The organism is Stenotrophomonas maltophilia group sp. P373, from assembly GCF_053295075.1.
Genome location: NZ_CM129994.1, coordinates 114,013 through 334,749 on the forward strand (window position 1 = coordinate 114,013; position 220,737 = coordinate 334,749).

General features: G+C 67.0%; 210 protein-coding genes, 1 tRNA gene, 2 pseudogenes and 2 riboswitches (1 of these 215 only partly in view). Of the genes and pseudogenes, 125 read left to right on the forward strand and 88 right to left on the reverse strand.

The window, feature by feature from the left end; translation table 11 throughout:
• Positions 1–31 precede the first annotated feature (31 nt).
• Positions 32–550: a hypothetical protein gene (locus ACSYHF_RS00470; RefSeq protein ID WP_032954720.1), complete on the forward strand. Its 519-nt coding sequence runs from the start codon at positions 32–34 to the stop codon at positions 548–550.
• 40 nt (positions 551–590) lie between these two features.
• Positions 591–1,265, forward strand: a complete 675-nt coding sequence (locus tag ACSYHF_RS00475; RefSeq protein ID WP_005421010.1) for a hypothetical protein — start codon at positions 591–593, stop codon at positions 1,263–1,265.
• 110 nt (positions 1,266–1,375) lie between these two features.
• Here ACSYHF_RS00475 and ACSYHF_RS00480 read toward each other — a convergent pair whose 3' ends face one another.
• Genes ACSYHF_RS00480 through ACSYHF_RS00520 form a run of 9 tightly spaced genes read right to left on the reverse strand, consistent with a single transcriptional unit; the run spans position 1,376 to position 13,727 of the window.
• Positions 1,376–3,184, reverse strand: a complete 1,809-nt coding sequence (locus ACSYHF_RS00480) for a hypothetical protein (protein WP_447575990.1) — start codon at positions 3,182–3,184, stop codon at positions 1,376–1,378.
• A complete protein-coding gene (locus tag ACSYHF_RS00485) occupies positions 3,181–5,349 on the reverse strand; it encodes a hypothetical protein (protein WP_447575991.1) in 2,169 nt (722 codons plus the stop codon). The genes ACSYHF_RS00480 and ACSYHF_RS00485 overlap by 4 nt, the downstream gene beginning before the upstream one ends.
• Positions 5,346–6,467, reverse strand: coding sequence for a BatA domain-containing protein (locus ACSYHF_RS00490; RefSeq protein WP_197598831.1), 1,122 nt, complete (start codon positions 6,465–6,467; stop codon positions 5,346–5,348). Before ACSYHF_RS00490 ends, ACSYHF_RS00485 begins: the two co-directional genes overlap by 4 nt.
• The gene (locus ACSYHF_RS00495; protein WP_197598830.1) at positions 6,464–7,360 is read right to left on the reverse strand and encodes a DUF58 domain-containing protein; all 897 of its coding nucleotides are present in this window, start codon (positions 7,358–7,360) and stop codon (positions 6,464–6,466) included. Before ACSYHF_RS00495 ends, ACSYHF_RS00490 begins: the two co-directional genes overlap by 4 nt.
• Before the next feature lie 7 nt (positions 7,361–7,367).
• Entirely contained in the window at positions 7,368–8,351 is a 984-nt protein-coding gene (locus tag ACSYHF_RS00500; RefSeq protein WP_197598829.1) for an AAA family ATPase, read from the reverse strand.
• A 16-nt stretch (positions 8,352–8,367) separates the two neighbouring features.
• A complete protein-coding gene (locus tag ACSYHF_RS00505; RefSeq protein WP_005421001.1) occupies positions 8,368–9,075 on the reverse strand; it encodes a DUF4159 domain-containing protein in 708 nt (235 codons plus the stop codon).
• Entirely contained in the window at positions 9,075–10,409 is a 1,335-nt protein-coding gene (locus ACSYHF_RS00510; protein WP_065178690.1) for a TldD/PmbA family protein, read from the reverse strand. Before ACSYHF_RS00510 ends, ACSYHF_RS00505 begins: the two co-directional genes overlap by 1 nt.
• Before the next feature lie 21 nt (positions 10,410–10,430).
• Positions 10,431–12,065, reverse strand: coding sequence for a metallopeptidase TldD-related protein (locus ACSYHF_RS00515; RefSeq protein WP_197598828.1), 1,635 nt, complete (start codon positions 12,063–12,065; stop codon positions 10,431–10,433).
• 30 nt (positions 12,066–12,095) lie between these two features.
• Positions 12,096–13,727, reverse strand: coding sequence for a TldD/PmbA family protein (locus tag ACSYHF_RS00520; RefSeq protein ID WP_447575992.1), 1,632 nt, complete (start codon positions 13,725–13,727; stop codon positions 12,096–12,098).
• A 684-nt stretch (positions 13,728–14,411) separates the two neighbouring features.
• Between ACSYHF_RS00520 and ACSYHF_RS00525 the strand changes: the two genes are divergently transcribed.
• Positions 14,412–15,026, forward strand: coding sequence for a DUF938 domain-containing protein (locus ACSYHF_RS00525; RefSeq protein WP_235649682.1), 615 nt, complete (start codon positions 14,412–14,414; stop codon positions 15,024–15,026).
• On the opposite strand, the gene ACSYHF_RS00530 is transcribed toward ACSYHF_RS00525, so the two are convergent.
• The 3 genes from ACSYHF_RS00530 to ACSYHF_RS00540 all read right to left on the reverse strand — a co-directional run bounded on the left by ACSYHF_RS00530 (position 15,027) and on the right by ACSYHF_RS00540 (position 20,811).
• Complete coding sequence (locus tag ACSYHF_RS00530) at positions 15,027–16,313, reverse strand: type II toxin-antitoxin system HipA family toxin (protein ID WP_069138145.1); 1,287 nt, start codon at positions 16,311–16,313, stop codon at positions 15,027–15,029. It abuts the gene before it with no gap.
• A 39-nt stretch (positions 16,314–16,352) separates the two neighbouring features.
• Positions 16,353–17,000 carry a helix-turn-helix transcriptional regulator gene (locus tag ACSYHF_RS00535; RefSeq protein WP_111176827.1) on the reverse strand — a complete coding sequence of 216 codons (648 nt, stop codon included), beginning with the start codon at positions 16,998–17,000 and terminating at the stop codon, positions 16,353–16,355.
• Between the two features lie 124 nt (positions 17,001–17,124).
• Positions 17,125–20,811: an indolepyruvate ferredoxin oxidoreductase family protein gene (locus ACSYHF_RS00540; protein WP_447575993.1), complete on the reverse strand. Its 3,687-nt coding sequence runs from the start codon at positions 20,809–20,811 to the stop codon at positions 17,125–17,127.
• Between the two features lie 169 nt (positions 20,812–20,980).
• On the opposite strand from ACSYHF_RS00540, the gene ACSYHF_RS00545 reads away from it, so the two are divergent.
• On the forward strand, positions 20,981–21,616 hold the full coding sequence (locus ACSYHF_RS00545; RefSeq protein ID WP_134955489.1) for a tetratricopeptide repeat protein: 636 nt from the start codon (positions 20,981–20,983) through the stop codon (positions 21,614–21,616).
• Between the two features lie 443 nt (positions 21,617–22,059).
• Here the strand turns inward: ACSYHF_RS00545 and ACSYHF_RS00550 are convergent, their stop codons facing one another.
• A complete protein-coding gene (locus ACSYHF_RS00550; RefSeq protein ID WP_005420987.1) occupies positions 22,060–23,544 on the reverse strand; it encodes an AAA family ATPase in 1,485 nt (494 codons plus the stop codon).
• Between the two features lie 123 nt (positions 23,545–23,667).
• On the opposite strand from ACSYHF_RS00550, the gene ACSYHF_RS00555 reads away from it, so the two are divergent.
• The 9 genes from ACSYHF_RS00555 to ACSYHF_RS00595 all read left to right on the forward strand — a co-directional run bounded on the left by ACSYHF_RS00555 (position 23,668) and on the right by ACSYHF_RS00595 (position 32,644).
• Entirely contained in the window at positions 23,668–24,297 is a 630-nt protein-coding gene (locus ACSYHF_RS00555; protein WP_005420986.1) for a ParA family protein, read from the forward strand.
• A 49-nt stretch (positions 24,298–24,346) separates the two neighbouring features.
• Positions 24,347–24,823, forward strand: a complete 477-nt coding sequence (locus ACSYHF_RS00560) for a SixA phosphatase family protein (RefSeq protein WP_005420985.1) — start codon at positions 24,347–24,349, stop codon at positions 24,821–24,823.
• Positions 24,824–24,827: 4 nt separating this feature from the next.
• Complete coding sequence (locus tag ACSYHF_RS00565) at positions 24,828–25,445, forward strand: YceI family protein (RefSeq protein ID WP_005420984.1); 618 nt, start codon at positions 24,828–24,830, stop codon at positions 25,443–25,445.
• Complete coding sequence (locus tag ACSYHF_RS00570; protein WP_262233235.1) at positions 25,442–27,499, forward strand: phospholipase D family protein; 2,058 nt, start codon at positions 25,442–25,444, stop codon at positions 27,497–27,499. Before ACSYHF_RS00565 ends, ACSYHF_RS00570 begins: the two co-directional genes overlap by 4 nt.
• A gap of 10 nt (positions 27,500–27,509) precedes the next feature.
• A complete protein-coding gene (locus ACSYHF_RS00575; protein WP_262233234.1) occupies positions 27,510–27,944 on the forward strand; it encodes a hotdog fold thioesterase in 435 nt (144 codons plus the stop codon).
• A gap of 118 nt (positions 27,945–28,062) precedes the next feature.
• Positions 28,063–28,854, forward strand: a complete 792-nt coding sequence (locus tag ACSYHF_RS00580) for a lysophospholipid acyltransferase family protein (RefSeq protein WP_069138140.1) — start codon at positions 28,063–28,065, stop codon at positions 28,852–28,854.
• 52 nt (positions 28,855–28,906) lie between these two features.
• Positions 28,907–29,896 carry a YheT family hydrolase gene (locus ACSYHF_RS00585; RefSeq protein ID WP_050562730.1) on the forward strand — a complete coding sequence of 330 codons (990 nt, stop codon included), beginning with the start codon at positions 28,907–28,909 and terminating at the stop codon, positions 29,894–29,896.
• A 56-nt stretch (positions 29,897–29,952) separates the two neighbouring features.
• Positions 29,953–32,022: a tetratricopeptide repeat protein gene (locus ACSYHF_RS00590; RefSeq protein ID WP_005420971.1), complete on the forward strand. Its 2,070-nt coding sequence runs from the start codon at positions 29,953–29,955 to the stop codon at positions 32,020–32,022.
• Positions 32,023–32,032: 10 nt separating this feature from the next.
• Positions 32,033–32,644 carry a YbhB/YbcL family Raf kinase inhibitor-like protein gene (locus tag ACSYHF_RS00595; protein ID WP_005420969.1) on the forward strand — a complete coding sequence of 204 codons (612 nt, stop codon included), beginning with the start codon at positions 32,033–32,035 and terminating at the stop codon, positions 32,642–32,644.
• A gap of 157 nt (positions 32,645–32,801) precedes the next feature.
• Here the strand turns inward: ACSYHF_RS00595 and ACSYHF_RS00600 are convergent, their stop codons facing one another.
• Together ACSYHF_RS00600 and ACSYHF_RS00605 are read right to left on the reverse strand one after the other, a co-directional pair.
• Entirely contained in the window at positions 32,802–33,626 is an 825-nt protein-coding gene (locus ACSYHF_RS00600; RefSeq protein WP_005420968.1) for an META and DUF4377 domain-containing protein, read from the reverse strand.
• A 74-nt stretch (positions 33,627–33,700) separates the two neighbouring features.
• Positions 33,701–34,495, reverse strand: coding sequence for an undecaprenyl-diphosphate phosphatase (locus ACSYHF_RS00605; protein ID WP_095378438.1), 795 nt, complete (start codon positions 34,493–34,495; stop codon positions 33,701–33,703).
• A gap of 223 nt (positions 34,496–34,718) precedes the next feature.
• Between ACSYHF_RS00605 and glnA the strand changes: the two genes are divergently transcribed.
• The 11 genes from glnA (at position 34,719) to ACSYHF_RS00660 (ending at position 46,923) form a co-directional block, all read left to right on the forward strand.
• On the forward strand, positions 34,719–36,128 hold the full coding sequence (gene glnA / locus ACSYHF_RS00610; RefSeq protein WP_005420964.1) for a type I glutamate--ammonia ligase: 1,410 nt from the start codon (positions 34,719–34,721) through the stop codon (positions 36,126–36,128).
• A gap of 321 nt (positions 36,129–36,449) precedes the next feature.
• A complete protein-coding gene (locus ACSYHF_RS00615) occupies positions 36,450–36,788 on the forward strand; it encodes a P-II family nitrogen regulator (protein ID WP_004134334.1) in 339 nt (112 codons plus the stop codon).
• Positions 36,789–36,809: 21 nt separating this feature from the next.
• Positions 36,810–38,240: an ammonium transporter gene (amt, locus tag ACSYHF_RS00620; RefSeq protein ID WP_111127190.1), complete on the forward strand. Its 1,431-nt coding sequence runs from the start codon at positions 36,810–36,812 to the stop codon at positions 38,238–38,240.
• Between the two features lie 143 nt (positions 38,241–38,383).
• The gene (locus ACSYHF_RS00625; RefSeq protein WP_053497808.1) at positions 38,384–39,130 is read left to right on the forward strand and encodes an N-acetylmuramoyl-L-alanine amidase; all 747 of its coding nucleotides are present in this window, start codon (positions 38,384–38,386) and stop codon (positions 39,128–39,130) included.
• Positions 39,131–39,197: 67 nt separating this feature from the next.
• Complete coding sequence (gene mltA, locus ACSYHF_RS00630; RefSeq protein WP_447575994.1) at positions 39,198–40,364, forward strand: murein transglycosylase A; 1,167 nt, start codon at positions 39,198–39,200, stop codon at positions 40,362–40,364.
• 107 nt (positions 40,365–40,471) lie between these two features.
• Positions 40,472–40,786, forward strand: coding sequence for a hypothetical protein (locus tag ACSYHF_RS00635; protein ID WP_134956313.1), 315 nt, complete (start codon positions 40,472–40,474; stop codon positions 40,784–40,786).
• A 104-nt stretch (positions 40,787–40,890) separates the two neighbouring features.
• Complete coding sequence (locus ACSYHF_RS00640) at positions 40,891–42,936, forward strand: TonB-dependent receptor (protein ID WP_447575995.1); 2,046 nt, start codon at positions 40,891–40,893, stop codon at positions 42,934–42,936.
• Between the two features lie 171 nt (positions 42,937–43,107).
• Positions 43,108–44,169, forward strand: coding sequence for a two-component system sensor histidine kinase NtrB (locus ACSYHF_RS00645; RefSeq protein WP_138953344.1), 1,062 nt, complete (start codon positions 43,108–43,110; stop codon positions 44,167–44,169).
• On the forward strand, positions 44,162–45,610 hold the full coding sequence (gene ntrC / locus ACSYHF_RS00650; protein WP_069138132.1) for a nitrogen regulation protein NR(I): 1,449 nt from the start codon (positions 44,162–44,164) through the stop codon (positions 45,608–45,610). Before ACSYHF_RS00645 ends, ntrC begins: the two co-directional genes overlap by 8 nt.
• Before the next feature lie 93 nt (positions 45,611–45,703).
• Positions 45,704–46,273 (forward strand): superoxide dismutase family protein, encoded by a 570-nt coding sequence (locus ACSYHF_RS00655; RefSeq protein WP_049439225.1) that lies wholly within the window; start codon positions 45,704–45,706, stop codon positions 46,271–46,273.
• A 32-nt stretch (positions 46,274–46,305) separates the two neighbouring features.
• A complete protein-coding gene (locus ACSYHF_RS00660; protein ID WP_197598819.1) occupies positions 46,306–46,923 on the forward strand; it encodes a superoxide dismutase family protein in 618 nt (205 codons plus the stop codon).
• 93 nt (positions 46,924–47,016) lie between these two features.
• On the opposite strand, the gene ACSYHF_RS00665 is transcribed toward ACSYHF_RS00660, so the two are convergent.
• A complete protein-coding gene (locus ACSYHF_RS00665; protein WP_447575996.1) occupies positions 47,017–47,904 on the reverse strand; it encodes a hypothetical protein in 888 nt (295 codons plus the stop codon).
• Positions 47,905–47,997: 93 nt separating this feature from the next.
• Here ACSYHF_RS00665 and ACSYHF_RS00670 point away from each other — a divergent pair, with 93 nt between their 5' ends.
• A complete protein-coding gene (locus tag ACSYHF_RS00670) occupies positions 47,998–49,293 on the forward strand; it encodes an acetyl-CoA C-acetyltransferase (RefSeq protein ID WP_005420942.1) in 1,296 nt (431 codons plus the stop codon).
• Positions 49,294–49,454: 161 nt separating this feature from the next.
• Here the strand turns inward: ACSYHF_RS00670 and ACSYHF_RS00675 are convergent, their stop codons facing one another.
• The 3 genes from ACSYHF_RS00675 to ACSYHF_RS00685 form a co-directional block, all read right to left on the reverse strand.
• The gene (locus ACSYHF_RS00675) at positions 49,455–50,750 is read right to left on the reverse strand and encodes a heme biosynthesis HemY N-terminal domain-containing protein (RefSeq protein WP_197598818.1); all 1,296 of its coding nucleotides are present in this window, start codon (positions 50,748–50,750) and stop codon (positions 49,455–49,457) included.
• A 6-nt stretch (positions 50,751–50,756) separates the two neighbouring features.
• The gene (locus ACSYHF_RS00680; protein WP_197598817.1) at positions 50,757–51,734 is read right to left on the reverse strand and encodes a uroporphyrinogen-III C-methyltransferase; all 978 of its coding nucleotides are present in this window, start codon (positions 51,732–51,734) and stop codon (positions 50,757–50,759) included.
• Between the two features lie 105 nt (positions 51,735–51,839).
• Positions 51,840–52,649: a uroporphyrinogen-III synthase gene (locus ACSYHF_RS00685; protein ID WP_447575998.1), complete on the reverse strand. Its 810-nt coding sequence runs from the start codon at positions 52,647–52,649 to the stop codon at positions 51,840–51,842.
• Positions 52,650–52,684: 35 nt separating this feature from the next.
• On the opposite strand from ACSYHF_RS00685, the gene ACSYHF_RS00690 reads away from it, so the two are divergent.
• From ACSYHF_RS00690 to ACSYHF_RS00710, 5 genes are all read left to right on the forward strand, one after another.
• The gene (locus tag ACSYHF_RS00690) at positions 52,685–53,152 is read left to right on the forward strand and encodes a YiiD C-terminal domain-containing protein (RefSeq protein WP_005407593.1); all 468 of its coding nucleotides are present in this window, start codon (positions 52,685–52,687) and stop codon (positions 53,150–53,152) included.
• 32 nt (positions 53,153–53,184) lie between these two features.
• The gene (locus tag ACSYHF_RS00695) at positions 53,185–53,610 is read left to right on the forward strand and encodes a hypothetical protein (RefSeq protein ID WP_134955279.1); all 426 of its coding nucleotides are present in this window, start codon (positions 53,185–53,187) and stop codon (positions 53,608–53,610) included.
• 57 nt (positions 53,611–53,667) lie between these two features.
• On the forward strand, positions 53,668–54,105 hold the full coding sequence (locus ACSYHF_RS00700) for a rhodanese-like domain-containing protein (RefSeq protein ID WP_005420930.1): 438 nt from the start codon (positions 53,668–53,670) through the stop codon (positions 54,103–54,105).
• Positions 54,106–54,205: 100 nt separating this feature from the next.
• A complete protein-coding gene (gene secB / locus ACSYHF_RS00705; protein WP_005407596.1) occupies positions 54,206–54,724 on the forward strand; it encodes a protein-export chaperone SecB in 519 nt (172 codons plus the stop codon).
• A gap of 20 nt (positions 54,725–54,744) precedes the next feature.
• Positions 54,745–55,770: an NAD(P)H-dependent glycerol-3-phosphate dehydrogenase gene (locus tag ACSYHF_RS00710; protein ID WP_005420929.1), complete on the forward strand. Its 1,026-nt coding sequence runs from the start codon at positions 54,745–54,747 to the stop codon at positions 55,768–55,770.
• A gap of 124 nt (positions 55,771–55,894) precedes the next feature.
• On the opposite strand, the gene ACSYHF_RS00715 is transcribed toward ACSYHF_RS00710, so the two are convergent.
• Entirely contained in the window at positions 55,895–56,134 is a 240-nt protein-coding gene (locus ACSYHF_RS00715) for a hypothetical protein (protein WP_240431564.1), read from the reverse strand.
• A gap of 118 nt (positions 56,135–56,252) precedes the next feature.
• Here ACSYHF_RS00715 and ACSYHF_RS00720 point away from each other — a divergent pair, with 118 nt between their 5' ends.
• Entirely contained in the window at positions 56,253–56,894 is a 642-nt protein-coding gene (locus ACSYHF_RS00720) for an Ivy family c-type lysozyme inhibitor (RefSeq protein ID WP_134955537.1), read from the forward strand.
• A 13-nt stretch (positions 56,895–56,907) separates the two neighbouring features.
• Here ACSYHF_RS00720 and ACSYHF_RS00725 read toward each other — a convergent pair whose 3' ends face one another.
• From ACSYHF_RS00725 to ACSYHF_RS00745, 5 genes and pseudogenes are all read right to left on the reverse strand, one after another.
• Positions 56,908–57,282: a hypothetical protein gene (locus ACSYHF_RS00725; protein ID WP_069138124.1), complete on the reverse strand. Its 375-nt coding sequence runs from the start codon at positions 57,280–57,282 to the stop codon at positions 56,908–56,910.
• 487 nt (positions 57,283–57,769) lie between these two features.
• Entirely contained in the window at positions 57,770–58,801 is a 1,032-nt protein-coding gene (gene arsB / locus ACSYHF_RS00730; RefSeq protein WP_111127170.1) for an ACR3 family arsenite efflux transporter, read from the reverse strand.
• Positions 58,802–58,814: 13 nt separating this feature from the next.
• Positions 58,815–59,318 (reverse strand): arsenate reductase ArsC, encoded by a 504-nt coding sequence (locus ACSYHF_RS00735; protein ID WP_065178735.1) that lies wholly within the window; start codon positions 59,316–59,318, stop codon positions 58,815–58,817.
• Between the two features lie 84 nt (positions 59,319–59,402).
• Positions 59,403–59,774 (reverse strand): annotated as a pseudogene (locus tag ACSYHF_RS00740) (GNAT family N-acetyltransferase); the annotation flags it as partial.
• A gap of 1 nt (position 59,775) precedes the next feature.
• Complete coding sequence (locus ACSYHF_RS00745) at positions 59,776–60,105, reverse strand: ArsR/SmtB family transcription factor (RefSeq protein WP_065178712.1); 330 nt, start codon at positions 60,103–60,105, stop codon at positions 59,776–59,778.
• A gap of 17 nt (positions 60,106–60,122) precedes the next feature.
• On the opposite strand from ACSYHF_RS00745, the gene arsH reads away from it, so the two are divergent.
• Entirely contained in the window at positions 60,123–60,851 is a 729-nt protein-coding gene (gene arsH, locus ACSYHF_RS00750) for an arsenical resistance protein ArsH (RefSeq protein ID WP_111127166.1), read from the forward strand.
• A 15-nt stretch (positions 60,852–60,866) separates the two neighbouring features.
• Here arsH and ACSYHF_RS00755 read toward each other — a convergent pair whose 3' ends face one another.
• The 3 genes from ACSYHF_RS00755 to ACSYHF_RS00765 all read right to left on the reverse strand — a co-directional run bounded on the left by ACSYHF_RS00755 (position 60,867) and on the right by ACSYHF_RS00765 (position 63,192).
• On the reverse strand, positions 60,867–61,553 hold the full coding sequence (locus ACSYHF_RS00755) for a L,D-transpeptidase (RefSeq protein WP_053497771.1): 687 nt from the start codon (positions 61,551–61,553) through the stop codon (positions 60,867–60,869).
• Between the two features lie 158 nt (positions 61,554–61,711).
• Complete coding sequence (locus ACSYHF_RS00760; protein ID WP_005420910.1) at positions 61,712–61,984, reverse strand: hypothetical protein; 273 nt, start codon at positions 61,982–61,984, stop codon at positions 61,712–61,714.
• A 218-nt stretch (positions 61,985–62,202) separates the two neighbouring features.
• Positions 62,203–63,192 (reverse strand): DUF2268 domain-containing putative Zn-dependent protease, encoded by a 990-nt coding sequence (locus ACSYHF_RS00765; RefSeq protein WP_194430885.1) that lies wholly within the window; start codon positions 63,190–63,192, stop codon positions 62,203–62,205.
• A gap of 161 nt (positions 63,193–63,353) precedes the next feature.
• Between ACSYHF_RS00765 and ACSYHF_RS00770 the strand changes: the two genes are divergently transcribed.
• The 4 genes from ACSYHF_RS00770 (at position 63,354) to ACSYHF_RS00785 (ending at position 66,271) form a co-directional block, all read left to right on the forward strand.
• Positions 63,354–63,929, forward strand: coding sequence for an OmpO family porin (locus ACSYHF_RS00770; protein ID WP_049416584.1), 576 nt, complete (start codon positions 63,354–63,356; stop codon positions 63,927–63,929).
• Between the two features lie 191 nt (positions 63,930–64,120).
• Positions 64,121–64,444, forward strand: coding sequence for a YecR-like lipofamily protein (gene yecR, locus ACSYHF_RS00775; protein WP_262221950.1), 324 nt, complete (start codon positions 64,121–64,123; stop codon positions 64,442–64,444).
• 254 nt (positions 64,445–64,698) lie between these two features.
• Positions 64,699–65,673, forward strand: coding sequence for a Dyp-type peroxidase (locus ACSYHF_RS00780; protein WP_005420822.1), 975 nt, complete (start codon positions 64,699–64,701; stop codon positions 65,671–65,673).
• 181 nt (positions 65,674–65,854) lie between these two features.
• Entirely contained in the window at positions 65,855–66,271 is a 417-nt protein-coding gene (locus ACSYHF_RS00785; RefSeq protein WP_447575999.1) for a hypothetical protein, read from the forward strand.
• A gap of 59 nt (positions 66,272–66,330) precedes the next feature.
• Here ACSYHF_RS00785 and pnuC read toward each other — a convergent pair whose 3' ends face one another.
• The 5 genes from pnuC to ACSYHF_RS00810 form a co-directional block, all read right to left on the reverse strand.
• The gene (pnuC, locus tag ACSYHF_RS00790; protein WP_005420817.1) at positions 66,331–66,900 is read right to left on the reverse strand and encodes a nicotinamide riboside transporter PnuC; all 570 of its coding nucleotides are present in this window, start codon (positions 66,898–66,900) and stop codon (positions 66,331–66,333) included.
• Positions 66,901–66,908: 8 nt separating this feature from the next.
• Complete coding sequence (locus ACSYHF_RS00795) at positions 66,909–69,098, reverse strand: TonB-dependent receptor (RefSeq protein WP_262221952.1); 2,190 nt, start codon at positions 69,096–69,098, stop codon at positions 66,909–66,911.
• A 70-nt stretch (positions 69,099–69,168) separates the two neighbouring features.
• A riboswitch (TPP riboswitch) is annotated at positions 69,169–69,264 on the reverse strand.
• A 98-nt stretch (positions 69,265–69,362) separates the two neighbouring features.
• Positions 69,363–70,487 carry a phosphotransferase enzyme family protein gene (locus ACSYHF_RS00800; protein WP_032954694.1) on the reverse strand — a complete coding sequence of 375 codons (1,125 nt, stop codon included), beginning with the start codon at positions 70,485–70,487 and terminating at the stop codon, positions 69,363–69,365.
• A 128-nt stretch (positions 70,488–70,615) separates the two neighbouring features.
• Positions 70,616–71,008 (reverse strand): glycine zipper 2TM domain-containing protein, encoded by a 393-nt coding sequence (locus ACSYHF_RS00805; protein WP_134955544.1) that lies wholly within the window; start codon positions 71,006–71,008, stop codon positions 70,616–70,618.
• A gap of 435 nt (positions 71,009–71,443) precedes the next feature.
• Complete coding sequence (locus ACSYHF_RS00810; protein ID WP_005420808.1) at positions 71,444–72,082, reverse strand: response regulator transcription factor; 639 nt, start codon at positions 72,080–72,082, stop codon at positions 71,444–71,446.
• 75 nt (positions 72,083–72,157) lie between these two features.
• On the opposite strand from ACSYHF_RS00810, the gene ACSYHF_RS00815 reads away from it, so the two are divergent.
• On the forward strand, positions 72,158–75,757 hold the full coding sequence (locus tag ACSYHF_RS00815) for an ATP-binding protein (protein ID WP_262221953.1): 3,600 nt from the start codon (positions 72,158–72,160) through the stop codon (positions 75,755–75,757).
• On the opposite strand, the gene ACSYHF_RS00820 is transcribed toward ACSYHF_RS00815, so the two are convergent.
• Together ACSYHF_RS00820 and ACSYHF_RS00825 are read right to left on the reverse strand one after the other, a co-directional pair.
• Complete coding sequence (locus tag ACSYHF_RS00820) at positions 75,751–76,152, reverse strand: c-type cytochrome (RefSeq protein ID WP_053497753.1); 402 nt, start codon at positions 76,150–76,152, stop codon at positions 75,751–75,753. The two genes, ACSYHF_RS00815 and ACSYHF_RS00820, sit on opposite strands and share 7 nt — an antisense overlap.
• Before the next feature lie 65 nt (positions 76,153–76,217).
• Positions 76,218–77,894 (reverse strand): electron transfer flavoprotein-ubiquinone oxidoreductase, encoded by a 1,677-nt coding sequence (locus tag ACSYHF_RS00825; RefSeq protein WP_095378416.1) that lies wholly within the window; start codon positions 77,892–77,894, stop codon positions 76,218–76,220.
• Between the two features lie 302 nt (positions 77,895–78,196).
• Here ACSYHF_RS00825 and ACSYHF_RS00830 point away from each other — a divergent pair, with 302 nt between their 5' ends.
• Complete coding sequence (locus tag ACSYHF_RS00830) at positions 78,197–79,360, forward strand: acyl-CoA dehydrogenase family protein (protein WP_447576000.1); 1,164 nt, start codon at positions 78,197–78,199, stop codon at positions 79,358–79,360.
• A gap of 82 nt (positions 79,361–79,442) precedes the next feature.
• Complete coding sequence (locus ACSYHF_RS00835; RefSeq protein ID WP_447576001.1) at positions 79,443–79,928, forward strand: hypothetical protein; 486 nt, start codon at positions 79,443–79,445, stop codon at positions 79,926–79,928.
• A 302-nt stretch (positions 79,929–80,230) separates the two neighbouring features.
• Here the strand turns inward: ACSYHF_RS00835 and ACSYHF_RS00840 are convergent, their stop codons facing one another.
• Together ACSYHF_RS00840 and ACSYHF_RS00845 are read right to left on the reverse strand one after the other, a co-directional pair.
• A complete protein-coding gene (locus ACSYHF_RS00840) occupies positions 80,231–80,710 on the reverse strand; it encodes a tRNA (cytidine(34)-2'-O)-methyltransferase (protein WP_049400563.1) in 480 nt (159 codons plus the stop codon).
• Between the two features lie 69 nt (positions 80,711–80,779).
• Complete coding sequence (locus ACSYHF_RS00845) at positions 80,780–81,256, reverse strand: hypothetical protein (protein WP_005420793.1); 477 nt, start codon at positions 81,254–81,256, stop codon at positions 80,780–80,782.
• 416 nt (positions 81,257–81,672) lie between these two features.
• Here ACSYHF_RS00845 and ACSYHF_RS00850 point away from each other — a divergent pair, with 416 nt between their 5' ends.
• From ACSYHF_RS00850 to ACSYHF_RS00865, 4 genes are all read left to right on the forward strand, one after another.
• Positions 81,673–84,522 (forward strand): M16 family metallopeptidase, encoded by a 2,850-nt coding sequence (locus tag ACSYHF_RS00850; protein ID WP_095378414.1) that lies wholly within the window; start codon positions 81,673–81,675, stop codon positions 84,520–84,522.
• Between the two features lie 226 nt (positions 84,523–84,748).
• Positions 84,749–85,066 (forward strand): DUF4156 domain-containing protein, encoded by a 318-nt coding sequence (locus ACSYHF_RS00855; protein ID WP_005420784.1) that lies wholly within the window; start codon positions 84,749–84,751, stop codon positions 85,064–85,066.
• 102 nt (positions 85,067–85,168) lie between these two features.
• The gene (locus ACSYHF_RS00860) at positions 85,169–86,185 is read left to right on the forward strand and encodes a 3-oxoacyl-ACP synthase III (protein ID WP_005420782.1); all 1,017 of its coding nucleotides are present in this window, start codon (positions 85,169–85,171) and stop codon (positions 86,183–86,185) included.
• Between the two features lie 140 nt (positions 86,186–86,325).
• Positions 86,326–87,216: an alpha/beta fold hydrolase gene (locus ACSYHF_RS00865; protein WP_329845445.1), complete on the forward strand. Its 891-nt coding sequence runs from the start codon at positions 86,326–86,328 to the stop codon at positions 87,214–87,216.
• Between the two features lie 76 nt (positions 87,217–87,292).
• Here the strand turns inward: ACSYHF_RS00865 and ACSYHF_RS00870 are convergent, their stop codons facing one another.
• Complete coding sequence (locus ACSYHF_RS00870; protein ID WP_329845444.1) at positions 87,293–87,724, reverse strand: YkgJ family cysteine cluster protein; 432 nt, start codon at positions 87,722–87,724, stop codon at positions 87,293–87,295.
• A gap of 104 nt (positions 87,725–87,828) precedes the next feature.
• Here ACSYHF_RS00870 and oleC point away from each other — a divergent pair, with 104 nt between their 5' ends.
• The 3 genes from oleC to ACSYHF_RS00885 all read left to right on the forward strand — a co-directional run bounded on the left by oleC (position 87,829) and on the right by ACSYHF_RS00885 (position 90,713).
• On the forward strand, positions 87,829–89,487 hold the full coding sequence (gene oleC / locus ACSYHF_RS00875; RefSeq protein WP_005420778.1) for an olefin beta-lactone synthetase: 1,659 nt from the start codon (positions 87,829–87,831) through the stop codon (positions 89,485–89,487).
• On the forward strand, positions 89,484–90,476 hold the full coding sequence (oleD, locus tag ACSYHF_RS00880) for a 2-alkyl-3-oxoalkanoate reductase (RefSeq protein ID WP_069138107.1): 993 nt from the start codon (positions 89,484–89,486) through the stop codon (positions 90,474–90,476). Before oleC ends, oleD begins: the two co-directional genes overlap by 4 nt.
• 81 nt (positions 90,477–90,557) lie before the next feature.
• Positions 90,558–90,713 (forward strand): DUF1328 domain-containing protein, encoded by a 156-nt coding sequence (locus tag ACSYHF_RS00885; RefSeq protein WP_005407633.1) that lies wholly within the window; start codon positions 90,558–90,560, stop codon positions 90,711–90,713.
• Between the two features lie 76 nt (positions 90,714–90,789).
• On the opposite strand, the gene ddlA is transcribed toward ACSYHF_RS00885, so the two are convergent.
• On the reverse strand, positions 90,790–91,884 hold the full coding sequence (ddlA, locus tag ACSYHF_RS00890) for a D-alanine--D-alanine ligase (RefSeq protein ID WP_262220883.1): 1,095 nt from the start codon (positions 91,882–91,884) through the stop codon (positions 90,790–90,792).
• 411 nt (positions 91,885–92,295) lie between these two features.
• Between ddlA and ACSYHF_RS00895 the strand changes: the two genes are divergently transcribed.
• Both ACSYHF_RS00895 and ubiB read left to right on the forward strand, forming a co-directional pair.
• On the forward strand, positions 92,296–92,931 hold the full coding sequence (locus ACSYHF_RS00895; protein WP_005420772.1) for a ubiquinone biosynthesis accessory factor UbiJ: 636 nt from the start codon (positions 92,296–92,298) through the stop codon (positions 92,929–92,931).
• Positions 92,928–94,583 (forward strand): ubiquinone biosynthesis regulatory protein kinase UbiB, encoded by a 1,656-nt coding sequence (gene ubiB, locus ACSYHF_RS00900; protein ID WP_111127436.1) that lies wholly within the window; start codon positions 92,928–92,930, stop codon positions 94,581–94,583. The genes ACSYHF_RS00895 and ubiB overlap by 4 nt, the downstream gene beginning before the upstream one ends.
• 52 nt (positions 94,584–94,635) lie before the next feature.
• On the opposite strand, the gene ACSYHF_RS00905 is transcribed toward ubiB, so the two are convergent.
• From ACSYHF_RS00905 to ACSYHF_RS00920, 4 genes are read right to left on the reverse strand one after another with little or no spacing between them, the layout of a single operon-like run.
• Positions 94,636–95,421 carry a YaiO family outer membrane beta-barrel protein gene (locus tag ACSYHF_RS00905; protein WP_005420769.1) on the reverse strand — a complete coding sequence of 262 codons (786 nt, stop codon included), beginning with the start codon at positions 95,419–95,421 and terminating at the stop codon, positions 94,636–94,638.
• A 4-nt stretch (positions 95,422–95,425) separates the two neighbouring features.
• Positions 95,426–96,031 carry an acetyltransferase gene (locus tag ACSYHF_RS00910; protein WP_069138105.1) on the reverse strand — a complete coding sequence of 202 codons (606 nt, stop codon included), beginning with the start codon at positions 96,029–96,031 and terminating at the stop codon, positions 95,426–95,428.
• On the reverse strand, positions 96,018–97,157 hold the full coding sequence (locus ACSYHF_RS00915; RefSeq protein ID WP_005420765.1) for a glycosyltransferase: 1,140 nt from the start codon (positions 97,155–97,157) through the stop codon (positions 96,018–96,020). Before ACSYHF_RS00915 ends, ACSYHF_RS00910 begins: the two co-directional genes overlap by 14 nt.
• Positions 97,157–97,768, reverse strand: coding sequence for a PIG-L deacetylase family protein (locus tag ACSYHF_RS00920; protein WP_053500821.1), 612 nt, complete (start codon positions 97,766–97,768; stop codon positions 97,157–97,159). The genes ACSYHF_RS00915 and ACSYHF_RS00920 overlap by 1 nt, the downstream gene beginning before the upstream one ends.
• Before the next feature lie 165 nt (positions 97,769–97,933).
• On the opposite strand from ACSYHF_RS00920, the gene ACSYHF_RS00925 reads away from it, so the two are divergent.
• The gene (locus tag ACSYHF_RS00925) at positions 97,934–98,521 is read left to right on the forward strand and encodes an O-methyltransferase (protein ID WP_111127429.1); all 588 of its coding nucleotides are present in this window, start codon (positions 97,934–97,936) and stop codon (positions 98,519–98,521) included.
• Between the two features lie 85 nt (positions 98,522–98,606).
• Positions 98,607–99,350 carry a pseudouridine synthase gene (locus ACSYHF_RS00930; RefSeq protein ID WP_005420759.1) on the forward strand — a complete coding sequence of 248 codons (744 nt, stop codon included), beginning with the start codon at positions 98,607–98,609 and terminating at the stop codon, positions 99,348–99,350.
• A 75-nt stretch (positions 99,351–99,425) separates the two neighbouring features.
• Here ACSYHF_RS00930 and ACSYHF_RS00935 read toward each other — a convergent pair whose 3' ends face one another.
• Positions 99,426–99,959: a DUF2059 domain-containing protein gene (locus ACSYHF_RS00935; protein WP_447576002.1), complete on the reverse strand. Its 534-nt coding sequence runs from the start codon at positions 99,957–99,959 to the stop codon at positions 99,426–99,428.
• Positions 99,960–100,092: 133 nt separating this feature from the next.
• Between ACSYHF_RS00935 and arfB the strand changes: the two genes are divergently transcribed.
• From arfB to dcp, 3 genes are all read left to right on the forward strand, one after another.
• Positions 100,093–100,524 carry an alternative ribosome rescue aminoacyl-tRNA hydrolase ArfB gene (gene arfB / locus ACSYHF_RS00940; protein WP_005420755.1) on the forward strand — a complete coding sequence of 144 codons (432 nt, stop codon included), beginning with the start codon at positions 100,093–100,095 and terminating at the stop codon, positions 100,522–100,524.
• Between the two features lie 4 nt (positions 100,525–100,528).
• Positions 100,529–101,131, forward strand: coding sequence for a lysophospholipid acyltransferase family protein (locus tag ACSYHF_RS00945; protein ID WP_005420754.1), 603 nt, complete (start codon positions 100,529–100,531; stop codon positions 101,129–101,131).
• A 110-nt stretch (positions 101,132–101,241) separates the two neighbouring features.
• Positions 101,242–103,398 (forward strand): peptidyl-dipeptidase Dcp, encoded by a 2,157-nt coding sequence (gene dcp, locus ACSYHF_RS00950; protein WP_447576003.1) that lies wholly within the window; start codon positions 101,242–101,244, stop codon positions 103,396–103,398.
• Between the two features lie 116 nt (positions 103,399–103,514).
• Here dcp and ACSYHF_RS00955 read toward each other — a convergent pair whose 3' ends face one another.
• Positions 103,515–103,961 carry a 3-dehydroquinate dehydratase gene (locus ACSYHF_RS00955; protein ID WP_004153636.1) on the reverse strand — a complete coding sequence of 149 codons (447 nt, stop codon included), beginning with the start codon at positions 103,959–103,961 and terminating at the stop codon, positions 103,515–103,517.
• A 3-nt stretch (positions 103,962–103,964) separates the two neighbouring features.
• Positions 103,965–104,366, reverse strand: coding sequence for a hypothetical protein (locus ACSYHF_RS00960; protein ID WP_447576004.1), 402 nt, complete (start codon positions 104,364–104,366; stop codon positions 103,965–103,967).
• Positions 104,367–104,609: 243 nt separating this feature from the next.
• Between ACSYHF_RS00960 and lepB the strand changes: the two genes are divergently transcribed.
• Positions 104,610–105,236, forward strand: coding sequence for a signal peptidase I (lepB, locus tag ACSYHF_RS00965; RefSeq protein WP_053501214.1), 627 nt, complete (start codon positions 104,610–104,612; stop codon positions 105,234–105,236).
• A gap of 124 nt (positions 105,237–105,360) precedes the next feature.
• Positions 105,361–106,617, forward strand: coding sequence for an MFS transporter (locus ACSYHF_RS00970; protein ID WP_262220885.1), 1,257 nt, complete (start codon positions 105,361–105,363; stop codon positions 106,615–106,617).
• A gap of 93 nt (positions 106,618–106,710) precedes the next feature.
• Here ACSYHF_RS00970 and ACSYHF_RS00975 read toward each other — a convergent pair whose 3' ends face one another.
• Together ACSYHF_RS00975 and ACSYHF_RS00980 are read right to left on the reverse strand one after the other, a co-directional pair.
• A complete protein-coding gene (locus ACSYHF_RS00975; protein ID WP_005420736.1) occupies positions 106,711–107,619 on the reverse strand; it encodes a LysR family transcriptional regulator in 909 nt (302 codons plus the stop codon).
• 327 nt (positions 107,620–107,946) lie between these two features.
• The gene (locus tag ACSYHF_RS00980) at positions 107,947–108,915 is read right to left on the reverse strand and encodes a LysR family transcriptional regulator (protein ID WP_329915974.1); all 969 of its coding nucleotides are present in this window, start codon (positions 108,913–108,915) and stop codon (positions 107,947–107,949) included.
• A 110-nt stretch (positions 108,916–109,025) separates the two neighbouring features.
• Here ACSYHF_RS00980 and aceB point away from each other — a divergent pair, with 110 nt between their 5' ends.
• The 4 genes from aceB to ACSYHF_RS01000 all read left to right on the forward strand — a co-directional run bounded on the left by aceB (position 109,026) and on the right by ACSYHF_RS01000 (position 115,996).
• A complete protein-coding gene (aceB, locus tag ACSYHF_RS00985; protein ID WP_005420731.1) occupies positions 109,026–110,648 on the forward strand; it encodes a malate synthase A in 1,623 nt (540 codons plus the stop codon).
• Between the two features lie 64 nt (positions 110,649–110,712).
• A complete protein-coding gene (gene aceA, locus ACSYHF_RS00990; protein ID WP_065178398.1) occupies positions 110,713–112,014 on the forward strand; it encodes an isocitrate lyase in 1,302 nt (433 codons plus the stop codon).
• A gap of 435 nt (positions 112,015–112,449) precedes the next feature.
• Positions 112,450–113,490 carry a GGDEF domain-containing protein gene (locus ACSYHF_RS00995; protein ID WP_032954692.1) on the forward strand — a complete coding sequence of 347 codons (1,041 nt, stop codon included), beginning with the start codon at positions 112,450–112,452 and terminating at the stop codon, positions 113,488–113,490.
• Positions 113,491–113,503: 13 nt separating this feature from the next.
• A complete protein-coding gene (locus ACSYHF_RS01000) occupies positions 113,504–115,996 on the forward strand; it encodes a putative peptide modification system cyclase (protein ID WP_447576007.1) in 2,493 nt (830 codons plus the stop codon).
• A gap of 7 nt (positions 115,997–116,003) precedes the next feature.
• On the opposite strand, the gene ACSYHF_RS01005 is transcribed toward ACSYHF_RS01000, so the two are convergent.
• Complete coding sequence (locus tag ACSYHF_RS01005; protein ID WP_065178400.1) at positions 116,004–116,300, reverse strand: NHLP-related RiPP peptide; 297 nt, start codon at positions 116,298–116,300, stop codon at positions 116,004–116,006.
• 138 nt (positions 116,301–116,438) lie between these two features.
• Between ACSYHF_RS01005 and ACSYHF_RS01010 the strand changes: the two genes are divergently transcribed.
• Positions 116,439–117,605: a putative peptide maturation dehydrogenase gene (locus ACSYHF_RS01010; RefSeq protein WP_338168050.1), complete on the forward strand. Its 1,167-nt coding sequence runs from the start codon at positions 116,439–116,441 to the stop codon at positions 117,603–117,605.
• Between the two features lie 19 nt (positions 117,606–117,624).
• On the opposite strand, the gene ACSYHF_RS01015 is transcribed toward ACSYHF_RS01010, so the two are convergent.
• The 3 genes from ACSYHF_RS01015 to ACSYHF_RS01025 are packed head-to-tail and all read right to left on the reverse strand — an operon-like array spanning position 117,625 to position 122,418.
• Positions 117,625–119,607, reverse strand: a complete 1,983-nt coding sequence (locus ACSYHF_RS01015; RefSeq protein WP_447576010.1) for an acetyl-CoA carboxylase biotin carboxylase subunit — start codon at positions 119,605–119,607, stop codon at positions 117,625–117,627.
• Positions 119,608–119,633: 26 nt separating this feature from the next.
• Positions 119,634–121,244, reverse strand: a complete 1,611-nt coding sequence (locus ACSYHF_RS01020; protein WP_053499283.1) for a carboxyl transferase domain-containing protein — start codon at positions 121,242–121,244, stop codon at positions 119,634–119,636.
• 10 nt (positions 121,245–121,254) lie between these two features.
• Positions 121,255–122,418: an isovaleryl-CoA dehydrogenase gene (locus tag ACSYHF_RS01025; protein WP_005420715.1), complete on the reverse strand. Its 1,164-nt coding sequence runs from the start codon at positions 122,416–122,418 to the stop codon at positions 121,255–121,257.
• A gap of 158 nt (positions 122,419–122,576) precedes the next feature.
• Between ACSYHF_RS01025 and ACSYHF_RS01030 the strand changes: the two genes are divergently transcribed.
• From ACSYHF_RS01030 to ACSYHF_RS01040, 3 genes are all read left to right on the forward strand, one after another.
• Positions 122,577–123,194 carry a TetR/AcrR family transcriptional regulator gene (locus ACSYHF_RS01030; protein ID WP_005420712.1) on the forward strand — a complete coding sequence of 206 codons (618 nt, stop codon included), beginning with the start codon at positions 122,577–122,579 and terminating at the stop codon, positions 123,192–123,194.
• A 195-nt stretch (positions 123,195–123,389) separates the two neighbouring features.
• Complete coding sequence (locus ACSYHF_RS01035) at positions 123,390–123,908, forward strand: c-type cytochrome (protein ID WP_005420711.1); 519 nt, start codon at positions 123,390–123,392, stop codon at positions 123,906–123,908.
• 174 nt (positions 123,909–124,082) lie between these two features.
• Positions 124,083–125,528, forward strand: a complete 1,446-nt coding sequence (locus ACSYHF_RS01040; protein ID WP_447576012.1) for an ExeM/NucH family extracellular endonuclease — start codon at positions 124,083–124,085, stop codon at positions 125,526–125,528.
• A 118-nt stretch (positions 125,529–125,646) separates the two neighbouring features.
• Here ACSYHF_RS01040 and ACSYHF_RS01045 read toward each other — a convergent pair whose 3' ends face one another.
• Positions 125,647–126,504, reverse strand: a complete 858-nt coding sequence (locus tag ACSYHF_RS01045; RefSeq protein WP_188239509.1) for an EamA family transporter — start codon at positions 126,502–126,504, stop codon at positions 125,647–125,649.
• A gap of 43 nt (positions 126,505–126,547) precedes the next feature.
• On the opposite strand from ACSYHF_RS01045, the gene ACSYHF_RS01050 reads away from it, so the two are divergent.
• The 4 genes from ACSYHF_RS01050 to ACSYHF_RS01065 all read left to right on the forward strand — a co-directional run bounded on the left by ACSYHF_RS01050 (position 126,548) and on the right by ACSYHF_RS01065 (position 132,522).
• Positions 126,548–127,219, forward strand: coding sequence for an alpha/beta hydrolase (locus tag ACSYHF_RS01050; protein WP_447576014.1), 672 nt, complete (start codon positions 126,548–126,550; stop codon positions 127,217–127,219).
• Positions 127,216–128,316, forward strand: coding sequence for a cell division protein ZapE (gene zapE / locus ACSYHF_RS01055; RefSeq protein ID WP_065178408.1), 1,101 nt, complete (start codon positions 127,216–127,218; stop codon positions 128,314–128,316). Before ACSYHF_RS01050 ends, zapE begins: the two co-directional genes overlap by 4 nt.
• Before the next feature lie 636 nt (positions 128,317–128,952).
• Positions 128,953–131,355 (forward strand): ribonucleoside-diphosphate reductase subunit alpha, encoded by a 2,403-nt coding sequence (locus tag ACSYHF_RS01060; protein WP_053499270.1) that lies wholly within the window; start codon positions 128,953–128,955, stop codon positions 131,353–131,355.
• A 147-nt stretch (positions 131,356–131,502) separates the two neighbouring features.
• Complete coding sequence (locus ACSYHF_RS01065; RefSeq protein WP_005420683.1) at positions 131,503–132,522, forward strand: ribonucleotide-diphosphate reductase subunit beta; 1,020 nt, start codon at positions 131,503–131,505, stop codon at positions 132,520–132,522.
• Positions 132,523–132,624: 102 nt separating this feature from the next.
• Here the strand turns inward: ACSYHF_RS01065 and ACSYHF_RS01070 are convergent, their stop codons facing one another.
• Entirely contained in the window at positions 132,625–133,260 is a 636-nt protein-coding gene (locus ACSYHF_RS01070) for a LysE family translocator (RefSeq protein WP_447576016.1), read from the reverse strand.
• A 90-nt stretch (positions 133,261–133,350) separates the two neighbouring features.
• Here ACSYHF_RS01070 and ACSYHF_RS01075 point away from each other — a divergent pair, with 90 nt between their 5' ends.
• The 3 genes from ACSYHF_RS01075 (at position 133,351) to ACSYHF_RS01085 (ending at position 135,862) form a co-directional block, all read left to right on the forward strand.
• On the forward strand, positions 133,351–133,752 hold the full coding sequence (locus ACSYHF_RS01075) for an acyl-CoA thioesterase (RefSeq protein ID WP_065724127.1): 402 nt from the start codon (positions 133,351–133,353) through the stop codon (positions 133,750–133,752).
• Between the two features lie 43 nt (positions 133,753–133,795).
• Complete coding sequence (locus ACSYHF_RS01080; RefSeq protein ID WP_069138089.1) at positions 133,796–134,602, forward strand: NAD-dependent protein deacetylase; 807 nt, start codon at positions 133,796–133,798, stop codon at positions 134,600–134,602.
• 159 nt (positions 134,603–134,761) lie between these two features.
• Positions 134,762–135,862, forward strand: a complete 1,101-nt coding sequence (locus ACSYHF_RS01085; protein ID WP_222523718.1) for an NADH:flavin oxidoreductase/NADH oxidase — start codon at positions 134,762–134,764, stop codon at positions 135,860–135,862.
• Positions 135,863–135,865: 3 nt separating this feature from the next.
• Here the strand turns inward: ACSYHF_RS01085 and ACSYHF_RS01090 are convergent, their stop codons facing one another.
• Positions 135,866–136,777: a LysR family transcriptional regulator gene (locus ACSYHF_RS01090; protein WP_262220891.1), complete on the reverse strand. Its 912-nt coding sequence runs from the start codon at positions 136,775–136,777 to the stop codon at positions 135,866–135,868.
• Positions 136,778–136,891: 114 nt separating this feature from the next.
• On the opposite strand from ACSYHF_RS01090, the gene purU reads away from it, so the two are divergent.
• Positions 136,892–137,743, forward strand: a complete 852-nt coding sequence (purU, locus tag ACSYHF_RS01095; RefSeq protein WP_005420671.1) for a formyltetrahydrofolate deformylase — start codon at positions 136,892–136,894, stop codon at positions 137,741–137,743.
• A gap of 287 nt (positions 137,744–138,030) precedes the next feature.
• Here the strand turns inward: purU and pncA are convergent, their stop codons facing one another.
• The 4 genes from pncA to ACSYHF_RS01115 all read right to left on the reverse strand — a co-directional run bounded on the left by pncA (position 138,031) and on the right by ACSYHF_RS01115 (position 142,360).
• Entirely contained in the window at positions 138,031–138,657 is a 627-nt protein-coding gene (pncA, locus tag ACSYHF_RS01100) for a bifunctional nicotinamidase/pyrazinamidase (protein WP_447576017.1), read from the reverse strand.
• Positions 138,658–138,712: 55 nt separating this feature from the next.
• Entirely contained in the window at positions 138,713–139,384 is a 672-nt protein-coding gene (locus tag ACSYHF_RS01105; protein WP_061480745.1) for an epoxyqueuosine reductase QueH, read from the reverse strand.
• 139 nt (positions 139,385–139,523) lie between these two features.
• Positions 139,524–139,737: riboswitch (cobalamin riboswitch) on the reverse strand.
• 98 nt (positions 139,738–139,835) lie between these two features.
• Positions 139,836–141,245 (reverse strand): nicotinate phosphoribosyltransferase, encoded by a 1,410-nt coding sequence (locus tag ACSYHF_RS01110; RefSeq protein ID WP_262220893.1) that lies wholly within the window; start codon positions 141,243–141,245, stop codon positions 139,836–139,838.
• Between the two features lie 65 nt (positions 141,246–141,310).
• Positions 141,311–142,360, reverse strand: coding sequence for a bifunctional nicotinamide-nucleotide adenylyltransferase/Nudix hydroxylase (locus ACSYHF_RS01115; RefSeq protein ID WP_069138085.1), 1,050 nt, complete (start codon positions 142,358–142,360; stop codon positions 141,311–141,313).
• Between the two features lie 239 nt (positions 142,361–142,599).
• On the opposite strand from ACSYHF_RS01115, the gene ACSYHF_RS01120 reads away from it, so the two are divergent.
• A complete protein-coding gene (locus tag ACSYHF_RS01120; RefSeq protein WP_447576018.1) occupies positions 142,600–144,447 on the forward strand; it encodes an RpoH suppressor in 1,848 nt (615 codons plus the stop codon).
• Between the two features lie 352 nt (positions 144,448–144,799).
• Here ACSYHF_RS01120 and ACSYHF_RS01125 read toward each other — a convergent pair whose 3' ends face one another.
• The gene (locus ACSYHF_RS01125) at positions 144,800–146,167 is read right to left on the reverse strand and encodes a short-chain fatty acyl-CoA regulator family protein (protein WP_197598790.1); all 1,368 of its coding nucleotides are present in this window, start codon (positions 146,165–146,167) and stop codon (positions 144,800–144,802) included.
• A gap of 115 nt (positions 146,168–146,282) precedes the next feature.
• On the opposite strand from ACSYHF_RS01125, the gene ACSYHF_RS01130 reads away from it, so the two are divergent.
• Genes ACSYHF_RS01130 through mmsB form a run of 5 tightly spaced genes read left to right on the forward strand, consistent with a single transcriptional unit; the run spans position 146,283 to position 151,822 of the window.
• Positions 146,283–147,788: a CoA-acylating methylmalonate-semialdehyde dehydrogenase gene (locus ACSYHF_RS01130; RefSeq protein ID WP_053498738.1), complete on the forward strand. Its 1,506-nt coding sequence runs from the start codon at positions 146,283–146,285 to the stop codon at positions 147,786–147,788.
• A gap of 14 nt (positions 147,789–147,802) precedes the next feature.
• On the forward strand, positions 147,803–148,969 hold the full coding sequence (locus ACSYHF_RS01135) for an acyl-CoA dehydrogenase family protein (RefSeq protein ID WP_095378605.1): 1,167 nt from the start codon (positions 147,803–147,805) through the stop codon (positions 148,967–148,969).
• Positions 148,966–149,763, forward strand: a complete 798-nt coding sequence (locus ACSYHF_RS01140) for an enoyl-CoA hydratase (protein ID WP_111128872.1) — start codon at positions 148,966–148,968, stop codon at positions 149,761–149,763. Before ACSYHF_RS01135 ends, ACSYHF_RS01140 begins: the two co-directional genes overlap by 4 nt.
• On the forward strand, positions 149,760–150,935 hold the full coding sequence (locus tag ACSYHF_RS01145; protein ID WP_197598789.1) for a 3-hydroxyisobutyryl-CoA hydrolase: 1,176 nt from the start codon (positions 149,760–149,762) through the stop codon (positions 150,933–150,935). The genes ACSYHF_RS01140 and ACSYHF_RS01145 overlap by 4 nt, the downstream gene beginning before the upstream one ends.
• Positions 150,932–151,822, forward strand: coding sequence for a 3-hydroxyisobutyrate dehydrogenase (gene mmsB / locus ACSYHF_RS01150; RefSeq protein ID WP_069138081.1), 891 nt, complete (start codon positions 150,932–150,934; stop codon positions 151,820–151,822). The genes ACSYHF_RS01145 and mmsB overlap by 4 nt, the downstream gene beginning before the upstream one ends.
• 319 nt (positions 151,823–152,141) lie before the next feature.
• Here mmsB and ACSYHF_RS01155 read toward each other — a convergent pair whose 3' ends face one another.
• A complete protein-coding gene (locus ACSYHF_RS01155) occupies positions 152,142–152,567 on the reverse strand; it encodes an organic hydroperoxide resistance protein (RefSeq protein WP_004153735.1) in 426 nt (141 codons plus the stop codon).
• A gap of 111 nt (positions 152,568–152,678) precedes the next feature.
• Complete coding sequence (locus ACSYHF_RS01160) at positions 152,679–153,635, reverse strand: cation transporter (RefSeq protein ID WP_197598788.1); 957 nt, start codon at positions 153,633–153,635, stop codon at positions 152,679–152,681.
• 378 nt (positions 153,636–154,013) lie between these two features.
• On the opposite strand from ACSYHF_RS01160, the gene ACSYHF_RS01165 reads away from it, so the two are divergent.
• The 11 genes from ACSYHF_RS01165 to ACSYHF_RS01215 all read left to right on the forward strand — a co-directional run bounded on the left by ACSYHF_RS01165 (position 154,014) and on the right by ACSYHF_RS01215 (position 161,954).
• Positions 154,014–154,526, forward strand: a complete 513-nt coding sequence (locus tag ACSYHF_RS01165; RefSeq protein WP_197598787.1) for a head-tail connector protein — start codon at positions 154,014–154,016, stop codon at positions 154,524–154,526.
• On the forward strand, positions 154,523–154,873 hold the full coding sequence (locus tag ACSYHF_RS01170) for a phage head completion protein (protein WP_197598786.1): 351 nt from the start codon (positions 154,523–154,525) through the stop codon (positions 154,871–154,873). The genes ACSYHF_RS01165 and ACSYHF_RS01170 overlap by 4 nt, the downstream gene beginning before the upstream one ends.
• 23 nt (positions 154,874–154,896) lie before the next feature.
• Positions 154,897–155,253, forward strand: a complete 357-nt coding sequence (gene gp17, locus ACSYHF_RS01175; RefSeq protein ID WP_069138076.1) for a tail completion protein gp17 — start codon at positions 154,897–154,899, stop codon at positions 155,251–155,253.
• 70 nt (positions 155,254–155,323) lie between these two features.
• Positions 155,324–155,983, forward strand: a complete 660-nt coding sequence (locus ACSYHF_RS01180) for a phage tail protein (protein ID WP_069138075.1) — start codon at positions 155,324–155,326, stop codon at positions 155,981–155,983.
• Entirely contained in the window at positions 155,983–156,291 is a 309-nt protein-coding gene (locus tag ACSYHF_RS01185; RefSeq protein WP_069138074.1) for a phage tail assembly chaperone, read from the forward strand. Before ACSYHF_RS01180 ends, ACSYHF_RS01185 begins: the two co-directional genes overlap by 1 nt.
• 50 nt (positions 156,292–156,341) lie before the next feature.
• Positions 156,342–156,599 (forward strand): DUF1799 domain-containing protein, encoded by a 258-nt coding sequence (locus tag ACSYHF_RS01190; protein ID WP_069138216.1) that lies wholly within the window; start codon positions 156,342–156,344, stop codon positions 156,597–156,599.
• A 222-nt stretch (positions 156,600–156,821) separates the two neighbouring features.
• Positions 156,822–158,036, forward strand: coding sequence for a phage tail tape measure C-terminal domain-containing protein (locus tag ACSYHF_RS01195; protein ID WP_447576019.1), 1,215 nt, complete (start codon positions 156,822–156,824; stop codon positions 158,034–158,036).
• Complete coding sequence (locus tag ACSYHF_RS01200; protein WP_069138072.1) at positions 158,033–158,362, forward strand: phage tail protein; 330 nt, start codon at positions 158,033–158,035, stop codon at positions 158,360–158,362. The genes ACSYHF_RS01195 and ACSYHF_RS01200 overlap by 4 nt, the downstream gene beginning before the upstream one ends.
• A 39-nt stretch (positions 158,363–158,401) precedes the next feature.
• Complete coding sequence (locus tag ACSYHF_RS01205; protein WP_197598784.1) at positions 158,402–159,553, forward strand: hypothetical protein; 1,152 nt, start codon at positions 158,402–158,404, stop codon at positions 159,551–159,553.
• 33 nt (positions 159,554–159,586) lie between these two features.
• Positions 159,587–160,741: a hypothetical protein gene (locus ACSYHF_RS01210; protein WP_197598783.1), complete on the forward strand. Its 1,155-nt coding sequence runs from the start codon at positions 159,587–159,589 to the stop codon at positions 160,739–160,741.
• A gap of 76 nt (positions 160,742–160,817) precedes the next feature.
• Positions 160,818–161,954 carry a hypothetical protein gene (locus tag ACSYHF_RS01215; protein ID WP_447576020.1) on the forward strand — a complete coding sequence of 379 codons (1,137 nt, stop codon included), beginning with the start codon at positions 160,818–160,820 and terminating at the stop codon, positions 161,952–161,954.
• A gap of 27 nt (positions 161,955–161,981) precedes the next feature.
• On the opposite strand, the gene ACSYHF_RS01220 is transcribed toward ACSYHF_RS01215, so the two are convergent.
• Complete coding sequence (locus tag ACSYHF_RS01220; RefSeq protein ID WP_447576021.1) at positions 161,982–162,203, reverse strand: hypothetical protein; 222 nt, start codon at positions 162,201–162,203, stop codon at positions 161,982–161,984.
• A gap of 50 nt (positions 162,204–162,253) precedes the next feature.
• On the opposite strand from ACSYHF_RS01220, the gene ACSYHF_RS01225 reads away from it, so the two are divergent.
• The 16 genes from ACSYHF_RS01225 (at position 162,254) to ACSYHF_RS01300 (ending at position 178,328) form a co-directional block, all read left to right on the forward strand.
• Entirely contained in the window at positions 162,254–163,360 is a 1,107-nt protein-coding gene (locus tag ACSYHF_RS01225) for a hypothetical protein (protein ID WP_197598780.1), read from the forward strand.
• A 76-nt stretch (positions 163,361–163,436) separates the two neighbouring features.
• Positions 163,437–163,802, forward strand: a complete 366-nt coding sequence (locus ACSYHF_RS01230; RefSeq protein WP_197598779.1) for a hypothetical protein — start codon at positions 163,437–163,439, stop codon at positions 163,800–163,802.
• Positions 163,799–164,494 (forward strand): phage minor tail protein L, encoded by a 696-nt coding sequence (locus ACSYHF_RS01235; protein WP_197598778.1) that lies wholly within the window; start codon positions 163,799–163,801, stop codon positions 164,492–164,494. The genes ACSYHF_RS01230 and ACSYHF_RS01235 overlap by 4 nt, the downstream gene beginning before the upstream one ends.
• A 62-nt stretch (positions 164,495–164,556) precedes the next feature.
• Positions 164,557–165,297, forward strand: a complete 741-nt coding sequence (locus tag ACSYHF_RS01240) for a C40 family peptidase (protein WP_111128890.1) — start codon at positions 164,557–164,559, stop codon at positions 165,295–165,297.
• Entirely contained in the window at positions 165,290–165,892 is a 603-nt protein-coding gene (locus ACSYHF_RS01245) for a tail assembly protein (protein WP_087921215.1), read from the forward strand. The genes ACSYHF_RS01240 and ACSYHF_RS01245 overlap by 8 nt, the downstream gene beginning before the upstream one ends.
• On the forward strand, positions 165,889–169,377 hold the full coding sequence (locus ACSYHF_RS01250) for a host specificity protein J (protein WP_447576022.1): 3,489 nt from the start codon (positions 165,889–165,891) through the stop codon (positions 169,375–169,377). The genes ACSYHF_RS01245 and ACSYHF_RS01250 overlap by 4 nt, the downstream gene beginning before the upstream one ends.
• Entirely contained in the window at positions 169,377–169,706 is a 330-nt protein-coding gene (locus ACSYHF_RS01255; protein WP_069138062.1) for a hypothetical protein, read from the forward strand. The genes ACSYHF_RS01250 and ACSYHF_RS01255 overlap by 1 nt, the downstream gene beginning before the upstream one ends.
• Positions 169,706–170,416: a hypothetical protein gene (locus ACSYHF_RS01260; protein ID WP_329847858.1), complete on the forward strand. Its 711-nt coding sequence runs from the start codon at positions 169,706–169,708 to the stop codon at positions 170,414–170,416. The genes ACSYHF_RS01255 and ACSYHF_RS01260 overlap by 1 nt, the downstream gene beginning before the upstream one ends.
• Before the next feature lie 209 nt (positions 170,417–170,625).
• Positions 170,626–172,080 (forward strand): SulP family inorganic anion transporter, encoded by a 1,455-nt coding sequence (locus tag ACSYHF_RS01265; RefSeq protein WP_197598776.1) that lies wholly within the window; start codon positions 170,626–170,628, stop codon positions 172,078–172,080.
• 421 nt (positions 172,081–172,501) lie between these two features.
• On the forward strand, positions 172,502–173,113 hold the full coding sequence (locus tag ACSYHF_RS01270) for a lysozyme inhibitor LprI family protein (RefSeq protein ID WP_162911608.1): 612 nt from the start codon (positions 172,502–172,504) through the stop codon (positions 173,111–173,113).
• A 349-nt stretch (positions 173,114–173,462) separates the two neighbouring features.
• Positions 173,463–174,056, forward strand: a complete 594-nt coding sequence (locus ACSYHF_RS01275; protein WP_447576023.1) for a lysozyme inhibitor LprI family protein — start codon at positions 173,463–173,465, stop codon at positions 174,054–174,056.
• Between the two features lie 28 nt (positions 174,057–174,084).
• Positions 174,085–174,408 (forward strand): XVIPCD domain-containing protein, encoded by a 324-nt coding sequence (locus ACSYHF_RS01280; protein WP_005420636.1) that lies wholly within the window; start codon positions 174,085–174,087, stop codon positions 174,406–174,408.
• Positions 174,409–174,502: 94 nt separating this feature from the next.
• The gene (dusA, locus tag ACSYHF_RS01285; RefSeq protein WP_188239501.1) at positions 174,503–175,534 is read left to right on the forward strand and encodes a tRNA dihydrouridine(20/20a) synthase DusA; all 1,032 of its coding nucleotides are present in this window, start codon (positions 174,503–174,505) and stop codon (positions 175,532–175,534) included.
• 212 nt (positions 175,535–175,746) lie between these two features.
• A complete protein-coding gene (locus ACSYHF_RS01290; RefSeq protein WP_005420623.1) occupies positions 175,747–176,121 on the forward strand; it encodes a hypothetical protein in 375 nt (124 codons plus the stop codon).
• 73 nt (positions 176,122–176,194) lie between these two features.
• Positions 176,195–176,878: a response regulator transcription factor gene (locus ACSYHF_RS01295; RefSeq protein ID WP_004136763.1), complete on the forward strand. Its 684-nt coding sequence runs from the start codon at positions 176,195–176,197 to the stop codon at positions 176,876–176,878.
• 25 nt (positions 176,879–176,903) lie between these two features.
• Positions 176,904–178,328 carry an ATP-binding protein gene (locus ACSYHF_RS01300; protein WP_053498753.1) on the forward strand — a complete coding sequence of 475 codons (1,425 nt, stop codon included), beginning with the start codon at positions 176,904–176,906 and terminating at the stop codon, positions 178,326–178,328.
• An 85-nt stretch (positions 178,329–178,413) separates the two neighbouring features.
• Here the strand turns inward: ACSYHF_RS01300 and ACSYHF_RS01305 are convergent, their stop codons facing one another.
• A complete protein-coding gene (locus ACSYHF_RS01305; protein ID WP_175421904.1) occupies positions 178,414–179,205 on the reverse strand; it encodes a M90 family metallopeptidase in 792 nt (263 codons plus the stop codon).
• Positions 179,172–179,456 carry a hypothetical protein gene (locus ACSYHF_RS01310; RefSeq protein WP_014645622.1) on the reverse strand — a complete coding sequence of 95 codons (285 nt, stop codon included), beginning with the start codon at positions 179,454–179,456 and terminating at the stop codon, positions 179,172–179,174. Before ACSYHF_RS01310 ends, ACSYHF_RS01305 begins: the two co-directional genes overlap by 34 nt.
• 144 nt (positions 179,457–179,600) lie before the next feature.
• Here ACSYHF_RS01310 and birA point away from each other — a divergent pair, with 144 nt between their 5' ends.
• From birA to ACSYHF_RS01330, 4 genes are all read left to right on the forward strand, one after another.
• The gene (gene birA / locus ACSYHF_RS01315; RefSeq protein WP_334271725.1) at positions 179,601–180,569 is read left to right on the forward strand and encodes a bifunctional biotin--[acetyl-CoA-carboxylase] ligase/biotin operon repressor BirA; all 969 of its coding nucleotides are present in this window, start codon (positions 179,601–179,603) and stop codon (positions 180,567–180,569) included.
• Entirely contained in the window at positions 180,566–181,297 is a 732-nt protein-coding gene (locus tag ACSYHF_RS01320) for a type III pantothenate kinase (RefSeq protein ID WP_447576024.1), read from the forward strand. The genes birA and ACSYHF_RS01320 overlap by 4 nt, the downstream gene beginning before the upstream one ends.
• A gap of 9 nt (positions 181,298–181,306) precedes the next feature.
• On the forward strand, positions 181,307–182,155 hold the full coding sequence (locus ACSYHF_RS01325) for an SPOR domain-containing protein (RefSeq protein ID WP_447576025.1): 849 nt from the start codon (positions 181,307–181,309) through the stop codon (positions 182,153–182,155).
• Positions 182,156–182,195: 40 nt separating this feature from the next.
• A tRNA-Thr gene (locus tag ACSYHF_RS01330) sits at positions 182,196–182,271 on the forward strand.
• Positions 182,272–182,372: 101 nt separating this feature from the next.
• On the opposite strand, the gene ACSYHF_RS01335 is transcribed toward ACSYHF_RS01330, so the two are convergent.
• Together ACSYHF_RS01335 and ACSYHF_RS01340 are read right to left on the reverse strand one after the other, a co-directional pair.
• On the reverse strand, positions 182,373–183,197 hold the full coding sequence (locus tag ACSYHF_RS01335; protein WP_447576026.1) for a hypothetical protein: 825 nt from the start codon (positions 183,195–183,197) through the stop codon (positions 182,373–182,375).
• Between the two features lie 571 nt (positions 183,198–183,768).
• Positions 183,769–184,368 (reverse strand): hypothetical protein, encoded by a 600-nt coding sequence (locus ACSYHF_RS01340; RefSeq protein WP_447576027.1) that lies wholly within the window; start codon positions 184,366–184,368, stop codon positions 183,769–183,771.
• 128 nt (positions 184,369–184,496) lie between these two features.
• Here ACSYHF_RS01340 and ACSYHF_RS01345 point away from each other — a divergent pair.
• Positions 184,497–184,799: pseudogene (locus tag ACSYHF_RS01345) on the forward strand (addiction module antidote protein).
• Positions 184,800–184,975: 176 nt separating this feature from the next.
• Here ACSYHF_RS01345 and ACSYHF_RS01350 read toward each other — a convergent pair.
• The gene (locus ACSYHF_RS01350; RefSeq protein ID WP_139726620.1) at positions 184,976–185,377 is read right to left on the reverse strand and encodes a hypothetical protein; all 402 of its coding nucleotides are present in this window, start codon (positions 185,375–185,377) and stop codon (positions 184,976–184,978) included.
• Between the two features lie 596 nt (positions 185,378–185,973).
• Between ACSYHF_RS01350 and ACSYHF_RS01355 the strand changes: the two genes are divergently transcribed.
• On the forward strand, positions 185,974–186,744 hold the full coding sequence (locus tag ACSYHF_RS01355; RefSeq protein ID WP_111128916.1) for a DUF3011 domain-containing protein: 771 nt from the start codon (positions 185,974–185,976) through the stop codon (positions 186,742–186,744).
• 55 nt (positions 186,745–186,799) lie between these two features.
• Here ACSYHF_RS01355 and ACSYHF_RS01360 read toward each other — a convergent pair whose 3' ends face one another.
• Positions 186,800–187,249, reverse strand: a complete 450-nt coding sequence (locus ACSYHF_RS01360) for a hypothetical protein (protein ID WP_139726621.1) — start codon at positions 187,247–187,249, stop codon at positions 186,800–186,802.
• A 275-nt stretch (positions 187,250–187,524) separates the two neighbouring features.
• Between ACSYHF_RS01360 and rocF the strand changes: the two genes are divergently transcribed.
• From rocF to ACSYHF_RS01375, 3 genes are all read left to right on the forward strand, one after another.
• A complete protein-coding gene (gene rocF / locus ACSYHF_RS01365) occupies positions 187,525–188,445 on the forward strand; it encodes an arginase (RefSeq protein ID WP_005420594.1) in 921 nt (306 codons plus the stop codon).
• A 163-nt stretch (positions 188,446–188,608) separates the two neighbouring features.
• On the forward strand, positions 188,609–188,746 hold the full coding sequence (locus ACSYHF_RS01370) for an entericidin A/B family lipoprotein (RefSeq protein ID WP_005407710.1): 138 nt from the start codon (positions 188,609–188,611) through the stop codon (positions 188,744–188,746).
• A 207-nt stretch (positions 188,747–188,953) separates the two neighbouring features.
• Positions 188,954–189,175 (forward strand): CsbD family protein, encoded by a 222-nt coding sequence (locus ACSYHF_RS01375; protein WP_004153772.1) that lies wholly within the window; start codon positions 188,954–188,956, stop codon positions 189,173–189,175.
• Positions 189,176–189,248: 73 nt separating this feature from the next.
• Here ACSYHF_RS01375 and ACSYHF_RS01380 read toward each other — a convergent pair whose 3' ends face one another.
• Positions 189,249–190,049, reverse strand: a complete 801-nt coding sequence (locus ACSYHF_RS01380; protein WP_197598770.1) for a hypothetical protein — start codon at positions 190,047–190,049, stop codon at positions 189,249–189,251.
• Between the two features lie 108 nt (positions 190,050–190,157).
• Here ACSYHF_RS01380 and ACSYHF_RS01385 point away from each other — a divergent pair, with 108 nt between their 5' ends.
• The 4 genes from ACSYHF_RS01385 to ACSYHF_RS01400 all read left to right on the forward strand — a co-directional run bounded on the left by ACSYHF_RS01385 (position 190,158) and on the right by ACSYHF_RS01400 (position 194,807).
• Entirely contained in the window at positions 190,158–191,453 is a 1,296-nt protein-coding gene (locus ACSYHF_RS01385) for a tryptophan--tRNA ligase (RefSeq protein WP_065178978.1), read from the forward strand.
• A 204-nt stretch (positions 191,454–191,657) separates the two neighbouring features.
• Positions 191,658–191,960, forward strand: a complete 303-nt coding sequence (locus tag ACSYHF_RS01390) for a hypothetical protein (protein ID WP_032954673.1) — start codon at positions 191,658–191,660, stop codon at positions 191,958–191,960.
• A gap of 156 nt (positions 191,961–192,116) precedes the next feature.
• Complete coding sequence (locus ACSYHF_RS01395; RefSeq protein ID WP_197598769.1) at positions 192,117–193,049, forward strand: MBL fold metallo-hydrolase; 933 nt, start codon at positions 192,117–192,119, stop codon at positions 193,047–193,049.
• Between the two features lie 105 nt (positions 193,050–193,154).
• Positions 193,155–194,807 (forward strand): M28 family metallopeptidase, encoded by a 1,653-nt coding sequence (locus ACSYHF_RS01400; protein WP_005420585.1) that lies wholly within the window; start codon positions 193,155–193,157, stop codon positions 194,805–194,807.
• A gap of 127 nt (positions 194,808–194,934) precedes the next feature.
• On the opposite strand, the gene ACSYHF_RS01405 is transcribed toward ACSYHF_RS01400, so the two are convergent.
• The gene (locus ACSYHF_RS01405; RefSeq protein ID WP_005420584.1) at positions 194,935–195,267 is read right to left on the reverse strand and encodes a hypothetical protein; all 333 of its coding nucleotides are present in this window, start codon (positions 195,265–195,267) and stop codon (positions 194,935–194,937) included.
• Positions 195,268–195,298: 31 nt separating this feature from the next.
• Positions 195,299–196,633 carry an MFS transporter gene (locus ACSYHF_RS01410; RefSeq protein ID WP_005420583.1) on the reverse strand — a complete coding sequence of 445 codons (1,335 nt, stop codon included), beginning with the start codon at positions 196,631–196,633 and terminating at the stop codon, positions 195,299–195,301.
• 223 nt (positions 196,634–196,856) lie between these two features.
• Between ACSYHF_RS01410 and yedA the strand changes: the two genes are divergently transcribed.
• The gene (yedA, locus tag ACSYHF_RS01415) at positions 196,857–197,762 is read left to right on the forward strand and encodes a drug/metabolite exporter YedA (protein WP_447576028.1); all 906 of its coding nucleotides are present in this window, start codon (positions 196,857–196,859) and stop codon (positions 197,760–197,762) included.
• Positions 197,759–198,655 (forward strand): EamA family transporter RarD, encoded by an 897-nt coding sequence (gene rarD, locus ACSYHF_RS01420; RefSeq protein WP_065178981.1) that lies wholly within the window; start codon positions 197,759–197,761, stop codon positions 198,653–198,655. The genes yedA and rarD overlap by 4 nt, the downstream gene beginning before the upstream one ends.
• A 120-nt stretch (positions 198,656–198,775) precedes the next feature.
• On the opposite strand, the gene ACSYHF_RS01425 is transcribed toward rarD, so the two are convergent.
• Entirely contained in the window at positions 198,776–201,601 is a 2,826-nt protein-coding gene (locus tag ACSYHF_RS01425; protein ID WP_329953241.1) for a TonB-dependent receptor, read from the reverse strand.
• Between the two features lie 358 nt (positions 201,602–201,959).
• Between ACSYHF_RS01425 and ACSYHF_RS01430 the strand changes: the two genes are divergently transcribed.
• Entirely contained in the window at positions 201,960–202,259 is a 300-nt protein-coding gene (locus ACSYHF_RS01430) for a YrhB domain-containing protein (RefSeq protein ID WP_005420578.1), read from the forward strand.
• A 74-nt stretch (positions 202,260–202,333) separates the two neighbouring features.
• Here ACSYHF_RS01430 and ACSYHF_RS01435 read toward each other — a convergent pair whose 3' ends face one another.
• From ACSYHF_RS01435 to ACSYHF_RS01450, 4 genes are all read right to left on the reverse strand, one after another.
• Positions 202,334–203,656 carry an ABC transporter permease gene (locus tag ACSYHF_RS01435; RefSeq protein ID WP_005420576.1) on the reverse strand — a complete coding sequence of 441 codons (1,323 nt, stop codon included), beginning with the start codon at positions 203,654–203,656 and terminating at the stop codon, positions 202,334–202,336.
• 13 nt (positions 203,657–203,669) lie between these two features.
• Entirely contained in the window at positions 203,670–204,827 is a 1,158-nt protein-coding gene (locus ACSYHF_RS01440; RefSeq protein WP_005420575.1) for an ABC transporter permease, read from the reverse strand.
• A 14-nt stretch (positions 204,828–204,841) separates the two neighbouring features.
• A complete protein-coding gene (locus ACSYHF_RS01445; RefSeq protein WP_005420572.1) occupies positions 204,842–205,531 on the reverse strand; it encodes an ABC transporter ATP-binding protein in 690 nt (229 codons plus the stop codon).
• 102 nt (positions 205,532–205,633) lie between these two features.
• Complete coding sequence (locus tag ACSYHF_RS01450; RefSeq protein WP_111174938.1) at positions 205,634–206,881, reverse strand: efflux RND transporter periplasmic adaptor subunit; 1,248 nt, start codon at positions 206,879–206,881, stop codon at positions 205,634–205,636.
• Positions 206,882–207,083: 202 nt separating this feature from the next.
• Between ACSYHF_RS01450 and ACSYHF_RS01455 the strand changes: the two genes are divergently transcribed.
• The 3 genes from ACSYHF_RS01455 to ACSYHF_RS01465 are packed head-to-tail and all read left to right on the forward strand — an operon-like array spanning position 207,084 to position 209,031.
• Complete coding sequence (locus ACSYHF_RS01455; protein WP_258391628.1) at positions 207,084–207,212, forward strand: hypothetical protein; 129 nt, start codon at positions 207,084–207,086, stop codon at positions 207,210–207,212.
• On the forward strand, positions 207,209–208,432 hold the full coding sequence (locus ACSYHF_RS01460; RefSeq protein WP_262220908.1) for a sensor histidine kinase: 1,224 nt from the start codon (positions 207,209–207,211) through the stop codon (positions 208,430–208,432). Before ACSYHF_RS01455 ends, ACSYHF_RS01460 begins: the two co-directional genes overlap by 4 nt.
• Positions 208,429–209,031: a response regulator transcription factor gene (locus ACSYHF_RS01465; protein ID WP_005420563.1), complete on the forward strand. Its 603-nt coding sequence runs from the start codon at positions 208,429–208,431 to the stop codon at positions 209,029–209,031. Before ACSYHF_RS01460 ends, ACSYHF_RS01465 begins: the two co-directional genes overlap by 4 nt.
• A 558-nt stretch (positions 209,032–209,589) precedes the next feature.
• Here ACSYHF_RS01465 and ACSYHF_RS01470 read toward each other — a convergent pair.
• The 9 genes from ACSYHF_RS01470 to ACSYHF_RS01510 all read right to left on the reverse strand — a co-directional run bounded on the left by ACSYHF_RS01470 (position 209,590) and on the right by ACSYHF_RS01510 (position 217,498).
• The gene (locus ACSYHF_RS01470; RefSeq protein WP_065178987.1) at positions 209,590–210,126 is read right to left on the reverse strand and encodes a cytochrome b; all 537 of its coding nucleotides are present in this window, start codon (positions 210,124–210,126) and stop codon (positions 209,590–209,592) included.
• Complete coding sequence (locus ACSYHF_RS01475; protein WP_447576029.1) at positions 210,123–211,226, reverse strand: catalase family peroxidase; 1,104 nt, start codon at positions 211,224–211,226, stop codon at positions 210,123–210,125. Before ACSYHF_RS01475 ends, ACSYHF_RS01470 begins: the two co-directional genes overlap by 4 nt.
• Positions 211,227–211,361: 135 nt before the next feature.
• Entirely contained in the window at positions 211,362–212,729 is a 1,368-nt protein-coding gene (locus ACSYHF_RS01480) for a leucyl aminopeptidase family protein (RefSeq protein WP_262220909.1), read from the reverse strand.
• Between the two features lie 3 nt (positions 212,730–212,732).
• Positions 212,733–213,452, reverse strand: coding sequence for an HAD family hydrolase (locus ACSYHF_RS01485; protein WP_447576030.1), 720 nt, complete (start codon positions 213,450–213,452; stop codon positions 212,733–212,735).
• Positions 213,453–213,483: 31 nt separating this feature from the next.
• Positions 213,484–214,593, reverse strand: coding sequence for an AI-2E family transporter (locus ACSYHF_RS01490; protein WP_447576031.1), 1,110 nt, complete (start codon positions 214,591–214,593; stop codon positions 213,484–213,486).
• A 67-nt stretch (positions 214,594–214,660) separates the two neighbouring features.
• Positions 214,661–215,122 (reverse strand): hypothetical protein, encoded by a 462-nt coding sequence (locus tag ACSYHF_RS01495; RefSeq protein ID WP_053499495.1) that lies wholly within the window; start codon positions 215,120–215,122, stop codon positions 214,661–214,663.
• Entirely contained in the window at positions 215,119–215,589 is a 471-nt protein-coding gene (locus ACSYHF_RS01500) for a phage holin family protein (protein ID WP_188248776.1), read from the reverse strand. The genes ACSYHF_RS01495 and ACSYHF_RS01500 overlap by 4 nt, the downstream gene beginning before the upstream one ends.
• Positions 215,590–215,597: 8 nt before the next feature.
• A complete protein-coding gene (locus ACSYHF_RS01505; protein ID WP_004153835.1) occupies positions 215,598–215,963 on the reverse strand; it encodes a hypothetical protein in 366 nt (121 codons plus the stop codon).
• 101 nt (positions 215,964–216,064) lie between these two features.
• Positions 216,065–217,498 carry a Do family serine endopeptidase gene (locus ACSYHF_RS01510; RefSeq protein WP_262232830.1) on the reverse strand — a complete coding sequence of 478 codons (1,434 nt, stop codon included), beginning with the start codon at positions 217,496–217,498 and terminating at the stop codon, positions 216,065–216,067.
• A gap of 491 nt (positions 217,499–217,989) precedes the next feature.
• Between ACSYHF_RS01510 and ACSYHF_RS01515 the strand changes: the two genes are divergently transcribed.
• Together ACSYHF_RS01515 and ACSYHF_RS01520 are read left to right on the forward strand one after the other, a co-directional pair.
• On the forward strand, positions 217,990–218,877 hold the full coding sequence (locus ACSYHF_RS01515) for a histone (RefSeq protein ID WP_095377906.1): 888 nt from the start codon (positions 217,990–217,992) through the stop codon (positions 218,875–218,877).
• A 106-nt stretch (positions 218,878–218,983) separates the two neighbouring features.
• Entirely contained in the window at positions 218,984–219,676 is a 693-nt protein-coding gene (locus ACSYHF_RS01520) for a hypothetical protein (protein WP_095377907.1), read from the forward strand.
• Between the two features lie 15 nt (positions 219,677–219,691).
• Here ACSYHF_RS01520 and ACSYHF_RS01525 read toward each other — a convergent pair whose 3' ends face one another.
• Both ACSYHF_RS01525 and ACSYHF_RS01530 read right to left on the reverse strand, forming a co-directional pair.
• Positions 219,692–220,051, reverse strand: a complete 360-nt coding sequence (locus ACSYHF_RS01525) for a DUF1428 domain-containing protein (RefSeq protein WP_005420538.1) — start codon at positions 220,049–220,051, stop codon at positions 219,692–219,694.
• A gap of 91 nt (positions 220,052–220,142) precedes the next feature.
• A protein-coding gene (locus ACSYHF_RS01530; RefSeq protein ID WP_447576032.1) for a DPP IV N-terminal domain-containing protein crosses the window boundary here: on the reverse strand, positions 220,143–220,737 show its 3' end. Its footprint extends 1,808 nt past the window's final position; 595 of the gene's 2,403 nt are visible here — the last part of the coding sequence; its start codon lies beyond the right edge, outside the window — the gene reads right to left on this strand; its stop codon occupies positions 220,143–220,145.

Sequence of the window (220,737 nt, forward strand, 5' to 3'; positions counted from 1 at the left end):
GCTTGGGCGCTGGACGCAACCAACAGGGTGGATGGCTGTGGCACGACGTGGAACGCAGGGAGCACTCCTGGCCGGCATGCTGCTGGCCGGCATCGCACAGGCGCAGCAGGCCGCGCCGGTGGCGGTGCCCGATCCTGCACCCGTTCCCCCTGCAGATGCGCCGCCCGCCCCCACCGCACCGATCTCCACCACCTTGCCGCAGGACAACGTCACCACCCTCGGCGAAGTGCGTGCGCTCAAGCCCGATGACGAGCCGCTGGACCTGTACCGCTTCAAGAACCCGGTGAAGTTCGGCGATAACCGCTTCAGCCGCGACTGGAGCGAACCGCCATCGCCGGAGCAGGTCAGCATGGGCGGTGGCTACATCATGATGGGCGTGGTCAAGGGTGTGCTGGCGGCAGCCAAAGGCATCAACAAACTCACCGGGGGTCCGGACCAGATCCAGGCGGCCGTGGCGCGGCCACCGCCAGAGCTCAGTGCCGAACAGCAGCAGCGCGCGCTGCGGTTCTCACAGGAGCAGGATGCCGGCGACACAGCGCCAGTGAAGTAGGCCGGTATATCCTGCGGGCTCCCCCACCGGTAATGCTGTCATGTCCCTGCGTTCATTCTGCCTGCTGGCCGCGTTGCTGCCGGCCTCCGCCTTCGCGTCCGATATCGCCGATGGCGGCGCCTGCCGCAACGGCGCATTCCCCTCCGAGCAGAGCGGGTTCGCGCTGGCGCGCGTGGTCGACGCCCCGCGCCTGTACCTGCTCGGCGACATGGATGGCTGCCCCGCCAAGGGCGAACCGGCCTGCCGCCAGCGCAGCTATGTGGTCAACGGCGATACGGTGGTGACCGGTCGCGACCTGGGCCGTTACCGCTGCGCGTTCTTCCCGAACAAGGTGGGCGGCAGCGCCGGCTGGGTCGACCGCAGCAGGCTGCAACCGTTGCCGGTGGCCGTGCCCACGCTGCAGGACTGGACGGGCCACTGGAAAGATGGCGACAACGGCCTGCGCATCACCGTGCAGGGTGGACAACTGCATGTGGATGGCGACGCTTACTGGCCCTCGGCCAACCCCACGCCGGAACAGCGCCCGTATGGGCCGAACCTGGGCCAGGTGGAAGCGCGTGCCATGCCGCAGGGTGCCGATGTCGAGTTCGTCGAGGACACGTGCCGGGTGCGTGTGCACTCGCTGGGTGAGGTGCTGATCGTGGCCGACAACAGCGAATGCGGTGGCATGAACGTGCGCTTCAATGGCGTGTATCGGCGCGCGGGGAAACGTTGAAGGACGCATGAGGGTGGGGCTGGTAGATCCACGCCATGCGTGGATGCCGTTCGCGATCCGATCGGTGGGGTCAGAACCCTTTCGCTGGCGAAAGGGTTCTGACCCCAGGATCAGCGCCGTCGCTCCAGCCACCACAGCAGCGATGCGCACAGCACGAACGCCAGCCACCACGGCCAGCGCGATCCCGGCACGGGTTGCATCAGCGACGCGGTTGCCGGGGAGCGGCCCGCCAGCGCCTGCGTGGTTGCATCGATCATTGCCTGCTGATGCAGCGCGGGCGCGTCCTTCGGGTCGAATGCATAGCGCCAGAGGGTAGCGTCGCCGTGCTGCAGGCGCTGCCAGCCCGCCTCGCGCGGCCACCAGCCCGCGCAGCGCAGGTCTGACGTCGCGCCATCGACGATCAGCGGCGTGCCTTCGCCGCGTGCGTTGAAGGCCTGCAGCGGCGCCTGCACGCCGCATAGCGCCTGCCGTTCGCCCGCCCAGCTGATCGGCTGTGGCGACCACAGCGCCTCACCGCTGCCCTGCGCCCGCGCCAGCGTGGCAACCACGCCGCTCCACAGTTCGCCGTGGCGGTCATCGCGGCCGGCCAGCACCCAGCGCCAGCTGTCGGTGATGGGCAGCAGGCCGATGCGGCCTTTGCCGGCAGCGCGCCAGCCACCGACAGCCTTGCCGGTGCGATCGTGCAGCAGCGCGTTGCTGCCAGGTGCCTGCAGCGCCAGTGCTTCCAGTGTGGGCAGCGCGGCGTCGTGCGAACTGCGGTCTGCCTCCACGCTGTAGCCGGTCGGCAGCGTACCCGCGGCGAGCGGGCCACGTCGTGCGGCGAGGACCGCGCTCTCGCCGTCGCCGGGAAGTTCGAGGACCTGGCAGCTGCCATCACCCCGCAGCGGCAGGCCCAGATCGTGCAGGCGCTGGCGCGCGCTGGCCGAAGGGGCGCCCGCACTGCGTACCAGCACGCCCAGTCCTTCGCGCAGCGCCTGCCGCACAGCGGCCAGCTGGGCGGCATTCAATGCCGCCAGGCTGCGCTCGTCCAGCAGCAGCAGATCGCTGCGCGCCAGCGACGCCGCGTCCAGCGGCAAGGCGCCGTCGCCGACGCTCAGGCCGGCACCGGTATCGGCCTGCACCTGCACGCGGATGCCGGCATCGGCTGCCCAGCGGCGCAAGTACTTCAGTTCGGGGCCCGGCGCGCTGGCGCGTACCTGCAGGCGCAACGGCGCCGCCGGCAGAGTCTGCTGCGGCACCGGCACGTTGTCCACCACATGGCCGTCGGCATCGAGCAGGCGCAGCTGGAACACGCTGCGGCCTTCGGCGCGGGTGATGCCACTCAACTGAACGTGGCCGTCTTCGGCAACATCCGCGCGATCGACCACGCTGCCGGCCGGATCGAGCAGTTCCGCCTTTGCCCTGGCAACGCCACGCGCCTGTGCCTGTACCTCGAAGCGTGCGCCGGGCGCGGCGTCGGCCGGTGGCTGCAAGGCGACCCAGCCGCGCGGCGTCGCTGTCGGCTGCCAACGTACGTCGCGTGGCAGTACTGCGTCGCGGTCACGCGCGACCAGGCCGGCACCAACCAGCGTCAGCGTGGAGGCCGGATGCTGCCGCAGCGCGGTGGCCAGGTCGGGTACGCGCTTTGCGCCGGGCACATCGGCAGCTTCCGGCAACAGCCACAGCGGACCTTCGCTGGCCGGGAACGCGCCGGCCCTGCTGGCATCGATTCCGAGCACAACCAACCCGCCTGCGGGTTGCTGGCGGGGGGGCGGCACCAGGCAGAAATACAGCAGCGTGGCGACCATGACCTGCAGCCCGATCACCCCCCAGCGGCGGCCACGGTGCGTGGTGTTGCCGCGCGACTGGCGAACGCTGGCGATCGCCACGATCACAGCGAGTGCCAGGGCGATCCACAGGTTCAGGCCGGAGGGGTTCATGGCTGCTCCTCCAATGCGTCCAGGTAGCGCTGGCCCATCGCATCGGCGGCACCGCGCCGCATCGCCTGCGGCAGTGGACGCTGCAGCGCCCGCCACAACTGAGCGCGCAGGCGCTGGCGGCAGTCGCGGCAACCGGGCTCGATGCGCAGCTGCTCGATGGCGGCAGCCAGATCCAGCGCATCGGGCAGGTAGGCGGCATTGCGCTGCTGCCAGGCAGCGAGTGCATCGAGGTCGGGCACGCTGGTGTCCTCACCGAGGCGCTGCCAGGCTTCAACGATGGCCCGGTCGGGCGGGGTTCGGGCGGCCAACGGCAGTTCACGACTGGCCAGTCCGGCGCGATCACCGCCGAGGCGACGGCCTTCATCGATCGGTGGCAGCTCTGGCCCGACCCGGGCCAGATAGATGCGTTCGGCCTGCTGCACCTGCTTGATGAAACCCAGCGCCTTGTAGGCAAATGGCAACGCCTGCTCTGGCCGGCCCTGGCGCAGCTCGCCTTCGGCCGACCACATCTGGTCCAGCGCGGCCTTCAGCGTGGCCCGGGTCTGCGGGTCGAGCAGGGTCGCGGCCTCGGCATGGTCATGGGTGTGGCCGTATTCGGAGAGCACATCGGTGGCGCTGCCGAACACCGGTGGCGAATCGGCATTGGACGCCTTGCCGCCGTGATCGTGGCCATGCTCATCGTGTGCCCCGGCCTCGGTGCCATGGTCGTGCTCGTGCTCGTCGTCGTGGCTGCCTGCAGCTGGCGCATCGCTGGTGGGCAGGTCGCTGGTCGGCGGCGGCTTCGGTGCGCCTTCGCTTTCCTCACCCAGGAACTGGCCGTAGCGCAGGCGCAGGATGCGCTGGTCGACACCGATCGCATCGCTGCGCTTCACGAAGTCCTCGGCAGCGAGGCTGCGTCGCTGCCGGATCAGCGCTTCGGCATCGATTATGATCTGCCGCTGGCTGCGGAAGTAGGCCGGCAGCGTCTTCCTGATGCGGCCTTCCAGTTCGGCACCGAGTGCAACCTCGGCGCTGGGCAGGCGCAGGATCACGCTGCTGCTGCGCCCGGCCTGCGGTGTTGGCGCGTGGTTGTCGCGTACTTCCAGCTGGGCGGTGACATCGCTGCCGGGCTGCGCGCCCAGCGCAGCCAGGTCGAGGGTGTACGCGAAACGCCGTGCAGTCGCTTCGCCGCTGCCGGTGAGGCCGACACTGCGGCGAACGAAGGTGATGTTCTCGCCGCTGCCCTGGGTAATGGTGATCGATAGCGTTGCCTGCGTGGCCACGGCGTAGTCATCGCTGGCTTCGAAGCGCAACGACCACTGGCGTTGCCCGGGCGTGCCCAGCACCAGGGTCGCGGCGGGCTCCAGCACGCGCACGCTGGGCGCACGATCAGCGACCACATCCAGGCGATGCAGGTGGGTCTGGGCCAGTGCAGGTTCGCTCACCACGCGGTACAGCACAGGCACGCGCGCCACATCCTGCGCCAGCCACTGCCCATCCTGCTCGCTCAGCGGCAGCCGGCGGCCGTCGTGGAACTGAAGCCATGCCTTGTCCGGCGCGCGATCGAAGCGCAACGACCACGACAGCCGGCTGTCCGCGGCGACCTTGGCATCCAACGCGTTCTGGGTGCGGGTGGCTTGGCCGGTATAGGCCGGCGCGTCGATCCGCAGGCGGGTGGACTGAAGGTGCAGCGGGCCGGCGGCAGCCATGCTGACAGGTGCCGATGTGCGCGCCGGTGCGGAGCCGGGGCCGGAACGTGGCCAGCCGAATGCCAGCGCAGTGATCGCCAGGCCTGCGACCCAGCTCAGGGCCAACGCCCTGCGCGGCCAGCGCGGACGCAGGTCCGGTGTCGCGCGCTCCAGCATGGCCAGCACATGCGCGCGCTGGCGCTGCTGCAGCGGATTGAGCGTTGCCATATCGGCGAACAGCAGGTCGGCACTGTCCTCGCTGGCACCGCCGGCATCGAGCTGACGCTGCACCCACTGTGGGTCCAGCTGGCGGGCACGTGCCGTGGCGAGCGCTGCGCAGGCGAGCACGCTGACCGTGCCGACCACGCAGGCGATATCGAAGCCCGCCAGGCGCAGCGCCAGCGTCGTCGCGGCCAGCGCCCACGGCAGGCCCAGCAGCAGGGTAACGAGTGCACGGCGACGGCGTGCGCGTTGCCAGGCGTACTGCAGGGTGTTCATGCGGCCCCCCTGCGCCGGCGACTGCTGGCCATCCAGCGCTCCAGCGCGAACAGCACCACGATGACCAGCAGCAACCACGTGGTTGGCTCACGCGCTGGGGGCGCTATGGCGGGCAGTGCGGCCCGGCGTGGTGCCTGGTCCTGTGCATCGCCGAGGCGCGGTGACGCTGGCGGTTGCAGGGCCAGCAGCAGGGCACGCGGCAACTGCGGGTCGCGCAGCGCAGCGTTGCCTGAGGCATCCCAGTCGCCGGGTAGTGACAGCAGGACGCCGTGGCCGATGCGCTGCTGCCACAGCAGTGGTGTGCCGTCGGCGTTGCGCAGCAGGATGCCGGCGCCGCGAGCAGGCTTGCCGGCGCTCACTGCACGACCGCCGTCGCGCAGCCACGCCTGCCAGCTCGCCGGCAGTGCATCGCTGCGGCTCCATACGCCGATCTCGCCGCGTTCGGGCAGGGCATCGGCCGACAGAGGAGCGAGCGGCGCCTGCATGCCCCACGCGCGCTGCAGTGCGTTCACCCAGTGCTGGGCGGCGGCCGGCGCACCGCTGTGCACGCGCAGACGCGGCATCGTCGCGGCACTCGGTTGCGGAGTGGCCGGTATCGGTTGCGGCCGCCACTGCACTTCGCGCGACAGCTGCAGGCGGGCGCCATCCAGACCGGGCAGGGGATCGGGAACGTGCACGGTCAACGCGGTGCCGGCGGGCAGCTGTGCATCCAGCTCACGCAACAGGCTGGGCAGCGATGTGCTGGATGCCGGCGGTGCCTGATCGATGCTGGGGAAGCCGGGTGCCAGCCAGTGCCAGTTGCCCGCTTCGGCGGTGCCGCGCAGTGCGGTCGCGTCCAGTCCGGGAGCCACTACCGTCCAGGCAGTGGGGACCGGGGCAGGGCCGACCAACGCAGGGCGCGCCAGCAGCATGGCCAATGCGGCCAGCAGCAACAGGCGCACCAGCAGCAACGGCCAGTCATCGAAGCGGATGCGCTGGCGCGCGCGGATCTGTGCACGCAGCCAGCGCAGCGCGGCGAAATCCAGCGGCGTGTACGGATGACGCCGGGCCAGATGGATCAGCAGCGGCGGCAACCACGCAGCGAGCGCGGCCAGGCCCAACGGGAACAGCAGGGTCATGCACCGCCCCCACGACCGAACAGCACCTGCAGTGGATGATCCAGCGGCTGGTCGAGCCAGCCGGTGGCACTGGCGATGCCGCTGGCCTGCAGGCGCGACTGCAATGCGTTGCGTGCGTCGGCGAAGCGCTGCAGGTAATCGGCGCGGATCGCCGCGCCATCGCCCAGCAGTTCCTCGCCCGTTTCCGGATCGCGGAAGCGATGGCCGGCGTCGAACGGGAAATCGCGCTCGTCGGCGGTGAGGATCTGCAGCAGTGCCACTTCACGGCGTGCGCTGGCCAGTTGCTCCAGCAGCACGATGCAGGCCGCGTCGAAGCCATCACCAATCGCCAGCAGCAGGTCGCCCGGACGCACACGCTCCCACAGCGGGCGCAGGCGATCGGCCACGGGCCAGCCGCCGCGTGCCTGAAGAGCATGCAGTTGCAGATGCACGCGGTCACGCTGGCGTGCGCCGTTCGCTGCGGGCACCAACTGCAGTCCATCGCCATTGATCGCCAGCAGGCCGAAACGGTCGCCCTGCTGCAGCGCCAGTTCCACCACGCAGGCGGCCACGCCGCGCATGTGATCCAGGCGCGTGCGCTGCGGTGCCGCGCGATCGGCCTGGCCGGCCGAGGCGGTGGCATCGAGCAACAGCCAGACCGTGATCGGGCTTTCGCGTTCGGATTCGCGCACGAAGAAGCGGTCCGAACGCGCGTACAGCTTCCAGTCGATCTGGCGCAGCTCGTCGCCCGGTTCGTAGGCCCGGTACTGCGCGAACTCGAGGCCGGCACCGCGGCTGCGGCTGGCGTGCTGGCCGATGCCACTGGCGCCGCTGGCCAGGCGCGGCCGCAGCCGCAGCAGGCGCAGGCGCGCACGCAGTTCCGGAGGCAAGGTCAGCGGGGTACCGGCGTTCACGCGTGGCTCAACCCGGGAACGGCACGGCCTGCAGCAGGGCGGCGACCACGTCGTCGGCACGCTTCTGCTCGGCCTCGGCGGCGAACGACAGCAGCAGGCGATGGCGCATCACCGGTGCGGCCAGTGCCTGCACGTCCTCGCGGGTGGCGGCGAAGCGGCCCTGCAGCAGTGCGCGCGCTTTTGCCGCGAGCACCAGCGACTGGCCGGCGCGCGGACCGGCGCCCCACTTCACCCATTGGTTGATCGCCGCCGGGGCGCCTTCGCTTGGCCGGCTGGCGCGCACCAGGCGGGTGATCCAGGCCAGCACGTCGGGGCTGACATGCACCTGCCGCACAGCCGCCTGCAGGGCGATCACCGCCTCGGCATCCATCACTTTCGGCACCGCGTCGGTGGCACCGCCGGTGGTCTGTTCCAGGATCCGCCGCTCCTCGTCTTCGCTGGGGTAATCCACCAGCACGTGCAGCAGGAAGCGGTCCAGCTGTGCCTCTGGCAGCGGGTACGTGCCGGCCTGCTCGATCGGGTTCTGCGTGGCCAGCACGAAGAACGGAGCGGGCAGCGCGTAGGTGGTTCCGGCGTAGCTGACGGTGCGTTCCTGCATTGCCTCCAGCAGTGCGGCCTGGGTCTTGGGCGGGGTGCGGTTGAGTTCGTCGGCCAGCAGCAGGTGGGTGAAGATCGGGCCCTGCTGGAAGCGGAAATGGCGATGGCCGGTGCCATGGTCTTCCTCCAGCAGCTCGGTGCCGAGGATGTCACTGGGCATCAGGTCGGGGGTGAACTGCACGCGCCGGAACTGCAGTTCCAATGCCTGGCCGAGCGAGCGTACCAGCAGGGTCTTGCCGAGCCCGGGCGCACCTTCCAGCAGGCAGTGGCCGCCGGCCAGCAGGCCGATCAGCAGCTGCTCGACCACGGTGTGCTGGCCCACCACCGCGCGTGCGAGCGCGGCGCGCAGTTCATCCAGCCGCGGCAGCAGGGAATCGAGGTCGGAGGAATTCATGGGCGTGCAGATCCTGTCAATTGTTCAACGCGTACATCACGATGTTGACGCCAAAGCGGGTGTTGTCTTCGGCCAGGAAGCGCTTGTTGCGCCAGTCGTAGTCCCACTCGCAGCCATAGTCCTTGTTGCTGTAGAGCAGGCCCAGCCGACCATCGACCTCGATGCCCTTCAGATAGTCGTGCACCAGGTCGTCGCCCCAGCCGTTGAGTTCGAAGCTGGTGGCGGGCGGACCGTCCGGGAAGCGGAAGAAACTGCGGTACAGCGCGTGGCTGTTGGGCAGTTTCTGCAATGCCTTCGGACCGAACAGGCGGCCCATCTGTGCTTCGAACGAGGTGGCGAACAGCCCGTCGATGTCATGGTTGCAGTCGTCGACGAAGACGAAGCCGCCATTGCGCACGTAGCGCACGAAGTTCTGCCGTTCGGCGGCGTTGAACTCCACCAGCGTGTGTCCGGCCAGGTAGCAGAACGGCGCTTCCAGCATGCGCGGGTCGGCCAGGGCCACCACGTGTTCCTGCGGGTCCACGCGCAGCGATGTGTAGTCGATCAGCGAGGTGATCAGGTTGGATGGCATGCGCGCGTCCACGTCCCAGTCACCGGAGTCGTACTGCAGGCGGGTGAACCAGAAGTCATAGCGCGAACTGCGCGGGCCTGCCTGTGCCCAGGCCGGCAGCGCCGCCGCCGAAGCGGCAGCGGCCAACCAGCGCAGGCAGGCCCGGCGATCCATCAGACCGCGTCGGACAGCGAGGTGAAGGTGAAATCGCGCAGCTTCATCGGCGGGATCATCATCACGTAGCTGGATTCATCACCGGCCACACGCACCGGCTTGCCCAGCTCTTCGATGTTGTTGAGCATGATCACCGGCGACTCGTTGAAGCGGAAGTTCTTCACCGGGTACTTGATCTGGCCGTTCTCGATGTAGAAGGTGCCGTCGCGGGTCAGGCCGGTCAGCAGCACGGTCTGCGGATCGACCATGCGGATGTACCAGGTACGCGTGACCAGGATGCCCTTCTGGGTGCCGCGCACCAGCTCGGCGGTGCTCTTGTCGCCACCGCTCATCAGCAGGTTGCCCGGCGAGGCCTTGGCGGTCTTGCCCTGCTTCTGCGCCCAGAAGCGCGAGTAGTCCAGATTGGCGATCCTGCCGTTCTCGATGATGGCCATGCGTTCGCGCGGCAGCCCTTCGTTGTCCCACGGCAGCACCGGTGCATCCGGATGCCACGGGTCGGCAATCATGGTCACGCGCGGATCGTAGACCTGCTCGCCCAGCTTGTTGCCGCCGCCCTTCTTCGACAGGAAGCTGCGGCCTTCATCGGCCGAGCGTGCACTGAAGAAATTCATCATGAAGCTGATCAGGCCTGCCGCTGCGGCCGGCTCCAGGATGACCGTGTACTTGCCCGGTTCCAGTGCCTTGGCTTCGGCCGATTCGGTGGCCTTGCGCATGGCGATGCGGATGTCCTGGTCAGCCTTGAAGTCCGCCGCGTCCTTCAGGTTGCGGCCGACCCAGCCCGAACCGCGGCCATCTTCGGTGCGCACAGTGCAGGTGTAATCGAAGTTGGTGGTGCGCTGGTAAGCGAAGTTGCCGTTGCTGTTGGCGGTGGCCTGGAAGCCCTGGCCGTCCTCCAGGAAGCCGGCGGCGACCAGGCCGTGGCCGCGGCACGGGGCGATCGAATCGGCAGCAACCTTGGCACGGAAGGCCGGATCGATCGCGGCGGTGGATTCGCTGAAGGTCGGGCTGGCGCGGTAGCTCTGCTTGCCGATGGCCGGCATGAACTCCGGGTTCTCCGGGGCCAGGCGGGCCAGGTCTTCGGCACGGCGTACCACGCGTTCCAGCGCGGCGTCGTCGAACTCGTTGATCGAGGCAGTGCCGACGCGCTTGCCGAAGGCGACGGTGACCGCCAGCTCGGTGTTGTCGACGATGCCACTGGTGGAGACATTGTTCAGCGCGAAACGGATGTTGCCGCTGATCGCGCCGGCCAGCACGGCGGTGCACTCGTCGGCCTTGGACAGGGCGATGACCTTGTCGAGGATGGCCTTGGCCTGGGCTTCGGTGAAGATACTCATGGTGTAAGGGCTCCTGACCGGTCAGCCGAGGCTGCGTGCGGTGTTGATGACGTTGATGCCGTTGAAGCGCGCGGTCGACGAACCGTGCGAGACCGCCGAGACCTGTCCCGGCTGGCCCTTGCCGTCGAAGAACGAACCGCCCAGGCGGTAGTCACGCTCGTCGGCCACGGCGGTACAGGCATTCCAGAACTCCGGCGTGCGGATCTGGTAGGCCACGTCTTCCAGCATGCGGGTGATCTGGCCGTTCTTGATCTCGTAGAACAGCTGGCCGCCGAACTGCGCGTTGTAGCGCTGCTGGTCGATCGAGAACGAACCGTCACCGATGATGTAGATGCCGTTCTCCACGTCCTTGATCAGGTCCGGCACGCTCAGCGGCGTCTTGCCCGGTGCCATCGACACGTTGGCCATGCGCTGGAACTGCACGCTGGACCACGAGTCGGCATAGCAGCAGCCGTCGGACTCGGTCTTGCCGAGGATGTGGGCCTGGTCGCGGATGGTCTGGTAGTCCACCAGCTTGCCGTTGCTGATCAGGTCCCAGCGCTTGCACTTCACGCCTTCGTCGTCGTATGCCACTGCGCCGAGGCTGCCCGGCTGGGTCTTGTCGGCGAAGATGTTGACCAGCTCGCTGCCGTACTGGAAACGCTGTTCGCGCTTGTCCAGGGTGGCGAAGCTGGTGCCGGCGTAGTTGGCTTCGTAGCCGAGCACGCGGTCCAGTTCCAGCGGGTGGCCAATCGACTCGTGGATGGTAAGCCAAGTGTGCGACGGGTCGAGCACCAGGTCGTACTTGCCCGGCTTCACCGACGGCGCCTTCAGCTTTTCCTGCGCCTGCCGGGCGGCGGCGATGGCGTCTTCCTTCATGTCGTAGGAAGAACTGTAGTTGACCACGCCATTCGGGCTGACCACCTTGCCCGCGGCGGCGCCGTCCAGGTATTCGTAGCCCAGGCCCATCGGCGAGGACAGGCCCGATCGGGTGCGGAACTTGCCGCTGGCCTTGTCGATGGCGGTGACCGTCATCGGCGCCCAGATGCGGTGCACGTCCTGGTCGATGTAGGAACCGTCGGTGGAGGCGAAGTACTTCTGCTCGTTGACCAGGAACAGCATCGAGTTGACGAAGCTGGCACCGGCGCCCATTGCGGCGGCGTTGACGTCCAGCAGCAGGCCGACCTTGTCCTTGATCGGCACCTCCATCGCATTCTTGCGGATCGGCGTGCGCCAGCTCACCTCACCCACGCCCGGTGCCTTGGCCAGCTGCACCGGTGCGGTCTGCACGCCGGCATTGGCCTTGGCGATCGCCGCCGCCTGCTGCGCGGCCCTGGCCACGTCGGCGGTACCCAGTGCGTTGGTGGCGGCGAAGCCCCAGGCGCCGTTGACGATCACGCGGATGCCGACGCCGGTGGACTCGGTGTTCACCACGTTCTGCACCTTGTCTTCGCGGGTGATCACGAACTGCCGCAGGTAGCGGCCGATACGCACGTCGCAGTAAGTGGCACCGGCGCTGCGTGCGGCCTGCAGAGCGGCGTCGGCCAGGCGCTTCTTCAATGCCGGGTCGAGGCTGGACTGCAGTTGCTCGGCGGCGATCACCTTGCCGAAGAAGGAGGGCACGATCAGCCCGCCCGCGGTAAGCCCGGTCAGGGCCAGGAAGTCACGTCTTTGCAAGGCTGCTCTCCATGTCGAAGGATGGGTGGCTCAAGCGCCGAGACTGCGCGCGGTGTTGATGATGTTGATGCCGTTGAAGCGGGTGGTGGACGAACCGTGCGAGACCGCCGAGACCTGGCCGGGCTGGCCCTTGCCGTCGAAGAACGAACCGCCCAGGCGGAAGTCGCGTTCATCGCAGATGGCCGTGCAGGCATTCCAGAATTCCGGCGTGCGGATCTGGTAGGCCGCATCCTCTACCATGCCGGCGATCTTTCCGTCCTTGATCTGGTAGTACAGCTGGCCGCCGAACTGCGCGTTGTAGCGCTGCTGGTCGATCGAATACGAACCGCGGCCGTGGATGTAGATGCCGTTCTCCACGTCCTTGATCATGTCCGCGACGCTGAGCGGTTGCTTGCCCGGCGCCAGCGAGACATTGGCCATGCGCTGGAACTGCACGCTGGACCAGGAATCGGCATAGCTGCAGCCATGCGATGCATCGCGGCCGAGGATGTGGGCTTCATCGCGGGTGGCCTGGTAGTCGACCAGGATGCCGTCGCGCACCAGGTCCCAGCGCTGGGTCTTGACGCCCTCGTCGTCGTAGCCGACCGCACCGAGGCTGCCCGGCTGGGTCTTGTCGGCGAAGAAGGTGACGATGTCGCTGCCCCAGCGGAAACCGGCATCGCGCTTGTCCAGCGTGGCGAAGCTGGTTCCGGCGTAGTTGGCTTCGTAGCCGAGCACGCGGTCCAGCTCCAGCGGGTGGCCGACGTTCTCGTGGATGGTCAGGAACAGGTTGGACGGGTCCAGCACCAGGTCGTACTTGCCGGGCTTCACCGACGGCGCCTTCAGTTTCTCGCGCGCGTGGCGGGCGGCCGCAATGGCGTCCTCGACCGGGTCATAGGAATCGCGGTAGGCGGTGATGCCGCCGGGCAGGTGCACCTTGCCGCGCGCATCGCCATCGAGGAACTCATAGCCCATGCCCATCGGCGAGGACAGGCCGGCGCGGGTGCGGAACTTGCCGCTGGCCTTGTCGATGGCGGTGGCGGTGAACGGCAGCCAGATGCGATGGATGTCCTGGTCGATGAACGAGCCGTCGCTGGACGCAAAGTACTTCTGCTCGTTGACCAGGAACAGGGTGGAATTGATGTAGTCGGCGCCCGCATTCAGCGCGGCGGCATTGAGTGCCAGCAGCAGCTCGACCTTGTCTTGGATCGGCACCGCCATCGCGTTCCTGCGGATGGGCGTCTGCCAGCGTACTTCACCGACGGACGGCGTGGGTGCCAGTTGCACCGGGCGGGTCTGGATGCTGGCGTTGGCGCGGGCGATTGCCGCCGCCTGCTCGACTGCCGCGCGCACGGCGGCCTCGGTCTGCTGATGGGTTGCAGCAAAGCCCCAGGCACCGTTGACGATCACCCGCACGCCCACGCCGGACGATTCTCGGTTGGCCACATTGCCGACCTGGTGCTCGCGGGTGATGACCGACTGGTTGAGGTAGCGGCCGATGCGCACATCGCAGTAGCTGGCCTTGGCCGAGCGTGCGGTGGCCAGCGCGACCTCGGCCAAGCGCCGGCGCTGGGCGGTATCGACCGGCGCCAGCAGCTGCTCGGCGGCGATGGCACGGGAATGCGGCAGCAGCAGGCCGGCCAGGCCCAGGCCGGAAAAAGCCAGGAACTCACGTCGTTGCACAGCGTTTCTCTCTCTCGCTTGCGTGCGGTCGGCAACGCGCCGGACCGATCACGTCAACTCCTCGACTTTCGCCAGCGCGGCGCAACCGGGCAAGTGACTGCAGTCATGGTTGGGGAGGGTTTCGGCAGGGCTCGCAGCCCCTGCACCTGCTTCAAGCCAGGGCAACGTCAACGTCAGAAGCGGGCATTCCGTGAGTGGGCGGGGCGGTGTCGGATTGCGGGGACGCCGTGAATCCGTCCATGGAGGCTTGGCAGCCGCATCCATGCGGCTGACACCCCGCAATCCGACACCGCCCCACCTCTGACAGATTCCTGCGGCTGTTGGTAGGTGTCGACCTTGGTCGACACGATTTTTCTGTCAGATATCGAAATGAATCCGGGGTCAGATCCGTTTTCCTGCGGAAAACGGATCTGACCCCAAGAGCCGTTCCAACAGATCGCTGGAAACTGTCGAAGGCGGGGTGGGGTCCGGCTGCGGGGGTGTCCGCGGCATGGATGCCGCGGCCAAGCCCCCAAGGACGGGTTTACGGCGTCCCCCGCAACCGGACCAACCCTGCCATCCCACGGAATGCCAGCTTTTGACGTTGCTCTGGCTCTGGCTCCGGCTCCTGCGGGTGCAGGGCTGCAAGCCCTGCAGACACCCCCTCGTGCACAATGGAGCCGACCCCGCCCGGACACCGTCCTGATGTCGAGCAAGCCGTATTCAGAAGCCTGCGAGCGCAACCGCGAACCCATCGCCACCGCACTCGACCCGTGGATGGGCGACCGCCATCGGGTGCTGGAGATCGGCAGTGGTACCGGCCAGCACGCAGCCTTCTTCGCCGAGCGCTGGCCGTGGCTGCGCTGGCAGCCCAGCGACCATCCGGACCATCTGCCCGGCATCGAAGCCTGGCGTGCGGAGACCGCGCTGCTGAACCTGCTGCCGCCGGTGGCGCTGCAGGTGGAGCTGCCACCGGCGACGGGCCTGGACCTTCCAGAAAGCAGCACGTTCGACGCCGCATTCAGCGCCAACACGCTGCACATCATGGGCTGGGAGTACGTGCAGGTGCTGTTCGGCGCGCTGCCGCCACTGTTGCGTCACGGTGCGCTGCTGGCTATCTACGGTCCGTTCAACTATGGCGGCCGCTATACCAGTGACAGCAATGCGCAGTTCGATGCCTGGCTGAAGGCGCGCGACCCGCGCAGCGGTATCCGCGATAGCGAAGCGGTGCAGGCGCTGGCGGCGGACAACGGGTTTACCCGGTTGGGTGACGTGGCGATGCCGGCCAATAACCGGCTATTGCTGTGGCGGTTGGGGTGATCAGGCAGCGGGTTGTTCGAATTGTCGAAGGCAGCGCTCGCAACTATCGCGGATTTCTCCAAACAGCCTTTGTAGCACTTCGTGTTCTATTCCTTCCGCACGCAGTTCGTTCAGTACTCGCAATGCGATGTGGGGTAGGAGGGATGCCATGGAATAGAGCATGTACGTTGCCTTGCCCAAGTCAACCTTCATCGACTCGGCAGTTTTCAGCCAGTCGTTCAGTCCAATTTCCCACCAGCGATAGTGATTTCCTATTTTCATTGCCATCTTGAGCTTTCGCTTTTGAATGTGCTGATAGGGCAGGGCGCTGGACACATCGTAGAGGGGCGCGAGTCTAACTTTCCCAGCGGCTCCGATTAGCATTGAGTAATTTTTTGCGTGTGCATCGGTGCCGCCAATCAGATAGTTGAACATCAGCGCTTGAAGAAGAGCTTCCACGTCGACAGTTGGCTGGCTTGAGTGCTCCCATAGGACCCTGGACAGATCTGCCGGCCCGGGACCACCTTGGCTCTGATACTTGATATGAGGCATTACACCTAGGGCTTGGCAGAAGTCTTCCTGATGAACTCGCTTCCATTTTCCTTCTTCGCAGTATCGGTCGTAGCGCTCAACACTGATTGCGGTCTGATCACCGAATACAATCATCTCCGCTGATGCAGCGGATGCACCAAGTGCGCGGGCGAGTCTCAGGCAAAACACCTCGTTTTCCACGAACCCATCGAAGTCACTACTCGGTGGCTTTAATATGTGGGTTGTCGGAATCCGGCCCGAAGGAATTGCCCAGCTACCATCTTCTTGTCGAAGCAGTGCGATCTTGGCCTGTGCGCCGGCGAGGCTAAATTGGCCCACATCAGTGGGCTGCCTGCTCGCAGCCTGACCAGTACCAATCCGTGAGAGCCGTTCTCCAACTTGCTGATCGGTAAGCGGCTCCAGCAGATCATCTTCTCCCGTCAGAATAGCGTTGAGCCGTTCATCGCGGACGAACTGCACAGCCCCAGCGCAGTCCTCGCCTACATGACTCAGAATACCAACGGGATTGCGGGGGGACACATGAAATTGTGATGCCCACCGCTGCAGAAGCGACTCGTTGTCAGGCAGGAGGCCCCAAAGGACGGCAGCGACTTTGTCCGAAGAGTTGACGTCGCCCGCAAGGGGAAGTGAAAGGGAAAGCGGGAAAGCTCTCGCTGCACTCCTCCATCCGGTGAGATAGCTGAACTCCGGGTGCCCGCGTGAACTTTGGGTCAGGCGTCCCGAAATTTGACCGGAAAGCAGTACGTTGAGTGCCATGTCTATGATTGTTTGGGTGGTTTCTGGATTATTTCGCAATCAGCGTTTGACACGGCTCCTGAGGCGTTCCAATTGCTGCATCGTCGGCATTTCCATGTATTCCCTAAGGTGCTTCATGGCCGCATTCTCCATGGCGAGGTTAGCCTTCTTCAATGCTGGAGATTCGAGAGCCTCGGCGACTTGCTTCAGCAAAGGATCCTCCATGAGGCTTGAAGCGGTCCTTATTGCAGGATTCTGCAGAGCACGATGGATAGTCTCAAATGCTTCATTGTTCACCGGCCATGTTGGTCCTGGCAGAGAAAGCGAAGCTCTTATGAGTGAGTTCTGAAGTTCTACGTCGTTTGCCAGCGATGTGGCGTCAGCTGGTGAGCTCTTGTAACGTTCGACAATTTTGTCGATGTCGACCGTTTGAGGCTGCACCGAATTAAGGTCAGTTGCTTGAGATGTGATTTCGGGCTCAACGATTAATGAAAGACCGAGAACGTTCATTACACGCAGTACAAGTTGCAGTTCCGCGCGCGGCTTACCCTTCTCAATCTCAATGATCCATTGACGGCTGACGCCAGCCTCTCGAGCCAAACGCGCTTGGTCCCATGCTCGGGCCTTGCGCTGGCTCCGGATCAGGTTCCCAAGCTCTTGCGCGGTTCTGATCGCTGTCATGACATCAAGGTATGCGAACGTTGACATTGATGCAAATGCCAGCGTTCGCACTCACTTGGTCAGTGTGATGGTCAGACTCGCTTGATAGGCGGCTTAAAAAGTAAGCGAACGACGACATTCGGCCAATGTCAGTCCACGATGACTTTTCGCTTCAAGCCACCTGCACGATATGCAGCGCCTTCGGATTGCGCCACTGCGCCAGCAGGGCCGCTTCGCGCGCCTTGGCCTGCTCGAAATGCGCTTCCTTGACATGGCCGAAGCCGCGGATGTGCTCGGGAATGCTGGCAATCTCCACCGCCAGCGACAGACGGTCATCCTCCAGCCCGTCCAGCAGCATCTGCACCGTCGCCTCGTAATCAGCAATCAGCTTGCGCTCCATGCGGCGCTCCTCGGTGCGTCCGAACACATCGAAGCGGCCGCCACGCAGGAACTTCAGCTTCGCCAACAGACCGAAGGCCTTGAACATCCACGGGCCGTATTCCTTCTTCAACAGCCGTCCCTGCTCGTCCTTCTTCGCGAACAGCGGCGGTGCCAGATGGAAGCGCAGCTGGTAGTCGCCCTCGAACTGCTGCTGCAGGCGGCGCTGGAAGTCGCCGCTGGTGTACAGGCGCGCCACTTCGTACTCGTCCTTGTAGGCCATCAGCTTGAACAGGTACCGCGCCACGGTCTCGGTCAGCGCAGTGGAACCGCCGATGCGGTCGGCTTCGGTGGCGCGTACGCGCGCTACCAGGTCACGGTAGCGCTTGGCGTAGGCGGCATCCTGGTACTCGACCAGGAACGCGGCGCGGCGCTCGATCATTTCATCCAGCGAGCGCGACAGGCGGGCGTCGTCCAGCGGCAGGAACGCCACGTCGCCACCGTGCGAGGGCAGGCCACGCAGTTCGCGTTCGTCGCCGGTGTTGCGCGGTGCCGCAGTGGCACCCCATTCATTGCCCTCCCACTCGCCTGGCGGCAGCGGATGCAGCGGGCCCGGGGTGGATTCGGTATCGGTATGGCGGTTGCGCACCAGGCCGGCCGCCTGCTGCACGGCCTGCGGATCGACCACGGCCAGGCGGCCCCAGGCGAACGCCTGCTGGTTCATCGCCACGGCGGCGCCATTGAGCTCGATGGCGCGCATCAGTGAATCGAACGAGAGCGGCACCAAGCCCTGCTGCCAGGCGTAGCCGAGGATGAACAGGTTGGCGGCAATGGCGTCGCCCAGCAGCGCGGTGGCCAGCTGGGTGGCATCGAGCAGCAGCGGCTCCTGGCCGCCCAGTGCCACGCGCACGCCGGCGATGATGTCGGCAGCGGGGAACTGCATGTCCGGGCGGGTGGTGAAGGTGCCCGGCATCGCTTCGTAGGTGTTCAGCACCACCTGCGAACGGCCGGCACGCACCTTCGACAGCGCCCAGTAATCGTTGACCACCACCATGTCGCAGCCCAGCACCAGGTCGGCCTCGCCAGCGGCGATACGCACGGCATGGATGTCTTCAGGGCGACGGGCAATGCGGATATGCGTGGTCACCGCGCCGCCCTTCTGCGCCAGGCCGGTCTGGTCGAGCACGGTTGCACCCTTGCCTTCCAGGTGGCCGGCCATGCCCAGCAGCGCACCGATGGTCACCACGCCGGTACCGCCGACGCCGGTGATCAGGATGTTCCAGGGCTGTTCCAGGCTGCCGCGGAGGGTCGGCGCCGGCAGGTTGTCCAGCAGCGTGGAGGCGTCGCGCTTGCTGCCTTTGCGCGGCTGGCCACCGTGCACGGTGACGAAGCTGGGGCAGAAGCCGTTCACGCAGGAATAGTCCTTGTTGCAGTTGGACTGGTCGATCTCGCGCTTGCGTCCGAACTCGGTTTCCTTCGGCAGCACCGACACGCAGAAGCTCTTCTTGCCGCAGTCGCCGCAGCCTTCGCAGACCAGCGAGTTGATCATCACCCGCTTCTGCGGGTCTTCCAGCTTGCCGCGCTTGCGGCGGCGGCGCTTCTCGGTGGCGCAGGTCTGTTCGTAGATCAGGATCGAAACACCCTTCACTTCGCGCAGGCGCTTCTGCACCTCATCCAGTTCGCTGCGGTCATGGAACTCGACGTCGCTTGGGAAGTGCTCGCGCTGGCCGGTCCACTTGCCGATGTTGTCCGACAGCACCACGATGGTGTGGATGCCTTCGGCGCGCATCTGCTTTGCAATGTCCGGCACGCTCAGCGGACCGTCCACCGGCTGGCCGCCGGTCATCGCCACCGCATCGTTGTAGAGGATCTTGTAGGTGATGTTGACGCCAGCGGCGACCGCCTGACGGATCGCCAGCGAGCCGCTGTGGAAGTAGGTGCCGTCGCCGAGGTTCTGGAACACGTGCGGGGTATCGGTGAACGGCGCCTGCCCGGCCCAGGTCACGCCTTCGCCGCCCATGTGGGTGAAGGTGTCGGTGCTGCGGTCCATCCAGGTCACCATGTAATGGCAACCGATGCCGGCCAGCGCACGCGAGCCTTCCGGCACGTTGGTGGAGGTGTTGTGCGGACAGCCCGAGCAGTAATGCGGCACGCGCGGGAAGCTGGCGCGCGGCAACGCAAGCTCGGCTTCCTTCTCCTGCATCCACTGCAGCCGCTGCTCGATTGATGCGTTGTTGAAGAACCTCTGGATGCGGCGGCCGATCACGCCGGCGATGGTGGCCGGGGTCAGCTCGCCGGTGGACGGCAGGATCCATTCGCCGCTCTCGTCGTACTTGCCGACGATGGACGGGCGCTGGCCCCAGCTGGCCGGCCAGTTGAAGAACTGTTCCTTCATCTGGCGCTCGATGAAGGCACGCTTCTCCTCCACCACGATGATGTCTTCCAGGCCCTGCGCGAAGCGGGCGATGCCCTGCGGCTCCAGCGGCCAGGTCATGCCGACCTTGTACACGCGGATGCCGATGTCGGCGCAGGCGGCTTCGTCCAGGCCCAGGTATTCCAGCGCCTGCAGCACGTCCAGGTAGCTCTTGCCGGTGGTGACGATGCCCAGCCGCGCGCGCGGCGCGTCCATCACCACCTTGTCGATGCCGTTGGCGCGGGCGAATGCCTGTGCGGCCTTCACCGCATAGCGGTGCAGGCGCATTTCCTGGTCCAGTGGCGGGTCCGGCCAGCGGATGTTGAGACCGCCCGAAGGCATCTCGAAGTCTTCCGGCAGCACGATGCGGCGCGCCATCGGGTCGACCTCGACCGAGGCCGACGATTCGACTGTCTCGGCGATGGTCTTGAAGCCGACCCAGCGCCCGGTATAGCGGCTCATCGCCCAGCCCAGCAGGCCCATGTCGAGGATGTCCTGCACACCGGCCGGATTCAGCACCGGCATCATCGCGCTGACGAACTCGTCCTCGCTGCCATGCGGCAGGGTCGAGCTGCGGCAGGCATGGTCATCGGCGGCCAGTGCCAGCACGCCGCCGTAGCGCGAGGTGCCGGCGGCATTGGCGTGCTTGAACACGTCGCCGCAGCGGTCCACGCCCGGGCCCTTGCCGTACCACATGCCGAACACGCCCTGCACGTTGGCGCCGGGGAACAGGTTGGTCTGCTGGGTGCCCCACACCATGGTGGCGCCCAGGTCCTCGTTCAGGCCGGGGGTGAACTTCACCTTGGCGGCGTCGAGGTGTTTGCGTGCGCGCCACAGCTCCAGGTCGAAGCCGCCCAGCGGGCTGCCACGGTAGCCACTGACGAAGCCGGCGCTGTCGATGCCTTCGTGCGCGTCGCGCAGCCGCTGCATCAGCGGCAGCTTCACCAGCGCTTGCACGCCACTCAGATAGATCCGCCCCTCGTTGCGGGTGTACTTGTGGTCGAGCGTGTAGTCACGGTCGATCAGGTCGGTGGAGGAGGGCGACGTGAGTTGCGCGGTACTGGTCATGGCTGGCCCGGTCAGGATCGGCTGGCACCGGCCGCGTGCAGGCACGCGGCGGCAAAGGCGCGAATTGTAGCAGCGAGGCCCGGCCGCCCCGGCACTCGCGCCGGCGGCCATGCTGGGGTTAGGATCGGGGAGAGAGAGGGAGGCTGCGGTTGCGGCCTGGGGAGAAGGGATGTCAGTTGCAGGAAAGATCCTGGGCAGCATGTTGCTGGTCTCGGGAACGGCCCAGGTGTGGGCCGCGCCGGCGGTGCCGGCACCACAGGAGTTCTACTTCGACAGCGATGCGGCCGCCGTGCCCATGATCGTGGTCCAGTCCGACGGGGATGCGCTGGTGGCGCAGCTGCTCAAGCAGCGCGAGCGCGGCCGGCGTACCGTGGAGGCCACCGTGCAGCTGGCGTCGGTGGCCATTGCCCAGGGCCGTACCGAACTGGGTGAACAGCTGTATCGCGAGGCGCTGAAGGATGCGCCGGTGCAGGGCAGCCTGGGCCGTGGCGTGCGCTGGAACTACGGCTGGGACCTGCTGCGTCAGGGCCAGCCCGAAGCCGCCCTGGAGCAATGGCAGGCCGCTGCCGGTGGTTCGCTGAGCAAGCCGGGCTGGTTGCCACCGACCTATGCGCTGGCGCTGTGGCGGGCCGGGCAGAAGCAGGAGGCGGTGCAGTGGTATGCCGCCGCAGTGCGTACCGAGCCGACGCAATGGAGCGACAGCAGCCGCTATGCGCAGTTGCTGCCGTTGTGGCGCGACGACGAGCGTGCCTCGCTGGCCGAAGTGCAGCAGGCCTGGGCGGCCGCCCCGCCGGCCTGGCCCTGAGGGAAGGGGGGCGGGTTGCACCCGGCACCCGCAGAAGCAAGGGCTGGAGCCAAAGCCAAAGCCAAAGCCAAAGCGGGTTTCCTGAGGGATGGCGGGGCACTGTGGGTTTGCGGGGCCGCCGTAAACCCGTCCATGGGGGCTTGGTCGCCGCATCCATGCGGCTCACACCCCGCAAATCGACAGTACCCCGCCCCCGACAGGTTCCGTGACTGTTGGTAGGTGTCGACCTTGGTCGACACGGTAGATCCACGCTATGCGTGGATGAGATCTGCCGGGATAGAAATCGAACTGGGGTCAGATCCGTTTTCCAGAGGAAAACGGATCTGAGCCCATGCGCTCAAGAGCGGCCAGCCAACGCGAATCCACCCCGCCCGGCCAAGCGCGGCTTTTGATGTTCACAGCCAACCAGCCGCCACGAGGGGCTGCGCCGTTCGCGGGAAACCTCAATCGTCCGCGGAAACCGTCCGCCCCGACGCCCACGCGCGCAAGGCCTCGACCTGCTCGGCCATCAGCACCGACAGCGGCCTCGTCGCGCGGATCTCGTTCATCAGCAGCTCGGTGTCCAGCGGCCGGCCTTCGGCGTGCGCTGCGTACAGTCCGGCCACGATCGCCTGCTCGATCTCCGCGCCGGAGAAACCATTCGCCGCGGCCGCCAACGCCGGCAGTGCAAAGTCGTCCCCATTGAGCTGGCGTCGCCCCAGATGCAGCCGCAGCAGTTCCACGCGCACTTCGGGGGTGGGCAGGTCGACGAAGAAGATCTCGTCGAAACGGCCCTTGCGCAGCAGCTCGGCCGGCAGTTCGTGCACCTGGTTGGCGGTGGCGACGATGAAGACCGGCGCCTTGCGTTCGGCCATCCAGGTCAGCAGGTAGCCGAGCACGCGGCGCGATACGCCACCGTCCTCGCCACCACTGGCCAGGCCCTTCTCGATCTCGTCCATCCACAACACGCAGGGCGCCAGCTGCTCGGCCGAGGCCAGCGCCTGGCGCAGGTTGGCCTCGGTCTCGCCGTGGTACTTGTTGTACAGCGCACCCACGTCCAGGCGCAGCAGCGGTACACCGAAGCCGGCGGCGGTGGCCTTGGCCAGCATCGATTTGCCGCAGCCCTGCACGCCCAGCAGCAACATGCCGCGCGGCGGGTCCAGGCCGGCCGGTGCCGAGCCGGCGATGAAGGCCACCCGGCGCTGGCTGATCCAGCGCTTGAGCCGGTTGGCGCCGGCCACGTCGCCGAAGCGTGCGCTGTCGTGCTCGAAGAACAGGTGGCCGCTGCGGTTGAGCAGCTCGAATTTCAGCCGTGCCAGCTGCGGCAGGTCGTCGTCGCGCAGCGCGCCATCGGCGTAGATCAGCTGGCGGGCAATGCGGCGGGCATCGACCAGGCTCAGGCCCTGCAGGTTCTTCAGGATCTTCTTCACCGCCTCGCTGTCGACCTCGACGCGGCGGCCGCCGTGTTCGCGCGCATAGGCGTCGGCCTCCTCGCGCAGCATCTTCAGCAGGGCATTGGCATCGGGCAGGCGCGGGTTGAAGCGCACCGCCAGTGCTTCCAGCTCGGCCGGCAGCTCGACCTTGGCGCCGATCAGCACCAGCACGTGCGGTTCGCTGTGGCGGCGCTGGATCAGGTCGCGCAGTGCGCGCTGGTGGCTGGCATAGCCCAGGTAGGGGTGGAAATCGAGCAGCAGGTAGACACCGCGCTGGTCAGCCTGGCGGATCATCTGCAGCGCGGCGCTGGCATCGGGCGGGCCGACCGGCGGATCCTCGCGGTCCAGGTCGATGCGGCGCAGGCCCTCGGTGATGGACCAGCGGTGCAGGGCCCGCCACACGTGCATCAGCGTCTGCCGGAACAGTTCAACGATGCGCCCCTCATCCTGGGTCTCGATCACGATCAGGGGGGTATTGGCGCGGATCAGTGCGCTCAGGTCCTGCAGTTCGCTCATGCCGGTTCGATCCTTCGGGGGCGCCACGATAGCAAAGGCGATGGCCACGGGTTCAGCACGGCGCTACCTCCCGTCACCACCGCCGGTGTACGCTCGGGGCACGTACCCGGAAGCGAGGCTGGCATGAAGACGATCCTGGTGGCCGGTTCCAAGGGCGGGGTGGGCAAGACCACCGTCGCCACCCACCTGGCCGCGTACGCGGCATTGCAGGGCAAGGCCACGGTGATCGCCGATGCCGACCCGCAGGGCTCCAGCACCCGCTGGGCACAACGGCGTGCCGGGCTGGAAAGCGCGGTGCTCCCCATCGATGTGTATCGGAAGAAGCAGTGGGCGCAGAAGCTGCCCGACGGTACCGATACCGTCATCATCGATGCACCCGCCGGTGCGCTGGCCGACGATATCCCCCATTTCCTGGACGCGGCCGACGCCGTGGTGGTGCCGGTGCTGCCCTCGGCGCTGGATATCGAAGCCATCGTCGGCTTCCTCAACAGCCTGGCCCAGAACCCGCGCGTGCACAGCCGCAAGCTGCCGGTAGGGCTGGTCCTCAACCGCACCAAACCCTGGACGCAGACCTCGCAGCAGGCATTGCAGATGCTGGCCGAATGGCCGTACCCGGTGGTCGCGCAGCTGCGTGACAGCCAGAGCTACGTGGTCATGACCGGCCTGGGCCGCAGCCTGTTCGACTATCGCTCCGCCCAGGTGCGCGAACACCAGGCGGACTGGGAACCGCTGCTGTCCTGGCTCAAGCTTTGATGCCTGCCTCACTTCTCCTGCTGCATCCTCTTCTCCATGGAAACCCGCGATGCGTGAACTGATCCTGCTGCGCCATGCCCATGCCGAACCCGCCGTTTCCGGCCAGGCCGACCTCGACCGGCCGCTGTCGCCGGTGGGGCTGGCCGAAGCTGAAGCCGCCGGCAAGTGGTTGAAGGAAAACAACCTGTTGCCGGACTGCGTGCTGTGCTCGCCGTCGCGACGTACCCGTGAGACCCTGGAAGCGGTGATGACGGCCATCGGCTATGTTGAGAAGCGCCTGGAAGACCGGATCTACGAAGCCACCCCGGGCACCCTGGCGGCGCTGGTGGACGAGCGTCGCGACCTGGATCGGGTGCTGATCGTGGGCCACAACCCGGGCTTGGAGCAGCTGGTGGCCCTGATGACCGACGGCACCAGCAGCGACTACCGGGGCATGCCGCCGGGCGGCGTGGCCGTCCTCGGCTTCCCGCGCGAGGTCTCGATCGAGCCGGGCGTGGCCAGCCTGAACGCGTTCTGGTGGCCGTGATCCGATGAGCCAGGCGCGGCGCAGCCGCTTCCTGCTGCCCGCGTTGCTGGCGCTTGGCCCGGCCTGGGCCGCTGTGCCCCCACCAACCCCGTTGCCGCCGGTGTCCGCCGAAGCGCCGCGGGTACTGCGCCTGGATACCCAGCGCTCGCGGATCGGTTTCGAGGTGCGGACCCGTTTCGGCCAGCGCATCGAAGGCGTATTCCCGCACTTCGAGGGGCGCATCGAGATCCTGTCCGACGGGCGCCACCAGGTGCACCTGAAGATGTTCACCCGTTCGGTGGAGATCCCTGGCAAGGCGCGCTACACCGGCTGGATGCGCGGCGAAGAGTTCTTCGATGCAGGGCGCCATCCGGTGGTCGAGTTCGACTCGCTGCCGTACTGGCCGGAGACGGTGGAACAGGGGGGCGACATCAACGGCCGGCTGACCCTGCGCGGCGTCAGCCACCCCGAGTCGCTGCGGGTCGAGAAGGCGGAGTGCGCCCGACCCGGCTATGATTGCGATGTCGTCAGCCGCGGTACCGTGCAGCGAGGCCGGTATGGAATGGACAGCTGGCAGCTAGCCCTGAGTGACCGAGTGACCTTCGTATTGCGTGCGCGCCTGAGCGAGGCGCCGAAACCGTGAACCTCCTGCTGCGTTTACTGGCGCTGGCAACGGTGTTGCTGGGCAGCGGTTGTGCATCGCTTTCGCATGCCGAGCGCGACCGCGCCGAAGCGATCGCCGTGCAGGCGCGCTCGACCGACGTCGACTGCCAGCGCGCCGACCGCTGCGCGCAGGACTCGCCGCTGCGTGCGCTGGCCGGGCGGGCGTTCACCGAATCCACTCCCGAACAGCCGCGCCACTACGCCACCCTGCTCGACGAGGGCGAAGGTGCGCTGGTGGCGCGCCTGAACCTGCTGCGCAGCGCTACCCGCAGCATCGACCTGCAGACCTACATCTTCGACAAGGACGACAGCGCCCGGCTGGTCATCGACGAGCTGCTGGCTGCATCGCGGCGCGGGGTGAAGGTGCGCGTGCTGATCGATCAGCTCTCGGCGATCTCCGACCTGCAGATCCTCGGCGCGCTGTCCGGCGCGCACCAGAACTTCCAGCTGCGGGTCTACAACCCGACCTTCGGCAAGGCCCGGCTGAACTACTTCGACTATGCCGGCAGCGTGCTGTGCTGCTTCCGCCGCTTCAACCAGCGCATGCACAACAAGCTGCTGGTGATCGACGATGCGATCGGCGTGGTCGGTGGCCGCAACTACCAGGACGACTATTACGACTGGGACCGCGAGTACAACTTCCGCGACCGCGACGTGCTGATCGCCGGCCCGGAGGCGCGGGCGATGGCCGCCAACTTCGATGCCTTCTGGCATGCCAGGCGCAGCGTGCCGGCCGAGCGCCTTAACGATGTCGGCCGCACCCTGCTGCGCGAGGGCGTGCCGACCCTGCCGCCGGCCAGCTTCCGCCGCCCCGAGCGGGTGCAGCGGGTCAGTGCCGAAGCCAATGACATGGACTTCGTCAGCCGTTCCTTCGTCGATACCGCCTTGCCGGTGGCCTCGGTGCGCTATGTCGCCGACCTGCCGCGCAAGCACCGGCGCGAGAAGGCCGATGCGCCACTGGCGGGCCAGCACGTGACCGAGCCGCAGCTGGATGCGCTGATCGCCGGCGCGCAGGAGGAAGTGATCCTGCAGACGCCGTACCTGGTGTTGTCCAAGCCGGCGCAGAAGCTGTTCCGCGAGCTGCGCAAGCGCCCGCAGCCGCCGCGGGTGGTGGTGTCCAGCAACAGCCTGGCGGCCACCGACAACCCGATCGTGTATGCGCTGTCGTACAAGTACAAGCGGCGCAACATGCGCGAACTGGGCTTCAACATCTTCGAATACAAGCCGTTCCCGCTGGATGCACCGGTCGACTACCGCAACCTGTTGCCTGATCCGATGGCCGCGCCCGGAGGTGACGACGACGGCGGGCGCAATCCGCTGATTGGCGGCAGCGCCGCGGGCAGCAATGCCGGCGACAGCCGCGATCGCGATGAGCATCCGGCACCCACCGGCAAGCAGGGGCCGGTGAACCACCCGCGCACCGGCAGTGCCTACCAGAACGCGCGCGAGCGCCGCCGCGCGGCCGGCAGCGAGGTCGAGACCCGCCTGCTGCGCACCGAGACCCGGCCCTCCTTCCTGGGCAGCAAGGCGGTCAACAAGCCGTTGCCGGTCACCCGCAAGGGCGCGCGCATGGGCCTGCATGCCAAGTCGCTGGTGGTCGACCGCCGCATCGGCGTGGTCGGCACCCACAACTTCGATCCGCGCAGCGAGAACTACAACACCGAAGGTGCGGTGATCATCGACGACCCGGCCTTCGCCGAGCAGCTGGCCGAGAGCATCCTGCGCGATACCCACCCGCAGAACTCGTGGACGGTGGCGCCGCGGGCCAAGCCGCCGGTGCTGTCCGGGCTCAACTACAGCGTCGGCAAGGCCTCCGAGGCACTGCCGATCCTCGACTTCTGGCCGTGGCGCTATGCCACCGACTACGAGTTCAAGCCCGGCCCGGACTGCCCGCAGCCGCTGCCCCGGCAGGACCCGGACTTCCACCGCTGCTATGTCGCCGTGGGCGATTTCCCCGAGGTCAATGTCGGCCCGAAATGGCTGCTGGTCCGAATGCTGACCGCATTCGGCGCCGGCCTCGTTCCCATCCTCTGAAGGTGCCCGCATGACCCTGGTGTTCCGCGAAGCCGTTTCCCTCGAGCAGCTCAACACGCTCAGCCGCAACACCGCGATCGAGTCGCTGGGCATCGTCTTCAGCGCGGCCGGCGACGATTGGCTGCAGGCCACCATGCCGGTGGACGAGCGCACCCGCCAGCCCTACGGCATCCTGCATGGCGGCGCGTCGGTGGTGCTGGCCGAGACCCTGGGCAGCAGCGCCGGCAACCTGTGCGTGGATACGGCCAAACAGATCTGCGTAGGGCTGGAGATCAACGCCAACCATGTACGCGCCGTTCGCTCGGGCACCGTGACCGGCACCGCACGTGCACTGCACGTCGGCCGCAGCACCCAGCTGTGGGAGATCCGCATCGAGGACAAGCAGGGCCGCCTGGTGTGCATCTCGCGGCTGACCCTGGCGGTGGTGGCGGCCGGCCACGGCTGAGCCCCGGACGGCCGGTGACGGCAGCGGAACCCAGCGTTCCCCGCCGATTGCCCCGGTTGATGGGTGTTATGGCCTAAATCGGCTGGCAGCGATGACGGCCCTCCGGTATCGTGCGCGGATGACTTCCCCCACTCCGGCCCCCCGCGGCGGCGTGGCGCGTGTGTGCCGTTACCTGTACCGCGTACCGCTGCTGTTGGTCCACATCATCGTGTTCCTGCCGCTCATCCTGATCGGCATGCTTCGGCCGTGGGGCGAACTGCGCGTGGGCGAGGCGACCCTGGGGGCCAAAGTGGTCAACTGGTGGCAGGGCGGGCTGATGTGGATCTTCGGCTTCCGCCTGGTGCAGATCGGCACGCCGCTGCCCGGCGCCGTGCTGTTCGTCGCCAACCACGTCAGCTGGGTCGACATCTGCATCCTGCACAGCCAGCGCATGATGGGCTTCGTCGCCAAGCGCGAGATCGCCAGCTGGCCGCTGGTCGGCTGGCTGGCCGCGCGTGGCCAGACCATCTTCCACCAGCGCGGCAACACCGAATCGCTCGGTGGCGTGATGCAGGTGATGGCCGATCGCCTGCGCGAAGGCAAGGCGGTGGGCGTGTTCCCGGAAGGGCGCACCCGCGGCGGCCACGAAGTAGGCCCGTTCCATGCCCGCATCTTCCAGGCCGCGGTTGAAACCGGCGTGCCGGTGCAGCCGGTGGCACTGGTGTACGGGCTCAAGGGCGATGCGCAGACCATTGTCGCGTTCGGCCCCGGTGAGAGTTTCTTCGCCAATTTCCTGCGCCTGCTCGGTGAGCCGGCGCGGCGTGCAGAAGTGCACTTCCTGGCACCGATCGGTGCGCAGGACCTGGAAGGCCGTCGGCGCATCGCGGAGACGTCGCGCGCGCGCATCGTGGCGGCCATGAGCTCCGAGTGAGGGTGCGGTGGCCCTGATCCCGCCACCCGTCCTGGACGCCGGCACGCCGACGCTGCACGCGGCTGACTACCAGCCCCCGCGCTGGCTGCGCAATCCGCACCTGCAGTCGATGCTCAGCTCCAGCCGCATGCGCCTGCAGCGCGGCCTGCTGCTGCTGGCCGCGACCGGTGCGATCAGCGAAGAACTGATCCTCGACGGCGGTGATGGCGTGCGCCTGCAAGGCTGGCACAGCCACATCGAAGGCCGCGAACCCAAAGGCATGGCCCTGCTGCTGCACGGCTGGGAAGGCAGCGCCGAATCCAGCTACATGCGCATGGCGGCCGCGCGCATGCTCGAACAGGGCTTCGACGTGGTACGGCTGAATTTCCGCGACCACGGCAATACCCATCATCTCAACCCTGGCATCTTCCACTCCAACCTGATCGACGAAGTGGTGCATGCCGCGGGCGATATCGCCCAGCGCTGGCCGCAGTTGCCGCTGGTGGCCGCCGGTTACTCGCTGGGCGGCAACTTCGTGCTGCGCCTGGCCCTGCGCGCGCCAGCGGCCGGCGTGCCGCTGCTGCGCGTGGCCTCGGTATGCCCGGTGTTGGACCCGGCGCTGACCATGGAGAGCATCGAGAACGGCCCGGCAATGTACGACTGGTACTTCCGCCGCAAGTGGGCCGGTTCACTGCGGCGCAAGCGCGACCTGTTCCCCGAACTGAGCGACTGCGACGACCGCGTACTGAAACTGGACATCCGCGCGCTGACCGCCTGGCTGGTCGAGCGCCACACCAGTTTCGGTTCGTTGCAGGCCTATTTCGATGGCTACTCGATTGCCGGTGATCGCCTGTCCACGTTGCAGGTGCCGGCCGACATCCTGATGGCGCAGGACGACCCGGTGATCCCCTACGCGACCTTCAGCGACTGGCAGCTGCCGCACCAGGCGCATCTGGAAACCGCCAGCTGGGGCGGACACTGTGGCTTCCTGGAAAACTGGCGCGGTGACGGCTTCTCCGAGCGCTGGGTGGCGCAGCGCCTGCAGCGCGTGCTGCAAGGCTGAACCGGCACGGGCGCGCAGGCCGCTACAATGCGGGTTTGCCCTTGAACCGGACCGCCATGCAAGACCAGATCATCCAAGCGTTGCGCCAGAACGAGGCCGACCAGGCCGTGCAGCTGGCCCAGGCGTGGACCCGTGATGAACCCGGCCAGGCCGAGGCCCACCGCTGGCTGGCGCTTGCGCTGCAGCAGCAGGGCAAGGCCGAGGACGCGATGGAGGCCCTGCAGCAGGCGCTGCAGCTGGCCCCGGACAACGCCCAGCTGCACCTGCAGCACGCTGGCCTGCTGCTGGCCCTGCGCCAGTTCGACGGCGCCGGCGAAGCACTGACGCGCACCACCGGGCTGGACCCGAACGCATTCGCCGCGTACCTGATGCAGGCCCACCTGGCGATCGGTCGCAACGATTTCGATGAAGCGCAGCGCCTGTCCACGCTGGCCTCGCGTGTCGAACCGGACCACCCGGAGCTGCTGACCATCGATGGCATGATCGCGCTGCGCCGCGATGATGCCGATCGCGCGCTGACGCTGCTGTCGGCCGCCAACCAGGCCCTGCCCAACGACATCCGCGTGCTTTACGCACTGGGCTTCGCCTACCTGGGCAAGAACATGCTGGCCTTCGCCGAGCAGGCGTTCCGCCGCGTGCTGGAACTGAACCCGACCATCGCCTCATTGCATGGCCTGGTGGTGCAGCTGGCCATGCGCCAGGGCAACCTGGAAGCTGCGGCAGAAGCGATGCAGATCGCGCTGCAGCAGGAAGGCCTGGACACGCCTTCGATGCGCCGCCTGGCCGGCGAACTGGCACTGCGCAGCGGCCAGCCGCTGCAGGCGCTGGAGCACCTGCTGCCGTTGCTGGAATCGCTGCCTGATGACCGCGACGTGCTGCAGCTGCTGCTGATGTCCTGGCAGCGCCTGGGTCGCGAAGACGAGGCCCGCGCACGCCTGGATGCCGCCCTGGAGCAGCACCCGCAGCTGCACGACCTGTGGCTGGCACGCCTGGCGGTGGAGGAGGTCGGCAGTGCCACCGCCGCCGCCACGGTCGAGCGCTGGATGGACGCGATGCCGGGCCACCTGCCGGCGCTGGAAGCGCGCCTGCGGCTGCACGACATGGTGGGCGAACACGCCCAGGCCGAAGCGATCGCCGAGCGTATCGTCAGCCTTGAACCGGGCCGCGTCAGTGGCGAAACCCGCCTGGTCGAAGGCCTGCTGCAGCGCGATCCGGCCGCCGCGGTCGCCCGCGTGCAGGCGCTGATCGACATGGCACCGGAAGGCCACCGCGCCGACCTGCGCACCTGGCTGGGTGAGATCCAGGATCGCGCCGGGCAGCACGAAGATGCGCTGCAGACCTGGCTGGCCCTGCAGGCCGACCAGGCCCCGCAGCGCCTGCCGCTGCCGCCGCAGGCCAAGGCACCGCCGAGCTGGCCGGACAAGGGCGAGATCGACGGCGATGCCACCTCCGCGCCGATCTTCCTGTGGGGCGCGCCAGGGTCGGGCGTGGAGCGCGTGGCGACCGGCCTGGCCGCGGCCAGCCCGGTGCTGCGCAGCGACCGCTATACCTCCAACGCACCCGACGACGCCTTCCAGAACTACCACACGCTGCAGGACCTCGCCTCCGGCGTGCTGACCCCGGAGCGGCTGGTGCAGCGCTGGCGCGAACAGCTGCCGTCGCGCGGCGTGCAGGACGACGCGATCATCGACTGGCTGCTGTGGTGGGACAACGCGCTGCTGTGGGCGCTGCGCCCGCAGTTGCCGCAGGGCCGCCTGCTGGTGGTGCTGCGCGACCCGCGCGACATGCTGCTGGACTGGGTGGCCTATGGTGCCGCCGCGCCGCTGGCAATGACCTCGCTGGCCGAAGCCAGCGAATGGCTGGCGCGCGCGCTGGCCCAGGTCGCCGCTTTGCACGAGGACGATCTGTACCCGCAGGTGCTGCTGCGCATCGACCAGATCGGCAACGATCCGCAGGCGATGGCCGAACTGCTGGGCCGACTGTTCGAGCGGCCGATGCCGCCGGCCGCGCAGCTGGGCGCGCCGCGTTTCCCGCCGGGCCACTGGCGCAACTACCGCGACGTGATGAGCGCCGCCTTCGCCAAGCTCACCCCGATCGCGGTGCGCCTGGGTTACCCGGAAGAGTGAGGACACGCCGATGCAACTGAGCAGCCACAGCCTGACCAACGGTGCACCGATCGACCGCGAATTCGCCGCAGGCGATGCGGCGGGCTTCGCACCGGACCGCAATCCGCACCTGGCCTGGAGCGATGTGCCGGAGGGCACCCGTTCGTTCCTGCTGGTATGCGTCGATCCGGACGTGCCGACCGTGCCGGAGACGGTCGGCCGCACCGACATGAGCGTGCCACGCGACCAGCCCCGCTGTGATTTCGTGCACTGGGTGATGGCCGATATTCCGGCTTCGGTGCGCGAGATTGCCGCAGGCAGCTGCAGCGACGGCTTCGTGGTGAAGGGCAAGACCACGCCGGCCGGGCCGGCCGGCAGCCGCCAGGGCCTGAACGACTTCACCGGCTGGTTCGCCGGCAACCCGGACATGGCCGGTGACTACCTGGGCTACGACGGCCCCTATCCGCCGTTCAACGACGAGCGCGTGCACCGCTACTTCTTCCGCGTGTTCGCGCTGGACGTGGCATCGCTGCAGCTGCCGGCACGCTTCACCGCCGCCGACGCGTACCGGGCCATGCACGGCCACGTGCTGGCCGAAGCGGCACTGCACGGCACCTACACGTTGAATCCGGCGCTGGGCTGAGGCGGCATAACGGGTCGTGCCGGCCGCTGGCCGGCAACGCCCGTGTGCTGCCGGATCCGCGCATGGCAGCCGGCCAGCGGCCGGCTCTACCCACAACGAAGAAGGGCGGCCTTGCGGCCGCCCTTCAAGTGCCAGCCGACTGACAGTCGGCTCTACATCACTTCTCGATGGCCGACTCGACCACCATGTCCAGCACATACGCCTGCGACGGCGCATCGGCCGGCGGGTTCTTCACTTCGTAGCGCTTCACGCGCACTACGTTGCGCACGCCGTCTTCGTGGGTGTAGCCCTCGATGTTGCCGTAGAAGTTCTCGAACTTGCCCGGCTCACCCTGCTTCAGGCCCTTGTCGTCGAACTTCACTTCGCGCACCTGCAGGCACTGGTAGTCCGGGATCAGCGGGTGCGAGCACTTCTCGGTCTTCGCGGCCACTTCCAGGAACACGGTTTCGCCGGCGCCGCCGTAGCGGGTTTCAGCGGTCGGTTCCGGGTTGAACACCAGCACGTCGCCCTTGGCATTGGTCAGGGTCAGCTTGCCATCGGCATCCTGCTCGGCCTTCAGTTCGCCCTGCAGGCGGCTCGACACGGCTTCGTCCAGCGCCATCAGCGCCTTGTCGGTGCAGGCCATCATGGTCGAGGCCATCGCACTGACCGTCAGCTTGCCGTCGGCCAGGGTGTAGCCGCCGCCCATGCGGTTGCAGGTGTTGCTGACCGACAGGCGGCCATCAGCGAAGTCCAGGGTGACCGGCTTGTCTTCGCGGGCGAACAGCGCGTCGATGCGCTTGCCGTCGGCGCCGGTGGCCTGCTGCAGCAGCCAGTGCTGGCTCTGCAGGCGCTGCGCATCCAGGTGCGCCAGCGTCTGCTGGTCCGCTGCCTTGGTCGCGGCCGGGGCCACGTCGTCGCCGCCATTGCCGGCCGGGGCCGGGGTCTGGCTGCAGGCGGCCATCAGGGCCAGCGGGAGGAGCAGGGTGAGCTTGCGGTTCATGGTGATTCTCCTTGGGGAACCGTGGGGAAAACGGGGTGGGGCCGGCCATGGGGTTACCGTGCGGCCGGCGCTGTTCAGCTGCCGGAGGGCAACCACAGCAGCAGCGCCGCGCCCAGCGCGATGCGGTAGAGGGCGAAGGCGGTGAACCGGTGCGACTTGATGTAGCCCATCAGCCACTTCACTACGACGAAGCCGGTGATGGCCGCGGCAAGGAAGGCCACGCCCACGTCGGTCCAGTTCTCGCTGCCCAGCTGCCCGGCCTTGGCCATTTCCAGGAAGGTGTAGGCGCTGGCGGCGAACATGGTGGGAATGCCGACCAGGAACACGAACTCGGCGGCAGCGGCGCGACGGCTCAGGCCCAGCAGCATGGCCAGGAAGATCGCCGAGGCCGAGCGCGAGGTACCGGGGAACACGCCGGCCACGACCTGCGCCAGGCCCACGCCGATCGCCACTGTCCAGGTCACCTGGTCGCGGTCGGGCAGGCGCGCGGTGTAGGCCTCCACCAGCAGCATCCAGACGCCACCGATGATCAGTGCCCAGGCCACCGGGCTGACCGTCTCCGGCAGCGACCAGCCGGCCTTGCGCACCACCAGGCCGACCACGGCGGTGACCAGGAACGCAGCGCCCAGCTTGAACACGTACTCACGGTTCTCGCGTTGGTTCAAGCCGGTGGCCAGCTGCAGCAGGCGCTGGCGGAACACCAGCACCACGGCCACGATCGCGCCGGCCTGGATGACGATGTTGAAGAAGTCCGAGCGGGCACCCAGCCAGTGCTGGGCGATGAGCAGGTGGCCGGTGCTGGAGATCGGCAGGAATTCGGTCAAGCCTTCGAGGATGCCCAGCAGCAGGGCGGAGAGCAGGTCGGACATGGACGGTGCGGGCACGCGCGGCGGAAGGAAGAAGGTCGAGAGGATAGACGATCCCTGCTGCACCAAACGGGTGCGTCTGTTGGCGGGCGCACCGGTTTGGTGCGCACCGTTCTGCACCGGCGCGGGGCAGCCATATTGAAATCAACGACTTGCGGGTATCGAAAAGTTGGCACGGTCATTGCTGTACCTCAGCAGGCATTCATCCCCATCCGAGGTCGTACCGATGTCCGTGGAAAACGTTGAGAAGCTGATCAAGGACAACCAGATCGAGTTCGTCGATCTGCGTTTCGTGGATATGCGTGGCGTCGAGCAGCACGTCACCTTCCCGGTCAGCATCGTCGAACCGTCGCTGTTCGAAGAAGGCAAGATGTTCGACGGCAGCTCGATCGCCGGCTGGAAGGGCATCAACGAATCGGACATGGTGCTGCTGCCGGACCCGTCCAGCGCCTACGTCGACCCGTTCTACGCCGATCCGACCATCGTGATCAGCTGCGACATCCTCGATCCGGCCACCATGCAGGCCTATGGCCGCTGCCCGCGCGGCATCGCCAAGCGTGCCGAGGCCTACCTGAAGTCTTCCGGCATCGCCGAAACCGCGTTCTTCGGCCCGGAGCCGGAATTCTTCATCTTCGACTCGGTCCGTTTCGCCAACGAAATGGGCAACACCTTCTTCAAGGTCGACTCGGAAGAAGCGGCGTGGAACAGCGGCGCCAAGTATGACGGCGCCAACAGCGGCTACCGTCCGGGCGTGAAGGGCGGCTACTTCCCGGTTCCGCCGACCGACACCCTGCACGACCTGCGCGCGGAAATGTGCAAGACCCTGGAACAGGTCGGCATCGAAGTGGAAGTGCAGCACCACGAAGTGGCCACTGCGGGCCAGTGCGAGATCGGCACCAAGTTCAGCACCCTGGTGCAGAAGGCCGACGAGCTGCTGCGCATGAAGTACGTCATCAAGAACGTCGCGCACCGCAACGGCAAGACCGTCACCTTCATGCCCAAGCCGATCGTCGGCGACAACGGCAGCGGCATGCATGTGCACCAGTCGCTGTCCAAGGGCGGCACCAACCTGTTCTCCGGTGACGGCTACGGTGGCCTGAGCCAGCTGGCGCTGTGGTACATCGGCGGCATCTTCAAGCACGCCAAGGCCATCAATGCCTTCGCCAATTCGGGCACCAACAGCTACAAGCGCCTGGTGCCGGGCTTCGAGGCGCCGGTGATGCTGGCCTATTCGGCCCGCAACCGTTCGGCCTCGTGCCGCATTCCGTGGGTGTCCAACCCGAAGGCGCGCCGCATCGAAATGCGCTTCCCGGATCCGATCCAGTCCGGCTACCTGACCTTCACCGCGCTGATGATGGCCGGCCTGGACGGCATCAAGAACCAGATCGACCCGGGTGCACCGAGCGACAAGGACCTGTACGACCTGCCGCCGGAGGAAGAGAAGCTGATCCCGCAGGTCTGCTCCTCGCTGGACCAGGCGCTGGAAGCGCTGGACAAGGACCGCGAGTTCCTCAAGGCCGGCGGCGTGATGAGCGATGACTTCATCGACGGCTACATCGCGCTGAAGATGCAGGAAGTGACCAAGTTCCGCGCGGCCACCCACCCGCTGGAATACCAGCTGTACTACGCCAGCTGACCGGGCGCGATGGCGGTGGGTCCCCCCTCCCACCTGCCGCCATCGCTTCCGTTCTCGCGGCTGGGGAGCCGCGGTTGTAGGGGGTCAGATCCGTTTCGCGCCGCGAAAGGGCTCTGACCCCACCCCAGGGGCAAGAGAGAGACCGGATACGCGACCAGGGCCGCCCTCCCTCCCGCGTCGGTCGTGCAAGGAGAGAGGCACGGCCGTCCCGGCCCTGTACGTGTCCGGTGCAACAGCCACGGTCATCGCCCTGATGACCTGTGGTTGCCTGATGCCAACGCGCGCTGGCGCGCTGGCCCCATCCACCATCGGGACATGCGCATGAAACTGATCTCCGCCATCATCCGACCGTTCAAGCTCGACGAGGTCCGCGAGGCCCTGTCCGATGCAGGCGTGTCGGGCATCACCGTGACCGAAGTGAAAGGTTTCGGTCGCCAGAAGGGCCACACCGAGCTGTATCGCGGCGCCGAGTACGTCGTCGATTTCCTGCCCAAGATCAAGATCGAAACGGTGGTCACCGACGAGCGTGCCGACGCAGTGATCGAAGCGATCCAGTCGTCGGCAGGCACCGGCAAGATCGGTGACGGCAAGATCTTCGTCACCGCCGTCGAACAGGTCATCCGCATCCGCACCGGCGAAATCGGTGCCGACGCGCTGTAACCCCCTTCCGGAGACTCCCCAATGAAGATGCGCCTTCTCACCGGGTGGCAGGCCCGGTTCCACCTGGTGTGCCTGTTGATGCTGCTCAGCGCGCTGGCCGCAGGTGCGTGGCCGGGCAGCGCCCATGCCCAGGCACAGGTGTCGCCGCTGCCGAGCGAAACCGTTGCGGTCGAGCCGCTGCACGATCCGGCCGCCAGCGCCGCTGCGCCGGCCGTGGCCGAAGCGGCCGCCGCCTACGATCGTGGCGACGTCGCCTGGATGCTCACCTCCACGTTGCTGGTGCTGCTGATGGTGGTGCCGGGCCTGGCCCTGTTCTACGGCGGACTGGTGCGTTCGAAGAATGTGCTGTCGGTGCTCAGCCAGATCCTGGTGGTGTTCTCGCTGGTGCTGCTGCTGTGGGTGTCCTACGGCTACAGCGCGGTGTTCAGCGCGGGCAATCCATTCTTCGGTTCGTTCACCGAATTCGCCTTCCTCAAGGGCTTCACGCCCGACTCGGTGGGCAACACGCCGATCAAGGGCCTGCCGGACTACCTGTTCGTCGCCTTCCAGTCGACCTTCGCCGGCATCACCACCGCGCTGATCGTCGGTGCCTTCGCCGAGCGCATCAAGTTCCGTGCGGTACTGCTGTTCTCGGCACTGTGGTTCACCCTCAGCTACATCCCGATGGCACACATCGTCTGGGGCGGCGGCTACCTGGGTGAACTGGGCGCGATCGACTTCGCCGGTGGCACCGTGGTCCACATCAACGCGGGCGTGGCCGGCCTGGTTGGCGCGTGGTTCGTCGGCAAGCGCCTGGGCTACGGCCAGACCGCGCTGAAGCCGCACAACGTACCGTTTACCTACATCGGCGCCATGCTGCTGTGGGTGGGCTGGTTCGGCTTCAATGCTGGTTCCGCCGCCGCCGCCGATACGGTGGCCTCGCTGGCCTTCCTCAACACCGTGCTGGCCACCGCTGCCGCGGTGCTCGGCTGGACGCTGGTGGAAGCGATCGGCAAGGGCAAGCCGTCGGCACTGGGCGCGGCCTCGGGTGCGGTGGCCGGCCTGGTCGGCATCACCCCGGCCTGCGGCACGGTCGGCCCGCTCGGCGCGATCGTGATCGGCTTCGTCGCCGGCGTGGTCTGCGTGTGGGGCGTGACCGGCCTCAAGCGCCTGCTCAAAGTGGACGACACGGCCGACGTGTTCGGTGTGCATGGTGTCGGCGGCATCGTCGGCGCGATCCTCACCGGCGTGTTCAGTGCACAGTCGCTGGGCGGTACCAAGGCCGATCTGGATATCGCCCACCAGGTGTGGGTGCAGGTGGTCAGCGTCGGCTTGACCGTACTGTGGTCGGCGGTGATGACCGCGGTCATCCTGCTGGTGGTCAAGGTCGTGGTCGGCCTGCGCGTGACCGAAGAGGCCGAACGCACCGGCCTGGATGTGACTTCGCACGGCGAGTCTGCCTACGAGGCCTGATGCATGATGGGCGGCCCTGCGGGGCCGCCTTTTGCGTTTGGTCGGTGCCAGGCTTGCCTGGCACTGCTCCTGCTCTGGTGGGTGCCGACCGTTGGTCGGCACGGCGGCATGCATCATCGGGCCTGATCGCGCACAATCGGGCCATGCACCCGATCCGCACGTCCCTGATGCTCTCGGCCTGCCTGCTGGTGGCCGCCTGCGCCTCCACGCCGCAGGAAACCCGCAACCCGCTCGCCACCTGGGTGCCATCACCGAACCAGAACGCGCGCACGCCGGTCATCATCGTCATCCACCACACGGAGCAGAAGTCGGTGCAGCAGAGCCTGCATACGCTGCGTACCGCCAACAGCGGTGGACCGGTCAGTGCACACTACCTGATCGGCGCCGATGGCCATCGCTACCAGCTCGTCGCCGATGAGCGCCGTGCCTGGCATGCCGGCGCCGGGCGATGGGGCACCATCACTGATCTCAACTCGGCTTCGATCGGCATCGAGCTCGACAACGATGGCCGCAGCCCGTTCAGTGCGGCACAGATCGAATCGCTGATCGTGCTGCTGCGCGACCTCACCACGCGCCTGAACATCCCGCCGCGCCAGGTGATCGGCCATGCCGACCTGGCGCCGACGCGCAAGCAGGATCCGAGCCGCTTCTTCCCATGGCAGCAGCTGGCCGAGGCCGGGTTCGGCGTGTGGCCGCGCGCGGCCGATGGTGCCGCACCGGAAGGCTTCGATGGGTGGAATGCGCTGGCCCGCTTCGGTTATCCGCTCGACAACCGCGAAGCCACCGTCGCCGCCTTCCACCGCCGCTTCCGTGGCCGCGACGACCTGCCGAAGACGCTGGATGCCGAGGACGCCCGCATCCTGCATTCGTTGCTGCTGCAGATGCCGTGACCCCGCGCATGAACGCTTGACCCCGCGCTGGGTTGCCGCCCAGCGGCCGGCACTCCACCATGGCGGCATGATCGATTCCGCTACCTTCTTCAAGCGCATGCACTGGACCCTGTTGGCAGCGGTGGTGCTCGCAGGCTGCTCCACCACCGCTCCGCGCGCAGGCTCCGAAGCGCCCACGCCGACCTCGCCGCCGGCGGCCACTTACGCCAAGGTCGACTGGAAAGCCCTGCCCGCAGTCTCCGATGCTGATCTGCAGGCCGGCTTCGTGGCTTGGCGCAGCAGCTGCGCCCGCCTGAAGAACGACGCTGTCTGGGCCAAACCCTGCGCCACCGCCGCCGCGGTGTCAGACAAGGACCCGGCCGCGATCCGCCAGTTCCTGCAGCGCGATCTCGATGCCTACGCGCTACGTGCCGGTGGCCATCAGGCCGACGGGCTGATTACCGGCTACTACGAGCCGATCTACCCCGGCAGTCTTACCCGTACCGATAAGGCCACGGTGCCGGTGTACGGCACGCCGGATGATCTGGTGGTGGTGCAGCTGGAGAGCCTCTACCCGGAACTGAAGGGCAAGCGCCTGCGCGGGCGCGTCGAAGGCAAGGTGCTCAAGCCCTATGACGACGCCGGCACCATCGCGGCCAAGGGCGCCAAGGCGCCGGTGCTGGCCTGGCTGACCGACCCGATGGACCTGCAGCTGCTGCAGATCCAGGGGTCCGGCCGCGTGCGCCTGGCCGATGGCAAGCAGGTGCGGCTGGCCTACGCGGAACAGAACGGCCACCCCTACCGTGCGATCGGCCGTTGGCTGGTGGACCAGGGCCAGCTGAAGAAGGAAGACGTCACCATGGACGCCATCCGCGCCTGGGCCCGGGCCCATCCCGCGCGCGTACCGGAACTGCTGCGCAGTAACCCCAGCTACGTGTTCTTCGTGCGCACCCCGGACAGCCCGGAAGGCCCGCGCGGTTCACTGAACGTGCCGCTCACTGCCGGCTACAGCGTGGCGGTGGATCGCACCGTGGTGCCACTGGGCAGCCTGCTGTGGCTGTCCACCACGCGCCCGGACGGCAGCCCGGTGGTGCGCCCGGTGGCTGCGCAGGACACCGGCGGCGCCATCGCCGGCGAAGTGCGCGCCGACCTGTACTGGGGCAGCGGCGATGCCGCCGGCAAGCTGGCTGGCGACATGAAGCAGAAGGGCAACATCTGGATGCTGTGGCCGAAGGGCGTGCCCCTGCCGAACTGAACCGGCAGGGGTCGGATCCCTTCCAAAGGAAAGGGCTCTGACCCCGGATGCCTGATAATGGCGCCATTCCGTACTTTCCGGCTGCGCCTGCGGCCAGGGCTCCTGCAATGACCTACGCAAAGCACACCGCAAAATCCGGCGCGAAATCGGCCGCAAAGAAGTACTACAAGCACTGGGCCGAATCGGGCCTGGGCAAGGGCAATGTGCTGATGGAAGCGCGCGGCGAGAAGATCGTGCGGCAGGTGGAAATCTACGGGACCAAGATGGTCTGGGCCGACGAGCATGCCCACAGCGACGACCGCTTCCTGCTGGCCGACCAGCCAGTGTCGTTCCTGGATTTCGACGAGGACGACGAAATTTCCGCGCGTGAATTCGAAGCCGCCTGGAAGAAGGCACGGGAAGCCACCGGCTACCAGGTGTAATCCCCCCGGCAGCCGCCCTTGTAACGCCGAGCCTTGCTCGACGCCGCAAAAATCGGGCGCGTGAAATGTTATATGATTACATTTCACCGTAGCCGCCCCTTCCCATGAAGACTCCCACCCTGGTGGCCGCCCTCGCGGCCGCACCGTTCGCCCCTGAAGCCTTCGCACAGTCGGCCGACGCCGCGCTCACTCTCGGCAAGGTGCAGGTGCACCAGCACGGCGAAGGCCAGCTCAGTGCGCATCAGGTACTGACCTCGGTGGATGTCCTGGGTGCAGACCAGATCGAAAACCGCAACGTCTCGCACAGCTGGGAATTGCTCGGGCAGATGCCCGGCATCCAGCTCACCGAAACCCGGCAGGGCGCCGAATCGGGCAAGGTCAGCTTCCGCGCCTTCAACGGCGAGGGCTATCTCAATGCCATCAAGACGCTGATCGACGGCATCCCCAGCAACGTCAACAGCGGCAACCAGCGCTTCATCGACATGCTGTTCCCGCTGGACATCAGCTACATCGAAGTGGTGCGCGGTACCAACGACCCGCGCTACGGCCTGCACAACATCGGCGGCAACGTGAACTTCGGTACGCGCCAGGGTGGCAGCTACACCGATGCGCGCCTGGCCTACGGCAGCTATAACACCCGCGATGCGCAGCTGGCAGTCGGCCGTGAAGCCGATGGCTTCGCGCAGAACTATTTCGTCGGCACCCAGGCCAGCGACGGCTACCGCGACCACGACACCTCGAAGAAATATTCGCTGGGCGGCAAGTGGTTCTACGGCTCGCTGGACGACGGCCTGCGCGTGGGACTGACCGCGCGCGCGTACCACCACGAAGCCGACGAACCCGGCTTCATGACCGCCGACGAGCTGCGCACGCACCGCCGTGGCAGCGAGCTGCGCAACGGCAACGATGGCGATGACCGCGACATGCGCCAGCTTGCCGCGCACCTGGACATGAAGCTGTCCGACGCAATCACCTTCGGCACCCGCCTGTACTACAACCGCTACGAAGACGACCGTCGCGTGACCTTCAGCGACCTGCCCACCGGCAACCTGCCGCGCCAGCGCCGCGTATGGGACGAGCGGCAGCATGGCCTGCTCAGCACGCTCACCTGGCAGGCCAGCCCCACGCTCACCGTCGAAGGTGGCCTGAACTACGAGCAGCAGGACAACGGCTACCTCCGCGAGCGCTACGCCTACGCCGAACCCACTGATTTCAGCCAGCCCCCCGCGCGGGTGCAGAACAATGATCGCCACAGCTTCGACAACTGGGGCGCCTACGTGCAGGCCGTCTACCAGCCCGTCGAGGCCTGGAAGATCGTGCCGGCCTACCGCGTCGACCGTTTCAGTGGCCGCACCCACCTGATGAACGGCCTCAGCGGCCGCCTGCAGGATTACGGCAGCATCGGCCAGCCCAAGCTGAGCATCATCCACACCCTGGGCCAGACCACCCACGTCTACGCGAACTGGGGCCGCACCTTCCAGGTGCTGACCGGCTCCACCGCACCGGCCTACCTCACCCCGGGGCAGGCGCCCTTGCAGCCGTCCACCAACACCGGCATGGAGCTGGGCCTGAAGTTCCAGCCGTTCGCGGGAAGCCAGGCACGCCTGGCGGTGTGGCAGCAGGATGCGGAAAACGAGGTGTCCAACATGCCAGCCACCGGCACCACGGTCACCCTGGGCAAGACCCGCCGGCGCGGCGTGGATGCGCAGCTGAGCCTGCAGCTGGGCGACGACTGGACGGTGTGGGCGTCGCACGCCTACCAGGAAGCGAAGATCACCCGCGACGACCGCGATGCCAGCATTTCACTGCAGGGCCGCGAAGTGGCCGCCACCCCGCGCCACATCAGCAATCTGGGCGTGGACTACCGCGCCACGGATGCGCTGCGGCTGGGCCTGCAGGCGCGTGCACAGGGCGATTACTACCTGGAAGAGCGCAACGTGGCCGGCAAGTTCGGTGGTTTCGCCGTGCTCGACCTCAGTGCTGCCTATCAGCTCAGCCCGCGTTTCAGCGTGGACCTGCAGCTGAAGAACGTGACCGGCCGCGAGTACGCCTACGCCTGGTACGACAGCTTCTTCTGGGACAGCGCCCGCCCGATGTTCTCGCCGGCGCCGGGCCGCAGCGTGTTCGTCGGCCTCAACATGAAGCTGTAACCGGCCACGCATGTGGTCGTGGTCGAGCTTGCTCGACCTGCGGCAGGGGTCAGAACCCTTTCCAGGCGGAAAGGGATCCGACCCCGGACCCCGCAGCGCATGCGGTCAGATCCCTTTCCGCGAGGAAAGGGCTCTGACCCCGAACCCCGCGTTTTGCACTACATTGGTGCAATGTCCGACCCCTCTCCCCCGCCGTCCCTCGATGCCCTGGGCACGCCGCTGGCCTGGGCCGGGGCCGATGGCTGCATCGCCGGCTGCAATCCGGCGTTCGCCCGCTGGCTGGGCGTCAGCGCCCGGCGACTGCTGGGTCGCCCATTGGCCGCGCTGGAAGTGCAGGGCGAGGCACTGGCCCATTTCCTGGCCCGCGATGAGCGCGACAGCCTGCGCTTGAACCGGCTGGCGCTGGCGGTGCCCGGCGAAGCGCCGCGCTTCGCCGAGGGCTGGATGAGCCGCCGCGACGATGGTGGCTGGCTGCTGGAGGCGCATCCGGTCGATGAATTCCCCGGGCTGGACCCGACCCAGGCCCTGCCCAGCGCGCTCAGCGCGGCGCTGAAGGGCTTGGCCCACGAGCTGCGCAACCCGCTGGCCGGGTTGAAGGGTGCGGCCCAGCTGCTGGCCCGCCGCGCGGCCCAGCGCGAGGCCAGCGAACGCGAGCTGATCGAGCTGATCGGCTCGGAGATCGAGCGCCTCAACGGCCTGCTTGACCAGCTGTTGTCGCCGGCCCCGGCCGCGCCGCATGCGGAACTGAACATCCATGCCGCGCTCGAGCGCGTGCTGCGCCTGGCCGAGAATGAGGCCGGCTGGGCGGTACGCCTGCAGCGCGACTACGACCCCAGCATTCCCGAATTCCACGGCGACGCCGACCGCCTCACCCAGGCGGTATGGAACCTGGTGCGCAACGCGATCCAGGCCGGCGCCGGCAACATCACCCTGCGCACCCGCGTGGAGCATGGCGTGCGCATCGCCGAGCAGCTGCACACGCTGGCGCTGCGCCTGGAAATCGCCGACGACGGCCGCGGCGTGCCCGAAGAACTGGCCGAACACCTGTTCCTGCCCTTGGTGAGTGGCCGCGCCGAAGGCACCGGGCTGGGCCTGGCGCTGGCCCAGCAGGTGGCGCGCGAGCATCGCGGCACGCTGACCTACCGCTCGCGCCCGGGCCATACCGTGTTCACCCTGCTGTTGCCGATCGGCAACGGCGCCGCCCCGGCCGAGGAGGCCCCGCGCGATGTCTGAGTCCCCCACCACCGCGCAGCGCATCTGGGTGGTCGATGACGATCGTGCCGTGCGCTTCGTGCTGTGCACCGCGCTGCGCGAGGCGGGCTACCAGGTTGTCGATTTCGACAGCGCTGCGGCTGCCCTGCAGGCCCTGGGCGAAGGCGCGCCGCCAGCGCTGCTGTTCACCGATGTGCGCATGCCTGGCGACGATGGCCTGGTGCTGCTGGACAAGCTCAAGGCCGCGTTGCCGCAGCTGCCGGTGGTGGTGATGTCGGCCTATACCGATGTCGCCAGCACGGCCGGTGCGTTCCGCGGTGGCGCGCATGAATTCCTGTCCAAGCCGTTCGATCTGGACGATGCGGTGGCACTGGCGCAGCGGGTGTTGCCGGCCGTTGCACCGGCACTCGCGGCACCCGCACCTGCGGCGGAAGCGCATAGCGACCAGCCGCCGCAACTGGTGGGTGATACGCCGCCGATGCGCGCGCTGTTCCGCGCCATCGGTCGCCTGGCGCAGGCACCGCTGGCGGTGCTGATCACCGGCGAGACCGGCACCGGCAAGGAGCTGGTGGCCAATGCGCTGCATCGCGAATCACCGCGCGCGCTGGGTCCGTTCGTCGCGCTCAATACCGCTGCAATCCCGTCCGAGCTGCTGGAAAGCGAGTTGTTCGGCCACGAGGCCGGTGCCTTCACCGGTGCGCAGCGCCGCCACATCGGCCGCTTCGAGCAGGCCAACGGTGGCACGCTGTTCCTGGATGAGATCGGCGACATGCCGTTGCCGCTGCAGACCCGCCTGCTGCGTGTGCTGGCGCAGGGTGAGTTCTTCCGCGTCGGTGGCCGCGAGCTGATCCGCGTCGACGTGCGCGTGGTGGCCGCCACCCACCAGGATCTGGAGGGACTGGTCGCGCAGGGGAAGTTCCGCGCAGATCTGCTGCACCGCCTGGACGTGGTGCGCCTGCAGCTGCCGCCACTGCGCGAGCGCCGCGAGGACATCGCGCAATTGGCCAGCACCTTCCTGGCTGCCGCCGCACGCAAGCTGGATACGCCGCCGAAGCGCCTGACCGCCGCGGCCCTGCAGGCGTTGCGCGAGCACGACTGGCCGGGCAATGTGCGCGAGCTGGAGAACGTGTGCTGGCGGATGGCCGCGCTGGCCGCCGCCGACACCATCGGCGTGGCCGATGTCGATACCGCGCTGAACCGCGCGCGCGGGCGCCGCAGCAGTACCAGCGCAGCCGATCCGGGGCAGTGGGAAGCGCTGCTGGCCGAATGGGCGCGCCGTCAGCTGGCCGAAGGCGTGGAAGGGCTGCACGCGCAGGTGCGCGAGCGGGTCGACCATGCCCTGCTGGAGGCCGCGCTGCAGATCACCCACGGCCGCCGCGCCGAAGCCGCTGCCCGTCTCGGCCTCGGCCGCAATACCCTTACCCGCAAGCTGGGCGCCGGGCGCCGTCGCGGGGGCCATTGAACGGTCCCTGCACGCGATCCTCGCACCGGCTTGCCGAACCGTTGATCGTTCATGGACGATGCCGTCCGTAGTGTCACCTGCAAGGAGTCTTCGATGCGTCTGTCCTTTGCCATCCTGCCGTTGTCCGCCGCCGTGCTGCTGTCTGCCTGTGGCAGTGCACCGAAGAAGGCCGAACCCACGCCGCCACCGCCGACCGTGGTCAGTGCTGCGAAGCAGGGCGAGGCCAATCTCGCGCCGGCCTCGGCCAGCATCGTCAGTGGCCGCATCGCGCTGATGGTGGAGCCCGGTGGCATCCACATCACTGGCCTGGTCGGTGGCCTGCAGCCGATGCAGCAGGCCGGCTTCCACATCCATGAGCGCGGCGACTGCAGTGCGGTGGATGCCAGCAGTGCCGGCAATCACTTCAATCCCGGTGGCGCTGCGCATGGCCGCGCCGGCACCGGCAAGCACCACCTGGGCGACATGGACAATCTGCGTGCCGACGCCCAGGGCCGCGCCAACGTCGATATCCACCTCAAGGGGGTTACCCTTGGCGGAGGCGCCGCCACCGATATCGCCGGACGCGCACTGGTCGTGCATGCCAACGCCGACGACTATCGCAGCCAGCCCGCCGGCAATGCCGGCGTCCGCATCGCCTGTGGCGTGATCCGGGTCGTCCGCTGATCACTGCAGGCATCATCGAGGGAGAGATTCCAATGCGTCTGATCCACACTTCGCTGTTTGCGGCCATCGCCGCGCTGGGCCTGGCGGCCTGCAACCAGCAGCCCGCCGCGCCGCAGACTGAAACCCCGCCGGCTGACGGCGCCACCACCGAACCGGCTGCAGCGCCGGCACCGGCGGCTGCACCGACGGGCGATGCTTCGGCAACGGCCGAACTGGCACCGACCCAGGGCAACGAGACCAAGGGCAGCGTCACCTTCAAGGTGGTTGATGGCAAGGTCCACGTGACCGGCCAGATTACCGGCCTGAAGCCGGGCAGCGAACATGGCTTCCACATCCACGAGAAGGGCGACTGCAGCGCGCCGGACGGCATGAGCGCCGGCGGCCACTTCAACCCGGGCAAGCAGGATCACGGCAACGTCGCCACCGATCCGCACCACGGCGGCGACATGCCCAACATCAAGGCCGACGACAAGGGCGTGGCCACCATCGACGGCCCGGTGTCGAGCAACGTCAACATCGGCAAGGGTGATGACTTCGACATCATCGGCCGCGGCCTGATCGTCCACGCCGATGCGGACGACTACAAGACCCAGCCGACCGGCAACGCCGGCGCGCGCCTGGCCTGTGCGGTCATCCAGAAGGCTCCGTAAGGGCGCTCTTGCTGGAAACGGAAAACGCCGGCGCAAGCCGGCGTTTTTCGTGTGGATCCCGCCGGACATGGCCCGGCGAAATACGTCCGTCGATCAGCGCGCCAGCAGCTCGCGCGCGTCCTGGCCGGCCTCGCAGTGCACGAACAGTACCGGCACGCCATGTGCTTCCAGCACCGCGGCCATCTGTCGCTGGCGCATCAGGAACTGCTCGTAGATGCCCTTCAGGCGATCGCAGTCGTTCTTGCTGTGGCTGTAGTGCGCGCACCAACCGGCCGGGTCGAACAGCGCCATGCGTGCTTCGCCATGCGTATAGCGCAGCAGCGGCTCGGGCGCGGCATTGAGCCACTCGTCCTCGCCCGGCGCCATGATCGCGGTCTCGATCAGCGGCCACAGTGCGGCCAGGCCCTGGTTGTCGTACTGCATCGACATCATCGCGGCCAGGTCGTTCACGGTGAAATAGCGCGCGTGCTGGATGCGGGCACCGAAGGTGTTCTGCGCCATCAGCGCGGTGTCGGCGTGCGCCATGCCGTTGGCCAGCAAGGTTTCTTCCAGCGCATCGGCGACCGCGCTGGTGGTGGCCACGTCGCTGCCGGTCAGCAGGAACGGCACCACGCGCAGGCCACCGCCCACCAGCGTGGCATCGGCCTGGAACGGCAGTGGCACGTCACCTTCGGCATCGGTACCGAAGGCCAGCAGGCGCGGGCCCTGGTTGCGGCCCGGGGCACGCATCTGCAGTTCTTCCAGGCGGCGATGGATCGGCCAGCCCGGACGCAGCACTTCGGCCGGGTCGAAATGCGCGGCGGCGAACACCAGGTCCAGCTCGGCCACCTGTGGCACCAGCTTGGCCAGGTCACGGCCGACGCGTTCGGCCAGTTCACCGGCCTGTTCAGCGCTGAGCACCGCCTGGCGGGGGATTTCGCCGCCGGCCAGTTCCAGGGCCAGCACGCCAAGGGCATTCATCGCGGGGTCGGGTTTGCTCATGGTTCCACGGTTGGCCCATCACAGGGCGGCAGCTACACTTGGCTCCATTATGCCTGCTCCGTCGTGCAGGCCATGTTGCAGACACCCTCATCCATGCCAGGTATCTCCATGCCCAACGCTCGTCCCGTCGCCATCCTCGGTGGCGTCCGCATTCCGTTCTGCCGCCAGAACACCGCGTATTCGGATGTCGGCAACCTCGGCATGTCGGTCCGTACGCTGGGTGCGCTGGTCGAACGGTTCGGCCTGCATGGCCAGCAGCTGGGTGAAGTGGCAATGGGTGCAGTGATCAAGCACTCCAGCGACTGGAACCTGGGCCGCGAAGCCACGCTGTCGTCCGGCCTGTCGCCGCTGACCCCGGGCATCACCCTGCAGCGTGCCTGCGGTACCTCGCTGGACAGCATCATCACCGTGGCCAACAAGATCGCGCTGGGCCAGATCGAATCGGGCATCGGCGGTGGTTCGGACACCACCTCCGACGTGCCGATCGTCTACGGCAAGAAACTGCGTGCACGCCTGCTGGCGGCCAACCGCGCCAAGAGCACCGGCGACAAGATCCGCGCGCTCACCGCCGGCTTCAAGTTCTCCGAGCTCAAGCCCGAGTTCCCGGGCGTGGCCGAGCCGCGCACCGGCAAGAGCATGGGCGACCACTGCGAGGACATGGCGAAGGAGTGGAACATCTCGCGCGACTCGCAGGATGAGTGGGCGGTGTCGTCGCACAAGAAGCTGGCCGCCGCCTACGAGCGTGGCTTTTTCAACGACCTGATCGCACCGTTCCGTGGCGTCGAGCGCGACAACATCCTGCGCCCGGACACCTCGCTGGAAAAGCTGGCCACGCTGAAGCCGGCGTTCGACAAGGTTTCCGGGCGTGGCACGCTCACCGCCGCCAACTCCACCCCGCTGACCGACGGTGCCGCTGCAGTGCTGCTGGCCAGCGAAGAGTGGGCACGCGCGCATGGCCATGAACCCCAGGCTTACCTGCGTGACGCGCACGTCGCCGCGGTGGACTTCGTGCACGGCGAAGGCCTGCTGATGGCACCGACCATCGCGGTGCCGGAGATGCTCAAGCGCAACGGCCTGACCCTGCAGGACTTCGACATCTACGAGATCCACGAAGCCTTTGCCGCACAGGTGTTGTGCACCCTGCGTGCGTGGGAGAGCGAGGACTACTGCCGCAACCGCCTGGGCCTGGACGCGCCGCTGGGCCGCATCGACCCGGACAAGATCAACCTGCTGGGCTCGTCGCTGGCCACCGGCCACCCGTTCGCCGCTACCGGCGCACGCGTGATCGCCACGGCAGCCAAGCAGCTGGCCGAACGCGGCGGTGGCCGCGCACTGGTGTCGATCTGCACCGCTGGCGGCATGGGCGTGGTGGCGATCGTCGAACGCTGATCGCATCCATCGGTGGGTGCCGACCGTTGGTCGGCACGATCCGGCCGGCACTCCTGGAACTGAAAACGCCGCCCATCGGGCGGCGTTTTTTTTGTTCGGATTGTTGCTCTGGTGGGTGCCAAATTCACCGGTGGATGCCGGCCAGCGGCCGGCACTACCCCTCAGGGCAACCGCGGGTTGCCGAATTCGTCGCGCTCTTCGTTGGCGTCATACACCGGCGGCTGTGCAACGATGGGCTGCTCCTCCACCGTGGCGCGCAGCGGCGTCTCGGTGCCACGCACCAGTTCCACGCTGTCCTCGCCGCGCTGCAGGCGCAGCGCATTGGCCAGGCACTGCGCGGCCAGCGCGTGTTCGCCACGTTGCGCGAACACTTCACCCAGCGCTTCCCACGCCGGTGCACCGGCGCCCGCGGCAATGGCCTCGTGCAGGAACGCATCGGCGGCATCCCATTGCTGCTGGCCCAGGGCCACGCGGCCCTGTGCCAGGCGCAGGGCGGCCGAGTCATCGTGCACGTTGCGCCAGCGCGCCAGATTGGCCTGGCGGGTGGCCAGGCGCTCGGCGGGCAGGCGGCCATACAGCGCCACCAGATCGTCATTCCAACGCTGGTCCAGTGCCTGTTCCAGCGCCAGCAGCGCCGGCTCATCCCAGTCCAGCGCCACCGCACGGCTGGCATAGGCGCCCACCACGTCCGGGGTGGGGCGCAGCGCCTTCGGGGTGGCCTCCCACTGTGCGGCCAGCGCGTTGACGTCGGCCGCTTCCAGCAGCGCCTGTGCGGCCAGGCGTGCCTCCAGTTCGCTGTTCGCGTCGGCCGGCAGCACCTTGCTCTGGCGCAGCGCACCCAGCTGGCCATACGCTTCGTGGGCGCGGCCGGCCTGTGCCAGCGCTTCCGTACGCAGCCACAGGCCGCGTGGCGGCAGCGGCTGGATCGCCGCTACGTCCAGCGCGTTGATCGCATCGACTGGCAGATCGCGCGCCAGCAGCTGTTCGGCGCGCAGCAGCGCCTGCAGGGTGGCGTCACTTTCGCCCAGGCGCTGCAGCAGCGCCTCTCCGGCGGGGCCGTCGGCGCGTGCCTGCGCGCTGCGCACGGCGGTGGCCAGTGCCACCGCGCTCACTTCCGGGTCCCTGGCGGCGCCGTCCAGCAGCTTCTCCGCACGTTGCCACTGGCCATGCTCGTAGGCCTGCAGGCCGTCGATCAGGCGCACCCGGCCCTGCTTGCGGCGGTAGCGGCCCCAGGCACGGAACGGTGCAGCGATCAGGCTCCACAGCAGCCACAGCACCAGCACCGTGATCACCGCCAGCAGCGCTACCTTCGGCAGGTTGCTGTGATAGTCGTAGCCGCCGTAGCGCAGGGTCACTTCGCCGAAGCGGTTCAGGTCATCGGCGCCGAGCCATTGCGCGGCGACCACGCCGATGGCCACGGCCAGCAACAGCACGACCAGGGATTGCAGGGGTTTCATGCGGGCTTACCTCCGGTCGGTCTGGGTGCGCAGTTGTTGCAGGGTGCTGCCAAGGACAGCGTCGTTGGCCTGCAGCGGCAGTTCGCGCAAGGCCTTCAGTTCAGCACGTTGCGCGCGCAGGGCCGGTGAATCCGGCCAGCGCCGCTGTGCCCACTGCTCCACGCGGTCCAGAGCGGTGTTGCGGCCCGCGCGGTCGCCGCGCTCGATCGCGGCGCGCGCCAACGTCAATTCCAGCTGCAGTGCATCGTCGGCGTTGCGCTTTTCGGCGGCCGTCAGCGGGCCGTTCTGGCGGCTCGGGGTGATGTCCACGAACGGTGCCAGCGTGGCCTGCCACCAGGGCTTGGCGGTGCTGCTGCCGGTCGTGCCGGTGATCTGCGAGGGCAGGCCCTGCAGCGCGCGGGCCACGGCATCCAGGCGCTGCAGCGACTGCACGCGCGGGCCGGTGCCGAGCGCATCCAGCGCCTCGCGCTCCTGCACCAGCGCCTGGCGCAGGTTCAGGCCATCAGCGTCGGGCAGTTCGGCCAGTGCGGTGGCCGCCTGTGCATACAGGCGGCGTGCGCCGTCCACGTCGTCGGCGTAGTTCAGGCGCTGCGCAGCCTGGGTCAGCAGCAGCTCGGCCTCATCGCGCTGCACCGCCTGGCGGCCCTGGTTGGCACTGTCGGCCAGCTTGGCCAGGTTCTCTTCCAGCAGCGCGCTGCGCTGTGAGAGTCCCAGCATCTCGTCGCGCAGCACGCGGTTGGTGGTCGCCGCATCCTGCAGGCGCTGGCTGGTCGCGCGCTGGTCACGGCGCAGCGCATCCAGCGTGGCCTCCAGGCCCTTCAGCTGTACGGCCGTGGTCTGTGCCTGCGCTTCCTGTTCGCGCTGTTGCTGCTGCCAGACGTACCAGCCGGCATAACCGCCCGCGCCGAGCACGACCACGGCGGCCAGCGGCAGCAGCCAGCGCACGGGTCGATGGGGTGGGGGTGCGGGCGGAGTATCGTTCATCAGGCTTCCTTGTCGGCAACGTCGCCGGTCGGGGTGCCGGCAGGCTGCGTTGTGCACAGCATCACCGTTGCCGACGGCAGCGGCAAGCGTGATCCACGTCCCTGTTCAGGTCGCTGCCGGGGCGGTGAGCGTGGCGTGTGCAGCGGCCACCAGCTGCGCAGCGGTGGGGCCGGCGCTGCGTGTGATGCGCTGCAGGCCGAGCGCCTGCGCCTGTTCGCCGAGGCGGTCACTGGCAACCACCACGCGGGCAGACGCCCGCAGGCGCTGCTGCCCGGCCGGCGGAAGCTGTTGCCAGAAATGCTGCAGGGCTTCGCCACTGCTCACGGCCAGCACCCACGGCTGTGCTGAATGCGCCAATCGCGCCAGCGTTCGCGGGGGCAGTCGCAGCAGGCGACGCTGGTAGACATCGGCACGTTCGATCGTGGCGCCCGCCGCCTGCAGCTGCGCGGCAATCAGGCCACGCCCGCCGGGGGCGGTCACCAGGCCGATGCGCAGGCCCTGTACGTCGGCCAGCACCGGCAGCGCCAGCAGGCCTTCACTGTCCATCCGCTGCGGCGCGTGCACCTCGGTGATGCCGTGTGCCCGCAATGCGCGCGCAGTGCCTTCGCCCACGGTCAGCCACGGGCTGCGCTGCACGTCGGCCAACGGCAGCAGGGACGCGGCTGCGGCAACGGCGGCCGGGCTGGTGAACACCACCCGATCGCAGTTCAGCGCGCGTTGCAGCTGGCGCACCACAGCCGTGCCATGCAGGCGCTGCAGGCGCCAGGGCGCCAGGGCCAGGACATTCCCGCCCAGCCGGGCAACGGCGCGGCGCAGCGCCACGTTCTGGCCCCGCGGGCGCAGCGAGATCAGGGTCCAGCGTGGGCCGGAACGGGTGGCGCCAGTGGGTATCGTATGGTCGACCATTGCCTGCATTATGCGGGCCCTTCGTTGTCGTGGTCGCTGCTCCGATGTCCGTTGATGCCCTGACTTCCTCGTTGGCCGCCCTGCAGGACGTGCTGGACTGCATGCCGGCGGTCCGCGCCATGCAGATCCAGCTCGACGGCTATGCCGATGGCGTGCTGCGCATCACCGCGCCGCTGGCGGCCAACGTCAACGACAAGGGCAACGCCTTCGGCGGCAGCCTGGCCTCGGTGCTGACCCTGTCCGGCTGGGCGCTGGTCAGCCTGCGCCTGCGCCTGGCCGGCCACGATGCCGAGGTCTATGTGGCCGACAGCAACCTGCGCTATCTGGCGCCGGTCTATGAGGACCTGCACGCCCACGCCGAAGCCGCTGAAGCCACCGGCTGGGACGCCTTCCTGAATACCTTCCGGCAGCGCCGCAAGGCCCGCATCAGCATCATCGCCACCCAGCCCGGTGCCGATGGCAAGCCCGCCGCCGAATTCAGCGGTCGCTTTGTTGCCTTCGCCAAAGGGTAGGATGGCAGGCTGACGTTCTGGGGAAACCACCGATGCGCCGCCTCATCCAGTTCCTGATGTATTCCCTGCTGCTGGCCAGTGCCGTGGCCTTGGCCGACGACCTCAGCCGCAAGCAGCGCAAGCTGCTGGAAGAGACCCAGATCGCCTACGGGGCGACCATCCGCTGGGGCAGCATGGACGATGCCATCGGCTACCTCGACCCCAAGCTGCGCAAGGAAAAGCCGCCGACCGAGTTCGAGCTCAACCGTTACGCGCAGCTGCGCGTGTCGTCCTATCGCGAGCGCAGCAGCGCCTCGCTGGACGGTGGCCTGGTCGAGCGCCGGGTCGAAATCGGGGTGATCAACCAGAACACCCAGGCCGAGCGCACCGTGGTCGTGGTCGAGCGCTGGCGCTGGGACCCGGAGGCCAAGCGCTGGTGGCAGACCGCCGGCCTGCCGGACCTGTGGAAGGGGCAGTGACGGGCCGCGTCCGGCTTGTGCGACAATCGGCGCCCGCTTAATCGACCCGTGACCTGAGTGAATTACGAAGAGTTGCTGGCCTTTGCAGGCCGAAACCCGATGCTGTCCGCGGCCCTGGTCGGCCTGACCGTGGCCATCATCGTCACCGAGATCCGCCGCCTGTTCCGGGGCTTCAAGGGCATCAAGCCCGCCGAACTGACCCAGCTGATGAACGCGGGCGGCACGGTGGTGGTCGACCTGTCGGCCAGCGGTGACTTCGAGAAGGGCCATATTGCCGGCAGCCGCAACGCCCAGGCCAGTGCCTTCGGCCCGGAGCACAAGCTGGTGGCCAACGCCAAGCAGTCGCCGGTGGTGCTGGTGTGCCGCAGCGGCAACGCTTCGGAAACCGCCGCCAAGGCGCTGAAGAAGGCCGGTTTCGAGAAGGTCTACGTGCTCGACGGCGGCATCCCCGCCTGGCAGCAGGCCGAGCTGCCGCTGGTCAAGGGCCGCAACTGATTGTCGCAGGTGGCGGATCCGGCCTTGTCTGGGCCGGGTCCCGCCCCCATCGCAGTAGTTCGACCATCGTTTTCATTGCATTCACCTGGAGTTACTGGAAATGTCCGAAGAGATCACCAACGGCGCCGCTGCGCCGGTCGATGCCGCTACCGGCCCCGCTTTCACCGTCGAGAAGATCTACGTCAAGGACGTCTCCTTCGAGTCGCCGAACGCACCGACCATCTTCAATGACCAGGTGCAGCCGGAGCTGCAGCTGAACCTGAACCAGCAGGTGCAGCGCCTGGGTGAGAACGCCTTCGAAGTCGTGCTGGCCGTGACCCTGACCTGCCAGGCCGGTGAGCGCACCGCCTACGTGGCCGAAGTGAAGCAGGCCGGCGTGTTCGGCCTGGTCGGCCTGGACCCGCAGTCGATCGACGTGCTGCTCGGCACCCAGTGCCCGAACATCCTGTTCCCCTACGTGCGCCAGCTGATCAGCGACCTGATCCAGGCCGGCGGCTTCCCGCCGTTCTTCCTGCAGCCGATCAACTTCGAAGGCCTGTACGCAGAAACCCTGCGCCAGCGCCAGGAGCAGGGCGACGCACCGTCGCTGGCTGACTCCGAGCCGGCCGGCAACGCCTGATTCCTGCCGCGACGTCACGGATGAGCACTCCCGCTGACAAGATCGCCGTGCTCGGCGCCGGTTCCTGGGGAACCGCGCTGGCCAGCCTGCTCGCACGGCACGGTCACCCGACCGTGCTGTGGGGGCGCGATGCTGCCGTGGTCGAGGCCATCGACCAGCGCCACGAGAATCCGCGTTACCTGCCGGGCATCCCGCTGCCGGACAGCCTGCGTGCTACCACCGACCTGGCGTCGGCGGTGGAAGGCGCGGCCTGGATCCTGGTGGTGACCCCCTCGCATGCCTTCGGCGAAACCGTGCGTGCGCTGGCGCCGCTGCGTCCTGCCGGTGCCGGCGTGGCCTGGGCCACCAAGGGCTTCGAACCCGGTTCGGGCCGCTTCCTGCATGAAGTGGCGCGCGAAGTGCTGGGTGAGGACGTGCCGTTGGCCGTCGTCACCGGGCCGTCGTTCGCCAAGGAAGTCACCCAGGGCCTGCCGACCGCGATCACCGTGCACGGCGACGTGCCCGAGTTCGCGCAGACGGTGGCCGAGGCGATGCATGGCCCGGCGTTCCGCGCCTACACCGGCGACGACATGGTCGGTGCCGAGCTGGGCGGCGCGATGAAGAACGTGCTGGCGGTGGCCACCGGCGTGGCCGATGGCATGCAGCTGGGCCTCAACGCCCGTGCCGGCCTGATCACCCGTGGTCTGAACGAGATGCTGCGCCTGGCCGCTGCGATCGGCGCCAAGCCGGAAACGCTGATGGGCCTGGCCGGCCTGGGCGATCTGGTGCTGACCTGCACCGGCGACCTGTCGCGCAACCGCCGCCTGGGCCTGGCCCTGGGCCGCGGCCAGACGCTGCAGGATGCCGTGCGCGAGATCGGCCAGGTGGTCGAGTCGGTGCAGACCGCCGACGAAGTGATGCGACAGGCGCGCCGCCATGGCATCGACCTGCCGATCTCCGACGGTGTGCGCGCCGTGCTGCATGGCGAGCAGACCCCGGAAGAAGGCTTGCGCGCACTGCTGGCGCGGGAACAGAAACCGGAGTATCCGGACACGCTGTTCAAGTGAATCGAAAAACCCCGGCCAGGTGCCGGGGTTTTTTATGTGCGCGACCCATCCACGCATGGCGTGGATCTACTGCCGAACCCGCTTCTGGTGGCTGCCAACCTTGGTTGGCGCCCGACGGCGGCAATCACCGCGCCCGCGGCGGCGCGTTGCTGTTGTCCATGTCCGAAAAGATCAGCCACGGCCCATTCCCCGCGCGCTTCAACGTGAGCGTGAACTTGCCGGTATCGCCCACGTTGTTGCCGTAGCTGTACGCACCAACGATGTAGCCCGGAAGAAGCTGCGCGCCTTCTGCATCGTGGGCAATTGCCGGCGATGCCATCAGCAGGGCACCGCAGAAGATCATGGCGAGTCGTGTGCGGCGCATGCGTCCAGGCCCTGGCGATGATGGGAAGGCTTCAGACGCATCCTAGCGCCGCGCCGCTGGTTAGAATCACGCGGCCGCAGATTCGGTGGACGCGGCGCAGATCAGACAAGGACACGCGATGAAGATGCGAATCACAGGGATGGCGATGATGGCCGCGCTGCTGGCAGCCTGCGGACAGGCACCGGAGAACACTGGCGAGGCCGCGCCTGCTGCGGCGCCAGCACCAACCACCGAAGCTCCGGCCGCCACGGCCACGGTGGTCGAGAAGGTGTGGGACAGCGAGGGCGAACCGGAAGACCCGGGCGCCGGCGGCGAACTCACCTGCGCGGACAATCCGCTGGCGACGCATTTCTTCACCCTGGTGGGCGGTAACACCGTGGACGACTGCGGCCGCAAGGACCCGAAGGTGCTGGCGGCCTTCAACGCGCTGATGAAGGACACCGCGGCAGCCGAATCCAGCGACAAGGAGATTCCCACGCTGCGCGAGCGCCTGTTGAGCGGACCCAGCGGCCCTGGCGAGCTGGTAGTGCTGCAGGGCGAGCCGTGGTGGTTCTACACCGCCTGCCAGGCCCACGACTGCCCCGGCACCGCGTTGGCGATGCTGTACTCACCCACGCAGGCGAAGATGGTCGGCCGTCTTACCGCGCGCTGCCGTGTGTGGTGGCTGGGCGAGCCGACGGCGGAACAACGTGAGCAGATCGAACAGCGCCAGCCACTGCAGGATGCCGCGTTGAAGGAAGACAGCGCGCTCTGCGAGTGATGTGGCGCCGGCGTCACCCGTCCGGCTGCATGCGCGCGCTGGCCTGTGCGTTCATCGTCAGGCACGCCATGATCAGCCCTTCCATCACCCGGTCGCCCACGTACTCGGCCTCCGTGCCGTTCTGGCGCACGCGTTCGGCCGCCAGCAGCAGCTCCAGCGTCACACGCTGGCCGGCCAGTGCACAGTCCGCATCGGCCAGCGCCATGCAACGGCCCGGCATCTGGTGACGCTCCGGCCAGGGTTGGCCATCGGCGGCCGCGCCTTTGCCGATGCGGTGAAGCGTGGCGATGAAGGCGTTCGGGTCGGTCGCAGCCGCGTGCTCTGAGGGCTCACCGCCAGTGGCGGACGAGCGATGCGGATGCAGGCGGGGGAAGTCCGGTGAGGTCATGGCAGTGCTCCGTGCAGGACAGACGGTAGCCGCCACGCAAAGGTGGCGGGCGGAGACGTGGCTCGAAAACCGGGAGATCACGAACAAGACCGGCAGGCGCAAGGCCTCCACGCTCCGCCCGCCATAGCCGGCAGACGGAATGCCAGCCGGCGCCACGCGGGGTGACGCCGGCTGGCAAGCGCAAACAACGTTCGTGATCTGACGGGTTTTCGAGGCCCGGCCACCCATCTTCCGGTGGCCCGCCATCTGTACCGCTGTCGCTGCGCAACGCCAATCAGACGAGTTGCAAACAGCGTTTGATCGAAGACGCTTTCAGCATTCTTGCACGCTGTTAAGCCGTCGCGGACGCAGGTGCCGCAACGTCCGTAGCAGCATGGGAAATATGCGACATGGTTCGAACTTGATGACAGGGATGTGGGTACCCCACCAAGCCGATGACGACAGTGCGGAGCGAAGAAGGTAAATCGAACTCGCCCCACTCTGGTTGTCAGCGCTCTTCGGGTCCTTCGTACCAAGCCTGAGTACGGTTCACGATCCGCACCACGGACAGCATGACCGGTACCTCGATCAGCACACCCACCACGGTGGCCAGCGCCGCTCCCGAGTGCACGCCGAACAGTCCCACCGCTGTGGCCACAGCCAGTTCGAAGAAGTTGCTCGCACCAATCAGCGCTGACGGGCCGGCCACGCAATGCGCCACGCCCAGACGGCGGTTCAGAAGGTAGGCCAGGCCCGAAGTGAAATAGACCTGGATCAGGATCGGCACCGCAATCAGCGCGATCACCAGCGGTTGCTTCACGATCTGCTGGCCCTGGAACCCGAACAGCAGCACCAGCGTCAGCAGCAGCGCGGACAGGGACAGCGGGCCCAGCCGTCGAAGCGCGCGCTGCAGGCCCGCCTCGCCGCTGCGCGAAAGCATCCAGCGCCGCAGCAACGCGGCCACCAGCACGGGCACCACGATGTAGAGGCCAACCGACAACAGCAGCGTGTCCCAGGGCACAGTGATCGCCGACAGGCCGAGCAGCAGCGCAACCACCGGTGCGTAGGCGACCACCATGATCGCGTCGTTCAACGCCACCTGGCTCAGGGTGAAATTCGCATCACCGCGGCACAGGTTGCTCCACACGAACACCATGGCGGTGCAGGGCGCGGCCGCCAGCAGGATCAGCCCGGCGATGTAGCTGTCGATCTGTGCTGCAGGCAACCAGTCCGCGAAGGCATGGCGCAGGAACAGCCAGCCCAGCAGCGCCATCGAGAACGGCTTCACGGCCCAGTTGATGAACAGTGTCACGCCGATGCCCTTCCAGTGCTGCTGCAACTGGCGCATCGCAGTGAAGTCGACCTTCAGCAGCATCGGGATGATCATCAGCCAGATCAGCACCGCAACCGGCAGGTTGACTTTGGCCACTTCGGCGGAGGCCAGCACCGCGAAGGCATCGGGCAGGACGTGGCCCAGCAGCGTGCCCATCGCAATGCACAGCACAACCCACAGCGTCAGGTGTCGCTCGAACAGACTCATGGCAGTGGCACCGTCACTGCGCGCCGTCGGTCGGCAGCAGCTGGCCGATCCGGTCCAGCGCGTGCTGCAGCGCTTCGCGTTCAGACCACACCGATTCGGGCAGTGCGAGCAGCGCACGCAGGCGCGTTTTCACGATGGCATGGGCCAGTGCGAAGGCTGCGGCCTTGTCGGCATCGCTGCCTGCCACGGCGGCCGGATCAGGCAGGCCCCAGTGGCTGCGGATGAAGTCACCGAACACCACAGGGCAGGCTTCGGCAGCGGCCGCGTCACACACGGTGATCACCAGGTCCATCGGGGCTGCGTCCACGAACTCATCCCACGACTTGCTGCGCAGCCCTTCAATGGGCATTCCTTCGGCCTGCAACTGGGCGAGCGCGAAGGGATTGATCTGGCCAGTGGGCTGGCTGCCCGCACTGAATGCGCTGAAATGATCGCCGCCCCAGGCGCGCAGGGTGGCTTCAGCCAGCACGCTGCGCGCGCTGTTGCCGGTGCAGAGGAACAAGACATTGCGGGTCATGTGGCTTCCGTGGTCAGTGAGTGGCTTGGACATGCACAGCGCGCTGGCCGGGCAGAGACTAGTGAACTCGGCAGAGCTGCGGATCGCCTCCGCTATCTGCGCGCGATCGCATCCGGCATAGCCGTGCCGCGCGAACCATGGGCCTGCCGACGTCGTCAGCAGCACCAGTTCCCAGACCTGCATGCGGCGGGCCATGTCCTCGGCCGCTGACAGCAACGCGCGCCCAAGGCCGGTATTGCGTTGGTCGTCGGACACCACCAGCGAGCGAAGCAGGGCCGACGCGCCGAAGATCTGCAATCCAACGGCACCCACGGGAACACCTTCGAGGTCTGCGACGAGAAACGCCACCTCGCTGCTTTCCAGATCGGCCACGGGCAACTGCGCCCGCTGCAGAAGGTCCCGGATGTAGGACAGGTCGTCGCGTGTGCCGGTACGAATCATCGGATCGGGTTTCATCTCAGCACCTGCATGCCGGTTCGTTCACCGTGCACCGCTCATCCGGGGAGCCCGCGCAGCAGTTGTGCGTCAGGTACTGGACCAAGCCGTTCATCGCATCGAAGTTGGCGCGGTAGCAGACGTGGCGGCCTTGGCTTTCGCTCTCCACCAGCCCGGCCTGCACCAGCTCCTTCAGGTGGAAGCTGAGCGTGGCTGGGGGTACCTGCAGGGCCGTGGCGATGTCGCCCGCCATGCGCCCTGCCGGGCCCGCCTCCACCAGCAGTCGGAAGGCAGCCAGGCGGGTGGCATGGCCGAGGGCGGTCAGGGCGGTGATTGCATTAGATGTTTCCATATTTCTAGAATAGTCGAATGAATGAGCCAATCACAAGCCTGGACCTGCCCAACCTGCTGGAATCGTCATTGCCCCAGCCCAATCATCACCAGCTCGCCGCGGCAGATCTGGGGCCGCCACGCATTCTCCTGCTCTACGGCTCGCTGCGGCCCCAGTCGTTCAGCCGCAAGCTTGCGCTGGAAGCCGAGCGGCTGCTGCGCCACCTGGGGTGCGAAACCCGGGTGTTCGATCCGCATGCGCTGCCGATGCTGGACAGCGTGGACAGGAATCACCCCGAAGTGCAGCGACTGCGCGAATGGTCACAGTGGTCGGAAGGGCAGGTCTGGGTCAGCCCCGAGCGGCATGGCACGGTCACCGGCGTGTTCAAGAACCAGATCGACTGGTTGCCGCTGGAAGATGGCAGCGTGCGGCCCACGCAGGGCAGGACGCTGGCGGTGATGCAGGTGAGTGGCGGCTCGCAGTCGTTCAACACCGTCAACACGTTGCGCGTGCTCGGCCGCTGGATGCGCATGCTGACCATCCCCAACCAGTCGTCGGTGGCCAAGGCCTGGCAGGAATTCGATGACGACGGCCGGATGAAACCCTCGCCGTACTACGATCGGGTGGTGGACGTGATGGAAGAACTGGTGAAGTTCACGCTGCTGACGCGGGGCCGGTCGGACTACCTGGTGGACCGCTACAGCGAGCGCAAGGGCGACGCGCACGCCGCGGCATTGGCGCAGGCTGCAGGGGCTACCGCTTCCTGAGTTCCAGCACGCGCGCTACCTGCTCGCGCGCTGCGCGCCCTTGCTGTTCTCGTCCTTTGCATCGCCACGGCTCTGCGCGAACGCGGGGAAGGTCTTTGCGATCGAATCCTTGTCCGGCAGGATGTAGAACACGCCGCCCTTCTGGAACGTGGATTGCACGATCTGTTCGTAGAAGCCGGGCGAAACGTTGATGCAGCCGTGGGTGACGCGGTTGTCGTCCGGCGTCGGCGTCGCCAGTCGTTCGGCGCGCTTTTCCTTCGGGCTGCCCGGTGGCAGCGGATGCATCGACACGGCGGAATCGTAGTCAACCCACAGCACGCGCCCGGCATCGTCGGAGGGGCCATAGGCACCAATGAAGCGGCCCGCAGGCGTGGTGCGGTCGTGGCCGGGAATCGCGCTCAGGGCGAGCTTGGCGACGCCGGGTGCGGAGTGATCGCCGATGGCCGAACCGAACAGCGCCGGCGCGGCGCCGCGCAGCTTGCCGTCGCCGCCGAAGACCAGGACCTGCGCGGCGGCCTTGTCCATGATCGCGAACGGATAACCCTGATTGTCCTTGCTGGCGACCACCCAGCCGGCCAGCTCGATCACTGTTTCGGAGACGCTCTGGTCGGGCGGAAGTTCATCAACGGCGGCCGCCGGTGGTGCGGGTGCGTCCTTGTCCCTGGCGTTGGCTACGCCGCTGCATGCAACGGCCAGTGCCACGGCCAGAGTGGCGTGCAGGGCGCGGTGTGCAGGGGAGGAGGAGGTACGAATGGGACGGCTCCTGGCAATGTAGATCTGAGGTGGAAGGACGCCAGTGGCCGGCGAGGGCCACTGGTTCCCGATACACAGGTGGATCAATTCAAACAGTGAGGGAGCGATCAGCCGCGCGGCTTGCGTCCGACGGGTGCCCTTTCAAGCTGCTGCACGCGGCCTTCGATCTGGTCCAGGCGCTGGTTGGCCTGCTGTGCCGACTGGTTGGCGGACTCGGCACTCTGTGCAGCGCCCTGCACCTTTACATCGAGCTGATCGAGGCGCGAGTTGATGGTTGCGAACTCGTCCTTGTAGGTGGCACAAGCGCCAAGGCTCACGGTGGCGATGAGCGCTACAGCAAGTGCGCGGGCCGTCTTCATGTGTTGCGGGTTCAGGTTCATTGCACTCCCTCCTTCGTCTGGGGAAGCTGGAATATAGCGGCGTTTGTTCCCCGCGCTGACAAGCCCTTTCAGCTGAAGTTGGAAGACGTGGAAGGGTTGTGAAATATGTTCGTCAGCGAAGCTTAACGAGTGAGATCAGGCGAGCTGATGTGCACAGAGGCGATGGCCTTGCGGTTGCTCGAATCGCCCAATTCATCAGCCTGAAGACGGCTTCATTCCTACCGGTTTTCCACAGACCCACACGCCGGGCGCCATTCACTTGCGGCAAACAGTGCCGGCGCACTTTCCGGACGCACCGCCAGCAGCGTGGCGACGGCACCGGCTTTATCATCGGCGCGGGCAACGTAGTCAGCGGCAATGCGGTAGCCGATCCAGTAGCCAAGATCGCCGCGGCGCGTTTCGTCGCCGGCTCCGTTGTAGAGCCATTGCGTCAGATCAGTACCGGCGCTGTCCCGGGCGAACTGGCGTTCCAGGGCGCATTCGCGGCCCTGCGTCCAACGACGCAGATGCGCGTTGGCCGGTTGCCCCGAGATCAGTTCGCCCACGTACTCGGCGCCGCCTTCAAGCAACGTCTGATAGAGCAGGGTCGGCTGCGCGACATCGACGCTCGCACCGGGCTGCTGCACGTGCACGTACTCATGGGCGATCAGGTGCACGAAACGATCGCCGATGTCGGGCTGCATCCAGTCGGCGTTGCACAGCGCCTCCAGTCCGATCACCACGCCGTCGGGCGTGGTGACACCGCCGCTGTTTCCCCGACCCACCAGCACGGTGACCGGCGGAAAACGTGCGGAGGGAAGCAGCGTGCCCAACCGATCGAGTGCCTTGGCAACCCGCTCGCGGATCTCCGGCAGCGCAGTCGCACAGGTACGGGCTTTGGCAAACAGCGCAGGTTTGTGCTGGATCGCATCTGCAAGACGATCCATCGAGCCGATACGGCTGTCAGTGAAGCTGCGTAGTGCATCCGTACCCGCATGCAGATAGCCGCGCTGCAGATCGTCGGCACTTGGCTTCCCTCCGCTTGCATCCAGCACGCTGAAGAAGCGCGCGACATCGTCGGTTTGAATCACGATGCGCCCGGAAGGGCGGGTACGTTCGGCTGCGTTGGCTACCTGCAGCATCATCGGCAGGGCGAAGAGCAGCAAAGCCCGCACTGTGCGCCGGGCATGAAGCGGAAACAGCAGTGACGCGATGGATGCGTGCGGCATGAGGAGTTCCCTGAACGCCAGCCTTATTTATACACCAGTCAGTTCAATATTCAGGGTCGATTAGACCCCCTAACGGATAATTCACACCTGTCGACCGCCTCCTCTCTCTCCCCCTCCCGGGAGGCGGCCGACGAAACCAAAATAATTAAAGGTGTGTCCCGATGAACAAGAATTCGCTGCTCGCCCTGGGTCTTCTGGCTGCCCTGCCGTTCGCTGCATCGGCAACCGATGGCCTGTCGTACAACTACGTTGAAGGCGGCTACGTGAACACCGATGCCAAGGGCGGCGACGCCGATGGCTGGAAGGTGAAGGGTTCCGTGGCGGTGCACCCGAACTTCCACATCTTCGGCGACTACAGCGCGCAGGAGACCGACACGTTCAAGAACGACGTCGACCAGTGGCGCATCGGTGCCGGCTACAACTACGGCATCGCACCGAACACCGACCTGGTGGCCCGTGTCGCGTACCAGAAGTTCGACATGAAGCACGGCCTGGACTTCAACGGCTACTCGACCGAAGTCGGCGTGCGTACCGCGTTCAACCCGTACGTGGAAGGCTACGTGATGGCCGGCTACGAGGACTACGCCAAGAAGCACGGTATCAACCCGGACGGCGAGTTCTACGGCCGCGTCGGCGCCACCGCCAAGTTCAACCAGAACTGGGGCCTGAGTGGCGAAGTGAAGCTGGCCAAGGCCGGCGACCGCGAGTGGTTCGTGGGCCCGCGCTTCACCTGGTAACAAACGCCTGTCGTTAGAGCGTGTTGTGCTGGCGTGTGACTCTCTCTCTCTCCCACACGCCAACCGAAGCCCGGCCTCGCGCCGGGCTTCTTCTTTTCTGTGCATCCGGTAGAGTGCAGGGCCGCAGGGCGGTCCTGCAGAGCCTGGCGCGGCGGATTCCAGCGCAATCACGATCAAGGGACATGATGAAGATGAAGGCGATCACCGCTGTGGCAGCACTGCTGCTGCTGGGAACGACGCAGGCGCGTTCGAGCGCCGAATGGAATCTGAAAGGCGCCAACCGTTCGGAAGGCCGGGTTGTGCTGACCCTGTTGAGCAAGACGCCCGAACTGACACCAGCCAACCGGCAGGCGGCCGAACAGACCGCAACGCGCCAGTGTGCAACCTGGGGCCTTCCCGCTGCCGAACTGAACGGTGAGATCGAGCGTGCGTGCGAAGGGCGCAGCCGTTTCGGCAAGTGCAAGCGGTGGCAGTTCACCATGCCCTTGCAGTGCAGTGCCGCGGTTTCACAGTGACGTCGTGTCGTTTGCCGCAGGGCATGGGGGTGCCCCGGCGAGGTGTTCGACTGGCTGCGCGAACGCGGTCTGCCAAGCGGTCGCTGCCAGCGTATCGCCCGGAGTGGGCCGCAGCAGTTCCATGTAGCGCAGGAATGCACGGTACTGCGCGCAGGACGGAACGAGAACTGCTCCGTCGCCGGTCAGGCGGTTCCGCTATGATCCCGGCACGTCGCCATTGACGATGCACCCGCCTCAAGCCAGCAGGAACTGCCGTGAATTCCCAGCCCGCACCGATCACCGCCCTCAACCACACGCTCGACAACGAGCCGCAGCAGATCACCGCGCCGCTCACCCACTCGGCGGCGTTCCTGGTGCTGAAGGTGAAGGACGACGAGGCGTCGATCGCCAAGGCACGGGAGGTACTGGCCAGCACTGATGATCTGATCAAGAACACCGCCATCCGCGAGATCGAGCGCACTTTCACCTGCAACGTGGCCATCGGCCATCGCGTGTGGCAGCCGCTGGTGGGCTCCACGCCGCCACGCGAGCTGAAGCCGTTCCGCGAGATCAAGGGCGCGACCCACACCGCTGTGTCCACGCCCGGTGACCTGCTGTACCACATCCGCGCACGCACCATGGACCTGATCGTGGCGTTCGAGCGCAACCTGCTGATGGCCTTCGGTGATGCGGTCGAGGCGGTCGATGACGTGGCCGGCTTCCGCTACTTCGATGGCCGCGACCTGCTCGACTTCGTCGACGGCACCGCCAACCCGGAAGGACTGTCGCTGCCGGAAGCCACCATTGTTGGCGATGAAGACCCGGAGCATGCCGGCGGCAGCTACGTGGTGGTGCAGAAGTACCTGCACAACCTCGATGCCTGGCGCGCGCAGAAGACCGAGGCGCAGGAGGCGATCATCGGCCGCACCAAGCACGACAACATCGAGCTGGACGATGCGCCGGCCGATGCGCAGAAGTCGCACAAGACGCTGTGCACCATCGAAGACGCCGATGGCGAGCACGAAATCCTGCGTGACAACATGCCGTTCGCCAACCCGGGCCGTGGCGAGTACGGCACCTACTTCATCGGCTACACGCGCCGCCTGTGGGTGATCGAGAAGATGCTCGAGCGCATGTTCATCGGCAATCCCGCGCCGCTGCACGACCGCATCCTCGACTTCTCCACCGCCACCACCGGCGTGACCTTCTTCGCGCCGTCGCGCAAGGTGCTGGCTGACCTGGGCGAGTGATCGCGGCTCCCGTCCTTGCGCATGCTACGGACCGCTCTGTTCCAGTAGATCCACGCCACGCGTGGATGGTGCGCACGCTGCCCGTAGCAGCCACGCATGGCGTGGCTCTACTGTGCCGCCATCCGCCTGTCATCTACCGCGCCGACCATGTCGTGCTGGATGGGAGTGCAGGAGGCGGGCGATGACCATGACCGGAAACAGGAGCGGCGCACGCCGCAGGTGGAAGCGGCTGGCAGCGTGGTTCGGTGCGCTGGCACTGGGGAGTGCCGCAGTGTCCGCACACGAAGCCCCTGCACACTGGATGGCCTACGCCACCGCCGTGGGTGGCCAGCTGCAGCAGCGCCTGCAGCAGGAGCAGGACCCGCAGGCGCAGCGCGTGCTGGAATGGCTGCAGGCACATCCGGACACGCCCACGCCGCTGCCGGTGAGCCTGTGGATCGCGGCGGATGGCCATATCTCGAAACTGGAATTCGACAGCCTGGGTGATGCCCGGGTCGACGCCGACCTGCGCGCGACGCTGCAGGCTGCGCCGTTGCAGGCGGCCCCACCGGCCGACATGCGCCAGCCGCTGCGCCTGGGTTTGGCCCTGAGCCCGTAGATCCACGCCATGCGTGGATGGCGCGCCGATTGCCCGCAACAGCCACGCATGGCGTGGCTCTACTGCGTTGCCACCTGCGGCTCGCGTGCGGCCGCGCTCCATGCGCGCAGGCCGAACACGGCCAGGCCGAGGAAGAACACGTACAGCGCGGCGGTCACATGCAGCGACTTGAACAGGTACGCACCCACATAGACCACGTCCACGGCGATCCATACCCACCAGCAGGCGACGTGGCGGCGCGCCTGCCACCACTGGCCGACCAGGCTCAGTGCGGTCAGCATCGCGTCCAGCCACGGCAGCGCGGCATCGGTGAAGGTGTGCATGCCGGCGCCCAGCATCACGCCGCCGCACAGGCCGATGGCCAGGTCACGCAAGAGCTTGCCGCGCGCCAGCGGCACGATGCGGATGCTGCCCTCATCGGCGGCGTGCTGGCGCCAGTTGAGCCAGCCATAGACCAGGAAGCCACCGAAGGCGACCTGCAGCAGGGTGTCCGAGTACAGCTTGGCCTCGGCGAACACCAGGCCATACAGCGTGACCGACAGCAGGCCCACCGGCCATGCAGACAACCGGCGGCGGGCCATCAGCCAGACGCCGAGGATGCTGCACAGCGCGGCGCTCCACTCGAGCATCACGCTGCTCACAGCGCGAACGTCACCGACAGGCGGGCCTGTCGTGGTGCACCGGGGAACAGGTAGTAGTCACCGCCGCTGCTGCCGGTATCGCGCCAGTAGAAGCGGTTGAACACGTTGTCCACCGACAGGTTCCAGGTCACCGCACGCTCGTGCAGGCGATGCTGGAAGCGCAGGCCAGCATCGAACACCGAGTAGTCCGGTGCGCGCACGCCGCCGTCGGCACGTGCGACGTTGGCACCGGCATAGCGCCAGCCGCCGGTCACGTCCAGGCCCTGCACGAACGGTAGCGCGTAGGCCACGTGCACGCTGGCGCGTACCTTCGGCACGTTCACCAGCTGATGGCCTTCATAGGCTGGCGTGCCGGTGTCGCGCGCACGCGCCTGCAGCACGCTGGCGCTGGCCACGATCTGCAATGCATCCGTCAGCTGACCGTTGGCGGTCAGCTCCAGCCCGGTGTGGGTCTGCGTGCCTTCCTCGACGAAGGTGTAGCCCACGTCGCTGTTGTCCGGCTTGGCGTACTGGTACGGCTGCGAAATGCGGAACACGGCTGCGCCCAGCGTCAGCGCCTCGACCGGCACGTACTTCAGGCCCACTTCCAGCTGCCGCGACTGCACCGACGGCAGGAAGGTATCGGCATTGCTGGTCCAGAACGGCGCTTCCTGGCCCAGCGAAATGCCGCGCACGTAACTGGCGTAGGCGTTGAGCTGGTCGGTGGCTTTCCACACCACGGCGGTCTGTGGCAGGAAACGCGACAGGCGGCTGTGGCGTTGCGGGGTGCCGCGCTTGTCATAGGCGCGCTCACCCAGGCGGACGAAGCGGCCACCGGCCAGCCACTGCCAGTCGTCACCGAAGCTCATCCGGTCCAGCGCGAAGAACGCGGTCTGGCGGCTGTCCAGGCGTCGTGCGGATGGGCCCGGCATCTTCGGCGATGGCGCGAACACCGGCACCGGTGCCTCGTGGATGTTGCTGGTACCGACGTACTCGTTGACGCTCGGGCGCTTGTCCACGGTGCGGCGGAAGTAGTCGGCGCCGACGGTCAGCTGGTGACCGACGCTGCCGGTCTCGAAGCGGCCGCGCAGTTCGGCACGAGCCTGCTGGTTGCGGCGGGTGTCGTCCGGGCTGCGGTAGTCGTAGATGTCATAGTCGCCGTTGGGTGCGAAATAATTGCCCGGCACGCTGCCATCGGCACATTGTGCGGCGTAGTAGCAGCCGTAGGCGAAGGCGACGTTGTCATCGATCACCGAACGGCTATGGCCTACCGATACACGTGATTGCCAGGCCTCATTGAAGTCGTAGGTATGCAGCGCGGTGATGTTGGTGCTGGCGATATCCACCGGGCGCTGCCACGGCTGGTAGCCGAGCAGATGCTCGCGGTCGACACCGCGCGGCAGGTCACGCGCGCCCAGCAGCTGGTAGCCGGACACCGAGCGCTGCGAGCTGGTCTGGTAGTTGGCATCCACTTCCAGCTTGCCGCGCTCGCCGATCAGCCAGTCGGCGGCCAGCGAGTAGAAGTTGCGGCGGCCATCGGCGTGCTCGACGTAGGAATTGCTGGAATCCCATGCGGCATTCAGGCGCACGCCGAAGCGCGGGGTGATCCAGTGGCCGACATCGACGGCAACGTAGCGCGAGCCTTCCGAATCGGTGCCGAGCGTGGCGGTGCGCACTTCGGCCGGGCGCTTGCCGATGTAATTGATGATCCCGCCCGGCGCCATCACGCCTGCCGCCAGGCCGGCTTCACCCTTGAGGATCTCCACCGACTGCACGTTCTCCAGCGCCAGGCGTTGTTCGCCGGCGATGGACAGCCCGTTGAAGCGGTAGCCGGTGGCCGCGTCCAGTGCGAAGCCTCGGATGGCGATGTTCTGGTAGTAGCCCACCGGCGCGTAGGCATCACCCAGCGAGGCATCGTTGCTGGCCAGCTCGGACAGCGAACGTACCTGGCGGCGGTCGAGGTAATCGCGCTCGAGCACGTTCATCGACGCGGGCGTGTCCTTCCAGCTGCCGCCACCGAAGGCATTCACGCGCGAGGTATCGGCCTTCGGTTTGCCGGCCTGCACGCGCACCGCCGCCAGTTCAGTCGGCGAGCGCTCGGCGCCGGTGGCAGCCGCATCGGGGGACGCTTCGGCCTCGCTGGCGTGCAGCGGCAGCGCGGCGCAGAGGGCGAGGGAGAGCAGGGTGGGGCGCAGGCAGCGGTTCATTCGGTTCGTCTTCGGACAACAAGGGAGACGAAGCGACGGCGCGCAGGTGCACCGGCCCATGACGGGGGTGTGGCTGCGGCTCAAAGCTCCCTACGCCGGTGCAAACCGGATCAGGTTCCAAGGGACTCTCTCAGCCTGGCAGATCCAGGCACCCCCGCTTCAGGTGACCATTTCACTACAAATGGTACGGATTTGCGAGCGCCACCCAGGGTCAGATCCCCTTCCTGCAGAAAGGGATCTGACCCCAACGCTGCGTCAACCGGATCACGCGGCGGCGTGCAGGGCCTGCAGCAGTGCCTGCCCCGGGGCGGTATGGAACCACGCCGGATGGCCGAGCATGAAGGGCTGCCACGCCACATCGGCATTGGCGGTCGAGCCGGTGACGCCCTCGAAATACTCCACTTCGGACAGTGCGAAGTCGAAATGCACCATCGGCAGCAGGTCGGCCAGCAGGTGCACGCGTGCCGCCGACAGCGGCAGCACCTGGCGGTAGCCATCGAGCAACGCCAGCGCGATATCGATGCGCACCGCCTCCATGCCGCGCTCCAGCTCCAGCCATGCCACGGCGTTGCGCTCGATTGCGGTAGCCAGGTCGAACAGTGCACTGGTGGGCGAGGCCAGGCCGAAATCCAGCACGGTGCTGACCTGCCCGTCGCGCCACAGCAGGTTGGAGACATGCCAGTCATTGTGCGCCCACAGCCGTGGTTCGTCGCGCAGGCGCTCGGCCAGTCCCGTGTGCCAAGGCAGCACGTCACGCCGCAGCTGTGCTTCCCACGGAATGCGCGCGAGATAGCGGGCCAGGCCGGGGCGCGCGTGCAGACCTGCCTTGATTGCGGCGATCGGATCGTCGGCGCGGATCAGGTCGTCGCGCGCCACCAGCAGATGGGTGCTGCGCTGGGGCGCGTGGTAGCTGGCGGCGGCGCGGTGCAGCTGTGCGAGTGCGCGTCCGGCTTCGTGGGCCTGCGCGACATCGGTCAGCAGCGACCACGACACCGCGTCGCGGTACAGGTCATCGCCTGCGCCGACGTCGTGCAGTTCAAACGTCCAGTCACCGTGTTCGACCGCGGTGTGACCATCGGTCGCTGCCAGCACCTGCGTCACCGGCACGCCAGCAGCGTCGAGATGGGCGATGAAGCGGTGTTCTTCTTCCAGGCAGGCCGCGTTGCGCACGCTGTGGTGATGGCGCTTGATGAATACCGCGCCGCGCGTGCCATCGACGATGGCGGCAGCCGACAGCGGTCGCGGGCTGTGCCAGCGCGGTTGGCTGCCGCTGTCCAGCTGCGGATAGCACTGTCGCAACCACGCGATGTCCGCCGCGCTGATCGGTGGCCAGTCGGCAGCGACCTCGTCGTTGTTGAGGCCCTGCACGCGGTGGGAGGTAGACGTCATGCCGCAGCCCGAGAGGGGAAAGTCACATCCAAGGCTGCGCATTCAACGCCATGCGCGCGGCCAACGCAAACGGGCGGGTCATCGACCCGCCCGTTTCTGCCATCGGCAGGGTAACGCCGCCGTGCCGCTTACCAGCCGCGATGGCGACCGCGGTCGTGGTAGTAGCGGTTGTCGTAATAACGCTCGCGCTGCCAGCGGCGGTCGTCGCCACGGTTGTAGTAGCCGCTGCGGTAGTAGCCACGATCGTAACGGCGGTCGTAGCGATTGTCGTAATAGCGACGGTCGCGGCGGTCGGAGGTGGTCAGATTGCCGATTGCGCCACCGGCCACGGCACCGCCGACGGTGGCCGCAGGGTCGCCGTTGGAGAGCAGGTTGCCGGCCACGCCACCGACCACGGCGCCGACCAGGGTGCGCTTGTCCTTCCTCGACATCGCGCTGGCATCGCTGACCACGGCGACACCGGCAACCATCGCCAGAGCCATCGCCAGACCACGGAAGCTGAGTGTGGAAGTACTGAGCATGTTCGTTCTCCTGTGAGGTGCATGCCACGCTGGGCAGGGAGGGCGCGGGGCGCCCCGGCTGCCGTGATGTCCACGCTGGCGTTCCAACATTGCCGGAACATTGCCTGGTGCACCGAGCGGCTTGCGCATTCATCTAGCGGCAGGCGGCATGAAGCAAGGCTGAAAGCGGCTGCGGCCGCTCAGCTGGCGGAAAGGAAAGGGCCGCAGGGGCGGCCCCGCCCTTCTCTGCCAGGGCGTTGGCATGTCCGACGCCCATCGCCTTCTGGGCCTGCCGCGCCTGCTCCTGCGGGGTCTCCTGCTGCGGCTGCAGCACGTCAGGCGCGCTCTGCACCGAACCGCTGCGAAGCGCCAGGCTCTGCCCGCTGGCGGCCGGACATGCGCCGGTCGATTCCTTCGACCTCGCATTGTTGCCGGTGCGATTATGTGAATCGCGTCTCAGATTTTCCCGTCACGCAGATAGTCGAACAATTCGGCATCGCCCTTCAGCCCCAGCTTGAGCATCGCATCGCCTTTCTGCCGGCTGATGGTGCTGACGCTCTTGTGCAGCAGCAGCGAAATCTCCTTTACCGTCATGCCGGTGCCGAGCAAGCGCAGCACCTCCACCTCGCGCGGGGACAGCGGCTTGCCGTCGCCCTCGCGCATGCGCCAGCTGCCGGCCGCTTCCACCCGCTCGCGCAGGCTGCGGCTGATGTAGGGCTGGCCGCGGTAGACCGACTGGATGGCCTGTGGCAGTTCGTCCATCGACGAACTCTTGTCGACCAGGCCGAGCACGCCGCTGTCGAGCACCATGCGCAGGATCGCCAGGTTGCTGGAGACGCTGAGCATCAGCACCGGCAGGTCGGGATGGCGGCGGCGGATCATGCCGATCATGGCGAAGCCGTCGGCCTGCGGGCTGCCCGGCATGGAGTAGTCGGTGACCAGCAGGTCACAGGGCTGGCTGGCGAGCAGGGTCATCAGCGCCTGCGCGCTGTCGGCCTCGCCGACCACGCGGCCGACGCCGCTCGACTCGATGACGGCGCGGGTACCGATACGGACCACGGGGTGATCGTCTGCGATGATGATGCGCAAGCTCATGCTCTAGTATGGCCATCGGGCACGCCGGACCGCGACCATCGCGGTCCCTGGCAGGATTCTAGGAGATCGACGCAGATGCGTAGGTGGGCTGTTCGCGGGCTGCTCCTGCTGCTGGCGGTGCTGGCGCTGCCCGTGGCCCAGGCACAGCCGGCCCCTGGCCTGCTGCCGCTCAGCCCGTTGCAGCGCGAATACCTGGTGGCGCATCCGACCATCGTTGTCGGGCAGTATGACAGCGGCTGGCCGCCCTTCGAGTCCCTCCGTGATGGCGAGCAGGTCGGGCTGGGACCGGACTACCTGTCGCATCTTGCTCGCCAGCTCGGTGTGAAGGTCGAGGCGCGCCGCTATCCGGACTGGACATCCGTGTTGGATGCGGCATGTCGTGGCGAAATCGACGTGGTGATGAATGTCGGCCTCAGTGCCGACCGCACCCGCTGCATGGTCTATACCGCGGCCTACAGTGAGGCGCCGCTCGCACTGGTGGGCCGGCCCGATGACCTGCGTGCCTCCGACATGCCGGACCTGGATGGGCTGAGGGTGGTGATCGAACAGGACTTCCTGACCGGTCCGCAGGTGCGCGCCCGATTCCCGCGTGCCCGCCAGCTTGTCGCAAATGACACGTTGAGCGCATTGCAGATGGTCATAGACGACAAAGCGGACGTCTACATCGGCAATGCCTTCGTCGCCACCGAGCTGATTGCCAGCCGGCGCCTGCAGGGCGTGGCGCTGTTGCGGCCGAGCGACCTGCCCCCTGAACGGTTGCACTTCGGCATTCCCAACAGCAAGCAACCCCTGGCCGAAGCCCTGGACCTGGCGCTGGCCGCGACCAGCCAGGCCCAGCGCGATGCCCTCGCACAACGCTGGTTGTCACCGCCGCACTGGTCGGCATCGGCGCAGCTGGCGCTGAGCCAGGCCGAGAAGCGTGTGCTGGAGCAGCCGCTGATGATCGGTTTCGCGCCGAATGCCGCGCCCCTGTCGTTCACCGGCGAGGATGGCCGGCCCAGTGGCCTGGCCAGCGAGTACCTGCAGCGCCTGATGCAGGCCGGCGCCAACCTGAAGGTCGAGAACAGCCACGACTGGTACGAGGTGCGTGAGAAGGCCCGCCGCGGTGAACTGCAGGCGGTGATGGGCATACCCGTTGATTCGCGCTACCTGGGCCCGGACTGGGTGTTCAGCCAGCCCTTCATCAGCGTGCCGAACGTGATTGTGGTCAGGAGCGATGGCGAATCGCTGCTGGGCCTGGCCGACCTGCAGGGCAAGCGCGTGCTGCTGTCCGACCCGGAGCGCGTGCGTGGCTATGTGCAGCAACAGGCGCCGCAGGCCCGGATCATTGCTGCGCGGAGTGCCGAGCAGGCGCTGCAGCGCCTGCTTGAGGGTGAAGCCGATGCCTATGTGGGCAACCTTGCCGTGGTCGATCACCTGCTGCGCAGCCGTTTCCCGGGGCGGATGCAGGTCGCGGCTCCGGCCGGTTTCAACGACCAGCTGGCGCTGGCGGTGGATCGCCGCCATGCGGCCCTGGCCACGACCTTCGATCGCCTGCTGCTGCAGATGACCCCACGCAAGCGCGAGGCGTTGCGCAGCGCCTGGCTGGCGGTGGAGTACCGCAATGGGGTCGACTGGAGCAATCTGCTGCGGTGGGGCGTGCCCGTGCTGATGGTGCTGCTGACCGCACTGCTGGTGCATGGCGTGGGCCATTGGCGGCTGCGCCGTGAGGTGGCAGGACGCCGCCAGCTGGAGCAGCGCCTGGCCGAGGTGACCGACAACCTGCCGGCGGTGGTCTACCAGGCCCGTCGCGATGCCGATGGCACGCTGAGCTTCCCGTTCATCGCCGGCGACCTGCCTGCGTTGTTCGGTATTACCCGGCAGCAGGCCGAACAGGATGCGAGGGTGTTGCTGGAACGCGTCGAGCAGGAGGACCGCGCGCGCATCCTGCATTCCATCGAGCAGGCCGCGCACCAGTTCGCGCCGTTGATCCTGGAGTTTCGCCTGCGCAGCGACGGGGAAGGCGTGCGCTGGGTGCGCAGCCAGGCCCATCCCTACGCCGCCGAAGAAGGCGCGGTGATCTGGAGCGGGTATTGGGTGGATGTAAGCGAGGCGCGGATGCAGGCCGATGCACTGGCGGCGGCGAAGGCGGACGCCGAGCAGGCCGCTGAGGCCAAATCGCGTTTCCTGGCCACGATGAGCCACGAGATCCGTACGCCGATGAGCGGCGTGCTGGGCATGCTGGAGGTGCTGGCACACTCACCGCTGGACAGCGAGCAGCAGCGCATCCTCGGCGTGATCGAGGATTCGGCGCAGATGCTGCGGCAGATCCTCGACGACATCCTCGATTACTCGCGGCTGGAAGCGGGTGCACTGCGCCTGGAGCCGGTACCGCAACCGCTGCGGCCGCTGCTGGAAAGCGTGTGCCGGTTGATGTCGGCGCAGGCCAGTGCACGCGGGCTGGAGCTGCATGTGCAGATCGACCCTCAGCTGGCGGCAGCGCACGAAGTGGATGGCGTGCGCCTGCGCCAGATCGTGTTCAACCTGCTCAGCAATGCCATCAAGTTCACTGCGCGCGGCGAAGTGCGGCTGCAGCTGGAGGTACTGGGCCCGACCGCCGACGACGGCAGCCAGCCGCTGTGCCTGAGCGTCACCGACACCGGCATCGGAATCGCACCGGAACAGCTGCAGCACCTGTTTGCGCCGTTCACCCAGGCCGGAGCCTACATCCAGCGCGACCATGGTGGTACCGGCCTCGGCCTGAGCATCTGCCAGCGCCTGGTGCAGATGATGGGCGGCGAGCTGGAGCTGCACAGCACGCTGGGCGAGGGCACCCGCGCCGAGGTGCGGCTGGCGCTGGTGGAGGCAGGCAGGGGTGACGTTGAAGCGCTGGTTGCGGAGCAGGAGCAGGCGGCGCTGCTGCCGCCGGCGTTGCGCGAGGCACGCGTGCTGGTGATCGAGGACCACCCGACCAACCAGGCGATGATGGCGTGGCGGCTGCAGCAGCTGGGCGTACCCCATGTGCTGCTGGGCGATGGCCAGCAGGCACTGGACCGCTTGTCATCGGAGGCCTTCGACCTGGTCATTACCGACTGCCGCATGCCGGTACTCGACGGCTTCGGTTTCACCCGCCTGTTGCGCGAGCGCGAGGGCCGTACCGGCCAGCCGCGGCTGACGGTGCTGGCGCTGACCGCCAGCGTGCTGGACGACGATGCACGCCGCTGCCGCGAAGCCGGCATGGACGAGGTGCTGGCCAAGCCGCTGTCGCTGGCCACGCTGCGCACCGCGCTGCTGCGCTGGCTGCCGCAGGCACAGGGCCAGTCATTCGATGCGCCGGTGCAGGAGACTGTCGCCGACGACGCTGAAGTGCTGCCTGATCTGGCCACCCTGCAGCAGTGCTATGGCTCGCGCGCCGTGGCCGAGCAGCTGCGCGACAGCCTGTTGCAGGCCAGTGAAAGCGATCTGGCGGCGGTGCAGCGCGCCGTGCGGGCCGGTGACCGCGCGACTGCGGCGCTCCACCTGCATCGCCAGGCGGGCGGTCTGGGGGCGATCGGGGCAAGCGCACTGGCCGGGCAGGCCAACGCGCTGGTCGAGCGCCTGCAGGATGCGACCGAGGCCGATCCGGCACCGGTGTTCGCCGCTGTAACGGCGTTCGTGGCAAGGCTGCAGCATCAGCTGCAGCGACTGGCTCACTGAGCCGACTGCTGTTGCAGGTAGGCGATCACCAGCGCGCGGCGTTCGGCGCTGGGAAAGGCGTTGTACATGCGCGTGCCGGGCACCACGTGGGTGGGCGACTGCAGGAACGCGTCCAGGGTCTGCGCGCTCCAGGTGATGTCGGCGCGGCGCATGCCGTCGGAATAGCCGTAATCGGGCAGGCTGCCGGCGCGACGGCCGATCACGCCGTGCAGGTTGGGGCCGAAGCGGTGGATGCCGCCAGGCTGCACGGTGTGGCAGCCGGCGCACAGTTCGAACGCGCGCTGCATGGCCTGCTGGCGGGCCTGTTCGGGCGTCGCCGGCGCCGCCGGCGGGCGCTGGCAGGCCGTGGCAAGCAGGGCCACGGCAACGGTGGTGAGCAGGCGGGAGGCACGCATGGGCGGGCAGGATAGCGGTGCGGTGGAGCGGCCGGGCTGCGACACGCGGTCGCAGCCCGGGGCGATCACATGCCCGAGTAGTTCGGGCCGCCGCCGCCCTGCGGGGTCACCCAGACGATGTTCTGGGTCGGATCCTTGATGTCGCAGGTCTTGCAGTGCACGCAGTTCTGCGCGTTGATCTGCAGGCGCGCGTCGCCGGCGTCGCCGACGAACTCGTACACGCCGGCCGGGCAGTAACGGGCTTCGGGACCGGCGTACTCGGCCAGGTTCACCTTCACCGGAATGCTCGGATCCTTCAGCGTCAGGTGGCTGGGCTGGTTCTCGTCGTGGTTGGTGCTGCTCAGGAACACCGAGCTGAGACGATCGAAGGTCAGCACGCCATCGGGCTTGGGGTAGGCGATGCGGGTGTGTTGCGACGCCGGCTCCAGGCAGGCGTGGTCCGGCTGGGTGCGGTGCAGGGTCCACGGCGGGTTGCGCACGCCCAGCTTCGGCAGCAGCCACTGCTCCACGCCGGTCATCAGCGTGGCAACGGTCTGGCCCTTCTTGAACCACTGCTTGAAGTTCTTGGCCTGCTGCAGTTCGGTGAACAGCCAGCTGGCTTCAAACGCCTTCGGGTAGGCGCTCAGTTCATCGTGCTGGCGATCGGCGGCCAGCGCGTCGAACGCGGCGTCGGCGCACAGCATGCCGGTCTTGATCGCGGCATGGCTGCCCTTGATGCGGCTGGCGTTGAGGTAGCCGGCCTCGCAGCCGACCAGCGCCCCCCCGGGGAACACCGTCTTCGGCAGCGACAGCAGGCCGCCGGCGGTGATCGCACGCGCGCCGTAACCGATGCGGGTGCCGCCCTCCAGGTGCTTGCGGATGGAGGGATGGGTCTTGAAACGCTGGAACTCCTCGAACGGGCTCAGCCACGGGTTCTTGTAGTCCAGGCCGACCACGTAACCAATGGCGACCTTGCCGCCGTCGGCGTGGTACAGGAACGCGCCGCCGTAGGTGTCGCTGTCCAGCGGCCAGCCAGCCGCATGCACCACCAGGCCCGGCTCATGCCTGGCCGGGTCGATCTGCCACAGCTCCTTGATGCCGATGCCGTAGGCCTGCGGGTCCTTGCCTTCGTCCAGTTTGTAGCGGGCGATCAGCTGGCGACCGAGGTGGCCGCGCGCACCTTCGGCGAAGATCGTGTACTTGGCGTGCAGCGCCATCCCACGCTCGAAGGCCGGACCGATGCTGCCGTCCTTCTCGATGCCCATGTCGCCGGTGGCCACGCCGATCACCTCGCCGTTGTCGCCGTACAGCACTTCTGCAGCGGCGAAGCCCGGGAAGATCGCAACCTCCAGCGCCTCGGCCTGCTGCGCCAGCCAGCGGGTCACTTCGCCCAGGCTGATGATGTAGTTGCCTTCGTTGTGGAAGCACTCCGGCAGCAGCGCATTGGGGGTGCTGCGCGCGCCGGTCTCGCTGAGGAACAGGAATTCGTCGCGGGTGACCTTCTGCTTCAGCGGTGCGCCGCGCTCGGCCCAGTCCGGGAACAGCTCGGTCAGCGCGCGCGGATCCATCACCGCGCCGGACAGCACGTGCGCGCCCGGTTCGGAGCCCTTCTCCAGCACGCACACCGACAGCTCGCGGCCGGCTTCGAGCGCGCGCTGGCGCAGGCGGATCGCGGTGGCCAGGCCGGCGGGGCCGGCGCCGACGATCACCACGTCGAACTCCATTACTTCACGCGGGGGCAGGGCGTTGGCTTCAGCGCTCATCGATTGCATGACTCGTGGGTAGGGCCGGCATCGGGGCCACCGGCGGTGCCTGGGAATCGCGCGTGCGGCCACGGGCGAAACGGTTGTTTGAATGTGTCAGGGTACCGGGCCGCGCGTGATCGAGCTAGATCGACGATGTTCACGTCATGATTGCTGCATTGCAGCGAACGCGGCTTCGGTGGTCGCCAACCTTGGTTGGCACCGGCAGAAAATACCAGCGCCGACCAAGGTCGGCCTCTACCCGTGCACCAACGCTGCGCGGATGACCGACAATGGCCGGGTCCTGACTGCGTGTGAGTGCCATGGCTTTGCATCCGTACGATCTGTTCGATGTCCGTTCCCTGCTCAACGAGGAAGAGCGCGCAGTGCAGGAGAGCGTCGCCCGCTTCACCAACGAGCGCGTGCTGCCGATCATCGGCGATGCCTTCGACCAGGCCCGCTTCCCCGATGAACTGGTGCCTGAGATCGCCTCGTTGGGCCTGCTGGGCGCGACCCTGCCGGCCGAGTACGGCGGCGGTGGCCTCGGCGCGGTCAGCTATGGCCTGATCTGCCAGGAGCTGGAGCGCGGCGATTCGGGCCTGCGCAGCTTCGTGTCGGTGCAGAGCTCGCTGTGCATGTACCCGATCTACGCCTATGGCAGCGAGGAACAGCGCCAGCAGTGGCTGCCGGCGATGGCGCGCGCCGAACTGATCGGCTGCTTCGGTCTGACCGAGGCGCACGGCGGTTCCGATCCGGCCAGCATGAAGACCCGCGCGGTGCGCGACGGCAGTGACTGGCGCATCAGCGGCAGCAAGATGTGGATCACCAGCGGCCCGGTGGCCGACCTGGCCATCGTCTGGGCGCAGACCGAGGACGGCATCCAGGGCTTCGTGCTGGAAAAGGGCATGGCCGGCTTCACGACGCAGGAGATCAAGCACAAGATGAGCCTGCGCGCGTCGCTGACCGGCGCGCTGTTCTTCGATGACGTGCGCGTGCCCGACAGCCATCGCCTGCCGAACGTGAAGGGCCTGAAGGGGCCGCTGGGCTGCCTGACCCAGGCCCGTTACGGCATCAGCTGGGGGCCGATCGGTGCGGCGATTGCCTGCCTGGATGAAGCACTTGGCTATGCCAAGGAGCGCGTGCTGTTCGGTCGCCCGCTGGCCGCCACGCAGAGCGCGCAGATCAAGCTGGCCGAGATGGCCCGCCGGATCACCACCGCGCAGTTGCTGGCGCTGCAGCTGGGCCGGCTGAAGGAAGCCGGCCAGCTGCAACCGCAGCAGGTCAGCCTGGCCAAATGGAACAACTGCCGCATGGCGATCGACATCGCCCGCGAGTGTCGCGATCTGCTGGGCGGTGCGGGCATCACCACCGAGCACGTGGCGATCCGGCATGCGCTGAACCTGGAATCGGTGATCACCTATGAAGGCACCGAGACCGTGCACCAGCTGGTGATCGGCCGCGAACTGACCGGCATCAACGCGTTCTGAGTGCACCGGTAGTGCCGGCCGCTGGCCGGCATTGCCGAGTAGGGTGGGCGGCAAGGGACGTCTATCCGGAGATGCAAGCTGAATGAAGAACAATTCCGCTGTGAGGCAGCTGTTGTGCCTCCCGCTGCTCTTCCAAGCCTCCGTGCTGCAGATGGCATGGGCAGGCAACAGGGATGGGGCATGGGCAGGCAGCTATTCGCAGGCGAGCGATCTGTGTACCGAACCGGGCAGCGGACGTAGTTGCCGTGATGGGTTCAGGGACAGCCTGTCGATTGTCGAAGAATCACTGGGCTATAGGGTTGAGCTGCACAGTACCCAGGCGATGCAGCACGTCTGCTCTTTCGTGCTGCATATGAAGCCAGAGGCCGGAAAGCTGATTCATCAGTCCGAACTGGGCACAGTGGCTATCGAGAAACATGCAGGTGCGCTGAGAGTCTCATCCGGCGGGATCGACCCGACGGTGACGGGCTTGGGCATGTGCGGTGCGCATGCCGATATTGATGGTCTGGAGTTTTCTTCTGTGGGCAATCGCACGCGTTCCGGGCAATGCGATGGCGCGCGCCCCTGATTGATCCAGGCGGAACGCATCCACGCATGGCGTGGATCTACCGCGCGGCTGTTGGGTCCGCCTTGAAGCGAGCCGAGCACCACAGGACCGACGGGGGCGAAGAGGCGCGGGTGTCTGAGCGCAGCGAGTTCCGCGCCGTCCCCCGGCGGGCCGAGGAGCGCAGGGTACCGGTGCGCAGCACCGGCTCGCAGACGGCGGCGCGTTTCTTTTGTTTACTTTTCTTTCCGCGTGGAAAGAAAAGTAACGCCATGAACGCATGCGCCCGCCACAGCAACAATCAGGCAGAAGAGAGACGCGTGGCGCTACGCCCCACCGGCAAACCCATGCTGCCGCCACGCCTCGTACATCACCACCGCAACGGTGTTGGAAAGATTGAGGCTGCGGTTGTCCGGCCGCATCGGCAGGCGCAGGCGGCGGCCGTCGGGCAGGGCATCGAGCACCTCCTGCGGCAGGCCACGGCTTTCCGGGCCGAACAGGAACGCATCACCGTCTTCGAAGGCCACGCTGTCATAGCGGACGCTGGCACGCGTACTCAGGGCGAACAACCGCTTTGGTGCGATCCGCGCCAGCGCGGTGTCCAGGTCGGGGTGCACCTGCAGGCGCGAGTACTCGTGGTAGTCCAGGCCGGCGCGCTTGAGCTGCTTGTCTTCCAGTGCGAAGCCGAGTGGCTCGACCAGGTGCAGCTGCGCGCCGGTGTTGGCGCAGAGCCGGATCACATTGCCCGTGTTGGGCGGGATTTCCGGTTGGAACAGGATCACGTGGAACTGGGGCGCGGCATTCATCGGCGCAGTGTACCTGCGACGACCGCCGCCTTTACGGCGCACGCCCTGCGCGGGGCAGGGCGGCACCGGTTACGGGCGCAGCAGGACCTGGGCGGTTTCGGTGGCCAGGGCCTGCAGGTCGGCAGCGCTCGGACGCACCTGCAGGGCTGGCAGGTTGACGATGACCGAGTTGGCGACGTTGGTGGCAGCGGCAGCCAGGGTGGCGGCGTAGCGCTGGGCTTCCAGTTCGGCGGCCAGGGCGACGCGCTGTTCCAGGCTCGGGCGCACTTCCACCGAGGCCAGGGTGGTGATCGGCATCGCGGCGGCGACCGGGGTGGCGACGTAGCCGTTGCGCTCAGCCAGCTGGTCGGCGCTGGGGCGCACTTCCACGGTGGCCAGGGTCGGGATGCCGCTGGCCTGTTCCCAGGCCTGCTGGGCCAGCTGGTCGGCGGCAGGGCGAACCTGCACGGTGGACAGGGTCGTGATCGATTCGGAGGCCTGCACCGACGAAACAACCGCGGTGCCGGCGATCAGGGCGATGGCGATGGCAATGGTCTTGGCGTTCATGACGGGGCCTGTTTAGTGTTGGTGAGCAGTGGTGTGGTAGTAAGGTAGTACACCAATTCTGGGCATGCAAGAGAAATTTTCGATTTCCTGCATCTGTTCAGTCTTCAGTCAGCTTTTGTCTGAACCCCTTCCTGGCGCAGGAAGTACCAAGCAATCCGCGTGCCAACTTTTAGTTGTTGATTTGCAAGGCTTTTATGTGGTCCCGAAAGTGTCCGGTGGGCGGACACCTGTCCATTCGATAAGCCGCGGACACTGTCCGGACGCGTTCAGCCGGCGTCTGTGACGTTTCAAGAGCACCCGTGGGCGTCGGGCAGGATGGCCATCTGGGCAAACACCCCCAGTGACTGGCGACCGATTCCGGCCGCCGCGTGTGCAGGCTAGGATCGGGGTTCACCTTCGTGACCAAGGATCCGGATATGTCTCTCGCCCTTCGCCCGCGCGCTGCACTGCTGGCCGTCGCCCTCAGCACCGCCCTGGGCACGCTCGCGCCCACCCATGCGCTCGCCGCCAAGCCGGCGGCACCGGCCAAGGTCGATATCCCGTACGAGCAGTTCACCCTGCCCAACGGCCTGCGCGTGATCGTGCATACCGATCGCAAGGCGCCGATCGTTGCGGTCAACGTCTGGTACCACGTGGGCAGCAAGGACGAGCCGGCTGGCCGTACCGGCTTCGCGCACCTGTTCGAACACCTGATGTTCCAGGGCAGCGAAAACCACGACGGCGAATTCTTCGAACCGTTCAAGCAGGTGGGTGCCACCAACCAGAACGGCACCACCAACACCGATCGCACCAACTATTTCGAAAACGTGCCGACCACCGCGCTGGACATGGCGCTGTGGATGGAATCGGACCGCATGGGCCATCTGGTCGGTGCGATCGACCAGGCCGCGCTGGACGAGCAGCGTGGCGTGGTGCAGAACGAGAAGCGCCAGGGCGAGAACCAGCCCTACGGCCAGGCCTGGGACCAGCTCAACAAGGCGCTGTACCCGGTGGGCCATCCGTACCACCACGGCGTGATCGGGTCGATGAACGATCTGAACGCGGCGTCCCTGGATGACGTGAAGACCTGGTTCCGCACCTGGTACGGCCCGAACAATGCGGTGCTGGTGCTGGCCGGCGACATCGACCTGGCCACCGCCAAGGAAAAGGTCGCCAGGTACTTCGGCAGCATCCCGGCCGGCCCGACCATGGCGCAGCCGGCGGTGAACGTGGCCAAGCGTAGTGCCGACACGCGCGAGACGATGACCGACAAGGTGCCGCAGGCGCGCATCTACCGCGCCTGGAACGTGCCGCAGGTCGGCACCACCGAGGTCGATCAGCTGCAGTTGTTCGCGCAGGTGCTCGGCGGTGCGAAGTCTTCGCGCCTGAGCCAGCGCCTGCAGCACCAGGACAAGCTGGTGGACAGCATCGCGTCGGGCCTGTCGACCTCGCAGTTGGGCTCGAACTTCGTGATCATGGCGACGGTCAAGCAGGGCCAGGACCCGGCCAAGGTCGAGAAGATCATCGACGAGGAACTGGACCGGCTGATCAAGCAGGGCCCGACCGCGGCCGAACTGGAGCGCGCCAAGACCGGTGCACGCGCCGGTTTCATCCGCGGCATCGAGCGCATCGGTGGCTTCGGCGGCAAGGCCGACGCACTGGCCGAGTGCGCGGTGTTCACCGGCGACCCGGGTTGCTTCCGCACCTCGCTGGCCAACATCGAGAAGGCCAGTGCTGCTGATCTGAGCCGGCTGGGCGCGCAGTGGCTGGACAAGGGCAGTCACACCCTGGTGATCGCACCGGGTGAGCGCGTGGCGCTGAAGGAAGACCCGAGCCAGGCGCCGAAGCCGTTCACCGTGCCGGCGGTGGACCCGAAGTACAGCACCCTGCCCGAGCAGGTCGACCGCAAGGCCGGCGTGCCGCAGACCCGCGAGTTCCCGCAGCTGAAGTTCCCGGCGCTGCAGCGTGCCACGCTGAAGAACGGCACCCAGGTGATCCTGGCCGAGCGCCACGAGATTCCGGTGGTGCAGTTCAGCTACCAGTTCCCGGGCGGCTTCAGTGCCGACCAGGGCCGCAAGCCGGGCACCGCCAACTTCACCATGAGCCTGATGACCGAAGGCGCCGGCAAGCTGGGCTCGCTGGCCTTCGCCGACGCCGCGGATGCGCTGGGCGCCAGCCTGGATGCTTCGGCCGGCCTGGATTCGATGAGCGTGGACCTGTCGGCACTGAAGGAAAACCTGGCACCGTCGCTGGCGCTGTACCGCGACCTGCTGCGCGAGCCGCGCTTCGAGCAGGGCGAGATCGACCGGGTCAAGGCGAGCTGGATCGCTGGCATCCAGCAGGAGAAGGTGAACCCGGGTGCGGTGGCGATGCGCGTGCTGCCCCCGCTGCTGTATGGCAAGGGCCACCCGTATGCCATTCCGTTTACCGGTAGCGGTGACGAGGCGGCGATCAACGGCCTGACCCGCGAGGACCTGGTCGACTTCCACCACGACTGGCTGCGCCCGCAGAACGGCACCCTGATCGTGGTCGGCGACACCACCCTGGCCGAGATCGTGCCGCTGCTGGACAAGCAGCTGGGCGACTGGAAGGCCAGTGGCGAGGCCCCGCAGGTGAAGGCGACCACCGACGTTGCGCTGCCGAAGGGCCCGCGCGTGTTCCTGATCGACCAGCCGGGCGCGGTACAGGCCAACCTGTTTGCCGGCCAGGTGGTGGCACCTTCCAGCGCCACCAGCTCGACCCGCTTCGACATCGCCAACGGCGTGATCGGCGGCGACTTCACCTCGCGCCTGAACATGAACCTGCGTGAGGACAAGCACTGGTCGTACGGTGCGCGCAGCAGCGCGGTCAATTCGGTGGGCCAGCGCCCGTGGATGGCCAGCGCGCCGGTGCAGATCGACAAGACCGGCCCGGCACTGGCGGAAATGCGCAAGGAAATCGCCGCGTTCGCCGATGGCAGCAAGCCGGCCACCGCTGCCGAGGTCAACCGCATCCGCAACATCCAGACCCTGAGCCTGCCCGGTGCCTACGAGACCGCCAGTGCGGTGGCGTCGACCATCGGTTCGATCGTGCAGTTCAAGCGCCCGGACGACTACGTGCTGCGGCGCAAGGCCGAGATCGAAGCGATGACCCCGGCGCAGGTGCAGCAGGCCGCCGCAGAGATCAAGCCGCAGGCCCTGACCTGGGTGGTGGTGGGTGACCTCAAGCAGACCGAAGCGGCCGTGCGCGCGCTGAACCTGGGCGAGGTGACGGTGATCGACGCCGAAGGCAACCCGGTCAAGAAATAAGGCAAGACCCGGCCCGCCATGTGGCGGGCCGGCTCCCCCCGGGTAGTGCCGGCCGCTGGCCGGCAACTCCGTGACCCGAAGGCGGGGTCAGAGCCCCCTGCGGGGGATCCGACCCCTCTGCCGATCTGGGGTCGGATCCCCCGCAGGGGGCTCTGACCCCGGCCCCGGCTACCCCCGATTCAGGCTGTTCAGGCAGAATCCCCCCATACCCTTCCAGGATCTGCCCATGCGCGTTCTGCTGCTTTCCTCCCTGCTGCTCACCGTCACCGCCTGTACCTGGGTGCCGATCGAACCGGCCGGCAAGGCAACCCGCGTGCTGCCGGCAGGGCCGGTTCCGGCCGGCTGCATCGCCAAGGGCGAGGTGGTGGTCACCGTGAAGAGCAAGGTCGGCTTCTACAACCGCAACCCGCTGCGGGTGCAGGAAGAGCTGGAAACCCTGGCCCGCAACGAGGCCCCGAGCGCCGGCGCCAATGCCGTCCAGGCCGCTGCGGCCCCCGCCGATGGCAGCCAGCGCTTCACCGCGTTCCAGTGCCCGCCGCGCTGAACGCTTCACCATACGGCCGAGGCTGAATTCGTAAAGATGCGGTGAAAGCGCGGGGGTTATAGAATAGCGCCCCCTTTTGCCTGAGCCTTGGCGCTAACCTCGATGCTCTTCAAGAATGTCTCGATCGCCGGCCTGGCACACGTCGACGCACCGCATACGCTGACGACCAAGGAAATCAACGAACGCCTGCAGCCGACGTTGGATCGCCTGGGTATCCGCACCGATGTGCTCGGCGACATCGCCGGCATCCACGCCCGCCGCCTGTGGGACAACGGCGTGCTGGCGTCGGACGCCGCCACCATGGCCGGCCGCAAGGCACTGGAAGACGCGGGCATCACCGCGACCCAGGTCGGCCTGCTGGTCAACACCTCGGTCAGCCGCGACTACCTGGAGCCGTCCACGGCCTCGATCGTGTCGGGCAACCTCGGTGTCAGCGACGAATGCATGACCTTCGACGTCGCCAACGCCTGCCTGGCCTTCATCAACGGCATGGACATCGCGGCGCGCATGATCGAGCGCGGTGATATCGACTACGCGCTGGTGGTGGACGGCGAGACCGCCAATCTGGTGTACGAGAAGACCCTGGAGCGCATGACCGCCCCGGACGTCACCGCCGATGACTTCCGCAACGAGCTGGCCGCGCTGACCACCGGGTCGGGCGCCGCCGCGATGGTGATGGCGCGCGCGGAGCTGGTGCCGGACGCGCCGCGCTACAAGGGCGGCGTGACCCGCTCGGCCACCGAGTGGAACCAGCTGTGCCTGGGCAACCTGGACCGCATGGTCACCGACACCCGCCTGTTGCTGATCGAAGGCATCAAGCTGGCGCAGAAGACCTTCAGCGCCGCCAAGATCGCACTCGGCTGGGCCGTGGAAGAGCTCGACCAGTTCGTGATCCACCAGGTCAGCCAGCCGCACACCGCCGCGTTCATCAAGAACTTCGGCATCGACCCGAAGAAGGTCATGACCATCTTCGGCGAGCACGGCAACATCGGCCCGGCCTCGGTGCCGATCGTGCTGAGCAAGCTCAAGCAGCTGGGCAAGCTGAAGAAGGGCGATCGCATCGCGCTTCTGGGTATTGGCTCGGGCCTGAACTGCTCGATGGCTGAGGTGGTCTGGTAAGCAGCCCGTTGCCCGACCTCCTGTAGAGCCGAGCCATGCTCGGCTCACGCGCGCAGCGCGGCTCTTCCGCAGCGGACCGGAGAGCAGCCGAGCAACGGCTCGGCTCTACATTGCGCCGCGACTCTCCTTAGGTGCTCCGCATGCGCGATTTTCCCGGTTACCCCGCCCACCCGCAGCGCTTCGAGGTCCGCCCCGGCCTGTCGATGAACTATCTCGACGAGGGCCCGCGCGATGGCGAGGTGGTGGTGATGGTGCACGGCAACCCGTCGTGGAGCTACTACTGGCGCACGCTGGTGGCCGGCCTGTCGGACACCTACCGCTGCATCGTGCCGGACCACATCGGCATGGGCCTGTCGGACAAGCCGGACGACAGCCGCTATGAGTACACGCTGCAGTCGCGCGTGGACGATCTTGATGCGCTGCTGAAGCACCTGGGCATCACCGGCCCGGTGACCCTGGCCGTGCACGACTGGGGCGGCATGATCGGGTTCGGCTGGGCGCTGTCGCACCACGAGCAGGTGAAGCGCCTGGTGGTGCTCAACACCGCTGCCTTCCCGATGCCGGCGGCAAAGAAGATGCCGTGGCAGATCGCACTGGGTCGCCACTGGAAGATCGGCGAGTGGATCATCCGCACCTTCAACGCGTTCTCGTCCGGTGCCTCTTGGCTTGGGGTGGAGCGCAGGATGCCGGCCGATGTGCGCCGCGCCTACGTGTCGCCGTACAACAGCTGGGCCAACCGCATCAGCACCATCCGCTTCATGCAGGACATCCCGCTGTCGCCGGCCGACAAGGCCTGGTCGCTGCTGGAACGCGCCGGCAAGGCGCTGCCGTCGTTCGCCGACCGTCCCGCCTTCCTCGGCTGGGGCCTGCGCGACTTCGTGTTCGACCATCATTTCCTGAAGGGCTTCCAGGCCGCGCTGCCGCAGGCCCAGGTGCATGCCTTCGAGGACGCCGGCCACTATGTGCTGGAAGACAAGCACGAAGTGCTGGTACCGGAGATCCGCGCGTTCCTGGACGCCAACCCGATCTGAGCGGTGTGCCGACCAACGGTCGGCACCCACAAGTGGAAGGTATGGGTGGGTGCCGACCGTTGGTCGGCACACCGGATTATGCGGCGACCGGTGCCTGCGGCGGCGAGGACGGGCTGTTGCCGTTGTCGTCCGGATGATCGTCGTCATTGTCGGCGTCATCGCGCCAACGCCAGTCGGCCGGCGTCAGCGGATCCAGGCCATAGGCAATGCGCGCCCTGTCGCACTGCGGGCTGGCCTTGCCGTATTCCCACGATGCATCCACCTCACGGCACACGCTGGGCCGGTTGGGGTGGATCGTGCAGCGTGAATACACGCCGATCTGCGCATCCAGCGCGACGCAGCGCACCGGCTTGGAATGGGTGCCGCGCATGCACAGGCGATGCGGGTCCAGCACCTCGGTAAGCTGGTGCGGCACGCCGCCGGGGGTGACCTCGTCCGATTCCATCCAGTGGAAGGCCACGCGGTACTGGGTGCAGCAGGCGCCGCAGGTCATGCAGGGATGTTGCATGGGCAAGCCGCCTCGGGCGGCAGTCGGAATCGGGAACGAGGGTGCGGATTTTCCACGAAGTGGGCCGCCGCGCAAGAAATTCCGTAAGCGGCGACAATGAACGGATGAACCGACCCTGCAACATTGCGGCCCGTTTGCCTGAACTGGCGCGTGAACGCCCCGACCAGATCGCCATCCGCTGCCCGGGCCGCCGCGGCGCCGGCAACGGCATGGCCGCCTACGATGTCACCCTCGATTACCGTCAGCTGGACGCCCGCAGTGATGCCATGGCCGCCGGCCTGGCCGGCTACGGGATCGGCCGTGGCGTGCGCACGGTGGTGATGGTGCGGCCTTCTCCGGAGTTCTTCCTGCTGATGTTCGCGCTGTTCAAGCTGGGCGCAGTGCCGGTGCTGGTCGATCCGGGCATCGACCGGCGCGCGCTGAAGCAGTGCCTGGACGAGGCGCAGCCGCAGGCCTTCATCGGCATTCCGCTGGCGCATGTGGCGCGGCTGGTGCTGCGCTGGGCGCCGTCGGCCACCCGGCTGGTGACGGTCGGCCGCCGCCTCGGCTGGGGCGGTACCAGCCTGGCCGCGCTGGAACGTGCCGGTGCCAAGGGGGGGGCCATGCTGGCCGATACCGATGGCGAGGACATGGCGGCGATCCTGTTCACCAGCGGCTCCACCGGCGTGCCCAAGGGCGTGGTCTACCGCCACCGCCACTTCGTCGGCCAGATCCAGCTGCTGGGCAGTGCCTTCGGCATGGAAGCGGGTGGGGTGGACCTGCCGACCTTCCCACCGTTCGCGCTGTTCGACCCGGCGTTGGGCCTGACTTCGGTGATCCCGGACATGGACCCGACGCGGCCGGCGCAGGCCGACCCGGGACGCCTGCACGATGCCATCCAGCGCTTCGGCGTAACCCAGCTGTTCGGCTCGCCAGCGCTGATGCGGGTGCTGGCCCGGCACGGGCGGCCACTGCCGACGGTGACCCGGGTGACCTCGGCCGGGGCACCGGTGCCGCCGGACGTGGTCGCCACCATCCGCAGCCTGCTGCCGGCCGATGCGCAGTTCTGGACTCCCTATGGCGCCACCGAGTGCCTGCCGGTGGCGGTGGTCGAAGGCCGCGAACTGGAGCGCACCCGCGCGGCGACCGAGGCCGGTGCCGGCACCTGCGTGGGCAACGTGGTGGCCCCCAACGAGGTGCGCATCATCGCCATCGACGACGCACCGTTGGCCGACTGGTCGCAGGCACGTGTGCTGGCCACCGGCGAGGTGGGCGAGATCACCGTGGCCGGGCCGACCGCCACCGACAGTTACTTCAACCGCCCGCAGGCCACCGCCGCCGCGAAGATCCGCGAGACGCTGGCCGATGGCAGCACCCGCGTGGTGCATCGCATGGGTGACGTTGGTTATTTCGATGTGCAGGGCCGCCTGTGGTTCTGCGGGCGCAAGACGCAGCGCGTGGAAACCGCGCGCGGGCCGCTGTACACCGAGCAGGTCGAGCCGATGTTCAACACCGTGGCCGGCGTGGCGCGCACTGCGCTGGTTGGCGTGGGTGCCGCTGGTGCGCAGGTGCCGGTGCTGTGCGTGGAACTGCAGCGTGGCCGGTCCGACAGCCCGGCACTGCAGGAAGCGCTGCGTGCCAAGGCCGCCGCATGCCTGGCCGGAGCCGGGCTGGAGCACTTCCTGGTACACCCTTCGTTCCCCGTCGATATCCGTCATAACGCCAAGATCGGCCGCGAGAAGCTCGCCGTCTGGGCCAGCGCCGAACTGGAGAAGCGCGCATGAAGATCCTGGTCACCGGTGGCGGTGGTTTCCTTGGGCAGGCGCTGTGCCGCGGGCTGGTCGAGCGTGGCCACCAGGTGCTGGCGTTCAACCGCAGTCATTACCCGGAACTGCAAGCGATGGGCGTGGGCCAGATCCGCGGTGATCTGGCCGATGCGCAGGCGGTGCTGCATGCGGTGGCCGGCGTCGATGCGGTGTTCCACAACGGCGCCAAGGCCGGCGCATGGGGCAGCTATGACAGCTACCACCAGGCCAACGTGGTCGGCACCGACAACGTCCTCGCGGCCTGCCGCGCGCATGGCATCAACCGGCTGGTCTACACCTCCACGCCCAGCGTGACCCATCGTGCCACGCACCCGGTGGAAGGCCTCGGGGCTGACGAGGTGCCGTACGGCGAAGATTTCCAGGCGCCGTATGCGGCTACCAAGGCAATCGCCGAACAGCGCGTGCTGGCCGCCAACGATGCAGCGTTGGCGACGGTGGCGCTGCGTCCGCGCCTGATCTGGGGCCCCGGTGACCAGCAGCTGGTGCCGAGGCTGGCCGAGCGTGCGCGGCAGGGACGCCTGCGCCTGGTCGGCGATGGCAACAACAAGGTCGATACCACCTACATCGACAACGCCGCGCTGGCGCACTTCCTCGCCTTCGAGGCACTGGCGCCGGGCGCTGCGTGTGCGGGCAAGGCCTACTTCATCTCCAATGGCGAGCCGTTGCCGATGCGCGAGCTGGTCAACAAGCTGTTGGCTGCGGTGGGTGCGCCATCCGTGGACAAGGCGATCAGCTTCAAGACCGCGTACCGTGTTGGCGCCATCTGCGAGCGGCTGTGGCCGCTGCTGCGCCTGCGTGGCGAGCCGCCGCTGACCCGCTTCCTGGCCGAGCAGTTGTGCACGCCGCACTGGTACAGCATGGAACCGGCACGCCGTGACTTCGGCTACGTGCCGCAGGTCAGCATCGAAGAGGGGCTGCGCAGGCTGAAGGCTTCATCTGCTGCATAGATCGCCGTCACTGGTTGCACACCGCAGGATCGGGAGGATGGACCCACGCCATCCAAGGCTCGACCACCCGCGAGGAGCGCCATGCTGCACTACGCCATCATCTTCTTTGTCATCGCCATCATCGCCGCTGTTCTGGGTTTCTCCGGAATCGCCGGCGCCGCAACCAACATCGCCTGGATCCTGTTCGTGGTGTTCCTGATCCTTGCTGTGATCTCGATGTTCCGCAAGCGCGGCTAGCCGGTAGTGCCGGCCGCTGGCCGGCATCGCTTTCCGCAGAGTCTAGCTATGCTCGACTCTGCGGGCGATCACGACGTTACACAGCGCTCTGCAGCCCGCGATCGGCCTCATGGCGCTCCAGCGCCAGCTCGATCAGGCGGGTGATCAGCGTGGTGTAGTCCACGCCGCTGGCACCCCACAGCTTCGGGTACATGCTGATGCGGGTGAAGCCCGGCAGCGTGTTGACCTCGTTGATGATGATGTCGCCGCCCGCAGTGAGGAACACATCCACGCGCGCCATGCCGGCACACTCCAGCGCCTGGTAGGCCCGCAGCGCGATCTGCTGGATGCGTGCCTGTGTTGCAGCATCGATATCCGCGGGTACCACCACTTCGGCACCATCGGCGTTGATGTACTTGGTGTCGTAGGCGTAGAACTCGTCGTGCACCACCACCTCGCCGCACAGGCTGACCTGCGGATGTTCGTTGCCCAGCACCGCGCACTCGATCTCGCGGCCGATCACCGCCGATTCCACCAGCACCTTGTGGTCGTAGCGCAGCGCCAATGCCAGCGCTTCGGCAAAGCCCGCCGCATCCTTGACCTTGCTCACGCCTACCGACGAGCCTTGGTTGGCCGGCTTCACGAACAGCGGCAGGCCAAGCTGGGCAATCACCGCATCGACATCCACTTCCGCCACCTGGTGGCGGCGGATGCACAGCCACGGCGCCACCTGCAGCCCGGCGTCGCGCAGCAGGCGCTTGGTCACGTCCTTGTCCATCGCCACTGCCGAGCCCAGTACCGGCGAACCGACGAAGGGCAGGTTCGCCATGCGCAGCAGGCCCTGCAGCGCACCGTCCTCGCCCAGAGGCCCGTGCACGATCGGCAGCACCACATCGATCTGGCCCAGCACGCTGGCCGCATCGGAGGGCTGCAGCTGTGCCTGCTCGGCACCGGGAAGGACCGCCAGCGACTGGCCGGAGCGATGCAGCGCGATGCGTGCCGGATCATCGGCATTGAGCAGGAAGGTCGCAGGCTCGCTCAGATGCCACTGGCCCTGCTTGTCGATGCCGACCAGCACCGGCTCGAAGCGCTCGCGATCAAGCGCATCGAGGATGTTCTTCGCCGACTGCAGTGAAACTTCGTGCTCGGAAGACTTGCCCCCGAAGATGATGCCGACCCGGGTCCGTGCCATGGGGAATGCGATGTCCTGTGCGTTGCGTGGCCGTATAGCATGAACCTTCATCGGCCCACCGCGTGAGGCACAGATGAACCAGAAATCCATCCACGCATGGCGTGGATCTACCGTCCTCATGGCCCATCAACAGGGGTCGGAGCCCGTTGCGCAACAACGGGATCCGACCCCACGGACGACAGGAAACTGTCGAAGGCGGGATGGGTCCGGTTGCGGGGGTGTCCGCGGCATGGATGCCGCGGCCAAGCCCCCACGGACGGTTTTACGGCGTCCCCCGCAACCGGACCCATCCCGCCATCCCACGGATAGCCAGCTTTTGATGTTGATCTTGCCGGCCAGCGGCCGGCACTACTGCGGGTGCCGGGCGGCAGCCCGGCCCAAGCCCCCCACCCACGCAGGTAGAATGCGCCCATGGCTCTTTCCCTGCTCAAGTCCCTCAAGCCGGTCGCTGGCCGCGCCCTGCAGATCGCCCTGAACCGCGCGCTGGCGCTGGATCCGGATACCCGCCATGCCCTGGCCAGCCTCGATGGCCGGCACATCGACCTGACCCTGGAAGCGCCGTCGCTGGCGATGCGCATCAGCGTCGACGGCGACCAGCTGCGGGTCGGCCCGGTGGATGCGCAGGAAGCCGACCTGGCCGTGCGCAGCAGCCTGGCCGGCGTGCTGGCGCAGCTGCCGCTGCTGGCCAACGCACGGCGCGGCGAGTCCAACAACAAGGGCCGTGTACGCGTGGCCGGTGACGCCGAACTGGCGCGGCGCCTGCAGCAGCTGGCCAAGGGCTTCGACCCGGACTGGCAGCAGCCGTTCGTCAGCGTATTCGGCGAGGTACTGGGCGTGCAGGTCGCCAACACCCTGCGCAGCGCCCTGCAGCACGCGCGCCAGGGGGCGATCGACCTGGCCCACAGCGCCGCCGAATTCATCACCGAGGAATCGCGCGACGTGGTGCCGCGCGCCGAACTGGATGCCTTCCATGATGATGTGGACGTGCTGCGCGATGACGTCGAGCGTCTTGGCGCGCGCGTGCAGCGCCTGCGGGGTGCCGCATGAAGGCCGTGCTGCGGGCGAGCCGCATCGGCCGGGTGATCCTGCGTTACCGCCTTGACGACCTGCTGCAGGGCACGCCGGCCGAGCGTTGGCTGCGCCTGGCCAAGCCGTTCGTGCCGCGTGCCTCGGCCGACATCGCCGCACAGTCGCGCGGTGCGCGCCTGCGCCTGGCGCTGCAGGATCTCGGCCCGATCTTCGTCAAGTTCGGCCAGATCCTCTCCACACGCCGCGACCTGGTGCCGCCGGATGTGGCCAATGAGCTGACCCTGCTGCAGGACCGGGTCAAGCCGTTCGACGGTGACACTGCGCGCCGCATTGTCGAGGAAGCGCTTGGCCTGCCGGTCAGCGAGGCGTTCGCCAGCTTCGATACCGAACCACTGGCCTCGGCTTCGATCGCGCAGGTGCATGCGGCCACGCTGGCCGATGGCCGCCAGGTGGTGGTCAAGGTGCTGCGCCCGGGCATCGAGAAGCAGATCGACGCTGATATCGCCCTGCTCAACTCGCTGGCCGCGCTGGTCGAGCGTACCCATCCGCGTGCCGACAAGATCCGACCGCGCGAAGTGGTGGCCGAAGTCGAGAACACCCTCGCCGCCGAGCTGGACCTGCAGCGCGAAGGCGCCAATGCCAGCGTGCTGCGCCGCTTCTGGGAGAACAGCGACGACCTGTACGTGCCGGAAGTGATCTGGAGCCATACCGCCGAGCGCGCGCTGACCCTGGAGCGCGTGTGGGGCATTCCGTCCGACGACGTCGCCGCGCTCGACAAGGCGGGCATCGACCGCAAGGCACTGGCCGCCAAGGGCGTGCGGGTCTTCTACACCCAGGTGTTCCGCGACAACTTCTTCCATGCCGATGCGCACGCCGGCAACATCTGGGTCGACACCGATCCGGGCCGCCGCGCCAACCCGCGATTCATCGCGCTGGACTTCGGCATCATGGGCCAGCTGTCGCAGGAGGATCAGTACTACCTGGCTGAGAACTTCATGGCCATCTTCAACCGCGATTACCGCCGCATCGCCGAACTGCACGTGCAGGCGCGGTGGATGCCCGATCACGTACGCATCGATGATCTGGAAGCGGCCGTGCGTTCGGTGTGCGAGCCGTACTTCACCCGCCCGCTGTCGCAGATCTCGCTGGCCGAAGTGCTGATGAAGCTGTTCCGCGTGGCGCAGCGCTACCAGCTGACCCTGCAGCCGCAGCTGATCCTGCTGCAGAAGACCCTGCTGAACATCGAAGGTGTTGGCCGCCAGCTGGATCCGCAGATCGATATCTGGGCGGTGGCCAAGCCGGTGCTGGCGAAGATCCTGCGCGAGCGCTACAGCCCACGCCGGGTGGTGCGCGAGATCGGCAAGCGGTTGCCGGAAATCATGACCCACGCGCCGGACATGCCGCGCCTGGTACACGCTTGGCTGACCCAGCAGGTGGAGGGGCGCCACGAGCTGGCGATGCGCTCGCGCGATCTGGTTGCGCTGGATGCCAGCGTGCAGCGCCTGCAGAAGCGCGCGGTCGGCGCGATCACCGGCGTCGGCCTGCTGGCCATCGCCGCGCTGATGTACGTGCTGCAGCCACCGGGCTGGTACTGGGGCGACCTGCCGATGTGGAGCTGGGTGTCTGGTGCCGTCGGCGCGGCGGCGCTGGCGCGCGCGTGGTGGCGCTGATCCCCGTTGATCCACAGTCGGCGGCGTCGCGCGCCGCCGACCGGCCACGGCTCTACCAGTGATAGCCCAGGCCCAGGTGCGACTGCACGCTCTGGAAGCGGTCCAGGCGCGTCCTGTGCCAGGTCTTGCCGATGCCCATGTCCAGCACCAGATGCTCGCCCAGCGGCTGGCTGCGGCGCAGGAAGGCACGTCGTGCATCGTGTTCGCGCAGCAGCAGCGGATCGGCATCGGCGGTGTAGCCGGAAGTACCGCTGCCCAGCCACAGCTGGGTCGACCCACGGCCCTGCGCATCCTTCAGGCGCAGTGACAACGTGGTGCCATGGCCGTCGGGCCCATTGGACTGGCGATGCCGCTCGTGGCGCAGTGAGGCGGTCACGCGCGGGAAGTAATGCGCTGCGCCCACCGACCAGCCGCTCACGTATGCACCGGCATGGTACTGGGCGTACTTGCCGCCTACGCTCAGCACGGTCTGCGGTGCCACGTGCCACTGCAGGTCCTGGTTGACCTGGCGGTTGACGAATACCGGGTCATCGTTGGAGGCAGTGAAGGCAGTGCGGGTCGAGACGCGAGGACTCCAGCGCTGGTGCAGCGAACCCTGCACGCGATTGCCGCCGAAGCGCTTGCTGCCGTAGTCGCGTTCGCCATGGGCCAGGCCAAGATGCCAACGGCTGTCACCGCTGCGGCCGGCCACGTCCACGGTCTGTACGTCACGCTTGCCGAAGCCGTCGGTGTAGTCGGCATGGTCCAGTTGCACCGAGACCCGGTCGATGCCGGCGTGGGCGCTGGACACAGCCAGCAGCAGGGCACACGGCAGTGCGCCACGGATGATCAATCGCATGGGGTTACTCCAGGGGTTGGGAATGCAGCGACTGCAGCAGCCGGTAGCGACCGGGCGGCAGGTTTCGTTCCACGGTGATGCGCGGTCCGAACTGGCTGCCCGGCGCGACGATGCGACCGGGCAGGATGATCACGCCGACACCCAGCGCCGCGCCCTCACCGATCCAGGCGCCGAGCTTGTCGCGCTGGCTGTCGATGACGGTATTGCCGATGTGGACGGCGACCGTCGCACCATCCAGGCGATGGTTGCTGGTGCGTACCAGCGCGCCCAGGTAGGCACGGGCGTCGACGCGGCTGTCGGCGATGAAACATTGCGGGCCGATGCAGGCGCCGTCGCCGATCAGTGCGTTCTTCAGTTCACCTGCAAAGCCGATGCGCACGCCGTCACCGATACGCAATGGGCCGCGCAGCAGCGCATTGTTGCCGATCAGGCAGTCGCGGCCGATCGATACCGGCCCCTGCAGCTGGGCGCCGTCGCAGATGCGGCTGCCGGCGCCGATCCTCACCTTGCCCTGCACCATCGCGCGCGGCGAAACCTGTGCAGTGGAATCGACGTGCGGTGGCAGCGTCGAAAGCGCGGCGGCCATCGCGGCCAGGTCATTCCACCACATGCGGATACCTGGTCGGTTTGTCGCGCAGCGGTTCGCGTCCGGTGAACAGCCCGGCCACGCCGTGCATCAACCAGATCGCGTAGGCGAGCAGCACGTACAACATCGAGAACGCGGCGGCGGGTACCAGCCACGCCCGGCGGTGGTGGATCGCACTGATCACCGCCAGCAACATGACGATGCCAATCCAGAACAGCGGCATCACCGACAGGGAGAGGCCACCAGGCCCATGCAGCAGGGCCGCACCGAACCAGACCTGCAGGGTCAGCACGATGCCGGCCAGCGCGAGCAGCATCATCGGCAGGATGCTGAACAGGCCGAATCGGGTCAGCAGCAGGCCGCGATGCAGGCGCATGCACACCGCATAGCCGACGATCCAGCGCCGCCAGCGCCGCCATTCCTCCACCAGCGTGTTGCATTCCTGCGGGTAAACCACGCAGCGCACGCTCTGGCGGACGCGGTACCCCTGCGCGACCAGCGACCAGGACATGTCCAGGTCTTCCACGCGGGTGCGGTCGGAGAAGCCGACCTTGCGCAGCACCGAGGTACGGAACAGGCCACACGAACCGGAGACAATGAAGGGGGCGCCGCCCAGCCACTGCTGGAAGCTGCGCTTGATGACGATCATCGGCAGCTTCAGGCTGGCGCGCACATGCGGCAGGAAGCCGGCACCCTGCAGGCTGGACGACGGCACGCCACCGACCGCATCGGCACCGCGCTCGATCTCGTCCAGCAGGTGGCCCAGGCCGTGGCCGCGCGGATCGATATGGGTGTCGGCGTCGGTCAGGAACACCTGCTCGGCGGTGGCGTGCTGCAGGCCATGCATCAGCGCGCCGCCCTTGCCGGTGTTGGACTGATGCACCGCCACCAGGCGCCCGGGCCAGTGCGCCTGCAGCGCATCGAGCACCTGCGCGGTGTTGTCGGTGGAACCATCGTTCACGCAGATCACCCGCGCCACGTAGGGGTTCTGCAGCAGGCTGGTCAACGAGCGCTCCAGGCAGGGGGCTTCGTTGTAGGCCGGCACGATCGCATCGATGCTGTACAGGCGCGTGCTGGGGCGGCGCAAGGCCTGCACACACACACGCACCAGGATGAAGGCACACATGGCCAGGAACAGCAGCGTTTTCATCACAGCACCAGCCGGTAGGGCACGAAGCCTTCACTGGGGCCGATGCCGATCTGCTGGCCGCGGAACTGCGCATGGCAGCGCAGGTGATCCTCCTGCATGTAGTGGCGATCGCCCTGGCTGGCATGCTCGCGCAAGGCATGGATCTTCAGGTCCAGCTGTGCGCTGATGTCCTCGAATACCTGCGGTGCGAACTGTGGCAACGTGCTGGGGCTCTCGTAGCAGAGGATCTGCGGGATGCTGCGGCAGGCGATGATCGACGCTTCGTGGACGGTGCGATGGTCCTGGTGATGGTCTTCGCCGCACATCGTGTAGACGCGATGCGGTGCGATCTGCGCGCAGGCCTGCTCGAGCGCCGCGACGATGTCGTTGCGGCAGGCAGGAAAGCGGGTATCCGGGAAGTCCCGCTGGATCACCTCGGCCACACCCAAGCGCCGCAACGCGCGGTGCGATTCGTCGCCGCGGTCGATGCCGGCATGGCAGCCACGGCCCCCACGGCTGAGCACCAGCGCATGGATGCGTGCACCGGCGCGGGCCAGTTTGGCCAGGCTGCCGCCGCAACCGAGTTCGATGTCGTCGGGGTGGGCGCCGATTGCCAGAATGTCGAGAACCATGGCCGTGTCCTTGCGGAAACCAAGAGGGCAGCGGGCGGGTGCACCGTCCCGCGTGAAGAAGGCGGGAACTATCGCAACGTGAGCGCGGCGCGGGGCTAGGAGGAGTACGAAATGTGGCCGGACGGGCCACAATGCTCACCCTTGCTGCGGCAATTGAAAGAAGCGATGACGATGCGGCTTTCGGAATTGAAGAACGAACTGATGCACTTCGGTGCTGAAAACGACGCGCATGAAACCGAGCGCGCTCGGCGCATGCTCAACATCACGCCGGACACCGGTGAATTCCTGTCGGTACTGGTGCGTTTCGGCACCGCGCGCCGGGTGCTGGAAATCGGCACCTCCAATGGCTACTCCACGCTGTGGCTGGCCGAAGCCGCCGCCGCCATCGACGGCCACGTGACCACGCTGGAATTCGCCGAGGACAAGGTGGCGATGGCGCGATCCACGTTCGCGCGCAGCGGGTTGGCCGCGCACATCACGCTGGTGCATGGCGATGCCGGGCAGTGGTTGGCAGAGGCCGGCGAAGGCTGCATCGACCTGTTGTTCCTGGATTCGGACCGCGGGCAGTACGCCGGCTGGTGGCCGCAACTGCGCCGCGTGCTGCGGCCAGGGGGCCTGCTGGTAGTGGACAACGCCACCTCGCACGCGGAAGAGATGAAACCCTTGTGCCTGCTGCTGGACGCTGATCCGGACTTCAGCACCAGCGTGGTGCCGGTGGGCAACGGCGAACTGCTGGCCGTGCGCAACGCCTGATTGCCACGCCACAGACCCGGGGTCAGATCCCTTTTCCCGTGGAAAAGGGATCTGACCCCATACAGGGCACCCTTATAATCCCGCGGTGAGTACCGAACCTGACACCCTCGCCGCGGTCGAGACTGAAACCGCGCCCCTGCAGCTGCTGCACCTGGATGAGCGCCTGGCCGTGGTCAACAAGCCTGCCGGGCTGATGGTCCACGACAGCAAGCTGGCCCGTGGCGAAGATGATTTCCTGGCCGACCGCCTGCGTGAGCAGCTGGGGCGGCCGATCTTCCTCGTGCACCGCCTGGACCGGGCCACCAGTGGCTGCCTGCTCCTGGCCTTTGACCGCGAAACCGCCAGTTCGCTGGGCAAGGCACTGATGGGTGGCGAAGTGGCCAAGGACTACCTGACAGTCTGCCGAGGCTGGCCGGCCGAGCTGTCCTGGCGGGTGGACCATGATCTGGACGGTGGGCCGGGCAAGCCGGTGAAGAAGCCGGCGATCACCGATTTCCAGCGCCTGGCCACTGGCGAGCTGTCGGTGCCGGTGGGCGAATTCAGCAGCTCGCGCTACGCGCTGCTGCGCTGCCAGCCGCAGACCGGGCGCTTCCGGCAGATCCGCCGTCACCTCAAGCACCTGTCACATCACATGATCGGCGATACCAGCCACGGCGATGGGCGCCACAACCGCATCTTCCGCATGCAGGGCGTGCACCGCATGCTGCTGCACGCCGAGCGCCTGCGTTTTCCGCATCCGGAGGGCGGCAACGTGGATGTCAGTGCGCCGCTGGACCGCCAGTTCCAGAAGGCACTGGACCTGTTCGGCTGGCAGGTGGACGCAGTTTGACGGTAGTGCCGGCCGCTGGCCGGCAGCTGCGTGATTCCAGGTGTACTGGGGAGCCGGCCAGCGGCCGGCACTACCTCATTCTCGTTTCTTTTCCGGCTCGTTGACGATCGCTTCCAGGTCTTTCTGCAGGTCCGCAAACAGCGGCTGCATGCGCGCCTGGATGGCCACCATCACGTTCTGCATCAGTGCCGGGGTCTTGTCCAGCAGGCTCTGGCCTGCCGCGCTCTCGTAGAACTCGGCCATCGCCAGCACGTCTTCCTTGCTGAACGTCTTCTTGTACAGGTCCACGTACATCGGCCGCAGCTGCTGCCACGACATGGCCTGGCGCAGGGTCTGGCTGGTCCGCGCCTGGATCCGCTTCAGCTGCTCCTGCTGCTGGGCGGTGAGCTGGCGCTGCGCGGCCACCTGCTCGAACTGCTGCTGCTGCATGGCTTCGATCTGCGGCACCATGGTGTCGATCATGCTCTGCGCGCGCGAGGCCGACAGCAGGCGGTTGATGTCGCCGTCGGTCGGCGGGGCGGCCAGGGCCGGGACGCTGGCCGTGGCCAGTGCCAGCAGCAGGGCGGCGCGGCGCAGCAGGGACGGCAGGGCGGGTGCGAAGCGGGTCATGCGGGCTTCCTGCGGTACATGGGACCGCCAGCATACCCGCAGCCCAGGCGAAGGCGGCGTGTTCGGCGCCTGATCGGCGGCATACGGGGCGCGATGGCGCACTCCACCACGTGCCTGCCGCTACAATGCGTGGATGGGCAGTGGACCGGTCACCATCAGCGCGCAGCTTGAAATCCCCGACGGCGAGATCGTCGAGCGGTTCGTGCGCGCCAGCGGCGCCGGCGGCCAGAACGTCAACAAGGTGTCCACTGCGGTGGAACTGCGTTTCGACGTGGCCAACTCGCCCTCGTTGCCCGAACCGTTGCGCGCGCGGCTGTTGGCGCGGCGTGACCGGCGCATGACCGGCGAAGGCGTGCTGGTCATCGACGCGCAACGTTTCCGCACCCAGGATCGCAATCGCGAGGATGCGCGCGAGCGGCTGGCGGCCTTCATCCAGGCCGGGCTGAGCGTGCCCAAACCGCGCAAGGCCACCAAGCCGACCCTCGGGTCGAAACTGCGTCGTCTGGACGCCAAACGCGGGCGCGCGCAGATCAAGCGCGGGCGCTCATCACGTGACTGGGAGTGATTGCTTGAACAACCCGACTTCGTTGCTGCCGGCCGTGCCGCCGCAGATGCCGCAGGTCAAACCCAACGCCTTCCTGCGCTGGCTGGCGCGCTGCACCCTGCGCATGGGGGGCTGGAAGGTGACCGGCACCCTGCCTGACATCCCCAGGCTGGTCTTCATCATCGCCCCGCATTCGTCCAACTGGGACGGGCTGTGGGGCATGGCAGCGAAGATCGCGCTCGGCATGAAGGTGAAGGTGCTGGGCAAGGCGTCGCTGTTCTGGTGGCCGCTGGGCCCGCTGCTGCACCGGCTGGGCGTGATTCCGCTCGATCGCAGCTCGCCACAGGGCACGGTGGGCCAGGCGGTGGACCTGCTGCGCAACAACGAGAAGATGTGGTTCGCCATCACGCCCGAGGGCACCCGCAAGGCGGTGAAGGAGTGGAAGGCCGGCTTCCTGAAGATCGCCCGGATGGCCGACGTGCCGATCCTGACCGCGTATTTCCACTATCCGGAAAAGACCATCGGCATCGGTCCGCTGTTCACCCCGAGCGGCGACGATGTGGCCGACATGGCTGCCATCCGCGAGTTCTACCGGCCCTGGATCGGCAAGACCCGCGGTACGGTCTGAGCCTGCCGCAGGCCGCCGCATAGACGCCACGTCCGGCACATGCCGGGCGAGCGCGACAGGAGTAGGGTGGAGGGCTGGTATCCATACCGTCTGCCCAAGGAGCGTTTTACATGTCGCGTACCGTAGTCCTGGCCGCCGCCATCAGCCTGGCGCTGGCGGCCTGTTCCGGCAAGGAATCCACCCCCGTGTCCGATGCCCAGAAGACCCCGGCCCAGCAGCCGGCCGAAGCCTCCACCAATCCGCTGCTGAGCGCCAGCACGCTGCCGTTCCAAGCGCCGCCGTTCGACAAGATCAAGGACAGCGACTACCTGCCGGCCTTCGAAGAAGGCATGCGCCAGCACCTGGCCGACGTGCGCAAGATCGCCGACAGCAGCGAGCCGGCCACCTTCGACAACACCATCGTGGCGATGGAGCGCAGCGGCGAGACCCTGACCCGCGTGTCGCGCATCTTCTTCGGCCTGGTCCAGGCCGACACCAACGATGCGCGCCAGAAGATCCAGGAAGAAGTGGCGCCGAAGCTGGCCGCGCACCAGGACGAGATCAACCTCGATCCGAAGCTGTTCGCGCGCGTGAAGTCGCTGTACGACCAGCGTGACACGCTGGAGTTGGACCCGGTGCAGAAGCGCCTGGTCGAGCACTATTACGATGGCCTGGTGCGCGCCGGTGCGCAGCTGTCCGACGCCGACAAGGCGATCCTGCGCAAGCTCAACGTGGAAGAGACCACGCTCTCCACCCAGTTCCACACCCGCCTGGTGGCCGCGACCGCCGCTGCGGCTGTTGTCGTTGACGACAAGGCCAAGCTGGCCGGCCTGGACGAGGGCGCGATCAACAACGCTGCGGCCGCCGCCAAGGACCGCAAGCTGGATGGCAAATTCCTGCTGCCGCTGCAGAACACCACCCAGCAGCCGGTGCTCGGCTCGCTGAGCGATCGCGACCAGCGTGCCGCCGTTCTGAAGGCCTCTGAAACCCGCGCCGAGCGCGGTGATGCCAACGACACCCGGCAGACCGTGCAGCGCCTGGCCCAGCTGCGTGCGCAGAAGGCCAAGCTGCTCGGCTTCGACACCTTCGCCGACTATCAGCTGGGCGACCAGATGGCCAAGACTCCGGCTGCCGCGCTCAAGCTGCTGACCGACACCGTGCCGGCCGCCACCGCCAAGGCGCGCGCCGAGGCCGGTGAGATCCAGAAGGTCATCGACGCGCAGAAGGGCGGATTCCAGGTCGCCGCTTCGGACTGGGACTTCTACGCCGAGCAGGTGCGCAAGGCCAAGTACGATCTGGACGAGTCGCAGATCAAGCCGTACTTCGAACTGGACAACGTGCTGCAGAACGGCGTCTTCTACGCCGCCACCCAGCTGTACGGCATCACCTTCAAGCCGCGCACCGACATTCCGACCTACAACCCGGACATGAAGGTGTACGAAGTGTTCGACAAGGACGGCACCTCGCTGGCCCTGTTCTACACCGACTACTTCAAGCGTGACAGCAAGTCCGGCGGCGCCTGGATGGACGTGTTCGTCGAGCAGGACGGCCTGACCGGTGCCAAGCCGGTGGTCTACAACGTCTGCAACTTCACCAAGCCGGCCGCCGGCCAGCCGGCGCTGATCAGCTTCGACGACGTCACCACCATGTTCCATGAGTTCGGCCATGCGCTGCACGGCATGTTCTCGAACGTGAAGTACCCGTCGATCGCCGGCACCGCCACCTCGCGTGACTTCGTCGAGTTCCCGTCGCAGTTCAACGAGCACTGGGCACTGGACCCGAAGGTGTTCGCCAACTACGCCAAGCACTACAAGACCGGCGAGGCGATGCCGCAGGAACTGGTCGACAAGATTCTCAAGGCGCGCAGCTTCAACCAGGGCTATGCGACCACCGAATACCTGTCGGCCGCGCTGCTCGACCTGGCCTGGCACACGCAGAAGGCCGATGCACCGCTGCAGGATGTCGGCGCCTTTGAAGCCAGCGCGCTGAAGAAGTTCAAGGTCGACCTGCCGCAGGTGCCGCCGCGCTACCGCACCACCTACTTCGACCATATCTGGGGTGGTGGTTACTCGGCCGGTTACTACGCCTACTTCTGGGCCGAAGTGCTGGACCATGACGCCTACCAGTGGTTCACCGAACACGGTGGGCTGACGGCGGCCAACGGCCAGGAGTTCCGCGACAAGATCCTCTCGCGCGGCAACAGCGTGGAGCTGTCGACCCTGTACCGCGATTTCCGCGGCAAGGACCCGTCGGTGGAACCGCTGCTGAAGTTCCGCGGGCTGAAATAAGAAAGCGGAAACGGCGGGGGCAACCCCGCCGTTTTTCTTTGTGTAGAGCCGAGCCCATGCTCGGCTGGCTTTTTCTGGAGACGCAGCCGAGCATGGGCTCGGCTCTACACACAGCGTTACGTCCCCACGTGCACGCGGTTCGCCTGCTCGGCCAGGCCCAGGTGATCGAGCGCGATATCCAGCGCCAGCACATAACTCTGCGCGCCATACCCAGCAGCGATGCCCAGGCGCTGGCCGACACCGGCCGGCAGGCACGGTTCGGCCACTGCGCCGTCGTCATGCACCTCTACGTACGCGTTGTGCAGATAGGGCAGCAGCCGCTGCAGGCGCAGACTGTTGGCACACGCACCCGGATCGAGCAGCGTCACCTCGCCGCGGCTGTGATCGGCCACGCGCAGCGCATCAAGCAGTTCCTGTTCCGAACCGCAGGCGCGGATGGCCACGCTGGTGCCGGCGTCGATCGCGCGATGCACCAGCGACTTCAGGACCGGTGCCGGCAGCGGCATCGCGGTGCGGATCAGGGCGCCGGCCGCTTCCGGGCCGCGGATGATGAAGATCGACATGACTCAGCCCTCCTGCGCCAGGCGGCGGCCGACAATGGCCAGCGACAACGGGTAACCGGCCTGCTGGCTGCGCTGGTCGACCACCACGGCGGCCGGACCGTGCTGCAGGCGCAGACGTGCATCCAGGCCCGGCTCGCTGGGAGCCTGCAGTTCGATGTACTGCGCCGGCAGCCGTTCCAGTGCTGCCTGCAGCGCGCCACCTTCGGCCTGCCATTGCGCTTCGTCGGCGGTACCGACATCCAGCAGTACCCAGTCGGCGGAGCGCGCCTGCGGCTGGCACAGGCACTGGCGTACCTCGGACAGGCTGGCGCAGTCGCTGCACAGCACGCGATGGCCGGCCAGCTGTGCCGACAGCTGCGGACGCGGCGCCGACGAAGATGCGTGGCGGATCACCAGGAGGGTCATACAACACCTTGCGGAATGCGCCCTGTGGCGCGGTGGGCACACGATGCGCGTGCTGCCCGTAAAGGTGCGATGCCCGCCGCCGGGCCGGGGCGTAAAACCTGCGTAACCCCTTTTGCAGCGCCAGGGTTGCCAGGACTGGGCGCAGAGCAGCCGAGCGTAGGCTCGGCTCTACAGGAGCGCGGTGCGGGAACCTCTTCGGCCCGGATGTGGTCTGATGCAGCTACCACCCACCCGGATCCTGCCATGGACGCTGTTGCCCGCCCTCCCTTTTCCGAACGCGCGCTGGCCTGGCTGAAGAAAGAGGCGCTGCCGCTGCTGGTGATGCTCGGCCTGCTCGCCGCCGCCCGCGATACCCTGGCCAACCATTACGTGGTGCCGAGTGGTTCGATGCAGCCGACCCTGCAGCCCGGCGACCGGGTGGTGGTGGACATGCGCGCCTACGGTCTGCGCCTGCCATTCACCAACACGGAACTGATGGCGACCGGCACCCCGCAGCGTGGCGAGGTGGCGGTCTTCGACTCACCGGCCGACGGCACCCGCCTGATCAAGCGCGTGGCGGCGGTGGCCGGTGACCATGTGCAGATGCGCGAAGGCCATCTGAGCATCAACGGGCAGCCGCTGCAGATGGCCGACCTGCAGGACGTGGAAGCCTTCGGCGAGCGACGTGCCCGCCTTGATCTGGACATGGGCGGCGGTCCGGACATCGCCGACTTGGTGGTGCCGGCTGGCAAGGTGCTGGTGCTGGGTGACCACCGCGGCAACAGCTTCGATGGCCGCTTCTTCGGCTTCGTCGACGCCGACAAGCTCTACGGCCGCGCGGTGGCGGTGTACTACCGCCGGGGCGACGGCTTCGAGTGGCAGCGCCTGTAAGCTGAATTGATACTTCTCGTATATCAATCATTACCTATCAGGTTATGGATCGACTGGATAGACGGGCCTAGTCTGAGGCCCGTTCCCTCCCACGCTTGGCCGCCCCCACCGGCCCATCGATCCCATGACTGGCGAAACCGCGGCGGCCGTCGAACGCCGCCCCCCCACTGTCGACTCCAGCGCCGAGACCCGCATCCAGCAGGGCACACCGGCCTTCCGCCGCACCGCGCTGGCACTGTTCCTGGCCGGCTTTTCCACCTTCGGCCTGCTGTACACGGTGCAGCCGCTGCTGCCCGAGTTCAGCCGCCATTTCGGCGTGTCCGCCGCCGGCAGCGCGATGTCGTTGTCGCTGACGACCGGCACCTTGGCCGTGGCGATGCTGCTGGCTGGTCTGCTGTCCGATGCGGTCGGCCGCCGCCCGTTGATGATCGTCGCGTTGCTGGTCTCGGCCATGCTGTCGCTGAGCTCGGCGCTGGTGGATGACTGGACCACGCTGCTGGTATTGCGCACGCTGCTCGGCCTGGCGCTGAGCGGCGTGCCGGCGGTGGCGATGACCTACCTGGTCGAGGAAATGGACAGCCGCGCGCTGGGCCTGGCGATGGGCCTGTACATCGGCGGTAACGCCATCGGTGGCATGAGCGGACGCCTGCTGGCCGGCATCATCGCCGACCACTGGGGCTGGCGCTGGGGTATCGGCGTGGTCTCGATCATCGCGGTGGCCAGCACCGTGCTGCTGTGGCTTCAGCTGCCGCCGTCGCGCCACTTCCATCCCCGTCGTGACAGCCTGCGCCAGTTGCCGTCGCGCTGGCGCACGCTGTTCGCCGACCCGGGCCTGCCGTGGCTGTTCGCGACCTCGTTCGTGCTGATGGGCGTGTTCGTCACCCTCTACAACTACCTGGGCTACCACCTGCTGGCGCCGCCCTACCACCTCAGCCAGACCGTGGTCGGCCTGATCTTCAGTGTCTACCTGGTGGGCACCTTCAGTTCGGCGTGGATGGGCCAGCAGGCCACGCGCTACGGCCGCGGCCGCATCCTGTCGATCTCGTTCGCGTTGATCGGCGCGGGCATCGCACTGCTGGCAATGCCGTGGCTGAGTGCGATGGCACTGGGTATCGCGCTGGTCACGTTCGGCTTCTTCGGCGGCCACTCGGTGGCCAGCAGCTGGGTTGGCAGCCGCGCCGGTACGATGCGCGCCGAAGCCTCGGCGATGTACCTGTTCGCCTACTACCTGGGATCCAGCGTGCTGGGCGGGGTCGGTGGCCTGGCCTATGCGGCCTGGGACTGGCTTGGCGTGTGCGCGTTCGCGGCCGTGCTGACGCTGGTCGGCGGCGGTATCGTCTGGGCACTGCAGCAGCGCGCGCCGCAGCCGGTCACCGCGTGATCCACCGCGTACGGTAGTGCCGGCCGCTGGCCGGCATGCCGGCCCATGTGGGGTTGCCGGCCAGCGGCCGGCACTACCCGGGTGGGTTGCGCTTCACCCTTCGGCGAACGCCTCACGCAGCAGCGTGGCGAAATTGCGGATCAGCGGCGTTACCCGTTCGCGGTGCCAGGCCAGCTGCACTTCCGAATGCGCGCCAGCATCGGCCAGTGCCACGAAGCGCGATCCTTCCACGCGTATGTGATCGCATGACGACGGCAGGATCGCCGCACCCAGGCCCGCGGCGGCCAGGCTGATCAACGTCGATGCTTCACCGGCTTCCTGCACGATGCGCGGCGTGAAGCCCGCCGCCGCGCACAACGCGATCATGTGGTCGTGGATGCCCGCGCCGGCGCTGCGGCGGAACGCTACGAACGGCTCCTGAGCGAAGTCGCGCAGCGACAGCGTGCCCTGCTTCGACAGCCTGCGCAGGGCAGGGTGGTCGGCGTGCACGATCAGCGCCAGCGGGTCGACGAACAGGCTGTGCGCCACCAGTTCCGGCGGCAGCGCGCGCTTGCGGATGATGCCCACGTCCAGTGAACCGTCGAGCAGCGCGTCGATCTGCTGCAGCGTGTTCATCTCGCTCAGCTGCAGCCGCACCTGCGGGTACTGCTGACGGTAGCGCAGGATCGAACGCGGAATCTGCGGCGACAGCGGCGTGGCGCGAGTCAGACCGATGTGCAGTTCACCCTGCTCACCACGCTGTGCACGCTGCACCTCGTCCACGGCCGTTTCCACCTGCTGCACGATGGCGCGTGCACGTTCCTGCAGCAGTTCGCCCGCAGGCGTCAGCTGCACGCGGCGATGGCTGCGCACGAACAGGCGCGCGTCAATCAGTTCTTCCAGCTGGCGGATCTGTTGGCTGAGTGGCGGCTGTGACATGCCCAGCCGCTCCGCCGCCTGGCCGAAGTGCAGCGTATCGGCGACGGCGAGGAAGTAGCGCAGGTGGCGGAGTTCGATGGACATGGGTGCAGTTTATTCATCGTCAGCCGGAAATGAATCAGAGGCGGGGTCAGAGCCCGTTGCGCAGCAACGGGATCCGACCCCGTGCCGACCAACGGTCGGCACCCACCATGGGAAGCATTTCCCACAGTTCGCAGAAAACGGTCGAAGGCGGGGTGGGTCCGGTTGCGGGGGCGTGAGCGCCATGGATGGCGCGACCGAGCCTCCATGGACGGATTTACGGCGTCCCCCGTAACCGGACCCACCCCGCCATCCCACGGAAAGCCCGCTGTCGCCGTTGCTGTCGCTTCGGCCTCTGCAGGTGCAGGGCGCAGCCCTGCCGAACACCCCTCACCGCTCCGAATGCCCGCTCTGATCGTAATCGCGCGGACTGAACAACTCCGGCTGGATCAGCTCGATGAACGCCCGCGCCTGCGCCGACAACGCCTTGCCCCGGCGCACGATCACCCCGTAGCTGCGCTCGGGGAACCAGCGCTTCATCGATCGCGCCGCCAGCCGCTCGTGGTCGGCCTCGTTCAGGCACAGCGCCGGCACGATGGAAATGCCCATGCCCATCGCCACGTACTGCTTGATCACTTCCCAGCCCCCCACTTCCAGCGCCACGGTGTAGGCGATGCGGTGGCGCTGGAACACCTGGTCCACCAGGCGGTAGGTGATCTGCCGCTTCGGCGGCAGCACCAGCGGATAGCGCGCGATGTCGGCCAGCTCCAGCTCGCCGCCCTTGGCCAGCGGATGATCGTGCGGTGCGATCAGCACCTGCTCGAAGCGGTAGGCCGGGGCGTAGGTCAGGTCGGCCGGCACATCGGTCATCGAACCTATCGCCAGGTCGGCGGCATCCTCGCGCAGCAGGTCGGTGCCGTCGGCGCTGATCGCGTTGTGCAGGGTCAGGCGCACGTCCGGGTGGTGCAGGCGAAAGCGTTCGACGATCTTCGGCAGCAGGTACAGGATGGTCGAGCTGTTGGCGGCAATGTTCAGCTCGCCCGCGTCCAGGCCGCGCACCTTGTCGCGGAAGCGCGCCTCCAGCCCGTCCAGGTTCTCCACCAGCGGCTGTGCCATCTCGTACAGCAGCTGGCCCTCGCGGCTGGGCACCAGGCGCCTCCCGCTGCGCTCGAACAATGGCACCCCCAGCTCCCGTTCCAACGCCTGCAACTGCAGGCTGATGGCCGGCTGGCTGACGAAAAGTGCCTCAGCCGCCCGTGAGACGGAGCCGAGGCGCACGGTCTGGCAGAACGCGCGCAGCGGCTTGAGCCGGTCGGATTTGTAGGAAAAACGAGGACTTGGCGGGGTGTGTGTGCTCATCGTGTAACGAGTATTAGCACAACTTATGTAAAACATTGCAAAAACTGTTTTGCCAAATACTGAGGCCGGGAGGCACCGTGGAGACGTTCCCCCACCGCTGGAGTCGCCCCATGTCCGCCGTCGCTTCCGCCGTTCCCACCCCCGCCACCAAGGCCACCCCCGGCATCGCCCTGGCGACCCGCGTGGCCGGCCAGGACACCGTGCTGCCGGCGCCGCTGCTGGCCCTGCTGGTGTCGCTGCACCGCGCGGTGGAACCGGGCCGGCAGGCGAGGCTGCAGGCCCGCCGTGAACGCCAGGCGTTCTTCGACCAGGGCGGCCTGCCGGACTTCCGTGAAGACACCACTGCGATCCGCAGCGGCGACTGGCGCGTTGCGCCGCTGCCGGCCGCGCTGCAGGACCGCCGCGTCGAGATCACCGGCCCGACCGACCCGAAGATGGTCATCAACGCGCTGAACTCCGGCGCCAAGGTGTTCATGGCCGACTTCGAGGATTCGACCTCGCCGACCTGGCGCAACCTGCTGGCCGGGCAGCAGTCGCTGGCCGCGGCGGTGCGCGGCGATCTCGAATACACCGCCCCCAATGGCAAGCATTACACGCTGCGCCCATACGACGAACAGGCGGTGCTGATCGTGCGCCCGCGTGGCTGGCACCTGGACGAGAAGCACGTACGCGTCGACGGCCAGTTCCTCGCCGGCGGCCTGTTCGACGCAGCGGTGTTCGCCTTCCACAACGCCCGCTCCCTGCAGGCCAAGGATCGTGGCCCGTACTTCTACCTGCCCAAGCTGCAGAGCATGGAAGAGGCGGCGCTGTGGGAAACCGCGCTGTCGCACATCGAAGGGATGCTCGGCTTGCCGCACGGCCAGATCAAGGTGACCGTGCTGATCGAAACGCTGCCGGCGGTGTTCGAGATGGACGAGATCCTGCACGCGCTGCGTGATCGCATCGTCGGCCTGAACTGCGGGCGCTGGGACTACATCTTCTCGTACCTGAAGACCTTCCGCCGCCACGCCGACCGCGTCCTGCCTGAACGTGGCCAGGTGACCATGACCCAGCCGTTCCTGAAGGCCTATTCGGAACTGCTGATCCAGACCTGCCACCGCCGCGGTGCGCATGCGATGGGCGGCATGGCCGCGCAGATTCCGATCAACCACGATGCCGCCGCCAACGAGCAGGCCATGGCCCGCGTGCGCGCCGACAAGCTGCGTGAAGTCAGCGCCGGCCACGACGGCACCTGGGTCGCGCATCCGGCGCTGATTCCGGTGGCGATGGCGATCTTCGACGAGCACATGCCCGGTGCGAACCAGCACAGCGTGCTGCGCCAGGACGTGCGCGTCGGCCGCGACGAACTGATCGCGCGGCCGCCGGGCACCATCACCCGCGCCGGCTTCGAAGGCAACGTGGAAGTCTGCGTGCGTTACCTGGCGGCGTGGCTGGATGGCAACGGCTGTGTGCCGATCCATCACCTGATGGAGGACGCGGCCACCGCCGAGATCAGCCGCAGCCAGTTGTGGCAGTGGCTGCATACGCCGGGCCAGCAGCTGGACGATGGCACCGCGATCGACCTGGCCCTGCTGGATTCCACCCTGTCGCAGCTGCCGGCACGGCTGGGCGATACCGCCGCGCTGCCCGGTGGCGCGCGCATCAGCGAGGCCATCGCCCTGCTCGGCGAACTGAGCCGCAGCGAAGAACTGACCGATTTCCTGACCCTGCCGGCCTACGCACGCATCGATTGACTGCCGCGCGCGTCTACCGCCGTTTCCCTCCCCGCTGCACGCACGAACCGAACTGGAGAAAGACATGAGCAAGCTGCCCACTGCCGAACAGATCCAGCACGACTGGGATACCAACCCGCGTTGGGAAGGCATCCAGCGCAACTACAGCGCCACCGACGTGGTGCGCCTGCGCGGCACCGTCCACATCGAGCATTCGCTGGCCCGCCTGGGTGCGGAGAAGCTGTGGGCGTCGCTGCACGAGCGCGAGTTCGTCAACGCGCTGGGTGCACTGACCGGCAACCAGGCCATGCAGCAGGTCAAGGCCGGCCTGAAGGCGATCTACCTGTCCGGTTGGCAGGTGGCGGCCGACGCCAACCTGGCCGGCCAGATGTATCCGGACCAGTCGCTGTACCCGGCAGATTCGGTGCCGGCGGTGGTCAAGCGCATCAACAACACGCTGCTTCGCGCCGACCAGCTGCACCACGCCGAAGGCAAGGATGACATCGACTTCCTGCAGCCGATCGTGGCCGATGCTGAGGCCGGCTTCGGCGGCGTACTCAACGCCTTTGAACTGATGAAGGCGATGATCGAGGCCGGCGCCGCCGGCGTGCACTTCGAGGACCAGCTGGCCTCGGTCAAGAAGTGCGGGCACATGGGCGGCAAGGTGCTGGTGCCGACCCGCGAGGCGATCGAGAAGCTCAACGCCGCACGCCTGGCCGCAGACGTGATGGGCGTGCCGACCCTGCTGGTCGCGCGCACCGATGCCGAAGCTGCGGATCTGCTGACCAGTGACATCGACGGCAACGACAAGCCGTTCACCACCGGTGAGCGTACCGTCGAAGGCTTCTACAAGACCCGCAACGGCCTGGACCAGGCGATCAGCCGCGGCCTGGCCTATGCGCCCTACGCCGACCTGGTGTGGTGCGAGACCGGCAAGCCGGACCTGGAATTCGCACGGAAATTCGCCGAGGCGATCCATGCGAAGTTCCCGGGCAAGCTGCTGGCCTACAACTGCTCGCCCAGCTTCAACTGGAAGAAGAACCTGGACGACGCCACCATTGCCAAGTTCCAGCGCGAACTGGGCAGCTACGGCTACAAGTTCCAATTCATCACCCTGGCCGGGTTCCATGCGTTGAACTACGGCATGTTCAATCTGGCCCACGGCTACGCGCGCCGCCAGATGAGTGCGTTCGTGGAACTGCAGGAAGCCGAGTTCGAAGCGGCCGAGCGCGGTTTCACTGCGGTCAAGCACCAGCGTGAGGTCGGTACCGGCTATTTCGATGCGGTGACCCAGGCGATCCAGCAGGGCCAGTCGTCGACCACCGCGCTGACCGGATCGACCGAGGAAGAGCAGTTCCACGGCGGGCGCAGCGAACGCGCGGCGTGATCCGGTGCGCGGCGTGATCCGGTAGTGCCGGCCGCTGGCCGGCAATCACAGGATGCTCCGGGCGCTGCGTGGCAGCCGGCCAGCGGCCGGCTCTACCGGGGCCTGGAAATCCGATCAGGGTGGCCAGGGAAGGGCCAGGCAACGCCGGCCGGTCGGGGGACCTGCCGGCGTTGTTGTATCGATGCAAGGGGCAGCCAGCGGGCAGCGTCAATCAGGCGCACCCCGGGTTCCGGCAACTTGGCCGAAACCCTGTGAAACCCGGCATCGAATTGATCCAGCAGGGGTTTTGCCCGGGCGCCCGTGACCAGAATGGGCCACCACCGATCTTCACATCAATCAAGATCGGCAGAGCGGTCAAAATGAGATAGGGCGCACACTTTAAAGCGGTGCTATGCTCCGCGGCTCACCAGGGGACGCTGGCGGCGGGTGCAGGGAATGACCGGCAGGGGTGCGGCCGAGAACAGTGATGTGACGACAGGTATCGCCCGGGTGGCGATGGCCGAGATCGTGCACGCGCTGTTGTCAGATGCCGAGGTGGCATTGTTTGCCAGATTCGCCCGCGCATGCAAGCTCCGTGCCGGACAGTGGCTGTTCCAGCGTGGCCACCGCGGCGAGCGCATGTATGTGATCCTCGAAGGCCAGATCGAACTGGACTTCGGCGAGGACCTGGTGATCAAGACACTCGGGCAGCATGAGTTCTTCGGAGAACTGGGCCTGCTGGTCGGCGACCACCTGCGCAGCGCCAGCGCGCGCGCGCTGGTCGACTGCGATGTGCTGGAACTGGGGCCGGCTGATTTCCACCGGCTGGTCGAATCCGATCCGGGCCTGGTGGCCTACTTCCTGCGCCGCACGATCATGCGCGTGCTGGCCAACGAACAGGCCCTGATCAGCCAGTTGCGCCGGCGCAACCACGATCTGGAAACCGCGCTGGACAACCTCTACATCACCACCCACCAGCTGACCCACACCCGCGAGCTGGTGCGTACCGATGAACTGACCGGTCTGCACAACCGCCGTGGCCTCACCCTGTACCTGCAGGAGTGCCGCGAGCGTGCCGAGGGGCCGCCGCAGGCGCTGCTGCTGATCGATTGCGACCGTTTCAAGCAGATCAACGACCGCCACGGCCACCAGGCCGGCGACCGCGTGCTGCAGAGCATGGGCAACATCCTGCGCTCGATGGCTGGCGAACAGGACCTGGCCTGCCGGCTTGGCGGTGATGAGTTCTGCCTGATGCTGCGCCGTGGCAACCGCGAGATCGTGCAGCACGCTGCCGAGTTCATCCTCAGCGCGGTGCACGGCCTGCTCGAGCGCAGCCATGGCACGCCGCATGTAAGCCTGGTCAGCATCGGAGCCAGCCTGCTGGATGCCGACGCGGACTGGAGCGAGTGGTATGCCAGCGCCGATCGGGCGCTGTACCGGGCCAAGCGTGATGGCGGCAACTGCCTGCGCTGGGTGGATGATCCGGACGGCCAATAGGGAGATGCAGGCGATGAATGGCGACAACGGAACGTCAGCCCCGCATAGCCCACAGCTACGCGCCCTGCTGTTCACTGATCTGTGTGATTCGCTGCAGCTGGTCGAGCGGATCGGCGACGTGGCGGCGGCGAGCCTGTTCCAGGAACACGACCGCCTGGTGCTGGTGCTGCAGCACCGCTGGAATGGCCAGCTGATCGATCGTTCGGACGGCCTGTTCATGCTGTTCGAGCGCGCCATCGATGCCCTGGGCTTCGCCCTGGACTACCAGCGCGAACTACATGCGCTGGGCCAGCAGCGTGCGATTGAACTGCGCGCGCGTGCCGGCCTGCATGTGGGTGACGTGCTGACCTGGGAAAACAGTGCAGAGGCGGTCCGCGCCGGCGCCAAGTCGATGGAAGTGGAAGGCTTGGCCAAGCCGATGGCGGCGCGCCTGATGATGCTGGCGCAGCCCGGCCAGATCCTGTTGTCGGCGGTAGCCGAATCGCTGACCCGCCGTGCCACCGATGCGTTGGGCGAGCGCGGCACGCGCCTGTTGTGGAAGTCGCACGGGCGCTGGCGCTTCAAGGGCGTGCCGGTGGTACAGGAAGTGATCGAAGTGGGCGAGATCGGCTCCGCACCGCTGCGCATGCCGCGTGCCAATGCCAAGGCCCGCCGCGACCTGCCGTTGTGGCGGCAGCCGCTGGTGCTGGCCGCCGAAGGCCTGGTGCTGGCGGTGGCGGTGCTCGGCGGCTGGCTGCTGCTGCGGCCGGAACCGGCGATTGCGTTCGCTGAGCGCGACTGGGTGGTGCTCGGCGATGTCGACAACCTCACCGGCGACCCGATCTTCGACGACTCGATGCGGCATGCGATCCGGATCGCGCTGGAGCAGTCGCGCTACGTGAACGTGCTGTCGGAGGGCAAGATCCGCGAAAGCCTGGAAATGGCGCGGCTCTCCGGCGATACCCGGCTCAGCCGCGATACCGCGGCCAACGTGGCGGTGCGGGAAGGCGCGCGCGCCGTGCTGTTGCCGACCGTGCGGCAGAAGATCGGTGGCTACGAGCTGGCCATCGACGTCGCAGCACCGGGCAGCGGCCAGGTGATCCAGACGTTCACCGCCACCGCGGATCGATCCGATCAGATGGTGTTCGCGGTGGACGATGTGGTCGGGCGCCTGCGGCGCGGACTGGGCGAATCGGTGGCGAGCCTGGAACAGTCGTTGCCGCTGCCGCGGGCATCGACCCAGGACCTGCGCGCACTGCGTGCATTCGCGCTGGCGGAGAGTGCACTGGGCCAGCGTCGCTTCGAGGAGGCGCGCAACCTTTACCAGGCGGCGATCGATATCGATCCCGGTTTCGCCCTGGCCTACATGGGCGTGGCCAAACTGCATGCGCGCGTCGAGGAAGGGCGGCGAGCACGCGAAGCCATGCAGCATGCGCTGGACCTGCAGGATCGGCTGCCGCCACGCGAGCGGCTGTACCTGAAGGCCTGGACGGCCGAGCTGGAGCCGGGTGGCTGGGCGCTGGAGCAATGGCGCACGCTGGCCAAGGTCTATCCGGATTCGTTCGCGGGGCTGTCCAACACGTCCTGGTACCTGCTGCAGGCCAACCAGTTCAGCGAGGCCGAGCCCTATGCGCGTGCCGCCGCAGTGCCGCAGGATCCGCTGCGGCTGTATCCGCTGGTTCACCTGGTGCGGATACAGATCGCTGCCAATCAACCGCAGCTTGCCGCCGAAACACTGGCACAGGCGCAGATCCTGCGCGGCCGTGATGACGCCGATGAGACCGGCGTGGATGTGCTGGTGGCGCAGGGGCAGTACGCCAAGGCAGCGAAGCTGTTGCCGCAGATCCATGCCAGCGATGCCCTGCAGCAGCGGATGAAGCTGCGTGCGCAGCTGCTGCTGGCGGCCGCGCAGCGCGACTGCCCGGCGATGCAGCGGGCGATACGCGAAGATGCAGCGGCGCCGACGCTGGTCGATCTTCAGGTGCAGCAGCGCCTGCAGCACGCCAGCGTGGCGGCGTTGTGCCCGGGCGCTGACCGTGTCGAGCTGCAGGCGATCGCGGCGCTGCTGCAGCCGATGCTGCAGGAGCGTGATGATCCCATGCTGCATGCCCGTGGCCTGCAATGGCTGGCACTGGTCCACCTGGCGCAGCGGCAGGGCCAGTTCGAACTGGCCAGGCGTTGGCTGGACGAGCAGCGGCCCCTGCTGCGCAGCCTGCGCAGTCCGGTCGCGGACCGCTGGCTGCGCATCGTCAGCGCCATGGATGAGCTGCAGATGCAGCGCCCCGAGGCTGCCCGCGCCCTGATCGAGCCGATGCTGGATGGCAGCGAGCCGGTGCAGGCGCGCGTCGTGCTGCTGCTCGCGCTGCGTGCGCAGGGCGATGAAGCCGCCGTGCGCCGCCAGCAGGCCTGGCTGGCCCAGCATCGCGGCCAGGCCATTGCCGAGGTCACCGCCATGCAGGTCTGGCAACCACTGAACGTGCATGACGTGTCCACGTGGGCATCGCCGGCCACGGCCGGCGCACCCTGATGGCGGGTCAACCGTCGATGCGCTCGCCGACCTTGCCCGCTTCGAAGCAGAACACCACGGTCATGGCCGCCACCGACCCGGACAGGTGGGCCTGCAGCCCGTCACGCACTTGGCTCAGCTCCTCGACCGAGGCCAGGGTGCCGATCTTCATGCAGTCGTTCTCGCCAACGGCACCGTCCAGGCCGATCGAGGCCAGCGCCTTCGCCGGCGACGCGGTGAAGTGGCGGCGGAAGTCGTCGCTGCCGATCAGGTGGTCCAGCAGGGTGCTGGCGTCTGCGGCGGAAAGGCGGGGATGGGTGCTCATGGGGATCGTCCGTAGGTGGAGTTTCTCGTATCGGCCGCGACAGCCTGCCATTGAGGGCCGCGCTGCGCACATCGCTAAAGTTGGCCGCGCCGCGGTCGTTGCTGCTATGCCGGTTGTGCGGCAGAAGGAAGGAAACTTATGCGCCTGCGCCGCTGCGCCAGCCTGATGTTCGAGCCCCGCGAGGCGGTCACCCTGGACCTGCGCGCGATGCTGGCCGGCCACGCCGAGATGGACAGCCAGATCAGCTGGGTGGCGCTGGCCGCGCATCTGGACCAGCCACTGCCGGTGGACGCCGAGGAGCGCCAGCTGCTGGGCGAGCTCAGCGCGCACCGCTGGAGCGAACCGCCCGCCGATGCCTCCCCGGCGATGCTGGCCCGCCTGGTCGAGCAGGGCCTGCTGCTGACCGACCCGCCGAGCGAGGTGGGGCACCAGCTGCGCGACGAGGCGCTGCGGCGCAGCCAGTGGTGGCCGCTGGCTGCAATGGCCCATCGCCATGCACGCTGGCAGGCCGTGGACAGCGTGGAGGACATGCGCCGGCAGGGGTTGGACACCGCGGCCGGCCTGCGCCAGCGCCTGGGGCCGCCACCGCCGGTGGTGCAGCCGATGCAGGGCGACTACCAGCCGCTGCCGCGCAGCGAAGAGGCCGCGTTCGACGCACTGCTGGCGCGCCGCACCACCTGCCGCAATTTCGACCCGCAGCGCGCGCTGCCGCTGCCATTGCTGGCCCAGGTGCTGCAGCGCACGCTGATGGCGCACGCGGTGCAGAAGGTCGAGCGCGATACCGAGTTCCTGAAGAAGAACGTGCCTTCCGGTGGCGGCCTGCATCCTACCGAAGGCTTCCTGCTGGTGCAGAACGTGGAAGGACTGGCACCGGGCCTGTACCACTACCACCCGGTGCAGCACGCCGTGCTGCCGCTGCCCTCGCCACCGCCGCAGGCACTGCCGGCGCTGGCGCGGCGGATGCTGTCCGGGCAGGCGTGGTTCGCCGATGCGCCGGCGATGCTGGTGCTGGCGCCGCGCTATGACCGCTGCTTCTGGAAGTACCGCAACCACGCCAAGGCGCATCGTGCGGTGACGCTCGATGTCGGCCACATCTCGCAGCTGCTGTACCTGTGCGCGACCGAGCGCGGGCTGGCGGCGTTCGTGACAGCGGCCATCAACGATGCCGATGTCGATCGTGCCTTCGGCTTCGATGGCATCGGTCAGAGCGCGATGGCCATCTGCGGCCTGGGCTGGCGCAGTGCCACGCTGGACACGGCCGAATTCGATCCCGCAGGTCGGGTGACGGCGGGCGACGACCGCTGAGCGACCGTCGCCCCGGCGTTCACGCCGCTTCGAAGTCCACCAGCACCGCGCCGTCGCTGACCTGGTCACCGGCCTTGGCGCGGTAGCCCTTCACCGTGCCGTCGGCCGGCGCCTGCAGGGTGTGCTCCATCTTCATCGCTTCCAGCACCACCAGCGGCGTGCCGCGCTTGACCTCGGTACCGGCGGCGACCAGCGTGGCCACGATCTTCCCGGGCATCGGTGCCAGCAGGCTGCCGGCATCGGCCACGGCGTGGTCCGATTCGCTCACCGGATCATGCAGGGTGAAACGGTGCTGGCCGTCGGTGCCGAACAGGTACAGCTGGTCACCGTCGCGCAGCAGCTGCAGTGTCCAGCGGCGCCCGCCCAGCTGCACCGCCAGCCCCCGTACATCGGCTGTGCCGATCACCTGCACGGGCGCCGCGTCATCGCACTGCACGCGCCAGCCATCGGCCTGCGCCCACACCTTCAGCGTGTGCCGGCATTCGCCCTGCTGCAGCGGCAGCACGCGCGGCGCGGACGCGCCAAGGCGCCAGCCGTTCTGCGCCTGCCACGGCGAATGCGGGTCGCGCGCATCGCTGGCTGCACCTGCAGTAGTGGCCACGGCGGCCACCGCCGCCAGCAGCCACAGCGCATCATCGCTGCCACTCACCCGGCCCAATGCGGCCTGCTCGCGCTCGATCAGCGCGGTATCCAGCTTGGCGTGGGTAAACGAATCGGTGTTCACCAGGCGGCGCAGGAAACCGGCATTGGTGGTCACGCCCACCACCTGGCAGTCGGCCAGGGCCTGGCTCATGCGGCGCAGCGCGGCGTCGCGGTCCACGTCCCAGACGATCAGCTTGGCAATCATGGGATCGTAGTACGGCGTGATGCTGTCGCCTTCCTCGACACCGGTATCCACGCGCACATGAGTCGACGGCGCCGGCAGGCGCAGGCGGCGCAGGAGGCCGGTGGACGGCAGGAAACCACGGTCAGCGTCTTCGGCATACAGCCGCGCCTCGATGGCGTGGCCGTGGATCGCCAGCTGCTCCTGGCGCAGCGGCAGCGGCTGGCCCGAGGCAACGCGCAGCTGCCACTCCACCAGGTCGGTGCCGGTGATGTACTCGGTGACCGGGTGCTCGACCTGCAGGCGGGTGTTCATTTCCATGAAGTAGAAATCGCCGTCCGGGCCGGCGATGAACTCCACCGTTCCGGCACCGACGTAGCCCACCGCGCGCGCGGCATCGACCGCCGCCTTGCCCATCGCCGCGCGACGTTCGGGGCTCATGCCCGGGGCGGGCGCTTCTTCCAGCACCTTCTGGTGGCGGCGCTGCACCGAGCAATCGCGCTCGAACAGGTAGACCGCCTCACCGTGGCTGTCGCCGAACACCTGGATCTCGATATGGCGCGGGCGCTCCACGTACTTCTCGACCAGCACATGGTCGTTGCCGAATGCCGAGACGGCCTCGCGCTGGCAGCTGGCCAGTGCATCGACGAAGTCCTCGCTGCGTTCGACCTTGCGCATGCCCTTGCCACCGCCACCGGCGCTGGCCTTGATCAGCACCGGGTAGCCGATGGCGTCGGCCTGCGTACGCAGGAAATCCGGCGCCTGCTGGTCGCCGTGGTAACCCGGGGTGAGTGGCACACCGGCCTTGGCCATCAGGGCCTTGGCCGCGCTCTTGTCGCCCATCGCGCGGATGGCGCTGGCCGGTGGCCCGATGAAGGTGATGCCGGCGGCAGCGCAGGCATCGGCGAAGTCGGCATTCTCGGACAGGAAGCCGTAGCCGGGGTGGATCGCCTGCGCGCCGGTCAGGCGTGCGGCGTCGAGCAGGGCATCGCCGCGCAGGTAGCTCTCACGCGCGGCGGCCGGGCCGATGTGGATGGCCTCGTCGGCCAGGCGTACATGGCGTGCGTTGCGGTCGGCATCGGAATACACCGCCACGGTGGCGATGCCGAGGCGGTGGCAGGTGGCGATGACGCGGCAGGCGATTTCGCCGCGGTTGGCGATCAGGACTTTGGTGAACATGGCAACAGGCTCGGTCATGGCACGGGTTACATGCGGAACACGCCGAAGCGCGTCTGCTGCGGCGCGGCGTTGAGGCTGGCCGACAGCGCCAGCGCCAGCACCCGGCGGGTGTCGGCCGGATCGATCACGCCGTCGTCCCACAGGCGCGCGCTGGCGTAGTACGGGTGGCCCTGCTGCTCGAACTGGTCGCGGATCGGTGCCTTGAACGCGTCTTCCTCCGCTGCCGGCCACTGGCCACCCTTGGCCTCGATGCCATCGCGCTTGACCGTGGCCAGCACGCTGGCGGCCTGTTCGCCACCCATCACGCCGATGCGCGCGTTCGGCCACATCCACAGGAAGTTCGGCGAATAGGCGCGGCCGCACATGCCGTAGTTGCCGGCACCGAACGAACCACCGATCACCACGGTGAACTTGGGAACCTTGGCGCAGGCCACGGCCATCACCAGCTTGGCGCCGTCCTTGGCGATACCACCCTGTTCGTACTTTCGACCGACCATGAAGCCGGTGATGTTCTGCAGGAACACCAGCGGGATGTTGCGCTGGGTGCACAGCTCGATGAAGTGCGCGCCCTTCAGTGCCGACTCGGAGAACAGGATGCCGTTGTTGGCGATGATGCCGATCGGGTAGCCGTTCAGATGGGCGAAGCCGGTGACCAGCGTTGCGCCGTAGCGCGGCTTGAATTCGTCGAAGCGTGAGCCATCGACCAGCCGCGCGATCACTTCGCGTACGTCGTAGGGCTTGCGCGTATCGGCCGGGATCACCCCGTACAGTTCGTGTGCCGGCAGCAGCGGTTCCTCGGGCGCCTGCACCGCCATGGCCGGTTCCGGCTTGCGCCAGTTGAGCTGGGCGATGATCGCGCGCACCCGTGCCAGTGCCTGCAGGTCGTTGTCGGCCATGTGGTCAGCCACGCCGGAGATGCGCGTGTGCACATCGGCACCACCCAGTTCCTCGGCCGTCACCACTTCGCCGGTGGCCGCCTTCACCAGCGGCGGGCCGCCGAGGAAGATCGTGCCCTGCTCGCGCACGATCACAGTCTCGTCGCTCATCGCTGGCACATAGGCACCACCAGCGGTGCAGCTGCCCATCACGCAGGCGATCTGCGGAATGCCCTGTGCCGACAGGTTGGCCTGGTTGTAGAAGATGCGGCCGAAATGGTCGCGGTCGGGAAAGACTTCGTCCTGCAGCGGCAGGAACGCGCCACCGGAATCGACCAGGTAGATGCAGGGCAGGTGGTTCTGCTCGGCGATCTCCTGCGCGCGCAGGTGCTTCTTCACCGTCATCGGGTAATAGGTGCCGCCCTTGACCGTGGCGTCGTTGGCCACGATCACGCATTCCACGCCGCTCACCCGGCCGATTCCGGCCACTACGCCAGCGGCCGGCACGGCGTCTTCGTACATGCCGTGCGCGGCCAGCGGCGCGATTTCCAGGAACGCGCTGCCCGGGTCGAGCAGGGCGTCGATGCGGTCGCGCACCAGCAGCTTGCCGCGCGCGGTGTGCTTGGCGCGTGCGGCTTCGCTGCCACCCAGCGCGGTGCGGGCGAGGGTGGCATGCAGGTCGTCGACCACGGCCTGCATGGCCGCGCGGTTGCTTTCAAACGTTTCGCTGCCCGGTTGCAGCTGGGTGCTCAATACGGTCATCGCAGTGGCCTTACAGGGTGCGCTGGAACAGTTCGCGGCCGATCAGCATGCGGCGGATCTCGGACGTGCCGGCGCCGATCTCATACAGCTTGGCATCGCGCCACAAGCGGCCGGTCGGGTATTCGTTGATGTAGCCGTTGCCGCCCAGGATCTGGATCGCCTGGCCGGTCAGCCAGGTGGCCTTCTCGGCGGCGTACAGGATGGCACCGGCGGCGTCCTGGCGGGTGGTGCGGCCCTGGTCGCAGGCACGTGCCACGGCATAGACATACGCGCGGCAGGCACCCAGGCCCACGTACATGTCGGCGATCTTGGCCTGGATCAGCTGGAAGCTGCCGATCGGCTCGCCGAACTGGTGGCGCTCGTGCACGTACGGCATCACCACGTCCATCGCCGCAGCCATCAGGCCCAGCGGGCCACCGGACAGCACCACGCGCTCGTAGTCCAGGCCGGACATCAGCACGCGCACGCCACCGCCAACCTGGCCCAGCACGTTCTCTTCAGGAATCTCGCAATCCTGGAACACCAGCTCGCAGGTGGGCGAAGAGCGCATGCCCAGCTTGTCCAGCTTCTGCGCGGTGGAGAAGCCCTTCATGCCCTTCTCGACCAGGAACGCGGTGATGCCCTTGGCACCGGCGTCCATGTCGGTCTTGGCGTAGACCACCAGCACGTCGGCGTCCGGGCCGTTGGTGATCCACATCTTGTTGCCGTTGAGCACGTAGCGGTCGCCGCGCTTGTCCGCACGCAGCTTCATCGACACCACGTCCGAACCCGCGCCCGGTTCGCTCATCGCCAGCGCGCCCACCTTGGCGCCGCTGCACAGGTCGGGCAGGAAGCGCTGCTTCTGTTCCTCGTTGCCGTTCTTGCGCAGCTGGTTCACGCACAGGTTGGAGTGCGCGCCATAGGACAGGCCGATGCCGCCGGACGCGCGCGAGATCTCTTCCATCGCCACCACGTGGGCCAGGTAACCCATGCCGGTGCCGCCGTATGCTTCTTCCACGGTGAGGCCCAGCAGCCCCTGTTCGCCCAGCTTCGGCCACAGCGCCAGCGGGAACTGGTTGCTGGCATCGGCCTCGGCGGCCAGCGGAGCGACCTCGGCGGCGGCAAAATGGGCCACGCTCTGGCGCAGCAGGTCGATGTCTTCGCCAAGATCGAAGTTCAGGGATGGCACGTGCATTGTGGTGGCTCCACGGCGGGATGGCAGGAATGGACGCACCCGGCAGGGGAGTGGGGGGCGGTCTGCAGGACCGCCACCCACACGGGCGATGGCCCCAGCGTAGCGGGGTTCGGGTAAGAAGTGAATACGAATTCAAAAATTGAAACTAGAATCAGAACATGGCTTATAAACGCTCTGCATTGATGGAAGAACGCCTGGCGGGCGCCCGTGAACGGATCCTGCTGGCCACCCGCGAGCTGGTCGCCACGGGCGGCTGGCGCAATGCTCCGGTGACGGCCGTGGCGACCCAGGCCGGGGTGTCCACCGGCCTGATCTATCGCCACTTCCCGTCCAAGGCAGAGCTGTTCGTGGAAGTCCTCAATGCCGCCGTCGCCCACGAGGTCGCGATCATGGAGCGCATCGCCAGTGGCCCGGAGGCGGCCAGCGAGCGGCTGCGGCTGGCGATCACCGCCTTCGTCCGCCGTGCCCTGGCCGGGCCGGGGCTGGCGCACGCCTTCATCGTTGAACCGGTCGACCCGGACGTGGAAGCCGAGCGCATGCGCGGCCGTCGCGCCTTCGGCGACGTGTTCCTGCGACTGGTGGAGGAGGGCGTAGCGGCCGGCGAGCTGCCGGTGCAGGACGCGCATGTGGCCGCCGCGTGCCTGGTCGGTGCCTTCACCGAAGCGATGGTCGGCCCGACCGCGCCCAGCCGCGAAGCGCACCGCGACGAAGACGCGCTGGTGGATGCGATCTGCAGCTTCTGCCTGCGTGCGATCGGCGCCCCGGCAATCCGGTAGCGCCGGCCGCTGGCCGGCTTCTGTTGCTCGGGTCAGATCCCTTTTGCGGCGCAAAAGGGATCTGACCCCAGCCCCGGCATGCTGCGCCGCATCAGCAGTGACGCCTGTTGCCGCACGCAAAGTGCGTTCTATACTCGGCCCATCACGCAGTCGCTCAGCCGTGGTCCAACGACTATCAGCCAGGGGTAACGAAGAGTGCGGAATTACGATCTGGAGTTCCTGAAACGCTTCTCCATGGTGATCGCGCTGCTGGCGACCATCACCCTCGGCCTCATCCTCCTTGCCGCCTACATCCACACCCGGATTCCGCCCGAGGTGTCGCCGACCGCAGCCAAGCGCACCGAACAGCGCATCTCGCCCACCGGCGCGGTCTATGCCGGCAGTACCGGCGCCGCCGCGCAGGCCGCAGCCAAGGCCGCCGCGCTGGCCAAGGCCGCGTCGCAGGTGGCCTACGGCGGCACCAAGGATGGCAAGGTGATCTTCGACAACCTGTGCACCGCCTGCCACACCACCGGCGTGGGCATGGCACCGACGCTGGACCATTCGCACTGGGACAAGCGCATCGCACAGGGCAAGGACACCCTCTACAAGCACGCCATCGAGGGTTATACCGGCCCCGACGGCGGCATCATGCCGCCCAAGGGCGGCAACCCGGCCCTGACCGAAGAACAGATCCACGCCACCGTGGACTGGATGCTGGCCAATCTGAAGTAAGCGGTAGTGCCGGCCGCTGGCCGGCAACCACACACCGCACGAGGGTCATGAGGTTGCCGGCCAGCGGCCGGCACTACCCAGGCTTTGCCCACCAAGGTCAAAACCCCGCTGCGCAGGCGGCGTTTCGCATTTCAGGGTTAGTCTGTGCGCCCTCTTCCAAGGAATCGCCCGTCGATGCGCCGCCGTTCCCTCGCCCTTGCCCTGTGCCTGCTGCTGCCGGCCAGCGCCTTTGCCCAGGCCCAGCCGCAGGCCGCACCGGTCGCGCCACCCTCCGCCGCGCGCAGCAGCGCCACCGTGGTGCTGACCGCCGCGCCGGCCGACTGGCGCGCGCTGGATGGCCAGCGCGTGCGCATCGCCGCACCGCTGACCCTGGCCGGTAGCGACGGCCTGGAGCGCTTCGGCCAGCTCACCGTAGCCTTCGATGGCCGCCTCTGGCAGCCGACCGAAGTGGCCGCGCCGGGTACGGCCGGCTATGAGCAGGTGATGGCCGACAACCAGCGTCGTCGCCTGGTGCTGGACGATGGCAGCGATGCCCGCGATCCGGCCAGCGTGGCCTACCTGCCGGGCAACCCGGTGCTGCGCACTGGCATGCAGCTGCGCAATGTGGAGGGCATCGTGCGCGTGGATGCACAGGGCCGTCCGCGCCTGCAGGTCGAGGGTGCGCTGAAACTGCCGGAACTCAAGCGCCCCGCAGTGCCGACCGTGCCGGGTAGCCTGCACGTGGCCGCCTTCAACCTGGAGAACTTCTTCAACGGTGATGGCCAGGGCGGCGGCTTCCCGACCCTGCGCGGCGCCCGCACGCTGGACGAGCACAAAGCGCAGGTGGCCAAGCTGGTCGCCACGGTCAACGCGCTGGGCGCCGACGTCGCCGCGCTGATGGAGCTGGAGAACGACGGCTACGGACCGCAGTCGGCCATCGCCGAACTGGTCGATGCGCTCAACCGTGACCGCGGCACGCAGGGCGACTGGCGCTTCGTCGATGCCGGCAACGGCCCCGGCGACAACCCGATCCGGGTCGGCATCATCTACCGCAGCTCACGCCTGCAGCCGGTCGGCACGCCGGCCACGTTGACCGGCGGCCCGTTCGTCGAGCACAGCCGCGTGCCGCTGGCGCAGGCCTTCCAGGGCAAGCAGGGCGCGCCGTTCGTGGTGGTGGCCAATCACTTCAAGTCGAAGGGCTGCCGCGACGCAAGCGGCGCCGACGCCGACCGCAACGACAACCAGGGTTGCTGGAACGCCACCCGCGTGACCTCGGCGCAGCAGCTGCATGCCTGGCTGCAGACGGATCCGACCGGTACCGGTACAAAGGACGCGGTACTGCTGGGCGATTTCAACGCCTACGCGATGGAAGACCCGATCCGCACCCTGTACGACCTGGGCTGGCAGGACGCGTTCAAGGTCGCCAAGGTCGAGCATCCCTACAGCTACGTCTACAACGGCTACACCGGCCGCCTTGACCACGCGTTGCTCAGCCCGGGCATGGCCAAGCGCCTGCGCGGTGCCGCCGAATGGCACAGCAACGCCGACGAGCAGGACGCCAGCGGTTACGAGGGCCGCAACGTGCAGGGCCCGTGGCGCAGCTCCGACCACGACCCGCTGCTGCTGGGTTTCGACAAATAACCCTCAACGCCGGGGTCGGAGCCCATTCCGTGGGAATGGGATCCGACCCCGGGGCAATGGTCGCGTCAGGGGTCGGATCCCATTCCCACGGAATGGTATCTGACCCCGATGCACATGCTCACCCCCAGGCGATCAAGCCGATCGCCAGCACCGCCAGCGCCAAACCGGCACGGTTCCACTTCGTGGTGGCCTCGCCGAAGACGAACACGCCCACCAGTGCACCCAGCACCACCACGCCGATGTTCATGCCGGCGAACACGGTGGCCGGGTTGTCCGGCATCGACTGGTGCGCATGCACATAGAACAGGATGTTGCTGCCATTGAGCAGGCCCAGCAGCGCACCCGCGCCGAGGTTGCGCCAGGCCAGCTGGCTGCGGCCACTGACATGCCGCCACAGCTGCAGGGCCAGCATCAGCACGAAGGCCACGCTGAAGCTGGCCAGCACCGCCGCCATCGACGGCGTGCCCGACAGCGCCACCTGCTTGAGCAGCACGTCCACCACCGCAAACCCGCCCCATACGCCCAGCAGCCAGCCCCAGCCGCCGGGCGAGGACGCCACCGCCGGGCCGCGCGGGCGCAGGCTGATCGCCACCATGGCGACCAGGCCCAGCGCCAGGCCGACCAGCTTCCACGGCGTCGCGCTCTGGCCGAAGAACAGGAAGGCGGCAGCCAGTGACAGCAGTAGCGACAGGCGCTGCGCCACATCGCTGCGCACGATGCCGGCCACCGCCACTGCGCGGCCCAGCACCAGGAAGATCGAGGGCAGCACCACCGCCAGCGCCAGCAATGACAGCCACGGCGCATGCGGCGCGCGCAGCGCATCCAGCGGCGGCTGCAGCACCACCGCGGTGAGCGTTGCCGCCACCAGATAGTTCCAGGTGACCATCTGCGCGACATCCAGCTGGCGGCGTCCAGCCACCTTCAACACCACCGAAACCAGCACGCTGCAGATCACGGCCAAAGACAGGTAGAGCATGGGGCGGGCACAGGGCAGGGGCGGGGGACGGTATCATGGTGCCATGCACAAGCCCTCGTTCCCCGTCGCCCCCGGCGAAACCGCCTGTCTCCAACTGGATGGCCCGGCCGGCCCGCTGGAAGTGGTCGTCGACCTGCCCAAGGCCGATGTGCCGGTGCAGCCGATCGTGGCCATTGTCTGCCATCCGCTGTCCACCGAAGGCGGCACCCTGCACAACAAGGTGGTCACCATGACCGCCACCACCCTGCGCGAGCTGGGCATCGCCACGGTGCGCTTCAACTTCCGCAGCGTCGGCGCGTCGGCCGGTGAGTTCGACCACGGCGTGGGCGAGCAGGATGACCTGAAGGCCGTCGCCGCCTGGGTGCGCAGCCAGCGCCCGGACGACCGCCTGTGGCTGGCCGGTTTCAGCTTCGGTTCGTTCGTGTCGCTGAAGGCGGCTGCCGCGCTGCAGCCGGAGGCGCTGATCTCGATCGCGCCACCGGCCGGCCGCTGGGACTTCGATGGCATCGTACCGCCGGCGCGCTGGCTGGTGATCCAGGGCGAGCAGGACGAGATCGTCGACCCGCAGGCTGTCTACCAGTGGCTGGACACGCTGGAGTTCCCGCATGAGCTGGTGCGCATGCCCGAGACCAGCCACTTCTTCCACCGCAAGCTGATCGACCTGCGCGGCGCGCTGACCCACGGCGTGAAGCATTGGCTGGGCGCGGCGGCATGAGTGCAACCGAGTTGACCCCGTCGCAGCGGTACGCGGAAGGGGTCGCCCGTGGTGACTGGCAGGACGACCCGGCCCAGCATGCAGCGCTGGCCGAGCTGGACCGCATCCACCTGGGCCTGCTGGACAGTGCCGAGGACGGCTGGCTGGACCGCTTGTCCTCGTTCTGGAAGAAGCCCGAGCCGGTCAAGGGCCTGTACTTCTGGGGTGGCGTCGGCCGCGGCAAGACCTTCCTGGTCGACCTGTTCTACGACGGGCTGCCGATCAAGCAGAAATACCGCACGCATTTCCATCGCTTCATGCGCAGCGTCCACGAGCGTCTGCGCGAGCACCAGGGGCAGAGCGACCCGCTGGCGAAGATCGCCCAGGAGTGGCGCAGCAACCTGCGCGTGCTGGTGCTGGACGAGTTCTTCGTCACCGACATCGGTGATGCGATGCTGCTGGCGCGGCTGCTGGAGCGCCTGTTCGCCGAGGGCGTGACCCTGGTCACCACCTCCAACACCGCAGTGGAGAACCTGTATCTCAACGGCCTGCAGCGCGAGAGCTTCCTGCCGGCCATCGGCCTGTTGCAGCGCTTCTGCGTGGAGCTGTACGCCGAAGGCACCGAGGACTACCGGATGCGCGCGCTGACCCGCTCGCCGGTGTACCGCGCACCGTTGGCCGCCGACAGCGACGACTGGCTGGCCACGCGCTGGAGCGAACTGAGCGGCGGCCAACCGGCCAGGCCCGGCAACATCGAGATCGAGGGCCGCAAGATTCCGGTCCGCGGCCGCGGCAAGAGCATCGCCTGGTTCGATTTCGCCGCGCTGTGCGAGGGCCCGCGCGGGCCCTCGGACTACATCGAGATCGCGCACGAGTTCAACACGGTGCTGCTGGGCGGCATTCCGGCCTTCGATCGCCTGAACGAGGATGCCGCGCGCCGCTTCGTCAACCTGATCGACGAGTTGTACGACCGCCACGTCAACCTGGTCTGCACCGCCAGCACCTCGCCGGTCGAGCTGTACACCGGCCAGCGCCTGCAGGGCGCGTTCGAGCGCACCGCCTCGCGCCTGATCGAGATGCAGAGCGCCGAGTACCTGGGCACCCCGCACCGGGCGTGAGGGGTTCCGCGCGAATGCAATGCCGGCCAGCGGCCGGCACGACCACCCTGGGATTCCGGTAGTGCCGGCCGCTGGCCGGCAATGATCGGGGGATAGGGCGCAACGGCGTTTCCCTGCGGCCGCTCCTCCGGCCCGGCCGACATGTTCAGCCTCGCGTCGCTGCCCGGCGGGTGATCCCGGCATCCACCGGATTCCCACCGGCTGCCCACGCTCTATCCACAGGGTTGTCCCTAGCCAGTTTCATCACTGTCATGTGAAGCTGTCATTGTTCCGTTTCCGCGGTGCGTTGTGCCACCGCAGTGACGCCTTTCGGGCTTGACTGCGCAGCCCGTTCCGGCAGGTCTGAAGCGTCTGATCCGGGCGCCGTCGGCACGATCCTTGCGGCGCAAGGGATTGCCGAATTTCACTACATTTGGCGTTGACGGACCCCACTACCCCCACTATCTTGTGGCCGTCGGTCGCAGCAACCCCAGGTCTGGGGGTTGGAAGCAGCACCCATCCGCGATCGTCAACGGCAGTGGCAGGCGCAGGGTCTCATCCCCTGCGACGCCGTCCTGCCATCCTGGGCCGTCATGTCCCGGGCTGCGTCACCCCGATGCATCGAGCACCCCCAATCACGCCAAGAGGACATACGCCGTGAGCACCGAATCCAGCGCCACCATCGAGAAGGAAAGCGAGTTCCTGTTGACGTCGCCGCCGACGGCCAACGCGATGAGTGTGACCAAGCGCAACGGGACCACCGAGCTGGTGGACCTGAACAAGATCGTGCGCGCGGTGCAGCGTTCCTCCGAAGGCCTGCACGCCGTCGATCCGATGCGCGTGGCCACCCGCACCATTTCCGGCCTGTACAACGGCGCCACCACCCGCGAGCTGGACGAACTGTCCATCCGCACCGCCGCCCTGCTGATCGGTGAAGAGCCCGAGTACGGCCGCCTCGCTGCGCGCCTGCTGGCCAACTACATCGCCAAGGAAGTCTCGGGCCAGGAAATCTACGCTTTCTCGCAGTCGGTCAGCCGCGGCCATGAAGTCGGCCTGATCAACGACCGCCTGCTGAACTTCGTGCAGACCAATGCACGCAAGCTCAACGACGCCATCGACGGCGCGCTGGACCTGAACTTCGATTACTTCGGCCTGCGTACCCTGTACGACCGTTACCTGCTGCGCCATCCGCACACCCGCAAGGTGATCGAGACCCCGCAGCAGTTCTTCCTGCGCATCGCCAGCGCGCTGAGCGAGGACGTGTCCGAGACCCTGGCGCTGTACAAGCGCATGGGCAACCTGGACTACCTGCCGTCCAGCCCGACCCTGTTCAACTCCGGCACCACCCACGAGCAGCTGTCCTCGTGCTTCCTGCTGGACTCGCCGCAGGACTCGCTGGAGTCGATCTATGCCAAGTACGGCGACATCGCCCAGCTGTCGAAGTTCTCCGGCGGCATCGGCGTCAGCTACACCCGCGTGCGTTCGCGCGGTTCGCTGATCAAGTCGACCAACGGCCACTCCAACGGCATCGTGCCGTGGCTGAAGACCATGGATTCGTCCGTGGCCGCGGTGAACCAGGGCGGCAAGCGCAAGGGCGCAGCCTGCGTGTACCTGGAAACCTGGCACGCCGACATCGAGGACTTCCTCGAACTGCGTGACAACACCGGTGACGAAGCCCGCCGTGCGCACAACCTGAACCTGGCCAACTGGGTGCCGGACCTGTTCATGAAGCGCGTCGAGGCCGACCAGGAATGGTCGCTGTTCGATCCGCGCGTCGTGCCGGAGTTCACCGACCTGTTTGGCGAAGCCTTCGAGGCTGCCTACCTGCAGGCCGAAGCCCAAGGCAAGGCCAACCGCACCATCTCCGCGCGCAAGCTGTACGCCCGCATGATGCGTACGCTGGCCGAGACCGGCAACGGGTGGATGACCTTCAAGGACAAGTGCAACCGCGCCAGCAACCAGACCCTGCGTCCGGGCAACGTGATCCACCTGTCCAACCTGTGCACCGAAATCCTGGAAGTCACTTCCAACGATGAAACCGCAGTGTGCAACCTGGGTTCGATCAACCTGGGCAACCACTTCGACGAGCACAACGAGTTCGACTTCGAGAAGCTGGCCGAGACCGTGCGCCTGGCCGTGCGCCAGCTCGACCGCGTCATCGACCTGAACTTCTACCCGATCGAAACCGCCCGCCGCGCCAACCTGCGCTGGCGTCCGGTCGGCCTGGGCTGCATGGGCCTGCAGGATGTGTTCTTCCGCAAGCGCCTGCCGTTCGACAGCGCCGAAGCCCGCGCGCTGTCGAAGAAGATCGCCGAAGCGATCTACTTCCACGCGCTGGAAACCTCCTGCGAGCTGGCCCAGGAACGCGGCAAGCACCCGTCGTTCAACGACACCCGTGCCGCCAGCGGCGAACTGCAGTTCGATGCCTGGAACGTGGTGCCGGAAGACACTGCGCGCTGGGATGCCCTGCGTGAGCGCATCAAGGAACACGGCCTGCGCAACTCGCTGATGATCGCGATCGCGCCGACCGCGACCATCGCCTCGATCGCCGGCTGCTACGAGTGCGTTGAGCCGCAGGTGTCCAACCTGTTCAAGCGCGAGACCCTGTCCGGTGACTTCCTGCAGGTCAACCGCTACCTGGTCAACGAGCTGAAGAAGCTGGGCCTGTGGACGCCGGAGATGCGCGATGCCATCAAGCTGGCCGAAGGCTCCATCGCCGGCGTGGCGCAGATCCCGGAAACGCTGCGCGAGGTCTACCGCACCGCGTGGGAACTGCCGATGCGTTCGCTGATCGACATGGCCGCCGAGCGTGGCGCCTTCATCGACCAGTCGGCCTCGCTCAACCTGTTCATGGAAAGCCCGAACATCGGCGCGATGTCCTCCATGTACATGTACGCCTGGAAGCAGGGCATCAAGACCACCTACTACCTGCGTTCGCGCCCGGCCACCAAGATCGCCAAGACCACGGTGAGTGCCGCCGCACCGGCCAAGGTGTTCAGCCCGGACGAAGCCATCGCCTGCTCGCTGGAAAACCCGGAAGCCTGCGAGGCCTGCCAGTAACACGCCGCGCGGTGGGTGCCGACCGTTGGTCGGCACTCGAACACCTCGCACCTGTAGAGCCGAGCCATGCTCGGCTGCAGCACGGAAACACCAAGGTAGCGCCGGGCCATGCCCGGCGTTTTGACCCGAGAATTCAAGGAAACACCCATGGCCGACAAGCCCAAGCAGATGCTGCTCGATCCCGGTTTTGAACTGACCCTGCGCCCGATGCGCTACCCGCAGTTCTATGACATGTACCGGAATGCGATCAAGAACACCTGGACGGTGGAAGAGATCAACTTCCAGATCGACATCACCGACCTGCACAGCAAGATGTCGCCGGGCGAGCGCCACCTGATCCACCGCCTGGTCGCGTTCTTCGCCACCGGCGACTCGATCGTGTCCAACAACCTGGTGCTGAACCTGTACCAGCACCTCAATGCGCCGGAAGCGCGCATGTACCTGTCGCGCCAGTTGTATGAAGAAGCGCTGCACGTGCAGTTCTACCTGACCCTGCTCGACAACTACCTGCCGGACCCGGAAGAGCGCGCCAAGGCGTTCTCGGCGGTGGAGAACATCGACTCGATCAAGAAGAAGGCCGATTTCTGCTTCAAGTGGATCGACTCGATCCAGGACCTGACCCGCATCGAGACCCGCGAACAGCGCCGCCAGTTCCTGCTCAACCAGATCTGCTTCGCTGCCTGCATCGAAGGCCTGTTCTTCTTCGCTGCGTTCGCCTACGTGTACTACTTCCGTTCGCGCGGCCTGCTGCCAGGCCTGGCCTCGGGCACCAACTGGGTGTTCCGCGACGAAAGCGCGCACATGGAGTTCGCCTTCGAGTCGGTGCGCGTGGTGCGTGAGGAAGAGCCGGACCTGTTCGACGATGAAATGAAGCAGCAGGTCTACGACATGCTGGCCGAAGCCATCGAATGCGAAGTGCAGTTCGCCGAGGACGTGCTGTCCGGTGGCGTGGCTGGCATTTCCACCCGCGACATGCGCCAGTACCTGCAGCACTGCGCCGACCAGCACTTTGCCAAGCTGGGCATGGAAAAGAAGTACAACGTGCGCAACCCGCTGCCGTTCATGGAACTGCAGGACGTGCAGGAACTGACCAACTTCTTCGAACGCCGCGTCTCGGCCTACCAGGTCGGCGTGCAGGGCGAAGTCGCCTTCGACATGAACTTCTGATCGAACCGGTCAGGCCTGTCGCAACGAAAGACCCCGGCCGATGCCGGGGTTTTTTGTTGCGCGCCTGGCTTTTGTAGAGTCGAGCATGGCTCGACTCTACGATCAGCGCCGCCCTTCCACCGCCATGCGCACCGCCAGACCGGCCAGCACCGTGCCCATCAGCCAGCGCTGCACCGCCTGCCAGGTTGGGCGCGCCGTCAGGAAGCCGGCGATGCTGCCGGCGGTCAGCGCGATCAGGCCGTTCACGCTGACGCTGACCAGGATCTGGGTGCAGCCCAACACGATCGACTGCATCAGCACACTGCCTTCGCTGTCCGGATGCAGGAACTGCGGCAGCAGCGACAGGTACATCACCGCGATTTTCGGGTTCAGCAGGTTGGTCAGGAAGCCCATTGTGAACAGTCTGCGCGGGCCATCCGGCGGCAGGTCGCGCACCGCGAACGGCGAGCGGCCGCCCGGCTTCACTGCCTGCCAGGCCAGGTACAACAGGTACAGCGCGCCACCGATGCGCAGCGCGTCGTAGGCGAACGGCACGGTCATCAGCAGGGCGGTGATGCCCAGTGCCGCGCACAGCATGTAGAACACGAAGCCCAGCGCCACCCCGGCCAGTGAGATCAGGCCGGCGCGACGGCCCTGGCAGATCGAGCGCGACACCAGGTAGATCATGTTCGGCCCGGGCGTGAGCACCATGCCCAGCGAGATGAGGGCGAAGGCCAGCAGGTCGGAGGTCGCGGGCATGGGCGGTCCTGGCAGGGGGCGTGGCGCAGTGTAGCGCCGCCTGCACGGGGCCTGGCTTAAAATTGCCGGACCCCACACCGAAGCACCCCCATGACCCCGATCCCCGAGACCGTGCCGCCCACCGAAGTGCGCATGGCCGAAATCGTCTTCCCCAACCACACCAACCACCTCGGCACCCTGTTTGGTGGCCAGGCGCTGGCATGGATGGACAAGGCGGCCTTCCTGGCCGCCGCCCGCTACTCGCGCCGCACCGTAGTGACCGCGCGCAGCGACCAGGTCGACTTCAAGCTGCCGATCCGCATCGGCCAGATGGTCGAGACCATCGGCCGCATCGTCGAAGTCGGCCGCAGCTCGATGAAGGTCGAGGTGGAGCTGGTCGCCGAAGACCTGCACAGCGGCGAGCGCAAGCTGTGTACCCGCGGCCACTTCGTGATGATCGCGCTGGACGAGGAAGGCCACCCGATCGCGGTGCCGCCGCTGCCGACGGCCTGAGCCGCCGCTTGCGGGGGCGCCCACGCGCCCCCATCTGGCTCCCATGACCCCGCCGCTGACCGACTTCATCGACCGCGCCCAGCGCCTGTTCGTGCTGACCGGCGCCGGCTGCAGCACTGCCTCGGGCATTCCCGACTACCGCGATGCCGACGGCCAGTGGAAACGTACGCCGCCGGTGACCTACCAGGCGTTCATGGGCGAGGCGGCTACCCGCCAGCGCTACTGGGCGCGCAGCCTGCTGGGCTGGCCGCGCTTCGGCCTGGCCCGGCCCAACGGCACCCACCAGGCCCTGGCCGCCCTGGAAAGCCGCGGCAAGCTGCAGGTGCTGCTGACCCAGAACGTGGATGGCCTGCACCAGCGCGCCGGCAGCCACAACGTGATCGACCTGCATGGCCGCTTGGATCAGGTGCGCTGCATGGGCTGCGAACGCCGCAGCGGTCGCGAGGACTTCCAGCAGCGCCTGCTGGACGCCAACCCGGGCTGGGACGCGCTGGAGGCCGGCATCGCCCCGGATGGCGATGCCGATCTGGAGACCGATTTCTCCAGCTTCGTGGTGCCCGATTGCCCGTCCTGCGGCGCCCTGCTGAAACCGGACGTGGTGTTCTTCGGCGAAAACGTGCCCCGTGAACGGGTGGCGGCGGTGCATGACCACCTGCAACAGGCTGATGCCGTGCTGGTGGTGGGCTCGTCGCTGATGGTCTATTCCGGCTTCCGCTTCGTGCAGGCGGCCGCGAAGGCAGGGTTGCCGGTGGTGGCGCTGAACCGAGGCCGCACCCGAGCCGACGACCTGCTGTTGTTCAAGGATGAGCGGGACTGCGCTGAAGCGCTGGCCACGTGGGCTGCGCGCTGAGCCAAGCACGGGCTCGGCTCTACAAGGGGCGAGGGCTTCTGTAGAGCCGGGCGCACGCTCGGCTGCTGCAGGTCACACGAAACAGCGATCCATCCAGATGGTTGATCCGCGAGCCGCGCAGCGGTGCAATACGCACCCCCTACGTCGTTCATCACCGTCTTGAGCCAGCTGTTCTCGCCGATCTCGTTCGGCCCCCTCACCCTGTCCAACCGCATCGTCATCGCGCCGATGTGCCAGTACTCCGCCGAAGACGGTCGCGCCAGCGACTGGCACGCCATGCACCTGGGCAACCTGGCGCAGTCCGGCGCCGGCCTGCTGATCCTGGAAGCCACTGCGGTCGAGCCGCGCGGCCGCATCAGCTGGGCCGACCTCGGCCTGTGGGATGACGGCACCGAGGCCGCGTTGGCACAGGTGCTGGCCAGCGTCCGCCGCTGGTCGCCGATGCCGCTGGGCATCCAGCTCGGCCACGCCGGTCGCAAGGCCTCGGTGAAGCGCCCGTGGGACGGCGGCGGCCAGTTGCCGGGCGATGATGCGCGTGGCTGGGCCACGGTGGCGCCGTCGCCGCTGCCGTTCCATGCCGCCGATCCGGCACCGCAGGAACTGGACGAGGCCGGCATCGCCGAGCTCATCGCCGCTTTCGCCGCCAGTGCGGTGCGCGCCGAGCGCCTGGGCTTCGAGCTGATCGAGCTGCATGCCGCGCACGGCTACCTGCTGCACCAGTTCCTGTCGCCGCTGAGCAACCACCGCACCGATGGCTATGGCGGCTCGCTACCGAACCGCCTGCGCCTGCTGGTGGAGGTGTTCGACGCCGTGCGTGCGGCGGTATCGGACAAGATCGCCGTGGGCGTGCGCATTTCCGCCAGCGACTGGGTCGAGGGTGGCTGGGACCTGGTGCAGAGCGAAGCGCTGGCCCAGGTGCTGGACGCGCGCGGCTGCAATTTCCTGCATGTCTCCAGCGGTGGCCTGGACGAACGCCAGAAGATCACCGTCGGTCCCGGTTACCAGGTGCCGTTCGCCGCGGCGATCAAGGCCAAGGTACGCATGCCGGTGATCGCGGTGGGCATGATCACCGAACCGGAGCAGGCCGAATCGATCCTGCGCCATCGCCACGCCGATGCGGTAGCGCTGGCACGCGGCATCCTCTACGACCCGCGCTGGCCGTGGCACGCTGCTGCCGCATTGCGCGACAGCGTGGAGCCGGCGCCGCAGTACCTGCGCTGCGAGCCGCGCGAGGCGCGTGGCGTGTTCAAGACGCGCTGAGGCTCACACCCGCCAAGCCGGCGCCATGCCGGCCTGCAGATGCTCGAACAGCGCGCGGATCTTGGCGGTGAAGTCGCGGCGGTCGCTGACGCAGAAATAGACCTCCATCGGCTCCGGGCGCCACGCCGTGTCGGCGCCGAACACCGCCTGCAGGCGGCCGTCGCGCAGGTAGGGCTCGGCCACGAACGCAGCCAATCGTGTGATGCCGGCACCGGCCGCCGCCAGCGACGCCAGCGCATCGATGTCATCGCAGACCATGCTCGGCGGCAGCGCGGCGTCCACGCGCTGGCCGTCCTTCAGCAGGCCCCAGCGCAGCGGCCGGCCATCGGTGGGGAAGCGGTGCAGCAGCCCGCGATGGCTGCCCAGGTCCGAGGGTTCCTGCGGCGTGCCATGGGTCTTCAGGTAGGTTGGTGAGGCGCAGAACACGAATGGCACGCGCGCCAGCTGCCGTGCGACCACACCGTCCTCCAGCTGCGCGCCGATGCGGATGCTGGCATCCACCGCCTCTGGACCATGCTGCACGGCGCGGTCGGTCAGGCGCAGCTCCAGCTGCAGTTGCGGGTAGCGCTGCTGCAGTGACGGCAGCAACGGTGCCAGCACGTGGCGGCCGAAGGCGCTGCTGCTGGCGATGCGCAGGGGACCGGCCGGTTCGATATCACCGGCAGTCACCATCGCCTGCGCGCGCGCCAGGTCGCCCTCGATGTGGCGCACCTGCGCCAGGTACAGCGCGCCGGCCTCGCTGAGGGCCAGCTGGCGCGTACTCCGGTTCAGCAGCCGTACGCTCAGATGCGCTTCCAGTCGGCTGATGTTCTGGCCGACTGCGGTGGCGCTGATGCCAAGGATGCGGGCCGCGGCGGCAATGCTGCCGGTCTCTGCGGTGCGGGTGAAGCTGCGGATCAGTTGCAACAGGTTCATGACCGACCAGCTTGCCACGGTGATGGCCAAGTATCGCTTGGGACTGAACCAAGCGGTTCGGTTGCATCGGTGATCATCCGGCTGCTGGGCAGGAAGCTGCCCTACACTGTGGAGATGCGCCCCGATTCCATCCTCACCCTGTCCTGCCCCGACCGTACCGGTATCGTCTACCGAGTGTCCGGCCTGCTGTTCGACCACGGCTGCAACATCCTCGACGCCCAGCAGTTCGGCGATGAGGAGAGTGGCCGCTTCTTCCTGCGCGTGCATTTCGACCGCGATGCCAGCCTGCTGCTGGAGACCGTGCATGCCGCGATGGCCAAACTTGCCGAAGGCTTCGGCATGGACTGGCAGCTGCATGATGGGCGCCGCCGGGCACGCCTGCTGGTGCTGGTCAGCAAGCAGGGGCACTGCCTCAACGACCTGCTGTTCCGTGCCCACAGCGGCCAGCTGAAGGTCGATATCGCGGCGGTGGCGTCCAACCACGCCGACTTTGCGCCATTGGCCGCGTCTTACCAGGTACCGTTCCACCACCTGCCGGTGACCGCCGATACGCGTGCGGTGCAGGAGCAGCAGATCATCGACCTGGTCGAGCGTGAGCGCATCGACCTGGTGGTGCTGGCGCGCTACATGCAGATCCTGTCACCCACGCTGTGCCGCGCGCTGGCCGGCCGTGCGATCAACATCCATCACAGCTTCCTGCCCAGCTTCAAGGGCGCGCAGCCGTATCATCAGGCGCACGCGCGCGGGGTCAAGATCATCGGTGCCACCGCGCATTACGTCACCGAGGATCTGGACGAAGGCCCGATCATCGAACAGGACGTGGCCCGCGTGGACCACGCGATGGCTCCGCGCGAGCTGGTGCGGCTGGGCAGCGATACCGAATCGCTGGTGCTGGCGCGCGCGGTCCGCCGCCATGTGGAGCACCGCATCCTGCTCAATGGGCATCGCACGGTGGTGTTCCGGTAATCGCCCATCCCGCGTCCGCCGGGCATGGCCCGGCGCTACCACGGGTGCTATCCGGTAGTGCCGGCCGCTGGCCGGCAACTGCAGAGATCCCGAGGTTGCCGGCCAGCGGCCGGCACTACCGAATCCTGATTTCATCCAATGAAAAGCCCCCGGTTCGGCCGTCCCGCGATCTATAGGGGGGCGTAGTTAGGGGGCTGGATGAATCGATTGTGTTGTTGTGGGCAGGAGCGCGCAAGCGGCATAAGCGACGTGCGCGGTAGCGCCGGGCCATGCCCGGCGGTCACGCCTCAGATGATCGCAATCCCCGCCTTGCCCAGCGCTTCGCGCACCATCGCGTCGTTGGCTTCGGTCACCGGCCGGGTCAGCTCCCACAGGAACTTCACCCGGAAGCCGGACTTCACCGCGTCCTGCGCGCTCCACAGCACGCAGTAGTCGCGGGCCAGGCCGCACACATGCACTTCGCGGATGCGGCGCTCATGCAGCCAGCCGGCCAGGCCGGTGGCCGGGCGCTCGCCATCGGGGCCGTGGTTCTCGCGGAAGGCGCTGTACGAATCCACCTGTGGGCGGGTGCCCTTGCGCAGGATCAGGTCGGCCACGGTCCAGTCCACGCCCGGGTGCAGCGCGGCGCCATCGCTGCCCTGCACGCAATGGTCGGGCCACAGGGTCTGTGGCTGCGCGTGCAGCAGGATGGTCTCGAACGGTCGCTTGCCGGGGTGCTGGCTGGCGAACGAGGCGTGGTCGGCCGGGTGCCAGTCCTGGGTCGCCACCACGGTGCGGTAGCGGCGCTGCGCCAACAGATCGGCAATCGGTGCCACCAGCGCATCGCCCTGGTCGCAGGCCAGCGCACCGCCGGGCATGAAGTCCGGCTGCAGGTCGATCACCAGCAGGGCGACATCGGCGGGCAGGGCAGTCATGGCAGATCCACTACATCAGAAGGGGCGACCAGCGTGGCCGCCCCGGCGGCACAGGTCAATCGCCCTGCGGCGCCTCAGCGTCCTGCCCGTAGTACAGCAGTCCGATCCTGATCCGTTCGCGCCCGTTCTCACGGCGATGGCGGTTGGCATCGCGCAGCGAGTACACGCAGCCGCAGTACTCCTGCTGGTAGAACTGCTCGCGCTTGCTGATCTCGATCATGCGGCTGGCACCGCCGCCCTTGCGCCAGTTGTAGTCCCAGTACTGCAGGCCCTCGTAGCGCGAGGCGGCACGGATGCCGCAGTCGTTGATCTGCGCCATGTTCTTCCAGCGCGAAATACCCAGCGACGAACTGATGGTGTCGTAGCCGTGTTCGTGCGCGTACAGCGCGGTGCGCTCGAAACGCATGTCGAAGCACATCGTGCAGCGGATGCCGCGCTCGGGCTCGTTTTCCATGCCACGCGCACGGCTGAACCAGTTGTCGGTGTCGTAGTCGCAGTCGATGAACGGAATGCCGTGCTGCTCGGCGAAGCGGATGTTCTCCTGCTTGCGCAGCTCGTACTCCTTCACCGGGTGGATGTTGGGGTTGTAGAAGAAGATCGCGTAGTCGATCCCGGAAGCGGTGATCGCCTCCATCACTTCGCCCGAGCACGGCGCGCAGCACGAATGCAGCAGCAGGCGCTTGCCATCGGCGGGCAGGGTCAGGGTGGGGCGTTGGAACTCGGTCATCGTGGCGTGCGTCAGGGCGTGGGAGCGGTCTGGCCGGTTACCGTGAACAGGACGCGCGCGGCCACGCCGCCTGCACATGCAGGATGGTGATGGCCCCGGCACCCTCCCCGCGGAGAGTCCAGGTCGAATCAGGGGACCGTCGTGTCCCCCGGCCGGGGCCGGTATTCGGGCTGATGGACACGGGCCGCAGCCCACCTACTCCCTGCCGCTTCCCAGGCGCGAGCCCAGTGCTGTTGGCAGGATTCGTTTCCATTCACCGCTGCGGGGCAGCTCCGGAATGGGCGCACGAAGCGCCTTCACCGGATTCCCGTTTAACTCCCTGCCGCCATCCAGCCACGGCAGGGATACCTTCGGCGTGCCCACGGTGGACGCGTTGCCGGCGTGGGTCAAGGGGCACCGGGGTCGGAGCCCTTTGCGCTGCAACGGGATCCGACCCCGGTCGGGATGCGCCTCAACGCCCCGCTGCGGCCCGGGCCCGGATGTCGTCCAGCCGCTGGTCGTGCAGCAGGCGCCCGTTCTCCCACACGGTCACCATCGCATCCTCGAAGCCGGTCGGCAGCGCCTCGTCACCGTTGGGAGGCAACGCCACCGTGTGCAGGCTGCCGTCATCCAGGCGCCGCAGCAGGCGCATGCGGCCACGCTTGCTGGTCTTGCCGGCATCGGTGACCGGGTCCTTGTAGACGTCGATCCACTCACCCTCGACCCGTGCTGCCGAGCACTTCAGCGCGAACTTCTGGGTGTCGCGGTCCAGCCGCTGCAAAAGCGCGCCGCCCATGCCGAAGGCCACGTTGTCGGCGGCGTAGCCGTCTTCGGTGATGCGCTGCAGGATGGCGCGGATCGTATCCGGGTTGATGCCATCGCCCTGGATCACCCGCACGTGGTTGAGTACGCGGTAGCCCTTGCCGTTGAGGGTGTGGCCGAATGCTTCATCCAGCCGGCGCAGGCTTTCGGCCACCACGTCCACCGGGTCACCCGAGTCGGGGCGGATGACCAGGGTGGCGCCCGAAGCGATCACTTCATCACGCAGCGTCGTGCCCCAGTGTTCACTGATCGCGCGGTAGATGTCATAGCTGTCCGACACCACTGCCACGATCGCGCCCGGCTTGCCGAACTGGCGCAGCATGTTGCGGTAGGCGTCCACCTCGCGCTCGCGGCCCCAGCTGGTGATGGTGCTGTGCTCGGCGGCGGGAATCGAATAACCGGCCATCGGTGCGTGATAGTGCGCGCGGGCCAGGCACAGGGCCGAGACGGTGTCGGTGCCGAGGAAGTTGACCAGGTGTGCGGCACCACCGAGCGCGGCCGATTCCAGGCTCGATACACCGCGGGCGCCGAAGTCGTGCAGCTTGAATGGCAGCTGCCCCTGCGGATCGTCGCTGGTCTGCTGCAGGAACGCAGCAATGGTCTGTCGTGCATGCCAGCTGATGGTGGCCACGGTGACCGGGTACCACACGCGCAGCAGCAGCGTTTCCAGGTACGACGGCACCCAGAATGCAGCCGGGTCGGTCGACTCGATCGTCATCAGTGCCTGGTGGGTGGGTACCACGCTGCCCTCGGGCACGGCACGGATGCGCACTGGCAGGTTGCCCCCGAGCCGGTCGACGATATCGCGCCAGCCGGCTTCGTTGAACGGCTCGCCATGGGCGGCGAATACCGCAGCAGCGTCGTCGATGTCAGCGTGGGTGACCGGCCGTGCCAGCGCGTCCTTGAGGATCGCCTGCAGGCCGAAGAACACCGTGCGATCGTGCAGGCCGCCACGTGATTCGACGTAGAAGAACGTGGCATCGGTACCCGGCGGGTATTGCAGCCAATGGCTGGCCTTGTAGCTGTCGGTGTTGAGGAGAAGATTATCGAGGTAGTGCATGACGGAAGCTCCTTCGCGTCGAGTGACACCAGCGGTCTATCCGCCAGTGGGGAGAGCCGGGCAGGTCAGCCGCGGCCGAGGAAATACTCCAGGATGTGCAGGTGGTCCTCGAACAGCTGCGGGCCCATGTCCAACGCCTCACTCACCGGTATCCAGCGCGCCTTGTCGGCGTCGTCGCCACCGCGCACCGGCGGCAGGTCACCGGCCGGGAATTCGAAGTGGAACCCGTGGGTGATGGTGCGGCCGCGCTGGCTGCGGTCGGGGTGGTCGAATACCTGCTGGCCCTTCAGCGAACCCTTCAGCACCGGCAGCGGAATCTTCAGACGGGTTTCCTCGCGCAGTTCGCGCAGGCAACTGTCCAGCAGGCTCTGCTCCTGGCCAACGAAACCGCCGGGCAGCGCCCACAGGCCCTTGCCGGGCTCCGAACGGCGCCGTACCAGCAGCACGTGGCCCGAATGCACTACCACCGCATCGGTGGTGACGAAGGTGGGCGCGTAGGGCGCATCCTTCCAGGCGGCCTTGTACTGTTCGATGAAGCGGTACTCGGCCACCAGCTGGGCATACGCAGGCGCGCTTTTGCGGAACGCTTCGAGCATGTCGTACACCGGCGCCGGCACATTGCCACGCAGCATCAGCAGCGCGCCGTGGAAGTCGACGTCGCCGGCTTCGAACAGGTAGCGCCGCAGCTCGGTGGCCGACAGGGTGGCGGTGTGCTGCACGTCCACCAGCGGCCATTGCGGGAACTCCCTCAGGTAGTAGCTGGAGGCATCCTTGTCCATGCCGATCAGGCCGACCTTGGCATCGGCGGCGGCGCCGTCGTTGCGCAGGGCTTCGGCCACCTGGCGCTGCACGTTGGCGATCCACTGCGCTTCGTTGTACAGGTGGTCGCGCAGCGGACGGATCAGCAGGCGGTCGGTGTGGCCATCGAGGGCGGCCTGGATCATCACGGCGCGTTCGGCCACGGTCCAGGGATTGCGGAGGCTGCGGGGGGTATCGGCAGAGCCGACCAGGAAGATCAGCTTGCGGGCCCGGCTCAGGGCCAGGCGGGCAACGGCGGCGTGGCCGTTGTGGAAGGGCTCGAATCGCCCGATGAAGACGAGATAGTCGAATTCCATGAGAATCCCTCATGTCGTTGTGGCAGCCGCGGGTCTGTCCCTTGGCTTGCTGCAGATGCTACGCCGATGGTGGGGCCGGTCAAGCCTGCAGGCCTGCCATCTGCTGAACGCCGCAGATTCCTGCCCGGACTGCGGTGGTGTTCTCAGGCCCTGAGAAGCCGCTGCGCCATACTGGCATCCACGCGGCGGACGGTAGGCTCGGGGGCAAGACGGTGGCGGACAAGTACTGCGATCTGGTCATGAAAGGCGGCATCACCAGCGGCATCGTGTACCCCAATGCGGTGCTGGCGCTGGCACGCGAGTATCGGTTCAAGAGCATCGGCGGCACCTCCGCTGGCGCCATCGCTGCGGCGGTAGCGGCTGCGGCGGCATGCGGTGATCGCCGCATGCAGGCTGGCGAGCACCTGCCCGGTGATGCCGGTTATGGCGGGCTGTCGGCGGTGTCGGCGCAGTTGTCGCGGCGCGGGTTCATCTACAGCCTGTTCCAACCGGCGCGGGGCGCGCGCGCGGCCTATCGGCTGCTGGTGGTGCTGACCGGCAATGCCGGCCTGCCGCACAAGCTGCTGTGCCTGGCGGTGGCGGTATTCGAGATCGCGCCGCTGGAAGTGCTGGTGTCGCTGGCGCTGCTGCTCGGCCTGGGCTGGTGGGGCGGTGGCTGGAGCGGCGTGGCCGCAACGCTGCTGCCGTCGCTGCTGTGCGCCTACGGTGCAGGCGTGGCCGGAGCCGCGTTGCGCGTTGCGCGTGTGGCCCGGCGCAACCTGCTGGGCCTGTGCAGTGGCCTCGGCCGCGATGCACGCAAGCCGGCGTTGACCGAGTGGCTGCATGAATGCCTGCAGCAGTTGTCCGGCAAGCCGCTGGATGCACCGCTGACCTTTGCCGACCTGCATGACGCGCCGCGCTATGCCGGCGAGCCGGACAGCCCGCATGCGATCAGCCTGCAGATGATCACCACCTGCGTGTCGCACAACGAACCACGCACACTGCCGCTGGGCGGCGCGCAGTTCTGGTTCCTGCGCGAGGAGTTCGAGCAGTTGTTCCCCGCCAGCGTGGTGCAGTGGCTGGTGACGCAGGCCGGCCCCCCGCTGGAGGTGGAAGGGCGCCGGTACTACCACCTGCCGCAGGGTCCGAAGCTGCCGGTGCTGGTGGCCACGCGCATGAGCCTGAGCTTCCCGTTGCTGATCAGCGCGGTGCCGCTGCATGAGCCCTCGCGCCGCGAACGCCGCTGCGAACCCACTGCACCTGCCGCCGATCAGGAACACAACGTGGCCGACAGCATGGAAGGGCTGACCAGCGCCGGGCAGACCTGCGGCCCGGTGATCACCGCGTTCCGCATCTGCTGGTTCTCCGATGGTGGCATCAGCAGCAACTTCCCGATCCATCTGTTTGATGCCGCGCTACCGCGCTGGCCGACCTTCGCCATCAACCTGGTCTACCCGCAGCATGCCGAAGACGTGGGCCGCGGCAGTGATGGCCGACAGGCGCTGGAAAGTGCCGTGTTCCTGCCCACCGAAAACCGCCACGGTTGGCAACGGCATTACCAGTCCATTGCCACGCCGCTAGCCGCAGCTGAGCTGGGGCGCTTCCTGTTCGCAGTCGTGGCGACCATGCAGAACTGGCGTGACCTGCTGCAGGCGCGCGCACCGGGCTACCGCGACCGTATCGTGCACGTCAGCCTGCAGGGCGACGAAGGCGGCATGAACCTGGACATGCCGCAGGAGGTGCTGACCCGCATCGCCGACAAGGGCAGCCTGGCGGGTGCGCGCTTCTGTTCGTTCTCGTTCGGGAACCACTACTGGATCCGCTGGCGCAACCTGGCCTCGGCCTACCAGCGCTACACGTTGGAAGTGGCGCGTACCGACGACCCGGGGCAGCAGGTGCTGGCCTACCGCGCGGCGTACTCGATGGTTGCCCGTGGCGAGCCGGCACCGCCGTCGTACAAGCTCGGCTCGGAAGACAAGCGTCGCGGCTCGCAGCTGCTGTGGGCGCAGATGGTCGAGCAGGGCCGCACCTGGGAAGACCTTGGCCCGGACCTGACCGATGGCGCACCGCGCCCGCTGCCGCAGATGAAGGTCACGCCGATCTACTGACCCGGTAGTAGATCCACGCCATGCGTGGATGAACGTCCATCGAAATCGAATATTTCGAACATTCATCGAAGAGCATCCACGCATGGCGTGGATCTACCGTGTCGACCAAGGTCGACACCTACCAGAGCAATACGTCGTTCCGACAGATGGAAGGAAACTGTCGAAGGCGGGGTGGTGTCGGATTGCGGGGTGTCCGCGGCATGGATGCTGCGGCCAAGCCCCCAGGGACGGGTTCACGGCGTCCCCGCAATCCGACACCGCCCCGCAATCCCACGGAATGCCAGCTTTTGCTGTTGCTGTTGCTTCGGCTTCGGCTTCGGCAGGTGCAGGGCGCAGCCCTGCCGAACCAACCCTACCTCCCCGGCAATTGCGCGAACGCGCGCTGCATGCAGTCCTCGCGCGGGCACACCCGGCAACCCGGTCCGATCGAAACCGAGTTCCCTGGGCTCTGCACATCCAGCCCCAGCGAATACACCAGGCGTTCGGCATGCTGTAGATCGCAGCCCAGCGCCACCGCGAAGGTCTTGCGCGGCTGGCCATGGCCCACCGGGCCACTGCTGACCTGCCGCGCCAGCCAGAAATGGCGGCGCCCGTCGGGCATGCGCGCGGTCTGGGTAAGGATGCGCCCGGGCTGGTTGAACGCCTCGTAGACGATCCACAGCGGGCACGAGCCGCCCACCTGCGAGAAATGGAAGTCGGTGGCCGAATGGCGCTTGGATACATTGCCGGCACGGTCTACGCGGATGAAGAAGAACGGCAGGCCGGGCGCACTGCGCCGTGCCAGCGTGCTCAGCCGGTGGCAGACCGCCTCGAAACCGACGCCGAACTGGTGCGCCAGCAGTTCGATGTCGTAGCTGCTGGCCTCGGCCGCACGCAGGAAGCGCATGTAGGGCATGACCAGCGCGCCGGCGAAGTAGTTCGAAAGACCCACCCGCGCCTGTGCGATGCGTGCGTCATCGGTGAAGCCGGCACGCGCCACCACCGCATCGATCTGCGGCAGGTAGCCGTGCAGGGCCAGTTCGGCGGCCATCTGGAACGCCTGCTGGCCTGGCTCCAGGTAGTCCGGCAGCCACAGCCGGCGCGTGCCGGCATCGTACTGGCGCTTCTCGCGCCCGGCCTGCAGTGCGGCCACTTCCACCAGCACGCCGTGACGGTCGGCCAGCAGTTGGCGCAAGCGCGGCGCCACATGCCCGGGCGAGAGCCCCCACTCGGCGAACAGGCGCTCGGCCAGTTCGTCCAGCTCGGGAATGTGGTTGTGCATGCGGTTGAAGAACTCGCGTACCTGGTCGCCGGCCGGCAGGGTGCTGCCGGCGCCGGGCTCGCCCAGCTGGAATTCCAGCGCGGCGGCATGCTCGCGCAGTGCCAGGTGGCGGCGGTGCAGGTCCAGCAGCGCACGGCTGACCTGCGGCAGGTTGCCCGCCAGGGCGCGCAGTTCGGTGGCACTGACTTCGGCCAGGCCCAGGTCGCGCAGGGTCTCGCCCAGCGCTTCCTGCAGCGCGGCGGGCTCATCTTCGTCGAACAGCACGGAAACATCGCCCAATACCTCGCCCAGCTTCTTCTGCACCGCTGGTGTGAGGGGGCGCTTGTTGCGCTCGATCTGGTTCAGGTAGCTGGCCGACAGCCCCAGCGCCCGCGCCAGGTCAACCTGGCTGTAGCCGCGCTGTTCGCGCAGGCGCAGCACGCGCAGGCCGAGTTGCCGCTGGGGAGCTGAGGTATTCACAAAATTAACAGGAATCGTGGGGTGTGTTGGCCAGATTAAGCGGATTCAGCCCGGAAATCGAGGTGCGTGCTGTGAATAATGCCAAGCACCTTTCGCACCCTGTGGGATTGTCGTCATGACTGTTGCAGCGCCCCGTATCCGCATGCTGATCGATGGCCAGTTCGTTGAATCGGCCACCTCCCACTGGCAGGACGTGATCAATCCGGCCACCCAGGACGTGCTGGCCAAGGTGCCCTTCGCCACCACCGGTGAAGTGGACGCCGCCGTCGCAGCCGCCAAGGAAGCCTTCAAGACCTGGCGCAAGACCCCGATCGGCACCCGTGCGCGCATCTTCCTGAAGTACCAGCAGCTGATCCGCGAAAACATGAGCGAGCTGGCCCACATCCTCACCGCCGAACAGGGCAAGACCCTGCCGGACGCCGAAGGCGATGTGTTCCGCGGCCTGGAAGTGGTCGAGCACGCCGCCGCCATCGGCAACCTGCAACTGGGCGAGCTGGCCAACAACGTGGCCAATGGCGTGGACACCTACACGATCATGCAGCCGCTGGGCGTGTGCGCCGGCATCACCCCGTTCAACTTCCCGGCGATGATCCCGCTGTGGATGTTCCCGATGGCGATTGCAACGGGCAACACCTTCATCCTCAAGCCGTCCGAGCAGGACCCGATGGTCACCATGCGCCTGGTCGAGCTTGCCCTGGAAGCCGGCATTCCGAAGGGCGTGCTGAACGTCGTCCACGGCGGCGAAGAAGTGGTCAACGCGATCTGCGACCACCCGGACATCAAGGCCGTGTCGTTCGTCGGTTCCACCCGCGTCGGCACCCACGTGTACAACCGTGCCTCGCTGGCCGGCAAGCGCGTGCAGTGCATGATGGGCGCCAAGAACCACGCCGTGGTGCTGCCGGACGCCAACAAGGAACAGACCCTCAACGCGATGGTCGGTGCGGCCTTCGGCGCCGCGGGCCAGCGCTGCATGGCCGCCTCCACCCTGGTGCTGGTCGGTGAAGCGCGCAACTGGGTGCAGGATCTGGTCGAAAAGGCCAAGACCCTGAAGGTCAGCGCCGGCACCGTATCCGGCACCGACGTCGGTCCGGTCATTTCCTGCAGTGCCCGCGAGCGCGTGGAAGGCTTGATCGCCTCGGGTGTGGAGCAGGGCGCCTCGCTGGTGCTCGATGGCCGCAACCCGCAGGTGGATGGCTTCGAGAAGGGCAACTTCGTCGGCCCGACCATCTTTGCCGGTGTCACCACCGACATGCGCATCTACCAGGAAGAAATCTTCGGGCCGGTGCTGGTCATCCTCGAAGCGGAGACGCTGGAAGACGCCATCGCGATGGTCAACAGCAACCCGAACGGCAACGGCACCGCACTGTTCACCCAGTCCGGCGCGGCCGCGCGCAAGTTCCAGGAAGACATCGACGTCGGCCAGGTCGGCATCAACGTGCCGATCCCGGTGCCGGTGCCGCTGTTCTCGTTCACCGGTTCGCGCGCCTCCAAGCTGGGCGACCTGGGCCCATACGGCAAGCAGGTGGTGCTGTTCTACACCCAGACCAAGACGGTCACCGCGCGCTGGTTCGATGACGAAACGCTGAGCCACGGCGTCAACACCACGATCAGCCTGAAGTAACGGCAGGAGCAGCCATGAGCCACTCGATGACGACGGAACTGGAAGAAGCGCAGCAGGCGTACCGCGAGGCAGCGCGCGACTTCGCACAGGCCGAACTGGCGCCACACGCCGCGCGATGGGATGCGGAGGGCATCTTTCCGCGCGAGGCGATCGCCAAGGCCGGTGAACTGGGCTTCTGCGGTCTGTACATGGACCCGGAAGTGGGCGGCAGCGGCCTGAGCCGGCTGGACGCCGCCGTCGTCATCGAGGAGCTCGCCAACGTCGATCCGTCGACTGCGGCCTACATCAGCATCCACAACATGGCCTCGTGGATGGTGTCCACGTGGGGCCAGCCAGCACTGCGCGATGCGTGGGGCACTGACCTGTCCTCGGGCAACAAGCTGGCCTCGTACTGCCTGACCGAACCGGGTGCCGGCTCCGATGCGGCCTCGCTGAAGACCACCGCCGTGCGCGACGGCGATCATTACGTGCTGAACGGCTCGAAGGCCTTCATCTCCGGCGCCGGTGCCACCGAACTGCTGGTGGTGATGGCACGTACCGGCGGTGCCGGTGCCGGCGGCGTCAGCGCCATTGCAGTGCCGTCGGACCTGCCGGGCATCAGCTTCGGCCGCAAGGAAGAGAAGATGGGCTGGAACAGCCAGCCCACCCGTGGCATCACCTTCGAAAACGTCCGCGTGCCGGTCAGCCACCTTCTGGGAGAGGAAGGCGGCGGCTTCAAGCTGGCGATGAAGGGGCTTGATGGTGGCCGCATCAACATTGCCGCCTGCTCGCTGGGTGCCGCGCAGGGCGCGCTGGATGCCGCGCGCCGCTACATGGGCGAGCGCCGCCAGTTCGGCAAGGCGCTGGCCGAGTTCCAGGCGCTGCAGTTCAAGCTGGCCGACATGGTCACCCAACTGGTGGCCGCGCGGCAGATGGTGCACACCGCCGCGCGCAAGCTCGATGCCGGTGCCAGCGATGCCAACGTATGGTGCGCGATGGCCAAGCGCTTCGCCACCGATGCCGGTTTCAACGTCTGCAATGAAGCGCTGCAGATCCACGGTGGCTACGGCTACATCCGCGAGTACCCGATCGAGCGCCTGCTGCGTGACTGCCGCGTGCACCAGATCCTGGAAGGCACCAACGAGATCATGCGGGTGATCGTTGCCCGTCACCTGCTCAATACCGAAGAGGAACTGCGATGAAGGATTGGCGTACCCAGGAGCACGTGGGCCTGAAGGTCGAGGTCGATGGCCACACCGCCGTGGTCACCCTGAACAACCCGCCGGCGCATACCTGGACCGTGCACAGCCTGTCGGCGCTGCGCGACCTGGTCGGCGCGCTCAACGCAGACCGCGACATCTACGCGCTGGTGATCACTGGCGAGGGCGAGAAGTTCTTCTCCGCCGGTGCCGACCTCAACCAGTTCGCTTCCGGCGACAAGGCCGCAGCGCGCGAAGCCGCGCGCCGTTTCGGCGAAGCCTTCGAGGCGTTGTCCGGTTTCCGTGGCGTGTCGATCGCCGCGATCAACGGCTACGCGATGGGCGGAGGCCTGGAATGCGCACTGGCCTGCGACCTGCGCATCATCGAAGAGCACGCCCAGGTGGCGCTGCCGGAGGCCACCGTTGGCCTGCTGCCGTGCGCCGGTGGCACCCAGAACCTGCCGCGCCTGGTCGGCGAAGGCTGGGCCAAGCGCATGATCCTGCTGGGTGAGCGCATCAACGCCGAGACCGCGCTGCGCATCGGGCTGGCCGAAGAAAAGGTCGGCAAGGGCGAAGCCAAGGCACTGGCGCTGGAATGGGCGAAAAAGGCCGGCAAGCAGAGCCCGACCAGCATCGCCGCCTGCAAGACGCTGGTGCAGTCCACCCGCACCGGCACCCACGCCTCGGCGCTGGTGGCCGAGCGCGAAGCCTTCGTCGACCTGTTCGACACCGCCGACCAGGTCGAGGGCGTGACTGCCTTCCTGGAAAAGCGCGCCGCGCAGTGGAAGAACGCATGAGCGCCGACACCGCTGCCGACGACGCACCGGTGCTGTTCGAGGAGCGCGTGGCCGGTAACGGCGTGCGCATCGGCCTCGCCACGCTCAACGCGCCGCGCACGCTCAATGGCTTCTCGCTGTCGATGGCACACCTGCTGCTGGAGCAGTTGAACGCTTGGGCCGACGACGACGGCATCGCCATGGTGGTGCTGCAGGGTGCTGGCGAAAAGGCGTTCTGCGCTGGCGGCGACCTGCACAGCTTGTACAAGGCCATGGTCGCCTTCCGTGAGGACGGCCGCAGCGACATCCGCGAGAACGACTACGCCGCCGAGTTCTTCGACGTCGAGTACCGCGTCGATTACCTCATCCACACCTATACCAAGCCGATCCTGTGCTGGGGCCACGGCATCGTGATGGGCGGCGGTATCGGCCTGATGTCCGGCGCCAGCCACCGCGTGGTCAGCGAGCGCTCCAAGCTGGCCTTCCCGGAAATCACCGTTGGCCTGTTCCCGGATGTCGGTGGCAGCTGGCTGCTGCCGCGCGTGCCGGGCAAGGGCGGCCTGTTCCTGGCCCTGACCGGCGCGTTGCTCAATCCGGGCGATGCCATCTATGCCGGCCTGGCCGATGTGCACGTGGCTGAAGAACGCCGCAGCGCGGTGTTCGATGCGCTGCTGCAGGTGGCCTGGTCCAGTGATTCCGCACACAACCACGAACGCCTGACCCATCTGCTGCAGTCGCATGCCAGTGATGCTGCGACCGGTCCGCTGCTGGCCAACGCGGCGCAGGTCGATGCGTTGTGCGAAGGCGATGACCTGCCCGCGATCATCAAACGCATCAGCGCGCTGCAGACCGACGATGCCTGGCTGCAGGCGGCACAGAAGACGCTTGCCGCCGGCGCGCCCGGCTCGGCACGTCTGGCGTTCGAGCTGCAGCGCCGCAGCGCCGGCCAGGACCTGGCCAGCGTCTACCGCCTGGAGTACATCGTCGCCCTGCATTGCGCCGCCCACGGTGATTTCGCCGAAGGCATCCGCGCGCTGCTGATCGACAAGGACCGCAATCCGCAGTGGAACCCGGCCACCCTGGCCGAGGCCACCGGTGCGTGGGCCGACACCTTCTTCGCTTCCCCCTGGGCCGCTGCCGCGCATCCGCTGGCCGACCTGGGCACTCCCCTTGTTGAAAGGAGCCTTGCATGAGCCGCATTGCATTCATCGGGTTGGGCAACATGGGTGGCCCGATGGCCGCCAATCTGGTCAAGAACGGCCACACCGTGCGCGTGTTCGATCTGGTCCCGGCCGCGGTGCAGGCCGCCGTCGATGCCGGTGCCAGCGCGGCGTCGTCGGCACGCGACACCCTGGCCGATGCGGAAGTCGTGATCTCGATGCTGCCGGCCAGCCGCCACGTCGAAGGCGTCTACCTGGGCGATGACGGCATCCTCGCCGCAATCCCGGCCGGTGCACTGGTCATCGACTGCAGCACGATCGCACCGGCCAGTGCCCGCAAGGTCTCGGAAGCGGCCGCCGCGCGTGGCCTGCAGATGATCGACGCGCCGGTCTCCGGCGGTACCGCCGGCGCCCAGGCCGGTACCCTGACCTTCATCGTCGGTGGCGAAGAGGACGCGCTGGAGCGCGCCCGCCCGGTGCTGCAGGCGATGGGCAAGAACATCTTCCATGTCGGCGCCAGCGGTGCTGGCCAGGTCGCCAAGCTGTGCAACAACATGGCGCTGGGCGTGATCATGGCGGTGACCGGTGAAGCCATCGCACTGGGCGTGGCGCACGGGCTGGACCCGAAGGTGCTGTCGCAGATGATGGCGGTCAGCACCGGCCGCAGCTGGGCCACCGAAGTGTGCAACCCGTGGCCGGGCGTGCTGGAAAATGCGCCGGCCTCGCGCGGCTACAGCGGCGGTTTCGGCAGCGATCTGATGCTGAAGGACATGGGCCTGGCGGTAGAAGCGGCGATGAGTGTCGGCGCCTCGATCCCGCTGGGCGAAGTGGCCCGCAACCTGTACTCGATGAACCACCAGGCCGGCCGCGGCAAGCTGGATTTCTCCAGCGTCGTGCAGCTCATCACAAGCGACCAGTAACTGGTCGCTGGTCCGCGCATTCCACCTTATCCCCGCGCCGTTGGCGCGCCCCCCTTGAACAACAAGGGGGCTCTTCTCCAGAAGGATGGATGCGCGCCGCAGCGAATGCGTCCCCGGCCATGTGCCGGGGCCCACCCGAGGTGGGATGGGCGGATGTTTGGTTTCGACCGGCATCCGCCCATTTTTTTGGGGGGGCGGATCACTGGGGTCGGATCCCTTTCGCAACGCGAAAGGACTCTGACCCCATATAGCCGTGCCGGGCCTGGGATGGAGTCAGAGCCCTTTGCTGTTGGCAAAGGGATCCGACCCCGGCGCTGCATCAGGCAACGATCAGCGTCACGTCGATGTTGCCGCGGGTGGCGTTGGAGTACGGGCACACGATGTGTGCCTTCTGCACCAGTTCTTCCACCTGCTCGCGCGGCACGCCCGGCACGTTGATGGTCAGCTCGGCCTCGATGCCGAAACCGGTCGGGATCTGGCCGATGCCGACCTTGCCGGTGACGGTGGTGTCGGCCGGCAGCGCGACCTTGGCCTGGCCGGCCACGAACTTCAGCGCGCCCAGGAAGCAGGCCGAGTAGCCAGCGGCGAACAGTTGTTCCGGGTTGGTGCCCGGGCCGCCGGCGCCACCCAGCTCGCGCGGGGTCGACAGCTGGATGTCCAGCACGTTGTCGGAGGAGACGGAACGGCCTTCGCGGCCGCCGGTGGAGGTGGCCTGGGCGGTGTACAGAACCTTTTCGATGGACATCGGGATGCTCCTGGTCAGTGGGTGGGTGTTGCGTTGGAGCCTACTTTGCCCGCTTTCCGCGTACGTTGGGTTGCAACGCGTACGAAAAACTTGATCGATCGTCCTGTTGGCCTAGATCGTCCACTCGCGGTCGGTGGTGAACATGATGGTCAGCCAGCGGTCCGGCGAGGCCTCGCCCAGCGCTTCGCCGATCTCGTCGCGCAGCCGGTCCCATTCCACCAAGGGCCGCGGTGGGTCGTCTTCCGGCACCACGAAGAACAACTCGATCTGCTCGCCACGCCCCACCTGCGCCACGTAGCTGCGGTGCTCGACGAAGCCGTGCCTGGCCACGATCGCGCGTGCCACCGCATCCACATGCGCCTGCAGTTCCGGCGGAGTGACCAGCAGGATGCCGGCCAGCGCCCGGCGCACGGTGCCGAGCGGGGCGATCATCACCAGCACGCAGACGAAGGCGAGGATGGCCGGGTCGATGTACGGCCCGACCCACGCCAGCGAGGTGCCCTGCACCAGCACGCCGCCGAGGAAGGCCAGCAGATAGCAGGCCGACATGCTGGCGGCGATCGCCCAGTTCTTCGCGTCCAGTGCGATGAACTCCGAACCGATGCGCCGGTTGGCGCGCAGCACGAACCAGGCCAGCGCACCTTCGCCGACGATCGACAGCCCGGCGAAGGCGATGGCCGGGCCGAGCGCGATGTGGCGGCCGCCGGACATCAGCGCGTCGACCGCATTGACCAGCGCATACAACGCCGCGCCGATCATCAGCGTGCCGCTCACCCCCAGCACGATCGGCTCCAGGTGCCAGAACCCCATGGTGAAGCGCTGGTTGAGCCGCGACTGCAGCGCGTCGGTGCTCGTGGACAGTGCGATCAGCCGCGCGACCAGCAGTGACAGCCAGGTCATCACCACATCGATCAGGCCGTAGATGCCGTCGAAGATGATCAGCGAGGAATTGGCCAGCAGGCCGAATACCACTGCGGCGGCGGCCAGCAGCAGCGAGGCGGCGATGGACAGGCGCAGCACGCCTTGTTCGGTACGCGCATCGAAGAAGCGTTCGGGGGTGGCAGGCATGCGGGAATCCAGCGGGAAATGGGCTGCGGGAGCGGCGCGTCGCCATTCTATCCAGCCTGCAGCATGCCGCCGCGACCGCACCCGCACAGCGCCTGGAAAAGTCACCAGACTGGTAACCGTTTGCGGATTGACGGGTGCACACCCGAAGCGTATCGTTTGTACCACGATGACATAGAAGCCTCCGGTGACCCCGGGGGCTTCTTTCGTTTGCGCCATCGCGCGCTGTGAGGCCATCGCCACCGGCCCTGACGTTCCCGTCGCGGCCGTTCTGTTTTCCGCCCCGATCCTGCTTCTCCCGCGCCGTCCTGGTGACCGCGTGGGGCGCCGCCGTGCGCGCAGGGTCGGGGCACTCCACATCCATCAACGAAGGAGGATTCGATGCCCCTGCTGACCCTTGAGCAGTGCCGCGCGCACTGCCGTATCGACGGCGATTTTGACGATGCCATCCTGGATGACCTGCTGGCCGCAGCCAGCGACGTAGCCGCGGCCTACCTGGGCCGCGAACTGTACGCCGACCAGGCCGCGCTGGACCAGGCGCTGGACCAGCTGCCGCAGGACATGGCGGCGGCGGTGACCGGGCATGAAGCCGCGGTTGCCGCCGCCAACGCCGAGACCAACGCGGCCAAGGCCAAGGCCATGCGGGATGTGGCCGATCGCCGTCTGGCCGTGGCGACCGCGCGCAGTGCGCGCCTGCTGCAGGGCATGCCGGCCAACGACAGCATCCGTGCAGCGGTGCGCCTGTTGCTGGGCCATCTGTACGCCCATCGTGAAGCCGTGGTCGTGTCTGCGCAGACGCTCGATGCACCGGCAGGTGCCACGGCCATCGCAATGGAGCTGCCGTTCGGCGTGGCCGCGCTGCTTGATCCGTACCGATCGGCGGCAACGCCATGAACGCCGGCCACTTCAATCGCCGCATCCGCATCGAGCGCCAGAACGGCCAGCTTGATGCATGGGGGCAGCCGTTGGACGCTTGGCAGCCGGTGGCAGAACTGTGGGCCGCCATCATCGCCGACCCCGCCGACAGCGTGCAGCGGCTGACGCTGGAAAGCAGACTGCCAGCGACCATCCGCCGCCAGCGCTTCCATGTCCGAATGGCGGCCGCACGACAGGCCGGCATCCAGGTCGGCATGCGCATCGTGCATGACGGTCGCGTTTTCAACATCACCGGCGTTGCTCCCGACTTCAGCCGGCGCCAGACCACGGTGCTGTTCACCGAACAGTCTTCAGGCATTGCCTGAGCGACGCCAACTAGGACACCGCGATGAGTTACGAAGCACAGCTGCACGCGCTGCTGGCCCCGCTGCTGCAGGGCCGGCTGTATCCCGAGGTACCGCCGGAACCGGTCATCTATCCGTGTGCCGTCTACCAGCAGATGGGTGGACAGTCCGTGTGGTTCAACGAAGGTTCCACTCCCGAACAGAAGCACGCCCGCGTGCAGCTGACCGTCTGGGCGGACAGCCGCGCCCAAGCCAACACCCTGATCCGCGACATCGAGGATCAGGTCTGCGCGGGACTACCGACTGCCGAATCGTTCGGCGCTGCAATCGCCGTGCATGAGCCGGTACTGCACAAGTACGGCGCGCGGCTCGATTTCGGCCTGTGGTACGTCGACCCGTAAACCGCATCACCCGTGCAACACCCAGCCCGGCACTCGCCGGGCATTTTTTTATCCAACGAGGAAATACACCATGGCACTCAAGCTTCCCAAGGGCACCCAGTTCGGCTTCGCACCGGTCGTCTCCACCGCGATCGCTACCAGCTCGATCTCCAAGGCTGCGCCGGCGCTGGCCAGCGTTGCCGCCAACAGCGTCGACACCGGCGATGTGGTGGTCATTGAACTGCCGGGCTGGCCGGCCCTGAACAACCGCGCCACCCGCGCCGGGGCTGAAGCCACCGGCACCGTTGAACTGCTGGGCATCGACACCACCGATACCGTGCTGTTCCCGGGCACCAGCGGCGCCGGCGTGCTGCGCAAGGCAGGCGCCTTCGTCGACCTGGACCAGCAGGGCGACCCGACCACCGCCGGTGGCGAGCAGCAGTACTGGAGCGGCACCCTGCTGGAAGACCCGACAGGTCGCCAGGTCCAGCTGCCAACCTTCAAGAACGCCAAGACCATCACCCTGCCGCTGTTCTACGACCCGAAGAAGCCGTGGTATTCGGCACTGAAGAACGTTGATGCCAAGGGCGAGCCGGTGATCCTGCGCGCCAAGCTGGTTGGCGGCGACGTGCTGTACTGGTACGGCTACCTGAGCTACAACGGCGACCCGACCATGGCCGCCAACGCCCCGATGGGCACCACCGCGACCTTCACCGCGCTGGCCGACTCCATCCTGGTCGAGGGCGCCTGATGTTCCAGGTAAAGGCGCCGGAGAACTTCAAGAGCACCCTGACCATCGTCGGTCACGGTCGCGAGCAGAAGCTCAACCTGACCTACCGGCACCTGTCGGTCGCCGACTACGCCAGCCTGCTGGAGCGTCTGGGCGATGACACGTTGAGCGTGGCCCAGGCCATCCTGGACATCGTGGTGGAGTGGGATGCCGACGTGGCGCTGGACACCGCCGGCGTCGAGCTGGCGCTGCAGCAGCAGGCCGGCCTGGATGGCGCCATCATCGGTGGCTACACCCAGGCGCTGCAGGTCGCACGCAAGGGAAACTGATCGAGGCGGTGGGGGCCCTGTACTGGCGGGCCCCCACCGAGTCCGAGCTGATGCAGCTTGGATTGAAGGCCAAGCACTTTCCGCCGCCGCAGGTTGAGCTGTGGCCGGAGTGCGTGCTTCCCATCGAACTTTTCTCGCGGGTTGCCACCCAGTGGCGCGTCGGCGCAGGTGGCCCGATCGGGCTGGATTACAACGTGGTCTACCGGGAGCTGGAGCGCGAAGCGCTCGACGGCGACCAGCATGACGAGGTGATGGCGGCCATCCGCATCATCGAACGCGCTGCCTTGGAGCAGATGCAACAGGAATGAGCCGGCCATCGCGGCAATGCCGATGGCCGATCCCGGCTCCGCCGAAGCGGAGCCGACTCTCCCGAGGAACACTCAATGAGCACTACATCGCCTGGCAGCACACGGGTCACCGTGGAGACCAGCAACGCATTGGAAACGGCCATGCAGGCAGCAAGGCGCGGCATGACCGAAATGACCGGCAGTACACAGGAGTTCCAGCGGCAGCTGGAGAAGATCAACACGGTGCAGCAGGCATTCAATGCCGTGCTGACCACCAGCGCCTCATTGGTCACCGCACTGTCCACGCAGCTGACTGCATTGAACACGCAGCTGCAGGCGGCGGCGAAGGCGGGTGCAACTCCAGCTGGCGCGGACGCTGGCAAGGCTGCAAAGAAGGAAGAGAAGGCCCAACAGGACGACATGGGCCTGGCGGGCATCCGCAAGGGCTTGGGCGGCGCGCTCGGCGACTATGTCGGCAAGACCGAAAACACCGCCACGGCGGCCAAGAAGGCGTTCGACAAGGCGTTCACCGGTGCCGACGAAGCCTTGCGCAGCTTCGTGACCACCGGCAAGTCCAAGTACAAGGAACTGGCCCAGTCCATCCTGTCCGACCTGAAGATGATCGCCGCACAGCAGGCGCTGGTCTGGGGAGCGAGGAAGATCGCCGGCTTGATGGGGGTGGACCTGACGCCCAAGGACGCAGCGACGGATGCGGCGGCGGCTGCAGCTGTATCGACTCCCAGGGATGCCAAGGCCGGTGATGCCAAGGCGGGCGAAACCAAAGACGCCAAGGACACTAAGGGCACCACGGGACTTTCGGGGTTCCGCAAGGGCTTCGGCAGCGCGCTCGGCGAGTACATGGAAAAGACCGAGAATTCCGCCAAGTCTACCCAGGATGCCTTTTCCAAGGCGTTCACCGGCGCCGAGGCGGCACTGCAGAGCTTCGTGAAGACGGGCAAGTCCAACTACAAGGATCTGGCCAAGTCGATCATCGCCGATCTCAAGATGATCGCCATCCAGCAGGCAATCGTCTGGGGCGTCAAAAAGATCGCGGGCCTGTTCGGCTATGGCACGGGGGTGGAGGCCAACGCGAACGGTGGCGTCTATCAGTCGCCCAGCTTGTCGGCCTACTCCGGCGGTGTCTACAACACCCCGCAGCTGTTCGCCTTCGCCAAGGGCGCCGGCGTATTCGGCGAAGCGGGACCGGAAGCAATCATGCCGCTGCGGCGCGGGCCGGACGGTCGTCTCGGTGTGGCCGCGCACGGCGGCGGTGGTGGTGGCGGAGTGGGAGTCAGCATCCGCATCGACAACAACGGTGGCAAGGAAGTCACCACCAACGAAAGCATGCTGCAGCAGTTCGGCAACGAGATCGGCCAGTTTGTGGAACGCAAGTACCGCGAGCTGCAGAGTCGTGACCTGAAGGCAGGTGGTGTGCTCAGCAGGAGTGCCATGCAATGACCGACACATTCACCTGGCCGGCAACCAGCCAGAGCACCGGTACCACCACTGCCGCCGTGAAGCGCGCGAAGTTCGGTGATGGCTATGCGCAGGCCGCTGCCGATGGCCTGAATGTCACCTCGCGCAGTTACCAACTGCAGTTCGTCGGCAACCGCAGGACGATCAACGAGATCGTGGCGTTCCTGGATGGTCATGCCGGCCGCAGCTTCCTGTGGAAGGGACCATTGGGGCAGGGGCTTTACATGTGTGATTCCTACACCGACAGCCATCTCGGCGGCCAGGTATCGACCATCACCGCCACGTTCGAGCAGACCTTCCAGGCGTAGGCATGAGCATGGATCTCGAACCACAAGGAAACAGCAGAAATGTCGCGACAGATCATCGACCTCGATTCCGTTCAACCGAACGGAAAGCGGGGTGAAACACAGCGCCCGGCGTTTACCAAGATCAACGAGAACTTCGCCGAGGTCTACGACACCTTGACCGAGGTCGCGAAGATTCCGGAAACCGTGGCGAATGCCATCACCGACCGCGTTCCAGGCAGGAATCTGCTCATCAATGGTGCCCTGCAGTTCTGGCAGCGTCGCACGTCCGGTCGCGTTGGCCAGGGAGCCGGAACGTTGGGAGCGGAGAAATTCTTCGCCGACCGCTTCACGAACTCGGCGCTGGTCTGCAACCACGACGTACAGCGCGTGGCGTACGATGGGCAGGCCGGCTTTCCGGAAGATACCCAGTCGATCCTGGTCTGCACCGTATCCGAGGCCATTGCCAGAAGTGGCGCCTGGATGGGGCAGAAGATCGAAGGTGTCCGCAGTGCAAGCGGTGACATCACGATCTCGGTATGGGCCAACAGTGATGCACCAGGCCGCAGCGTCGGCGTGCGTGTCATCCAGGATTTCGGAACAGGCGGCTCACCCTCGCCGCAGGTGATGCTGGAGGCCGGCGTGCTCACGCTGGGGACGACCGCCAAACGTCACAGCATCACAGTGACGTTGCCGAGCACCCGAGGAAAGGTGCTCGGCAGCAATGGCAACGACCACCTCTACGTGGTGTTCGACCTGTGCGGTACCGGCCAGAAGGGCGAGCTGGTGGCGCAGAACGGTTCGTTCGGATTCACCCAGTTCCAGGTCGAATCCGGTCGCGCAGCGACGCGCTTCGACTGGCGCCCGCCGGGTGTGGAACTGGCGCTGTGCCAGCGCTACTACGAGAAGAGCTACAACCTCGACATCGTGCCCAACACCGCGCACAACGAAGGGCGCGAGGCATTCTCGATCAATTCACCGGGAATGGCGCATTACCAGAGTGTGCGATTCCATGCACCCAAGCGTACCCATCCTTACGTGATGATCATCTCGGCCGACAACATCCAGCAGGACGGACACATCGCGGAAGACAACATCTCCCGCGTTCCCTGCCTGGTCAACTACGCCTCGCCTTCAGGCTACGAAGTCAGCTGGACCAATAATCCGGGCCGTTGGGGCGGCTGGTGGCATTGGTGGGCCGAAGCCGAGCTGTGATGGGGCGCGCCCGGAACTTACAGGACGACAGCAATGACGAGAAGAATCATCGACCTCGATTCCGTTCAACCGAACGGAATGCGGGGCGAAACGCAGCGCCCGGCATTTACCAAGATCAACGACAACTTCGCCGAGGTCTATGGGGCGCTGGATGGCGTGACCACGATCGGACAGCGTGTGGATTCACTGGAGCGCGCTCTTCAGACCGTAATTCCAGGCAGGAATCGCCTGATCAACGGCAACTTCGATTTCTGGCAGCGGGCCACCACCGGAACCACCCAGGGCGGCGAGATCTATGTGGCCGATCGTTGGACCGTGGCAGCGCTGGGCTGCACGCATACCGCAAATCGCGGGGCCAATCTGCCTGCCGGCGGTGCCGCGCCGGAATCGCGCCGTTTCCTCAACAGCGTTGTCTCCAAGACCAGCGCAGGTAGCAGCGCCTACGTTGCACAGAAGGTCGAGAGCGCGGCAACGCTGTCCGACGGCGAGGTGACGGTTTCGGGCTTCGCCTATGGTCCGCCAGGAAAACGCATCGGTGTTCGTCTCATTCAGCATTTTGGCACCGGTGGTTCGCCGTCCGCCGCGGTCAGTGTGGAGCTGGGAACCGTAGCGGTCACCGCCACGTCCTGGACCTATTTCCAGCTCAGTGCGCGACTGCCATCGGTGAAAGGGAAGACGCTGGGCAGCAATGCCGACAGCGATTTCCTGTGGCTGGTAGTGGATCTGTGCGCGGACGCCTATGGCGGTGTCATCTCCGGCCAGAACGGAGAGTTTGGCATCGCGATGATGCAGTTGGAGCGCGGCAACCGGGCAACGGCATTCGACCTCCGCCCCCTGGCCTACGAGCTGCAGCTATGCCAGCGCTATTACGAAAAGTCCTATGACAACGACGTCGTTCCTGGAACTCCGACCAACAGCGGTCGCTACAGCTGGGGTAACTCGGCCGCTACCGGTGCAACCAGCTACTTGTCGGTTCCCTTCAAGACGCGAAAACGGGTGACACCAACGATTGTCGTCAGGCCCAACAACAATGTGGTCGAACCCGGATACGTCAATCAGGACGACAGCAGCCGAACGCCCGCATCGATCCCCACAATTGCGACGAACGTCTTCGAAGTGGCCTGGGGTAATGCCCCAGGCCGCTGGGGTGGCTGGTTCCACTGGACCGCGGATGCAGAGATCTACTGAGTATCTCGTATGGAGCCTTCCACTGGCGCCGCAACCACCTGTGGCCAGGCTTTGCTGATTCGGAAAGGAAAGTTCAATGAGCAGAAAGATCATCGACCTGGATACGATTCAGGCGAACGGTAAACGGGGTGAAACCCAGCGGCCGGCATTCACCAAGATCAACGACAACTTCGCCGAAGTGTATGGGGGGTTGGATGCCGTCCAGACTGCGGTGGATGGGCTAGATGGCCGAATGGCAGGCCGCAACAGGCTCATCAACGGCGACTTCCGGCTCTGGCAGCGCGGTGCAGTGTTCCCTGCAGCCACGGGCCCGCGCTACATCGCCGATCGCTGGCTGGCCAACGCCATCGGCACCAAAGTAGCCGTCACACGCGAAGACATACCGGCAGGCGGCGGTCAGGCAGGGCGCCTGCTGGCCGGATCGCGCCATCTGCTCCGGCTGGACGTGCAGAGCGTGGCCGGTGCCGGCAACATGGCACTGGTCCAACAGCGTATCGAGGACGTCCGGACCCTGGCCGGGCGCACTGTCACCATCAGCTTCAAGGCACGCGCCTCGGTGGATGACTTCCGCGTCGGCGTGGAGCTGCAGCAGTCCCATGGCACCGGTGGGTCTAGCGCGCGCGACAGCATCGGCGCGTCGGTCGTACTCGATACCCTGTGGCGATGGCACCAGGTCACCATGGATGTTCCCGGCCTCGCCGGCAAGACGCTGGGCCCGGACAGCTACCTGCAGCTGAGCTTCTGGCTGGATGCAGGTGCCGATTTTGGCGGGCGCGCGTTCGCCGCCGGGCAGAAGAGTGGTAGCGTGCAGCTGGCCGAAGTGCAGATCGAAGAGAGCGACACCGCCACCGACTTCGATCGCAGGCCCGAGGCACTGGAACTGCTGCTGTGCCAGCGCTACTACGAGACGGTGGATGTGAACCGGATCATCGGCATCACCTACACCGCCAACGGCGACACGCGTGCATGCATTCCGTTCAAGGTGCGCAAGCGGGTCGCACCGAGAATTTCTTCCCCGTCCACCGCGCTGAACCTGGTGGGCTTCGGCAATGCCGGCAACCTGATCAATTTCGACGGCGGAGCACCCAGCTGGCAGTCCACCGTCGACGCGGCGGTCATCGCCTCGATGCCGAACAACATGCAGCTCTCGGGCGCGGTGGTGGTTTGGTCGACCACCTCGCAGGTACTGGTCCAGGCCGATGCGGAGCTCTGAGTCATGACAACCGCACCTCCGCAGGCGTCAAACCGCGTCTGCTTCACCAGCAATACCTCGCTGCGATCCGGGCACCACGTCATCGTGCTGCATGAAGCCAAGCGCCTCTTCTTCAGCATCGGATTCGATGCCGTCCAAGGGAATCCGTCGAGCGCATCGTCCTGCGTCGCTCCCGAATCCGAGCGCATCAGCAGCTTCTCCGACGTCGGAACCTGATTCGCGAACAATTTCTACATCGGCAAAGGACACGTCGCGCTGAATCAGCGAAGGTGGCTGGAGCCAGGGGAGCAAGAATGGCAATGAAAATCATCGACCTCGATACCGTTCAAGCGAACGGCAAGCGGGGTGAAACGCAGCGTCCGGCATTCACCAAGATCAATGCGAACTTTGCAGAGGTCTACGACGGGCTCGGCCAGGCTGTATCCACACTAGCGGGGCTCACCGGCAGGATGGGCGGACGTAACGTGTTGATCAATGGCGACTTCCGCTTCTGGCAGCGCGGTGCCAGCAAAACCGTGACGGCTCCGCTCGCAATCTACGTTCCAGACAGGTATCAGATCGTGTGCATCGGAGCGGGCCAGATCAAAGCAAGCCAACAGGCATTTGCAACGCCGGCATTCGGAGCTACCCACTACATGAACTGCGATGTTTCCGGCGCGACCGCAGCCACCGAAGCCTTCTGCACGCAGCCGGTAGAGGGTGTGCAGACGCTCTCGGGATCAACGGTCACTCTCAGCATGCAGGCGTGGGCGGCGTCACCCGGAAGAAAGATCGGTGTGCGCTTCATCCAATCCTTTGGAAAGGGCGGGTCTCCGGATGTGACGATCTATGCCGGTGTCCAGGAGATTGGAACGGCCTCGTCGCTACGCCAGTTCACGGCTGATCTGCCAAGCATTCAAGGGAAAGTAGTCGGACCCGACAGCAAGCTCCATGTCATCGTGGATTTCAGCGCGCCGGCGGCCTACAGCGCACAACTGGTCGGGCAATCAGGCTCGTTCTCCCTGACCTGCATGCAGCTGGAGCGTGGGGCTGTACCAACAGAGTACGAAGTGCGACCGGACACGATCGAACTGATGCTCTGCCAACGCTACTTCGAGAAGAGCTATCCCGTCGCCATCACTCCAGGGACTGTTACCCGACAAGGGCGAAGTTGCGTAGCGCAGTCCATCGCAGCGAACGCCCTGAACTTCTTCTACCAGCAGTACCGTGTTCCCAAGCGCACGTCGGCGGCGGTCACGCTCTACTCATCAGAGTCTGGCGCGGCAGGAAAAATCTGTCAGAACAACAACGCCGATATCAACGGTGTGGTCGAAGACGCCTCTCAATCGGGCTTCTCACTCTATGGCAGCAACAACAGCGGCGCGTGGGGGATGTGGTGGCACTGGACATCGGACGCGGAGATCTGAAATGTATCAACTGACAGGAAATCCAGACATTGTCAGGTGCACGGAGTCATCCACCTTCATACCGAGAGGGCACCGGATGTGGCCCCTCTACAAGGAGTGGCTGGCGGCCGGGAACATCGCGGCTCCTGCTGAGTCATTGCTAAGTATGACTTCGTCTGCGCGTTATCAGTTGCTGCGCTCCCTGGCATGGGATTGGATGACGCCCTATGCACTTCGTCTCGGCCACGACAGCATCGAGAACTGCTGCAGCTACATCAACAGCACGGTCCCCCGCTACGCGAAGAATGCCACCCACATGATCGCCTGGCGCGACGCAGTCAGTGTCGCCCTCGAGGGGCTTGGCGAGGATTGGCCTGCAGACATTGAGACCTGGGAGCAGGTTCGTGCAGCGCTCCCGCAACCCAACATGTTCGATTTGCCGAAACAGGAGCACACCCCATGATCACCGCCGATGCCCAGCAGCTTGAGCCGGGTGGCCGCATCACCGTCTATGAACTCGACGCCAGCAGTTTCGGCGCCGACAAGCTCTTCTTCCACGCACATCTGCAGAGTGGCCTCATCTGGTGGCAGGGCCAGGAATATGGCCCCTGGCCGATCGAGGCCAGCGGCTTTGAACGCACCAGCGACCAACCGCCGAATCCACGCCTGCGCGTGAGCAACATCGATGGACGCATCACCGCCATGTGCCTGCTGTTCGATGACCTGGTGGGCGCCCGCATCATCCGCCGGCAGACGCTGGCCAAGTACCTGGACGCCTCCAACTTCGAGGAAGGCAATCCCAGCGCAGATCCTGGCGAGCATTTTCCCGATGAAGTCTGGTTCATCGAACGCAAGATCGGCGAAGACAAGCAGATGGTCGAGTTCGAGCTGACCACCGCGATCGATCTCAATGGCCAGCAGCTGCCGGGCAGGCAGATCATCGCCGGCATGTGCGGCTGGCTGGTGCGTGGCGGCTATCGAGGCGCGTACTGCGGCTACAACGGTCCCGCAGTGGCCGACAGCGACGACGTCGCCACTGACGACCCGGCACGTGACCAATGCGGAGGCCGGGTACGCAGTTGCAAGCTGCGCTTCGGCCAGGACAAGCCGCTGCCCTATGGCGGCTTCCCCGCCGCGGGCCTGCTGCGCTCCTGATCGGCCCCTTCCCGATTCCACTTTCCAGGCCCGCCCGCGCGGGCCTTTTTCATGGGTGAAACATGCAACCGACAACCCTGCAGGCCATCCAGGCGCACGCCGTGGCCGAGTACCCGCGCGAATGCTGCGGGCTGATCGTGGCCATTGAAGGCCACGAACGCTATCTTCCCTGCCGCAACGTGGCAGCCACGCCCAGCGAGCATTTCCGCCTGCCGGCTGAGGACTATGCCGTGGCCGAGGACAAGGGCGAGGTGCTGGCCCTGGTCCACAGCCATCCCGATGCTGCCGCAACGCCATCGGATGCAGACCGGGTCATGTGCGAGCGCAGCGGGCTGACCTGGCACATCGTCAGCGTCGGCCAGGTGGCCGGCGAGGCGCCGCTGTGCGGTGACCTGCAGACGCTGCATCCCTCGGGCTATGCGGCACCGCTGGTCGGCCGCCAGTTTGCCCACGGCGTGCTGGACTGCTACAGCCTGGTCCGCGATTTCCATGCACGCGAACTGGGCATTCCGCTGTCCGAGTACGAACGCCAGGACGACTGGTGGAGCCACGGCCAGGACCTGTACAGCCTTGAACGGCTGCACGCCGAGGGTTTCGACCTGATCGAGGGCGAGCCGCAGCGGGGCGACATGATCCTGATGCAGATCCGCTCGCCGGTCACCAACCACGCGGGCATCTACCTCGGCGACGGGCAGATGCTGCATCACCTGCATGGCCGCCTGTCCGAGACCGTGCCGTACGGCGGCATGTGGGCCGAGCGCACCCGTTGCATCGTGCGTCATCGCGAGGTGCGCCATGACTGACCGTCTTCGTACGATCCGCTTGTACGGCAAGCTGGGTGCCCGCTTCGGGCGCAGGTTCCGGCTGGCGGTGAACAGCCCGGCCGAGGCCGTGCATGCGCTGTGCACGATGCTGCCTGGCTTCCAGCAGTACCTGATGGGCGCAAAGGCCAAGGGCATGGAATTTGCCGTGTTCAACGGCCGGCAGAACCTGTCGCGGGATCAGCTGCACGACCCGCCGGGACAGGATGACATCCGTATTGCGCCGGTGATGGTGGGGAGCAAGCGGGGCGGCGTACTGCAGACGATCATGGGCGTCGTGCTGATTGTCATCGGTGCCGTCATGAATGCTTACGCACCAGGGAGCGGCGCGGGAGTCATGACGTCGGGTATTGGCATGGTTGCTGGCGGTGTCGTGCAGATGCTCTCCCCCCAGCCAAAAGGCCTGGGCGCCAAGGACACGCCCGAAAACGCACCCAGCTACAGCATGAACGGCACCGTCAACACGCAGGCGCAAGGCAACCCCGTGCCGGTTGCCTATGGCGGCCATGACAGCAAGGGCATGTTCATCGGCTCGGCCGTGATCAGCGGCGGCATCCTGGCGGAGGACCAGTTTTGAATCAGATCACTCATTCCACGCCGCGCACGCGCGGTGCAGTTGCGCCAGTACTGGCGGGCGCCAAGAAGGGCGCGAGCAACGCCCGAACCCCGGTCGAAACCGCCGACAGCCTGCACTCGATGGCGGTGGCCCGCATCATCGACCTCGCCAGCGAAGGCGAGATCCGTGGCCTGGTCGCCGGCAAGCAGTCGATCTACCTGGACCAGGTGCCGATCGAGAATCCGGACGGCACGCTGAACTTCTCGGGCGTGGACGTGCAGACGCGTTCCGGTACCCAGGACCAGGAGCACATCAGTGGCTTCCCTTCCATCGAGAACGAAGTCGGAGTCAATGTCGAGCTGCGCAGCGATGCGCCGGTGGTACGCACCGTATCCGGTGCCGACCTGTCGGCCGTCCGTATCCGCTTCGCGGTGCCGGCATTGCAGAAGACCAACACTCAGAACGGTGACACTGAGGGCTACCGGATCATGTACGCGGTGGATCTGTCCACCGACGGCGGCCCGTTCAGCACGGTGCTGACCGATGCCTTCAGTGGCAAGACCACCACACAGTACGAGCGCAGCCGCCGCATCGATCTGCCTGCCGGCAACCAGTGGCAGGTGCGCATCCGCCGGCTGACCGCCAACGCCAACAGCAGCACCATCGCCGATACCATCAACGTGCTGTCGATGACCGAGATCATCGATGCCAAGCTGCGCTATCCGAACTGTGCGCTGGCGGCGGTGCAGGTCGACGCCAGCCAGTTCCAGAACATTCCCACCCGGTCCTACCAGCTGTGGGGGCGCATCGTGCGCATCCCCTCCAATTACGATCCACTCAGCCGTCTCTACAGCGGCGTCTGGGACGGCACCTTCAAGAGCGGGTGGACCAACAACCCGGCCTGGGTGTTCTTCGACATCGTCACCAACGATCGCTTCGGCCTGGGCCATCGTGTACCGCTGGACTGGGTGGACAAGTGGCGGCTCTACCAGATCGCGCGCTATTGCGATGAACTGGTCAGCGATGGCCAGGGCGGAAAGGAGCCGCGCTTCACCTGCAGCCTGTATCTGCAGACCCGCGCCGAGGCCTATCGCGTGTTGCAGGACATCGCCACCATGTTCCGCGGCATCAGCTTCTATGCGGCGGGGCAGGTGATGGCCTCGGCCGACATGCCCAAGGACCCGGTACTGACCTACAGCCAGGCCAACGTCATCGAAGGGCGCTTCCACTATGCCGGCAGCAGCCGCACAGCGCGGCACACGGTGGCGCTGGTGTCGTGGATCGATCCGGACGACTTCGGTCGCCAGAAGGTTGAAGTGGTGCAGCACTTGCCCGGCGTGGCCCGCTACGGCATCAACCAGACCGAAGTGACGGCGGTGGGCTGCCACTCGCGTTCGCAGGCGCAGCGCGTGGGCAACCACATCCTGCATACCGAGATGCTGGAAACCGAGACCATCAGCTTCTCGGTGGGCCTGGACGCGCTGGGCTGCATGCCTGGCGATGTGATCCAGGTGGCCGACCCGAACCGCGCCGGTCGCCGCAATGCGGGTCGCATCCGCAGTGCGGGTACGCGCAGCCTGGTGCTGGATCGCGTGCCGGAGCAGATCGCGGCCGGTGACACCCTGCGCGCCACCCTGCCCAGCGGGCAGACCGAAGCACGCACGGTGCAGTCGGTGGATGGCGAGACGGTGACCGTCACCGCGCCGTGGTCGGCAGTACCGGTGGCGCAATCGGTATGGGCATTGGAATCGCCGGAGCTGGCCCTGCAGCACTATCGCGTGCTGTCGATCAGCGAAGGCGAGGACCTGACCTACCAGATCACGGCACTCAAGCACGTGCCGGGCAAGTACGCGGCCATCGACGATGGCACGCGCCTGGAGCAGCCGCCGATCAGCATCATTCCGCCCAGCGTGCAGCCGGCACCGGCCAATGTGCGGATGGCCTCGCATGTGGTGGTGGACCAGGGCATCGCCACGTCCGTGCTCACCATCGAGTGGGATGCCGCAGACAAGGCGATCGGCTATGACGTGGAATGGCGCCGTGGTGACCTCAACTGGGTCCGCGCCGGTCGCGTCGGGACGCAGAGCCTGGAAGTGCGTGGCGTCTATGCGGGCGAGTATCTGGCCCGCGTAAGAGCGGTCAATGCGCTGGGCGCGGTGTCGCAGCCGACGCTCAGTGCGCTCACCACCATTGAAGGCAAGACGACGCCGCCCCCGTCGCTGGCATCGTTGACCAGCACTACCCGCCCCTTCGGCATCGCACTGTCCTGGGGCTTCCCCGCAGGTGCGACCGATACCGAACGGACCGAACTCTGGTACAGCACCGGCCCCAATCGCGAGAGCGCGATCAAGCTGGGCGACTTCGCCTACCCGCAGGCCCAGCACCAGATGAACGGCCTGGCCGCTGGCGCGCGCTTCTGGTTCTGGGGACGGCTGGTGGACCGAAGTGGCAATATCGGCCGGTGGTATCCGGCGCAAGCCGGGGTGATGGGTGAGTCGAGCAGCAACCCGGATGACTACGACGCCTACTTTGCCGGCCGCATCAACGAAAGCGCGTTGGGCCAACTGCTGAGGGGCAAGATCGAGCGCGTCACCCAAGTGCTGCCGCTGGTCTGGGATGCCGAGGCAACCTACAGCCCAGGGCAATCCGTCATCCACGACGGCAGGATCTGGAGCTGGCAGGGCGCTGCTGCAGGCAATGAAACGCCGCCGGGCAGCCACTGGAAGAATATCGGCGACGCCATCGCCGAGGCGGGCGCCATCGTCGGCCGTGTCGATCAGCTGGAAATGGACGTTACCGACGTTGATGGCAAGGTGGCCGCGCAGGGGCAGAAGGTCGATGGCCTGTTCGCCCAGGTCAGCGACCACACTGCCGGTGAGGAGGACTACAACGTCGGCGAGAACGATGTCAGCGCCGGTGCCATCACCGTCTACAGCGTGATGGCTGAGAAGGACGCGGCACTGGCCAAACGTGTGGATACGGTCGAAGCGTCCATCGAGGGTGTACCCGGCAAGATCGAGGGTGTCAGTGCTGCGGTCCAGCAGGTCTCGCAGGCGGTGGTCAACCTGGATGGCAAGGTCAGCGCGACCTATACGGTCAAGGCGCAGATCAACAGTGCCGGACAGATCTACATGGCCGGCATGGGTCTGGGTGTCGAGCAGCAGCCTGATGGCAGCTATCAGAGTCAGATCCTGATGCAGGCTGATCGCTTCGCGTTGTTGAACACCAACAGCGGCCAGGTCAGTGCGCCCTTCGTGGTGCAGGGCGGGCAGACCTTCATCAGCCAGGCACTGATCGGCAACGGTTGGATCCAGAACGCCATGATCGGCGATGTGATCCAATCCAACGCGATCGGCGCCGGCGGGCAGCCGCGTTGGAGGCTCGACAAGAACGGCACGTTGACGATGAACGGCCCAGAGAACGGCGGCCGCCTGACCATCAATGACAGTGTCATCCAAGTTTACGACAGCAACGGCCGCGTCCGCGTCCGCATGGGGATCTGGTAATGGCAACCGGTATGCAGATATTCGGCCCGGACGGGCAGATGTGGTTCGACACCAATGATCGCGCCGGCAAAGTAATGGGTGAGATGCACGTCAGCAGCAGTTCCAGCATCTACGTGGGCATGGCGGGCATGGGACAGCCGTTTGCGATCCTGCCCAGCACGTTCTGGGACAGCTGGCAGGACATGAATGGAAACCAGTTCTCCGCACCGAACATGGCATTCATCACCTTCAACAAAGCGGGTGCCGCTGATGGGGACTATCTCACGCTCAGTTTCACCTTCATGACGACCACCAATCCCAATGCCTATCTCTTCTACGGGAGTTTCTGATGACCGTCGGCCTTGAAGTGACCAACGACAGTGGTGTTCCCGTTCTGGTCAACGCACATGCACTTGCCTTCTTTGCGGCAGGGAAGGGTGTGGAGACCATTGGCAGTAATACTTCGCCGCTGGGACAAAGCGGTTCTGTCAGCCTTCCGGCGCAGAGTGTGCCGTACCTGGTGTTCATCCGGTGCAATGGCGGCTCCACGCGGATTTCCACCGGCACTGCAGGTTTCAGCTGGAACATGGCCCAGGGCACCACCAGCTTCGAATGGTGGGCATGGGGACATGCGGTTCCCAGTAGCAATACTGGCATGCAGGTATACAACGCTGATGGCTCGCTGCAGTGGGACATGAGCAGTCGTCCACTGCGCATGGCAGGCCTGGTCGATATGACCGGGGCCCGGCCACCACTTGCCAGCGAAATGTCGAACGAGAACATTCTCACGGGCGATCTGATCAATGGTCCAGGGAGCAATCTTGCCTACCTGCTCTCGGACATCGGACTCTGTCACGACGTCTACGCGATGCCCAGCGGCAACCCCACCATCCGTACCAACATGCGCTACTCGGCAGCCATCAGTACGCCGAATGCATCGCAGATGCGAGTCAACTTCACCCGGCGGGCTGCCAATCGCCAGCGTTCCCTCAGTGGTGCGTCTTACCAGACGTTCGCCTCGCGTCTGCCAAGCTTCGTCCTTGCGGCTTACACTTACTGAGGGGAGATTACCGACGCGGCCGGCCATTTGAGCCGCCCGGCCGCTTCCCGTAGACTGCGCCCCTCTCAAGCTCCTCGACGCCCGCACTGCAGTGATCACGCCACCCTGACCCTTGCCGCCCATCGGTAGCCGGCCCGCCCGGCTCAGGAACCCGCGTCTTTCCACTGCAGCGCCATGCGGCCACGCCCGCGTGCGCGCGGAGTTTTTCCATGCAAACGTCCTACCCCCTGCGCCAGCAATGGCTCGGCAACATCCGTGGTGATCTGCTGTCCGGCATGGTCGTCGCCCTGGCCCTGATTCCCGAGGCCATCGCCTTCTCGCTCATCGCCGGCGTTGACCCCAAGGTCGGCCTGTACGCCGCGTTTTCCATCGCGGTGGTCACCGCCATCGCTGGCGGCCGGCCGGGCATGATCTCCGCCGCCACCGGTGCAATGGCGCTGGTGATGGTCGACCTGGTCAAGGACCATGGCCTGCAGTACCTGTTCGCCGCCAGCATCCTGGCCGGCCTGCTGCAGGTGCTGGCCGGTGTGTTCAAGCTTGGGTCGCTGATGCGATTCGTCTCGCGCTCGGTCATCACCGGCTTCGTCAACGCGCTGGCGATCCTGATCTTCCTGGCGCAGATGCCGGAACTGATCGGCCACGGCCCCACCGTCTACGTGCTGTGTGCCGCCGCGCTGGCGATCATCTACCTGCTGCCGCGCCTCACCCGCGCTGTGCCTTCGCCGCTGGTGGCAATCGTCGTGCTCACCGCCGTAGTGATCGGCTTTGGCGTGGACGTGCGCAGTGTTGGCGACATGGGCCAGCTGCCGGACAGCCTACCGCAGTTCCTCATCCCCGATGTACCGCTCAGCTGGGAAACGCTGCGCATCCTGCTGCCGGTGTCGGCCACGCTGGCCGTGGTCGGCTTGCTCGAATCGATGATGACCCTGCAGATCGTCGAGGACATCACCGAGACGCCCAGCGAGCGCAACCGCGAGTGCGTTGGCCAGGGCGTGGCCAACACGGTCACCGGTTTCCTCGGCGGCATGGCCGGCTGCGCGATGATCGGCCAGTCGGTCATCAACGTGACGTCTGGTGGCCGCGGCCGCCTGTCCTGCCTGGTGGCCGGCGTGCTGCTGCTGGTGCTGGTGGTGTACGGCAGCGACCTGGTGCGGCAGATCCCGATGGCCGCGCTGGTGGCGGTGATGATCATGGTCAGCATCGGCACTTTCAGCTGGCGCTCGCTGCGCGACCTGCGCACGCATCCGCGCAGTTCCTCGGCCGTGATGTTGCTGACCGTAGTGGTCACCGTGGCCACCCACGACCTGGCCAAGGGCGTGCTCAGTGGCGTGCTGCTGTCGGCGCTGTTCTTCGCCCGCAAGGTCGGCCGCATGCTGGATGTGCAGCGCGAGGATGCCGCAGACACGCAGGTCTACCGCGTACGCGGGCAGGTTTTCTTTGCGTCCGCTGGCCAGCTGGGCGCCGCCTTTGACTACCAGCACGTGGCGCCGAAGGTGCAGATCGACCTGCGTGACGCCCACCTCTGGGACCTGACCGCAGTGGCCGCGCTGGAACGTGCGCAGGAAAAGCTGGCTGCGCATGGGGCGGAGGTGACGGTGGTGGGACTCAATGCGGCCAGCCAGACGCTGGTCGAGCTGGTGGGCGGGCGCGCGGGCGGGCATTGAGGCTTACGCGTCCTGCTTCTGCGACGAGGTGCACGCATTCTGAATCCGGTCAGGCACCTGAAACCGGCGCCGTCGTAGCATTGCCCGCGTGATGGGGGTCGATGGACGGCCCCTTCCTGCCGGCACCCGCTGGCGACACGCAAGGGAGAAACAGGCAATGCAGGCAATGGACGCGCTCGGGCGCAACGAACGGGTCGGCGTCGGCCGTGGGTGCTGGAAGGTGTTGGCCCTGTGCCTGGCGCTCACCGCATGCCAAGCGCCTTCTTCCCAGGCAGCGGCCGATACGGCTGCGCCCGTGTCGATCGCCGCAGCATCGCCGGCAGCTCCTCCCGGCCCGGCATCCGCAGATTCTCCGCGGTACCCGGATACGTCCTATAGCGAAGGTACGCTGCGCCCAGCCTATGGCTGGTGTGTGGATGGGGTGGAAGATGCAGGCAAGCTCCAGGCCTGCGGCAAGGACGAACTCGCCTACCAGCAAGCGCGTCTCGAAGCGGCGGCCAGCAAGGCGCTGGCCGGGCTCGACGCCGCTGCCCAGACGGCGTTCCAGGCCAGCCAGGCGAGCTGGCGCAGCGATACAGACCGTTATTGCCGCGATGTTCCCAATGGCAGCGTGCAGCAGCTGCAGGGCGCGCAGGAATGCCGCCTGTACCGTGTTGCCAACCGTGCCGACCAGTTGCTGGCGCAGAGCGCGCCGCCGGATACCTCGTATACCCAGGCAACGCTGCGTCCGGAATACACCCGTTGCGTGCAAGACGCCCGCGGCATGGACGACCAGCTGGAAGCCTGCGATACGGCCGAGCTCGCCCACCACAAGGCGCTGCTGGAAGCACAGGTCGCGCGACTGATGGACGGCGCCGACGGCCCGGCCAAGGACCGCTGGATGGACGAGCAGGCCAACTGGGTCGCAGAGACGGACAAAAAGTGCAGCCAGGCCACTGACAGCGTGGGCCCGGCGTTGGATGCACAGTTGTGCTTCATCAATCGTTATGCCAACCGTGTGGCGGAACTGCAGAAGGGCGTGCTGGCGCGATGACGAGCCTCGATGCCGGCATTGCAGGGGGCCTCGACGCCGATCCGAAAGCCCGTCTGCTGGCAGCGCAACGGAATTGACTGCGATCAAGTCTTCAAGATGTTCTTGAGACGGCAGTTTCGTTGAGGTTCGTGAGTGTTGGGTATCATGTGAGCGACCTCAACATACGAATTCGCGAACGCGATCGCGAGGACGTTGCGCCGTGCAGATTGCAGTTGGGACAAGGTGCACGCATTCCGAATCCAGTCAGGCATCTGAAATCCACGCTCGCGTAGCATGCGTTTCCTGATGGGGCCGATGGACGGCCCCGCGTTGACCGGCCACGCGCCTGGATGCCAAGGAGATGCAAGCAATGCAGGGAACGAACCACCTTCCAGCGGCCCCCCGTGAAACGTTCGGCAAGGTTGGTGCCATCGCCCTTGCGCTGGTCTTTGGCCTCAGCCTGGCGGCATGCCAGGCCAAGAGCCCGGAGGCGTATACGGCAGCTGCCCCCGCGGCCGCCGCGCCGGCCACTGCATCGCCGCCCGCCACTGCAGAGCCTGCACGTGCCGCACCTGCCACGACGGCGGCCGATGGCGATGACCAGGACATGCCGCCGCGGCGCCCGGATGATTCCTACAACAAGGCGACGCTGCGGCCGCAATACGCCACGTGCGTGAAGTCCAGCGGCGGCGAGACACCGGCACTGCAGGCGTGCGGCGATGAGGAGCTTGCCTGGCAGGAGCAGCGACTCGAGCAGGCCTTCATGAAGATCGTCGACGGCCCCGATGGCAAGGACAAGGACAGGCTGATGGACGAGCAGGCCGCCTACATGTCCGATACCAATCGCTACTGCTGCTGGAACCCTGCCGAAGACGGGCAGGGGCAGATGCTGGACGCGCAGTCCTGCCGGATCAATCGCACTGCCAACCGTGCCGATGTGCTGCAGGCACTGACCTCGAAGTAGTTCCGCGCATAGGAGTACAGGACGATGGATGCAGCGCGCCCAGGCCGGGCTGAAGCCACTGTTCGACAACCCGCAGGAGGCCGAGCGTGCGGCCGGCCAGTTGGCCTATGAAAGCAAGGTGTCCGGGATGCGCCAGATCGACCATGTCGTGGCCCGCCCCGACGGCACCGGTCTGTTTGCGGTGCAGGGCGAGCTGGGCGACCCGGCGGCGCAGCGGACCTTCGTCGACCGCCAGCAGGCGGTATCGCACTCGGTCGAGGCCAGCAGCCGGCAAAGCGAAGCGCTGGACAGCCAGTTCAACCAGCGTGCGCAGGAGCAGCAGCAGGAACAGATGCGCAACCGCGGGTTGTAGGCCACGCGGCGACCCCGGGGCCGGTCGAGCGGCCAGTCCCGGCGCCACCCGCCGCCATTCGGCCGTCCGGTGTAAACTATTGATCTCACTGGCAATGCCAGTCTCCGCGATCAACACCCCGATGACGTCCGCCACCGCCCGTTACGCCGATTCCCTGCGCCTGTCCGTGGCCCCCATGATGGACTGGACCGACCGCCATTGCCGCGTGTTCCACCGCGTGCTGGCGCCGGGTGCGCGCCTGTACACGGAAATGGTGCACGCCAACGCGGTCATCCACGGCGACCGCGAGCGCCTGCTCGGCTTCGACCGCAGCGAGCAGCCGCTGGCGCTGCAGCTGGGCGGCAGCGACCCGGCGCTGCTGGCGCAGGCCGCGCGCATCGCCGCGGAGTGGGGCTACGACGAGGTCAACCTCAACTGCGGCTGTCCGTCCGACCGCGTGCAGGCGGGGCGTTTCGGCGCCTGCCTGATGCGCGAGCCGGCGCTGGTAGCCGACTGCGTGGCGGCGATGGTCGACGCGATCGGGATCCCGGTGACGGTGAAGTGCCGCTTGGGCGTGGACGAGGACAACGACTATGACGTGTTCGCCGCCTTCGTCGACCGCCAGGTCGCCGCCGGTGCCGCAATGGTGGTGGTGCATGCGCGCAACGCGTGGCTGAAGGGCCTGTCGCCGAAGGAGAACCGCGAGGTTCCGCCACTGAAGTACGACTGGGCCTACCGCCTGAAGCAGGAGCGCCCGGCGCTGCCGGTGGTGCTCAATGGCGGCCTGGCCACCATCGAGGCGGTACAGGCGCAGGCCGCGCACGTCGATGGCGTGATGCTGGGCCGCGCGGCCTACCACGACCCCTACCTGCTGCATCAGCTGGAGGCGCTGCAGACCGGCGCCCCGCTGCAGGCCCGTGGCGACCTGCTGCGCACGCTGCGTCCCTACGTGGAAGCGCGCCTGGGCGAAGGCCTGGCGCTGAAGCACATCACCCGCCACCTGCTCGGCCTGTTCCACGGCCAGCCCGGTGGCCGCGCGTTCCGCCAGGTGCTGAGCGAGGGCGCGCACCGCCCGGGCGCCGACTGGAGCCTGGTCGAGCAGGCCCTGTCGGTCACTGAGCGCGAAGCCGATCGTGCCGCAGCGTGACCGCAGTCACATTCCTGACTTGACAAGGGACGGCGATTCGTCCCGAATGTTCACCTAGCTGAACATCGCAGGGCTGCGGCCGGAAAAGTTCAGACCGGATTCACTGCCCCAAACCAAGAATTTGCAAAGGAATTGTAAAGGCCGGGTCCCGCACCCGGCTCCCGGATTTACGACTTTTGAACGAATCGCCGTGCTCGGCTAGGATCGCATCGATGTCTTCCGCTCCCTTCCATTGCCGCATTGCCCTGGCCACCTGCGTGGTGCTGTCGGCTGCGCCGCTGTCGTCGGCGCTGGCGCAACAGCCACCGCGCGGCGAGCAGGCACGGGCGGAAATGATGGATCGGGGAGAGCGTGGCAACCGTGGCGACGAGCGCTCGCTGTCCGACGCCGTGCGCCGCGTGCAGCGCAGCACCGGCGGCCACATCCTCGGCGCCGAGCGCGTGCCGTTCGATGGTCGTGATATCAACCGGGTGAAGTACATGGACGACCGGGGCCGGGTCCGCTACATGGACGACCCCGCCCCGTCGCGTTCACAGCCGCGCACGCCGCGGTCGGATATGTCATCACTACGCGGCGATAACCCCTGAACAGGGATAGTCGTCGCTATCAACCCGTACCCCACAGGCCTCCGGGCCACACCCAGGACACTAGGGAGAGTTCATGCGTATCCTTCTGGTCGAAGACGAAGCCCCGCTGCGTGAGACCCTGGCAGCCCGGCTCAAGCGCGAAGGCTTTGCCGTCGATGCTGCGCAGGACGGCGAGGAAGGCCTCTACATGGGGCGCGAAGTTCCGTTCGATGTCGGCATCATCGACCTCGGCCTGCCCAAGATGTCGGGCATGGAGCTGATCAAGGCCCTGCGTGACGAAGGCAAGAAGTTCCCGGTACTGATCCTGACCGCGCGTTCGAGCTGGCAGGACAAGGTCGAGGGCCTGAAGCAGGGCGCCGACGATTACCTGGTCAAGCCGTTCCACGTCGAAGAGCTGCTGGCCCGCGTCAACGCGCTGCTGCGCCGCGCCGCCGGCTGGAGCAAGCCGACCCTGGAATGCGGCCCGGTCGCCCTGGACCTTGCTGCCCAGACGGTCAGCGTGGCCGGCAGCAATGTCGACCTGACCAGCTACGAGTACAAGGTGCTGGAGTACCTGATGATGCATGCCGGTGAACTGGTCTCCAAGGCCGACCTCACCGAACACATCTACCAGCAGGACTTCGACCGCGACTCCAACGTGCTGGAGGTCTTCATCGGCCGCCTGCGCAAGAAGCTGGACCCGGATGGCGAACTGAAGCCGATCGAGACCGTGCGCGGTCGCGGCTACCGTTTCGCGATCCCGCGCAACGAGGGCTGAGCCGGCTCACCCTGGCGATAACACGATGTCCGGCCGTCTGTGGTTCTTCCGACGCTGGCGGCCGCGCTCACTGCAGGCGCGCCAGATGCTCGCCGCGTCCGTGGGCCTGGTGGCGTTCCTGGCGCTGGCCGGCTACGCGCTCGACGCCGCCTTCGCCGATACGGCGAAGGCGAACCTGCGTGAGCGCCTGAAGAACTACGCCACCTCCTACGCGGCCGGCATCGACTTCACCCGCGACCGCTCGCTGTACATCCGCGAGCAGCCGCCGGATTCACGCTTCGACGTACCCGGCAGTGGCCTGTACCTGCAGGTGGTGATGCCGCACGGCAAGGGCAATTCGATGTCCGCCGAAGGGCCCATGCTGCCCACCGTGGGCGGCGGCCTGCTGGCGCCGCGCCAGGAAGTGTTCGAAGGCCCGCTGCCGATGATCCAGATCGATGGCAGCCAGGGCTCGGTGTACCGCTATGGCCTGGGCCTGGTGTGGGGCGCCGACGCCGACCCCGCCACTGAATTCCCGTACACCATCTACGTGATGGAAGACTCGCGCGCGCTGGGTGCGCAGCTGCGCGTGTTCCGTGGCCGCGTCTGGTTCTACCTGGGCGGCATCGGCCTGATCCTGCTGCTGCTGCAGACCGTCATCCTGCAGTGGAGCCTGCGCCCGTTGCGCCGGGTGATCACCGAGCTGACCAAGGTGCAGCGCGGCGAGACCGAGCGCATGAGCGAGCGCCACCCGCGCGAGCTGGAACCGCTGACCGACAGCATCAACGCCTTCATCGAAAGCGAGCGAGAGAACCTCGAGCGCCAGCGCAACACCCTGGCCGACCTGGCGCACAGCCTGAAAACGCCGATCGCGGTACTGCGCACGCAGATGGACAGCGGCGCCGGCGACGGTGCGCTGCGCGAAGAACTGGACGTGCAGCTGCAGCGCATGAACAACCTGGTTTCGTACCAGCTGGCACGCGCGGCCTCGTCGGGCCACAAGCTGTTCTCCGCGCCGCTGCCGATCGAGTCCAACGCCGAGGAAATCGTGCGTGGCCTGGAAAAGGTCTACGCCGCCAAGGGCGTGCTGTGCGAATTCGATATCGACCCGGCCGCACGCTTCCACGGCGAACCGGGCGACCTGCAGGAACTGCTCGGCAACCTGCTGGAGAACGCCTTCAAGTGGGCCAACCGCCGCGTGCTGTTGACCGCGCAGCCGCTGCCGGCGCCGAACGCGCGCCGTGCCGGCCTGCTGCTGGCGGTGGACGATGATGGCCCGGGCATCGCCCCTGACGACATCGGCAAGGTGCTGCAGCGTGGCGTGCGTGGCGACGAGCGCGTGCAGGGCCACGGCATCGGCCTGTCGATCGTGCAGGACCTGATCAAGGACTACCGCGGCGAACTGACCGTGGGCCGTTCAGCCGAACTGGGTGGCGCCCGCTTCGAAGTGCGCTTGCCGCCGGGGCCGTAAACCTCGTTGATCGGTAGTACCGGCCGCTGGCCGGCAACCAAGCAATGCCATCGAAGATCATGAGGTTGCCGGCCAGCGGCCGGCACTACGGCATTTCGATCTTCGGCGGCTCGCCATAGAACCGCCGCAGCTGCGCGGCGACCTCGGGCAACGCCTGCTGCAGCAGATCCGGTGCCGAGAAGTGGTACTCGCTGGCTACCGCGAAGAACTCTTCCGGCGCCTCGGCCGCATACGGATCGATCAGCGTCTCTTCATCTGCGTCCACCTGCGCACAGAAGGCGTCGTAGGCGCGCTGGAACGTGGCCGCCCACTCGCGCTGCCATTGCCGCGGCAGCGGCGGTGTGCCGTCCATCGCACCATCCAGTGCATCGAGCTTGTGCACCATCTCATGTACCGCCACGCAGTAGCCGTCGTGCGGCGCGGCCAGGTCGGCCTGCACATCGGCCCAGGACAGGATCAACGGACCACTGTCCCACGACTCGCCGATCAGCTCGTCATCCCACTCGTGCAACACGCCGGCCGCATCCATGTGGCTGCGGTGCACGCGGAACGCATCCGGGTAGACGATCAGCTGCGACCAGCCTTCCAGCCCCACTTCACCGAATTCCAGCAGCGGCAGGCAGCACAGTGCGGCCAGCAGCACGCCATCGCCAGCCTGCAGTTGCAGTTCACCGACAGGGGTAATGGTCTTCTCATGCAGGAAGCGCGTGGCCAGCACGCGCAGTCGCGCGCGGCGTTCGTCGTCCAGGCCGTGCAGCCAGGCCGCACGGCGGCAGGCGTCTTCCCAAAGCGCATCGTCGATCGGCCGCGGCGAGGGCCGCAGCCACTGCAGCAACGACTTGATCAGCGGAACATTCCCGGCAGGTAGCTGTGCCACTTCGGCGCACGGATGCGCTGCAGCACGTCGTCGTCGCTGCCGCCGCCCCCGGTGCTGGTGGCACTGCTGGCCGCAGGGCGTACCGGTGCCGGCTTGGTGGTCGCAGCCGAGGCGGTCGCGGTCGGCGCGCGCTGCGAGGCGGCATCACCGTTGGAGGACACGCAGGCGCCCCGGCTGTCGTCCAGCGCTGCCGTTGCAGACGCCGCGAAGGGCATCATCAGCAGGATCAGGCAATGGGCATAACGGCGCATTGACGACATCCACGTTAAGGGAGGGTGAGTTCCCGATTCTAGCCCGAACCCGGCGCCCCGTTGGAAGCCCCTGCGGAACCCAGCGTGGCAGGCGTCGCTGGCGGCTTTCCCGCATAATTCCTGCCTGACTTCGTGGAAGCTGCCGTGGACGATCGCCAATTGCTGGCCAAACTCGCTGCCGGTCGCCTGTCCGGCGACGCCCTGGCCCGAGAGCTGGGCCAGACCCGGGCGGCTATTTGGAAGCGTATTCAAGGGCTTAGGGCCGCAGGTGTGGACATCGAGGGCCGTGCTGGCGAGGGCTATGGCCTGACCCGCCCGGTCGACCTGCTGGACCCGGCGGCGATCCGCGCCAGCCTGCCCGCCGATGCCCAGGCCCTGCTGCACGACCTGCAGGTGGCCTGGACGGTGGACTCCACCAATGCTGAATTGCTGCGGTGCAGCGCGCCCCAGCGCGGGGTCAGCGTGCTGCTGGCCGAACGCCAGACCGGTGGCCGCGGCCGTCGTGGCCGCACCTGGGCCTCGCCGTTGGCCGCACATATCTACCTGTCGGTGATGCGCCTGTACTCCGGCGGCCTGGGCCGCCTGGCCGGGTTGAGCCTGGTGGCCGGCATTGCCGTGGCCGAAGCGCTGCACGACCTGGGCTACACCCAAGCGCAGTTGAAGTGGCCGAACGACCTGATCGTCGATGGCAAGCGCAAGCTGGTCGGCCTGCTTGCCGAGGGCGGTGGCGAATACGCCGGCCCGGCGCGCGCGGTGATCGGCATCGGCATCAACACCCACATGCCGCCGTCGTTCGGCGAGCAGATCGCCCAGCCGTGGGTGGACCTGGACACGTTGGCCGGCAAGCCGGTGGACCGCAATGGGGTGGTTGCTGCCGTGCTGGCGCGCCTGCTGCCGGCGCTGGAAGAATTCGATCGCGAAGGCCTCGCTCCGTTCCTGCCGCGCTACGCTGCCTTCGACATGCTGGCCGGCCGCGAAGTGCGCGTGGAACTGGACGGGCAGTGGCAGCACGGTACTGCGCTTGGCCTGGCCGATGACGGCGCATTGCGCGTACGCATCGATGGCCAGGAACGCCTGCTGCACGCCGGCGAAGTCAGCGTGAGGGCGGCATGAGCGATTGGTTGTTCGACCTCGGCAACTCGCGCTTCAAGTTCGCGCCGTTGCAGGGTGACCGTGCCGGTGACGTACAGGCCTGGGCGCATGGTGCCGAAGGCATGGCCGGGCAGCCGCCGCACAGCCTGCCCAGCGGCCGCACCGCGTTCGTGGCCAGCGTGGCGGCACCGTCGCTGACCAGCGCGATGCTGGACCAGCTGCAGCGCCGCTTCGAAAACGTGCACGTGGTGCGCACCAGCGCCGAATGCGCCGGTGTGCGCATTGCCTATGCCAGGCCGGAAAAGTTCGGCGTCGACCGCTTCCTGGCCCTGCTGGCTGCCGCAAAGGCACAGCGCCCGGTGCTGGTGGTCGGCGTGGGCACCGCGCTGACGATTGACCTGCTCGACGCGGACGGCCAGCACCACGGTGGCCGCATTTCCGCATCGCCCACCACCATGCGTGAAGCGCTGCACGCCCGCGCCGTGCAGCTGCCCGCGACCGGTGGCGGCTACAGCGAGTTCGCCAACGACACCGCCGACGCGCTGGCCTCCGGCTGCGATGGCGCTGCGGTGGCGCTGGTTGAACGCAGCGCACAGCACGCGCACATGCTGCTGGGCGTGGCACCGTCGCTGCTGGTGCACGGTGGCGGCGCAGCGGCGCTGATGCCGTTGCTGCCCGCTGCCGATCACCACCCCTCGCTGGTGCTGGATGGCCTCGCCCGCTGGGCGGTGCACCAGCCCGCGCGCTAGTATCCGCGCATGCTGACCCGTGCCCTGATCGTCGTACTGGCCATTCTCAATCTCGGCGTCGCCTGCTGGTGGCTGCTGCGCGATGCGCCGCAGAAGCCTGCGCCTGCGCCGCAACCGGCTGGCGTCGCCGAGCTGCGCTGGGTGCCGGGTGGCGCGGATGCCAATGCCGCAGCCGAGGCCACTGCGGCCGCCCCGACCGCACCGCTGATGGAGCGCGAACCGGCGGCGAAGACCGCGGTGGCTGCGACACCCGCGCCGGCCGTGCCGGCCAAGCCGGAATCTGCCAAGCCGCAGGTGGCTGAGGCTGCGCCGGTTGCTGACGCTGCCAAGCCGGGAACACCGCCTGCACCCGTTCCGGCAGCGGAAAAGCCCGTAACCCCGCCCGCGGCCGCCGAGCCGCCGCGCTGCGTCGCGCTGGGCCCGTTCGCCGACCGCGCCGCCGCGACCAGTGCACAGGGCAAGGCCGGTACGCTGCTCAGCCAGGTGCGCCTGCGCGAACAGCCCGCTGCCAGCGGCAGTGCCCGCTACCGGGTGATGCTGCCGGCCGCCGCCAACCGTCACGAAGCCCAGGCCACCGTGAAGCGCATCGTCGCCGCCGGCCTGAGCGACTACTACATCATCAGCCAGGGCGAGGAGGCCAACGCCGTGGCGCTGGGCCAGTACCGCAACCGCGAAGGCGCCGAACGGCGCATGGCGGCGGTGCAGGCCGCCGGCTTCCAGCCGCGCCTGGTCGCCAGCGGCGACACCGGCCAATGGTGGCTGGAAGGGCAGCTGGCGGCAGGCACGCAGCCGGCCCAGGCCCAGCAGCGCAGCGGCGCAGCCCAGAGCCGGTCGCTGGAATGCACGCGGTTGCGCTAGAATCCCCTGACCGCGGCGCTGCCGCCGGTGCACCAACCATGCCGCTTTAGCTCAGTTGGTAGAGCAACTGTCTTGTAAACAGTAGGTCATCCGTTCGATTCGGATAAGCGGCACCACCTGGGAAGCTCTGAAACGCCTTGAAAACAGGGGTTTCAACGAAAAAGGCCAGCGCAGTACGCTGGCTTTCCTGCGTCTGCCGTCCGTCCCTACGCTGACCTCAGGGAAGCAGACTCCTAGGAGGAACTAATGAGCTCGACTGAAGCCCGACAACCTCGCTTCTGATCTGCTGGCATCGGTCCAGCATCAAGTCGCCGGATGAAGCTCCAAGCCGGATGCCTCCGTCCGCCAGCAACGGATAGGTTTCCAGTCGCACGCGATAGGCTTCCTGCGAGGAGTAGCGTACCGCCTGATCGCCGGACGCGAGAGGGGCCCCCGGTAAGTCTTCTTCCGCAATGAGGCCGTTGATCCGAAGTTGCGCGCACAGGCCCGCGTAGTAGGCGCTTCTTTCGTCCTGTCCTCGGGGATTTTTTTCAGCGTGGCCTAAAGCGTGAAAGCTTTCGTGCGCAACCAAGTCAACAAGATTCGCGAAGGTTCTATGTTGATTGCTGTATACAGGTGCCACAAACGCAAGCTGCCTGCCTGTGGCAAAGAGGCCAATCGATCTTGTTCGTATTGCCCCAGCAGTGCCTTCCGGCAGAAGAAGGATTCGGTACCTGTTTGATGCTGCCGGTATCCATGACTCGGATGCCGCAGCCGCAGCATCGATACGTGCGCACACATCTGCGGCATCAAGCGCCAGCCCGTTCGCGATCTGCAGGTTGATCGTCCGCGCGGTATTCGTGCAGCGGACGAGGTTCGTAGCGCCTACGGCGTTCTTCCCCGGTAGAACAGAAGTCGTATGGAAGTAACGGAGAGGGCCTAGAGGGACGGAAACAACTTCAGTGTATCCCGCTGAAGCAACCCCATTGGGAAGTGTGGTAGTCGCGCAGCCTGAAAGAACAATGGTGCAGACGCCAACCAGGAAGATTGCAATTGTGCGCATCTTGTCCCCACATGAAAGCGGGGCTGATGCCTCCGCTCCAGCGAATCGTGTCAGGTGTTCCACGACAACCAGGTCATCCGTTCGACTAGGATAATCGCCCCCATTCCCATGAGTCAGCGCCTCTTTGCGCTGCCTCAGGTACTCCCATTTGTTCGAAGGGCGGCAGAGCGGTTGCGTCGACGGCCTTACCTTGAGAATGCTGGCCCGTCCTGCGCATGAACCTGCTGCGCCGGCTGCTGTTCCAGATTTGCGGCCAACGCTTCAGCGCGATGAAGGGACTCTGCTTCAGGCAGGCGAAGCGCGTCCATCATATTCATGGTTCCACGGCGTTGGGCAGGATCGTCCATCGCTCCCTCGACGATGAATACTCTCTTGCCACGTGCAAGGGACTATCAGCCTGTGCAAGACCCGCTCGAAGTGTTGGGGATTTGGTCAGAAGCGGTGCCAGCGAGGGATCAACCAAAGGCGAAGCCGGACGACGTGTTGCCCCTGGTCGGCCACTCACCTGCGGCTGTGACAGTGCAGATTCTTCAGTACGCTCCATGGTGCGGCTCTTTCGCAATGACAGGGATCAGCGCTGACTGATCGATACGTAGGTCAGCGTCTTGTGGTCAAGGGAGAGCCCGAGTAGAACCTTGGCACTGTTCACCTGAGCAGACCAGTAAGGGCGGGAATCAGGCGCATCCGGGTGGGGTGGATACATGGCGGATTCTTCCCAGATGATTTCCTCGAGCGCGATGCTCGGTGGTGTGACCTCAAAGATCAAGGTCGCGTGCGTCGGATCGTCGGCAGGACTTCTCAGCGTGATGTTCTGGATACCAAGTCCGCCCAGCATGCCGCGTTCTGCGGTCCGCTCGTCCCTCAAGCCTTGTCGAGTCGGTTCTCCCAGGTGCGTGTGGAGCTGTTCATTCAATGCGTCGACATCATCAAAACGCAACTTGGTCAAACGCTCGATATCGTTCTTGAACCGCTCCATACCAGTTTGACTCCCTGATTCGACGGGCTGTTTTTGATTCAGATAATCTGATGGGGGCGGCGGCGCGGCGCTCGTACATGCTGCCAGCACAAGCGCCGGAACAGCGATCGCGAGGCGACGACGCACTGCTATCCAGAGGTGGCGCCGAAGTTCACGTTCTGATGAAGAAGCGCATTTCTCGACCCATGCATCCATGAAAGCGTCTCTCGTGCCAATGTCACGCTCTTGAATCTAGCACAGCGTTTTGTGAGTCCGGATCGGATTCCCGTGAAAAATGAGCTACTGAAAACGCACCCGGTTCTACTTTCCGGAGCTGCCGCATCATGGTCATCAACAGAAAAGTCGAACTCAGATCATTTGATGTGGCCGAGCATCTTCGGACGCCGGAGGAGATGGCGGCTTATCTCGACGCCGGCATCGAAGAGAGCGACGGCGATTCTGCCTTCATCGCCAAAGCGCTCGGCGATATCGCCCGCGCTCAGGGCATGAGCAAGGTTGCGCGTGCGGCGGGCCTGTCGCGCGAGAGTCTGTAACGCGCACTCTCCGGTGAGCGCAGCCCTGATTTCGCGACCATCCTGAAGGTGACCCGAGCCCTGGGTGTGCGATTGCACGCCAGCGCAGCATAAGCACAGGCGCCGATCATGATGCGTCGGCGCGGCGCCAGTCGCAAAGGCGATGGAACGAAAATGAAGAAACCGCCATTCGCTGGTTTTCTCGTCCCAACCCGGTGAGTCAACTCACTGTATGGCGCGGGCAGATCCTTCGATCAATGCCGCACACACACACTGCGACCGCAGCAGCCTCAGCTACGCATCTGCAACGCCACATACTCCGCCAGCCCTCGGCAGGCCAGCATCAGCCCTTCGCGGGTGCCGTCGCCGATGTCGTCCTTCTCTTCCCCGTCCACGCGCACGCGCTCGGCGGCGTGGTACAGCTCCAACAGCGACACCAAACCCACCGCAGCGCGATCCCGGCGTGCGGCGGCCACGGCCTGGCCGGGTGTGCTGGCGGGCCCCTGCCACGGTTGTCCGTCGGCAGCATCACCGACGCGGATGCGCTGCAGGCAGCTGGGTAGGTTGATGGACGCAGGCGCTTCGTTCGCAGCGGCGAAAGCGGCTTCCAATGGCTGCGCCAGTTCGGGCGGCAGGCGCAGGGCGGCCTCGCCCAGGGTGGCGGTCAGGTATGGGTGGTTGGTTCTGGACATGCGGGCATCCTCGTCAGGAACAGAGGTGCCGCCACGATAGGGTGGCGGGCGATGCGTGGCTTCCAAGACCGGAGATCGATGAGCCGGCGGGCACAGGGCCCCCACGCACCGCCCGCCGTCGATCGGCGAACGGATTGCCAGCCGGCGCCGCACCTGGAAGGACGACGCCGGCTGGCAAGCGTATACAGCTTCAATCAAACGGGCTTGGAAGACCCGGCCACCTCTGCAGGTGGCGATTCATCATGCGCAGGCGAAATCCCCGTCTGCCAGTCGATTGTTTCGATGGCATCGGGAGATCTGAAAGGAAAAATGAATTATCGCGATTGGCCTGTTTCGAGCAGTGCAATGCCAGAAGCGACAGTTCGCGCAGTGCCGCGAACCACGATACATCCGGCTGTGCCATTGCTGTCGCACGGCCCATCGCGGCCCACGACGTAAAGCTGGCTTAACCGCCCCGGCAGGGCTCCAGGAACACCCTATCAGACCTGAATCCCCACGCGCGCCGCCGGGTTCTTGATATTCCTCACGGACAGGCCGCAGCGCCCCACCGCATACTGCCGCCACACGCCCACCCTGGGCCCCTTCGGGATCCGCACATGCGTCGCCATGCCCTATCGCTCACCGTCGCACTGGTGTCCACCGCTTTCGTGGCCCCGGCCATGGCCGCCGTGCCGTTCTTCAACGCCAGCTGCCCGGGCGGTATCGATGTGCACGCCGACGAAGGCGGCCCCGTCTACGTGCAGGGCCGCGAGGCGGCGCTGAAACGCTTCAACGACCGCTACTTCGAAGCGCGCGATGCCAACAGTGGTATCACGTTGTCGATCAGCCGCAGCGATGACGGCACGCCGCAGATCAGCTACACCGGCCGTGGCGGCGCCAATGGCATTTGCCAGGTCAGTAGCAGTGGTGCACCTGCGCCCGCCGCAAACAGCGTTCGCCCTCGCGACGCTGCCGCCGGGGATGCCGCGCTACCCCGCGAAGTCACCTGCGAATCCACCGGCCAGCAGCAGGTGTCGTGCGATCTGAATACCCGCGGCAATGTGGAAATCGTGCGCCAGCTCAGCCGCACCCGATGCGAGGAAGGCAAGAACTGGGGCCTGTCCCGGCACTCGGTGTGGGTCAATGGCGGCTGCCGCGCGGTGTTCCGCAATGTGTCTTCGGTGACCACCCCGGCGCCGGCAGGCGATACCGCGTTGGGCGCCTGCAACATGCGCAAGGGCGCTCAGGGCGCGCTGGTCACCCAGATGCCGGTGGGCAGCGATTACCAGGAACTGATCATCGATTATCCCGATGGCCGTTTCCTGTGCATGATGCGCAACAACGGTCAGGTGCAGAGCCTGACGCCGGTTCGCCGCCGCGGCGGTTGAGGCGCGGCGGCGGCGTGTCTAAGGGGGCAGCGCGGTGCGCGTTGCCCCCGTTCCGCTACTGCTGGTTCACCGGGTCATTTCCCTTCTTGTAGGAGTACCCGGTGACATCCCAGCCGCCTCCATGGCCGGATGAGGGCTCCACCCAGGTGAATTCCCACGTCTGGATGGAGCCGTCGGGAAGCAGGTTTTCCACCCGGTAGATCTCACCGGGAATGCCCTGGTCCGGCAGCTTGCCGGGAATCGATTCGTCCGAGCGTGCAGACGCACGGCCTACGGAGACTGCCTGTCGTTCCACCTGTACGTTGCCGTAGCCCTGCGGGGCGAACGACGGCTTCACCCGCTGCGCCACCCAGTCGAGTACCTGGCGTGCGCCTGCCGTCTGCATGGGATACGCATCGGAGGTCACCGTATGCGTGATGCGTTGCGAGGGTGCACTGGCAGCGGCGGGAAACAGTCCGCCCAGGGCAATTGCCAGTACCGCAAGTCCATTGAGTGCATGTTTCATGCGCGTGGTGCTCCATGATTGAGGAAGTGAGGCGGCACCTTCAGGGTGCCTGCGCAGCGTGGACACAACAACAGCCTTGCGTAAGAGGCGAAACCGACCGGGATGTGAGGTGGATCGCGGAAGGTCCAATTCCTGACGACCCAGCGCTGGAATGCCTGACCGGATACGGCTGGCAGGCCGCGACGATCTGACCCATGCCCTGCTGCACCGCCGCGAGTGGTGTCACACAGCTCTGGCTAGACTGTGCTTCTTTTTCCGCACCGCAGGAGGCACCCATGGCCCATCCCATTTCCGTATCCCTGATTGGCGTTCCCACCGATGTCGGTGCGGGCCATCGCGGCGCACGGCTGGGGCCGGAGGCGCTGCGCGTGGCGGGCCTGCCGGAGGCGCTGGAAGCGCGCGGCGTGGACGTGCGCGACGTGGGCAACCTGGATGGCCCGCGCAACCCGTGGACCGCGCCGGTGGAGGGCTACCGCCACCTGGATGAGGTGGTGGCCTGGAATCGCGCACTGATGGAAGCCAGCTACGCCGAGCTGCAGGCCGGGCGCATGCCGATCATGCTCGGTGGCGACCATTGCCTGGGCATCGGTTCGATCACCGCCGTCGCGCGCTGGTGCCGCGAGCAGGGGAAGAATCTGCGCGTGCTGTGGCTGGATGCGCATTCGGACTTCAACACCAGCGATGTCACGCCGTCGGGCAACATCCACGGCATGCCGGTGGCCTGCCTGTGCGGCCTCGGCCCGGACGCGCTGACCCGTCTGGGCGGCAGCGCACCGGCGATCACCCCGGCGCAGATGCACCAGATCGGCATCCGCTCGGTGGACCCGGAGGAGAAGCGCCTGATCAAGACCCACAAGGTGGATGTCTATGACATGCGCTACATCGACGAGAACGGCATGAAGCGTGCCGTGGAAGCGGCGCTGGCCGGCATTGATGAGAACACCCATCTGCATGTCAGCTTCGATGTGGATTTCCTCGACCCCAGCATCGCGCCGGGCGTGGGCACCACGGTGCCGGGCGGGGTGAACTACCGCGAGGCGCAGTTGGTGATGGAAATGATCGCCGACACCGGGCGCATGGGTTCGTTGGACATCGTCGAGCTCAACCCCTTGCTGGACAAGCAGAATGCCACCGCCGAACTGGCCGTGGACCTGGTGGAAAGCCTGTTCGGCAAGTCCACCCTGATGCGCGACTGACCGCCCCCTGCTGAACGGATCGCCGAACCGTTCACGCCCGCTCCACGCCCCTGCCGCCAGATTGCACTTCACGCGGCGGCAGTGGGCATTGGTGCCCTCCCGCCGAGCGAAAGAATCCCATCCGCGAATGAAGCGGTATAGCGGCGAACCCAAGGAGAAGCCCATGAAGCGCGTAGTTGCCCTGATGCTGTTGTCGATGTTCTCGGTGGCCCTGCTGGCCGGTTGCAACACCGTGGCCGGTGCCGGCAAGGACGTGCAGAAGGCCGGTGAAAAGGTTGAGGATGCCGCCAAGGGCCGTTGAGCCTGAAGTGGAACGGAAAGCAAAAAGGCCGGGGGGATCTCCCCGGCCTTTTTGCTTGCGCGTTTCTCTGCAGCGTACGTGTCGAAGCGTAGTGAACCATTCAAGCAGGTGAGCGTGCATTTCATTGCCGGTTGACCGGTACTCAACAGCGACTGCGCGAAGCTGGAGCCACGGTAAGAACGCCGTTGCAACCAAGGACTCCCAGCAATGAACAAAGACATCATTTCCGGCAAGTGGTCGCAGCTGAAGGGCAAGGCCCAGGCCAAGTGGGGCGATCTGACCAACGACGACTTCGATGTGGCCGAAGGCAATGCCGAGTATCTGGCCGGCCGCCTGCAGGAACGTTATGGCTGGGCCAAGGACCGCGCGGAGAAGGAAGTGCGTGAGTTCCAGGACGCGGTGAGCAAGGACTACCCGGACTACAAGTAAGCGCTTCGGTTTCCCCCACATCACGACGCCCGCACCGTGAGGTTGCGGGCGTCGTGTTGTCTGCGCGGGACGATCAGCGGGCCGGAGGGTCCGGCACGTAGCGGTTGGGGAACGCCTGCGGTTCGCGCGGCAGGCGCGAGGGCGCATCGACCAGGATGCCGCGCGCACGCAGGTTGCGGGCACTGTCGTAGCGCAGCTGCAATACCTGTGCAGGGCTGCGGCTGGCACGTTCGAAGTCGGTGTCGCGTACCGAGGATTGCTCGCGTGCGCCATGGCCGGTACCCAGCGCCGGGGCCTGCGACTTGCTGGCGTAACCCTCGATGCGGCTGGCACTGGCGTCGGCCGCCGCTTCGGCCTGTGCGGCTGGAGCCGGCGGCGGCAGGCCACGGCGCAGGATCGGCTCGGGGCGCCAGCGACGCGCTTCCTCGAACACGGCCACGCCGACCACACCGATGTTGTCCGGGCGGCCGGTGCGGCTGGCATAGCTGCCGCTGGGGCTGCTGAACATGAACTGCGCCACTTCGTCCTGGCTCTTGCGCCAGCCGGTGATGTCGGCGCGCTGGCCGGGATTGAGCACGTAGCCGGTCTGCGAGGGATCGGCATCCTCGCCGGAGATGGCGTTGACGCCGTCCACCGACAGCACTACCAGTACCCGGCGAGGGCTGTCGTTGTACAGGCGCACGGCGTAGCGGTGGCCGCGCTCGCCGGCCACCCAGCGCTGGCCCTCGGCAGGGTAGCTGCGCAGTTCGGTGCCGCGGTCGCGGTCGACCAGGGCCATGCGCACGGGGCCGCCGTCGTACACCGGCGGCGGCAGGGGAGCCGGGCGGAAACCGGCCAGGGGCAGGATCAGCAGCAGGGGCAGCAGGCGTTTCATCGGACGTCTCCAGCGGGGTTGCGTGAATGAACGCGCCGCAGGCCCTGACGGGGTTGGTGGCGTGCAAGGTAAACTGGCCCCGTTCATTGAAGGTTACCCCACGCAGTCATGACGACCCGAGTCCTTACCGGCATCACCCCCTCCGGCACGCCCCACCTGGGCAACTACGTTGGCGCCATCCGTCCGGCGATCGCGGCCAGCCGCGCGCCGGGGATCGAGAGCTTCTTCTTCCTGGCCGACCTGCACAGCCTGATCAAGTCGCAGGACCCGCAGCGCACCCAGCGCGCGACCCTGGAGATCGCGGCCAGCTGGCTGGCCTGCGGCCTGGACCCGGAACACGTGTGGTTCTACCGCCAGAGCGACATCCGCGAGACCACCGAGCTGATGTGGTTCCTGACCGCCATCGCCAGCAAGGGCATCCTCAACCGTGCGCACGCCTACAAGGCGGCAGTGGACAAGAACCGCGAGGAAGGCGTGGACGAGGACGCAGGCGTCAGCGCCGGTCTGTTCATGTACCCAGTGCTGATGGCCGCCGACATCCTGATCTTCAAGGCCAACCAGGTACCGGTGGGCCGTGACCAGATCCAGCACATCGAGATGGCGCGCGATTTCGCCCAGCGCTTCAACCACGTGTACGGAAAGGAGTACTTCCCGCTGCCGGACGTGGTGATCGACGAGCAGGTGGCGACGCTGGCGGGCCTGGATGGCCGCAAGATGAGCAAGAGCTACCACAACACCATTCCGCTGTTCGTGCCGCGCGAGGAGCTGAAGAAGCTGGTGTTCTCGATCCTGACCGACTCGCGCGCACCGGGAGAGCCGAAGGACACCGAGGGCTCGGCGCTGTTCCAGATGTACCAGGCGTTCGCCACGCCGGAACAGACCGCGGAATTCGCCAGGGCCTTCGCCGCCGGCATCAGTTGGGGCGACGCCAAGCAGCAGCTGTTCGAGCGTATCGACAGCGAGCTGTCGCCGCTGCGCGAGCGCTACAACGCGCTGATGGCCGAGCCGGAGAAGATCGAAGCGCTGCTCAAGCGCCGTGGCCAGCAGCTGCGCGAGCAGCTGGCGGCACCGCTGCTGGACGAGCTGCGCCATGCGGTGGGCCTGCGTGACCTGTCCAGTGCCGGTGACATCGCCAGCGAAGATGCCGGCGTGGCCCGCGTGGCGCCGCCGCAGTTCAAGCAGTACCGCGAAAAGGACGGCCGCTTCTACTTCAAGCTGACCGCCGGTGACGGCACGCTGCTGATCCAGAGCGAAGGCTTCGATTCGCCACGCGATGCCGGCCAGTTGATTGCGGTGATCAAGCAGGCCGAGCAGGGCGACCAGTTGCAGAGCGAGCTGTTCAAGCTGGAAACCGAGGTGGACGCCGTGCTGGCCGCCCTGGCTGCGTTGCGCGAAGCGGCCTGATCGCCGGGCCTGCCTGCCCTTTGTAGAGTCGAGCCATGCTCGACCCGGCTCCGCCTCTGTAGAGCCGAGCCCACGCTCGGCTGCTTTGCTACCCAGCCGAGCATGGGCTCGGCTCTACAGGGAAGACCCCCGCCGGCACGACCGTGGCACAGCACCCATGGCATGATGTCCGCGCGCCTCTGGCGCGATGACATGGAGTCTGCGATGGCCTGGTTGTCGCTGCTGCTGTTCCTGCCCTGGTTCCTGCTGCTGGGCAGCCTGTACTGGCTGTTTCCGCGCCAGCCGCGCAGCGCGCGGCGGCGCCTGTTCGATGGCACCACCCTGGTCGTGGCGTTCGCGCTGAGCATCGTGTCGATGCTGTGGGGCTACCGCATTGGCGTGGTGCAGCCCGGCGCCGGTCCGATCTGGCCGCAGGTGCTGGCGGTGCTGTATGCCTATGGCGCGTTCCTGGCGGTGCTGGTGCTGGCGTTGCTGCTGCGGCCGCGGTTCGGATTGCGCTCTGGCTGATCGGTAGTGCCGGCCGCTGGCCGGCACATGCATTCTCCCGGCCATCCCGAGGTTGCCGGCCAGCGGCCGGCACTACCCGACCAAAGCCGCATCGAACCCGGGCCGCCTGCGCGCCTACCATGGGCGTCTGTTTCCGAGACTGCCAGGTGCGTGCCGATGACCGCCGATCCCAGCATCCACACCATCGATACCGGCTTCCAGCGCCCGGACTTCGACGCGGCCTACCTGATCGTTGAAAACGGCCGCGCGGCCTTCGTCGACTGCGGCACCGGCCTGTCTGTGCCGGCGATGCTGCAGGCGCTGGTGGACGCTGGCCTGGGCGTGGATGCCGTGGACTGGCTGCTGCTCACGCACGTGCACCTGGACCACGCCGGTGGTGCAGGCCTGCTGATGCAGCAGTTGCCGAATGCGAAGGCGGTGCTGCATCCGCGCGGTGCGCCGCACATGATCGACCCGACCCGGCTGATTGCGGGTGCGACGGCGGTGTACGGCGCCGAAGAGATCGCGCGCAGCTACGGCCGCATCGAGCCGATTCCCGAACACCGCGTGGTGGTTGCCGAAGACGGCCACCGCATCGATCTCGCTGGCCGCGAGCTGGCGCTGCTGCATACGCCGGGCCACGCACTGCACCATTATTGCGTGTGGGATGCTCGCAGCCGCAGCTGGTTCACTGGCGATACGTTCGGCATCTCCTACCGCGAGCTGGACAGCGCGCAGGGCGCTTTCATCTTCCCGACTTCCTCGCCGGTGCAGTTCGACCCGGAGGCGATGAAGGCCTCGATCCGACGCATGCTGGGCTACGGCCCGCAGGCGATGTACCTGACCCACTATGGGCGCGTGCAGCAGGTGGAAAAACTGGCTGCGGACCTGTTCGAGCAGATCGATGCGATGGCCGCGATCGGCCGCCAGTGCGATGGCCGCCCAGACCGCCACCGCTGCCTGCTGGCGGCACTGCAGGCGCTGTACCTGGAACGGGCGCAGCAGCATGGTTGTGCGCTGGACGATGCGGCGGTGATTGCCGTGCTGGCGATGGACATCGAACTCAACGCACAGGGCCTGGCCTGCTGGCTGGATCGCATCAGCAGGTAGATCCACGCCATGCGTGGATGACACAGGCCCAAGCCGCGCCGTGGTGTCACGACCACGTTACACTCTGGTGACTTCCAAGCTAGCCGTGGTACTGCCGTGAATCCGATGCGCGTGTTGCTGCTGTCGTCCTGCCTGTTTGTCGGTGGCCTGGCCCATGCGGCCAACGACCTGCCGGGTGGCGGCATCGATCCGCAGGCACTGTCGCGGCATGTGCGTGTGCTGGCGTCGGATGAGTTCGAGGGCCGCGCACCGGCCACCGAGGGCGAAGAGCGCACGGTGCAGTACCTGATCGAGCAGTTCCGCAGCTATGGCCTGCAGCCGGGCGGCGTGGACGGCAGCTGGGTGCAGCCAGTGCCGCTGGTGCGCGCGCAGCTGGAGGGTGAGGCCAAGGCCAGCCTGTCGCTGAAGCAGGGCAAGCGTGCGCTGGCCAATGGCGTGGACGTGACCCTGCAGAGCCTGCAGCCGCGCAAGCGCGTGCAGATCAAGGATGCACCGCTGGTGTTCGTCGGCTACGGCATCGACGCACCGGAACGCCACTGGAACGACTACAAGGACGTGGACCTGCACGGCAAGATCGCCGTGGTGCTGATCAACGACGCCGACTTCGAGGCCGACGCGCCGGGCGCGTTCGATGGCAAGGCGGTGACCTACTACGGCCGGTGGACCTACAAGTTCGAGGAAGCCGCACGCCGGGGTGCCGAAGGCGTGCTGATCGTGCACGAGACCGCGCCGGCCGCGTATGGCTGGGCCACGGTAAAGAGCTCGGGCACTTCGCCGCTGTTCGACATCGAGCGCGGCCACGCCGAAGCGATGGCGCAGCACACCCCGCTGCGCGGCTGGATGCAGCGCGAGCTGGCCGAGGCGATCTTCGCCGACGCCGGCCTCGACTTCGATGCGGAGAAGCGCAAGGCGATGCGTGCCGACTTCCGCCCGGTGGCACTGGACAACGCGAAATTGAGCGTGGATTTCGCGCTCAAGCGCGAGCAGGTGGTGACCCGCAACGTGGTCGCCAAGCTGCCCGGTGGTGAACATGCTGACGAGGCCGTGATCTTCTCCGCGCACTGGGATGCGTTCGGCATCGGTCAGCCCGACGCCAAGGGGGACCGCATCCGCCGTGGTGCGATCGACAACGCCACCGGCGTGGCAACGGTGCTGGAACTGGGCCGTGTGTTCGCCGCTGGCCCGCAGCCACAGCGCACGCTGTACTTCGTGGCACTGACCGCCGAAGAGAAAGGGTTGCTGGGCGCCAGCTACTACGCCGCCCATCCGCTGGCGCCGCTGGACAAGACCGCTGCGGTGCTGAACATCGAGATGTTCAGCCCGGATGGCCCGACCCGCGACATTGCCTCGTGGGGCAAGGGCCGGGTGTCGTTGGAAGGCGATCTGGAGCGCGTGGCCAAGGCCCGTGGCCGCAGCTACAGTCCGGACCCGAACCTGGAAGCCGGCTTCTTCTACCGTGCCGATCACTTTGCCTTCGCCCGCCTGGGCGTGCCGGCGATCACCATCGGCCCGGGCCTGGACAAGCTGGACGGTGGCGTTGAACGCGGCCGCGCGCTGCGCGAAAAGTACTTCGCCGACTGCTACCACCAGGCCTGTGATGCCTGGACGCCGAGCTGGGACCCGAGCGGCCACGCTGCCGACACGCTGCTGGTCTACGACCTGGGTGCCGAGCTGGCCAACAGCCGCCGCTGGCCGACGTGGGAAAAGGAATCGGAGTTCCGCGGCGCGCGCGACAAGAGCGAAGCGGCCCGCCGCTGAGGTAGTGCCGGCCGCTGGCCGGCAACTCCCTGCTCTTTCCGGAGGTTCATGAGGTTGCCGGCCAGCGGCCGGCACTACCAAAGGAATGTTGAGTTGCCGGCCAGCGGCCGGCACGACCGGGTGTTCGTCAGCGCCGGCGCAGCAGCTTCCACGCGCCCCAGCCGCCGGCGACGAGCGCTGCCAGATAGCACGCCACCATCGTGCGCAGGCCAACCAGGGGGGCCGGACTGACACCGCGATGCAGCCGCAGGTGCAGCGAGCTGTGGCCGCTGCCCAGGTCCATCGCCAGCTGCAGCGCCAGCGCGGCGCAGAACACCAGCAGGGCGATCCCGAAACCCGTGCGCGGCCACGTGGCCTGCGCGTTGGGGCGGCGCAGCACCCAGGCCAATGCCGTGGCTGCGGCCAGCGTCACTGCGATCCACATCAGCGTGGTGGCGGGAGACGTAGCGGCCACCGGCATTGCGCCAGTGGCCGCGATCAGGGCAACGCGCTTACTTGCGGGTGCCGTCGAGCCAGTTCGGGCCCTTGTTGGTAAGGAAGAACACATAGACCACCAACGATACCGCGATCGTGGCGGTCACGTAGATGGCGAACCAGTCGACGTGGCCGGTCTTCAGCGCGCCCTGGTACAGCAGCGGGGCGGTGCCGCCGAACAGCGAGTTGGCCAGCGCATAGCCCAGGCCCACGCCCAGTGCACGCACGTGGGTGGGGAACAGCTCGGCCTTCACCACCGCGTTGATCGAGGTGTAGCCGGTGAGGATGACGAACGCCAGCGCCAGGGTCAGGAAGGCCAGGGTGGCGTCATGCTGGTGCGGCAGCTGGGTGATCAGGTACCAGCTGTACAGCACGCCGCCGACGCCGAAGAACACCAGCAGGGTCTTGCGGCCGATGATGTCCGACAGCCAGCCGCCGACCGGTTGCAGCACCATCAGGAAGGCCAGCACGCCCAGGTTGATCAGGGTGCCGGTCATCGGGTCGTTGCCGGCGAAGGCGCTCTGGATCATCTTCGGGCCGTTCACCGAGTAGGTGTAGAAGGCCACGGTGCCGCCAGCGGTGATCAGGAAGCACAGCAGCAGCGGCCGCCACTGGTGCACGAACAACTCGTACATCGAACCGGACTTCTTTGCCTTGCCCTCGCGCGCGGCCTCGATCGACGACTCCGACAGCGATTCGTCCATGCCCCGGCGCAGCCAGAACACCACCACCGCAGCGATGCCACCGATACCGAAGGCGATGCGCCAGCCCCACTCGGAGATCTCCGGCTTGCCCCAGAAGGTCAGCATCAGCAGCAGGGTCAGCTGGGCCAGCACGTGGCCGCCGACCAGGGTGACGTAGTGGAACGAGGACAGGAAGCCGCGACGGCCCGGAATGGCGGCCTCGGACATGTAAGTGGCGCTGGCACCATACTCGCCGCCAGTGGCGAAGCCCTGCAGCAGGCGTGCGAACAACAGGATCACGGCGGCCCAGATGCCGATGCTGGCGGCGGTGGGGGTGATGGCGATGAGGAACGAGCACAGCGCCATCAACGTGACCGAGACGGTCAGCGCCAGGCGGCGGCCGTGGCGGTCGGCGAAGCGGCCGAAGAACCAGGCGCCGATCGGGCGCATCAGGAAGGTCGCCGCGAAGATCGCCCACACGTACAGGGTGGAGTTCTTGTCGTCCGGCGAGAAGAACTGCGATTCGAAGTACACGGCGAACACCGAGTACACGTAGACGTCATACCACTCCACCAGGTTGCCGGCGGAGCCTTTGAGGGTGTTGGAGATCGACCGCCGCAGGGCGGCACGGTCGTTCGCGGGTACAACAGGTTGGGACGTGGTGCTCATCTGGGTGGAAATCCTCGATGCGGCGCGTCCGTGCGCAGGGAAAACGGCGTCCGGCCTTGGGGCGGCGCGGCCGGGCAGCCCTCTTGGTACTGCATCGGCCGTCAACACGGGGTAGCAGACCAGAGCAGGGTGCATGGATGGATGACAGCGTGCCACCGTATGGGGTCCCGGACCATACTCAAAACGTCCTAGAATCCGCCTTCCCCCGGCTCCCTGGTGTGTCATGTCGGCTCCCCCCTCTTCGTCTGCGGCTGCCCCCCGGGGTGGCCTTGTCGCGCTGGCACTGCTGCTGGTCTACGTGGTCTGGGGCTCGACCTACCTGGGCATCGCCAAGGCCCTGCACGGCGGCGCACTACCGCTGACGATGGTCTCCGGCAGCCGCTTCATCATTGCCGGCGGCCTGATGTTCCTGGCCTTGCGCCTGTTCTGGAAGCTGCCGAACCCGACGCTGCGGCAGTGGCGCAACCTGGTCATCATGGGCGTGACCATGCTGGTGCTGGGCAACGGCATGGTGGTGCTGGCCGAGCGCGAGGTGTCCTCGGGCCTGGCCGCCACGGCGGTGGCCTCGGTGCCGCTGTGGATCGCGCTGTTCTCGGCGCTGCGCGGGCAACATGCCAGCCGTGGTGAGTGGCTGGGCATCGCCATCGGCTTCCTCGGCGTGGTCTGGCTCAACGCCGGCAGCAGCCTGACCGGCTCGCCGACCGGGCTGGTGCTGCTGCTGATCGCGCCGATCGGCTGGGCGTTCGGTTCTGTGTGGGCACGCGGCCTGGACCTGCCGGGCCCGTTCATGACCGCGGCCGGGCAGATGATCTGCGGCGGCGTGCTGCTGGTGCTGATCGGCCTGGCGGTGGGCGAGCGCCCGACCACGCTGCCCGATACCGGTGGCCTGCTGGCGATGGCCTATCTGTGCGTGTTCGGCTCCATCGTCGCGTTCACTGCCTACGTGTGGCTGCTGCAGAACGTGCGCCCGGCGCTCGCGGGCAGCTACGCGTATGTCAATCCGGTGATCGCGGTGCTGCTGGGCGCGCTGCTCAACGGTGAGCGCTTCGGTTGGCGCGACCTGCTGGCGATGGCGGTGATTCTTCTGGGTGTGGTGGTGCTGACAATGGCAAGGACGAGAAAGAAGTGAGCATGGACGAGAAAGAACAACGCCGGGGCCTGCTGGTCACCGCATCCACCTTCGTGATCTGGGGCCTGGTGCCGGTCTATTGGCACCTGCTCAACGAGGTGCCCTCGTTCCAGATCATCGCCCACCGCATCATCTGGAGCACGGTGCTGGTGTTGGGTTGGCTGTTGATCAGTGCGCGCCTGGGCTGGTGGCGGAAGATCGCCGCGCAGCCGCGCGCGCTGCCGATCCTGCTGGTGTCGAGCCTGACCATCGCGTTCAACTGGGGCCTGTACATCTGGGCGGTCAACGCCGGTCATGTCATCGAGACCAGCCTGGGCTACTTCATCAACCCGCTGGTGAACGTGCTGCTGGGCGTGCTGGTGCTGAAGGAACGGCTGCGCCGGCTGCAGTGGGTAGCGGTGGCAATGGCGGCGGTGGGCGTGGCCTGGCTGACCATCGATGCAGGTACGCCACCGTGGATCGCGCTGGGCCTGGCCTGTTCGTTCGGCTTGTATGGCCTGCTGCGCAAGCTGGTCTCGGTCGACCCGGTGGCCGGCCTCGGCGTGGAGAGCATGTACCTGTTCCTGCCGGCGCTGGCGTTTGCGATCTGGGCCGAGAACGGCCACGGCGGTGCGTTCTTCCATGGTTGGGGCTGGCGCAACGACCTGCTGCTGATCTTCGGCGGCGCGGTCACCGCAGTACCGCTGATCGGCTTCGCCTACGGCGTGAAGCGCATTCCGCTGTCGCTGGTCGGCATCCTGCAGTACATCGCACCGAGCCTGCAGCTGCTGCTGGGTGTGTTCTTCTTCCATGAGGCATTCGACACTGCCAAGGCGATCGGGTTTGCAGCGATCTGGGCTGGCCTGGTGCTGTTCGTCGGCGACAACATCCGCACGATGCGCGCCAAGCGCTAGCGCCGGCGGGGATCCGACCCTGCTTCCACGCAAAAAAGAACGGCGCCCCGAGGGGCGCCGTTCTGCTTCCATCCACGGCCAGGAGAGAGGGATGGCCGTGGCGGGAACGCGGTTGCAGGCTTAGAAGCGCTGCTGGTACTTCATGTACATGAAGCGGCCGATGTCGAAGCCACCGTAGTAGGTGAAGCTGCTGTTCGGCTGGCTGTACATGATCGGGCCCTGGTGGTTGAACACGTTGTTCACGCCCAGCGACACGGTGCCATCCCACGGCAGGCTGTAGCGCACCTGCAGGTCGTGGAAGGTGTTGGAGCCCACCTTGTTGGTCGGCGAGGCGCTGGTGTACGACGAGTTGAAGCCCGGCATGTTGCACTCGTCCATGTACGAGCACTTCTCCTTCATGCTGGAGTAGTAGCGCGCGGTCCAGCCGATGCCGAGGTCGCCATACTGCCAATCCAGGTTGAAGGTGGAGCGCACGCGGAAGTCGCCCGCCCAACCGGTACGCTGTTCCACCGGGGTGGTGGCGGCACTGTCGTTGCGCTGCTCCAGATAATCGGTGTAGGTGGTGTTCCAGTTGACGGCGAACTTGCCGAACGCGGTTTCCGGCAGGCGGTAACGCACGTTGATGTCATAGCCGGCAGTTTCGCGGTAGCCCGCGTTGACCAGCGAGCGGTCCAGCGAGTTGACCTGGCCGTTGCTGCCACGGGTGAAGCGCCCACAGGCAGCATCCGAACCCTGCACGTAGCACTGTTCCAGGATGTTGGTGGCCGACTCACCGACGATGGCGTTGTCGATGCGGATCTTCCACCAGTCCAGGCTGACGTCCAGGCCCTGCACGAAGTCCGGGCTGTAGACCAGGCCCACGGTCCAGGTCTTGGCGGTTTCCGGCTTCAGGTCCGGGTTGGAACCCGAGCTGAAATCGGTGGTGGCCTGCTGGCCGGGCTTGGTGGCCACGCTGCCATCGCTGTTGAGCTGGCGGAAGTTGGCCGGCACCTTCAGCGCCTGGCAACGGGCGGCGACGGCCGGGCTGCTGGCGGCGGTGCCGAAGGAGGTATCGCACGGGTCGGTGAACGAGTCGCGACTGCTGACGGTGCCGCCATACAGGTCATCCACGGTCGGCGCACGGAAGCCGGTGCCGTAGGTGGCGCGCACCAGCAGGCTGTCGATCGGCTTCCACTTCAGGCCGAACTTGCTGTTGGTGGTGGAACCGAAGTTGTTGTAGTCCGAGTAGCGACCGGCCACGTCCAGCGACAGTTCGCGGGCGAACGGCAGGTCGGCCAGCAACGGCACCTGCAGTTCCAGGTAGGCCTCGTTGAGCGAGTAGTTGCCGCGGGTCGGCTGGCCGCTGGTGCCGGCGATCTCGCCCTTCTGCACCTTCATGTCCGGCGTGTAGCTGGCCTCCTCGCTGCGGTGCTCGAAGCCCATCGCGGCCAGGATGTCGCCGGCCGGCAGGGTGAACAGCGAACCGGAGATGTTGCCGCTGGCGACCTTGGTGGTGCTCTGCATCTTGTCGACGAAGCGGGTGAACAGGTAGTCCTGCACGTCCTGGTTGCTCAGCGAGCCCGGGCCGGTGTAACCCATCGGGGCAGCCGGGTTCCACGGCACGCAGCCGGCGATCACCGCGCCCGGCGCACCGCAACGGGCCACGTTGCCGTCCATGAAGGACGGGCCGACGGCCAGGTTGACGTGCGGCTGGTACATGCTGCCGGTACCGATGCGCTCGCCTTCGTTGCGGTTGTACATGTAGTTGATGTTCCAGTCCCAGTACCGCGAACCGGTTTCGAAGCTGCCCTCCAGGCCGATGCTGGCGCGCTTGGTTTCCAGGTTGTTCTCGGTGCCGCGCGGCAGCTCCTCGGTGCGGTGCGCGAACAGCGCATCCTGGCCCCACAGGTTGAACGCGCTGTCCTTGGACAGGGCGGCACGGCTGCCATTGCGGGCCTGCGCGGCGCTGACCGAGTACGGGTAGCCGGCCAGGTGCTTGGTCGACTCGCGCTTGCTGTACAGCGCGTCGGCGACGATGCGCAGGTTGTCGGTGATCGAGAAGCCACCGTTGGCGAACACCGAGGTGCGCTCCAGGCCGGTCAGCAGGCTCATGTTCGACTTGGTGTTGGCACCATCGGCCGGGGCCGGCGCATGGAAGTTGCCGGCCTTGCTCGGGTCGCCGCCCGGACCCACGGTCAGGTTCTTGCCACCGACGGTGACGTAGCCCCACGGCGTGTTGCCGTTGAGGCCATCGTTCGGGTGGCGCGGGCCGTTGGTGTAACGGCTGAACTCGCGGTCCTTGCCCAGCACCTCGTCTTCCTTGGTGCGCTCGGCGCCCACGCTGAACCAGCCGCGCTCGAAGGTCTTGCCGAAGGTTGCACTGTATGCGCGCTTCTGGCCGTCACCCTGGCCGTACTGGCCGACATAGACGCTGGCTTCGCCACCATCGAAATTCTTGCGGGTGATGATGTTGACCACACCGGCGATGGCATCGGAGCCGTACAGCGCGGAGGCGCCGTCGGTCAGCACTTCCACGCGCTCGACGATGGACGACGGGATCGAGGCCAGGTCGGAGTAGCCGCCGGCGCTGACGCCCATGCGGCGGCCGTCGATCAGCACCAGGCTGCGTTCCGGGCCAAGGTTGCGCAGGCTGACGTACATGCCGCCGAAATCGCGCGAAGAAGTCAGCGACGAGGCGCGGCTCATGCTCGGCGCACCGGCGGCAGGAATGTCCTGCAGGATGTCGGCGACGTTGACGTAACCCTTCTTCTCGATCTCGGCGCGGTTGAGCGCGACCACCGGCTGTGCGGTTTCGACACTGGCCTGGCGGATGCGCGAGCCGGTGATTTCGATGCGGTCGAGGTTGGTCGGGGTATCGCCGGCACTCTGTGCGAAGGCGGGGGTGGTGCAGCTGGCGGCCAGCGCGATGACGATCGCGTTGCGCAGCGGATTGGTTTTCAGGGACATCCGTGAAATCTCGTGTTTCAGTAAAAACATGCACCCGTTCTATGGGCGCGTGGGGTGCTGCAAACCAACGTGGGGGGCGCGATTCTAGAATGTTTCCATTCGTAACTGTTTGTCTCGACGCCGCTGGAAGTGCGCGAAGATGAATCGCAACCAACAATCCACAGATGCACTGTGCGCAGCGTCACGCGCGCTGCGTTTGCGATGAGTAGAGGCATCGATAGCGGCACAGAACCGCCACGCTTGAGCGGTTGTGACAACACGCCGCAGTGCGCACTTGTACGCAGGTGCCTATCCGTTGCGATGCATCCACCCGCATGAAATGCTCTTCGCGCTGTCATCGAAAACAAGAGACGAAGGAATGATCCAGCTCGACGAAGCACGCCGTCGCGTGCAGGCTGCACTTGCCAGCGACGATGAGCCGGTTGCCATCACGCACGAGCATGAGATGGTCGAAGGCTGGCTGTTCTGCTTCCAGTCGCTGCGCTACCTGCAATCCGGCGAGATCTCGGACGCACTGGCCGGCAATGGCCCGATCTTCGTCGACAGGCATACGGGTGAGCAGCACGCGCTGGGCACGGCGTACGCGCCGGAGGAGGCTGTTCGCCGGCATTTGGCCCTGCGGCACCCACCATCCGATGTTGCGGCGATGGATGCCTGAGTTCAGCAACGAAAAAGGGACGAAGCCTTCGCTCCGTCCCCCTGCGTGATGCGCAGTCCACCGCTGCATGATGCTCAGGTTTCGCGCAGCGCCGTAGTGATCGGCAAGCGCGCCGCGCGCAGCGCCGGGAACAGGCCGCCGACCAGGCCGATGCCCAGTGCCCATTTCAGGCCGGTCCACAGCAGTTCCGGTGATACGTGGAACTTGAACACCACCGCGCTGAAGTTGCTGCCGATGGTGGACACGCTGTAGCCATTGAACAGCAGCCATGCAACCGCACAGCCGAGCAGGCCACCGAGCAGCGCCAGCAGCATCGTTTCCAGCATCACGGCCGTCACCACCGGCAGGCCGCGGAAGCCGATCGCACGCATGGTGGCGATTTCGCGGGCGCGCGTGGCCACGGCCGCATACATGGTGTTGAGCGCGCCGAACACCGCACCGACCGCCATGATCGTGCCGATCACCTTGCCCAGGATGTCGATCAGCTTGGTCAGCCCGCCGCCCTGTTTGCTGTAGTAGACGCGGGTGGTTTCCACGTCCAGCTTCAGGCGTGGGTCGGCAGCGACGGCCGCCTTGAACTGATCGAAGCCGGCCTTGCCATCGGTACGCACGCTGATCGACTGCCAGGCGCTGCGCTGGTAGGTGGTGGCCAGCGTATCGGCGTCGGTCCACAGTTCCGAATCATGCGCATCGCCAGTGGCGAACACACCGACCACGGTCCAGGTCTGGTTGCCCAGCGTCAGCGTCCTGCCGACCTCCATGTCGCGGAACTGGCCCTTGGCGCCCTGGCCGACCACGATCTCGCGCAGCCCGGTGGCGAACTTGCGGCCCTCAACGATCTTGACCTTGTCATGCACCGCCCACGCCTGCGGGCCGACGCCGCGGAACTGCGCGTTGACGTCGGTGCCATCGGACTTGGACACCAGGTTGACCACCTGCGACAGCTCCGGTGACAACAACGGCCGGCCCTGCGCATCGCGGCTGATGCCGGGCAGGGTGGACAGCATGGGTACCTGTTCGCGGGTGATCACCGAGTTGGTCTCGGCCTGCGAGCCACCGCGCAGCACGATGGCAGTGGTGTCATCGCCGGTGTTGTTGAGCGTGGCCTGGAAGCCTTCGCCCATCGCCAGCATCGCCACCAGCACGCCGACCACGCCAGCGATGCCGACCACGATCACCGAGGACGCGCCCCAGCGCTGCGGCAGGCTGGCAACGCCGATGCGGGTGGCGGCCAACGCCAGCCGTCCACCGCGGGTCAGCAGCAACCACAGGGCCACCAGCACGGCCACGGCCAGCACGCCGATCCACGGCAGGCTGATCCACAGCACCAGGCCGACCGCCAGCAGCAGCACCGTCACGCCGTTGCCCAGCCACTTCTTGAGTTTGCTCTTGAACATGTCTGTGTTCTCCTCAGCGACCGGCCAGTGCGTCGACGATCTTCAGGCGCTTGGCACGCAGCGCTGGCAACAGGCCGACGATGATGCCGATCACCACGATCAGGCCCAGCCCCATCAGCCAGGTTGGCGTCGGCACGTGCGGCGGCAGCATGCCCATGCTCTTCGGGCCGATGGCCGGCAGGATCAGGGCGGCCAGGCCCATGCCGATCAGGCCGCCCAGGCCGATCAGCAGCACCGACTCCACCATCACCAGGGTCAGCACAGTGCTGTCCTTGAAGCCCAGCGTTTTCAGCGTGGCCAGCTCCGGCACGCGCTCGCGCACGGCCTGCGCCATGGTGTTGCCGGTCAACAGCAGCAGGGTGAAGAACACCGCGCCCATGATCGAGGTGACGATCATGCCGATATCCGCGAACTGCTTGACGAAGGCCTGCTGGAACGCCGATTCGGTCTGGGTCTTGGTCTCGTGGTCGGAGTTGGCCGAGATCGCATCGATCGCCTGTGCCACCCGCGAGGAATGGTCCGGGTTGTCCAGCGTCACCGTGTACCAGCTCACCTGGTTCTTGATGTAGTCGTTGGATTCATCGAAGTATTTCCAGTTCATCATCAACTGGCGTTCTTCGTTGGCGGCCAGCGCACGGTCCTTGGAACGGTAGATGCCCTTGAGCACCAGCGGCCAGTCGTTGCTGCCGCCACGCGGGAAGATCGTCGCCTGCAGCGGGATGGTATCGCCGATCTTCCAGCCGAACTGCTTGGCCAGGGTTTCGCCGACGATGGCGCCGGTGCGGGTCTGCTTCCAGTCCTCCAGTTGTGCCGGATCGATCTGCAGCTCGCGGTAGACATCGAAGTAGTTGGGTGACACCGAGAAGTTCGGGAAGAAGTTCTTCGGGTCCTGGTAGATGCCACCAAACCACATGCCATAAGCCACGTCACGGACGCCGGCCACCTGCCGAACCTGTGCTTCCAGCCGGATCGGCAGTGACTGGGTGATCGACAGCCGCGAGGCCACCACCAGGCGGTTGGCGCCTTCCACGCTGCCACCCGACGAGAACGCCACGCGCACCGAATCGAGCATGCCGAACAGCAGGAACGCGGCCACCACCGACAGCAGGGTCAGCAAGGTGCGCGTGCGGCTGCGGAACAGCTGCGCCCACACCAACGAGAAGTATTTCATCGCTGTGGCCTCCGTCAGTGGGCCAGCGGCGCGTCGGCCAGCTCGCCCTTGTCCAGGTGCACCGTGTGCGTGGCGTACTCGGCGGCCTTCGGGTCATGGGTGACCATGATGATGGTCTTGCCGTGCTCGCGGTTGAGCTGCTGCAGCAGGCCGAGGATCTCCTCGGCCGATTGGCGGTCGAGGTCGCCGGTCGGTTCGTCGCAGATCAGGAAGGTTGGGTCGGAGACGATCGCGCGGGCGATCGCCACGCGCTGCTGCTGGCCGCCGGACAGTTCATTCGGGCGGTGGCTGCGGCGGTCGGCCAGGCCGACCAGGGTGAGCGCGATCTCGGCATTGCGGCGGCGCTGCGCCGCGCTGAGGTGGGTCAGCAGCAGCGGCAGTTCCACGTTCTTCTGCGCGGTCAGCATCGGCATCAGGTTGTAGAACTGGAACACGAAGCCGACATGGTGACTGCGCCAGGTCGACAGCTGGCCGCCACTCATCTGGTCGATGCGCTCGCCCTCGATGCTGATCTCGCCGCCAGTGGGGCTGTCCAGGCCGCCGATCAGGTTGAGCAGGGTGGTCTTGCCCGAACCGGACGGGCCCATCAGCGCAACGAAGTCGCCGCTGGCGATGTCCAGGTCGATGCCGTGCAGCACCTGCACTTGCTCGGGGCCACGCTGGTAGGTCTTGGTGATGTTGCGCAGTGAAACCAGGGTCGACATGGGTGGTTCTCCACGGGAAGCGGGAAACGGGGAAGCGCACCTGCGGTGGCCGCAGGCGTGCGTCGAGCGATGCTGCCGGCCGCGCCCACGGGCGCCAGGCCGTTACTGCGCTTGTTTCTGTTGCACCTTGGCGCCATCGCGCAGCGTGTCGGGTGGGTTCACCACTACCGGCTCACCTGCGCTCACGCCCTTGAGGATCTGGCGGTCCTTGCCCATCGCCTGGCCGGCCTCGACCGTGCGCTGCTGAACGCGGTTCCCGTCACCCAGCACGAAGGCCACCGAGGCACCGTCGCGCTGGACCACGGCGCCGCCCGGCACGCGCACGCCCTGCGGCTTGGCGGCCGCCTGCGGCTGCGCCTGTTCCAGGAAGCTGACCCGCACGCCCATCTCCGGCACGATGCGCGGGTCTTTCACCTTCAGCGCCACGCGCACCTTCACCGTGGCCTTGCCGCGGTCGGCGGTGGGGATGATGGCGATCACCTCGCCGGGAATCTTCCATTCCGGGTAGGCGTTGAGCGTGGCTTCCACCGGCATCTTCGGCTGCACGCGGCCGATGAAGGCCTCGCCGACCTCCACTTCGATCTCCAGCGAGTCCATGTCCACGATGGTGCCGATGCCGGTACGGGTGAAGCCACCACCCGCCGACAGCGGCGAAACGATCTCGCCGGGCTGCGCCGCCTTGGCGGTGACCACGCCGGAGAACGGCGCGCGCACGATGTTGTTGTCCACGCCCAGATCGGCGATGGCCAGCTGATCGTTGGCAACCTTGACGTTGCGCTGCGCGGTATCCAGCTGCGCACGCAGGCTGTCGCGCTGGGCCACGGCCTGGTCGTACTGCGAGCGCGAGACCAGCTGCTGGCCAACCAGCGCCTGCAGGCGGCTGGCTTCGGCGGCGGCCTGCCTCTGCTGCGCCTCCAGCCCGGCGACCTGGCTGCGTGCGGCCTGCAGCTGCGAGGCGTACAGGCTGCGCTGCGCGTCGGCATCGATCGGGTCGAGCGTGGCCATCACCTGGCCAGCCTCGACCCGCATGCCTTCTTCGATCATCACCTCGCGCACCTTGCCGGTGATCTTGGCCGATACCGTGGCCATGCGCCGGGCGACCACGTAGCCACTGGCGTCGAGCACCGAGCTGCTGGCGCTGCCCTGCTGGATGGCCACGGCGGGAGCGGTTTCCACCTCTACGGCCGGTGCGCGGCCGAACAGGTAGGCCACGGCCGCGGCGACCAGCAGCACGACCACGATGATCGCGATCCACAACCAGCGGCGACCACCGCCATTGCCTCCGGAGGCCGGCGGCGGCGACTTGCGGTCGATACGGAGTTCCTTCAACAGCTCGGCAGAGGCGTTCATTCGTTCCATCACAGGCGTTCGGGCGGGTGTGGCCGGAAGCGCGGACGACGGCGGTTCCGGCGGTGGAGCGTGCGGCACAGCATGAAGGCAGGTACAGCGATGACGGCAGTGACAGCTGTCATCCGATGACACTGACGGCGGCAACTGCGAAATGTGACCACGGCGGCACAGGATGGCAACGTTCCCGCTACCGGTACCGCTCATGGATCCGATCGCCCCATTGCCGGCCCGCCGCAGCGGCACCACCAAGCGTACCGTGATCTGCGCTCGGTTGCGCCGGTGCCAACTGGCCGGCGGTGGCGCCTGCGCGCAGCCGGCCGAACTGGCATGATCGGCGGCGATCATCCCCGCCTGGAACCGCCTGTGCCGTCCACCTGGCTTGCCTCCCTGCTGCGCCCCGCGCCGGACTCGGCGGTGGCCGAGACGCTGCGCCGGGGAAAATCACCCTGGAGCGAGGCGATCCACCTGCTGTGGTCGGTGTGGATCTTCCTGACGCCCTTGCTTGGCCATGGCTTCACCCTGCGCTGGCTGCTGCTGACGCTGGCCAGCTACCCGGTGTTCCTGCTGCTGTACGCCAAGGTGATGGTGGCGCCGCGCCATCACGCCCCGCGCTATGCCCTGGGCCTGATCGCGATGTCGCTGGTGCTGCTGCCCTGGTACCCGTCCGGGCTGACCTACTTCGTGTTCGGCTGCGTGCTGCTGCGGGTGAGCGGTCGCGGCGGCTGGTGGCAGTATCTGCTGCAGCTCACTGGTCTGAACCTCCTGTTCTGCAGCCTCGCCCTGCTGTTCCAGTACCCGTGGCAGAGCCTGGTCTGGATCCCAGCCGTGTCCTATATCGTCGGCCTGGTCGTGAACGTGGAGGCACTCAACCAGCAGAAGGATGCGGCACTGCAGCTTTCGCAGGACGAGGTGCGGCGGCTCGCAGCCACCGCCGAGCGCGAACGCATCGGCCGCGATCTGCACGACCTGCTCGGCCACACCCTGTCGTTGATCACGTTGAAGCTGGAACTGGCGCGCAAGCTGCACGACCGCGGTGATGGACGCGCGCGACAGGAGATCGGCGAGGCCGAGGCCATCGCCCGCGAGGCGCTGGCGCAGGTCCGCAGCGCGGTCACCGGCATCCGCGCCAGTGACCTGGCCGGTGAGCTGGCGTCGGCGCGGCTGCTGCTGGAGTGCCAGCAGGTCCACCTTCAATACGCACCCCCACCGGCGATGCCGGTGGATGTCGAACGTGGGCTGGCGCTGGTGCTGCGCGAGGCCGCGACCAATATCGTGCGCCACGCACAGGCGACGCAGGCACGGGTGGAGTTCATGCTGGAGGGACGCATGCTGGCGATGCAGATCCGCGACGATGGTCGTGGCGGCGTGCAGGCCGAGGGCAATGGGTTGTGCGGCATGCGCGAACGCGTGGCCGCCCTGGGTGGAAGCCTGCAGGTGCAGTCCGCAAGGGGTGAGGGTACGGTGCTGACCGTGCGCGTGCCACTGGCCGCCGCGACCACACCGCTGCCGCCAGGCGTGCCGCCGTCGCTGGTGCAGGACGGTGCCGCATGATCCGCATCCTGCTGGCCGAAGACCAGGCGATGGTACGCGGCGCACTGTCGGCGTTGCTGGGCCTGGAAGCGGATATCGAAGTGCTGGGCAGCGCCGCCGACGGCGAAACCGCGTGGCGCATGCTGCAGCAGCTGCAGCCGGACATCCTGGTGACCGACATCGAGATGCCGGGCTTGTCCGGGTTGGAGCTTGCACAGCGCATCGCGCGTCACGAGCTGCCGATCAAGGTGGTGATCGTGACCACCTTTGCCCGCGCCGGTTTCCTGCGCCGTGCGTTGGAAGCGGGCGTGCTGGGCTATCTGCTGAAGGACGCACCGGCCGAGAACCTGGCCGAGGCACTGCGCAAGGTGAAGCAGGGCATCCGCGCGATCGACCCGCAGCTGGCACTGGATGCGTGGTCGCAGGCCGATCCGCTGACCGACCGCGAGCGTCGCGTGCTGCGGCTGGCGGGCGAGGGCCGCACCGCCAGCGAGATCGCCGAACAGCTGGGGTTGTCGCACGGCACAGTGCGCAACTATCTGTCCGAGTGCATCGGCAAGCTGGGCGTGGCCAACCGGATCGAGGCGTACCGGCTGGCGCGGCAGAAGGGGTGGCTGTAGGGGCGGCCTGCCTTTCCTGGTGATGTCGTTTCCGCGACCGCGGATGGGTGTTACTTTCTTTGCGCGCAAAGAAAGTAACCAAAGAAACGCTCCGCCGGCCGCGAGCCGGCGCGCTTCGCACGCCGGTGCCCTGCGCTCCTCGGTCCGTCGAGGGACGGTGCGGGAACTCGCTGCGCTCAGACACCCGCACCTCTTCGCCCTCGCCGGACCTGCGGTGCTCGGCTCGCTCAAGGCGGACTTGAAGGTCAAGATCAACAGCAAGAGCATCCACGCATGGCGTGGATCTACTGGGTGCAGCTTCTGCCTTTGACGTTGGTTCCGCCTTTTAGCGAGCCGAGCATCGCAGGGGAATCAGGGGCGCAGAGGCGCCGATGTCTGAGCGCAGCGAGTTCGGCGCCGGCCCCTGATTCACCGAGAAGCGCAGGGTACCGGCGCATAGCGCCGGCTCGCGTTCTGGCGGCGTGCTTCTTTGGTTACTTTCTTTGCACGAGCAAAGAAAGTAACACCCCCCTGCGGTCGCGGAAACAACTCGCCGGGAACTCCCGGCGAACCCGATCATCACTTCTTCCCGCGCGCCATCGCCTGGAACACCCCGTCGCGACGCACCCACAGGTGGAACAACGCCGCACCCACATGCATCAGCACCGTGGCGAACAGCACATACGCCAACAGGCTGTGCGCATTGCGCAAGGCGGCATACAACGCCGGGGTGTGCGGCACGATCGGCGGCAGGTGCAGCCCTCCCCACAACACGATCGGGTATCCGCCGGCCGACAGCATTGCCCAGCCGATCAACGGCATCGCCAGCATCAGCGCGTACAGCATCCAGTGCGAGGCCTTGGCCGCTACCCCCTGCCAGACCGGCAGGTCGGCAGGCAGCGCCGGTGGGCGATGGCGCAGCCGGTTGTACAGGCGCAGCAGCGCCAGCAACAGGATCGCGATGCCCAGCGGGCGGTGCAGGTCGATCAGCGCGGGACGCAGGTGCAGCGAGGCGACCATGGTCACGCCGATGAACAGCATGGCGACGATCATCAGCGCCATGGACCAGTGCAGCACCCGCGCCAGCAGGTTGAAGTGGCCGTTGCCGGTGCTCATCGTGCGGCCTCCTTCGGTTGTTCGACATTGCCGGCGGCGCGCTCGCGTTCACGGCGGTTGAAGGACTGCGAGTACACCGCCGAGCGGGCCGCCAGGATCGGATCATTACTGCCGCGCACCCCACTGGGCAGGATCAGCGGATCGAAGTTGATCTGGCCGCAGGCGCCTTCTTCCTGCGACTGCATGCGGTCCAGGCTGAGTACGCCCGCCACTACCTGGTCACGCGACTCGGGCCACGGTACCGACGGATCATCGATGGCATCGCCGGGCTCGGCGGTGGTCACGACCAGGTTCCAGCGCACCGGGCCGTTGGCCAGGCGCTGCTGCAGTTCCTGGCTGAGGAAATCGACGCTGGCCTGCTTGCGCGCTTCCGCATCCATCTCCACCACCGGCGCCAGCGGCTGCCAGCGCCAGCGCACCGCACGCTTCTGGCCCTGCGCATTGATGAACCAGAAACTGTTGACGCTGTTGAAAGTGGTGTCGGCCCAGCTGCTGGTCCATGGCGCTGTCTTCGCCCACTGCTGGAACGCCTGCGCACTGGGGTATTTCGCCAGCACTGCCGCCATCTTCTGCGGGTCCGGCCTGCCGGTGGCCGGGTCGGGAATCGAGGCGCGGGTCTGCTCGTAGAACGCCTCGGCCGTGGGTACCGCGAAGAACGGGAAGCTGTTCATCGCCATGCGCCATTCCTGGCCATCATCGCTGACCATCTGCACCGCCAGGCTGCGCACGCGTGCGGTGTTGTCGGCGCCGTAGGGGTCGCCGCCACCGATCGACAGGCGGCCCATCACCGGCACACGCGTCTGCGAGAACACCCGGGCACTGGACAGGGTAGGGGCCTGCGCGCTGGGTTCGAACCAGCCGCTTACGCAGACGCCCTTGCTGTGTGCACGGCGGAAGCCCGGATGGGCCGGGCCGGTGGCCTCGATGGTGTCGGTGAAGCGCTGCGCGGTGAGGCGGTCGCCCATCCAGCCGGCCAGCCAGGCGAAGGCCAGCGCCACGGTACCCAGGATGAGCGCGATCAGCGCGATCCAGAGCAGGGGGGAATGCTTGCGCGGTGCGCCCGGCGTCTGGCCGGCACGGGTGTAGCCGAAGAGCGACATGGTCGGAGTCCTGCCTTCACGGAGCGTGTGGGTGGTCGACCCACACATCCTCGCAGAACCCTTCCAGGCCCGGTATTCAAATTTTCGTCAAGTTTGCCGGGGACGGCGTGCCGACCAAGGCCGGCACCCACCCGATCAGCTGTAACGCGCCTTCAACATCGCCCACGCCGAGCGCAGCGCCAGCGCTTCGCCACCGGCCGGACGGCCCGGGCGTTCACCGTCGTTCCAGGCGTACACGTCCAGGTGCGCCCAGCGCTGGCCGTCTTCGAGGAAGCGTTCCAAGTACAGCGCGGCGGTCACCGAGCCGGCCATGCGCGAACCGGCATTGGCCAGGTCGGCAATGCCGCTGCTCAGATAGCGCAGGTAGGGCCGCCACAGCGGCATGCGCCAGACCGGGTCACGGGTTGCGTCGCCGGCCTGCAGCCACTGCTGCGCCACCGTGTCGTCGTTGCTGAAGAGCGCCGGCAGATCCGGACCCAGCGCGATGCGTGCGGCACCGGTAAGAGTGGCGAAATCCAGCACAAGGTCCGGCTTCTGCTCACCGGCGAAGGTCAGCGCATCGCACAGGATCACGCGGCCTTCGGCATCGGTGTTGTCGATCTCCACGCTCAGGCCCTTGCGGGTGGCGATCACTTCGCCCGGGCGGAACGCATCCGGACCGATCGCATTTTCCACCGCCGGCACCAGCAGCGTCAGGCGCACCGGCAGTCCGCGCGCCATCACCAGGCCGGCCAGGGCCAGTGCATGCGCGGCGCCGCCCATGTCCTTCTTCATGTTGCGCATGCCGTCGGCCGGCTTGATGTCCAGGCCGCCGGTATCAAAGCACACGCCCTTGCCGACCAGCACCAGTGCCGGGTCGGTTTCCTTGCCCCAGCGCAGCACCACCAGGCGCGGCGCACGGTGCGAAGCGCGGCCCACGGCGTGGATGGCCGGGAAGTTCTGCTTCAGCAGTTCATCGCCGGTGATCGCCTCGACCTGCGCACCATGTGCATCGGCCAGTGCACGCGCGGCGTCTTCCAGCTGCTGCGGCCCCATGTCTTCGGTCGGGGTGTTGACCCAGTCGCGCACGCGCAGGCTGGCGGCGATCAGGTCGGCCACTTCGCCGGACGGTGCGGCCACCAGCTGCGCCGGGGCGCGGTTGCGCTTGCGGTAACGGTCGAAGCGGTAGCTGCCCAAGCCCCAGCCCAGCTGCAGCAGCGCATGTTCGGCGGCAGGCAGTTCATTGGCCAGCTGCCAGACACTGCCTTCCGGCAGCGCGTGCGGCGCATGCGCATAGCTGTAGGCATCGGCGCGATCACCGACACCGATCACCGCGCCGGCCAGGCCCTCACTGCCGGGCAGCAGGGCCACGCTGTGCGCACCGGCAGTGAAACCCTGCGAGGCCAGCCAGGCCTGGGTGGCGGCCGGTTGGCCGTCCTTCCAGGCGGCGAACTGCTCGCGGTCCAGCACGTACAGCGGCAGCGCCGCGGTGGTGTCGGCGGTGAAACCAGTGATCTCGCTCATGCGTCAGGTACTCCGGGATGCGGCGGCGTCGAGGTTGGCGTCCAACCAGTCGGCCAGGCCGGTGAGGGTGTCGAACTGCAGGTCCGGCTGCAGTTTCGGATGGGTCCAGGTGGCTGCTTCGCGGTTGATCCAGCACCCGCGCAGGCCGGCGGCGATCGCCCCGGCCACGTCCATTTCGGCGTGGTCGCCGACATGCAGTACCTGTGCCGGCGCCACACCCAGTCGGGTGCAGGCGGCGTGGAAAATGCTTGCCTCCGGCTTGGCCGCGCCGTGTTCGCGCGCGCCCAGCTGGAAGGCGAAATGATGCGCCAGGCCGATCCGCTCCAGATCGGCGTTGCCGTTGCTCAGCGCTGCCACCGGCACCCGCGCGGCAATCCGCGCCAGCGCATCGATCGCATCGGGATAGCACTCGACCTGATTGCGTGCGGCGTAGAACGCTTCGTACGCTGGCTCCAGCAGATCGAGGCTGGCGCCACTGACGTGCAGCGCTTCGTGCAGGGTCAGCCGGCGCAGTGCGCTCAGGTCGTGATGGAGGTGCGGATGGGCGTGGTACAGGCGCTCGCGCAGTTCGCGCATTGCCGCCACCGGATACATCTTGGCCGTGGCGGGGCTGTTTTCACGCATCCACTCGTGCAGGACCAGGTCGATGCGGGCGCCGATCGGAGCGAACGGCCACAGCGTGTCGTCAAGGTCGAGAGTGATGGCTTGGACGGGAAAATTCACCCCGCCATTCTACGCCTGCCCGCGCGGGCTTTCATTCCAGCAGCCGTGCCCAGCCCTGCATGCCGTCCAGCCGTGCCAGCACCAGCTTGATGCAGACCAGCAGCGGCACCGCCAGCAGCAGGCCGATCATGCCCCAGGCCCAGCCGAACACCATCAGCGCCAGGATCAGCACCAGCGGCGACAGCTTCATGCGCCGGCCCAGCACGATCGGGGTCACCATCTGCCCTTCCAGAGTGTGCAGGGCCAGGTACGCGGCCGCCGGCAGCAGCGCCTGCAGCGGGTCGCGGAATTCCACGAAGCCCATCAGCAGCATCAGTGCCACGCCGATCAGCGGGCCGACGTACGGGGCAAAATTCAGCAGCGCGGCCACCGTGCCCCACAGCAGCGCCTCCTGCAGGCCGATGCCGAGCAGCATCAGCACGCCTGCGAACACCAGCCCGACCAGGGTGTTGATCACGCTGATGGTCAGCACGTAGCGCGAGACCTCGCGCTCGATCGACCGCAGGATGTCGGCGGTGAAGCGCTGCTGCTGGCGGTTCGGGAACAGCGCGATTGCCGCGCGCTGCAGGCTCTGCCCATGGATCATGAAGAACAGGGTCAGCAGCACCACGGCCAGCACCGAGGCGGCAAGCCGTGGCGCGCGGGTCAGCATGCGGTACGGGTCGTCGAGCTGGGTGCGGATCACCTGCACCTTGTGGTTGCTGTCGCCGCCGGCGACGCGCGCGAAGTTCTCCGCCGCCTGGTTGGCCTGCTGCACCGGCTTGGTCAGGTCCTGCACCTGGCGGGCGACCTTGCGCAGCTGCTGCGGGGCTTCCTGCGCCCATTCCATCGCCGGGCCGATCAATTGCACCGCCAGCGAACCGGTCACGCCCAGGCCGGCGCCGAGAATCAGCAGCGCGCCCAGCGCGCGCGGAATCCACAGTTTCTGCAGCAGGCGCAGGATCGGGTTGCCGACCAGTGCGAAGAACATCGCCAGCAGCACCGGCAGGATGATGTCCTGCGCAGCCCACAGCGTGTAGCCCACCGCCAGGGTCGCCAGCACCACCAGCGACATCGGCCCGCGTGGGCGAGACGGAGGCGGCAGCGGTGCCTCCGGGTCCTGCGGATCGGCTGGTGACAGGGACAGGGAGGACTCGCTCATCGACGCATCAGCCGGAAAGGGGAGCGCATTATCCGCCGGCCGCGATCGGCGCGGCGGATTCCATGGATCAACGTTCGGACAGTTCGGTGGCGGCTTCGGCCGGGCGCGGTTCGCGCGGCTCCGGTTCTGCGGCGGGCCGTGGCGCCGGCGCTGGCGCGGGCCGTGCGGTTGATGCCGATGCAGCCGCCTGTGCCTGTTCGCTGGCGTTGTCGGCTTCTTCGGCCGCATCGTCGGCGGTAGCCGCAGCCTGCGCCGCCATCGCCGTGGCGAACGCTGCCTGCGCACTGGCGAACAGGTTCGACACTGAACCCACCATCTGCAGCCAGCGCGCACCGTTGACCTTGCCCGGCATTTCCAGCTTGCCGGCAATGAAGCCACCGGCCAGGCCCACTACCACGATGCGTAGTGGCGACCAGCCCTGGCGCCAGACCTGACTGAGCGTGGACCAGTGGTCCTGGGTCTCGACCAGACGCACGGTCACCACCTGTTCGCAGCGCTTCACCCGCCGCTGCAGCGCACCGAACTTCATGGCTTGCCCTCTGGCAGCTGCACATCGGCATCGGGGTCGTCTTCGCTGGGCTCGTCGAACAGGCCCAGGCGGGACAGCTGGCGCCGGGTGGCGTGCATGCCGGTGTGGTGGAAGAAGTAGGACACCCGCCAGATCGCATAACCGGTGACGGCCAGGCTCAGCAGCGAGGTGATCAGCAGGGCCTGCAGCCAGCTCAGGCCCCAGCTTTGCAGCAGGGCGATGAGGGTGGCGGCCATCAGCAGCCAGGCCGACGCACCGAATACGATCGCTACCCCGGCCCAGGCCAGTGCACGGCCGAATGCGCTGCGAGCCAGCGCGAAGTCGGCCGAGGCCAGCCGGCGCAGCGAACGCAGCGAGTGCTTGGCCGAATCGGCAGCGGCACGACCGGCCGCGCCGACCTGGCGGATGCTCTCATCCAGCGGCGGGGTGGCTGCCGGATCAGGGGCTTGCACGTTGTCTTCGCTCACGCCGCGGCTTACTTGTCGCTGCTGCCGCGGGCCAGCTTGGCGATGATCCAGCCGGCAGCGAAGGCCACGCCGAACGAGGCCAGCGGACGTTCGCGGATCAGCTCGGCGGCGCTGTCGATCAGGTCCTTGCCCTTGTCCATCAGTGCATCGACCTGTTCCTTGGCAGCGGCCCCGCCGAACTCGGCGGCGGCCAGGCCGGACAGCGCGCTGTCGGACAGTTCAGCCTTGACGTTGGCCTTGCCGATCCGCAGTTCGTCGGTCGCGGCACCGGTTGCGCCCTTGATCGCACCGCCGGCGGCCGTGGCGGCCTGCTTCAGGTGGGAACCGGCTTCACCCAGGTGTTCCTTCAGGTTCTCGGTATTGGTGGGGCTCATCGAATCACTCCTGTTGCGATGGGGGAACGGGCGTCGGCGGTGCCGACCTGGACTGACAGCAATAGCATTGCCGGGGTATAGGGGGTGTTACGGCAGGGCGATCAGCGCATCACGAGCTGGCCCTGCTGCTGGCCATTGTTGCGCAGCACGCGCACCACCAGGGTCGGCGGGCGTTGCTGGAAATTGGCACGCCAGCTGGCCAGGTCGGCGAATTCACCCACGGTGGCGTCGGTGATGATGTCGCCCTGCTGCAGGCCGTTGCTGGCCGCGCGGCTGCCGCGCTTGACCTCGCTGACCAGCACGCCGCCGACCCCCGACTGCCGCAGCGACTCGGGCAGGTCGACGAAGGTGGCGCCGGTCAGCCGCGGGTCCAGGCTCTCGCCGGTGACCGCACGTGCCTGTTCCTTCAGCGTTGCCTTGATCTGCAGTGGCTTGCCTTCGCGGCGGACGTCCAGCGTCATCGGGCTGCCGACGGCGGCCAGGCCTTCCACGTTGTGCAGGGCTTCGGCGCTGTCCACGCGTTGGCCGTTGGCCGAGACCACCACGTCGCCCGGCTTCAGCCCGGCTGCGGCAGCGGCCGAGCCGGCCAGCACGCGGGTGATCAGCGCACCACGTGTTTCGGCCAAGCCCAGTCCCTGCGCAATCTGCGCGGTCAGGTTCTGGCTTTCCACCCCCAGCGTGCCGCGCACCACCACGCCGTGCTTGACCAGCTGGTCGACCACGCTGCGCGCCAGGTTCGATGGAATCGCCAGGCCCAGGCCGATGTTGCCGGCCATGCTGCCCTGCGGGTTGAAGCTGGCGGTATTGATGCCGACCAGCTGCCCCTGCAGGTCGACCAGTGCACCACCGGAATTGCCGGGATTGATCGACGCATCGGTCTGGATGAAGTTCTGGTAGCCCAGCCCGCGGATGCCGCTGCGGCCCACCGCCGAGACGATGCCGGACGTGACCGTCTGGCTGAAGCCGAACGGGTTGCCGATGGCCACGACGAAGTCGCCGACCCGCAGCTGGTCGCTGTTGCCCAGCTTGATGTCGGTGAGGTTCTGCGCCGGAATGCGGATCAGGGCGATGTCGGTATCGCGGTCCGAACCCAGGAACTGGGCCTTGACCGTGCGCCCGTCGGCCAGTGTCACCTGCACGTCATCGGCGTTCTCGATGACATGGTGGTTGGTCAGTACCAGGCCTTCCTTGGCGTCGATGATCACGCCGGAGCCGAGCGATTCGTTGATGCGTTCCTGCGGGATGTCCGGGAACAGGCGGCGGAAGAACGGGTCGTTGAAGAAGGGATTGCGTACGCGAACCACCTGCTTGGTGTTGACGCTGACCACCGCCGGCATCGCCTTCTCCAGCATCGGTGCCAGTGACGGTACCGCCTGTCCGGCCACCGAGGCCGGCAACGCTGCGGTGGTCGGCAGGACCGCCGGCAGCGGCGCGGCGTCGGCACGGTTGTCCAGGTGGGCATTGATGCCGGTGGCAACGAAGCCACCGAAGGCGGCGGCGATTGCGAGCGTGAGCAGGGTGGGAAGCGGTCGCATGGGAGTCGGTTCGCTGGCGTGGGTGGGGGCTGTTCGGGCCTACGGTAAAACAAGCTGAATGAGTGTGTCGCGATCTGGATAAATGCGCCATGAAAACGGGGGCCTCGAAGGTGGGAGCGCGGGGGCCAAAAGCGCGGTTGTGGTGACACCCGGGCAGGTGATGGGTGCGCCACTCAAGGCCAACGCGCGCCGCACTGGCACAGGCGGATACTTGCGCAGTTCCGCGCAGGCGGGTGCCGCAATGCGCCACGACGGATGCCGGACGCTGCGTCCGTGCACGTGCGCGCGACGACGGCCAGGCAATGCTGGGTTCGCGTGGCGCAGCACTGAAAAAAAGGGGTTTGCTGCGAACCGCAGGTGGCAACGGGGGCTGCTGCGTACACCATCGGCGTCGCAACAGATGCGATTGCTGGCACATGCCCCGTTCCACGATCGTCAATGTCGGTATAGCATCGCCCCGTTTTGATACTTAAGGCCCGCAGGAGGGCAACATGAGCAACGGTAATGGTGTGTCGGTCGTGACCGACGCTGTCGAGAACGTCAAAGAAACCGCCACCAACGTCGGCGAGACCATCGCCCACGCCGCCGAAGACGCAGTGAAGTCGGTCAAGAAGACCGTCAAGCGCGCCAGCAAGGCTGCCGGTACCCGCGTTGCCAAGGCCAAGAAGGCCGTGGCCAAGGTCGAGAAGACCGTTGCCAAGAAGGCCGAGAAGGCTGCCAAGTCGGTCGGCAAGACGGTTGCCAACGCCAGGAAGAAGCTGGAAGCGGCCAAGAAGAACGCCAAGGCCGAAGCTGCTGCACTGAAGAAGGAAGTGGCGAAGAAGAAGGCGGCTGCGGGCAAGGCCGTGACCAAGAAGGCCGCCGCTGCCAAGAAGACCACCAAGGCCGCCACCAAGGCTGCCGGCAAGAAGGTCGCCACCGTGAAGAAGGCCGCCACCAAGAAGGCTGCTGTCGCGAAGAAGACCGTTGCCAAGAAGACCACGGCCGCCAAGAAGGTGGTTGGCAAGAAGGTCGCCACCGCCAAGAAGGCTGTGGCCAAGAAGACCGTCGCCGCCAAGAAGGTTGCCGGCAAGAAGGCAGTGGCTGCGAAGAAGGTTGTCGGCAAGAAGGTTGCCGCCACCAGGAAGGTCGCCACCAAGAAGACCGCCGCCGCCAAGAAGGTTGTCGGCAAGAAGGCTGCCGTCGCCAAGAAGGCCGTTGCCAGGAAGACCACTGCTGCCAAGAAGGCTGTCGGCAAGAAGGTCGCTTCGACCAAGAAGGTCGTCGCCAAGAAGGCTGCACCGCTGAAGAAGGTCGCCGCCAAGAAGGCTCCGGCCAAGAAGGCTGTTGCCAGGAAGGCCCCGGTCAAGGCCGTGCGCAAGGTCGCCAAGCGCAAGTAATCGCGCCGTGACCGAAGGCCCTGCCGCCCACCGGGTGGTGGGGCCTTTCGCGTTTTCGGGGCGCGGTCTGGGGCAAGATGCAGATTCTTCCCGCCGGAGCCCCAGCATGCGAGGTATCGATTTCAGTTCCTGGCAGGGCGTGCTGTCCACGTTGGCCGGCCTGGTCCTGATCACCCTGCTGGGCGTGGGCATCCGCCTGCTGGTGATGCAGACCCTGCAGCAGCGTCGCGAGCGCGAGAACCGGCAGATCAACGAGCGGCTGCGCACACTGATGGCGGCCTACAAGACCCTGGGCGGTTCATTCACTGGTGAACTGGGCGTGGATCCCAGCCATCGCCGTGATCTGCGCCAGCGCGAAGCGGCCGAAGGCATCGCCGAACCGCGTTCAGATCGAACGCGCCGCATCCGCGATGCGGTCGAGGCCGCGCTCTCGGACATCCTGTTGCTGGGCACCGACGAACAGGTGCGGCTGGCCGCGCGCGCTGCCAACGAACTGGCACAGGGGCGACCGGTGCATACCCACGAACTGGTGGTCTCGCTGCGCGACTTCGTGCGCGAAGCGCTGGACCTGGCGCCGATTCCTCCCGACCTGCCGATTCCGCCGCAGGGGCCGACCCGCCCCGCTGCCAGTGGTGGCGGCAAGGGGCGCAACGATGGCGATGCCAAGGGCGGCCGTGCGGGTGGTGGCGGAGGTGGGGGCGGCGGAATGGGCGCTGGCATGGGCGGCATGGGCCTCGGTGCCGGCGCCGCACTGGGCGCCGGCCATGCCGCTGCCAGCGATGAAACGGACGCGCGCTGAGCACGTCCGCCGGGTTCAGCGGGTCAGCTCGTAGATCGGCACGAAGCCGCCGTAGATCATCCGCGCACCGTCAAACGGCATCGGATTCTTCGTTGGATCAAACCGCGGGTCTTCCATCATCTTCTTCATGCCGGCGTCGCGGGTCGATTTGTCGGGCCATTCGATCCAGGAAAACACCACCGTCTCGTCCGGCGTGGCTTTCACCGCGCCGAAGAAATCGGTGGTCTTGCCGTGCGGCACGTCATCGCCCCAGCACTCCACCACGCGCAGTGCGCCGTACTCGATGAAGACCGGATCTCCTGTGCGTGCATGGGCGAGGAACTTCTCCTTGTTGGCGGTGGGAACCGCCAGGACGAAACCATCGATGTAGCTCATTGCCAGCCTCCGGATGGACCGTGCCACATGCACGGCCTTCAAGTACACGACGAACCAGCGCGGCGGGGATCGACATCCCGCGTACGCCTGTTCAGCCCGGGCCACCCGGGAGCGGGGCCAGCGCCGTATCCGGTGGCTGCTGGCCGGCCAGGTGGCGCACGAAGTAGTCCCACATGCGGTGCGTATAGGTGGCGTCGTTGCGGAACAGTTCGTGGTCCTGTCGAGCCAGGTACAGCAGGTCGTAGCGACGCTGGGCCTTGTTCAGGGCCGCGGCCAGCTGCAGGGTCAGCGCGGGTGGCGCGTTCTCGTCCAGTTCGCCATAGACCAGCAGCAGATGCCCGCGCAGGTTGCTGGCCAGCGCCGCATTGTCGAGACCGGCAAAGGGGGCCGGCACGCCATCGGCCATGGCTGTAGCTGGCACCACGCCACCGAACAGCCGGTCCATGCCGTGCAGGGCGCCGCCGTACATGCCCTGGAAATTGTGGCTGCCGGCCGAGGCCACGGCCACCCTGTAGAACGCGGGGTAGCGCAGCAGGGCACGCGCCGCGCTGTAGCCGCCGAACGAATGCCCATAGATGCCGACCCGCTGCAGGTCGATACCCTGGTAGCGTTCGCCCAACTGGCGCAGTGCGGCCACATGGTCATCGAGCTGTACATCGGCGCCGTGCAGGAAGCTGCTGTCATGG

What these genes read in the sequence shown, in the direction of transcription:
- ACSYHF_RS00470 (WP_032954720.1), top strand. Translation starts at nt 32, where the DNA reads ATGGCTGTGGCACGACGTGGAACGCAGGGAGCACTCCTGGCCGGCATG.
- ACSYHF_RS00475 (WP_005421010.1), top strand. Translation starts at nt 591, where the DNA reads ATGTCCCTGCGTTCATTCTGCCTGCTGGCCGCGTTGCTGCCGGCCTCC.
- ACSYHF_RS00480 (WP_447575990.1), bottom strand. Translation starts at nt 3,184, where the DNA reads ATGAACCCCTCCGGCCTGAACCTGTGGATCGCCCTGGCACTCGCTGTG.
- ACSYHF_RS00485 (WP_447575991.1), bottom strand. Translation starts at nt 5,349, where the DNA reads ATGAACACCCTGCAGTACGCCTGGCAACGCGCACGCCGTCGCCGTGCA.
- ACSYHF_RS00490 (WP_197598831.1), bottom strand. Translation starts at nt 6,467, where the DNA reads ATGACCCTGCTGTTCCCGTTGGGCCTGGCCGCGCTCGCTGCGTGGTTG.
- ACSYHF_RS00500 (WP_197598829.1), bottom strand. Translation starts at nt 8,351, where the DNA reads ATGAATTCCTCCGACCTCGATTCCCTGCTGCCGCGGCTGGATGAACTG.
- ACSYHF_RS00505 (WP_005421001.1), bottom strand. Translation starts at nt 9,075, where the DNA reads ATGGATCGCCGGGCCTGCCTGCGCTGGTTGGCCGCTGCCGCTTCGGCG.
- ACSYHF_RS00510 (WP_065178690.1), bottom strand. Translation starts at nt 10,409, where the DNA reads ATGAGTATCTTCACCGAAGCCCAGGCCAAGGCCATCCTCGACAAGGTC.
- ACSYHF_RS00525 (WP_235649682.1), top strand. Translation starts at nt 14,412, where the DNA reads ATGTCGAGCAAGCCGTATTCAGAAGCCTGCGAGCGCAACCGCGAACCC.
- ACSYHF_RS00530 (WP_069138145.1), bottom strand. Translation starts at nt 16,313, where the DNA reads ATGGCACTCAACGTACTGCTTTCCGGTCAAATTTCGGGACGCCTGACC.
- ACSYHF_RS00535 (WP_111176827.1), bottom strand. Translation starts at nt 17,000, where the DNA reads ATGTCAACGTTCGCATACCTTGATGTCATGACAGCGATCAGAACCGCG.
- ACSYHF_RS00540 (WP_447575993.1), bottom strand. Translation starts at nt 20,811, where the DNA reads ATGACCAGTACCGCGCAACTCACGTCGCCCTCCTCCACCGACCTGATC.
- ACSYHF_RS00545 (WP_134955489.1), top strand. Translation starts at nt 20,981, where the DNA reads ATGTCAGTTGCAGGAAAGATCCTGGGCAGCATGTTGCTGGTCTCGGGA.
- ACSYHF_RS00550 (WP_005420987.1), bottom strand. Translation starts at nt 23,544, where the DNA reads ATGAGCGAACTGCAGGACCTGAGCGCACTGATCCGCGCCAATACCCCC.
- ACSYHF_RS00555 (WP_005420986.1), top strand. Translation starts at nt 23,668, where the DNA reads ATGAAGACGATCCTGGTGGCCGGTTCCAAGGGCGGGGTGGGCAAGACC.
- ACSYHF_RS00560 (WP_005420985.1), top strand. Translation starts at nt 24,347, where the DNA reads ATGCGTGAACTGATCCTGCTGCGCCATGCCCATGCCGAACCCGCCGTT.
- ACSYHF_RS00565 (WP_005420984.1), top strand. Translation starts at nt 24,828, where the DNA reads ATGAGCCAGGCGCGGCGCAGCCGCTTCCTGCTGCCCGCGTTGCTGGCG.
- ACSYHF_RS00575 (WP_262233234.1), top strand. Translation starts at nt 27,510, where the DNA reads ATGACCCTGGTGTTCCGCGAAGCCGTTTCCCTCGAGCAGCTCAACACG.
- ACSYHF_RS00580 (WP_069138140.1), top strand. Translation starts at nt 28,063, where the DNA reads ATGACTTCCCCCACTCCGGCCCCCCGCGGCGGCGTGGCGCGTGTGTGC.
- ACSYHF_RS00590 (WP_005420971.1), top strand. Translation starts at nt 29,953, where the DNA reads ATGCAAGACCAGATCATCCAAGCGTTGCGCCAGAACGAGGCCGACCAG.
- ACSYHF_RS00595 (WP_005420969.1), top strand. Translation starts at nt 32,033, where the DNA reads ATGCAACTGAGCAGCCACAGCCTGACCAACGGTGCACCGATCGACCGC.
- ACSYHF_RS00600 (WP_005420968.1), bottom strand. Translation starts at nt 33,626, where the DNA reads ATGAACCGCAAGCTCACCCTGCTCCTCCCGCTGGCCCTGATGGCCGCC.
- ACSYHF_RS00605 (WP_095378438.1), bottom strand. Translation starts at nt 34,495, where the DNA reads ATGTCCGACCTGCTCTCCGCCCTGCTGCTGGGCATCCTCGAAGGCTTG.
- glnA (WP_005420964.1), top strand. Translation starts at nt 34,719, where the DNA reads ATGTCCGTGGAAAACGTTGAGAAGCTGATCAAGGACAACCAGATCGAG.
- ACSYHF_RS00615 (WP_004134334.1), top strand. Translation starts at nt 36,450, where the DNA reads ATGAAACTGATCTCCGCCATCATCCGACCGTTCAAGCTCGACGAGGTC.
- amt (WP_111127190.1), top strand. Translation starts at nt 36,810, where the DNA reads ATGAAGATGCGCCTTCTCACCGGGTGGCAGGCCCGGTTCCACCTGGTG.
- ACSYHF_RS00625 (WP_053497808.1), top strand. Translation starts at nt 38,384, where the DNA reads ATGCACCCGATCCGCACGTCCCTGATGCTCTCGGCCTGCCTGCTGGTG.
- mltA (WP_447575994.1), top strand. Translation starts at nt 39,198, where the DNA reads ATGATCGATTCCGCTACCTTCTTCAAGCGCATGCACTGGACCCTGTTG.
- ACSYHF_RS00635 (WP_134956313.1), top strand. Translation starts at nt 40,472, where the DNA reads ATGACCTACGCAAAGCACACCGCAAAATCCGGCGCGAAATCGGCCGCA.
- ACSYHF_RS00640 (WP_447575995.1), top strand. Translation starts at nt 40,891, where the DNA reads ATGAAGACTCCCACCCTGGTGGCCGCCCTCGCGGCCGCACCGTTCGCC.
- ACSYHF_RS00645 (WP_138953344.1), top strand. Translation starts at nt 43,108, where the DNA reads ATGTCCGACCCCTCTCCCCCGCCGTCCCTCGATGCCCTGGGCACGCCG.
- ntrC (WP_069138132.1), top strand. Translation starts at nt 44,162, where the DNA reads ATGTCTGAGTCCCCCACCACCGCGCAGCGCATCTGGGTGGTCGATGAC.
- ACSYHF_RS00655 (WP_049439225.1), top strand. Translation starts at nt 45,704, where the DNA reads ATGCGTCTGTCCTTTGCCATCCTGCCGTTGTCCGCCGCCGTGCTGCTG.
- ACSYHF_RS00660 (WP_197598819.1), top strand. Translation starts at nt 46,306, where the DNA reads ATGCGTCTGATCCACACTTCGCTGTTTGCGGCCATCGCCGCGCTGGGC.
- ACSYHF_RS00665 (WP_447575996.1), bottom strand. Translation starts at nt 47,904, where the DNA reads ATGAGCAAACCCGACCCCGCGATGAATGCCCTTGGCGTGCTGGCCCTG.
- ACSYHF_RS00670 (WP_005420942.1), top strand. Translation starts at nt 47,998, where the DNA reads ATGCCAGGTATCTCCATGCCCAACGCTCGTCCCGTCGCCATCCTCGGT.
- ACSYHF_RS00675 (WP_197598818.1), bottom strand. Translation starts at nt 50,750, where the DNA reads ATGAAACCCCTGCAATCCCTGGTCGTGCTGTTGCTGGCCGTGGCCATC.
- ACSYHF_RS00680 (WP_197598817.1), bottom strand. Translation starts at nt 51,734, where the DNA reads ATGAACGATACTCCGCCCGCACCCCCACCCCATCGACCCGTGCGCTGG.
- ACSYHF_RS00685 (WP_447575998.1), bottom strand. Translation starts at nt 52,649, where the DNA reads ATGCAGGCAATGGTCGACCATACGATACCCACTGGCGCCACCCGTTCC.
- ACSYHF_RS00690 (WP_005407593.1), top strand. Translation starts at nt 52,685, where the DNA reads ATGTCCGTTGATGCCCTGACTTCCTCGTTGGCCGCCCTGCAGGACGTG.
- ACSYHF_RS00695 (WP_134955279.1), top strand. Translation starts at nt 53,185, where the DNA reads ATGCGCCGCCTCATCCAGTTCCTGATGTATTCCCTGCTGCTGGCCAGT.
- secB (WP_005407596.1), top strand. Translation starts at nt 54,206, where the DNA reads ATGTCCGAAGAGATCACCAACGGCGCCGCTGCGCCGGTCGATGCCGCT.
- ACSYHF_RS00710 (WP_005420929.1), top strand. Translation starts at nt 54,745, where the DNA reads ATGAGCACTCCCGCTGACAAGATCGCCGTGCTCGGCGCCGGTTCCTGG.
- ACSYHF_RS00715 (WP_240431564.1), bottom strand. Translation starts at nt 56,134, where the DNA reads ATGCGCCGCACACGACTCGCCATGATCTTCTGCGGTGCCCTGCTGATG.
- ACSYHF_RS00720 (WP_134955537.1), top strand. Translation starts at nt 56,253, where the DNA reads ATGAAGATGCGAATCACAGGGATGGCGATGATGGCCGCGCTGCTGGCA.
- ACSYHF_RS00725 (WP_069138124.1), bottom strand. Translation starts at nt 57,282, where the DNA reads ATGACCTCACCGGACTTCCCCCGCCTGCATCCGCATCGCTCGTCCGCC.
- arsB (WP_111127170.1), bottom strand. Translation starts at nt 58,801, where the DNA reads ATGAGTCTGTTCGAGCGACACCTGACGCTGTGGGTTGTGCTGTGCATT.
- ACSYHF_RS00735 (WP_065178735.1), bottom strand. Translation starts at nt 59,318, where the DNA reads ATGACCCGCAATGTCTTGTTCCTCTGCACCGGCAACAGCGCGCGCAGC.
- ACSYHF_RS00745 (WP_065178712.1), bottom strand. Translation starts at nt 60,105, where the DNA reads ATGGAAACATCTAATGCAATCACCGCCCTGACCGCCCTCGGCCATGCC.
- arsH (WP_111127166.1), top strand. Translation starts at nt 60,123, where the DNA reads ATGAATGAGCCAATCACAAGCCTGGACCTGCCCAACCTGCTGGAATCG.
- ACSYHF_RS00760 (WP_005420910.1), bottom strand. Translation starts at nt 61,984, where the DNA reads ATGAACCTGAACCCGCAACACATGAAGACGGCCCGCGCACTTGCTGTA.
- ACSYHF_RS00765 (WP_194430885.1), bottom strand. Translation starts at nt 63,192, where the DNA reads ATGCCGCACGCATCCATCGCGTCACTGCTGTTTCCGCTTCATGCCCGG.
- ACSYHF_RS00770 (WP_049416584.1), top strand. Translation starts at nt 63,354, where the DNA reads ATGAACAAGAATTCGCTGCTCGCCCTGGGTCTTCTGGCTGCCCTGCCG.
- yecR (WP_262221950.1), top strand. Translation starts at nt 64,121, where the DNA reads ATGAAGGCGATCACCGCTGTGGCAGCACTGCTGCTGCTGGGAACGACG.
- ACSYHF_RS00785 (WP_447575999.1), top strand. Translation starts at nt 65,855, where the DNA reads ATGACCATGACCGGAAACAGGAGCGGCGCACGCCGCAGGTGGAAGCGG.
- pnuC (WP_005420817.1), bottom strand. Translation starts at nt 66,900, where the DNA reads ATGCTCGAGTGGAGCGCCGCGCTGTGCAGCATCCTCGGCGTCTGGCTG.
- ACSYHF_RS00795 (WP_262221952.1), bottom strand. Translation starts at nt 69,098, where the DNA reads ATGAACCGCTGCCTGCGCCCCACCCTGCTCTCCCTCGCCCTCTGCGCC.
- ACSYHF_RS00800 (WP_032954694.1), bottom strand. Translation starts at nt 70,487, where the DNA reads ATGACGTCTACCTCCCACCGCGTGCAGGGCCTCAACAACGACGAGGTC.
- ACSYHF_RS00805 (WP_134955544.1), bottom strand. Translation starts at nt 71,008, where the DNA reads ATGCTCAGTACTTCCACACTCAGCTTCCGTGGTCTGGCGATGGCTCTG.
- ACSYHF_RS00810 (WP_005420808.1), bottom strand. Translation starts at nt 72,082, where the DNA reads ATGAGCTTGCGCATCATCATCGCAGACGATCACCCCGTGGTCCGTATC.
- ACSYHF_RS00815 (WP_262221953.1), top strand. Translation starts at nt 72,158, where the DNA reads ATGCGTAGGTGGGCTGTTCGCGGGCTGCTCCTGCTGCTGGCGGTGCTG.
- ACSYHF_RS00820 (WP_053497753.1), bottom strand. Translation starts at nt 76,152, where the DNA reads ATGCGTGCCTCCCGCCTGCTCACCACCGTTGCCGTGGCCCTGCTTGCC.
- ACSYHF_RS00825 (WP_095378416.1), bottom strand. Translation starts at nt 77,894, where the DNA reads ATGAGCGCTGAAGCCAACGCCCTGCCCCCGCGTGAAGTAATGGAGTTC.
- ACSYHF_RS00830 (WP_447576000.1), top strand. Translation starts at nt 78,197, where the DNA reads ATGGCTTTGCATCCGTACGATCTGTTCGATGTCCGTTCCCTGCTCAAC.
- ACSYHF_RS00835 (WP_447576001.1), top strand. Translation starts at nt 79,443, where the DNA reads ATGAAGAACAATTCCGCTGTGAGGCAGCTGTTGTGCCTCCCGCTGCTC.
- ACSYHF_RS00840 (WP_049400563.1), bottom strand. Translation starts at nt 80,710, where the DNA reads ATGAATGCCGCGCCCCAGTTCCACGTGATCCTGTTCCAACCGGAAATC.
- ACSYHF_RS00845 (WP_005420793.1), bottom strand. Translation starts at nt 81,256, where the DNA reads ATGAACGCCAAGACCATTGCCATCGCCATCGCCCTGATCGCCGGCACC.
- ACSYHF_RS00850 (WP_095378414.1), top strand. Translation starts at nt 81,673, where the DNA reads ATGTCTCTCGCCCTTCGCCCGCGCGCTGCACTGCTGGCCGTCGCCCTC.
- ACSYHF_RS00855 (WP_005420784.1), top strand. Translation starts at nt 84,749, where the DNA reads ATGCGCGTTCTGCTGCTTTCCTCCCTGCTGCTCACCGTCACCGCCTGT.
- ACSYHF_RS00860 (WP_005420782.1), top strand. Translation starts at nt 85,169, where the DNA reads ATGCTCTTCAAGAATGTCTCGATCGCCGGCCTGGCACACGTCGACGCA.
- ACSYHF_RS00865 (WP_329845445.1), top strand. Translation starts at nt 86,326, where the DNA reads ATGCGCGATTTTCCCGGTTACCCCGCCCACCCGCAGCGCTTCGAGGTC.
- ACSYHF_RS00870 (WP_329845444.1), bottom strand. Translation starts at nt 87,724, where the DNA reads ATGCAACATCCCTGCATGACCTGCGGCGCCTGCTGCACCCAGTACCGC.
- oleC (WP_005420778.1), top strand. Translation starts at nt 87,829, where the DNA reads ATGAACCGACCCTGCAACATTGCGGCCCGTTTGCCTGAACTGGCGCGT.
- oleD (WP_069138107.1), top strand. Translation starts at nt 89,484, where the DNA reads ATGAAGATCCTGGTCACCGGTGGCGGTGGTTTCCTTGGGCAGGCGCTG.
- ACSYHF_RS00885 (WP_005407633.1), top strand. Translation starts at nt 90,558, where the DNA reads ATGCTGCACTACGCCATCATCTTCTTTGTCATCGCCATCATCGCCGCT.
- ddlA (WP_262220883.1), bottom strand. Translation starts at nt 91,884, where the DNA reads ATGGCACGGACCCGGGTCGGCATCATCTTCGGGGGCAAGTCTTCCGAG.
- ACSYHF_RS00895 (WP_005420772.1), top strand. Translation starts at nt 92,296, where the DNA reads ATGGCTCTTTCCCTGCTCAAGTCCCTCAAGCCGGTCGCTGGCCGCGCC.
- ubiB (WP_111127436.1), top strand. Translation starts at nt 92,928, where the DNA reads ATGAAGGCCGTGCTGCGGGCGAGCCGCATCGGCCGGGTGATCCTGCGT.
- ACSYHF_RS00905 (WP_005420769.1), bottom strand. Translation starts at nt 95,421, where the DNA reads ATGCGATTGATCATCCGTGGCGCACTGCCGTGTGCCCTGCTGCTGGCT.
- ACSYHF_RS00910 (WP_069138105.1), bottom strand. Translation starts at nt 96,031, where the DNA reads ATGTGGTGGAATGACCTGGCCGCGATGGCCGCCGCGCTTTCGACGCTG.
- ACSYHF_RS00915 (WP_005420765.1), bottom strand. Translation starts at nt 97,157, where the DNA reads ATGAAAACGCTGCTGTTCCTGGCCATGTGTGCCTTCATCCTGGTGCGT.
- ACSYHF_RS00920 (WP_053500821.1), bottom strand. Translation starts at nt 97,768, where the DNA reads ATGGTTCTCGACATTCTGGCAATCGGCGCCCACCCCGACGACATCGAA.
- ACSYHF_RS00925 (WP_111127429.1), top strand. Translation starts at nt 97,934, where the DNA reads ATGACGATGCGGCTTTCGGAATTGAAGAACGAACTGATGCACTTCGGT.
- ACSYHF_RS00935 (WP_447576002.1), bottom strand. Translation starts at nt 99,959, where the DNA reads ATGACCCGCTTCGCACCCGCCCTGCCGTCCCTGCTGCGCCGCGCCGCC.
- arfB (WP_005420755.1), top strand. Translation starts at nt 100,093, where the DNA reads ATGGGCAGTGGACCGGTCACCATCAGCGCGCAGCTTGAAATCCCCGAC.
- dcp (WP_447576003.1), top strand. Translation starts at nt 101,242, where the DNA reads ATGTCGCGTACCGTAGTCCTGGCCGCCGCCATCAGCCTGGCGCTGGCG.
- ACSYHF_RS00955 (WP_004153636.1), bottom strand. Translation starts at nt 103,961, where the DNA reads ATGTCGATCTTCATCATCCGCGGCCCGGAAGCGGCCGGCGCCCTGATC.
- ACSYHF_RS00960 (WP_447576004.1), bottom strand. Translation starts at nt 104,366, where the DNA reads ATGACCCTCCTGGTGATCCGCCACGCATCTTCGTCGGCGCCGCGTCCG.
- lepB (WP_053501214.1), top strand. Translation starts at nt 104,610, where the DNA reads ATGGACGCTGTTGCCCGCCCTCCCTTTTCCGAACGCGCGCTGGCCTGG.
- ACSYHF_RS00970 (WP_262220885.1), top strand. Translation starts at nt 105,361, where the DNA reads ATGACTGGCGAAACCGCGGCGGCCGTCGAACGCCGCCCCCCCACTGTC.
- ACSYHF_RS00975 (WP_005420736.1), bottom strand. Translation starts at nt 107,619, where the DNA reads ATGTCCATCGAACTCCGCCACCTGCGCTACTTCCTCGCCGTCGCCGAT.
- ACSYHF_RS00980 (WP_329915974.1), bottom strand. Translation starts at nt 108,915, where the DNA reads ATGAGCACACACACCCCGCCAAGTCCTCGTTTTTCCTACAAATCCGAC.
- aceB (WP_005420731.1), top strand. Translation starts at nt 109,026, where the DNA reads ATGTCCGCCGTCGCTTCCGCCGTTCCCACCCCCGCCACCAAGGCCACC.
- aceA (WP_065178398.1), top strand. Translation starts at nt 110,713, where the DNA reads ATGAGCAAGCTGCCCACTGCCGAACAGATCCAGCACGACTGGGATACC.
- ACSYHF_RS00995 (WP_032954692.1), top strand. Translation starts at nt 112,450, where the DNA reads ATGACCGGCAGGGGTGCGGCCGAGAACAGTGATGTGACGACAGGTATC.
- ACSYHF_RS01000 (WP_447576007.1), top strand. Translation starts at nt 113,504, where the DNA reads ATGAATGGCGACAACGGAACGTCAGCCCCGCATAGCCCACAGCTACGC.
- ACSYHF_RS01005 (WP_065178400.1), bottom strand. Translation starts at nt 116,300, where the DNA reads ATGAGCACCCATCCCCGCCTTTCCGCCGCAGACGCCAGCACCCTGCTG.
- ACSYHF_RS01010 (WP_338168050.1), top strand. Translation starts at nt 116,439, where the DNA reads ATGCGCCTGCGCCGCTGCGCCAGCCTGATGTTCGAGCCCCGCGAGGCG.
- ACSYHF_RS01015 (WP_447576010.1), bottom strand. Translation starts at nt 119,607, where the DNA reads ATGTTCACCAAAGTCCTGATCGCCAACCGCGGCGAAATCGCCTGCCGC.
- ACSYHF_RS01020 (WP_053499283.1), bottom strand. Translation starts at nt 121,244, where the DNA reads ATGACCGTATTGAGCACCCAGCTGCAACCGGGCAGCGAAACGTTTGAA.
- ACSYHF_RS01025 (WP_005420715.1), bottom strand. Translation starts at nt 122,418, where the DNA reads ATGCACGTGCCATCCCTGAACTTCGATCTTGGCGAAGACATCGACCTG.
- ACSYHF_RS01030 (WP_005420712.1), top strand. Translation starts at nt 122,577, where the DNA reads ATGGCTTATAAACGCTCTGCATTGATGGAAGAACGCCTGGCGGGCGCC.
- ACSYHF_RS01040 (WP_447576012.1), top strand. Translation starts at nt 124,083, where the DNA reads ATGCGCCGCCGTTCCCTCGCCCTTGCCCTGTGCCTGCTGCTGCCGGCC.
- ACSYHF_RS01045 (WP_188239509.1), bottom strand. Translation starts at nt 126,504, where the DNA reads ATGCTCTACCTGTCTTTGGCCGTGATCTGCAGCGTGCTGGTTTCGGTG.
- ACSYHF_RS01050 (WP_447576014.1), top strand. Translation starts at nt 126,548, where the DNA reads ATGCACAAGCCCTCGTTCCCCGTCGCCCCCGGCGAAACCGCCTGTCTC.
- zapE (WP_065178408.1), top strand. Translation starts at nt 127,216, where the DNA reads ATGAGTGCAACCGAGTTGACCCCGTCGCAGCGGTACGCGGAAGGGGTC.
- ACSYHF_RS01065 (WP_005420683.1), top strand. Translation starts at nt 131,503, where the DNA reads ATGGCCGACAAGCCCAAGCAGATGCTGCTCGATCCCGGTTTTGAACTG.
- ACSYHF_RS01070 (WP_447576016.1), bottom strand. Translation starts at nt 133,260, where the DNA reads ATGCCCGCGACCTCCGACCTGCTGGCCTTCGCCCTCATCTCGCTGGGC.
- ACSYHF_RS01075 (WP_065724127.1), top strand. Translation starts at nt 133,351, where the DNA reads ATGACCCCGATCCCCGAGACCGTGCCGCCCACCGAAGTGCGCATGGCC.
- ACSYHF_RS01080 (WP_069138089.1), top strand. Translation starts at nt 133,796, where the DNA reads ATGACCCCGCCGCTGACCGACTTCATCGACCGCGCCCAGCGCCTGTTC.
- ACSYHF_RS01090 (WP_262220891.1), bottom strand. Translation starts at nt 136,777, where the DNA reads ATGAACCTGTTGCAACTGATCCGCAGCTTCACCCGCACCGCAGAGACC.
- purU (WP_005420671.1), top strand. Translation starts at nt 136,892, where the DNA reads ATGCGCCCCGATTCCATCCTCACCCTGTCCTGCCCCGACCGTACCGGT.
- pncA (WP_447576017.1), bottom strand. Translation starts at nt 138,657, where the DNA reads ATGACTGCCCTGCCCGCCGATGTCGCCCTGCTGGTGATCGACCTGCAG.
- ACSYHF_RS01105 (WP_061480745.1), bottom strand. Translation starts at nt 139,384, where the DNA reads ATGACCGAGTTCCAACGCCCCACCCTGACCCTGCCCGCCGATGGCAAG.
- ACSYHF_RS01110 (WP_262220893.1), bottom strand. Translation starts at nt 141,245, where the DNA reads ATGCACTACCTCGATAATCTTCTCCTCAACACCGACAGCTACAAGGCC.
- ACSYHF_RS01115 (WP_069138085.1), bottom strand. Translation starts at nt 142,360, where the DNA reads ATGGAATTCGACTATCTCGTCTTCATCGGGCGATTCGAGCCCTTCCAC.
- ACSYHF_RS01120 (WP_447576018.1), top strand. Translation starts at nt 142,600, where the DNA reads ATGAAAGGCGGCATCACCAGCGGCATCGTGTACCCCAATGCGGTGCTG.
- ACSYHF_RS01130 (WP_053498738.1), top strand. Translation starts at nt 146,283, where the DNA reads ATGACTGTTGCAGCGCCCCGTATCCGCATGCTGATCGATGGCCAGTTC.
- ACSYHF_RS01135 (WP_095378605.1), top strand. Translation starts at nt 147,803, where the DNA reads ATGAGCCACTCGATGACGACGGAACTGGAAGAAGCGCAGCAGGCGTAC.
- ACSYHF_RS01140 (WP_111128872.1), top strand. Translation starts at nt 148,966, where the DNA reads ATGAAGGATTGGCGTACCCAGGAGCACGTGGGCCTGAAGGTCGAGGTC.
- ACSYHF_RS01145 (WP_197598789.1), top strand. Translation starts at nt 149,760, where the DNA reads ATGAGCGCCGACACCGCTGCCGACGACGCACCGGTGCTGTTCGAGGAG.
- mmsB (WP_069138081.1), top strand. Translation starts at nt 150,932, where the DNA reads ATGAGCCGCATTGCATTCATCGGGTTGGGCAACATGGGTGGCCCGATG.
- ACSYHF_RS01155 (WP_004153735.1), bottom strand. Translation starts at nt 152,567, where the DNA reads ATGTCCATCGAAAAGGTTCTGTACACCGCCCAGGCCACCTCCACCGGC.
- ACSYHF_RS01160 (WP_197598788.1), bottom strand. Translation starts at nt 153,635, where the DNA reads ATGCCTGCCACCCCCGAACGCTTCTTCGATGCGCGTACCGAACAAGGC.
- ACSYHF_RS01165 (WP_197598787.1), top strand. Translation starts at nt 154,014, where the DNA reads ATGCCCCTGCTGACCCTTGAGCAGTGCCGCGCGCACTGCCGTATCGAC.
- ACSYHF_RS01170 (WP_197598786.1), top strand. Translation starts at nt 154,523, where the DNA reads ATGAACGCCGGCCACTTCAATCGCCGCATCCGCATCGAGCGCCAGAAC.
- gp17 (WP_069138076.1), top strand. Translation starts at nt 154,897, where the DNA reads ATGAGTTACGAAGCACAGCTGCACGCGCTGCTGGCCCCGCTGCTGCAG.
- ACSYHF_RS01180 (WP_069138075.1), top strand. Translation starts at nt 155,324, where the DNA reads ATGGCACTCAAGCTTCCCAAGGGCACCCAGTTCGGCTTCGCACCGGTC.
- ACSYHF_RS01185 (WP_069138074.1), top strand. Translation starts at nt 155,983, where the DNA reads ATGTTCCAGGTAAAGGCGCCGGAGAACTTCAAGAGCACCCTGACCATC.
- ACSYHF_RS01190 (WP_069138216.1), top strand. Translation starts at nt 156,342, where the DNA reads ATGCAGCTTGGATTGAAGGCCAAGCACTTTCCGCCGCCGCAGGTTGAG.
- ACSYHF_RS01200 (WP_069138072.1), top strand. Translation starts at nt 158,033, where the DNA reads ATGACCGACACATTCACCTGGCCGGCAACCAGCCAGAGCACCGGTACC.
- ACSYHF_RS01205 (WP_197598784.1), top strand. Translation starts at nt 158,402, where the DNA reads ATGTCGCGACAGATCATCGACCTCGATTCCGTTCAACCGAACGGAAAG.
- ACSYHF_RS01210 (WP_197598783.1), top strand. Translation starts at nt 159,587, where the DNA reads ATGACGAGAAGAATCATCGACCTCGATTCCGTTCAACCGAACGGAATG.
- ACSYHF_RS01215 (WP_447576020.1), top strand. Translation starts at nt 160,818, where the DNA reads ATGAGCAGAAAGATCATCGACCTGGATACGATTCAGGCGAACGGTAAA.
- ACSYHF_RS01225 (WP_197598780.1), top strand. Translation starts at nt 162,254, where the DNA reads ATGAAAATCATCGACCTCGATACCGTTCAAGCGAACGGCAAGCGGGGT.
- ACSYHF_RS01230 (WP_197598779.1), top strand. Translation starts at nt 163,437, where the DNA reads ATGTGGCCCCTCTACAAGGAGTGGCTGGCGGCCGGGAACATCGCGGCT.
- ACSYHF_RS01235 (WP_197598778.1), top strand. Translation starts at nt 163,799, where the DNA reads ATGATCACCGCCGATGCCCAGCAGCTTGAGCCGGGTGGCCGCATCACC.
- ACSYHF_RS01240 (WP_111128890.1), top strand. Translation starts at nt 164,557, where the DNA reads ATGCAACCGACAACCCTGCAGGCCATCCAGGCGCACGCCGTGGCCGAG.
- ACSYHF_RS01245 (WP_087921215.1), top strand. Translation starts at nt 165,290, where the DNA reads ATGACTGACCGTCTTCGTACGATCCGCTTGTACGGCAAGCTGGGTGCC.
- ACSYHF_RS01255 (WP_069138062.1), top strand. Translation starts at nt 169,377, where the DNA reads ATGGCAACCGGTATGCAGATATTCGGCCCGGACGGGCAGATGTGGTTC.
- ACSYHF_RS01260 (WP_329847858.1), top strand. Translation starts at nt 169,706, where the DNA reads ATGACCGTCGGCCTTGAAGTGACCAACGACAGTGGTGTTCCCGTTCTG.
- ACSYHF_RS01265 (WP_197598776.1), top strand. Translation starts at nt 170,626, where the DNA reads ATGCAAACGTCCTACCCCCTGCGCCAGCAATGGCTCGGCAACATCCGT.
- ACSYHF_RS01275 (WP_447576023.1), top strand. Translation starts at nt 173,463, where the DNA reads ATGCAGGGAACGAACCACCTTCCAGCGGCCCCCCGTGAAACGTTCGGC.
- ACSYHF_RS01280 (WP_005420636.1), top strand. Translation starts at nt 174,085, where the DNA reads ATGCAGCGCGCCCAGGCCGGGCTGAAGCCACTGTTCGACAACCCGCAG.
- dusA (WP_188239501.1), top strand. Translation starts at nt 174,503, where the DNA reads ATGCCAGTCTCCGCGATCAACACCCCGATGACGTCCGCCACCGCCCGT.
- ACSYHF_RS01290 (WP_005420623.1), top strand. Translation starts at nt 175,747, where the DNA reads ATGTCTTCCGCTCCCTTCCATTGCCGCATTGCCCTGGCCACCTGCGTG.
- ACSYHF_RS01295 (WP_004136763.1), top strand. Translation starts at nt 176,195, where the DNA reads ATGCGTATCCTTCTGGTCGAAGACGAAGCCCCGCTGCGTGAGACCCTG.
- ACSYHF_RS01300 (WP_053498753.1), top strand. Translation starts at nt 176,904, where the DNA reads ATGTCCGGCCGTCTGTGGTTCTTCCGACGCTGGCGGCCGCGCTCACTG.
- ACSYHF_RS01310 (WP_014645622.1), bottom strand. Translation starts at nt 179,456, where the DNA reads ATGCGCCGTTATGCCCATTGCCTGATCCTGCTGATGATGCCCTTCGCG.
- ACSYHF_RS01320 (WP_447576024.1), top strand. Translation starts at nt 180,566, where the DNA reads ATGAGCGATTGGTTGTTCGACCTCGGCAACTCGCGCTTCAAGTTCGCG.
- ACSYHF_RS01325 (WP_447576025.1), top strand. Translation starts at nt 181,307, where the DNA reads ATGCTGACCCGTGCCCTGATCGTCGTACTGGCCATTCTCAATCTCGGC.
- ACSYHF_RS01335 (WP_447576026.1), bottom strand. Translation starts at nt 183,197, where the DNA reads ATGCGCACAATTGCAATCTTCCTGGTTGGCGTCTGCACCATTGTTCTT.
- ACSYHF_RS01340 (WP_447576027.1), bottom strand. Translation starts at nt 184,368, where the DNA reads ATGGATGCATGGGTCGAGAAATGCGCTTCTTCATCAGAACGTGAACTT.
- ACSYHF_RS01350 (WP_139726620.1), bottom strand. Translation starts at nt 185,377, where the DNA reads ATGTCCAGAACCAACCACCCATACCTGACCGCCACCCTGGGCGAGGCC.
- ACSYHF_RS01355 (WP_111128916.1), top strand. Translation starts at nt 185,974, where the DNA reads ATGCGTCGCCATGCCCTATCGCTCACCGTCGCACTGGTGTCCACCGCT.
- ACSYHF_RS01360 (WP_139726621.1), bottom strand. Translation starts at nt 187,249, where the DNA reads ATGAAACATGCACTCAATGGACTTGCGGTACTGGCAATTGCCCTGGGC.
- rocF (WP_005420594.1), top strand. Translation starts at nt 187,525, where the DNA reads ATGGCCCATCCCATTTCCGTATCCCTGATTGGCGTTCCCACCGATGTC.
- ACSYHF_RS01370 (WP_005407710.1), top strand. Translation starts at nt 188,609, where the DNA reads ATGAAGCGCGTAGTTGCCCTGATGCTGTTGTCGATGTTCTCGGTGGCC.
- ACSYHF_RS01375 (WP_004153772.1), top strand. Translation starts at nt 188,954, where the DNA reads ATGAACAAAGACATCATTTCCGGCAAGTGGTCGCAGCTGAAGGGCAAG.
- ACSYHF_RS01380 (WP_197598770.1), bottom strand. Translation starts at nt 190,049, where the DNA reads ATGAAACGCCTGCTGCCCCTGCTGCTGATCCTGCCCCTGGCCGGTTTC.
- ACSYHF_RS01385 (WP_065178978.1), top strand. Translation starts at nt 190,158, where the DNA reads ATGACGACCCGAGTCCTTACCGGCATCACCCCCTCCGGCACGCCCCAC.
- ACSYHF_RS01390 (WP_032954673.1), top strand. Translation starts at nt 191,658, where the DNA reads ATGGCCTGGTTGTCGCTGCTGCTGTTCCTGCCCTGGTTCCTGCTGCTG.
- ACSYHF_RS01395 (WP_197598769.1), top strand. Translation starts at nt 192,117, where the DNA reads ATGACCGCCGATCCCAGCATCCACACCATCGATACCGGCTTCCAGCGC.
- ACSYHF_RS01400 (WP_005420585.1), top strand. Translation starts at nt 193,155, where the DNA reads ATGCGCGTGTTGCTGCTGTCGTCCTGCCTGTTTGTCGGTGGCCTGGCC.
- ACSYHF_RS01405 (WP_005420584.1), bottom strand. Translation starts at nt 195,267, where the DNA reads ATGCCGGTGGCCGCTACGTCTCCCGCCACCACGCTGATGTGGATCGCA.
- ACSYHF_RS01410 (WP_005420583.1), bottom strand. Translation starts at nt 196,633, where the DNA reads ATGAGCACCACGTCCCAACCTGTTGTACCCGCGAACGACCGTGCCGCC.
- yedA (WP_447576028.1), top strand. Translation starts at nt 196,857, where the DNA reads ATGTCGGCTCCCCCCTCTTCGTCTGCGGCTGCCCCCCGGGGTGGCCTT.
- ACSYHF_RS01425 (WP_329953241.1), bottom strand. Translation starts at nt 201,601, where the DNA reads ATGTCCCTGAAAACCAATCCGCTGCGCAACGCGATCGTCATCGCGCTG.
- ACSYHF_RS01430 (WP_005420578.1), top strand. Translation starts at nt 201,960, where the DNA reads ATGATCCAGCTCGACGAAGCACGCCGTCGCGTGCAGGCTGCACTTGCC.
- ACSYHF_RS01435 (WP_005420576.1), bottom strand. Translation starts at nt 203,656, where the DNA reads ATGTTCAAGAGCAAACTCAAGAAGTGGCTGGGCAACGGCGTGACGGTG.
- ACSYHF_RS01440 (WP_005420575.1), bottom strand. Translation starts at nt 204,827, where the DNA reads ATGAAATACTTCTCGTTGGTGTGGGCGCAGCTGTTCCGCAGCCGCACG.
- ACSYHF_RS01445 (WP_005420572.1), bottom strand. Translation starts at nt 205,531, where the DNA reads ATGTCGACCCTGGTTTCACTGCGCAACATCACCAAGACCTACCAGCGT.
- ACSYHF_RS01450 (WP_111174938.1), bottom strand. Translation starts at nt 206,881, where the DNA reads ATGAACGCCTCTGCCGAGCTGTTGAAGGAACTCCGTATCGACCGCAAG.
- ACSYHF_RS01455 (WP_258391628.1), top strand. Translation starts at nt 207,084, where the DNA reads ATGGATCCGATCGCCCCATTGCCGGCCCGCCGCAGCGGCACCACCAAG.
- ACSYHF_RS01460 (WP_262220908.1), top strand. Translation starts at nt 207,209, where the DNA reads ATGATCGGCGGCGATCATCCCCGCCTGGAACCGCCTGTGCCGTCCACC.
- ACSYHF_RS01465 (WP_005420563.1), top strand. Translation starts at nt 208,429, where the DNA reads ATGATCCGCATCCTGCTGGCCGAAGACCAGGCGATGGTACGCGGCGCA.
- ACSYHF_RS01470 (WP_065178987.1), bottom strand. Translation starts at nt 210,126, where the DNA reads ATGAGCACCGGCAACGGCCACTTCAACCTGCTGGCGCGGGTGCTGCAC.
- ACSYHF_RS01475 (WP_447576029.1), bottom strand. Translation starts at nt 211,226, where the DNA reads ATGTCGCTCTTCGGCTACACCCGTGCCGGCCAGACGCCGGGCGCACCG.
- ACSYHF_RS01480 (WP_262220909.1), bottom strand. Translation starts at nt 212,729, where the DNA reads ATGAGCGAGATCACTGGTTTCACCGCCGACACCACCGCGGCGCTGCCG.
- ACSYHF_RS01490 (WP_447576031.1), bottom strand. Translation starts at nt 214,593, where the DNA reads ATGAGCGAGTCCTCCCTGTCCCTGTCACCAGCCGATCCGCAGGACCCG.
- ACSYHF_RS01495 (WP_053499495.1), bottom strand. Translation starts at nt 215,122, where the DNA reads ATGAAGTTCGGTGCGCTGCAGCGGCGGGTGAAGCGCTGCGAACAGGTG.
- ACSYHF_RS01505 (WP_004153835.1), bottom strand. Translation starts at nt 215,963, where the DNA reads ATGAGCCCCACCAATACCGAGAACCTGAAGGAACACCTGGGTGAAGCC.
- ACSYHF_RS01510 (WP_262232830.1), bottom strand. Translation starts at nt 217,498, where the DNA reads ATGCGACCGCTTCCCACCCTGCTCACGCTCGCAATCGCCGCCGCCTTC.
- ACSYHF_RS01515 (WP_095377906.1), top strand. Translation starts at nt 217,990, where the DNA reads ATGAGCAACGGTAATGGTGTGTCGGTCGTGACCGACGCTGTCGAGAAC.
- ACSYHF_RS01520 (WP_095377907.1), top strand. Translation starts at nt 218,984, where the DNA reads ATGCGAGGTATCGATTTCAGTTCCTGGCAGGGCGTGCTGTCCACGTTG.
- ACSYHF_RS01525 (WP_005420538.1), bottom strand. Translation starts at nt 220,051, where the DNA reads ATGAGCTACATCGATGGTTTCGTCCTGGCGGTTCCCACCGCCAACAAG.